Raw genomic sequence first — 210,450 nt, 5'->3', positions numbered from 1 at the left:
TTAAGCACGCCGCCAGCGTTCGTCCTGAGCCAGGATCAAACTCTCCGTCAAAAAAACAACGAAAACAAAATGAATCCAGGCCGAAAACACCACCACCCACCCCACGGAGGCGGGGCCAGGCGGCAGCCAATTCAACCAAACAAAAATTTGGTATCAACAAACATGGCACACTATTGAGTTCTCAAACAACAGACCAGCAACCGGCACCCACGCACCAGAAACCGTGTCAAAACTTTTCTTGCCCGGGCCGAACGTCTTCTCGTTCTTCCCCGCGGCGACCTCCTCAGCCTATCCTTTTTTCCTTCTTTTCCCGAATCGTCCTCCCACCGTTCACACGGTGGTCAGCTCGTCAGGAGAAGATGGATCGGATCTGCCGGAATCGGTGCTGCGGGTTCGAACGATCTCTCGCTCCTGCCCGAAACAGCTCATCCAGCGTACCCGAGCCGCTCCCGTTCCGCAAGCGGCTTCCCACCGCACAGCGGTGCTCGTCCACGAGGTTCGAGGGGGTTCGTTCGCCGGATTCGGCGCTGCCGTCCGGGGCGATCTCTCGCGGCCCTTTCGGCGACTGCGCTACTGTAGCCCACTCCGGCGGCGACCACAAAGCCGGGCTCCCGCGGCCCCGGCCGGCCGCCGACCGCGGCCGGCCACCCCCGGTCCGTCAGTAGCGGGGCTTGTCCGGCTCCACCTGCTCTACCCAGGCCAGCACCCCGCCCTCGAGGTGACGGAGGCGCTCCTCCCTTCCTGCGAAGTGCGGGCGCAGGGCCGCCAGGGCGGTGGCGGAGCGGGTGCCGGCCTTGCAGTGCAGGACGAGGTCCGACCCGCGGGCCCCGGCCGGCAGGGCCTCCGGGCCGCGGTCCAGCAGCTCCTGGAGCGGGACCGGGACTGCGCCCGGGATGCTCACCAGCTCCCGCTCCCAGTCCTCGCGGACATCCACGAGTGCGAACTCTGCCTCGCCGCGGGCCCGGCGGGCGAGGAGCTCGGCAAGGGCGGGAGCGGCGAGTGCCTCGCCCGGGGCTGGGAGCCCCTCGGCCGGACCGGCGCCGTCGGGGGGCAGCGCGCACGCGGCCTCCGGGTCCTCGACCCGCTCCACCGGGGCGGCATCGGGGTCGGCGGTGAGCCGGAGCTCCCGCCAGGTCATGGCGAGGGCGTCGTGCAGCAGGACCCGGCCGAGCAGCGGCTCGCCGATGCCGGTGATCAGCTTCACGGCCTCGGTGACCATGACGGAGCCGATCGTCGCGGGGAGCACTCCCACCACCCCGCCCTCGGCGCAGCTGGGCACCTCCCCCGCCGGCGGGGCCTCGGGATAGAGGTCCCGGTAGGTGGGCCCGTGCCCGGCCCAGAAGACGCTGACCTGCCCCTCGAACCGCAGGATCGACCCCCACACGCACGGGGTGCCGGTCAGGGTGGTGGCGTCGCCGACCAGGTACCGGGTGGCGAAGTTGTCCGCGCCGTCCAGCACCAGGTCGTACCGGTCCACCAGGTCCAGGGCGTTGTCCGCGGTCAGCCGGACGGGATGGGCGCGCACCTCCACGAGGGGGTTGAGTCGGGCCACCGCGTCGGCGGCGGAGTCGACCTTGGGACGCCCCACGTCCGCGACGGTGTGGATCACCTGGCGCTGCAGGTTGGAGGCGGCCACGACGTCGTCGTCGACGATCCCGAGCGTGCCCACCCCGGCGGCGGCGAGGTACTGCAGGGCGGGGGCGCCCAGTCCTCCGGCCCCGACGACGAGGACCCGGGCGTTCTTGAGCCGCCGCTGGCCGAGGGGCCCGACCTGGGGCAGGGACAGGTGGCGCGCGTAGCGCTCGATCTCCTCGGGCGTCAGCTCGGGGCCGGGCTCCACGAGCGGGGGCAGCGGGCTCACCGGCCCTCCCCCACGGGCGCCCAGTCCCCGCGCGGCACGTCCGCCGGGTGCACGGACGGCTCCTCGGCCGCGTCGATCCGCCCCGCCATGGGCGAGGAGGCGACGGCGTGTCGGCGGGCGGGGATGCGCCCGGCTCCCGCGGCCAGGCGGCCGGCGGCCACGGCGTGGCGCATCGCGGTGGCCATGGCCACCGGGTCCTGGGCGCGGGTGACCGCGCTGGCCAGCAGCACGGCGTCGCAGCCGAGCTCCATGGCCAGGGCGGCCTCGGAGGCGGTGCCGATGCCGGCGTCGAGGACCACGGGCACGGCGGCGCGGGAGGCGATGAGCTCGATGTTGTGCGGGTTGAGGATGCCCAGCCCGGTGCCGATGGGCGCGCCCAGGGGCATGACGGCGGCGGCGCCGAGGTCCTCCAGGCGGCGGGCGACGGCGGGGTCGTCGGAGGTGTAGGCGAAGACCTTGAACCCGCGGGCCACCAGCTGCTCGGTGGCGTCCAGGAGCTCGACGACGTCCGGCAGCAGCGTGTCCTCGTCGGCGATGACCTCGAGCTTGACCCAGTCGGTCTCCAGGGCCTCCCGGCCCAGCTCCGCGGTGAGCAGGGCGTCGCGGGCGGTGTAGCAGCCGGCGGTGTTGGGCAGGATGCGGATGCCGTTGCGCTCGAGCAGGGCGAACAGCGAGTCCCCCTGCCCGGGGGCGTAGCGGCGCAGGGCGACGGTGGTCAGCTCGGTGCCGGAGGCCAGCAGGGCCTGCTCGAGGGTGTGCAGGGAGCTCAGGCCGCCGGTGCCCATGATCAGGCGGGAGGACAGCTCCACGCCGTCGAGCACGAGCGGGTCCGGTGCGGGGACGGTGGTCATGTCAGCCTCCTTGGACGGCGGTGATGATCTCGATGCTCTGCCCCTCGGCCACCGGGGTGCGGCCCCAGCGGCTGCGCGGGACGACGGCCGCGTCCACGGCCACGGCCACGCCCAGGCGGCCCCCGTCCACGGGGTGGCCGTCGGGGCCCAGCGCGCGGCCGACGGTCTCGGCGACCAGGTCGACGACGGTGGTGTCCTCGGGCACGACGCGCGGGGCGCCGTTGAGGGTGATGGCGGACATCAGGTCCTCCTGTTCGGGAGCGGGGAAGGGGGCGGGACGGCAGAGGGGACGACGACGCGGGCGCCGGCGTCGCGCGGTCCCGCGGCGTGCAGGTCGAAGCGGTGGGGGTCGGCGGTGGCCAGGTGCTCGGCGTCGGCAGCCGGATCGGCCCCCGGCTCCCCCGTGACCAGCTGGGCGGCGAGGCGGGCGGCCAGCGGGGTGAGCAGCACGCCGTGGCGGAAGTACCCGGTGGAGACGACCAGACCGGGCACGTGCTCGCCGTCCGGGGCGCGGACGCGGCCGAGGTAGGGGATGTCGTCCGGGGTGCCGGGGCGGGCCCGGGCCATGACCTCCGTCAGCTCGAGGTCGGCGACGCCGGGGACCAGGGCCTGGGCGTCGCGCAGCAGCCGGAACACGCCCCCGGCGCTGGGGCCCTCCAGGTCGTCCTCGCGGGAGGTCGCCCCGATGACCAGGGTCCCGTCGGCGCGCGGCACCAGGTAGACCGGCACGCCGTGGACGAGCCCCCGCACGGTGCGCTCGAGCAGCTCGGGCGTCCCCGCGGGGAGGCGGGCGCGCAGGATGTCCCCGTGCACCGGGCGCAGCGGCAGCCGGCAGGTGCGGGGCAGGCCGTCCAGCGCCCCGATCCCGGTCCCCGGCGAGAGCACCGTCTCGGCGGCCACCACCTGCCGCCCGTCGGCCAGGACGACGCCGGCCACCGCACCGTCCACGCCGTACCGCAGCGCCGTCGCGCGCTCGCGCACGAGGTGGGCCGGTCCGCCGTCGTCGGCCACCTCGCGGGCGGGGTCGGACAGAGAGGAGCCGGACAGGGCGGCACCGGACGGGCCGGGGCCGGACAGGGACGGCGCGGCGAGCGCGGTCAGCAGGGCGGCGACGAGCCGGCGGGGGTCGACCTGGTGGTCGGCGGGGATCCGGAACGCGGCGGACAGGCGCGGGCTCAGCGCCGGCTCCAGGGCGCGGGCGGCGCGCAGGGGCAGCGGCTCGACCGCCATGCCGTGGCGCAGCTGCAGCTCGCGCAGGTCGGCCAGGGCCTGCCGGTCGGCGGCGTCGACGCCGCACACGAGGGTCTCGGTGGCGCGGTAGCCCACGGCCTGCCCGGCGGCCTGCTCGACGGCGGCGGCGAAGGCCGGGTACTCGGCGGCCGAGGCCGTCATGAGGGGGTAGAGGGGCTCCTGCTGGTACTGGACCTCGCTGACGGGGGCGAGCATGCCGGCGGCGGCGCGGCTGGCCCCGGAGCCGGGGTCCGGGTCGACCACCGCGACGGAGCGGCCGCGGCGGCGCAGCTCCCAAGCGGTGGCGAGGCCGACCACTCCGGCGCCGACGACGGCGGCGTCGACGACGAGGTCGGCGGGCCCGGGGCCCGGGCGGGAGGTGGTGGCGAGGGGCGCGGCGGTCACCGGCGTGTCCTTTCCTACGGCGGCATGACCCGCATCAGGTGTGGCGGTCGGCGCTCAGGCCCTCTCAGCCCCGATGGGGCTCCCGCAGAACTGGCTGACTAGCATCAGCGTGTGACTCAGCATACCCGCGCCTTCGCCCCGCCCGCCGATCCCGCCCTCCGCAGGGCCCGCACCGAGAAGCTCGCCGCCGCCCGGCTGTACGTCTGCACGGACGCTCGCACCCGCCAGGGCGACCTCGAGGAGTTCCTGCACGCCGCCTACGCCGGGGGCGCCGACATCGTCCAGCTGCGGGACAAGACCCTGGACGCCGACGCCGAGATCGCCGCGCTGCGGGTGCTCGCCGAGGTGGCCGCCGCGCACGGGAAGCTGTTCGCCGTCAACGACCGCGCCGACGTCGCGGCGCTCGTGGGCGCCGACGTCTTCCACGTGGGCCAGCACGACCTCTCCCCCGCCCAGGCCCGGGCCCTGCTGGGTCCGGACGTGGTCATCGGCCGCTCCACCCACGACCTCGACCAGGCGCGCACGGCGCTGGAGGACCCCGAGGTCGACTACTTCTGCACCGGGCCCGTGTGGGAGACCCCCACCAAGCCGGGCCGGGCCGCCACGGGCCTGGACTTCGTCCGGGCGGCCGCCGCCCTCGTGGCGGAGCGGCCGGTCGCGGCGTCCACGCCGTGGTTCGCCATCGGCGGCATCGACGCCGGCCGTGTGCCCGAGGTCCTGGGCGCCGGGGCCACGCGCGTCGTCGTCGTGCGTGCCATCACGGAGGCCGCCGATCCCCGGGCCGCCGCCGAGGAGCTGAGCGGCATGCTCCCGGCCTGAAGCCTCTGCCGGGCGGCGGGCGGCGCATACACTGCCCGGAGGGCGCGGTCCGCCGCCCGCACCGTTCTGTCGACCCGGGAGCTCCTCGTGATCCGCCACGTCGTCCTGTTCACGCTCACGCGCTCCTCGCCGCCCCGCACGGAGCGCAGCCGCTCCGTCGCCCTCGTGCTGTGAGGCGGGCGCCTGCATGACGGACCGCACCGCCAAGAGCGTCGCCACCCGCCAGCGCTTCGTCGACGAGGCCCTGCTCCTGTTCCGGGAGCGGGGCTACGAGCAGACGTCCATGGCCCAGATCGCCACCGCCGCGGGGTCCAGCCGGGCCAACCTGTACCTGTACTTCCACAGCAAGCCGCAGATCATCATGGCCCGGATGCGCGAGATCGAGGCCGACGTCGCCGCGTTCTTCCAGGGCCTGGACAGGATCCCCCGGCACACCCCCGAGGCCCTGCTGGAATGGCTGGCGCAGGGCCGGGAGCTGTGGCTGCGCTACGCCACGGAGTTCGAGGCGATCACCCGTGCCATGGCCGCGGACCCGGAGGTGCTCGACGAGTGGCTGGCCATGGTCCGGCGCGTCTCCTCGGACCAGACGGCGCTGTACCGCGGCTGCCGCACGGAGGACGAGCGGCTGGACCGCGAGGTGCACATGGTCACGCTGATGATGAGCCTGGAGCGCAACTTCTACTACATGTACCTCCGGGGGCACCGGGAGCGGGAGGACCGGGTCCTCGCCTCGCTGGCCCGGCAGTGGGCGCAGCTGTTCGGCGAGTGACCCGGTCCTTCCATCACCGTGGGATCAGTGCGCCTGGATCCGTGAGAGGCGCACCTGCTTCGACAGGGTGAGGCCGGAGCCGATCGCGAAGACGGAGGCGGCGGCCGCCACGAGGAAGCCCACGTCGAATGTCTCCGGGGTGGGGAGCATGGTGACCGGATCGGTGCCCCAGCCCATGAGCGCCGAGTAGATCGCCGCCCCGATCGAGGAGGCCGCCAGTGCCAGCGCCACGTACACCGAGGCCGTCCCCGCGGCGCGGTCCTCGTGCGCCTCGACCGCGATCACCGAGACCGCCGTCGTCAGCAGCGAGGTGTACGCCAGCCCGTAGACGAACACGGCCACGAGCACGGTGATCAGGCTGTCGTGCCAGAACCGCAGGAAGACGAAGTCCGCCCCCAGCAGCAGCGCGGAGCCCAGCACCACGTTCCGCGCCGGCACCCGCACGAGCAACCGGGACACGAGGCGCGCGGCGACGGCACCGGCGACGGTCATGGGGATGAAGAGGAAGCCCGCCAGCAGCGGGTTGAGCCCGAAGCCGTAGCCGATGGCCGCGGCCGGCAGCATGGCCCAGCCCATGACCAGGTTGAACATCAGCATCCCCGTGATGCCCATGGTGAGGAAGACGGCGTAGGCGGGCAGGAGCCGGGCGGAGAACATCTCGCTGATGTCGACCAGGGGACGGGACGAGCGGGCCTCCCAGGCGAGCGAGCCGACGAGCAGGGCGACGCCGAGCCCCACGGTGGCCACCGTGGCGAACGACGTCGGCCCCCACACCATGGACTGGCTGATTCCCACGCACAGTGCGGTGAGGCCGAGGCCCATGAGCACGACGCCGACGACGTCCAGGGAGCGGGCAGAGCCGGAGTGGCGCCGCCCCGCATCGGAGTCGTCGCCCCACCGGAGGAAGGCCACCAGGGAGATCAGCGTCAGCAGGGCGCCGACGACGAAGGTGATGCGCCAGGTGAGGCCCAGCACGACGAACAGCCCGCCGAGCCCGAAGCCGAGGAAGACCCCGGCGGCCTGGCCGGCGGCGATGACGGCCACCGCCTTCTTGCGGTCCACGGCGCTGAGCCGGTCGCGCATGATGCCCACGCACAGCGCCTGCCCCGCCATGACGCCGGTCAGGAAGCGGCCGATCAGGAGAACGGTGAAGCTGGGAGCCAGGGCCGAGACGACATATCCCACGGTGATGCCGAGGACGCACCAGATCATCAGCCGTCGGTGGCCGAAGATGTCGCCGGCCTTGGCCAGGACCGCGATGGTCGAGGCGCCGCACAGCGTCGTGGCCAGCAGCGCCCAGGACACCTGGTTCGGGGTGAGGCCCAGCTCGGCGCTCATGGAGCCGTACAGGGGGATGGCCATGAGCGTGCCGATCTCGTTGAGCATCTGCAGCAGCGAGAACGTCACGGCCATCATCAGGCCGCCGGTGCGCCAGTCCAGGGTCCTGCCGCTGGGCTCCCCGGTGTCGGCGGCCCTCGCCGGCGGGCGGAGGGACGATCGGGACGGAAGTGGCGGGAGCTGCTCATCGGCAGCGGGGGTCAAGGATGGGTGAGCGTTCATGCGATCTCCTCGGGACGGTACTGGATCCGCCGAACGGGCGAGATCGCCGCGGTCGGGCCTGCGCCCGGTGCTCCGACCGGACGTGATGCAAGTCACCATGGTGCAAGTAAGTTAGACAGGTGTCTAGACAATCGGTGCTTTCGGTGCCCATACTCTTCTTGTATGTCACGGCGCATCAACAAAGGTTCTATGTGTTGCTGGCCGATCGGGGCGTCACTACTGTCGGGACCACTGTCTGTGACTCCACTCACACACCCGGAGGTCCCCGTGTCCAATGCAGCACCGCCCGTCCAGGCCCCCCGCGGCACGGTCCGCAAGGTCGCGGCCGCCAGCCTGGCGGGCAACGCCATCGAGTACTACGACTTCTCCATCTACGGTCTGGCCGCCGCCCTGGTGTTCCCGGCGCTGTTCTTCCCGCAGTCGGACCCCTTCGTCGGCACCCTGGCCACGTTCGCCACCATGGCGGTCGGCTACCTGTCACGCCCTGTGGGCGCTGTGATCTTCGGGCACTTCGGAGACCGCATCGGCCGCAAGCCGATGCTGGTCATCACGCTCCTCATCATGGGCGGGGCCACGATGCTCATCGGCCTCCTGCCGACCTACGAGACGATCGGCGCCTGGGCCGCCGTCCTGCTCGTCACGCTGCGGCTGCTCCAGGGAATCGCGTTCGGAGGCGAGTGGGGTGGGGCCATCCTCATGGCCTTCGAGTACGCCCCCGAGCACCGGCGGGGCTTCTTCGCCGCGATCCCCCAGGTGGGCCCGGCGACCGGCTCCATCCTCGGCAACGCCGTCTTCCTGCTCGTCACGCTGCTCCCCGACGAGCAGATGCTCGCCTGGGGTTGGCGCATCCCGTTCCTGCTCAGCGCCGTTCTCGTGATCGTCGGCATGATCATCCGCCTCAAGATCGCCGAGTCCCCCGAGTTCCGCACGGTCAAGGCGGAGGGCCGGGCCGTGGACGTCCCGATCATCGCCGTGCTCAAGCACCACCTGCGCCCGGTGCTGCTGGTGACCGGCGGCTTCCTGGGCTTCGGCGCCTTCTCGATCATCGTCATGGCCTATCTGGTGAATTACAGCACGAACCAGGCCGGCATCGACCCGACCGTCATGCTGTCCTTCACCCTGCTCTCCTTCGTGCTGCAGATCCCCACGATCCTGTTCTTCGGGCACCTCTCCGACCGCGTGGACAGACGGCGTCTCATGGCGGTGGGCTCGGTGCTGGCCATGGTCTCGATCTTCGGGATGTTCTGGGCCGTGGAGTCCCACAACCCCTGGCTGATCATGCTCGGCTACGCGGTGGGCTTCGGATGCCTCTACCCGGTGGCCTACGGAGCACAGCCGGCGCTCTTCGCGGATGCCTTCACCCCTGAGGTGCGGTTCACCGGCATGTCGCTGGGGTACCAGGGCGCGAACGTCCTGGGCTCCGGGTTCACCCCGATGATCGCCGCGTCCCTCCTGCAGTACACGGGGTCCCCGTGGGCCATCCCCGTGTTCGTCACCCTCACCCTGGTGATCTCGATGTTCTGCCTCATGCGCCTGGCCACGCTTGCCGCCCAGCGCAAGGCCCTGACCTCGGCCACGTCCCGGGACCCCCAGGCCGACGGGGTCCCCAGCATCGTCTGACCCCGGCATCCGTCGGCGCTCTCCCGAAAGGTTCCTCAGATGGAATTCATGCACACCACCCTGGGCCAGCGGGTCCTGTTCGGCACCGGCCTCGCCGCCGAGCACGTGGCCGCCGAGCTGGACCGGCTCGGCGCCACCCGGCCGATGGTCATCGCCGCACCTCCGGAGCGGGCCCTGGCCGAGACCGCCACCGCCGGCACCGACGCGGTCCTGTGGTGGGACCAGGTCATCCAGCACGTCCCGGTCGAGACCGCCCAGGCCGCCCGAGTGGCGGCGGCCGACCACGACGTCGATGCCATCGTGTGCGTCGGCGGTGGGTCGACCACCGGTCTGGCCAAGGCGATCGCCCTGACCACCGGCATCCCGGTCATCGCTGTGCCGACCACCTACGCCGGCTCCGAGGCCACCGACGTCTGGGGACTCACCGAGGACCGCACCAAGATCACCGGGGCCGATGCCCGCGTGCTGCCGGTGGCGGTGGTCTACGACGCCGAGCTGTCGGCGTCCCTGCCGGCGGGCCTGTCCGTGGCCTCCGGGCTCAACGGCCTGGCCCACTGCGTGGACTCCCTGTGGGCCCCGAAGGCCGACCCGATCAACCAGGCGATGGCCCTGGAAGGGGCCCGCGCCCTGAACCTGGCCCTGCGCGGGATCGTCGCCGACCCCGACGACCTCCAGGCCCGGGAGCAGGCCCTCTACGGCTGCTACCTCGCCGCGGTCGCCTTCGCCTCCGCGGGCTCAGGGCTGCACCACAAGATCTGCCACGTGCTGGGTGGGACCTTCGACCTGCCCCACGCCCAGACCCACGCCACCGTGCTCCCGTACGTGCTGGCCCTCAACGCCCCGGCCGTCCCCGAGCTGGCCGTCCGGCTGGCCACCGCCCTGGGGAAGCCCCCGGTGGCCCCCGAGCACGACGCGGTGGCCTCCCTGCACGGGCTGCCCGCCGCCGGCGGACAGGACCCGGCCGAAGCCGCGGTCGAGGCCCTGCGCCGGCTCTACACGGCCGTCGAGGCGCCGTCACGGCTGGCCGACTACGGGTTCACCGCCAGCGGGATCCCCGAGGCCGTCGAGCGGGTCCTGGCGGCCGCCCCGGCCTCGAACCCGGTGCCGGTCGTCGAGGCCAACATCACCGGCCTGATCACCGACGCCCTGACCGGGGCCGCCCCGGCACCTGCCACGGCCACCCTGCTCGCCCGCTGATCGAGCACCCCGGCGCACCCACCCGCTACGAGGAGGATTCCCCATGACCGAGACCACCACCGCCCCGGCCGGCGCCGCCGTGCCCGCCGAGCAGCGCGCGGCCGAGGAGGCCCTGACCGCGAAGGTTCTCGCCTCCTTCGCCGGCACTCCCGACCCCCGCCTCAAGCAGCTCATGCAGGCCCTCACCCGCCATCTGCACGCCTTCGTCCGCGAGGTCCGCCTCACCGAGGCCGAGTGGGAGAAGGCGATCGAGTTCCTCACCGCGGTGGGGCACATCACCGACGACCGCCGCCAGGAGTTCATCCTGCTCTCCGACGTGCTCGGGGCCTCGATGCAGACCATCGCGGTCAACAACCCCGTGGACGGGGACGCCACCGAGGCCACCGTCTTCGGCCCCTTCTTCCTGGAGGACGCCCCGGAGATCCCGCTCGGCGGGGACATCGCCGGCGGTGCCACCGGGCAGCCGGCCTGGGTGGAGGGCACCGTCACCGACACGCAGGGCGACCCGATCCCCGGCGCCCGGATCGAGGTGTGGGAGGCCGACGAGGACGGCTTCTACGACGTCCAGTACGGCGACGACCGCATCACCGGCCGCGCCCACCTCTATGCCGATCAGAACGGCAACTACGCGTTCTGGGGGCTGACCCCGACCCCCTACCCGATCCCGCACGACGGCCCCGTCGGGGCGATGCTCGCGGCCACGAACCGGTCCCCGGTGCGGGCAGCACACCTGCACTTCATGGTCACCGCCGAGAACCACCGGACCCTGGTCACCCACATCTTCGTCGAGGACGACCCCCAGATCGAGATCGGGGACTCCGTGTTCGGGGTGAAGGACTCGCTCATCAAGACCTTTGCCACCCAGCCGCCCGGCACCCCCACCCCCGACGGCCGTGACCTCGGCGAGCAGGAGTGGGCACGGACCCGCTTCGACATCGTCCTGGCACCCAGCCCCTTCTGACCCGGCGCCGACGAGCACCGTCCGCGCCGTCAGCACGACCCAGCACAGCACCAGAAGCACAGCACACGAAAGGAACGACGACATGCCGTCGAACACCACCCACCAGCAGACCTACCAGGCCGGCCTCGAGATGCGCAGGACCGTCCTCGGGGCGGAGCACGTCGAGCGCTCACTGGCCAACGCCTCGGAGTTCGCCCAGCCGATGCAGGAGTTCGTCACCGAGTACTGCTGGGGAGCGGTCTGGAACCGTCCCGGTCTGGAGCGTCGCACCCGCAGCCTGCTCAACCTCGCCATGCTCACCGCACTCAACCGCAACCACGAGCTGGCCGTCCACGTGAAGGGCGCGGTCAACAACGGCGTCACCGAGGAGGAGATCCAGGAAGTGCTCCTCCAGGCCGCCGTCTACGTCGGCGTCCCCGCAGCACTGGAGTCCTTCCGCGTGGCGGAGAAGACCCTCAAGGAGATGAAGGAAGCCCATGTCTGAGCCGCACCTGACCATCGGCATGATCGGTCTGGGGAACATGGGGCTCCCCATGTCCGCCCGCCTGCTCCAGGCCGGCCACCGTGTCCTGGGCTTCGACCTGAGCCCGGAGAACCTCTCGGCGTTCTCCGCCCGGGGCGGCACCCCGGCTGAGAGCGTCGGCGGTGTCACCGAGGACATCGATCTCCTGATCCTCATGCTGCCCAGCTCCGACATCGTGGAGAACGTCCTCCTCGAGCAGGGTGTGGCCGCACGGATGCCGGAGGGAGCGGTCGTCGTGGACATGAGCTCCTCGGTCCCGGGCCGCACCAAGGACCTGGCCGAGCGGCTGCGCACCGGGTTCGGCGTCCGGCTCGTCGACGCACCGGTCTCCGGTGGGGTCAAGGGCGCAGTGGCCGGGACCCTGACCATCATGGTCGGCGGCGTCGACGAGGACGTCGCCGTCGTGCGCCCCGCGCTGGAGGCCATGGGCCGGCTCGTCCGGACGGGACCGGTCGCCTCGGGCCACGCCCTCAAGGCACTGAACAACCTGCTGTCCGCCACGCACCTGCTGGTGACCAGCGAGGCCCTGCACGTGGGGACCCGCTTCGGCATGGACCCCGAGGTGATGCTCGAGGCCATCAACGGGGCCAGTGGCCGCAGCGGGTCCACCGAGAACAAGTGGCCGAACTTCGTGGTGCCGCAGACCTACGACTCCGGCTTCTCCCTGGCGCTGATGGTGAAGGACATGAAGATCGCGCGGGAGCTCGCCCATGACGTCGGTCTGGGCACCCCGCTGGCCGACCGTGCGGTGGAGCTGTGGGAGCAGGCCGCGGGAGAGCTGCCGCAGGATGCCGACCACACGGAGATCGCCCGCTGGAGCGCGCTCCGGCAGTGATCCGCCCGCCACGACGAGAAGGGCCCCGTCCGGACGGACGGGGCCCTTCTCGTCGTGGCGGGGGATCGGTCAGTCCTGCCGGACCTCCAGGGGATCGAGCTCCTCCCCTGGACGGTAGTAGCCGCCGAACAGCGCGGCCCCGGGCTCGCTCAGCCGCGCGTCGTACAGGACGGCCCCGTCCGTGCGCGCGCGCTCGGCGAGGTGGGCCAGGACCAGCCGCTCCTCCGTCTCCCCCTCACCGGGGGCGAGGACGGTCAGGGCGAGCCCGCCGCCGTCGACGGTCTCGAGCGCGGGCCGCGCGACGCGGACGAACAGCATCCCGCCGTGCGCGCGCAGGCGCAGGTCGCCCCGGAAGCGGCGGCCCGAGGGGTCCTCGGGGTCACCGGGGAAGGCGAAGACGCCCGCCTCGGGGTCCGCCTCCGCCCCGTCCTCGACGGAGAGGGCGCCGTCGGGGAGGGCGGAGACGTAGCGGAGCAGACTGGACTTCACCGGCCAGAGCAGGAAGGTCACTGGGACACCTTTCGGGGAGAGGAGGGCGACGTCGAGGACTCAGAGCTCGACGTCGTTGGGACCCACGTGCTGGCCACCGCCGTCGATGTTGAGCACGGCGCCGGTGACGTAGCTCGAGGCGGGGGAGGCGACGTAGACGGCCAGGCCCTCCAGCTCGGGCAGCTGCGCCGAGCGCTTCAGGGCGGAGACCTTCACGAAGTCCGCCGTCATCGCCTCGGCCGCGGGGTTGGCCTTGCGGATGTTGGTCTCGAACAGGCCGGGGGCGACCGCGTTGACCGTGATCCCGCGGTGGGCGAGCTCCAGCGCGGCGTTGCGGACCAGGCCGACCACGCCGGCCTTCGTCGACGCGTAGGCGTAGCCGACCATCGGGTCCGCCCGGATCCCGCCGACGGACGAGGTCACGACGATCCGCCCGTAGCCGGTGTTCAGGTGGCGAGCCGCGGCGGACATCGTGTTGACCGCGCCGGTCAGGTTGACGTCGAGGACCTGCTGCCAGCGCTCCCGGTCGAGGTCGGTGATCCGGCCGGTCCTCAGCCGCGGACCGATACCGGCGCTGATCCCCGCGTTGGCGAACACGACGTGCAGGCCGTGCTCGCTGTGCTCGAGCCGGTCGAAGAGGGCGTCCAGCTGGTCGAAGTCGGTGATGTCCGCGACGGCTACGTCGACCTGCAGGCCCTGCTCCGCCAGGTCGGTCCGGGCCTCGTCGAGGCGGTCGCCGACGACGTCCAGCAGGGTCACGTGGGCGCCGGCCTCGGCGAGCGCCGTGCCCATGCGCAGGCCCAGCCCGCTGCCGCCGCCGGTGACGACGACGCCCAGGCCGCGGACGTCGAACAGCTCCCCCAGCTTCTGCAGGCGGCGCTCCTCGGGCACCCCGGAGGGTCCGGCGCCCGGCACGGGCGGGATCGTGGAGGTGGTGGTGCCGGTCGTGGTGGTCATGGCTGGTTCTCCTGTTCGGGGGTGCCGGCCCCGTGCGCACGCACGCGGGCCAGGGTGAGGGCGCCCTCGAGCACCCCGTGGGTGCCGAGGGTCGAAGCGATCTCCAGGACGGCCAGCAGCTCGTCCGGGGTGGCCCCGTGCCGCAGTGCGTTGCGGAAGTGCTGCTCGATGCCGGGACGGTGCAGGTGGGTCGCCGCGACGTCGAAGGCGATGTAGACGAACTCCTTGACCTTGGGCTCGAGCACCCCGTCCGTCCACGGGAGGCCGGAGTACTCGCAGTAGGCCTCGAAGAGGTCGAGGTCCAGCCGCAGCAGCTGCTCGAAGTCCTCGTGCCAGAACCCGCGGCGCGCCTCGAAGGTGTTCTTGAGCCGCTGCTGGTGGCCGGTCAGGGGCGCGGGCTCCTCGGGCAGGTGACCGGTCTCCCGCAGGACCTGCTCGAGGATCGCGCCGCCGACGTTGTGGGCGTGGATCCCCAGCGTTCCGGTGAGCTGCAGGACCTCGGCCACCTCCTGCTCCGTGGCGCCGGCCGCCAGGGCCCCGCGCACGTGCTGCTCGGTGCCGGGCCCGTAGAGGTGGGTCGCGGCGGCGGCGACGGCCAGGTGCACCAGGTGGCGGATCCTGGCGGGCAGGACGCCGCGGCGCTCCGCCACGCCGGTCAGCGCGGCGTGCACGGCGAACTGGCGCCGGTCCAGGTCCAGCAGCGCCTGCAGGCGCTCGTCCCAGTGCCCGTGCAGGTGCTCGAACTCCGTGCGGAGCCGTTCGGCGGCGCTCGCCGGGGCCTGTGTCGTGCTCGTCATGGTGGTGGATCCCTTCCTCGGGGGGGGCGTGCCTGGGTCAGTGGGTGTGCAGCACCTGGTCGAGCGGCACGGGGCCGTGCTCCTCGTAGCGCCGGGTCTGCCGGGTCCGCTCGGCCGCGAGCGTGTCGTCGTCGCCGCGGTACTGGGCGATCATCGACCGGCGCGCCCCCGGGGCGACGTGGCACAGTCCGGGGACGTCCGGGTTGTCGCGGCAGTCGGTGCTGCCGGCGGCGGGGGAGATCGCGGCCAGGGCCTCCCCCGACCGGCGCAGCCCCGCGGTCGTGTAGCGGCGGACGGCCTCCTCGGAGCACCGGCCGCACGCCAGCCCGCGCGGCGCGGGCACCTCCACGAGGCGCTCGCCGGCCCATCCGCAGGCCGTGCAGCGGTAGTCGAACAGTCGCCTCATGACCCGGCGCTCACTTGATCTCGACGCCCGGGCCGCCGAAGTCGGCCCAGTCGCGCTCGTCGTGGGCGATCCACAGGCGGGCGTTCTCCCGCTCGGTCAGCGCCACGAGCCTGCGCACGCTGTCCTTGGCCAGTTCGTGGTCCCAGTCGGACGGGTCCGGCTGGGTCCACTCGACGGCCTCGCGCAGGTGCACGGTGTCACCGGTGAGGACCACGTTCTGGGACGGCAGCCGCACCAGGGCGGACAGCTCGCCCGGCGTGTGGCCGGGGAAGTGGTGGATCTCGATGGCGCCGTCGCCGAAGAGGTCCAGGACCGGGGTGGTCACGGTGGTCCAGTTGAAGGACTGGACGGTCGGGGACATGTACTCCTCCGGGAAGAAGAGGTGCTGCACCTCCGCCGGCGGCCGCGCGGACCAGGCGAACTCCCCCGGGCCGACGTAGAACCTGGCCTGCGGGAACAGGTAGAGCCCGCCCGCGTGGTCGCTGTGGGTGTGGGAGAGGATCACGTGGGTGACGTCCGTGACGTCGAAGCCCAGTTTCCGGATCTGCCGGTCGATGCGCTGCTCCGGGCGCGACGTGATCATCGTGGTCTCCGGCCGGTCCCCGAACAGGAGGGCGGGGTCGTCGCAGACCACCGGGTTCATGCCGGTGTCGAAGAGCACCAGCCCCTGCTCGTGCTCGATCAGGTAGCCCGGCAGCGGGATGTTCACCGTGCCCTCGGCGCCGACCACGAGGTGCGCGGCGTCGATGGTCATGGTCGGGGAGTCCAGTCCCCAGAGGCGGTGGGCCATGGTGGTCATGGTCGGTGCTCCGTTCGGTCGAGGCTGCTCCGTCGCAGCCGGTCGAGGACGAGGTCTAGGACCTGTCCGTTGGTGGCCTCGAAGACGAGGCCGTGCCCGTTGCCAGGGAGTCCGTGCTCGGCCAGGAGGAGGTGTTCGGCCTCCAGGCCCAGCGCCCGCAGGTGCGCGACGGTCTGCTCGTCGTCCCGGGCACGCCCGGAGGCGCCGGCCGAGACGACGAGGACCGGGGGCGGCGGGCCGTCGGACTCCCAGCGGCCCAGGTCCACGGCGCTGAGGCCGTGCTCGAGCCGGCCGCGCTCCCCCAGGTCCCGGTACGGCGGGCCCAGCGGTTCCACGGCGACGACCGCGCGCACCAGGTCGGGGCGGCGCAGCAGCGCGCCCCACCCGGCGGGGGCGCCCGCGGAGTGGACGACGACGACGGCGGGGCCCGTCCGCTCGAGCAGCTGGACGGTGCGCGCGACGTCCTGCTCGTGCGCGCGGGCGGTGTCCAGGAGCATGCCCGCGGAGGAGGCCACCAGCTCGTCGAGGTGCGGCTCGCCCGGGGACCGCTCCCAGGGCCAGGCCTCGGAGCCGGCGCCGTCCTGGGCGGGGCCCAGGAAGAGCCGGTCGGCGAGCTCGTAGGTGGCCCCGGGGGTGCGGCCTCCCATGCGCTCCGGGAGGTACGGCGAGCGCCCGTGCCCGGGGCGGTCCAGGAGGTAGACGGCCCAGCCCTTGCGGACCAGCCGCCGGGCCCAGCCGTCGTGGTCCCCGTAGCCCAGCCAGTCGGTGGACTGGCCCCCGCCGCCGTGGACGAGGACCGCGACGGGGGCGTCGTCGTCGTCCGGCGCCTCCCACTGGACGAAGGCCGGCGCCTCCTGCCAGGTGCCCTCGGACCCGTCGCGCAGCTCGCCCCGCAGCCACAGCTCACCCCGGCGGAGGGTCTCCGCGGGCCGGTTCCGGTGCGGGGCGGGCACAGCGGGCGCGGTCACCGGCGTGCCGGGGTCAGGCGCACGGGCACCTTCTCGTGCCCGAACGCCTGGTAGTTGACGGCCTGCACGGGCTCGCCCACGAGCTCGATGCGCTCGACGCGCTCGACGAGGGCGCGCAGCAGCGTGCGCGCCTCCAGACGGGCCACGCCCTGGCCGGCGCAGGTGTGGATGCCGAAGCCGAAGGACAGGTGGCCGCCCTTCATCTCGCGGTCGACGTGGAACTCGTCCGGGTTCTCGTACTGGCGTCCGTCGCGCCCGGCGCCGAGCCACATGGTGAGGATCTTCGCGCCCTCCGGGATGCGCACCCCGCCCAGCACGGTCTCCTTCTTGGCCCAGCGCCCGCCGTAGCGGGAGGCCGGGTAGTAGCGGATGGCCTCCTCCCAGGCGTTGTCCACGAGCTCCGGGTTCTCCCGCAGCTTCTGCCACTCGCCGGGGTTGTCGGCGAAGGCGCGGATCATGCTGGCGATGGAGGCGGTGGTGGTGTCGAAGCCGGCGGCGAAGATGGACTTGAGGATCTGCTGGGCCTCGGTCTCGGTGATCTTCCCCTCCTCGGCCTGCTGGTAGAGCATCCAGCCGATGCTGCCCTCGGCCTGCAGCTCCTTGGCGGTGTTGGCCTCCACCCACTCCTGGCCCTCCGCGCCGCGGGCCAGCTTCTGTCGCTGCAGTTCGCTGTCGGGGCCGAAGACGTTGAACACGGCGTCCCCGAACTTCAGGAGCGCCTCGCGGCCCTCCTCGGGCAGGCCGAGCACGTCCGGGAAGACCTTGAGGACGAAGGCCACGGACAGCTCGCGGAACGCGTCGATCTCCACGGGCCCGTCGGCGAGCAGCCGGTCGACCAGCTGCTCGGCCCAGTCCTTGAAGTAGGCCTCCATCCTCTGCAGGTTCTCCTCGTTGAGGACCTTCAGCACGGCGCCCTTGGAGCGGTTGTGCTCGGGCGGGTCCTCGAGGATGAGGATCCGCGGACGGAACGGGGAGGGCGCGTAGAACGGCCGGCTGGTGGACGAGAACGTCCGGGGGTCTCGCAGGGCCTTCTTGATCTCGGCGTAGCGGGTGATCGCGTAGTAGTCGTACTTCTTGACGTAGACGACGGGGGCGAGCTCCCGGCAGCGCCCGTCCATCTCGTGCACGTTCTGGAGGGACTCCAGGGCGAACGGGTCGTAGTCCGTCTCGGGCGCCTCGATGACGGTGTCGGCCACGGTTTCTGTCATGACTTGTCCTTCGGTCGGTGGTGGTGTGTCGGTGGGCGGTGGGGCTCAGGTCCCGGCGGTGCGCGCGGCGGGCGCCGTCCCGGTCCGGACCCACTCCAGGCGCCGCTCGAGCCCGGCGACAGCGCTGTCGGGGTGGGTGAGGACGAAGAACGCGTTCTCCCGCACGGAGCCCAGGACCTGGTCGGCGACGTCGGCGGGGTCGAGGCCGACCTCCTCGGAGAGCCGGGCGAGGTTCTCGATCACGGCCAGCCGCTCCGGCTCCGCGGCCTTGGGGACGGCGCGGGGGCGGTTGCGCTCCGCCTCCGTCATCCGGGTCTTCACCGGCCCGGGGGCGAGGAGGGAGACCCCGACCGTGCTCCCCCGGCCGCGCAGCTCGATGTCCAGGCACTCGGACAGGCCCAGGACCGCGAACTTGGAGGCGCAGTAGGGCGTCATGGTGGGCGTGCCGGAGTTGAAGGCGGCCACCGAGGCGGTGTTCACGATGTGCCCCTCCTCCTGCTGCTCCAGCAGGGGCAGGAACACCTGGCAGCCGTGGAGCACACCGAAGAAGTTCACGTCCATGACCCAGCGCCAGGCGCTCTCCGGGATGTTGAGGAACGTGCCGCCGGTCTCGACGCCGGCGTTGTTGCACACCAGGTCCACCCGTCCGAAGCGCTCGATCGTCGCGTCGGCCAGGGCCTGGACGCTGTCGAGGTCGCTGACGTCCGTGCGCACGCCCAGCACCTCGACGCCGGGGCGGGCCAGGGAGGCGACCGCGGTGTCCAGGGCCTGCTGCTCGATGTCGGCGACCACGACGTTCATGCCCTCGTCGGCGAACCGGTCCGCCATGGCGTAGCCGATGCCGCTGGCCCCGCCGGTGACGACGGCGGTCCTGCCCGTGAAGGTCCTCATGCGGTGGCTCCTTCCGTGAGCTGCTGCGCCCCGGGCACCAGCGAGGGCGTCTCCAGGGACTTGACGAACATGAGCCGCTCCCGGGCCGCGTCGTCGTCGGCCGCGAGCCGGCGAAGTCCGCGCAGGGCCTCCTCCAGGCGCACCGGGTCGTCCGAGTGGTAGACCAGGGACTTGTTGCCGGCGGCGGCCGGGTTGACCTTCTCCACGAAGATCCGCCGGCGCTCCTCGGCGTAGCGGTCGAGGACCTCCTCTCCCGCCTCCCCGCGGACCACGGCCGCGAGCGCCTCCTCGAGGACGTAGGTGTCGAACAGCCCGCTGGTCAGGCCCAGGCCGCCGGTGGGGTTGGTGGCGTGCGCGGCGTCGCCGGCCAGCAGCACCCGCCCGGCGCGGAAGCTGCTCGCCGCCCGCTGGTGCATCCGGTAGGGGGAGAACGCCTCGACCTCCGGGTGCTCGTCGTCGGGCAGGATGGCGGCGAAGAAGTCCGGCATGCGATCGGTGACGGTCTCCTCGGGCAGGTCCGCGGACTCGCAGTAGGTGTAGCGCCACAGGCCGGTGGTCCCGGAGTTGTCGATCTTGGAGATGATGGCGCCGTAGACGTCGTCGATGAGGTTCGTGGTCTGGCTGAAGCCCTTCGCCTCGAACGGGTAGCGGATGTTGGTGGCCACGAACCGCTCGGGCCAGGTGAAGCCCTCGAACTCCAGGCCCACGCTGCGGCGGACCCTGCTGCCGGCCCCGTCGGCGCCGATCAGCCACCGGCCGGTGGCCTCGACGGGTCCGTCCGGGCCCTCGAGGACCGCCGTCACCGTGTCCTCGTCCTGGCGCACGTCCACGAGCGAGTGGCCCCAGTGGACGGTGGCGCTGTCGAGCTCCGCGAGGTGGCGCAGCGCGATCTCGGCCAGCCGGTGCTGTCCCAGGTGCAGGTTGTGCGGGTGCCGCACCCGCCCCTCGAGGACCTGGAGGCCGTAGTTGATCTCCTCGCCGGTCCTGTGGACCTTGTAGGTGTAGTCCTGCTTGAGGAACCCTGCGGCCACCGCGTCCTCGTACACGCCCAGCCGCTCGAGACCGTCGAGCACCGACCAGTGGTAGACCATCGCCCGCGGGGACTGGACGACCTCCTGCTGGCGCTCGTAGAGCTCGACCTGGATTCCGCGGCGGGCCAGCCCCAGGGCGTTGAGCACGCCCACCGGGCCGGCGCCCACGATCAGCACCGTGTCGTTCGTCATGTCGTTTTCCTTCCTCGTGCTCCGGGACGGAGCTCAGATCTCCAGTTCGAGCCGGTCGCCCTTGGCCCGGGAGACGCAGATCATCATCACGTCGTTCTCGGCCTTCTCCTCGTCGCTGAGGATGGAGTCGCGGTGGTCGACCTCCCCGCACAGCACGCGGGTCTCGCAGGTCCCGCAGGTGCCCTCCATGCAGGAGAAGATGACCGGGACGCCGGCCTCCTCGGCGACCTCGACGATGCTGCGGTCCTCGGGGACCTCGACCTCCACGTCGGACTCGGTGAACCGGACGGTGAACGCGCCGCGGTCCTTGGTGAGCAGCTCGGCGTCCTTGGGGGCGAACCGCTCCAGGTGCAGGGAGCCCGCCGGCCAGTGCGCCGTGGCGGACTCCATGGCGCGCAGCATCCCCTCGGGCCCGCACGCGTAGACGAGGGTGTCCTCCTGGACGGTCCCGAAGCGCTCGGCGAGGTCCAGGATGCCGACCTCGTCGTTGGGGCAGACCTCGACCTTGCCGGGGTGCCGCGCGACGATCTCGTCGAGGAAGGCCATGGTGGCGCGGGAGCGGCCCATGTAGGTCAGGGACCACTCGGCGCCCTCCCGTTCGGCGGCCTCGAGCATCGGCATCAGGGGGGTGATGCCGATGCCGCCGGCGACGAACCGGTACCTCGGGGAGGAGACGAGCTCGAAGTGGTTGTTCGGGCCGGTGACCTCGACGCTCTGACCGGGCGCCAGGCCCTCGTGCACGAGCTGCGACCCGCCGCGGCTCGCGGGCTCGCGCAGCACGCCCAGACGGTAGGTGCCGCGGTCGCCGGGGCTGCCGCACAGGGAGTACTGGCGGTCCAGGCCGTCGGCCAGGTGCAGGTCGAGGTGGGCGCCGGGCAGCCAGGCGGGCAGCTCGGCGCTGTCGGGGGAGCCCAGGACCACTTCGACGACGCCGTCGGCGGCGGGCCGCTTGGCGAGGATCTCGAGGGTCAGGTGCTGGGTCTCGTGGTGGACGCGCTCGGCGGACTGGACGGACATGACGTTCTCCTCCGGGATGGGCAGGGTGTGCGTGACGGGGTGCCGCGGTGGTTCAGCGGCGGACGAAGCGGACGGGGGCGTGGGACCAGCCGGTGCGCAGGGGGCGGCCGTTGGACTCCGGCTCGGCGGCGAGCTCGAAGCCCCCGGTCTTGGTGAGGATCTGCTCGAGCATGATCCGCAGCTCCGCGCGGGCGATCGGGGCGCCCATGCACTGGTGGGGCCCGTGCCCGAAGGTCAGGTGCGGGTTGGTCGAACGGTCGATGCGGAACTGCTCGGCGTCCTCGAACTTCTCGGGGTCCCGGTTGGCGGCGTAGACGTTGAGCCCCACCTTGGTGCCGGCCGGGATGGTGCGCCCGTAGGCCTCGACGTCCTTGGTGGCGTGGCGGCCGGTGTGGTGCAGCGGCGGGGCCAGGCGCAGCACCTCCTCGACCGCGGCGGGGATCAGGGCGGGGTCCGCGCGCAGCTGCGCCTGGACCTCGGGGCGCCGGCCCAGCCAGTGCACGATGGAGCCGATGGCCGCGGTCGTGGTGTCCGCACCGGCGGAGAAGATCTGGACGCCGATGGCCACGGCCTCCTCCTGGGTGATGGCCCGCCCCTCGGGCCGGAGCTCGAGGACGCCGGTCATGACGTCGACCTCCGGGTCCTGGGGGTTGCGCCGCCGGTCCTCGATCAGGGACTCCACGGTGGGGTTCCACAGCCGCTTGTTGACCTCGCGGTGCTTCTCGAGGTCGTGGCGGACGGAGTCGGCCTCGGCGAGGCTGGCGGCCATGGTCTCCCAGGCGTCCTCCTGCAGACGGAGGAACCTGGCCAGGACCTGCTGGGGGACGATCGTGCCGAACCCCGTGATCAGGTCCCCGCCGCCCCGGGCGACCAGCGGGTCCAGGCTCTTGGCGACGAGCTGCTCGATGTCCGGGACCAGCATCTGCACCCGCGCGGGGGTGAAGTACTGCTGGAGGAACTTCCGGAAGAACGTGTGCTCGGGCGGGTTCGTCTGGATGGGGATGGACTTCATGAACTCGGGGAACTCCACGAACGGCTGGCCGCTCTTGTAGGTCTTCCAGTCCCGGGCGCCCTTCTGGACGTCCTTGTAGCGCATGAAGCCGTAGAAGCCGTCGTAGTCGCTGGTGTAGGCCAGCGGCGCGTCCTCCCGCAGACGGGCGTACACGGCCGGGTAGTCCTCCACGGTGGTGGGGTTCCAGTCGTCCTGGGTGCGGGTCTGGGTTTCCTGCTGGGTCACGGGTGCTCCTCGAGATCAGTGTGTTGTGGCTCACAGGCCGGGGACTTGTCCACCACGATAGGAGCGGGACAAGCCCTTTGATATACCTTCTGCCAAGTTGACCGGGGCTAGGTATATGATCTGAATATGGACATCCGGCACATCCGATACTTCCTCGAGGTCGTCCGCGAGGGCTCCATCTCCAAGGCCGCCAAGAGCCTCGGCATGACCCAGCCGCCGCTGAGCGCGGCCATGAGCGCGCTCGAGAAGGAGCTGGGGGTGCGGCTCCTGGAGCGGACCCCGCGGGGCATCAGGCCGACGCCCGCGGGCCTCCACCTGGTGGAGCGCGGCACCCGGCTGGTCCGGGAGTCGCAGGACCTGACCCGCGAGCTCAAGGGGCACGGGCGCGGCGTGGTGGGCGCGCTGCACCTCGCGGTCTACATGCCGTTCTCCTGGTCCTACCTGCCCGTCTACCTCAGGCGGTTCGGCGTGGCCTCGCCCGGGGTGGAGGTCACCCTGCACGACCCCTCCCCGGACGAGACGCTCGACGGCGTCGCCAACGGCACCTTCGACCTCGCGGTCATGGCCACGAGCGACCTGGGGCTGATCCGCCACGCGTACTCCGACGTGCTGGTCACGGAGCCCGTGCGCCGGCTCGAGCTCGTGGCCCTGGTCAACGAGGACTTCCCTCACCCCGAGGACCCGCTGCCCCTCGAGCGGCTCGCGGAGGAGACCTGGCTGCTGCCCGAGCCCACTCCGCGCTTCCCGGGCGTGGCCGAGGTCCTGACCCAGCAGTGGGAACGGCTGGAGGTCGTGCCCCCGCGCCTGAAGCCGGTCAAGAACCTGCAGACCACGCTCCCGCTGATCAGCGCCGGCATGGGAGTCACCATCCTCCCGCCGGAGGTGCTGGGCATGCGCACCGAGGGCGTGGAGGCCCGCAGGCTCTCCCCCGCCCCGGCGCCGCTCGACGTGGTCCTCCTGTGGAGCTCCCGGCAGGAGCCCACGGAGGTCGCGCAGCGGTTCATCGACACCGTGCGCGACGTCCGGGCGGCCCAGGAGGACCACGCCGGCTGAGCCGGGGTCACCGGTCGAGCACGAGCCGCGGGCAGCCCGCGGCGGCGCGGGAGACGCAGATCATCAGGGTCTCGTCCGCCTCCTGCTCCGACGCGGTGAGGATGGAGTCCCGGTGGTCGGCGCGGCCGGAGAGGATCGGCGTCTCGCAGGTGCCGCACGTGCCGGTCTTGCACGAGGAGATCACCGGCAGCCCGGCCCGCTCGGCGGCCTCCAGGATCGTCTCCTCCGCGCCCACCGCGACCGTGGTCCCGGAGCCCGCGAACTCGACCTCGAAGGCCGTGTCCGGCACGGTGCGCTCCACGGCCTTGGGCGCGAAGCGCTCCAGGCGCAGGGCGTCCTTGGGCCAGTGCGAGGTGCACTCCTCGGCGGCCCGCAGCAGCGGCTCGGGCCCGCACGCGTAGACCAGGGTGTCCTCGCGCACCGCCCCGAGCAGCCCGGGCAGGTCGATCAGCCCGCGCTCGTCCTGCGGGACCACCGTGACCCGGTCGCCGTACGGCGCCAGCTCGGGCAGGAACGCCATCGACGCGCGGGTGCGCCCGCCGTAGACGAGCTCCCAGTCGGCGCCGGCGCGCCCGGCCTCGCGGACCATGGCGAGGATCGGGGTGATGCCGATCCCGCCCGCCACGAACACGTACCGCGGCGAGGGCGCGAGCCGGAAGTTGTTGCGCGGCCAGGAGACGGTGACCCGGGAGCCCGGCAGCAGGGTCTCGTGCACGGCCGCCGACCCGCCGCGCCCGGAGACCTCCTTGAGCACGCCGATCCGGTAGACGGCCGTCTCCTCGGGGTCGGAGGACAGGGAGTACTGCCGCACGAACGGCTCGAGCCCGCCGTTGGGCACGTGCACGTCCACGTGCGCCCCGGCCCGCCAGCGCGGCAGGTCCCCGCCGTCCGGGTGGCCGAGGGTCAGGGCGACGACGCCGTCCGACGCCTCGGTCCGCTCCAGCACCTCGAGGCTGAGCGTGCGCACCGCCCGCTCCTTGGAGCGCTCGACGTCCGCCACGTCCCAGTGCACGTGCAGCGAGCGCCGCACGGGCAGCAGGGCCATGCGCAAGAAGTCCAGCTCCTCGGTGTCGTCCGGGCGCAGGGAGGGCAGCCGCTCGAAGAGCACCCGGAGGCCGGTGGCGCCCTGGACGCGGGCCAGCGGGTTGCCGAGGCAGGTGTGCCGCCCGGCGGTGAAGGCGAGGTGGTCGGTGGGGTCCGGCCGGTGGATGTCGAACTCGAAGGGCCGCTCCACGTGGTCCGGGTCGGTGTTGGCCGCGGCCAGGGCGATCCAGATCATGTCCCCCGCGGCGATCGTCACGCCGGAGAGCTCGACGTCGCGCGTGGCCCGCCGGGAGGTGAACGTGGAGGAGGGGCGGCGGCGCACGGTCTCCTCGAAGACCCGCGGCCACAGCTCGGGCTCGGCGATCGCGTCCTGGAGCGCCTCGGGGTGCTGGGACAGGAAGATCACCGCGTTGGTCATGGCCTGGGCGGTGGTGTCCGTGCCGGCGGCCGCGAACTCCGAGACGTGCAGGGCGATCTGCGGGGTGGGCAGGGCCCAGGACCCGTCCTCCTTCCGGGCGGAGGCCATCACCGAGATGATGTCGTCGGCGTCGGAGTCCCGGCGGGAGTCGATGATCTCCCGCAGCACGAGGTTGGCCCCGACGAAGCGCTCCCACACCTCGGAGCGCTTCGGCTCGGGCAGCGGCTCGTGGGCGGAGGAGAGCACCGCGAAGAGGTCGTCGCGCAGCTGGCGCAGCATCGCCTCGTGCTCGTAGCCCAGGCCCAGCAGCGCCATGATCGTCTGGGTGGTGAGCTCCAGCGAGTACTCCTCGAGCAGGTTCCCCGAGCCCTGGGTCTCGAACCGGTCGATGATCCGGTGCGCGCGGGCCTCGATCTCCGGCTGGAGCCGGTCCATGCGCTCCTTGACGAAGCCGCGCTGGGCCACGGAGCGGGCCTCGGTGTGGCCGGGCGGGTCCTGGCCCACGATCATCTTCGCCACGAGCTCGGGCGGGTAGGTCTCCCGGTACTTCTCGGGGACGTCGGCCGCGGAGTTGGACGCCGAGGAGTAGGTCCGCCAGTCGGAGAGCACCGCGAGGCAGTCCTCGCGCTTCGTGACGATCCAGGCGTTGAGGTACGGGTACCAGAACACCGGGGTCGCGTCCCGGACCTCGGACAGGTGCCGGGCGGGGTCGCGGTAGTAGTCGTCCCCCATGGCGTCGAAGCCGTGGGCGACGGGGCAGCGGCCGGTGGGGCGGGCGTCGTCGTGCACTGCGGTCATGGCTGGGTCCTCACTCGCTGATGACGGCGGAGGCCGCGATCGTGGACAGTTTCTGGAAGCGCGCGACGTTGTCGCCCTCGTCCATCACTCCGGAGGAGAGGAAGCAGAAGGACACGTCGGAGACGGGGTCCACCCACAGCAGGGAGGAGCCGGCGCCGTAGGAGCCGAAGGTGCGCGGGGAGACGAAGGGGCCGAAGAAGCGGGCGTGCGTGCCGGAGCCCGCGAGCGCCATGCCCAGGCCCATGTTCCCGGGCGGGAGGTCCCACTTCCGGGCGGCGGCGACCATGCCGTAGAGGTCGTTGATCTGCTCGCCGGTCTGGTTGGTGGTGGCGAAGTCCAGGACGGACTCGCCGATGATCTGCTCCCCGGAGGCGGTGCGGCCCCGGTTGCGCAGCATCTCGGTGAACGCGAAGACGTCGTCGATCGTGGAGACCGCGCCCACCCAGGGCATCTCGGCGTCGGGGCGGTCGATGACGTCGTTGAGGCACTCGATGTCCTCGGGCTTGAGCCACGAGTCGTTGGCCACGATGACCTTCAGGGGCACGGCCCGGTCCTGCCACTGCGGCGGCGTGCCGAACCGGGTGTTCGCCATGCCCACGGGGCCGAAGACCTTCTCCTGCATGAGCTCCCGGAAGGACCCGGCGCCGTAGGCGCGGCGGGCCATCTCGCCCATGAGCGCGTGGTTGATGGCCGCGGAGTAGTTGAGGTTCGTGCCGGGCTCGTGCACGACGTCCACGCCGCACAGCGCCGAGATCACGTCGGCCAGGACGCCGAAGCCCTCGGGGCCCAGGCCCGGGTTGGGAGTGGCGGGCATGCCGGCGCGGTGGGTGAGGAGGTGGGCGAGGTTGATCCGGTCCTTGCGGGCGGCGCGGAACGGCTCGGTGCCGAAGAACTCGGGGATGAGGTCGACGACCCGCGTGGACAGCATCAGCCGCCCCTCGCTGAGCGCCCGGTAGACCAGAACGTTGGTGAATCCCTTGGACATGGACAGGATGCGGTAGACGTCGTCGGGGCGGGTGGGGCGCCCGGCGGCGAGGTCGGCGAGGCCGTAGCTGCCCCGCAGGGCGATCTCGCCGTGGCGGGCGACGACGACGTTGGCGCCGTGGTACTCGCCGCGCTCGATGTCCTGGCGGATCGTGTCGTCCAGGGCCTCGAGGAAGCGTCGCTCGAGGCCGGGGACGTCGCTGATGGTGGTGGTGGTGGTCTCCTGGACCGCGGTGTGCTGCACGGGTGCTCTCCGTTCGGGGTGCTGGGTGGGTCTCAGAGCATCAGGGCGCCGCCGGAGGGCGACATCGTCTGGCCGGTGTAGTGCCCGGCCGCGTCCGAGGCGAGGAACAGGACGGTCCGCCCGATCTCCTCCGGCTCGGCCACGCGCTTGAGCGGCTGCAGGGCGAGCAGCGCCTGGACGTGGTCCTCCCCGGAGGCGGTGAACATGGGGGTGTTGATGCCGGCCGGGGCCAGCGCGTTGACCCGGATGTCGAACGGGGCGAGCTCCGCGGCGACCGCCTTGGTGAGGCCCACGACGGCGGCCTTGGAGGCCGGGTAGTACGCGGGCATCGGCAGGCCGAGCAGCCCGGCGACGGAGGCGAAGTTGATGATCGAGCCGCGGCCGGCCTTCTTCAGCAGCGGCGCGGCGGCGCGGATCGCGTAGAAGGTGCCGTTGAGGTTGATGGCGACGACGCGGTCGAAGTCCTCGTCGGTGATGCCGCCCAGGAACTCCGGGTGGTAGGGCTCCCCGGTCTTGAAGGACTCGATCATCCTCGTGTTGATCTCGTCCACCCACGCCTGCTTCTCCTTGTCCGGGGTGGAGACCCCGGCGGCGTTCACGAGGATGTCGAGCTTGCCGTGGTCGGCCTCCACCTGGGCGAAGACCTGGTCCACGGCGAGCGAGTCGGAGACGTCCACGGCGAAGCCGCGGGCCCGGTCCAGGCCGGTGAACTCGCGGTCGAGGGCCTCCTGCCGGAGGTCGATGCCGTAGACGGTGGCGCCCGCCCCGATGAGCGCCTTGGCGGCGGCCAGGCCCATGCCCGAGGCCGCGCCCGTGACGACTGCGATCGTGCCGTGCAGTTCCATGCGGTACTCCCGTTGTTCTCGGGGCAGGACGCGGCGCCGGAGCGGCGTGTGTCCTGCCTCACAGTGATGATGTGCGGCCAGCCTGTCAGAAAACTAGACACCTGTCTAGATTCGGGCAGAACTATTTCTCCGCGCCCCTGCGCAACCGTGCTGAAATCGTGTCCTTCACCGCGCGTGCAAGGGTTTACTTTGGTAATCCCCCCACTTCAGGGAGCCCTGGAGGCTCGCCGCGAGCGACCTCGACACTCGACGCGCCCCCAGCGCGTGTCGGCACAGCCATGCGCCGCGCCGGCGGCAGGACCGCCCGGAACCCCGCAGCCCCGCGAGCGGGCTGCCCTCGTCCATGGACACACGGACACCGACTGACCGATGCGCGTTCCGCGCCTTGACGTTGATTGGACAGTGCGATGAAAGCCAAGAAATCCGTCCTCGCCCTCACCCTCGGCCTGGGCCTCACCCTCCTCGGGTCAGCGCCCCCCGCGCAGGCCGCCGTCGTGACGGACCAGGAGGACGCCACCCTGCTCTCGCGGGGAGTCGCCGTGACGGGCACGTACACCGTGACGTGCCCGGAGGGGGAGACCCTCGAGATCTACACCTCCCTGGCCCAGCGGGTCGGCGGGGGACGCGTGGCCTCGGGGAGCAGCGCGGACACACTGTGGTGCAGCGGCGAGCCGCAGACGGTCGCCTACAGAGCCCAGACCTTCTCCGGCGTGGCCTTCAAGTCGGGATCGGCGCTGCTGACGGTGACCGTCGTGGACTGCAGCGAGTTCGGCTGCTTCCTCCGCAGCGAGACCTCGGAGGAGATCCGCCTGGTCAAGAAGTGACGCGGTCGACGCCTCACCGGGAACGCCCTGCTCGCGCGCGAGCAGGGCGTCCCCGCGCGTCCGCATCGGCAGGCGGAGGACCGGGACCGCCGCTACGGTGGAGGCGGCGTGGTCCACGTCACCGATATATAGGTCTTGTGACGGGCGTAATTCGTAGACCATACTGTGACCCACGGCACAGTTCCGCCGGCATCTTCTTCCATTCATCTCCCTCCGTGCGGGGATGGTGCAGACCCAAGACAAGGACAGGTGACCATGGCTGCCTCGACTCAGTGGCCCGTCCCACAGAAAACCACCAACCGGGTGCTGTTCGCCTGCTGGCTCGCGATCCTCGCGGAGGGCTACGACGTCGGTGTGCTGGGCGCGATCATCCCCGCGCTCGCCGAGTACAGGGAGTGGGGCCTGTCCCCGCTCGAGCTGGGCGGCCTCGGGTCCTACGCCCTGGTCGGCATGCTCATCGGCGCCATGGTCATCGGGACGCTCTCCGACCGCATCGGGCGCAAGAAGATGCTCCTGCTGTCCGTGCTGATCTTCACGACGACGCAGCTCGGCGCGGCGCTGGCGCCCACGCCCGAGCTCTTCGGCCTGTTCCGCCTGATCGGCGGCCTGGGCATGGGCGGCATCATCCCGGTGGCCGCCGCCCTCACCATCGAGTACTCGGAGCCGCGGCGCCGGTCCTTCAACTACGGCGTGATGTACTCCGGCTACTCGCTGGGCATCCTCACGGCGGCCCTGGTCGCCATGGCCCTGCTGCCCACCCTCGGCTGGCGCTGGGTGATCGGTGTCGGCTTCATCCCCGTGCTGCTGCTCCCGCTGCTGGCCTGGATCCTGCCCGAGTCCCTCGAGTACCTCATGAGCAAGGGCCGCCGGGCCGAGGCCGAGCAGCTGGCCCGCAAGCTGGGGGAGGTCCCGTTCCTGGACCACGACTGGACGCCCGCGCCCTCCCCCGACGCCGCGGCCAGGCCCGTGGGCTGGAAGCAGTCCCTGGCGGCCCTGTTCTCCCGCGACTACCTCCGCCCGACGGTCTTCTTCTGGATCTCCCTGTTCTGCGGCATGGTCCTCGTCTACGGCCTCAACACCTGGCTGCCGTCCATCATGCGCTCGGCCGGCTACGACCTCGGCTCCTCCCTGACCTTCCTCGCCGTCTTCAGTCTGGCCTCGGCCATCGGCGGCATGGTCCTGGGCCGCGCCGCGGACGCCTACGGCAAGAAGCTCATCCTGGTGACCTTCTACCTGCTGGGCGGGGTGGGCATCCTGCTGCTGATGTTCCCCAACAACATCGTCATCAACTACGTCTTCGTGGCCCTGGCCGGCATCGGCTCGATCTCCACCTCCCTGGTGCTCACCGGCTGGGTCGCCGACTACTACCCCTCCTACGCCCGGGCGACCGCCACCGGCTGGGCCCTGTCCTTCGCCCGCCTCGGCGCGATCTCCGGCCCGCTCATCGGCGGCTGGATCGGCTCGATGGCCCTGCCGTTCCAGTGGAACTTCATCGTCTTCGCCGCCGTGGCCCTGGTGGCCGCGACCGCCGTGGCCCTGATCCCGCGCGCCCCCGGCCGGCCGGGGCGGGCGACGCCGCCCGCGCCGGAGGAGCGCGCCGCCGTCCCCGCCACCACCGCGAGCTGACCGGTCCCCTGCCCACTGCCGGCCGGGCCCACCATGGGCTCGGCCGGCGGCCTTCCATCCTGAGGAGCTGCACCATGACCATCACCACGAGCGCACTCGAGCACCACGGGTCCGGCGGGACGGAGCAGGCTGCCCCCCGCCCGGCCGGCACCGTCGCCGAACTGGTCGGCCACACCCTGGCACAGCTGGGCGCGGGACACGTCTTCGGCGTGGTCGGCAGCGGCAACTTCGCGCTGACCAACGCCCTGCGCCGTGCAGGGGTGCCGTTCACCGCCGCCCGTCACGAGGGCGGTGCGGCGACCATGGCCGACGCCTACGGGCGGATGTCCGGCAGGGTCGGCGTCGTCACGACGCACCAGGGCTGCGGGCTGACCAACGCCGTGACCGGGATCGGCGAGGCCGCCAAGAGCCGCACCCCGATGATCGTCCTGACCGCGGACACGGCCGCCGCGGCCGTGCGGTCCAACTTCAGGATCGACCAGGACGGCCTGGCCCGCAGCGTCGGAGCGGTCGCCGAGCGCGTGCACTCCCCGCAGAGCGCAGTGGCCGACACGGTGCGCGCCTGGCGGGCCGCCGTCAACGAGCGCCGCACCGTGGTGCTCTCGGTCCCCACCGACATCCAGGCCGTCCCCGTCGATCCGGCCGCGACGGGCGCCGTTGCACCGCTGGACCCGCCCCAGGCGGTCCGGCCCAGCGCAGCCGCCGTCGCGCGCCTGGCGGAGCTGCTGCGCGCCGCCGAGCGCCCGGTCTTCGTGGCAGGACGCGGCGGACGGGGCGCGGGCCCGGAGATCGCCGCTCTCGCCGAGAGCTGCGGGGCCCTGCTCGCGACGTCCGCCGTGGCCCACGGCCTGTTCGCCGGCGACCCCTTCGACCTCGGCATCTCCGGCGGCTTCTCGTCACCGTTCACCGCGGCCACGATCCAGGACGCCGACCTCGTCGTGGGGTGGGGATGCGCCCTGAACATGTGGACCATGCGGCACGGCTCCCTCATCGGCGCCGGGACCACTGTGGTCCAGGTCGACGTCGAGGACTCCGCCCTGGGCGCCAACCGGCCGGTCGACCTCGGTGTCCTGGGCGACTGCGCCGAGACGGCCGCGGCCGTGCGCGAGGCGCTCACCGCGTCCGGGCACCACAGCGTCGGCCGGCGCACCCCTGAGACGGCCGCGCGGATCGCCGCCCACGCCCGGTGGAGCACGGAGGAGACCGAGGACCTCTCCACGGCGGACGGCATCGACCCCCGTGTGCTGAGCAGGGAGCTCGACGCGATCCTGCCGGCGGAGCGGATCGTCTCGGTCGACTCCGGGAACTTCATGGGCTACCCCAGCGCGTACCTGCGGGTCCCCGACGAGTTCGGCTTCTGCTTCACCCAGGCGTTCCAGTCGATCGGCCTCGGCCTGGCCACGGCCATCGGCGCGGCGGCGGCCCGGCCGGACCGCCTGCCGGTGCTCGGCACCGGGGACGGCGGGTTCATGATGGCGATCTCGGAGCTGGACACCGCCGTCCGAAAGGCCCTTCCGCTGGTGGTCGTCGTCTACAACGACTCCGCGTACGGCGCCGAGGTGCACCACTTCGACGCCGACGACGAGGACCTGGAGATCGTCCGCTTCCCGGTGACGGACATCGCCTCGATCGCGCGCGGCCACGGCGCCGCGGGCGTGGTCGTCCGGACGCGCGAGGACCTCGCCGCGGTCTCCGCGTGGGTCGAGGGGCCGCGCGACCGCCCGCTCGTGGTCGACGCGCGCATCGTCTCCGACGGCGGCGCGTGGTGGCTGGCGGAGGCCTTCAAGGGCCACTGACCGCAGCAGTCCCGAGCAGAGGACGGCCCCCGGCGCCACGCCGGGGGCCGTCCTCTGCTCGGGGGCCTCAGGAGGCCGCGATCAGCAGGCCCTCCCGGATCTCCGCCGGCCAGGGCGCGGAGGTCTCGGTCCCGAAGGGCACGCACGCCGTGACGAACGACCCGTCCGCGGCCAGGCGCCGGGGGGTGTCCTCGAACTCCTCGCCCCAGACGCGGAAGGAGAAGGTCATGGACTTCTCCCCCAGGCGCTCGAGCACCACCTCCGTGGTGACCTCCTGGCCGAACCAGAGCTTGGCCCGGTAGTTGACCTCCTGGCGCACCCGCGGCGCCTGGCCGAAGTAGCTCGTGATGCCGAGGTCCCGGAACAGCTGCGCCTCGCACGCCTCGACGAAGCGCAGGACGGCGGAGTTGTGCTGGTGTCCGGCGGCGTCGGTGTCGACCCACTCGACGCGGCGGACGGCGGTGGCGGTGATGATCGGGGTGTCCACGGGGTACCTCCGGGGATCGTGGGGACTGGAGTCAAGGGTAGGACGCGAGGAGAGCGGGCCGGTGGTCCCGGCCCGCTCTCCTCGCTGTGGCACGCCGTGGCGCGCCGTGGGTCAGCCGACCGGCTGGCCCGTCCGCTGCGGCGTCCAGCGGACGTGGGTGGGCAGGTCCTCGGGGAGCGGGTCGCGCACCAGCGACAGCCGGGGCCGGACCGCGTCCGTGCGCGACGACGGCGGCTTGCGCCGGCCCGCCTTGAACTGGAGGGGCCACTCGGCTCCGGCGCCCCGGTAGTCCTGCTCCGCGGCGGCGTGCAGGGTCCACTGCGGGTCGTAGAGGTGGGTCCGCCCCAGCGCGCAGAGGTCCGCGCGGCCGGCGAGCAGGATCGAGTTGACGTCGTCGTAGGAGGAGATGGCGCCGACCGCGATGACCGCCGCGCCCGCCTCCTTGGCCACCCGGTGCCGGATGATGTCGGCGAAGGGGGTCTGGTAGCTGCGGCCGAACTCCGGCTTCTCGTCCTTGGCGATCTGGCCGCTGGAGACGTCGATGCCGTCGGCGCCGTGGGCCACGAAGGCCCGGGCGATCTCGGCGGCGTCCTCGACCGTGTTGCCGTCCGGCAGCCAGTCGACCGCGGACAGGCGCACGAGCAGCGGCTTCCCGGCCGGCCACACGGCGCGCACGGCGTCGAAGACCTCCAGGGGGTAGCGCAGCCGGTTCTCCAGGGACCCGCCGTACTCGTCGGTGCGGTGGTTGGCGACGGGCGAGAGGAACGAGGAGAGCAGGTAGCCGTGGGCGGCGTGGACCTCGAGGAGGTCGAAGCCGGCCTCGGCGGCGCGCCGGGCGGCGTCGACGAACTGCTGCTTCACCTCGTCCATGGCGGCCCGGTCCATCTCGCGCGGGACCGCGCTGCCCTCGCCGTAGGGCACGGCCGAGGGGCCCACGGTCTCCCAGTTGCCCTCGGCCAGGGGCTCGTCGATGCCCTCCCACATGAGCCGGGTGGAGCCCTTGCGGCCGGAGTGGCCGATCTGCGCGCCGATGGCGGCGGTGGAGCGCTCGTGGACGTAGTCCACGATCCGGCCCCAGCTGTCCCGCTGCTCGTCGGTCCACAGGCCGGTGCAGCCGGGGGTGATGCGCCCGGCATCGGACACGCACATCATCTCGGTCATCACGAGACCGGCCCCGCCCATGGCCTTGCCCCCGAGGTGGACCAGGTGGAAGTCGCCGGGCACCCCGTCCACCGCCGAGTACATGTCCATCGGGGAGACGATCACGCGGTTCTTCAGCACGAGGTCCCCGATCCGGTACGGCTGGAACATGGCGGGAGCCACCTGCTCGAGGCCCTGCTCGCGGGCGAAGGCCCGGTCCACCTCGGCGGCGAAGTCGGGGTCCCGCAGCTTGAGGTTCTCGTAGGTGATCCGGCGGGACCGGGTGAGCAGGTTGAAGCAGAACTGCACCCGCTCCTGGTCCTTGTACTGGCCGATGGTCTCGAACCACTCCAGCGACGCCTGGGCGGCGCGCTGGGTGGACGCGACGACGGGCCGCCGCTCGGCCTCGTAGGCCTCGAGGGCGTCGGCGACCTCGGTGTGCTCGTGCAGGCACGCCGCCAAGGCCAGGGCGTCCTCCATGGCGAGCTTGGTCCCGGAGCCGATCGAGAAGTGCGCGGTGTGGGCGGCGTCGCCGAGCAGGACGACGTTGCCGTGGCGCCAGTTCTCGTTGCGCACGGTGGTGAAGTTGATCCACTTGGAGTTGTTGGTGAGCACCTCGTGGCCCTGCAGCTCCTCGGCGAAGATCTCGCGCAGCCGGGCCACGGACTCCTCGTCGCTGACGCCCGGGGGGAACACCCGGTCCTCGGTCGCGTCGAAGCCGGCGCGGCGCCACACGTCCTCGTGCATCTCCACGATGAAGGTGGAGCCCTCGTCGGAGTACGGGTAGCCGTGGATCTGCATGACGCCCCACTCCGTCTCCTTGACGAAGAACTTGAACGCCTCGAAGACCAGGTCGGTGCCCAGCCACATGTACTTCGACTTCCGGGCGTCCAGGGTGGGCCCGAAGACCTCGGGGAAGCGGTTGCGGATCCCCGAGTTCAGCCCGTCGGCGGCCAGCACCAGGTCGTACTCGGCGCTGAGCAGCTCGACGTCGGGAGCCGCCGTGCGGAAGCGCAGGTCCACGTCGAGCTGCGCGCAGCGGCGCTGCAGGATCTCGAGCAGCTCCTTGCGGCTCATCGCCGCGAAGCCCTGCCCGCCCACGGTGGTCTGCTCCCCCTTGAAGTGGATGTCGATGTCGGTCCAGCGGGCGAACCGCTCGGCCATGGCACCGGCGACGACGGTGTCGGCGTTCTCGATGCCGCCGAGGGTCTCGTCGCTGAACACCACGCCGAAGCCGAAGGTGTCGTCCGGGGCGTTGCGCTCCCACACGGTCACCTGGTGGGCGGGGTCGAGCTGCTTCATGAGTGCGGCGAAGTACAGGCCGCCCGGGCCTCCACCTACGATGGCGATCTTCATGTCAGTGTTCCTCTCTCAGGACGGAAATGCTGTGGGGTCAGGACGCGGTGGTGCCGGTGAGCTGGACGAGTTCTTCCTCGACCTGCCGGCGCAACCGGAAGTGCTGGAGCTTGCCGCTGGGGTTGCGGGGCAGCTCGTCCACGAAGCGGACGTCCCGCGGGTACTTGTAGGGCGCGATGGTCTGCTTCACGAAGTCCTGGAGCTCACGCCGCTTGGCGTCGTCCCCGGTGACTCCCTGGCGCAGCACCACGAAGGCGCAGACCACGCTGCCGCGCTCGGGGTCCGGGCGGCCGACGACCGCGGACTCCACGACGTCGGGGTGGAGGTTGACGGCGTTCTCGACCTCGGGGCCGCCGATGTTGTAGCCGGCGGAGACGATCATCCCGTCGGTGCGGGCCTGGTAGTGGAAGTAGCCGTCCTCGTCCTTGAGGAAGGTGTCCCCGGTGACGTTCCAGCCGTCGACGACGTAGTTGAGCTGCCGCTCGTCGTTGAGGTAGCGGCACCCCGTCGGGCCGATCACCGCCAGCCGGCCGATCCGCCCGGGTCCCAGCTCGCGGCCCTCGTCGTCGAGGATCGTGGCCCGGAAGCCGGGGACCGGCCGGCCCGTGGTCTCGGGACGGATGTCCTCCCCGGCCGCGGAGATGAACACGTGCAGCAGCTCGGTGGCGCCGATGCCGTTGACCAGCTCGAGCCCCGTCCGCGCCTTGACCTCCCGCCAGGTCTCGGCGGGCAGGTGCTCCCCGGCGGAGACCGCCACGCGCAGCCCGCGCAGGAGGCCCTCCTGGTCCTCCTTGAGGATGGCCCGGTAGGCGGTGGGGGCGGTGAACAGGACGGTGACGCCGCGGTCGTGGACCAGCTGGGCCAGCTCGAGCGGGGTGTTGCGCTCGGTCAGCAGGGACGAGGCGCCGAAGCGCAGCGGGAAGACCACGAGCCCGCCCAGCCCGAACGTGAACGCGAGCGGCGGGGAGCCGGCGAACACGTCGTCGGCCCGGGGCCTGAGGATGTGCCGGGCGAAGGTGTCCGCGTTGGCGAGCACGTCCCGGTGGAAGTGCATCGTGATCTTGGGGACCCCCGTGGTCCCGGAGGTCGGGCCGAGCAGGGCCACGTCGTCGGCGGCGGTCGGCACGGCCTCGAACTCCCCCGACTTGGCGGCGCAGCGCTGGACGAGGTCGTCGGCGTCGTCGCCCCCCACCAGCACCAGCCGGACGTCTCTGCTCACGGTCTCCGCGAGGTCCGCGAGGAACCGGGCGTCGGAGAGCAGGACCGCGGGCCGGGTGCGCTCGACGAGCTGCGCGACCTCCTCGGAGCGCAGGATCGGCATGGTGGTGACCACCACGGCGCCGGCCTTGAGCACGCCCAGCCAGCAGGCGACCAGCCAGGGGTTGTTGGGCGCGCGCAGCATGACGCGGTTGCCGGGGACCACGCCGAGGTCCTCCGTCAGCACCTGCGCCACCTGGTTGGCACGGAGCTGCAGCTCGCCGTAGCTCCAGGTCTCGCCGTCGGGCGTGTGCAGGGCGGGTCGGTCCGGCCCGAAGGTTTCCACGGCTCCGTCGATCAGCACGGACGCGGCGTTGAGCCGGTCGGGGTACTGCAGCTCCGGCAGGGTGAACTCCAGGACCGGCCACTGCTCGGCCGGGGGCAGGTTGTCCCTCGTGAAGGTGTCCTGATGAGCGGAAGGAGATAGCTGCATGGTGTCCTCTTCGTCGTCTGGTGCAGCGGTGGATGTCTCGTGGCACGCGGGAGCGCGCCGGTGGGGCGGGCTCATGCGCCGGGGCGGATCATGCCCTCCTGGGCCACGCTGGCCAGCAGGCGCCCGCCGCGGTCGAAGAACTGGCCGCGGACGAGACCCCGGTTGTTCTGCAGGGAGCAGGCGTCCTGCACGTAGAGCACCCACTCGTCGGCGCGGCCCTCGCGGTGGAACCACATCGAGTGGTCGAGGCTGGCCGTGACCAGCCCCGGCGCCGCCCACGCCAGGCCCTGCGAGCGCAGCAGCGGCTCGAGGATCGTGTAGTCGCACACGTAGGCCAGCGCCGCCCGGTGCAGGTCGGGGTCGTCGGGCAGCCGGTCGAAGGCCTTCACCCACACCGCCTGATGCGCTGCGCGCGGCCCCTCCACCTGCAGGTAGACCGGTCCCTCGACGTGGCGGATGTCGAAGGAGCGCCCGTTCGCCCAGTACTCGGCGGCGGGGCCGTCCACGCCGACGAGGACCTCCGCCGAGGACGCCAGGTCCTCCGGCGCGGGCACCTGCGGCATGGCCGGGGCGTCGTCGGTCCCGTCCTCGGGGACGTGGAAGGAGCCGATGGCGTCGTAGACGGCCTTGCCGTTCTGGAAGGCCCGCACGTGCCGGGTCGAGTAGCCGCGGCCGTCACGAACCCGCTCGACCTCGTACCGGACGGCCGCGCCGATGTCGACGGGGCGCATGAAGTAACTGTGCATCGAGTGCAGCACGCGGTCCTCGCCGACGGAGCGCATCATGGCGGCGGCCGCCTGGGCCACCATGTCCCCGCCGAAGGCCTTGGGCCAGGGCACCCACTGGGTCTGGGCGGTCCAGGCCTCGTCGTACGACTGCGCCTCGGCCGGCTGGAGGTCCACGGTCGCCAGGAAGGCGGCGGAGGTGGGGCTCACGGTCGTGGTCATGGCTGCCTCAGGCCCGCCGGTAGTCCGCGAGGGACTCGTCGGGGACGTCCTCGAGGTTGACCACGAGGTTCTCGGGCGTGCGGGCGGTGAGCCACACGAGGTCCTCCGTGAGGGACATGTTCGCCTCGACGTGGGGCATGAACGGCGGGACGAAGACCCAGTCGCCGGCGGTCATGTCGATGTAGTCCTGGTAGTCCTCGCCGAAGTAGATCCGGCCGTGGCCGCTCAGGACGTAGCCGCCGGTCTCGGCCTCCCCGTGGTGGTGGGGCAGGGAGCGGTAGCCCGGGGTGTTGGAGACCTGGCCGAACCAGATCTTGGTGGCCGGGGTGTGCTGGATGCTCACGCCGGACACGCGCACGCAGTCGCCGGACTGGGCGGTGTTGGTGTCCTCGTGGCCCGCGCGGGTCACGACGGGGACCACGCGCCCGTCAGCCCCGGCGTAGATGCGGTTGTCGCCCTCGGTGCGGTACTCGCTGACCGTGCTCATCGATGTCTCCTTCACTCTCTATGTCGACTTCGTGACGACCGTCACGTAGAATCAATGTAACACGGCTCACACGGAGCAGACCAGAGGTCGTTTTCGTGACGAGCCACCGCCTCGACACCGCAGGAGAACCTCATGACCACGAACCTGTCCGCCAAGGAGAACCTGATCGTCAACCCGGACTCCATGGCGCCCCCCTCGGGCTACGCCCACGCCGTGCGGGCGGGCGACACCGTCTATCTCGGGGGCCAGACCGCCCTGGACAAGGACATGAACATCGTGGAGGGCGGCATCGTCGAGCAGTTCGTCCAGGCCCTCCGCAACGTGCTCACCTCGCTCGAGGAGGCAGGGGGCAAGCCCGAGGACCTCGTCAGCGTGACGATCTACCTCACCGACGTGGACGACTACATGGCCCACGGCAGGGAGATCGGCCGGCTCTGGCGCGAGATGGCGGGCCGGAAGTACCCGGCGATGGCCGGGATCGGCGTCACCCGGCTGTGGCAGAAGGAGGCGCTGATCGAGATCCAGGGCGTGGCCGTCATCCAGGACCGCGAGTCCTGATCCGGATCCGCGCTGCGCTCGGCGCCAGTGCTGACCCGCAGAACAGAGGACCCCGGGTGCCGGGGAGTGTGAGACCACACTCCCCGGCACCCGGGGTCCTCCTCTGTGCTGTTCGCGCCCCGGTCCCCGGCCTCAGGCGGAGGCCATGGCGGCAGAGCCGATCAGTGACCGCACGTGCTCGGCCGCAAGAGGGCCGACCAGACGGTGCACTTCCTCGAAGAGATGCCGCACGGTCGGCCCCTTCCACCCTTCGGGCAGGTACTCCATCGGCAGCCCGGGATCGATGTAGGGAAACCGGCGCCACAGGGTCAGCATGGGGACGTAGTAGCGGAACGCAGTTCGGCGGATCTCCGGGGTGGAGGTGGCCAGCGCGGCCTCAGGATCTGTGCCGACCAGTGCCGTCCACTCGGTGAGGGCGTTGCCGTAGAGCTCCAGGAAGCGGGAGAGCTGGGCGTCCAGGGCCTCGAGGTCCCACCACCGGGCGACCTTGGAGCGCATGTCCGTCTCGTCGCCGTAGCTGCCGGTGAAGAACTCCACGAACTCGGCCAGTCCGCGGACCTCGAGCCGCCGAGCGGTTTCGTCCCGCCCGTGGGCGGGGGCGATCCACACCCCCGCCGAGACCATGCCGAAGCCGAGGCCGGCCAGCTCGGATCGCAGCTGGTGGCGGAGGTGGCGCAGCGACTCGGGCACGGAGAAGATCGCCAGGACCCAGGGATCGCCCACCCGGGAGCGGGGCGGGGAGAAGATCCGCTCGTCGCCGGCGCTGAAGATCTCCATCGCCTGCGGGGAGATCTCGTACTTGGCGACCCCGTCGGCCTTGACGCTGTTGAGCACGCCCTTCGCCTTCAGCCTCGACACCGAGGAGCGCACCCCGGGAGCGTCGTGGCCGAGGTCTCCCAGCATGGAGATGAGCACGGACACGGGGAAGGCCCCGCCGACCTGGCGCCCGTAGAGGCCGTAGAGGGTCACGATGAGCTGCTGATGCCTGAGGTGGGTTTCGGGAACCGTGATCATCGGTCCTGCTTTCGGATCGGGGGGGTGCGCGAGAACAAGAAGGCATAGGGGGAGGTCCCGGCCATCATAGGCGGGCTCCGGAACGTCCGGACGCCGTGAGGGGCGGCGGTCTTCCGCCACCGCCCCTCACGGCGTCCGACCTGCGACCACCGGTGGTGCCGGTGGAGCACCCTGTCAGCCGTTGTACACGAACTTCTCCTGCAGCCGGGACGCAGTACGGTCCGGGTTGAGCATGAGGATGCTGATGGCCCCGACCACGAGCAGGTAGACGCCGATCATCCAGAAGCCGGTGTTCATCCCCTCGCTGAGGCGGGCGGCCATCTCCGCCGTCTCCGGGACCCCCTTGGGGGCGGGGACATAGCCGGCGCGGTCCATGAGCTTGCCCACCATCGCCGGAGCGACGACCCCGCCGAACGAGGCCAGTCCGGTCAGCGTGGCCATGACGGCCGCGCGCTGCTTGGAGCCCACGCAGAACGCGACGGCGGTCGGCGCCAAGGGGTAGATCATGGCCAGGCCGGCCCCCAGCGTGAGGAAGACGACGGCGAGGTACCCGTCCACCCGCGGCAGCATGAGGAAGCAGAGCCCCGAGCACAGCAGCGCGGCACCGAACAGTGCCGCAAGGGCCCAGCGCACGGTCACCCCGCGGCGCATGAGGAACCGGGAGGTGTAGCCCAGGACCAGCAGGGTCAGCGCCCCCAGGATCCAGGGAAAGGTGGAGAACAGACCCACCATCTCGGGGGAGAGCTGCATCACCGAGGCGAGGTACTTGGGCGACCAGGTCGTCAGGAAGCCCTGGGCCCAGAAGCACCCGGCGCCGGCGAGGGCAGCCGCGATGAACATCCGCGAGCCCAGGACCCGGCGGATGGGGACGAGCTGGAGCAGATCGGAACGATCCGCGATGCTGCCAGTGCTCCCGGCACCAGCGCGCTCAGCGGCCGGGGCGGACGGCGCCTCGCCGTCGGACGCGCTCGCGGCGGGAACCACCGGCACGGGGGCCGTGCGGGCGGCCGCCTGCTGCTCCGCATGGGCCCGCTCCGCCTGGGCCTCGGGGTCGTCGCGCCGGGTGTGGCTGAACGGCCCGTCCCGGCCGATGAGCAACCAGCCGAGCGACCAGAGCAGGCCGACGATGCCCAGGAAGCCGAAGGCCCAGCGCCAGCCGAGCGCCGGGTTGGCGATGATCCAGGCCAGGACAGGAGCTGCGATGATGGGGCCGACCGTCGACCCGATGGCCACCAGGCTGCTGGGGAGGCCGCGTTCCTTGGCGGGGAACCAGCCGTGGACGTGCTGCAGCGCGATGGGAGTCGCCGGTCCTTCGGCGGCGCCCAGCAGGATGCGGGTGACGAGCAGCACGGCCGCGCCGCCGCCGAAGAGCATCGGGAACTGCAGCACCGCCCAGGAGATGCCCATGGTCAACAGGATCCAGCGGGTCGGCACCTTCCCGGCCAGGAAGCCGACGGCCACGGCGGCAGCGGCGAAGAGGAAGAAGAACGCGCTGCCGATGAAGCCGAACTGACCGGCTGTCAGGCCGAGGTCACGCATCGCGGAGTCGGCGACCAGGCCGAGGACAGCCTTGTCGGCGAAGTTGATGATCTGGAAGATCACCAGCATCCCCGTGACCATCCAGGCCCGCCGGTTCATCCTCCCGTACTTGACCGCGGCCCGGAGGGTGTGCGGCGGGATCTGGGACTCGGTCTGAGCGGTCATGCTCCCACCTCCACGGTCTCGCGGGCCACCGTGGCCCGCACTTGGTCCGACACCAGGAACCGGTCGTTGTCCTCGGCGGCGTGGACCGGTCCGGCGAAGTCGCGGCGGGCCGCCGCGACCATCTTGGGCACGTCGGCCGTGCCCGGGGTGTTGGGCACGATGTGGTGCAGGACCAGCTGTCCCACGCCGGCGGCGGCGGCAACCTTGCCCACCTGGTCGAAGGGGGTGTGCGATTCGCGCAGGTGCTCCTCGATCCCGTCCCGGGTGGGCCCGTCGGGGAAGGTCGCCAGGATCGCCTCCAGGTCGATGACCTCGTGCAGCAGGAGATCGGCGCCCCGGGCCAGGCGGATGCAGTTCTCGGAGTAGGCGGTGTCCCCGGACACGACCACGGACCCGTACGCGGAGTCGACGCGGAAGCCGAAGGCCGGATAGCACAGCCGGTGATCCACGAGGATGGCGCTGACGGTCACCAGTTCGTCGCGGTAGATCTCGAAGGGCTCCATGTCCGGGTGGCGATCCGCCACCGGATCCGCCGGGACCTGGGACGGGAGAACGATGTCGTGCGCCCGGACCCATTCGTGCGGCTCGCTGCGCCCCTCGTCCGCCATGCGGATGCAGATGTCGGACGCGAAGACGTCGTCGAGGAGCGCATCGACGACGTCCACGGTGCCCCGCATGGAGCGGGCACCGACGCGGGCGTCCACGACGGCCGCGTGCTCGGCGTCCATGGCCGGGACCCGGGACGGCCGCCCAGGACCGTGCACCTGGATCGGACGGCTGAAGGACTCGCCCGGCACCTGCCAGCCCGTCACCAGGAACGAACCGAGGTCGTAGATGTGGTCGGAGTGGTGGTGGGTCAGGAAGACCGCGCGCAGGTCCGACCACGCGCAGCTGGAGCGGAAATTGCGGATGCTGCCCATGCCGCAGTCGATGACATAGGTGGCGCCGTCGACGCGTATTGCGGTACTGGTGCCGGCACGGCTGCTGGAGACGATCGGTCCGCCCCCTGTTCCCAGGGTGTGGACTGACATGCCTCGTTCGATGGTGTTGGTCATTGATGGGCCCCCGACTCGGTGTTGGCTGGGCGGATGCCGCTCTGCTGCAGGAGCACGGCGGCGAAGAGAACGTCGGAATCCGTCCGATGGAACGCGACGTGATCCAGATCATATGTAGTGATTTTGTCGGTCGCAATATTTCTTGCATATTTTCTCGGGACTTGCCATGCTGGATCCACCAACGGTTCGGACGAAAGGACTCACTGTGGAGACGCAGCAGCAGCAGGAGATCGTGGTGGGCGACCTGCCCAAGGGCATCACCCTGGCCGGCGAAGCCATGGGCAACAAGACGTGGAACGTCCTGGGCCACACCTACCTCGCGAAGGTGGAGAGCTCCACGAGCTTCGCCTGGCTCTCGCTCGACCCGATCGGCACCGGCGTGCCCCCGCACATCCATCCCACCCAGGACGAGCACATCTACGTCATGGAGGGCGAGTACACGCTCTACCTCGACGGCGAGTGGACCACGGCAGGGCCCGGCGACACCGTGCGCATGCCCATGGGCCTGCCGCACGCCTACTACATCAAGGGTGAGACGGCCGGCAAGGCGCTGTTCTGGGTGAGCCCGGCCGGCCGGCTCTCCCAGCTGTTCGACCAGCTGCACAACCTGCAGGATCCCGAGGAAGTGGTCCGCCGCTCCGCCCTGCACGGCGTGGACTTCCTCCCGCCCGGATCGGTCCCCGGGGCTTGACAGAAGCGGCCGACGGCCCAGCACCGGCGGCGGGCCCGGGCGTCCCACAGGGGCGCCCGGGCCCGCCGATCGAACGACAGAGGACGCACTCATGAGGACAACGACCGAGAACACCACGACGGTCATTCCCTACGGCCCCCATGACGCCCAGGTGGTGGAATGCCGGAGCTCCTCCCCGGAGGCCGGCCCCTGTCGCGGCATCGCGGTGCTCGTCCACGGCGGCTACTGGCGCGCACGCTTCGACGCCTCGCTCATGGCCGCGCTGGCCGAAGACCTCGTCGCCCGGGGCTGGGCCACCGCCAACGTGGAGTACCGGCGTGGCGGCAACGGCGGCAGCTGGCCCACCACCCTGGACGACGTCCATGCCGCCCTCCATGCCCTGGCGCGCCATGACTGGCGGCAGGGCACAGGGGGGCCGCTGATCGGAATCGGCCACTCGGTAGGTGGACAGCTGGCCCTTCTCGGCGCCGGCCGGCTGGACGCCGTCGTGGCCCTGGCTCCGGTCACCGACGTGGTGCGCACTCATCGTGAGGACCTCGGTGAAGGTGCCGCCGCGGAGTTCTTCGGCGCCGCCCCGGAGGAACGACCCGAGGCATACGCCGAGGCATCGCCGCTCCAGCAGCTGCCCGTCGGCGTGCCGACGCTGCTCGTGCACGGCGCCTCCGACACCCGCGTCCCTCTCACCCACTCCCTGGACTATGTCGCTCGCGCTCATCGCGCCGGAGACCCCATGGACCTCCTGGTGCGCCACGACCTCGATCACCTGGCAGCCATCGACCCCACCGCGGCCCACTGGGGCGCCGTCCTGGACTGGATGTCACGGACCGCACAGGACCACCAGGCCGCCGATGCTTCGACACCGCCGGCCGCTGGGGCAGGGGAGCTCGGGAGCAACGACGGACCGAACGGCAGCAGCCGTGACCGCCCGGCACAGCCGTTCGCAGCGGAAGCCGAGGCATCCCATGGATGAGGCCGTGCCCGTACAGGAGCGCAGCCGGTTCTCCACCCGCGTGCTGGGCGGGGGCACCGAACCCGACCCCCGGTTCACCCTGGCCAACGAGCGCACGTTCCTGGCCTGGATCCGCACCTCCCTGGCCTTCCTGGCCGGCGGCATCGCCGTGGAGGCCTTCACGGAGGACCTCTTCCCCGCACCGATGCGCACCGTCCTGGCCGTGGTCCTGCTCCTGCTCGGGGTGCTCATCAGCGCCGGCGCTGGGTGGGCGTGGAGCGGGCCCTGCGGCGCAAGGCACCGCTGCCGCTGCCGCTGATCACCCCTCTCCTGGGCATCGGCGGGGCCGTCGCCTCCGGGGCCCTGACCGTGTTCGTCCTCCAGAACTGACCGGGGCCGCTCGATGAGGCGCTCCTCCCGGCAGCGGTCGTCCTGGGCTCCCTGGGGACATACCTCGTCCTTGCCTGAGCCCGCCGATCAGGCGCGCCGGTCGTGGAGTGCCTGACGACCTGACCCGTGGCGACGCCATCGGTGCCCTGCGAGCAGGCCCCAGCGATCAGGGCGCGAACGCCCCCTGGACGTGCTCGAAGACCAGGCTGGTCTGCGTGGCGGCCACCGCCTGGTTCGAGGACAGGTGCTCCAGCACGAACTGGCGGATGTGGTCGGAGTCCCGCGCGACGACGTGGATGAGGAAGTCGTCCGAGCCCGCCAGGAAGAAGAACTGGGAGACCTCCGGCACCTTCTTCAGGCCCTCGCTGAAGGCGGCCATCAGGTGCCGGGCGCCCGGGCGCAGCCGCACACTGATCAGCGCCTCGATGGTGCGCCCCAGCGCCCGCGGCTCCACCTCGATCGTGAACCGGCGGATCACCCCCGAGCGCTGCAGCGCCTTCATCCGGGCCAGGCAGGTGGAGGGGGCCACCCCGAGCGCCTCGCTGAGGGCCTGGTTGGTCATCCGGGAGTTCTCCCGCAGCAGGGCGAGCAGGCGCCGGTCGAGGTCGTCCAGCTGGTGGGGTGGCCGCAGATCCTGCGGCGCGGACGGTGTGACGTGGCTCACCTTGTCCATCATTCCTCCACTTTCGAACCTCTTGCCGAAGGATCGTCGACGAACCCCACAGGAACAGCGATGAAACGTAGCTTTGACGCATACATTTTATGTTTCCTGCGGAAGGCTCACCATGATCATCTCCGTGCCCAGCGAAGTGAAGAACAACGAGTACCGGGTGGCCCTCACCGTCCCGGGCGTGCACGAGCTGCGGACCCGCGGCCACCGGGTGCTCGTCGAGGCCAGCGCCGGGACCGGCTCCGGGATCCCCGACGAGGCCTACGCCGCCGCCGGGGCGGAGATCGTCGCCGATGCCGACGAGCTGTGGGCCCGCGCCGACATGGTGCTGAAGGTCAAGGAGCCCGTGGCCGCCGAGTACCACCGGTTCCGCGAGGGCCTCGTCCTGTTCACCTACCTGCACCTGGCCGCGGAGCCCGAGCTGACGGCCGCCCTGCTGGAGGCCGGCGTCACCGCCATCGCCTACGAGACCGTGCAGACCGCCGACGGCAGGCTGCCCCTGCTGGCGCCGATGAGCGAGGTGGCGGGCCGGCTCTCCGTGCAGGCCGGAGCCGCCGCGCTGACCGCCACGGCCGGCGGCAAGGGCGTGCTGCTCGGCGGGGTGCCGGGCGTGCGCCCGGCCAAGGTCACCGTGCTCGGGGCCGGGGTGGCCGGCACCAACGCGGCCGCCATGGCCGTGGGGCTCGGCGCGGACGTGAGCATCCTGGACATCGACGTGGACCGGCTCCGCGCCCTCGACGACCGGTACGCCGGGCGCCTGACCACCATCGCCTCCAACGCCTACGAGGTCGAGCGCGCGGTGACCGAGGCGGACCTCGTCGTCGGCTCGGTGCTGATCCCCGGGGCCCGCGCCCCGAAGCTCGTCACCAACGGGATGGTCGCCGCGATGGCCCCGGGCAGCGTGCTGGTGGACATCGCCGTGGACCAGGGCGGATGCTTCGAGGACAGCCGCCCCACCACCCACGAGGACCCGATCTTCCCCGTGCACGAGACGCTGTTCTACTGCGTGGCCAACATGCCCGGCGCGGTGCCCAGCACCTCCACGTACGCCCTGACCAACGTCACCCTGCGCTACGTGACCGCCCTCGCCGACCGCGGGGTCGACGACGCCCTGCGCAGCGACCCCGCGCTGGCCGCCGGCCTCAACACCGCCGCGGGCAGGGTCACCCACCGCTCGGTCAGCGAGGCCCACGGGCTGGAGTTCTCCGACCACTCGGAGCTGGTTACCGCCTGATCAGGCCGCGGCAGAGGCGTGCACGAACGCGTCGATCGCCTGCCCCGCTGTCCGGAACCAGGGCCTCGCGTCGTCGTAGCCCGACCACCCGTCCGTCAGCACGGCCACCACGTACTCGCGCCCGCCGATCCGGACCAGTCCGGCGTCGTGCGAGACCTGGATCAGCAGGCCGGTCTTGTGCGCGAACTCCACGTCCGCGGACAGCCCCGTGGACAGGGCGTAGTCCAGCTGCTGGGCCGTGAGGAAGCCGAGCAGCAGGGTGCTCGACGGCGGGGAGAGCAGCTCGCCCTTCCGCAGGCGGTCGAGGAAGTCGGCGACGTCGTCCGGCGTGGTGGTCATGGCCACGGTCCCCGCCGCACCGGTGGCCGGGTCGTAGGTCGTGGACTCGAAGCCCTGCCCCTGCGCGAACGCCTGGACCTCCCGCCACCCGAGCCACTGTCCGAGGGCGGCACCGGAGATGTTGTCCGACCAGGTGATCATCCGGTCCACGGCCTCCTGGACGGTGAGGGTCGTGCCCGGCACGGTGTCCGTCAGGGCGATCAGGCCGCGATCGACCCGGTCGAGGACAGCGTGGGCCAGGAAGAGCTTGTACAGGCTGGCGCTGGTGAAGGGGCGGTCCGGGTTGCGGGCCGCCACCTGCCCGCCGGTCGGGTCGAGGAGCACGACGCCCAGCTCCCCCGGGACCTGGGCGGCCAGCGTGTCCAGGTCCGCCTGGAGGCGAGTGGCCGCCGGATCGACGACCTCCGCGGCGGTCGCCGGCGGTGCGGCGACGGAGCTGTAGCCGCCCATCGCGAGGAGCAGCGCCAGGAGGCCGGCCGCGAGACCGACCCGGCGGGCCGGCCGTTTCTCGCGGCGCATGGTCGATCGAGTGTTCGTGTGCATGGTGCGTCTCCGTTCCCCCACGGACGAGGCGCGACCGGGACGGTTCCCCGGCGGCATGGCCTCTGTCTTCCCAGGAGTGATTCCGCTCCCCCGAGCGGTTCCTGTGGACAGGCCGACTGTAGTCGCTGGACAGGTTCGATGCCCAAGCGAAGGCCGTTCCGTGCCGCGGACAACCGAGTCCGGTTTCGGGCCGCGACGGGAGCGGCGCCCGGAGGCGTCGTCGTGCCCGTCAGTGCTGTGCAGAGTGCGCCAGGTGGGCCTGGAGGCCCGTCCCGACGATGCCGGCGGCGTTGCGCAGCTGCGCGGGCACGACGCGGGCCCGCAGTTCCAGGTGCGGCAGGAACTGCTCCTGGCGCTCGCTGATCCCGCCGCCCAGGACGATGAGGTCCGGCGAGACCAGGCCCTCGAGGTGGGACAGGTACCGCTGGACGCGGTCCGTGTAGGTGGGCCAGTCCAGGTTCTCCGCGATCCGGGCGGAGGCCCCGGCCCAGCCGTCGACGTCACGGCCCTCGAACCAGACGTGCCCCAGCTCGGTGTTGGGGACCAGCACCCCGTTGAGGAGCAGCGCCGAGCCGATGCCGGTGCCCAGCGTGATCAGCAGGACGGTGCCGTCCACGCCGCAGGCGGCGCCGAAGCGCATCTCGGCCAGCCCGGCGGCGTCGGCGTCGTTGAGCACGGCGACCTCCCGGTCCAGGCCCTCGGCGAGCAGCCGCCGGGCGTCGACGCCGAGCCAGGAGTCGTCGAGGTGGGCGGCGGAGCGCACGACGCCGTGGTCGACGATGCCCGGCACGCCGACCCCCACGCCGGTCAGGGGCGACCGCGTCTCGTCCTCCAGCTCCTCGAGCACGCCCCGCAGCGCCGCCACCACGGCGGCCGGGGTGGCCGGCGAGGGGGTGGGGACACGCCGCACGGGCCCCACGGTGGTCCCGCGGACGGGGTCGACGAGGGCGTACTTGATCGCCGTGCCGCCGATGTCCAGGCCGGCGCACAGAGGCTCGCCCCTGCCGCCGTCGAGGACGGGAAGGGCGGTCGGGGTCGCCACGGAGGGCAGCGGAGCACAGGTCATGGCACGGTCCTGGATCAGATGTCGCGGGGACGCGCCCTCGGCTGGGCGGCGTCTGGACGACTTTACCGCTGGGCGGGGACACCGAGCGTCGGGGCGCTCCCTCCGGCTGGGGGCATCACATTTCCGCCGGGCGTCCCGTCATCCCATGAGGCCTGCTGTCAGTCGAGTTCGACGACGGTGATAGGCAGGGGCAGAGTGGCGGCGTCGAAGGTGGTCCGCTCGGAGAACGGGGCGCCGTTCTCGTCGCGGCCGAAGCAGAGAGCGAGGACGATCCCCGGTTCCTCGCCGAGCATCAGGGTCCAGTGCTGGCCGCTGGCGTCCACGGCGTGCGCCTGATGGTCCTCGTCCACGCCGCCGTCGGCGTCGGCGAAACGGGTGCGGTAGGCCTCCAGCTCCTCGGGGGTGTGCAGTACCCCGGCCGAGACCACCGTCTCGTCGCCCGGCCCGGGGACGGGAGCTACGGGGTAGGCAACGCGGAACGGAGGTTCGAGGACGTCGAGCAGTTCCTTGGCGGGAGTGGCGTCGTCGCCGCGCAGCCACAGCCGCCCGGCGCCGTCGAGGAAGCCCTCGTACTCCTCGTCGTTGGGGTAGTAGCAGAGAAACCCGGAGCCGGGAATCCGGTCGGACAGGCCGGTGAGGTCGGCGGCATGATCCACGGCGAAGAAGCGGATCAACGGCTCCAGCGGCTCAAGCTCCACAGGCGGTCTCCTTGGGTGCGGTGTCGCGGCAGGACGGGACGACGAGGAGGCGGTCGCCTCCGGACGGTCCAGGGTACGCCGCCGGGACTCAGTCGCCCGCCAGCGGCGCGGCACGGCACCTTCTCTCACCAAGCGACCAAAGAGTGACCGTGCTGGACGCCGTGCACAAGACCCTTGAGGTGAGGGCTTGGTTGGCCGAGAATCCTCGGTTTCACTCGCACTTCACGCCCACCTCGACGTCGTGGTCCTCCCTCGTGGAGATCCGGTTTGGCGTTACCAAACGCCAGACCTTGCACCGGACCGGCATTACCTCTGTCTCGGTGCTCCAAGCCCGGTTCCGTGCCTTCGTGACTGGCTGCAACGACCCCTGCCATCCCTTCGTGTGCACAAAGACCCACGCGCCAATTCCAGACAAAGCCAACTGCCTCACCACTTAGAAGATGGGCCATGTGCTGCCTGACCCACATCACCAGTCTGCTGCGAGGCAGTCCTGTCGTTGAAGACATGGTGGCACCCGGCTGGATTTTCCGCTGAGGCGCCGCAAGTCCTCCTCCGCCGACTCACCAACACGCGATCAAGGCAACATATGTGTTTGCTAATGACCATCGACCTAAGCTGCGAACATGGCGCACCCCCACATGGCCGACACCGATCGGCTCTCCCCCGGCTTGTACGAACTCCTGGAAGATTCAGTCCTCCATGAGGGGATCGCATCGCTACCGGCCGGAAAAGCACTGATCGCCAAGGTCGGCGCTGCGGATACCCCGCACATCCTCACGCGCTACCTGGCAGATCGCATCCAGTTCCACCTGGAGTCAGTAGCACCAGAGGAGCGCGTCGAGGAAGCCAATCGAATTCTGTCGTCTCTCGGTGCCGGGACGGAGGTGGTACGGCGGATTGCACCTGGTCCACGTCAACTGCTTGCTATTGCACCGGACCAGGGCCCCCCGCCTCGCACTCCCGCTACACCCTTGTCGGACGCCGCCTTGATCACCAACACGCCGCATGAACCTCAAATCGGGCGCGAAATTGCCAAGGAGTTGGAGAGCGCAGACCGCGTCGACCTTCTGATTGCTTTCGTCAAATGGTCCGGTCTCCACGTCATGGACAAGGAACTCACCGCTCTCAAAGATCGTGGGGTGCCGTTCCGGGTGTTGACAACCGTCTATATGGGAGCGAGTGACGCTAAAGCCATCAACGCTTTAGCCCGAAAGTACGGAGCGGAGGTTAAGGTCAGCTACGAGACCCGCAATACGCGCCTGCACGCGAAAGCGTGGATGTTCCATCGTTTAAGCGGATTTAGCACCGCATACGTGGGAAGCTCCAACCTCTCCCATGCGGCAATGTTGGACGGTCTGGAGTGGAACGTCCGAATGTCGTCGGTGTCCACCCCAGCTCTTCTGCATAAGTTCGAGGCCACATTCGACAGCTACTGGGAGTCTGAGGCTTTCGAATCATACGACCCTGACGTGGATGAATCGCGCCTACTACGAGCGCTTGCTGATGGAGGCGCCCGCGTGGCGGGAGACGTCTCCATTGCTCATCTCGATGTGCGCCCCTACCCCTATCAGGCCCTCATGCTGCAGGAGCTCGAGGCCGAACGAATCATCCATGGCCGCCATCGGAACCTCATTGTGGCCGCAACTGGCACAGGGAAGACCATCGTGGCAGCACTGGACTACAAGAGACTGCAAGAGTCCGCGAGGGATGAGCTGTCGCTGCTCTTCGTGGCGCACCGGCGCGAAATTCTGGAGCAGGCCCGGAAGACCTATGCCACAGTGCTACGCGCGGGCGCCTTCGGCGAGCTCATGGTGGACGGATATCAACCCACTTGGGGCAAGCACATTTTTGCCTCGATCCAGTCCCTCAATTCCGGTGGATTGGGCCGCTTTGAGCCCAATAAGTTTGATGTCATTGTCATTGACGAGTTTCATCACGCAGATGCGCCCACCTACCAGCGCGTCATCGAGCACTTCCACCCCCAGGAACTCCTCGGATTAACAGCCACTCCCGAACGGGGTGATGGAATTGATGTAGCGGAAAAGTTCTTTGGCGGACGCATTGCGAGCGAACTGCGACTGTGGGATGCCCTCGAACAGCAGCTACTGACACCCTTCCACTACTTTGGTGTCTCTGACGACGTGGACCTTTCCTCCTTACAGTTCCGACGAGGACGCTACGAGGCAACTGATCTTGAAGGGGTCTACACCGGAAATGACGTCCGCACAGCCAAGATCCTGCAGGCGCTTAACGACAAGGTGCTCGACCCTCACAGCATGAAGGCCATTGGGTTCTGCGTCTCAGTGGCGCATGCCCACTACATGGCACGAAAGTTCAGTGAAGCAGGGCTCCCCTCACAAGCCTTGTCTGCGGAAAGCTCCGGGGAAGAACGCAGGGAAGCGCTCAAGGCCCTCCAGCGAGGCAACCTTCGAGCGGTGTTCGCCGTTGACCTTTTCAATGAAGGCCTTGACATTCCTCAGGTCGACACGATCCTCATGCTTCGGCCCACACAGTCGGCGACCCTCTTCCTCCAACAGTTGGGTCGAGGTTTGCGCCTTGCAGAAAACAAGCCGGTCCTCACCGTGCTGGACTTCATCGGCTTCCAACACCGTGACTTCCGTTTTGACCTCAAGTACCGGGCTGTCACGGGATCAAGCCGGGCTCGTCTTGCGAAGGACCTCGAGGACGGTTTTCCCTTCCTTCCCTCTGGCACGCAAATTGTGTTTGATGATGTTGCGCAAAAGGTAGTTCTGGAGAACGTCAAGCGTCAGTTGCGCCTCACGACTCGCCAAATGGTCGAAGAGATCAGGGACTTGGCGCTACAGCAGGAAAAGCCCGAGGCCTACACCCTCCGCCAGTATCTTTCAGACTCGATGTCCGACATCACTGACATTTATCGACGCTCGAAATTTGAGAATCGACCCACCACTTGGAGCACCCTCCGGCGCGCTGGGAGCATTGTCAGCGATGTTGCGTGGCCACAGCCTGATCTCGAACTGGAATTCCTGGGACTCATACAACGTGCTCGCTCTTTCCTTTACGTCGACGATCCCGAGCGCCTGCAGGGCTATCAGGAACTTTTGAGCGCTGACGCACCGCTCTTGTCGACCTTGTCTCTTCGCCAGCAGCGATGTGCTCGGATGCTCTACTACTCGTTCTGGCCGCAGGGGGCGAAGAGTGGTGGACCCGAGCCTGAACAGGGCCTCCGCATGCTCTGCTCGCACCCACTGGTTCGAGACGAGCTGAACCAGATTATTGACATTACAGCGGACAAGGCGCGCAACTTGCCGCGACCACTGGGCCCAGGTTTTCAGGACATTCCTCTTCAAACCCATGCCCACTACACGCGGGAAGAACTCTTGGCCGGGCTCGGCATGGGGGAGGTTGGACAACGTACTCCCGGCAATGTCCGAGAAGGAGTTTCGTGGATTCCTTCTTCTGAATGCGATGCCCTTCTAGTCACGCTCAATAAGTCAGAAAAGGACTTTCCCCCAACACCATGTACAAGGACTATGCGCTCTCGGAAACACTTTTTCATTGGGAGTCCCAGAACCAAACCACTCCAGAGTCTCCCGTGGGTCAGCGCTACCAGCATCATGCTCGCCAAGGCAGTAGCATCATGCTTTTCGTCCGTGAGACGCAAACCAACGAGGCGGGGACGTCTCCTTACGTATTCCTCGGACCGGTGGACTATGTGTCTCACGAGGGTTCCAAGCCCATGTCGATTATTTGGCGATTGCGCCGGCCTATGCCGCCTACGGTCTTCACAGCAGCAAGTACGGTCGCCCCCTCAGCGGCCACCCTGGACGCATAAGAAAAGACGCTCAGCTCAGAACTCAATCACCTGCCGCACCGCCCGCCCCGCATCCAGCTCGTCCATCGCCTCGTTGATCTGGTCCAGCGTGATGTGGGACGTGATCAGCTTCTCTAGCGGCAGCCGGCCCTCGCGCCACATCTCCTCGTACAGGGGGATGTCCACCGCCGGCACGGCCGAACCGAGGTAGCTGCCGATGATCTGCCGCGCCTCGGCAGTGATCTTCAGCGGCTCGATCTGGGACATGGCGCCCGGTGCCGGCAGGCCCACCGTGACGGTCACCCCGCCCACGGCGGTGGCGTTGAACGCCGTCTCGAACGCCCGCGGGTGCCCTGCGGCCTCGATCACCACGCGCGGCTTCTCCTCGAGCTGCAGCACCTCGTCCGGGGTGTACACCTCGTCCGCGCCGAACGACTTCGCCAGCTCCAGCTTCTCCGCCAGCGCGTCCACCGCGATCACGCGGCGGCAGCCCACCGCCTTCGCCACCAGCAGCGCGGCCAGCCCCACGCCGCCGAGGCCGATCACCGCCACGGCGTCGTCGGCGGTGGCCGTCGCCGCGTTGATGACGGCCCCTCCCCCGGTGAGCACCGCGCAGCCCATGACGGCCGCGATGGGGGCGGGGACGTCGTCGCCCACGGGGACCACGGAGCGCCGGTCGACCACGGCGTGCGTGGCGAACCCGGAGACCCCCAGGTGGTGGTAGACGGGGCCGCGCTCGTCGGAGAGGTGCATCGACCCCTCCATGAGGGTGCCCGCGGCGTTGGCCTTCGAGCCGACCGTGCACGGCAGCAGCCCCTCGGTCTTGCACGCGGCACACTTGCCGCACCGCGGCAGGAACGCCATGACCACGTGCTGGCCCTCCACCAGATCCGTGACGTCCGAGCCCACGACCTCGACGACGCCGGCCGCCTCGTGCCCCAGCAGCATCGGCAGGGGCCGCGGCCGGTTGCCGTTCACCACGGAGAGGTCGGAGTGGCACACGCCGGCCGCCGTGATCCGCACGCGCAGCTCGGTGGGGCCGGGGTCGGTGAGCTCGAGCTCCTCGACACGCAGCGGCTTGGACTCGGCGTACGGGGGCTGGGCCTCCATGGTCTCCAGGACGGCTCCACGAATCTTCACGACGGACCTCCGCAATCAGCAGCAAGGGTGAACGGCACAGGAGTGTGACGCCGTTCACGCTACCGCCTGGTTCACCCGTAATCGACAGGACCCCCGCGAGGAAGCCCCTGTCCCGGTATCCGAACAGGCCCCGGCACAAGGGCTTTTTCCGAGCAGTCGGGAGATCCGGAGAGGTCCGCCCGGAGGAAGGCCCCGCTGTGACAGCCGTCAGAGGTGTCCCCACTTCGGTCACGCTCTCCAACATGCAAAAGAATGTAGATAGGCTCCCCATCAAGTAGTTGCACCTGTCCGGGGGACCCCATCATGACCACGACGACCTCACTGCCGACGCTTCTGCCAGGGCTTCTGGAGCTCGTCCGCGTCCTGGGCCTGTTCTTCGGCGTCCTGGGCGTGCTCGTCCTGACCCTGCGCCTCCTCTACGTCCTCTTCCGCACCGTGACCTCCTCCCTGAACAGGGGGCTCAACGGCATGGAGCACTCGCACGCGCAGCGCACCGACGGCAAGGTCCTCGCCCAGGCGTGGAAGGCCGGCGAGGAGGACATGCGCACGGCCTGGCTCCAGTGGCAGCTCCGCCTCGACCCCACCCCGACGCGGGCCAGGACGCTCAGCCCCTCGGCGCTCGGCTCCTCGGCGCTGGACGTGCTGCCCCGGCCCGACTGGACCGTCGACCGGCTGCGCCGGCACGGCCGGGAGGTCTGGGAGGCCCGGCACCTGGCCGTCACCCCGCGCCGGCGGCAGGAGGTCGACGCCCGCCTGGACTGGGTGGCCGCCATGGTCTACGAGCTCTCCGACGCCCCGTTCGACGCCACCCGCGGGCAGACCACCGAGCAGTACCTGTACCACCAGGACCGGGAGGTCCGCGAGGCTTACCTGAAGGGCGGATCCGCGGCCGCGGAGAAGATCATGGGCACGATCACCGCCGCCCGCGACCGGGCCCGCCAAGACGCCGCCACAGACCTCTCCGCGGAGTTCCTGGCCCAGCAGCGCAACACGGCGTTCCAGGCGATGCGGGAGACCTACCGGCCCACCAGGACGCGGGACGCCCACGCCGCCTGGGAGGCCGAGGCCGGAGGAGAAGCATGAGCTGCGCCCCTCCCTCACCCCCCGGTCCTCAGAAGACCGAGTTCACGTCCCGACGCGGGTTCCGGCGGGGCAAGTGGCTCGTGGCCGTGCCGGCGCACCTGACCATGGCGGTCAGCGTGCTCGTCGGCTGCGCCTCCGAGATCCTCCCCCTCGACCTGGTCGCGGCGGCGCTTCCACAGCCGCCGACGTCCGCGGCCACCCCTGCCCCCTCTCCGTCGCCCTCCAGGGCCGAGCCCACGGCGGTCTCGGCCTCGCCGACCCCGGAGGCCGACATCCCGTCGTCGGAAGCCCTGGAGGCCCTGGAGAGGCTGCCCGTGGCGGCTCGCGGCTCCATGGCCGGCTACGACCGCGAGGCGAAGTTCGGCGACTGGATCGATGCCGACGGGGACTGCGCGAACACCCGCGACGAGGTCCTCCACCGGGACCTGACCGGCACCTCCTCCGACGACGGCTGCACGGTGGTCTCCGGGTTCCTGGACGACCCCTACACCGGCAGGGCCATCCGCTTCACCCGCGGGGTCGCCACCTCGTCGGACGTGCAGATCGACCACGTCGTGTCCGTCGGCAACGCCTGGGTCTCGGGGGCGCCCGGCCTCCTCCCGTCGGAGCGGGAGGAGTTCTACAACGACCCGCTGAACCTGCTGGCCGTGGACGGGCCCACCAACGGGACGAAGTCCGACTCCCCGGCCGACGAGTGGCTGCCGCCGGAGGAGTCCTTCCACTGCGAGTACGTCGCCACCCAGATCGCGGTGAAGGCGAAGTACGACCTGTCGGTGACCGCCTCGGAGAAGGAGGCCATGATCGACGTCCTCTCGGAGTGCCCGGGCCAGGAGCTGCCCACCGGGATCCCGTTCGGCGCCCTGCCCGGAGGCGGTACCACGCAGGACCCCGCCCCGGGAGGCGAGACCGCGAGTCCCGCCCCGGGGCAGGGAACCACGAGCCCGGCCCTCAGTGGCAGCTACCGCGACTGCGACGAGGCATGGGGGGCGGGAGCGGCCCCGCTCCCCTCCGGCTCCCCGGGGTACGCGCCGGCGCTGGACGGCGACGGCGACGGTGTGGCGTGCGAAGGCTGATGCAGGGACCCGACGTGACCGACCATTCCCCTGTCTTCCCCACACCCGGCGCCGGGACACGGCGCCGGCGCCGATCCTGGCGGAACCCGACCGACGCCTGGCTGTTCTGGATCTTCTTCGGGTGGCTCGGTGCGCACCGCTACTACCTCGGTGACTGGAGGATGGGCATCGCCATGACCGTCACCCTCGGCGGGCTCGGCCTCTGGTCCCTGCTGGACGGGCTCTTCCTGGGCCGGCGACTACGGCGGATCAACGACGGGCGGGCGTAGCCCGGCACGGACGCCGGCGGAGTCGCCCGGCCGCCGTCCGGGGCACCGGTCGTGCGCGTCCACGGCCGATCACCGAGGAGCAGCGATCAGCTCCTCCCGCATGTCGTCCAGCGCCGCCCGGATGGCGCCCAGCACCGCCTGCACGGCGGGCCGGCGCAGCACGTCCGCGCGGGAGACCATCCAGTACTCCACGGGGAACCAGAGCTCCTCCGGGAACAGCCGCACGAGGTCCCCGGTCCGCTCCGCCAGGAAGCAGGGCAGGAGTCCGACGCCGGCCCCGGCCCGGGTGAGCTCCACGTGCACCAGGGAGGACGTCGCCCCGACCGCCTGCCGCATCCGGGGGAACCGGACCCGGGGGATGTCCAGGTCGGCGACGTCCTGCATGGACTCCACGAAGTAGACCAGGGGGTGGTCCTGCACCTGCTGGGGGGTGCTGATGGGCGGGTGCGCGGCGAGGTAGTCGCGGGAGGCGTAGAAGCCGAGGGAGTAGTCGGCCAGGTGGAACGCCTCCTTGCGGGAGGACTCCGGACGCCCGACGACCACCTCCAGGTCGATGCCCACGGGGTTCGTCTGCGCCCGCCGGGCGGCGTTGATCATCTCCAGCCGCACCCCGGGGTGCTCCTCGATGAGCCTCCGCACGGCCGCGCCCATGACCACCCCGCCGAAGCCATCGGGGGCGATCGCCCGCACCACGCCGCTCACCGAGTTGCCGCGCCCGCCCGAGCCCAGCGGGAGGGAGCCGACGGCCAGCTCGATCTCCTCGCCGGCGGCCACGAACTTCCGGCCCATCTCGCTGGGCTCCCAGCGGTCTCCCGAGCGCACCAGCAGCCGGGCGCCCACGGTCTTCTCGAGCCCGGCCATGCGGCGGGACACGGTGGTGTGGCTCAGGCCGAGGTCCGCGGCGGCGCCGGCGTAGGAGCCGTGCCGGACCACGGCGAGCAGCAGGAGGAGGTCGTCGGCGCCGTGGGACATGGGAGGACCTCCGTCACAAATCCGCGTGGAACGGCCACACGCTCCTAACCGAGCAGTATGTGCATTTTTGCACAGCAACCGTGGGCGCATGGTCATTGTGAACGGGCTCACAGATCACCACACTGGGAGCAGCACAGCGTGACCACCGTCACGCCCGCCCACCACACAGGAGGTCCCCGTGAGCACTGAGGACAGGGTCGCCGCGAGCGCCGACCCGAACGACTCCCCCGAGAACCGCGGGGGACTGAAGAAGGTCGTGGCGGCCTCGATGGCCGGCACGGTCGTCGAGTGGTACGAGTTCTTCCTCTTCGCCACCGCGTCCACCCTGGTCTTCGGCCAGCTGTTCTTCGTGGACACCGGCAACCCGCTGGACGGCATCCTCAAGGCGTTCCTGATCTACGCCGTCGGCTTCATCGCCCGCCCGCTGGGCGGCATCGTCTTCGGCCACTTCGGCGACAAGTACGGCCGCAAGCACCTGCTGCAGATCTCGATCGTCATGGTCGGCGCCGCCACGTTCCTGATGGGCTGCCTGCCCGGCTTCCAGCAGGTCGGCTACTGGGCCCCCGCCATGCTCGTGGTCCTGCGCTTCGTCCAGGGCTTCGCGGTGGGCGGCGAGTGGGGCGGCGCCGTCCTGCTCGTGGCCGAGCACTCCCCGAACAAGGAGCGCGGCTTCTGGTCCAGCTGGCCCCAGGCCGCCGTGCCGCTGGGCAACCTGCTGGCCACCATCGTGCTGCTGGTCCTGTCCTTCACCCTCTCGGAGGAGGCGTTCCTCTCCTGGGGCTGGCGTGTGGGCTTCTGGCTGTCGATCATCATCGTGGCCATCGGCTACTACATCCGCACCCACGTGACGGACGCCGCCATCTTCAAGGAGGCCCAGCAGGAGGTCCGCGAGGAGAAGAGCGCGGCCTACGGCGTGGGCGAGGTCTTCCGCCGGTACCCCCGCGGCGTCTTCGGCGCCATGGGCCTGCGCTTCGCGGAGAACATCCTCTACTACGTGGTGGTGACCTTCTCGATCACCTACCTGTCCACCCAGCGGGACGTCGACACCAGCCGGATCCTGCTCCTGCTCCTGATCGCCCACGTCATCCACGCGATCACGGTGCCGATCGTGGGCCGCTTCACCGACAAGGTGGGCCGCCGCCCGCTCTACGCCGCCGGGGCCGTCCTGGGCATCGTGTGGGGGTTCATCGCCTTCCCGATGTTCAACACGGACAACAGCTTCATCATCCTCGCGGCCGTGACCCTGGGCCTGATGATCCACGCGCTGATGTACGCGGGGCAGCCGGCCATCATGGCCGAGATGTTCCCGACCCGCATGCGCTACTCGGGCGTCTCCCTGGGCTACCAGGTCACCTCGATCGTCGCTGGCTCGCTGGCCCCGATCATCGCGACCGCCCTGCTCCGCCAGTTCAACTCCTGGGTGCCGATCGCCATCTACATCGCGATCGCGTGCCTGATCACCCTGTTCGCGGTGGCCACCCTGAAGGAGACCAAGGGCATCTCCCTGCAGGACGTCGACGCCGAGGACCGGCGCCGGCTCGCCGAGGAGCGCACCGCGCGCGGCGAGGGCGCATGATCCTCTCCTCCGCCTAGGACGCGCACAGGGACGGACCGAGCCATCGGTCCGTCCCTGTGCGCGTCGCCGTCCCGGGCCGGCACGCACCCACCGCCCCGCGGCGGGCACCGGACCCCGCCGGGCAGCAGCACACCGACCAGCACCAGACCGCACCGCAACAGACCGCACAGCACAGCCAGCGCAGTTCAGAAGGGAACCGACGATGACCACCATCACCTGGATCGGCCTCGGCCACATGGGCAGCCCCATGTCCGCCAACCTCGTCAAGGCGGGCTACGACGTCCGCGGCTTCGACCTCAGCGAGGCGGCCATGAGCGCTGCGCGCGCCAACGGCGTGAAGACCTGCGGCTCCATGGAGGAGGCCCTGCAGGGCGCGGACGTCGTCTTCACCATGCTCCCCAAGGGCGAGCACGCCCGGGCGGCCTACCTCGGGGAGGAGGGCATCCTGGAGCTCGCCCCGGAGGACGCGCTGCTCATCGACAGCTCGACCATCGACGTGGAGTCGGCGCTGGCCCTGCACAAGGCCGCGGACGAGGCCGGCTTCGTGTTCGTGGACGCCCCCGTCTCCGGCGGGATCAGCGGGGCGGCGGCGGGCACGCTGACCTTCATGATCGGCGGCCACCCCCACGCCGTGGAGGCCGCCGCCGAGCACATCCGGCCGATGGCGGGCAAGATCGTCCCGACCGGCGAGGCCGGCACCGGCCAGGCCGCGAAGATCGTCAACAACATGATGCTGTTCATCTGCCTCGAGGCCTGCGCCGAGGGCTCGGTCCTGGCCGACCGGCTGGGCCTGGACCCCCGGGTCTTCTGGGACATCGCCTCGGTGTCCTCCGGCAACTCGTGGGCGCTGCAGACCTGGTACCCCGTGCCCGGCATCGTGGACTCCGCCGCGGCGAACAACAACTTCGAGGCCACCTTCAGCGCGGTCCTGGCCGCCAAGGACGCCGGCCTGGCCCTCATGGCCGGCGAGCAGACGGGCGTGGACCTGCCCGCCGCGAAGCTCGTGGCGGAGCGGCTCCAGCGCCTCATCGACGACGGCTACGGGGACAAGGACTGCTCCCTCATCACCAAGTACGCCGCACCCGACGGCAAGATCCCCGGCTGGGACCCCGACAAGGCCTGAGCACCGCGCCCCCACCAGCCACCAGCCACCAGCCACCAGCCACCAGCCACCAGACCCCACCGCACAGGACAGGACACAGCCATGCAGGACTTCAAGCACAGCGCCGAGACCACCGCTGAGCGCATGCCCCAGGACGCCGCCGCGAACGCCGCGAAGCAGGCCACCGGAGACGTCGTCGAGCACTACATCGGCGGCGAGCGCTGCGGCGGCTCCCAGCGTTCGGCCCCCGTCTACGACCCCGCCACCGGGCAGGTGACCAAGCAGGTGCTCCTGGCCAACGCCGAGGAGGTCGCCACCGCGATCGAGACCGCCGAGGCCGCCCTGCCCGCCTGGCGGGCGACCGGCCTGGCCAAGCGCACCGCCATCATGTTCAAGGTCGAGAACATCATCCGCACGCGCACCCCGGAGCTCGCGGCGATCATCACCTCCGAGCACGGCAAGGTCCTCTCGGACGCCGCCGGGGAGGTCGCCCGCGGCCTGGAGAACGTGCAGTTCTGCTCCGGCCTGATGCACCACATGAAGGGCGACTACCTCGAGCAGGCCGCGTCCGGCGTGGACGTGCACCAGACCCGCCAGCCCGTGGGCGTGGTCGCGTGCATCACCCCGTTCAACTTCCCGGCCATGGTGCCGCTGTGGATGATCACCACCGCGATCGCCGCCGGCAACACGGTGATCCTCAAGCCCTCCGAGCGGGACCCCTCCGCGGCGGTGTGGATCGCCGAGGCGTTCGCCGAGGCGGGCCTGCCCCCGGGCGTGCTCAACGTGGTGCACGGGGACAAGGAGGCCGTGGACGAGATCCTCACCAACCCGCTCGTGAAGGCCGTGTCCTTCGTGGGCTCCACCCCAATCGCCAAGTACATCTACGAGACCTCCGCCCAGAACGGCAAGCGGGTGCAGGCCCTGGGCGGGGCGAAGAACCACATGGTCGTCATGCCGGACGCGGACCTCGACGGTGCCGCCGACGCCGTGGTCTCCGCGGCCTATGGCTCCGCCGGCGAGCGCTGCATGGCGGTCTCCGTCCTGGTCACCGTGGGCGACGTGGCCGACCCGCTGATCGAGAAGGTCGCCGACCGGATCGGCAAGCTCACCATCGGCCCGGGCTCCGACCCGAAGTCCGAGATGGGCCCGCTGATCACCCGCCAGGCGCTGGACCGGGTCAACGGCTACGTGCAGGGCGCCGCGGCCGAGGGCGCGACCGTGGTGGTCGACGGGACGCAGAAGGAGTTCGACGGCGACGGCTTCTTCACCGGCATCTCGCTGGTGGACCACGTCAGGCCGGGCATGAAGGTCTACGACGAGGAGATCTTCGGCCCGGTGCTCTCCGTGGTGCGGGTGGAGACCTACGAGGAGGCCGTGAAGCTGATCAACTCGAACCAGTTCGCCAACGGCGTGGCCGTGTTCACCCGCGACGGCAAGACCGCCCGGCAGTTCGAGTTCGAGATCGAGGTCGGCATGGTGGGCGTCAACGTCCCGATCCCCGTGCCGATCGGCGCCTTCTCCTTCGGCGGCTGGAAGAACTCCCTGTTCGGCGACACCCACATGTACGGGCCGGAGTCGTTCAACTTCTACACCCGCCGCAAGCTCGTCACCACCCGCTGGCCGCACCCCTCGGAGTCCCAGATCAACCTGGGCTTCCCGACGCACTGACCGCCCGGTCCACCACCGACGACGACGTCGGCCGGCACCTTCCGCACGGGGGGCGCCGGCCGGCGTCGTCGTCGTTCCCGGACCGCCGGTGCGGGATGCCGGTGGAGGCCCCGCTCGCTAGGCTGGACGGGTCCCGCGCACCCGTCCCGAGGAGACTCCCGACATGAAGGCGACCGTCGCCGCCCTGCTCGTCGCGGCCCTGGTGATGGGCTCGGCCGGAGCCCTGCTGACCGTGCTCGACGCCGGGGAGTGGATGCCGGCCGTGGTGCTCGCGGCCCTGGCCTACGTGGGGACGTTCTGGCTGTACCGGCGGCTGCGGGAGCGGTACGCGGACCGGCAGCAGGACTGAGCTGTCCCGGGCCGACGCTCAGCGACGGCGGGGCAGCACGGTCTCGAGCACCCACCGCTCGCCCTGCGGGCCGGCGCGGAAGGTGCCGCCCAGGATCCGGACCCGCTCGGCCGCGCTCGCCAGGCCGAAGCCGGAGGACGGCAGCGCCGGCCCCGCAGCGCCCGGCGTCGTCGTCCCGGGGTCGCGGCGCAGCGGGTCGTCCAGGGGATCGCGCAGGGGGCTGCTCAGCCGGAACCGGACCTCGCGCCCGCCCTCGGCGTCGACGTCGAGGGTGCAGACCGGCTGCGGGTCCCCGTCCGGGCCCTCCTGGCGGCCGGCGCCGTGCTTGACCGCGTTCGTCACCGCCTCCCGGATCACCGGGACGAGGCCCACCCGCAGGGAGCCGTCCACGGCGTCCGGGTCGCCCCGCAGGCTCGTGTCCACCACGTAGCCCATGGACGCCAGGGCCGAGATCCCGCGGTCGAGCTCCTCGCCCACGGTCCGGGCGGAGTGCACCTCCGGGTCCTCCGCCGGGGACTCCGCGCCCAGGGCGTCCATGATCACCCGCAGGTCCTCGAGGGACTCGCGGGAGGCGTCGAGGACCACGTCCAGGAACTCCCGGACCTCGTCCATGCTGCGGGCGGACCGTGCCAGGTGGGCGTGCATGGTCGCGATGGTCATGTTGTGCGCCACGACGTCGTGGAGGTCCTGGGCGATCGACAGCCGCTCCGCGGCGACCGCCTGCCCCCGCGCCGTGCGCTCCTCCTCCGCGAGCCGCAGCGCCCGCTGGCGCCCGCGCCGGGCGGCCGCCGTCTGCCAGCCCGCCGCCGTGACCAGGGCCAGGACGGGGTACAGCACCCACCCCCAGACCGGCTCCGCGCCGTCCATCGTGAGCAGGACGCCGACCACGACGGCGAGCACCGCGGCGTACGCGACCACGAAGCGCAGGGTGGCCGTGGTGGCGACGACCACGAGCACGAGGTACATCATGAGCGTGCTCAGCGCCCACAGCGCCGGGACGCCGAGGGTCAGGGGCAGGGAGGCCACGAGCATGGCCGCGCCCCACGGGCTGCGCCAGGCGGCCACCGGCAGGGAGAAGGTGGCCAGCAGCATGTGCAGCATGTAGCACCCGGAGCGCCAGAGCGGCTCCTCCGCCCAGGTGCTGGTGAACGCCGGCACGTCCGTCACGCAGGAGGCCAGCGCCCACACCGCGGCGGCGCAGATCAGCCACCGGGGCCAGGGGACGGCGTCGAGGAAGTGAGGGGCAGCGGGTGCCGCCGCCGGGGGACGCGTCCGGGCGGGGCGGTCCGTCACTGGAGTGCTCATGGTGGTCGAACCTATCAACGTGGGACCCCGCCCCGGACGCGTGCTAGCTTGCCCCTGTGCGCAGCCTCAGAGTCCTCGTCGCCGACGACCAGCCCCTGATGCGGCGAGCCCTGCGGCTGTTCCTCGACCACGAGGACGACCTCGAGTGCGTGGGCGAGGCCGCCGACGGCCGCGAGGCGGTGGAGCTGTGCGAGCGGCTGCGCCCGGACGCGGTGCTCATGGACCTGCAGATGCCCGTGATGGACGGCCCGGAGGCGATCCGCGTCCTCGCCGAGCGGCACCCCGAGATCGTGGTGATCGCGGTGACCACCTTCTCCTCGGAGCGCTACGTCCTGCCGGCGCTGCGGGCGGGGGCCCGCGGCTACCTGCTCAAGAGCGCGGAGCCGGAGGAGTTCATCAGCGCCGTGCGCGCCGCGTGCCGGGGCACCGCCGTGCTCAGCCCCTCCGTGGCGGCCGCCCTCGTGGAGGCCGAGCCGCCCGCGCCGGAGCCGGATCCCGCGCTGCAGGCGTCCCTGACCCCGCGCGAGCGGGAGGTGCTGGAGCTCATGGGCCGCGGCGCGAGCAACGCGGAGATCGCCGCCGCGCTGCAACTGGGCGAGCCGACCGTCAAGACGCACGTGGGCAACCTGTTCGCGAAGCTGGGCGCGCGGGACCGGACCCAGGCGGTCGTCCTGGCCGCCCGCGCCGGCCTGATCCGGGTGGGCCCCGCCGACTGAGCCGCCCGTCCCTCCGGGAGCCGGGGGTCATCCCCAGGTATCGGTCGGCGGTCCCGAATCTCAGACCATGGTCCCTGTCGCCGGGGGCGCGCAGCGGGAAGAGTGGGACCGTGACGCGATCGGGCCCCCGGCGGGCCAGCGCCGGGGCGCCCGATCGCCGTCGCGCCCGATCCGTCACTCCTGATCCGTCGCTTCCTACCGGAAGTCCGCCTTGCGGATCAGCCCGTGCACGCCCACCGTGCGGTCCACGACCTGGGAGATCGCGAAGTCCGCGGCCGCCGAGAGGTAGGCGTAGGCGATGGCCCGGTCCATGCCGCGGTCGTGCTCCAGGAAGTCCAGGGCGTTGACCACGGCGCGGCGCATCGCCACGTCCAGGTCGGAGTTCTGCTCCCCGCCGCCGGAGCCCTCCGGGTCGGACAGGCCGATCGGGATCCAGTGCTCGTCGGTCTCGGCGAACGGGTAGGTGTGGGCCACCGAGGGGGCGTCCCCCTCCCCCGCCCGGCAGACGGTGAGCCGGAACGTCCCGCGCAGCGAGCCCTCCATCGCGGTGAGCGCGACCTCGCCGTCGCCCATGGCCATGTGCGGGTCCCCCACGTAGAACAGGGCGCCGTCCGCGTGCACGGGCAGGTAGAAGGTGGAGCCGACGCCCAGGTGGCGGATGTCGATGTTGCCGCCGCCGAGGGTGGGCGGGATGGAGTTGAGCAGGCCGTCGGTGGACCCCGAGCCCTGGGCGTAGGCGACGCCCATCATGCCCATGAATGGCCGCAGCGGGAAGCGGACCTGCCCGCCGCCCATCACGCCCTCGCCGTGCTCCACCGGGGTGAACACCGAGACGTTGCCGTACTGCTCCGGGTCGCCCGTGGCGCGGCCGTCCGTCCCGGCAGGAGGCATGACCTCGTCGAGGCCGATCCCGGCGGCGGCGCCGTCGGCGGTCCTCGGCAGCGCGCCCTTGCCGTGCCGGCTGGACACCACGCCGTAGGGGACGCGCAGGTCGGCGCGCAGCGTCTCGATCTTCAGGACGTCGCCCGGGCGGGCCTCCTCGACGAACACCGGCCCGGTGACCACGTGGGGGCCGTCCCTGTCGAAGTCCCGCTCGGTGCGGTCGTAGTCGCGGGCGATCTCCACCGCGTCCTCGAGCACGTCGGCCCTCCGCACGCCCTGCTCCCCGAACCAGGCCAGCGGGTCCCGCCCCTGGTCCTCGAGGATGCCCTCGTGGGAGACGGCGTCGATGGTGACGGTCTGCCCGGAGCGCATCCGCATCGCGGGCTCGGCGTCCACGGACGGGACGTAGCCCCACAGCACGCTCTCCGGGGTGGAGCGCAGGTAGTGGTCGCCGGGGATCCGGCCCGTGCCGGGCTGCAGGATCCTGCCGTGGAAGCCGGGCACCCCGCTGCCGGACGAGGGGTGGGCGGCCATCGCGGCGGCCGTGGCCGAGGGCGCCGCGTGGGCCGCGCCCATGCCGGCCCCGGTCACGGCGCCGGCGGTGGCCATGCCCGCCACGGCCCGGAGGAAGGGCCTGCGCCCCAGGCCTCGCTGCAGCTCGGTGGCGGCTCGTCGTCCGACGTGATCAGGCATGGGGTGCTCCTCGGGTCAGCGGCGTTCGGTCCGTACGCCTCTGACGGTAAGGAGGTGGTGTTTCCCGGTGCGGTCCGGCCTGTTACCGGGGAATGACGGGAACGGCGCGGCGGGACCGCCGCGGTGGAGCCCCTCGCGGGGGAAGTTTGGACAGGTCACCGGGCGCACCGGCCGGAAAGGGGCCGGGTGCGGACAGGCCGACGCCGTTGTCGGAGCTGTGCAAGTGCGCCCGTGTGACCTGCGCCACTCACAGTAGCGTCATGTGCATCAAAAGGGGGTGTCTGTGCGGAAGATGACTCATATCGAGACGGGATCGTTTCCCGATCGTGAAGACCGAGTGCCCGTCCTGTCCCGGCTGGGGAATCTGCGTGTTCCGACCGATTCGTGTCACGCGGAGCGTCAGGACTCCCCCGGTGATGTGCTGAGAGTCATAGTCTTGCGGGATGGAAGTCCACAAGGCCCAGGCGTTCCTCGCCGTCGCCGAGGAGCTGCACTTCGGCCGCGCCGCCAAGCGCCTGCACATGGCCCAGCCGCCCCTGAGCCGCCTGATCCGCCAGCTGGAGTCGGAGCTGGGGGCCTCGCTCTTCGAGCGCAACACCCGCCACGTGACCCTCACTCCCCAGGGGGAGGCCCTTCTCGAGCCCGCCCGGGAGCTCGTCATGCTCTCCCAGCGGATCAAGGACGTGGTCCGGAAGTCGCAGGAGGGCGAGATCGGGCGGGTCCGGCTCGGCTTCGCGGGGGCGTCCGTGAACCAGGCGGTGGGCGAGCTGGCGCGCCAGATCCGCCGCCGGCGCCCCGGCATCTCCCTGGAGCTCTACAGCTCCCAGTTCTCCCACGTGGGCCTGGAGAGGATCCTCGACGACTCCCTCGACCTCCTGATCGGCCGGTGGGACTTCCTGCCCGCGGAGATCAGCTCCCGGCTCATCGCCCTGGAGGAGCTGCTGATCGCGCTGCCGGAGAACCATCCCCTCGCGGACCGGGACTCCGTGGACGTCGAGGACCTCGCCGACGAGGCGTGGATCGTCCTGCCCGGGGGCGCCGGGGCCACCCTGCCCAACCGGCTCAACACGCTGGCGATGAACGCGGGGTTCGTCCCGCGCATCGTCCAGGTGGCCCCCGACTCCTGGACCCTGGTGGTCCTAGTCGGCGCCGGGATGGGCATCTCCCTCATCCTCTCCAGCGTCCGGGACAACGTCCCCTCCCGGGGCGTGGTCTACAGGCCGCTGACGCAGGAGCAGAAGCCGGTGGAGGTCCGTCTCATCTGGCGCCACGGAGACGCCAACCCCGCCCTGCGGGCCGTCATCGAGATCTCGGAGACCGTGTTCCCCGCGCCCGGGACCGCGATGGACGCCTGAAGAACTCGATCAGCGCGGAGACGGCGCCCACGAGACCCAGCAGCCAGCCGACGCCATAGGGCGGCAGGATGATGAGCGACCCCTCGAGGGGATCGAGGGCTCCGAGCAGCATGCCGGCGAGGCCGATGACGACCAGCCAGCGCGACCATGGAGCACGTGCGGGCACGTGCACCCCCTCTCACGACCTGTCCCACGGTTCCCGTGCCTCGCGGGATCCGAGGACCGGGCGGGGAGGGGCGGTGGTTCGCAGTGTAGTCCGCCGGCCACCGGGGACGAGGGTCACTGCTGGGGGACGAGCCGCGGGCGCGGCCCGCGGGTGGCGCGCAGCGCCGCGAGCAGGCCCAGCGCCATCAGGGCGAGGACGGGGAAGACGTACAGCGATGCGCCCGCGGCGTACGCCAGGGAGACCCCGGAGTAGCCGGCGGCCATCGAGAGGAAGCGGATCATGTTGTGGATGCCGACCGCGGTCCCCGAGCGCCCGGCGGGCGAGAGGACGAGCTCCGTGGCCGCCGCGCTCTGGGCGAAGGCGATGCCGGTCCCGGCGACCACGAGCCCCAGGACCACGAGGAGCACCACCACCCAGAGGGCGACCCCGAGCCGGGACGCGACCATCGCCACCGTGACGACCGGCGCGGCCACCACGAGGAGCACGACGCCGCGGGCCAGCTGCACCCCGCCGCCGCGCCGTCGGCCCACTCGCGCGGCGAAGGGGCCGGCCGCCGTCATGGCGAGCGCCAGCGTGAGGACGACGACGCCGATCTGGGCCGGTCCCAGGTCCAGGTCCGAGGCCAGGAACAGGGGCATGGCGACGATGCAGACCGCCATGGAGCCCATGGCCAGGCCCGCGCCGGCCGCGGCGGTGAGGTAGCCGGAGTCCCGCAGCAGGACGGGGTCCACCAGCGGCCGGGGCGCCTCCCGGTCCCGGCGGGCGGCGCGGGCGCGGCGCCGGGAGAGGTGGACGAACATCCCCCAGCCGAGCACCGCGCCGACCGCGAGCAGCAGCGCCCCCGCCCAGGGCGCGCTCTGCCCGACGAACACCACGGCGGCGGCCGTCGAGGCGCCCCCGAAGACGAGCCAGAACATCGCGGACACGTGCATGGGCGGACGGCGCCGGCCGACGCGGGGCATGAACACGGCCAGCAGGCCCATCAGGAGCAGGACCAGTCCGGCGTGCACGAGGAAGACCCAGCGCCACCCGAGGGCCTCGGTGATGACCCCGCCGAAGGGCGGCCCGACGGCCTGCCCCAGCCCGATGGCCGAGGCCCACGCGCCCATGGTCTGCGCCGTCCGCTCCGGCCAGGCGGTGACGAGGGCGGTCTGCACGCACGGCGGGATCGCGCTGCACGCGGCGCCCTGCACCGTGCGGGCGAGGACGAGCGTCTCCAGGCCCCCGGCGGCGGCGGCCGTGAGCTCGGCCAGGACCATGACGCCGAGGGCGGCGATCAGGAAGGTCTTCACCCCCAGCCGATCACCCAGCCACCCGGCCAGCGGAACGGACGTCGCCATGGCGACCGTGAACGCGCTGACCGCCAGGACCGACTCCTGGGCCGTCATGCCCAGGTCCGTCCGGATCACCCACAGAGGCGCGTTGATGACGTTGGAGGACATGGTCCCCATCGCGGTCGTGCCCAGCAGCGCCGGGTAGGCGATCCGCCCGGCGCGCCTGCCGGAGCGTCCCCGCCGCGTCCTGCTCATGCACGTCCGGCCTCGGCGGCGGCCGGCTCCGGGTCGGTGCGGTGGACGGCGTTCATGACGCCTTCCGGACCGCGGGCTTTCCGCTCTCCAGCCAGGCCAGGACCCGGTCGCGGTCGCCGTCGAGCCGGGGCGGGGCCTGCGTGTAGTCCACGGGGGTCCGGCTGAAGGACACCGGGTGGCGCACCGTGGGGATCTCCCGGTCCCCGGAGCCGGCGAGGGCCACGGGGTCGAGGCCGAGCCCCTGGGCGAACCGGACGCCCTCGTCGACCGCCAGGATCGGCGCGCAGGGGACCTGGACGGCCATGAGCCGCTGGAACCAGTCCTCGGCGTCCCGGACGGCGAGCCGCTCCACCATGAGCTCGCGCAGCGCCGCCCGGTTGGCGTTGCGGGCCGCCACCGTGGCGAAGCGCTGCTCCTGGGCGAGCGCGGGGACGCCCAGGCACGCGCACAGCCGGGCGAACTGCCCGTTGTTGCCCACAGCGATGACGATCTCCTTGTCCCGGGCCGGGAACGGCTCGTACGGGTAGAGGCTCGGGTGTTCGTTGCCCATGCGTGCCGGCACGGTGCCGCCGGCCACGTAGGCGGTGGACTGGTTGACGAGCCCGGACAGGGCGGAGGACAGCAGGTTCAGCTCCACGTGCTGGCCCCTGCCCGAGGCCTGCCGCTCGTGGAAGGCGCCGAGGATCCCGGTGGACGCGTGCAGACCGGTGATGACGTCGAAGAGCGCCACCCCGGCGCGGTACGGCTCGCCGTGCTGGCTGCCGGTGAGGCTCATCATGCCGGAGAGGGCCTGGGCGAGCAGGTCGTAGCCGGGCAGCTCGGCTCCCCCGGCGGTCCCGAAGCCGGTGATGGAGGCGTAGACGAGGTCCGGCCGCCACGCGCTGACGGTCTCGTAGTCGAGGCCGTACCGGGCGAGCCCGCCCGGCTTGAAGTTCTCCACGAGGATGTCCGCGCGGGCGACGATCTGCTCCACGAGGGCCAGCTGCTCCGGGTCGGTGAAGTCCAGGGCGATCGAGTACTTGTTGCGGTTCACCGACAGGAAGAAGGTGCTCTCGCCGTCCCGGTGCGGGGGCACCCAGGCGCGGGCGTCGTCGCCGGCCGCGCTCTCCACCTTGATGACGGTCGCGCCCATGTCCGCGAGGAGCATCGTGCAGTAGGGCCCGGCGAGCACCCGGCTGAGGTCCGCGACCACGACCCCCGCCAGCGGGCCCGTCCCGGGACGGCCGAAGATCTCCTGCAGGGTGTGCGCTCGCGCGGTGTGGCTCATGTCCGTTCCTCTCATCGTGGTCCTTCGTCCGTCGTGCTGTCCGTCGTGGTGCCCGTCGTGGTGCCCGTCGTCGCGCCCCCTGCCCGGCCGGTGCTCAGCCGGCGTACTCGTACCAGCCGCGGCCGCTCTTGCGGCCGTAGTGGCCCTGCTCGTAGAGCTTCTGCACGGAGGGGTGGGGCAGGTCCGCGGGGTCCCCGCTCTGCTCGTGCTCCGCCATGCGGATCAGGTAGGAGACGTCGATGCCGACCAGGTCCATGAGCTCGAACGGGCCCATGGGGTGGCCCAGGGCGGTCCGCGCCGCCGTGTCGATGTCCTCGAAGCTCGCCACCCCGGCCGCCTCGAGGCGCAGGGCCTCGTCCCGCAGGGCCCCGAGGAGGCGGTTGGCGACGAAGCCGGGGACCTCCTGGTTGAGCCGGACCGGCTGCTTGCCGAGCCGGCGGGCCAGCTCCACCGTGGTCTCGACGGTCGCGTCCGAGGTCTGCGGGTTCCGCACCACCTCGACGCACGCCATGACGAGCGCGGGGTTGAAGAAGTGCATGTTGCACACCCTGTCCGGGCGCCCCGTGGCGTCCATGAGCAGCGAGGACGGGATGGTCGAGGAGTTCGTGGCCAGGACCGCGTGCTCGGGGGCGACCTCGTCGAGGTCCGCGAACAGCTGCCGCTTGATGTCGAGGCGCTCGACGGCGGCCTCGACCACGAAGTCGGTGGAGCGGGCGGCCTGGAGGGAGTCGGTCGTGTAGGCCATCCGCCCCAGGGCCGCGTCCACCTCCTCCCGGGTGCGGGCGCCCTTCTCGGCGAGCCGCCCGAGGCGGCGGCGCACCTCGTCGCGGGACCGCGCGAGGGCGTCCGGGGCGAGGTCGCTCGTCGTGACGTCGTATCCGGCGAGGGCGAAGACCGCGCCGATCTGGGTGCCCATGGCACCGGATCCCACGACGAGGACGCTGCGGACGGCGTCGGCGGTCGGCTGGGGGGTCATGGCTGCTCCTTCGGGGCCGGGCGGCCCGGGTCGGTGGGCGGTCGGTCGTCGTGCTGGGGGAAGCGGGCGGGGCGCTTCTCGAGGAAGGCGCCCGCGCCCTCGGACTTCTCGTCGGAGGCGTAGAGCAGGGACTGGGCCAGGCGCTCCAGCAGCAGGCCCGTGCGCTGGTCGGTCTCGGCGCCGCTGCGCACCACGAGCTTGGCGAGCCGCACGGCCAGCGGGCCCTTCGCCAGGATCGTCCCGGCGGTGGCGAGGGCGGCGTCCAGCAGGCCGTCCCGCGGCACGACGCTGGTCACCAGGCCGATCCGCAGGGCCTCCTCGGCGTCGATGATCCGGCCGGTGAGGATCATCTCCTGGGCCCGGCCGAGGCCGACGAGCCGCGACAGCCGCTGGGTGCCGCCGGCCCCGGGGAGGATGCCGAGGTTGGTCTCGGGCAGCCCGAACCGGGCGTTCTCGGCGGCGATGCGAATGTCGCAGGACATCGCGAGCTCGTTGCCGCCGCCCAGGGCGAAGCCGTTGACCGCCGCGACCGTGGGCAGCTCGAGGTCCTGGATCCGGTCGTAGAGGCGCTGCATGCGGGCGCGCAGGCCGTCCCGCATCGTGTAGCCGACCAGCTGCGAGATGTCCGCGCCGGCCACGAACGCCTTCTCCCCGGCGCCCGTGAAGACCACGGCGCCGACGTCCCGCCGCCGCTCGCACTCGTCGAGGGCGGCCTCGATCCCGTCCAGCACCCCGGCGTTGAGGGCGTTGCGCACCTCCGGGCGGTTCACGGTGAGCACGGCGACCCGGTCCCGGACCTCCACGGTGACCGACGGGGCCGTGGGCACGTCCGCGGGGGTGGCGGCGGCCCTGTCAGTGGCCGACTCAGTGGTGGTGTTCGTCATGACGGGTCCTTCCGGTCAGAGGGTCGCGGGGGCCGCGGCGGTGGCCGGGGCGGGAACGGCGTCGTCGTCGGCCGCGGGCTCGGGCGCGTCCCCCCGCTCGGCCTCGGGGGCCGGCCGCACGGTGAGGAAGGTGAGCAGCACGCTCCCGGCCACCAGGGCGAGGCCGACGACGGCGGCGAGCGCCGTGGGCAGGAACAGCAGGAACCCGCCGACCGCGGCCGTGACCCGGAACAGCACCGGCATCCGCCGGTCGAAGCCGACCGTCCAGCCCTCGATCGCCGAGGCCAGGGCGTAGACCCCCACGATGCTCAGCGCGAAGGCCAGCACGATCCGGCCGGGCGAGTCCTGCGCCACGAGCGCGGGGTTGAGGGCGAAGCCGAAGGGGACGATGTACTTCACCGCGCCGAGCTTCATGGCCGCGACGCTCGTGGCCATCGCCGGCGCCTTGGCCAGACCGGCCGCCGCGAAGGCGGCCAGGCCCACGGGCGGGGTGATGTAGGAGACGGAGGCCCAGTAGATGACGAACAGGTGGGCCGCGAGCGGGTTGACGCCCAGGTCGATGACCGCGGGGACCATGACGATGGCCAGGAAGACGTAGGCCGCCGAGATCGTCATGCCCATGCCCATGATGAAGCAGGTCACCGCACCGGCGATGAGGATCAGGACCACGTTGTCCCCCACCAGCGCGACGAGCTCGCGGGCCAGGGACAGGCTCACGCCGGTTGCCGTGAGACCGCCGACGATGAGGCCCACGCCGGCGATGATGCCGATGATGCTGCTCAGCGTCCTGCCGGAGTCCACGAGGAACTCCGTGAACTCGCGCGGGCCGAACGTCCTGCCGGGCCGCAGGACGGCCACGGCGAGCAGCACCGCGATGACGTAGTAGGGCACCTGGGTCTCGGAGTTCGTGACGAACAGCAGGCCGGTCAGCAGCATGAGGGCGAGGACGTAGGGCCAGCCGGCCACGAGGGTCGCCACGGTCCGCGGCAGCCGGTCCACGGGCACGCCGCGCAGGCCCCGGCGGGCCGCGTAGCCGTCCACCTGCAGGTAGATGCCAAGGAAGTAGAGGACGGCGGGGATGGTCGCCGCGACCAGGATCTCGGTGTAGGGCACGCCCACGAAGGAGACCATGAGGAAGGCCGCGGTGCCCATGATGGGCGGGGTGATGGATCCCCCGGAGGACGCCGTGGCCTCGATGCCGCCGGCGTAGGTGGGGCTGAACCCGGAGCGCTTCATGGCCGGGATCGTCATGGGGCCCGTGGTCAGGACGTTGGAGACCGCGCTGCCGCTCATCATGCCCATGGCCGCGCTGCTGGCCACGGAGACCTTCGCCGCCCCGCCGCGGTACCGGCCGAAGATCGACATCGCGAGGTTGTGGAAGAAGTCGGCGCCCCCGGTGTGCTGGAGCGCCACGCCGAAGACGAGGAAGCCCACCAGGATGGTCGCGGCGGTCTGGATGGGCAGGCCCAGGATGCTCTCCGCGCCCATGGCGTGCACCTGCGCCAGCGTCGGCAGGTCGTAGGTGACGCCCTGCAGGACGCCGATCGGCAGCCGTTCGGCGACGAGCGGGTAGAGGGAGAAGACCAGGGCGATGACGGTCACCGCGAGCCCGCCGGTCCGGCGGAGGACCTCCAGGACCACGGCCCACAGCACGAAGGCCGCGACCGTGGCGACGGCGGGCGCCATGAACTCCCACCCGAAGTTCTTGATCCGCGTCCCGTTGAACGCGAAGTACACGCACGCCGCGGCCGAGACGAGCATGAGGGCGACGTCGTACCACCGGACCGGGGACTCGAGCGCGGCGGCCGCCTGCCCGGAGCCCTGCGTGGCCTCGACCTTCTCGGCCAGCGGCACCTTGCGCAGGGGGTTGACGATGAACACGACCGGCAGGAAGCAGGCCATCACCAGGTACAGGTAGGAGTTGGTCAGCAGGGCCAGGCCGAACAGGTTCCAGAAGAACACCTGGTTCATGGCCAGCAGCACGCCCAGGACGGTCAGCACGATCACGACCGCCCTCCAGAAGGGCGTCATCCGGGTCTCAGTCCTCATCGTCGGTCCCTTCGTCGATCTCGGTGGTCGGTTCGCCGTCCAGCTCGGTCTTCTTCCAGGCCGCCCAGTTCGCGGCGAGATCCTCCTCCGAGGACGCCTCCACGACCCCGGGCCACGCCTCGCGCATCCTCTCGCCGCGCTCGATCAGCGCGTCGTTCTTCCGTTCGAGCTCCTCGGTCCACACGCCCTGCTCCTCGAAGTAGCGGACGGTGCCCTCGTGGAAGGGGACGACCAGGGGCTCCTTGAGCACGGCCTCGAAGCTGAACTGCTTGGCGTCCGGGGTGGTGCCCTCGTAGTGCTCGAAGTTCTCGGCGATGGCCCGCACCACGCCGTGGACCTCGTCCGCGTCGCGGGAGCCCAGGGTGGTGAGGGGGATCGTGTACTCGAGGACGCGGGCGCTCTCGCCCTCCTCCATGCCGGCGCCGCCCGTGACCTCGCCGACCGTGACCATGGGGGCGAGCTCCTTCCAGGTGCGGTAGCGGGCCGGGTCGGGGTCGTCGAAGGTGAGCCACTTGACGTCGGTCTTGCTCGCGAGCTCCTCGATGTTGGAGCCCACGACGTTCTGGTACATCGCGTCGATCTGGCCGCCCTCGAGGCCGGCGATCTGCTCGCCGTACGCGATGGGGACCTGTTCCACGTCCTCCCAGCCGAGGCCGCCGTAGTTGAGGAAGCCCTCCATCTTGTTGTTGATCGAGGTGTTGGCGGTCAGCTTGGGGAACCGCTTGCCCTCGAGGTCCTCGAAGGAGTCGATGCCGCTGTCCTCGCGCACCAGCAGCCCGTAGTTGCCCGGCGGCGCCCACACCATGCGGATGTCCTGCGGGCCCCACTCGGCGCTGGCGTACTCGTAGTCGCCCTCGAAGGCGTAGTAGTACTCGTCGCCGGCCCGGGAGTAGTCCACGGTGCCGTTCACGAGCGGGGCGAGCCGGCCGATGCCGGTGTCCGCCGTCATGAGGCGCACCTGCACCCCCTCCTCGGTCGTGAGCGTGTTGGCGATGGCGGCGAGGTCGTTGTAGGTGCCCGTGCCCACGTTGTAGGTGGACCACACCAGCTGCTGGGGCAGGCCGTTGGGGCCCAGGGGTTCCTCGGCCTCGGCCGCGGCGCACCCGGACAGGCCCAGCAGCGAGACCGCGGCCAGGGCTGCGAGTTGAGTCTTCGTTGTCCTCATGACGACCTTTCGACGTGTGACGGGGCGTGCTCAGTGCCCGGAGAAGACGGGGGCGCGCTTCGTGAAGAAGGACTGCTTGCCCTCCAGGAAGTCGGCCGTCCCGAAGAGCTGGGGCTGGTGGGCCCGTTCGAGGGCCAGGGCGTCCTCGAGGGACTCCGAGGCCTCCCGGAGACCCCGTTTCACCGCGGCGACGGCCAGCGGGGCGCGGGTGGCGAGCTCCGCGGCCCGGGCGACCGCGGCGTCCAGCACGTCCGCGTCGGCCACCACCCGGTCCGCGAGGCCCATGCCCAGGGCGGTCCGCGCGTCCACGGGGGCGGCCTCGAGCAGGAGCGTCCGGGCCCGGGCCGGGCCCACCCGCTGGGCCAGGGAGTGCACCAGCCCGCCGTCCGGCATCAGCCCCAGCCGGGTGAACGGCAGGAGGAACCGGGCGCCCTCGCCCGCGACGACGACGTCGCAGCAGCACACCAGCCCGACCGCCACGCCGGCCGCGGGTCCGGCCACCGCCGCGACGACCGGCTTGCTCATCGACGCGAGCTCCTGGACCAGGGCTGCCACGTCCGCCATCCGGGCGGCGGCCTCCTCCGGACCGGAAGGGGGCATCGCGGCGAGGTCGCCGCCGCCGCTGAAGCAGGCCCCTGCCCCCGTGATCACCACGGCCCCCGCCGTCCGGTCCGCCGCCAGCTCGGCGAGGGCAGTCCGCAGGCGCCGGCGCAGCTCCGCGCCGAGCACGTTGCGGCGGGACGGGTCCTCGATCGTCACGACGGCGACGGCGCCCACGCGGTCGATGCGGACCCGGGGCGGGGCAGGCGGTGGGGAGCACGGAAGCAGGTCGGGCACGGCGGTTTCCTCCAGGACGGGCCGGGGATGTATCGCAGCTCACATTTCCACGACCGACTATGAAACGTCGAATACCTGTTTTCCACCTCAGTGATACCTATTGGTCAATAATCTGCGCAATGCTGTTGCGCGGCTCACAAATGCGGAATTCTCGAGGGAGGCGCCCGCCTGTCCCGACTCCCAGGAGGATCCCCATGAACACCGCCCCTGCCGTCCCCGCGACCGCCGTCACCGATCTGCTGGACCTCGAGTCCGACCTCAGCCCGGAGGAGCTCGAGACCCGGGATGCCGTGCGGGAGTTCGTGGACCGGCGGATCCGCCCGAACATCGCCGGGTGGTACGCCGACGCCGTCTTCCCGCGGGAGATCGTGCCCGAGATGGCGGCGCTCGGCCTGCTGGGCATGCACATCCAGGGCTACGGCTGCGCCGGGAAGTCCGCCGTGCAGTACGGCATCGCCATGCAGGAGCTGGAGGCCGGGGACTCGGGGCTGCGCACGTTCGTCTCGGTCCAGGGCTCGCTCGCCATGTCCGCGATCGCCAAGCACGGCTCCGAGGAGCAGAAGCAGCGCTGGCTGCCCGGCATGGCCGCCGGCGAGATCGTCGGGTGCTTCGGCCTCACCGAGCCGACGGCGGGCTCGGATCCCTCCACCATGGCGACCACGGCGGTGCGCGACGGCGACGAGTGGGTGCTCGACGGCGCGAAGCGCTGGATCGGCCTCGCCTCCATCGCCGACGTCGCCGTCATCTGGGCGAAGGCCGTCGACGAGAGCGGCCGGGCGCGGGTCCGGGGCTTCCTGGTGCCCACCTCGACGCCGGGCTTCACGGCCACCCCGATCGAGCCGAAGCTGTCGATGCGCGCCTCGATCCAGTGCGACATCGCCCTCGAGGGCGTCCGGCTGCCGGCCGACGCGATCCTGCCCGAGAACCCCGGCCTCCGCGGGCCCTTCTCGTGCCTCAACGAGGCCCGCTACGGCATCGTCTGGGGCGCCCTTGGCGCCGCCCGGGACAGCTTCGACGCGGCCCTGGCGTACTCGCAGCAGCGCATCCAGTTCGACAAGCCGCTCGCGGCGTACCAGCTCTCCCAGGAGAAGCTCGTCAACATGGCCCTCGAGATCCAGAAGGGCCAGCTGCTGGCGCTGCGCATCGGCCGGCTCAAGGACGCCGGGCGGCTGGAGAACCACATGATCTCGGTGGGCAAGCTCAACAACTGCCGGATCGCGATCGAGGTCTGCCGGGAGGCCCGGACCATGCTGGGCGGCAACGGCATCACCCTGGAGCACTCGCCGCTGCGCCACGCCAACAACCTGGAGTCGGTGCGCACGTACGAGGGCACCGACGAGGTGCACACCCTGGTGCTCGGCCAGCACCTGACGGGGATCTCCGCTTTCCGCTGAGCGGGCGGACGGGGCGCACCGGAGAGGGCGCGGCGGGCACGACGGGGCGCGCGCATGTCCTGACAATTCGACCAAGATCACACTCCCGGGGCATTGGGTGCCCCGGTGATCGCCCGTAGCATCGACAAGAGGATCTGCACGGGCTCGACGTCGCGCCTTCCCCCCTCCCCGCCTCCCCGCCCCGTACGGAAGGACCTCCCGTGTCCGCGACCAACACCGCCCTGCTCAAGGTGGTCAACGCCCCCGGCCCCACCGGCACCCGCCTCGCCATCCTCGCCCTGGCCCTGGGCGGCTTCGGCGTCGGCACCACCGAGTTCGCCTCGATGGGCCTGCTGCCCTTCGTGGCCGAGGACTTCGGCGCCCCGATCCCCTCGGTCGGCCACGCCATCTCGCTCTACGCCCTCGGCGTGGTCGTCGGCGCGCCGCTGATCACCACGCTGGCCGCCCGCGTGGAGCGCAAGACGCTCCTGCTGCTGCTGATGGCCGTCTTCACCGTAGGCAACGGCCTGTCCGCGGCGGCGCCCTCCCTGGAGTGGCTCTACGTGGCGCGCTTCCTCTCCGGCCTGCCCCACGGGGCCTACTTCGGGGTCGCCGCCGTGGTGGCGGCCTCCCTGGTGCCGCGCGAACGCCGGGGCACCGCCGTGGCCCGGGTGATGCTCGGTCTGACCATCGCCAACATCGTCGGCGTCCCCTTCGCCGCGGCCCTCGGCGGGGCCTTCGGCTGGCGGACGGCCTACGCCCTGGTCGTGGCGATGGGGCTGCTCACCGTCGCGGCGCTGGCGGCCTGGGTGCCGCGCACCCACAACGACGGCGGCGTCTCCGCGGGCCACGAGCTGCGAGCCCTGGCCCGTCCCCAGGTGGTCCTGACCCTCGTGGCCGGCGCGGTCGGCTTCGGCGGCATGTTCGCGGTCTACACCTACATCTCCCCCACGCTCACCGACCTGACCGGCCTGGAGATCTCCACCGTGCCGTGGGTGCTGGCCGTGTTCGGCGTGGGCATGACCCTGGGCTCGCTGCTGGCCGGACCGCTCATCGACCGTTCGATCGAGCGCACCGCCCTGGGCGCGGGCGCCCTCTCTGGGGTGGCCCTGGCCTTCTTCGGGCTGCTCGCCCACTCCCCGGTCGCCGCCGTGCTCGGCGTGCTGTGGATCGGGATCATGGGCTCCATCTTCACGACCTCCCTGCAGGTCCGCCTGCTGCGCGAGGCCAAGGACGCCCCCTCCCTGACCGCGGCCATGAACCACGCGGCGTTCAACCTGGCCAACGCGATGGGCGCCTTCCTCGGCGGCCTCGTGATCTCGGCCGGCTGGGGCTACCGCTCCCCGGCCTGGGTGGGCGTCGGGCTGGCCCTGGCGGGCCTGCTGATCCTGGGGTGTGCGGTCCGGGCACGCCGGCGCGCCCAGGCCACGCAGGGCTAGCCCACCCGAGGCCGGCAGCCGCCGCCTCCCGCGGGACGTCCGCGCACCGCCCTACCGCGCGGTCCAGCCGCCGTCCATCGTGTAGGACGCGCCCGTGACCATCCGGGCGTCCTCGCCCACGAGCCAGGTCGCGAGGCTGGCGACCTCGTCCGCCTCGAGCAGCTGCTTGATGGGGATCTCCTTGAGGAAGACCTTCTCCAGGACCTCCTGCTCGGAGACGCCGTGGACCTTCGCCTGGTCCGCCACCTGGTTCTGGACGATCGCCGACCACACGTAGGACGGGTTGATGCAGTTGCTGGTGACCCCGTGCGGCGCGCCCTCCAGGGCGGTCGTCTTCGACAGGCCCTCGAGGCCGTGCTTGGCGGCCACGTAGGCGCTCTTGAACGGCGAGGCGCGCAGCCCGTGCACGGAGGAGAGGTTGACGATCCTGCCCCACTGCTTGTCGTACATGTGCGGGAGGGCGGCACGGATCAGCAGGAACGGGCTCTCGAGCATGATCGCCAGCATGCGCCGCAGCATGGCGGGGTCGAAGCTCTCGATCGGCTCGACCTTCTGGATGCCGGCGTTGTTGACCAGGATGTCGCAGTCGAGGCTCAGCTCCGCGAGGGAGTCCGGGTCCGAGAGATCCAGGACCCACGGCTCCCCGCCCACCTCGTCGGCGGCCCGGCGCACGCCCTCCTCGTCGACGTCGGCCAGCACGACGGCGGCCCCCCGCTCCGCGAACGACCGCGCGACGGCCAGGCCGATGCCCCCGGCCCCGCCCGTCACCAGTGCCTTCTTGCCCGTGAGATCAACCGGCCTCATGAACGTTCCTTCCACGCGTCGACAGCAGGCATCGATGTGATGCACCTCACTTACCCTATGCGGGACTGGCGCGGGGGGAACATGGATGCGGCACCACAGCTGAGCCCTTCCATATGGACGGATCCACATGGCCCCGGGCTCCCCTCACCCCGTAGTGTGATGTGCGACACCTGTGGAGGAATGCTGAGGAACGAGGACCCGTCCATGGATCGCACACCGCCCCGCCCGCGCCGGCGGCCCACCGTCGCCGAGCGGCCCCGCACCGGCGCGGGCCGGATCCGCCGGCCCGGCGCACCGCGGCGATGACCTCCCTCCAGGACCCGGCCGGGGCGCTGCTGCGCCTCGTGGCCGGCGGCGCGGCGGAGCAGGAGCTGCGGGCGGTGCCGGGCACCGCCCCGGACGCCGCGGAGATCGCCGTGGGGCTGAGGTCCCGCCTCGTGGAGCTCGAGGAGCGGGTCCGCTCGACCGACCAGCTGATCCAGTCCCTGAACGAGCTCTCGGGCTCCGGGGGCCTGGACGCCCTCCTGAGGACCGTGGTGGCCCGCGCCCGGCGCCTGCTGCTGTCGGAGGTCGCCTACTTCCTGGCCTTCGACGCCGTCACCGGCCGCGCCCGGGTGCGGGTCTCGGACGGCATCATGTCCGACGCCTTCACCCGGCTCGAGGTGGACGGCGCGACCGGCATCGCCGGGTTCATCGCGCACACCCGCACGCCGAGCTGGACGAGCGACTACCTCTCCGACCCGCGCTACCGCCACACGGAGACCATCGACACGACCACCACCGAGGAGGGGCTGCGCGCCCTCGTCGGGGTGCCCGTCATGAAGAACGGCTCCGTCCTCGGGGTGCTGCTGGCCAGCGACCGGCGGGTCCACGACTTCCGCCACCAGGACGTGGACCTCCTCCAGTCGCTGGCCGACCACGCCGCGATCATCATCGACAACGAGCGGGCGCACGCGGCGCACCGGGACGACCGGCGCGAGCTCGAGACCGCGGTGGCGGAGCTGCGGTCGCGGGAGTCCGAGACCCAGCAGCTCGTCGACTTCCAGGACCGGCTCTTCGGGGTCCTGCTCAACGGGGGCTCGCTCCAGTCGCTGATCCGCCTGATCCGGCAGCAGCTCGGCGGCCGGGTCCGGGTGGAGGACGAGAGCGGCGCCGTCGTGGTCTCCGCCGAGGAGGACGACGGAGGTCCGGACGACGGGGCCGAGGACGACGACGGGGCGGGAACCGCCGCCGGCGGCCGCTGCGCCACCCGCGTGCCCCTGACGCGGGAGGGGCGGCACCTCGGGGACCTCGTCCACGTGAGCGCCCTCCCCCTCCGCCTGGGGGAGGCCGGCGACCGCATCCTCACCCGGGCCGCCGCCACCACGGCGCTCGTCCTGGACGGCCTCCGGGGATCGGTCTCCACGGGGCTGCTCACCGCGAGCCACCTGGTGCAGGACCTGCTGCGCGACCCCTCGGGGGACCACGCGATCCGGATCCGCGCCGCCCTGGGCATCGACCCTGCGGAGCTGGACGTGGTCGCCGTCGTCGAGTGCCCGGCCACGCCGCGGCACGAGCTGCTCGTGCCGGCGCACCGGATCGCCGAGGAGCGGGGAGGCCTGGCCGCCGAGATCGACGGCCAGGTGCTCCTGTGGCTGCGCGGCGAGGAGCCCCAGGCCGTGGCCGCCGGCCTGCACCGGGCGTTCTCCCGGGCCCTCGGGGCGCCCGTCCTCGTGGGCGCGGACGACCGTCCGGTGACGCCGGAGACCCTGGGCGCCGGCCTCGCCCGGGCCGCGGACACCGTGCGCTCGCTGCAGGCCCTCGGCTGGGCCGACGCGTGGGCGCTGCCCGACGACGTCGCACCCCTGCCGGCGCTGCTCGGGCGGCTCAGCGCGGACGAGCTGGCCGCGTTCGTCGAGCGGGAGCTGGGCCCGGTGATGGCCTACGACCGGGCCAACGGGACGGCCCTCCTCACCACCCTCCTGGTCCAGCAGGCGACGGGCAGCACCGCGCAGACCGCGCGGACGCTGTTCGTCCACCCCAACACCGTCCACCAGCGCCTGGCCCGGGTCGAGCAGCTGCTGGCGGACGTCCGAACCACTCCCCTCCAGCAGCAGCTGGCCCTGACCGTCCGGCAGCTGCGCCCCGACACGCCCCACTCCCCGCCGGCACGCCGCCCGCGGAACCCGGAAGGAACCCCATGAGCACCCGCACCCTCGACAGGACCGTCTCCGTCATCGGCACCGGCCACACGCCGTTCGGACGGCTGGCCGACCGGAGCCTGGAGGACCTCGTCACCGACGTGGTGAGCCAGGCGCTGGACGACGCCCAGGCGGGCCCCGACGAGGTCGACGCGGCCTTCCTGGGGCAGTTCAACTCCGGCCTCACGCCCCTGGCGTTCCCGTCCTCCCTGGTGCTCCAGGCCGACGACCGGCTGCACGGCACCCCGGTCACCCGGGTCGAGAACGCCTGCGCCTCCGGCTCGGCGGCCGTCCACCAGGGCATCCAGGCCATCCTGGCCGGCACCGCCCGCACGGTGCTCGTCGTGGGCGTGGAGAAGATGACCCACGCGTCCGCCGACCTCGTGGGCTCCGCGCTGCTCGGCGCCGACTACGAGCTGGCGGGCCGGGAGTCCACGACGGGCTTCGCCGGCCTGTTCGCCCGCGTCGCCCAGGCCTACGCCGAGCGCTACGGGGACGTCTCCGACGCCATGGCCATGGTGGCCGCCAAGAACCACGCCAACGGCGTGCAGAACCCGTGGGCCCAGCTGCGCAAGGACCTCGGCTACGAGTTCTGCCGCACGGTCTCGGACCGGAACCCCATGGTGGCCGACCCGCTGCGGCGCACCGACTGCTCGCCCGTCTCGGACGGCGCGGCCGCGCTCGTCCTCCGCGCCGGGGCCGACGGCGGAGCCCTGGCCACCGTCGCGGGCTTCGGGCAGGCCAACGACTACCTGCCGATGGACCGGCGGGACCCCGTGGCGTTCGAGGCCACCGCCCTGTCCATCGCCCGCGCCATGGACATGGCCGGGACGACGCTCGAGGACCTCGACCTCGCGGAGGTCCACGACTGCTTCACCATCGCCGAGCTCGTGGTCTACGAGGCCATGGGGCTCACGCCGCGGGGCGAGGCCGGCCGGGCGATCAGCGAGGGCTGGACGCAGCCGGACGGGCGGCTGCCCGTCAACCTCTCCGGCGGCCTCAAGGCCAAGGGGCACCCCGTGGGGGCCACCGGCGTGTCCCAGCACGTCCTGACGACGATGCAGCTGTCCGGGCGGGCCGGCGGGATGCAGCTGCCCCGCGCGGACGTGGGCCTGGTGCAGAACATGGGCGGGCTCGGGGTGGCCAACTACGCCACGGTGCTCAGGTCCGTGTGACGACGGCCCGGGCGCCCGGTCAGCGCCGGCGCACCGACTTCTCGACCCCGCTCAGCGCGAGCACCGCGCACGTGGACCAGATGGCGCCGGCCGGGCCGAGCGGGGCCGCGACGAGACCGGCCAGCAGCGGCATGGCCACCTGCCCCACGCGGTTGCCCACCAGCCGCACGGCGAGCGCCGCCCCGCGCCAGGAGTCCGGCACCGACGTGGACACCAGCGTCATGGTGATGGGCTGGCCCAGCCCCAGGCAGAAGCCCCCGACGAACAGGAACACCGCCGCGAGCCACGGCACCGTGATCACCAGCGGCGGCACGGCCAGGGCCAGCGCGGCGCCGTAGAGGCTCACCAGCAGCAGGGTCCGCCGGGCCGTCCGGCGCGCGAGCCACGGCAGCAGGACGCGGGAGAGGATCGACGCGCCGCCGCGCACGGCCAGCAGGACGCCGACCCACGCCGGGGAGACCCCGGCCCGCTCCCCCACGAGCGGCAGGAACGCGGTGAGGATGTCGAGCATCGCCAGCAGCGCCAGGGACGCGAGCATGTGCGACGGGATGCCGGGCACCCGGAGGATCTGGAGCATCGACCCCCGCGGCTCCTTCGCCGGGACCACGTCGAGCTCACCCGTGGCGGCCGAGGCGGCAGCGGCGGCGGACCGGCGCTCGTCCCCGTCGTCGTCCTGCCCGTCGCCCTTCTCACCTGCCGCGGGACGCGCCGGACGGGCGCGCACGAGCATCACGGGCACCGCCAGGAAGGACAGGGCGGCCCCGAGCCAGAAGGCCAGGCCGATGTCCGCGATCCGCTCCGGGGAGGCGACGTCGCTGCCCGCCCCCAGCAGCGCGCCGGCCAGCAGCGGCCCGGCGAGCTGGCCGACGGAGAACGCCGCCGTGAACCAGCCGAAGCCCTGGTCCAGCTGGTCGTCCGGGGCGTAGCGGGCGATGGCCGACTGGCCGGCGATGGTGAAGACCAGGTGCCCCATGCCCAGCAGCGCGCTCGCCACCGCCACGAGGGCCACGTTGGGGGCGAGGTGCAGCGCGACGCTGCCCAGCGCCAGCACCAGGGCCCCGACGAGCACCATGGTCCGCAGCTCGCGCACCCGGTCGGTCATCCGCCCCAGCCACATCGCGGTGACCAGCGGGATCACGGCGTAGGCCGCGGTGACGAGGCCGACCGTCACGGAGTCGGCGTCCAGCGCCAGCAGCTTGTAGGTGGTGACGGGCCGGACGAGGTTCAGGGCGGTCTGCGTCAGGGCGGCGCTGACCACCAGGAACCACAGCCAGGCCCCGGGGCGGGCGGCAGGTGGGGCCGGGGGCATTCCTCAGGAACGCCGCGGCTTGACCGCGATGACCGGGGCGCTGGCCTCGAGCAGCACCTGCTGGGCCGCGCTGCCGAGCAGCAGCTTGCCCACCGGGCTGCGGTGCTTCACGCCGATCACGATGGCCGAGGCGCCGACCTCCTCCGCGGTGTCGAGCAGCTCGCCCACGGCGTCGCGGTTGCGGGCGTCGGGGGTGCGGAAGGCGACGGGGACGCCGCCGAGCTCGCCGGTCTCGGGGTCCAGCTGGGTGCCCTCGAGGTTGAAGACCAGGAGGTCCTCGCTGCGGCGGGACGCCTCCTCGACGGCGGCCGCGAGCGCGGCCTCGCCCTCGGGGGTGCTGGTTCGGGCGACGACGACGGTCATGGGGGCCTCCGCGGTGGGGACGGGACGAACGGGACGCGGTGCGCGGTGGGGCGCACCGCCGTCCACCCTATGACCCGCGGTGTGACGCGTCTTACTTCCGGCGTGAGCAGAATGCGCAGAACCAGCACAACAAGCACTACGCACCAAAGCGAGATCAACCACCAGGGCGTGACGGGGATCACGTTATGGTCGGGCGAGCGGCTTTGCCAGAGCCTCCCACCGACCATCCCGACGAAGGAAGCGAATCCCGTGAGCTCACCCCCAGATCAGGCCCAGCCCGGCACCCGGCGCCGGCACCCGGTCGCCATGACGGTCTACGGCGTCGTCGCCGCCGCAGTGATCGGCACGGCCTCGTTCCTGTCGATCCAGTCGGCGAGCGGAGGCTCGGACCTGCGCGCCAACATGACCCTCATCGCCCCGGCCGGCGCCGGCGGCGGGTGGGACACGTTCGTGCGGGAGCAGCAGCAGGCCATGCGCACCAACAACATCGTCAACAACGCCCAGGTGGTCAACATCCCGGGCGCGGGCGGGACCATCGGCCTGGGCCAGCTCACCACCATGGAGGGCCAGGCGAACACCATCATGTCCACCGGGACGGTGATGCTGGGCGGCGTCGCGCTCAACGACTCGCCCGTGAGCCTCGCCGACGTGCGGCCCATCGCGCGCATGGCGGAGGAGTACGACGCGCTCGTCGTGCCCGCCGACTCCCCGTACAACACGCTCGACGAGCTGATCGCCGACTGGAAGAAGGACCCCAAGGCCTTCCCGTTCACGGGCGGCTCCGCCGGGTCGATCGACCACCTCATCATCGCGGACCTGGCCCTCCAGGCGGGGATCGACCCCGCGGACATCACCTACATCCCCAAGACCTCCGGCGGCGAGGCGATCCAGACGATCTCCTCCGGCACCGCCAAGGCTGCGACCTCGGGCTTCACCGAGTTCGCGGACCAGGTGGAGGCCGGGCGCCTGAAGATCCTGGGCGTCGCCTCCCCCGAGCCGCTGGAGGGCATCGACGCGCCCACCTTCAGGGAGCAGGGCTACGACGTGGAGCTGACCAACTGGCGCGGCATGGTGGCGCCCCCGGGCATCACCGACGAGGAGTTCGCCGAGCTCGAGGCGATCATCGCGGAGACCGTGGAGACCCCGGAGTGGCGCGAGGCCCTGGAGCGCAACCAGTGGCAGGACGTCTACCTGACCGGGCCCGAGTTCGAGCAGTTCATCGAGGAAGACCGGGCCGAGATCGAGGCCCTCATCGAGGAGTTGGACCTGTGAGCACATCGTTCCCCACTTCCCCCTCCGCCCCCGCCGAGGTGCCGGACACCGGCCGCGGAGAGGGCTCCGGCCACCGGGAGACGCCTCCCCGCGAGCGGGCCCCCTTCGGGCACGGGCGCAGCGGGCTGGTCGTGCCGCTGATCGTGGCCGCGTTCAGCACCTACCTGCTGATCGGCATCCTGACCATGGAGGTGCCCGAGGGCACCGACTTCCCGGGCCCGCAGTTCTTCCCGGGCATCCTCATGGTCGCCGGCTACGTCCTGGCCGCGCTCCTCGCCCTGCACTACCTGCGCCACCCGGAGCACCCCGAGGAGCTCTCGGAGACCACGTACCGGACCCACACGGACTGGTCCGCGGTGATCTGGTCCGTGGCCGGGTTCCTGGTCTTCGCCCTCACCATCGAGGTCCTGGGCTGGATCCTGTCCGCCGCGCTGCTCTTCTGGACCGTGGCCCGCGGGATCGGCAGCCGCCGGCCCCTCTTCGACATCTCGCTCGCGCTGGTGCTCTCCAGCGCGATCTACCTGGCATTCTCCGTCGGCCTGGGCCTGAACCTCCCGTCCGGCATCCTGGGAGGCGGTTTCTGACATGGAAGCACTCGAACTGCTCGCCGGCGGCTTCGCCGGCGCGCTGACCCCGATCAACCTGCTGTGGGTCCTCATCGGCTGCCTCCTGGGCACCGCCGTGGGCGTGCTGCCCGGCCTGGGCTCCTCGATGGCGGTGGCGCTGCTGCTGCCCATGACCTTCGCCCTGGACCCCACCGCGGCGTTCATCATGTTCGCCGGGGTGTACTTCGGCGGCATGTTCGGCGACTCGACCATGGCCATCCTCATGAACACCCCGGGGCAGGCCTCCGCGATCGCCTCCACCTTCGAGGGCCACAAGATGGCCAAGGACGGCCGGGCCCCGCAGGCCCTGGCCACCGCGGCGATCGGCGCGTTCGTGGGCGGCATGGTCGCGGCCTCCGTCGTCGTCTTCCTCGCCCCGGCGCTGGCGGACTTCTCCGCGAACTTCGGCCCGGCCGAGTTCTTCGCCCTGGCGATCTTCGCCTTCATCGCCACCTCCTCGGTGGTCTCGGACTCCGCGCTCAAGGGCCTGGCCGCCCTGGTCCTGGGCCTGGGCTTCGCCACCGTGGGCATCGACTCCATCTCCGGCACCGAGCGCTTCAGCTTCGGGGTCCCGCAGATGTTCGACGGGATCTCCCTGGTCACGGTCACCGTCGCGATCCTGGCCCTGGGCGAGGTCTTCTTCGTCGCGTCCCGGATCCGCCGGGACCCGACCGGCATGCAGATCTCCGCCGCCGGCCGCCCGTGGCTGTCCCGCGCCGAGCTGAAGGAGGCCGCCCCCGCCTGGGCCCGCGGCACCGCGATCGGCCTGCCCTTCGGCGTCATCCCCGCCGGCGGCGCCGAGATCCCCACCTTCATCTCCTACGACGTGGAGCGGCGCATCGACCGCCGCCGCCCGAACCCCATGTTCGGCAAGGGCGCGATCCGCGGCCTGGCCGCCCCCGAGGCCGCCGGCAACGCGACCACGGGCACCGCGATGGGCGCGCTGCTGGCCCTGGGCCTGCCGGTCTCCGCGACGGCGGCCATCATGCTCGCCGCGTTCCAGCAGTACGGCCTGCAGCCGGGCCCGCTGCTGTTCGACCGGGCCCCGGAGCTGGTGTGGGCGCTGCTGGCCAGCTTCTTCCTGGCGATGATCGTGCTCCTGATCATCAACCTGCCCTTCGCCCAGTACTGGGCCAAGCTGCTGCTGATCCCCAAGCCCTACCTCTACGCCGGGATCACGGTCTTCTGCGGGCTCGGCGTCTACGCGACCTCCGGCGCGGTGTTCGACCTGCTCCTGCTGCTGGGCATCGCCCTGATCGGCTTCGCCATGCGCCGCCACGGCGTGCCCCTGGCCCCGCTGATGATCGGCATGGTGCTGGGCCCGCTGGCCGAGACCAGCATGCGCGACGCCCTGCTGTCCTCCAACGGCGACTACTCGGTCTTCGTCACCGGCCCCATCCCGCTGGTGCTCTACGGCCTGCTGCTCGTCGTGCTCGCCCTCACCGTGCGCTCCAAGATCGTCAACCGCGCCCGTCAGGACGTGTAGCCCGCCCCACCACGCCGAGTCCCCACTCCGGCGGACGCCCCTCGACGCCGAGTCCCCATCCCGGCGCACCGCACGGCGTCGAGCCCCCTCTGCTGCGGCAATCCCCCAGGAATCCACCTGGGGGATTGCCGTCCTAGAGGGGGCTCGGCGGCACGAGCCGGGCTGGCGGGGACGGTCAGAGCCTCGGCGCGACGTCCGCGTGGCGGGTGGCGGCGTCGTAGGCCCGCGCGACGCGCAGCAGCTCGACGTCGCACCCGTCGGCGGCCACGAGCTGCAGCCCCACCGGCAGCCCGCCCGGGCTGAAGCCGCCCGGCACCGAGACGGCGGGACAGCCGGTGGCCGAGATCAGGCTCGCCGAGCGCATCCACTCGACGTAGGTCTCCATCGGCACGCCGGCGACGGAGCGGGGCCAGCGCTCGTCGGCCGGGAAGGGGAGCACCTGGGTGGTGGGGAGCAGCAGGACGTCGTACGCCTGGAAGAACCCGCGCACGGCCTCGTGCAGGCGGGTGCGGGCCAGGGCCGCGTCCATGAGCTGCCCGGCGGTGAGGGCCAGGCCCCTCTCGACGTTCCAGATGACCTCGGGCTTCACCTGCTGCCGGTGCTCGGCGACCACGGTGCGCAGGTCGGTGGCCATGTCGAAGGCGCGGGTCGTGTCGAACACCTCGTCGGCGTCCCGCAGGTCCGGGACGGCCTCCTCGACGACGGCCCCGAGCTCCTCCAGCACCCGGGCCTGGGCCGCGAGGACGTCGAGGATCTCCTGCTCGACGGGCACGCCCAGCCCGAAGTCGGTGCTCACCCCGATCCGGACGCCGGCGAGGGGACGGGAGCCGAGCTCGGCCGGGTCCTCGGCGGCGAGCGCCCGGAACTGCTCCCGGCCCACCGGGCAGGCCAGCGGGACCCTGGGGTCGGGGCCGGCGAGCACGGACATCGCGAGCACGACGTCGTCGACGCTGCGGGCGATCGGCCCGGTGCGGCCCAGCCACGCCCAGGCGTTGCGGGTGGGGGCCAGGGGCACGACCCCGGCGGAGGGGCGGAAGCCGACGACGTTGCAGAACGCCGCCGGGTTGCGCAGGGACCCGCCCATGTCGGAGCCGTCGCCCAGCGGCTGGATCCGGGCAGCGATCGCCGCGGCCGCCCCGCCACTGGAGCCGCCGGCGCTGCGGGTGCGGTCGTAGGGGTTGTGGGTGGTGCCGAACAGCTCGTTGAAGCTGTGCGAGCCGGCGGCGAACTCCGGGACGTTGTTCTTCCCGGTGCTGACGACCCCGGCGGCCTTGAAGCGGGCCACGACCAGGTCGTCGTGGTCGGGCACCAGGTTCGCGTGCACCGGCGAGCCGGAGGTGGTGCGGATGCCCTTCGTGGCGTGGGTGTCCTTGTGGGTCATGGGCACCCCGTGGAGGGGCGGCAGCTCGTCGGCGGGGGTGACGGCCGTCAGCTCGTCGGCGCGCGCCGCCGTCTCGTAGGCCATCGTCCGGGCCTGGGTGACGACGGCGTTGACGGCCGGGTTGACGTCGTCGATCCGGGCGAAGTGGGCGTCGAGCACCTCCCGCGCGGAGACGGTCCGGGCGCGGACCGCCGCGGCGAGGTCGCGGGCGGAGAGCTCGAGCAGGGGCGTGTCCGCGGAGGCCGTCATCGCTGGACGCCCACGCGGGACATGATCGCGGCGACGGCGCAGGTCACCCCGGTGGTCAGCGTGGGTTCGAGGACGGGGGCGAAGAAGGGCGAGTGGTTGGTCGGCACCGGCGCCTCGCCGTCGACCACCTCGTCGGGCATCCCGCCGAAGAACCAGTACACGCCCGGCACCCCGATGGCGTCGGGGAGGTGGCCGAAGTCCTCGCTGCCCATCTGGGCGGGCCGGTCCAGCACGTTCTCCATGCCCAGCGCGCCGGCGAGGACCTCCTTGAGGGCGGCCGTCTCGGCGGGGTCGTTGACGAGCAGGGGGAAGGTGTAGATCTCCTCGATCTCCGGCTCGGGCGCCCCGGAGACCTCCGCCTCGCCGCGGATCACCCGCCGCAGCGCGGCCAGCACCTTCTCCCGGACCTCGGTGTCGAGGTTGCGGACGTTGAGGGTGAACCGGGCCGTGGCGGGGATGATGTTCTCCTTGAGCCCGGCGTGGAAGCTCGCGATGGTGACCACGGCAGCGCTCTGGGCGGGGATCTCCCGGGAGACGATGCTCTGGATCCGCACCACCATGTGGGCGGCCAGCACCACGGGGTCGATGGTGTCCTCGGGCCGGGACCCGTGCCCGCCGCGGCCGTGGACCGTGACGATCCAGCCGTCGGACATGGCCATGGCCGGGCCGCTGGTGATCTCGATCTGCCCGGCGCGGCCGGGCCACACGTGCTGGCCGTAGACGACCTCGGGGCGGGGCGCCCGCTCCCACAGGCCGTCCTGGAGCATGGCCATGGCGCCCTCGGCGGTCTCCTCGCCGGGCTGGAACAGGAACACGACCGTGCCCGCCCACGCGTCGCGGTCGCCGGCGAGCAGGGTCGCGGCGCCGATCGCGCTGGTGATGTGGGTGTCGTGCCCGCACGCGTGCATGACGGGCACCTCGGTGCCGTCCGGCAGCACGCCCCGGGCGGTGGAGGCGTAGTCGAGGCCGGTGTCCTCGGCCAGGGGCAGCGCGTCGGTGTCGGCGCGGAACCCCACGACGGGCCCCTCGCCGTTGCGCAGCACGGCGACGACGCCGGTGCCGCCGCACAGGAAGGTCTCGCAGCCGAGTGCCTCCATGCGCTGCCGGATCAGCTCGGCCGTGGCGTGCTCCTGCATGGACAGCTCGGGGGCGCCGTGCAGGTGCTTGTAGAGCGTGTGCAGCTCCTCGCGCAGCTCGGCGGGGAGGTCGGGGCGGCCGGGCAGGATGACGGTCATGATGTCCTCTCGTGGGCGGGGTGCGGGGTGGGAGCGCGGTGGCGCGGGGGCCGTGCCGTCACAGCACGCCGTCCTCGCCGGCGACGGGCGGGTGCTCGGTCTTCCGGTTGCGCAGCACCCAGGCCAGGACCATCGTCAGCAGCACGACGACGGCGGTGGCGAAGTTGCGGAACACCGGTCCCAGGACGGGCACGAGCAGCAGCTGCACGAGCGCTCCCATGGCGAGGGCGATGATCGTGATCCGCGGCTGCTTGACGTAGGCGGCCAGCTGGACGATCACCGCGCCGATGATGGCCGGGAAGATGTAGAGCCGGGCGATGTCCGTGATGGCCGTCGGCACCACGCTGACCAGCCAGGTGCCGAGCAGGCCGACGAACAGCAGCAGCGAGAAGATGTGGACCACGGCCGCCCCGCAGATCGCCATCACGGCGGCGAACTCCGCGCGGCGGGTCCCCGGCTTGGCGTCGATGGCGGCCTGCGCGACGATCGCCGAGGGCAGCAGCTTGTTGGCGATGTTGCCGATCATGAACGCCTGGTACATGGCCGCGGGGCCGAGCACCGGGTAGTAGGTGATGGGCTCGATCACCCAGATGACCGCGAAGACGGCGGCCACCGCGAGGAACCCGGTGACGAGGTCGCCGAGCGGGATCTCGAAGTCGGTGAAGAACACCAGGTACAGGGGGCCGACGTAGGAGGCCAGCAGGCCCATGAGCATGGTGCCCCGGCCCCACCGGGACGTGGTCCGGTCGTAGTCGGCGTAGGAGGCTGCGGAGGCGTCGGTGGGTGCGGACATGGGAACTCCTCGGGTCTCGGGGCGGTCAGGCCGTGGGGCCCAGGCCGGCGCCGTGGGCGAAGTAGGCGACCACCAGGCCGACGATGATCGAGAAGCCGAGTCCCCACTCCCGCAGCCACGGCGCGTGCAGCGTCTTGGCGAGGATCAGGCACACGGCCATCACCAGCGCCGAGACGACGACCGTGATGATGTGCACGCTGCTCTTGGGCAGCTCGGCGATCCCGAGCGAGGAGAACGCCGCGAGCAGCGCGGCCGAGGGGACGATCGCCATGAGCGCGGGGTTCACCGCGCGCAGCTTGGTGTCCCCCCGTTTCAGCATCGGGGTCAGGATGAGCGTCGCGATCATCCACATGCCGCCCGAGAGGGACATGGCCATGAACGCCACGGCGAAGACCTCGGGCGTCCACGAGGACCCGCCGAGCGCGGCGTCCATGGTGCCGGCCGCCAGGTTCGCCGAGGACGTCTCGGTCGCGGCGGAGCCGACCAGGCCGATCCGCACGAGCACCGCGGGGGCGCCGAACAGGGGCAGGAGGGCGATGGCCACGATGACGACGGCGAGGGAGGGCCCGATCGCGGCGACCCCGCCGGCGCGGAAGGACTCGCGCAGGTCCTGCGGGGTGAACCCGACCGAGGGGCCCGCCCGGCGGGCCGCCCGCATGTAGATCACGGTCTGCAGGATGATGACGGCGAAGACGGCGAGCGCCGACAGCCACAGCACCGGGCGGTTCGCGTAGTCCGACAGGGATTCCATCTGGGACGCTCCAATCATCGGGGTGCGTGGTGGGCACGCTACTCCGGCCGGGCGCGCAACAACACCGTGGCGCGCAGATTGCACATGTGCTAACGGCCCCCGGACGGAGCCCTCCCCGGGCACGACGCGTAGCATGGGAGGATGCTCTCGCGCCGCGGAAATCCGTCCCTGACCGGTCCCCGAGGCTGGAGCGGGGGTGGTCGCTGATGTGCGGTCTGGCCGGTGAGGTGCGCTTCGACGGCGCGGCCGCCGACCCCGGCACGATCCACCGCATGACGTGCGCCCAGTCCTACCGCGGCCCGGACGGGTCGGGCGCCTGGGCGCAGGGGCCGGTGGCGATGGGCCACTGCCGCCTGAAGATCATCGACCTGAGCCCGGCGGGCGGCCAGCCCATGGTCGACGCCGAGCTGGGCCTGTCGATCGTCTTCAACGGGTGCGTCTACAATTACCAGGAGCTGCGCGAGGAGCTGCACGGCGCGGGCTACCGGTTCTTCTCGACCTCGGACACCGAGGTGGTGCTGAAGGCCTACCACCGCTGGGGCACCGCGTGCGTGGAGCACTTCCACGGCATGTTCGCCTTCGCCGTCACCGAGCACGGGAGCGGGCGCACGGTCCTGGCCCGCGACCGGCTGGGGATCAAGCCCCTCTACGTCGACCACACCGCGGAGCGGCTGCGGTTCGCCTCGACCGTCCAGGCGCTGCTGGCCGCCGGGGACGTGGACACCTCGATCGACCGCACCGCCCTGTCCTACTACCTGACCTTCCACTCGGTCGTCCCCGCCCCGCGCACCGTCCTGCAGGGCGTCCGCAAGCTCCCCCCGGCCACCGTGCGCGTGGTGGAGGCCGACGGCAGCGCCGCCGACCACGAGTACTGGAACCCCCAGTTCACCCGGGACGAGGACCGCTCCGCCTGGACCGAGCAGGACTGGCAGGACGGGCTCGTCGAGAAGCTGCGCACCGCGGTGCAGCGGCGCATGGTCGCCGACGTCCCCGTGGGCGTCCTGCTGTCCGGCGGGATCGACTCCAGCCTCGTCGTGGCGCTGCTGGCCGAGAGCGGTCAGGAGCACCTGAAGACCTTCAGCATCGGCTTCGAGTCCCGGGGCGGGGAGGCCGGGGACGAGTTCGAGTTCTCCTCCCTGGTGGCCCGCCGGTTCGGGACCGACCACCACCAGATCCCGATCGACGACGCCCGGCTGGTCCCGGCGATCGACCGGACCGTCGCCGCCATGAGCGAGCCGATGATCAGCCACGACTGCGTGGCGTTCTACCTGCTCAGCGAGGAGGTCTCCCGGTCGGTCAAGGTGGTCCAGTCCGGCCAGGGCGCCGACGAGGTGCTGGGCGGCTACCACTGGTACCCGCCGCTGGCCGAGGTGGCGCGGGACGACGCCCAGCAGACGTACTCGGAGGCGTTCTTCGACCGCCCGTGGTCGCGGCTGGCGAAGGTCCTCTCCCCCGAGTGGATGGCCTCCCACGACGCCCCGTCGGCGTTCATCGAGCGCCACTTCGGGCGCCCCGGCGCGGAGACCGCGGTCGACGCCGCCCTGCGGACCGACTCCACCGTGATGCTGGTGGACGACCCCGTGAAGCGCGTGGACAACATGACCATGGCCTGGGGGCTCGAGGCCCGCGTGCCGTTCCTGGACCACGAGCTCGTGGAGTTCGCCGGCCGCGTCCCGCCGGAGCTCAAGCTCGCGGACGGCGGCAAGGGGGTGCTCAAGCGCGCGGCGCGCGGCATCGTGCCCAACGAGGTCATCGACCGGAAGAAGGGCTACTTCCCCGTCCCCGCCATCCGCACCCTCGAGGGCGGGACCCTCGCCCGGGTCGAGGCCGCCCTGACGGACCCCGCGGCGGTGCGCCGCGGCCTCTACAAGTCCGACGTCGTGGAGACGCTGCTGGCCGACCCGAACGCGCACCACACGCCCCTGCGCTCCAACGTGCTGTGGCAGCTGGGCCTGCTGGAGATGTGGCTGCAGCAGAACGGGATCTCCTGACCCCTGCGGGGGCTCACTGCTCGTCGAGGCCCGCCAGCCGCCGGGACCGCTCGTCCCACACGGGCTCGACCGAGGCGTGGCCGGGCCCGTGCCCCTGCCTGTAGACCAGCAGGGTGCGCTCGAAGGTGATGACGATCTGCCCGCGCTGGTTGAAGCCGACGGTGCGCACCGCCACGACGCCCACGTCCGGGCGGGAGGCGGACTCCCGGACGGAGAGCACCTCGGACTCCGAGTAGATCGTGTCCCCCTCGAACACCGGGTGCGGCAGGCGGACCCGGTCCCAGCCGAGGTTGGCCATGACGTTCATGGAGACGTCCGTGACGGACTGGCCCGTGACGAGGGCCAGCGTGAAGGTGGAGTCCACGAGGGGCTTCCCGAACTCCGTCCGCGACGAGTAGTGGGCGTCGAAGTGGATGGGGGCGGTGTTCTGGGTGAGCAGGCTCAGCCAGCTGTTGTCCACGGGCATGACGGTCCGGCCCAGCGGGTGGCGGTATCTGTCCCCCACCAGGAAGTCCTCGAAGAACCGGCCCCGCCACCCGGGCCGGTGGACGCCCTGCGGCTCCTCCCCCCGCCCGCCGTCCGGCGCGGCCCCGGACGCCTCGGTCACTCGGCCACCGCCCCGAAGTCGGCGGGCCGCTTGTCGAGGAACGCGCTCGTGCCCTCGGTCTTCTCCGGCGACGCGTAGAGCAGGGACTGGGCGAGCCGCTCCAGCAGCAGCCCGGTGCGCTGGTCGGTCTCGAAGCCGTTCTTGATCACGAGCTTGCCCAGCCGCACGGCCAGCGGGCCCTTGGCGAGGATCTGGGCGGCGGTGGCGCGGGCGGCGCCGAGCAGCTCCCCGGGCGGGACCACGGAGGTGACGAGCCCGATCCGCAGCGACTCCTCGGCGTCGATCATCCGGCCGGTGAGGATCAGCTCCACGGCGCGGCCCTTGCCCACGAGCCGGGCCAGGCGCTGGGTCCCGCCGGCCCCGGGGAGCACCCCGAGGTTCGTCTCCGGCAGGCCGAAGCGGGCGCGCTCGGAGGCGATCCGGATGTCGCAGGCCATGGCGAGCTCGTTGCCCCCGCCGAGCGCGTAGCCGTTGACCGCCGCGATCGTCGGCTTCTCGTAGTCCTCGATCTCGTCGTAGAGGCGCTGCATCCGGGCGGCGAGCCCGTCGCGCGCCGAGTAGCCCACGAGCTGGCCGATGTCCGCGCCGGCGACGAACGCCTTGTCGCCGGCACCGGTGAAGACCACGGCGCCGACGTCGTCGCGGTCGCGGAACGCGTCGAGGACCGCGCGGATCTCCTGGAGCACCTGGGTGTTCAGGGCGTTGCGGACCTCGGGCCGGTCCACGGTGACGACGGCGACGCGGTCGGCCACCTCCGCGGTGATCAGCTCGGTGGGGACCAGTTCGGCGGGGGTGGTCGGTCTCTGGGGCATGGTGTCTCCGTTCTCCCCGGGGCTCCCCGGACGGGTCGGGCGGGCCGCGCGGGCGGTCACGATGGCCTGGCGGGCGTCGTCGAGCTCATCGGGCGGTCACGCGGACCTCTCCTGCGCCGGGGCGGCTCCGGGGCCCCGCAACGCCAGGGCGCGCGCCCGCGCCTGGGACGGGGAGATGCCGTAGGCGGCCTTGAACACCCGGGAGAAGTGGGCGCCGTCGGTGAAGCCCCAGCGGGCGGCGATCCGCGCCACCGGCACGCCCGCGCTCATCGGGTCCTCCAGCGCCCGGCGGCAGCGCTCCAGGCGGCGCGTGCGGATCCAGGCGGAGACCGTGGTGCCCTCCTCCTGGAACACCTGGTGCAGGCGGCGCACCGAGATGTAGTGCGCCCGGGCGATCGTCGGCGGGTCGAGGTCGGGCTGCGACAGGTGCGCCTCGACCCAGTCGTGCACCGCGGCCCGCAGCCGGTCCTTCTCGTAGGCCGACGCCGCCACCTGCTCGTCGAGCTCGAGGTTGAAGGAGGTGGTCAGCAGGTCGAGCGCGGAGTTGCCGAGCCGCTGGCCGTTCATCCCGGTCAGCCCCGCCATGTGGTCGGCCATGGAGGCCAGGAAGGACGCCACCATCGCGTGGACGGGCCCCTCGGGCCCGATCCGGCACGCCCGCAGCTGCCCGACCGCGGCCGGGGGGAGGTCGAGCACGCCGTGGTCGAACATCAGCACGAGCAGGCGGGAGTCCTCGGCGAAGTCCAGCCGGTAGGGCGAGGAGGTGTCGTAGAGCGTGACGTCCCCGGGGCCCAGCACGCTGCGCCGGCCCGCCTGCTCGACGACGCACCGCCCCTCGAGCTGCAGGTTCACCTTGAACCGGCCGCCGCCCGCGTCCTCCGGAGCCCCCGGCACACGCTCGACGACGTGCGGGCCGAAGCGCAGGTGCGTGACGTGCAGGCTCCCCGCCTCCCGGCTCTCCAGACCGGCGCGGAAGGTGCGGGCGGCGGCCGTCGTGCACTGCAGCGGCACGAAGGACCGTGAGGCGAGACGGGACCAGTCCTGGATCGACTCCACGAGCACCGGGCCCGCGGAGTGGTCCTCCCGGCCGGTCGGCGTTGGCGCCATCGCGTGCTCCCCCTGTCGGGCAGGGTCGGCACGCCGGGCCCGGTGTGCCGACCATGACCAGTGTCACATCGGTGGGGACATCCTAGACCGGCCGGCGGGCCGGTCGCCGATCGTGTCGGCGCAACCAGGCGACCGCCAGGGCCGCGACGGCCAGCTCGACCACCACGACCAGGAGCATGCCCCCGTGGCCCGCGCCGGACGCGGCGGCCTCCGCCGCACCCGCGCCCCCGTGGTGGGCGTGGGCGCTGTGGCCGCCCGCGCCGCCCGTGCCGCCCAGGAGCGGGATCATCAGGGTGTGGGCCAGCGCCATCGCCAGGGCCATGCCCATCGTCATCCGCACCGTGCGGACGAGGTCGCCCACCCGCGCCAGCGCGACCAGGCAGGACAGGCACAGCGCCGCCATGACCCCCATGACCACCGACCAGCCCGCGCCGTGGGTCCCGGCGAGGGCCATCTGCCCGTGCAGGGCGACGGAGACGCCGACGCCGGCGCCCAGCAGGACCCGCAGGGGGTCGCCCAGCAGGCGCGGGGCCGGCCTCTGCCGCACCGGCGCCGCACCTGCTGCCAGGTCCGGGGCGCTCACCGCTGCTCCCCTGCGAGCTCGGGCTCCCCGGCGCCCCCGGAGGACGGCCCGGGGCGGGGATCCGGTACGGGCCCGCCGCTCTCGACGGCGCGGCCCGAGCCCACTCCGGCGAACACCTCGGGACGGTGGCGCCGGAGGTGCTCGCCCCACGCGAGGCCGGCCACGCCCGCGGCCAGGACGATCCCCGGGATCACCACGGCCAGCGGGCTGGGGCCCTCGGCGCCGATGAGGACGTCGAAGTTCACCAGCACGAGCACGAACACCACGCCCAGGCCGGCCGCGGACAGGGCGGGAGCGGCCCAGCGCACCCAGGCGGAGTGCCCGCCCGGGTCCCGCCGGAAGTGGCCGATGACGGCCAGCGAGGTGACGGCCAGCAGGAAGATCAGCCCGAAGGCTCCGGCGTTGACCAGCCAGGTGAACAGGGTCAGCACCGGGAACAGCGGGCCGAGCTCGGAGTCCTGCCCGGCGACCGCGAAGACCGTCACGAGCACCACGGCGAGCGCGCTCTGCGCGAGGGACCCGGCCACGGGGGCGTGGTTCCTGCGCCCGACCGCACCGAGCCAGGAGGGCAGCACGCTCTCACGGCCCAGCGAGAAGAAATACCGGGCCACCGCGTTGTGGAAGGCGATGAGCGCGGCGAGCAGGCTGGTGACGAACAGGACCTGGGCGATGTCGGTGAGCAGCGCGCCACCGTGCTCGCCCAGGAACACGAACACGAGGTCCGGCCCGTGCTCCCGGGAGGCGGCGACGACCTGCCCGGGCCCGACCCCCACGGCCAGCGCCCAGGCGGAGACGGCGTAGAACACCGAGATGATGGCCACGGCGGTGAACGTGGCCCGCGGGACGGCGCGCGCGGGGTCCTTGGCCTCCTCGCTGTAGATCGCCGCGGACTCGAAGCCCATGAAGGCGGCGATGCCGAAGGACAGCACCGCGCCGATGCCGTAGGTGAAGAACTCGGAGGGCATCAGGGGCTGGGCGCTGAGGCCCTCCGGGGCCACGGCCAGGGAGACCGCGTCGACGACGACGACCACGAGGAACTCGAGGGTGACCAGGACCGCGATGACCTTGGCGGAGAGGTCCACCCGGCTGACGCCGAGCAGCCCCACCAGCACCAGGCCCGCGAGGGCCGCGGCCCACCAGGGGACGGCCAGGCCCAGCCGCGCCTCCAGGAAGGAGGACACGACGAACCCGAAGATGCCGTAGAGGCCGATCTGCATGGCGTTGTAGCTGATCAGGGCCAGCCACGAGGCGCCGATGCCCTGGCGGTGGCCCAGGCCGTCCGCCACGTAGGCGTAGAAGGCGCCCGCGTTGGTGATCCGGGCGGACATCGCCCCGTACCCCACCGCGAACAGCGCGAGGATCGCCCCGAGGAGGAGGAAGCCGAGGGGCACCCCCAGCAGTCCGGTCACCGCGTAGGTGGACGGGACGCCGCCGGCCAGCACGGTCAGGGGCGCGGAGGCGGCGATGATGAGGAAGACCAGCGAGGGCACGGTCAGGGTGCGGCGGTCCAGGCCCCCGCCCGCGGCGAGGTGGCCGTGGCCCGCAGGGTCAGCGGGTGCGGGCAGGCTGCCGGCGGAACTGGTGCTCGTGCTCATGGCTCATCCCTCGCAGCGGCAGTCGTGGGCGGGTCGGTCGCCGGTGCCGGTGACGGCGTGCGCGCTCTCGACGGCCGGGGCGGGGTCGGCGTGGCCGACCTCGGTGCCGCAGCACCGCCCGCCCGCGGTGGACCAGTCGGGCAGGTCCAGGGCGGGGTTGCGGTCCAGGAAGCCGTGGGGCTTGAGCCAGAACCCGTAGTAGTCCACGGGCATCACGGGCCAGTCCTCGGTGCGCGGGATGTGGGTGGGGCCGAAGGTGTGCCACAGCACCACGTCCGTGTTCACGAGGTCGCGGTCCTGCGCCACCCACTCGCCGATGCCCCCGCCCGCGTGCTGGTTCGGGAACTCCCCGGCGGGGAAGCGCTCGTTCTCGTCGAAGCGGGTCACCCACAGGTGGTGGGTGGCGAACTGCGCGCGCCGCCGCACGGAGGAGCCCTCGGCGGCGAGCAGGCGGGGCCCCGGCATGGGGATCAGGTGGTAGGCGGTGGGCTCCCCCACGTGGTTGAGCCGGTTCGGGTTGGTGACGAACCACTTGCGCCCGGTCTCGGTGTTCGCGTCGCGCACCCCCTCGGACTCGCGGGTCACGTCGGTGCGCGACCAGGTGAAGGCGTTGCCGTAGGGGTTCTCGTCGCCCATGGGGATCCGCACGAGGTTCTCCTCCTGCACGGTGTTCTCCGTCCCGTCGACGGCGACGTCGAGGCGGGCGCAGAAGATGTGCTGGTGGACGGGGGCCTGGATGCCGGGGGCGATCTCGTTGGAGTGCCGGTTGGGCCGGCCGGGCTCGCACCCGCCGGCGAAGACGATGCCGGTGGCCTTGGCCTCCACCTGGATGGAGCCGTCCAGGTAGAAGTACCAGAAGAACCCGTACTCGTAGTTGCCGATGGTCGCGAAGTAGGAGATGACCAGCCGGCGGGAGCGGCGCACCTGCGGGGCCTCCCCGAACTCCGTGTGCTTCCAGAGGATGCCGTAGTCCTCCTCGTGCATGCACACCGCGTGGGGGATCTCCATGGGGTGGCCCTCGTCGTCGGCGACGAACGCGTCGAAGTACCGGATGACCCCGAGGCAGTCGCAGCCCAGCTTCAGGGAGTTCGCGTTCTTGCCCAGCAGGTACTCGCCGGCGTCGAAGTAGCTGATCCAGAACCGGGTGTTGGTGGTGTCCCCGTAGGGCACGACCATCTCGGGCACGGACGCCCGGTAGAGCACCGAGCGGTCCTCGGGCTCGTCCCCCGAGTCGTCCCGGAAGGTGACCTGGTTGAGCACCAGGCCCTCCTGGGCGGTGAAGCCGATCCGCAGCTTCCAGTTCTCCCAGGTCACGTAGGTGCCGTCCACCTGGAAGGACGGGCCCTCGGGCTGGACGATGTCGAGCGGCTTGAGGGTGGTCCGCGCCGGGCCCACGTGCTCCGGGGTGTAGTTGGCGTCCGCCATGGGGATCGGCACGTCGCCGTCGTCCTCGACCCTGATGACCTCCCCGGCCGTGAGGTCGACGTGCGCGATGAGCCCCTCCACCGGGTGGCCCCACGGGTTGTCCCCCTCGAAGCGGCGGTGGAAGGTCAGCGAGCGGATGACCCGCTTGCCCGTCTCGTCCTCCCGGGGGAAGAAGCCGGGCGCGAGGGGGGCCACGAAGGCGTGCGTGGTGTCCTCGACCCCGCGGCGGGCCATGGCCTCCTGCCAGCGCCGGTCCGCCTTCACGATCTCCGCGGCGCGGTCGTACTCCTCGAACAGGTACTGGGCCTGGCCGTAGGGGTGCTCCCCCGTGTTCAGCGTCTCGATCGAGCGGATCTCCCCCGCCGTCACGGAGACGACGGCCCGGCGCGTCTCGCCCGTGTCGGTGTCCAGCAGGGTGATGTCGAGGGAGCGGTCGAAGCCGTCGTCGCCGTCCGTGTGCCCCAGCACCACGGCCTTCGGGGGCTCCACCGGCATCACGCGCGGGAACCGGGTGCACGGGCGCAGGTGGCCGGCGTCCGCGAGGACCGTGCGGGCGGCGCTGATCTCGGCGGCGGTGAGCATGTCGAGCGGGTGGGTGACGCCGAACGCGGACGGCGGCGTGGTGAGCGTGGTCTGGTGCATCGTGGATCTCCTGGGCAGAAGCGGTGACGGGCGGAGGATCGGCCGCCGTGGGCGGTGCGGCCGGTCCGGCCGCAGCTCCGACACGTTCACTGTGATCCCGGGCACGGCCGCGGGCGAGAGCCTGGGCGCTTCTGTACACGCGCCGTCAAGCGGCGTGCGCTGTCGGTCAAGGCGCGGCTCCGGCCACCGCTCGCCTAGCGTGGGGGTGGACGGCGGACGAGCGAGGACAGGCGGGCACCGTGGCACGAGCGAAGAAGGATCCGGCACGGCAGGCCGAGCAGCTCGGCGCGGCCGAGGCCCTGAGCCGTCGGCTCGACCGGCCGATGGGCCTGCTGGGGGTGCTGTTCCTCTTCGTGGTGCTGGGCCAGCTGCTGGCGCAGGAGCCCGGCCTGGTGGTGTTCCTGAACGTGCTGGGCTGGGTGTTCTGGGCGGTGTTCGTGGCCGAGTTCCTGCTCCGCGCGCATGTCGCCGGCTTCTCCGGGGCCTTCTGGCGGCGCAACTGGTGGCAGGTGGTGTTCCTGCTCGTGCCGTTCCTGCGCTTCTTCCGGGCGCTGCAGGCCGCGCGGCTGCTGCGGCTCGCGCGGCTGTCCCGGATCGGCGGCGTGCTCTCGGCGGGCGTCCGCGGCTCACGCTCCGCGGGGAAGCTGCTCTCCAGCCGGATCGGCTGGCTGGCGGCGGTCACCGGCGTCGTCGTCCTCGTCTCCAGCCAGCTGCTCTACGTCCTCGACGTCTATGCCGACTACGGGACGGCCCTGTCCCACGCCGCGATGTCCACGATCACGGGCCGGGAGCTGGGTGCGGCGGGGGGCTTCCCCCGGGTGCTGGAGGTCCTGCTGGCGGTCTACTCCGTGGGGGTGTTCGCGACCCTCGCCGGCTCGGTCGGGGCGTACTTCCTGCGCGGCGGGGCGGAGGCCGCCCGGGGGCAGGACTGTTCCGGGGACGGGACGTCCGCGTAGGATCGGACCCACCAACAGATCAGCAGGCTGTCGTTCTCGATCGGACACGGCCCTGACAAGGAGGACCGATGAAGGCACTGACATGGCAGGGAAAGCGCTCGGTCAGCGTGGAGGAGGTCCCGGATCCGCGGATCCAGGAGCCCACGGACGCGATCGTGCGGATCACCTCGACCGGCATCTGCGGCTCGGACCTGCACCTGTACGAGGTGCTGGGCCCGTTCATGGACAAGGGCGACATCGTCGGCCACGAGCCCATGGGCATCGTCGAGGAGGTCGGCTCGGCCGTCACCCGGATCAAGCCCGGGGACCGCGTGGTGATCCCGTTCAACATCTCGTGCGGGCACTGCTTCATGTGCAGCCAGGGCTTGCAGTCGCAGTGCGAGACCACCCAGGTCCGCGAGTACAACAGCGGCTGCGCCATCTACGGGTACTCCCGCATGTACGGCTCCGTCCCCGGCGGGCAGGCCGAGTACCTGCGCGTCCCGCACGCGGACTACGGGCCCATCAAGGTCCCGGACACCGGGGAGGACGAGCGCTACCTCTACCTGTCCGACGTGGTGCCCACGGCCTGGCAGGCCGTGCAGTACGCGGCCCCGCCGGAGGGCGGCTCGCTCGCCGTGATGGGGCTGGGCCCGATCGGGCAGATGTCCGCGCGGATCGGCCGCCACCTCGGCTACCGCGTGATCGCCGTGGACCCCGTCGCGGAGCGCCGCGCCATGGCGGAGCGCCACGGCATCGAGACGCTGGACCTGCACGACGACGTGGCCGACGAGCTGCGGGAGCGCACGGACGGCCGCGGCCCGGACTCGGTGGTGGACGCGGTCGGCATGGAGGCGCACGGCTCGCCGCTGGCGGGCGTGGCCCACCAGGCGGTCGGGCTGCTGCCGTCCCCGCTGGCCCGCAAGGCCATGGAGACCGTCGGCACGGACCGGCTCAACGCCGTCTACACCTCGATCGACGCCGTCCGGCGCGGCGGCACGATCTCGCTCAGCGGCGTGTACGGCGGCACGAAGAGCCCGCTGCCGCTGCTCACGATGTTCGACAAGCAGATCCAGCTGCGCATGGGCCAGTGCAACGTGAAGCGGTGGATCGACGACCTGCTGCCGCTGGTCGACGACCCCTCGGACCCGCTGGGCGTCCTCGACCTCAAGACGCACACCGCGTCCCTGGACGAGGCGCCGGCGATGTACGAGAAGTTCCAGAAGAAGGAGGACGGCTGCATCAAGGTGGTGCTCAAGCCGTAGCCCCGCGCGCGACGGACCCCGGCTCCCCCTTGGGGGCCGGGGTCCGTCGCGTCTCAGCCGACCGTGATCCGCACCCGCGCCGGCAGCAGCGCGGCGACGTCGCCGTCGAGGGCGAGCGCCGGCGTCGTCGAGCCCAGGGCCGCGTCCGGGACCCCGTGCACGGCCATGCGCAGGGCGAGCTCGGTGATCAGCCACGCGGTGGTGCCGTAGCCGGGGTTGCCCTCGGCCTCGAGCACGGCGCGGAACGCCGAGTCCTCGTGGGTGGTGAACGTCCCCTGCGTCGTCCACGACCAGCCGGTGAGGACGTCGCCCTCCGGCCCGGTGCCGGCCTGCGGCAGGACGCGGGCCAGGACCCCGGCGAGCCGCGAGCGCACCGGGCGCGGCAGGCGGACCGCGAGACCGGTGAGCGCCTGGAACCCGCCGATCCCCTCCGCCGCGGCCAGGCGGAGGACCCCGGGGAGGCCGCCCCACCGGCCCACGGACATGGCCTCCCGGAAGGCCAGCGGGTGCGCGGCCGCGCCCGGCACGGGGCTGAGGGCCTGGGTGCGGTGGACCACCGGCGGGTTGATCGCCGCGAGGGGGCTCATGGCCGCCAGCACCCTGCCCTCGGCCACGCGGGCCCGCAGCCGCAGCGGGCTGGTGCGGCGCACCGCGTCGGGGTCGGCCGCCGTCCCGGTGCCCGGGGCGGGGTCGGGGAGGCGGGCGGCGACGTCGTCCGCGCGCAGGGGCTCCGGGTCCCGGAGCACCTCGACGAGGCTCTGCAGGGTCCCGCCGGAGACCGAGTCGGAGAAGCCGGTCCCGGGCGGGGTCCGCACGGACGTCACGAGGTCGGCGCTGCGCAGGGTCTCCCCGCGGGCGGCGGCGTGCCGGCGGGCGGCGTCGACGAGGACGTCCGCGGGCAGCGCCTCGAATCCCGCGGTGTGCACGAGGGCGACCCCGGCGGCCCGCGCGGCGGCGTGCAGGTCCCGGTCGGTGCGCCGGGCGAGCGGGATCTCCCCGGTGAGGTCGAGATAGTGCGTGCCCTCGGCCACGCACGCGGCGAGCACGGGCGGGGCCAGCCGCGTGTAGGGGCCGGCGAGGTTCACGAGGACGTCGGCCCGCCGGGCGAGCTCCCGCAGGGAGGCGGGGTCGGTGACGTCCGTGCGCACGACCTCGGGGACCGGGATCGCCCGCTCGGCGCACAGGGCCCGGACGCGCTCCGGGTCCCGGGCGCCGACGACGACGTCCACCCCCGCCTGGCCCGCCCGCGCCACGAGGTGGGCCAGCGCCGTCCGCCCGGTGATGCCGGTGGCGCCGAGCAGGCCCACGACGGGCCGGGTGTCCTGGGGTGCGTCCTGAGGAGTGTCCATCCGGCCACTCTAGGGACGGGCGGCGGGAGGAGCGAGGGGAGGCCGCCCTGGTGGTCCCGGGCGCCCCGGCCTACCGTGGCAGTGGAGGATCCGGATCCGGGATCCCCGCCGCCGGACGAGAGGCCCCGCCGTGAGCACGCACCCCGCCCCGACCCGCCCCGACGCCGCCCGCGCGACGCCCTCGGACCGTGCCCGCCAGGTGGTCGTCACCCTCAGCGAGGTCGCGTGCGTGCTCGGCACCCTGGTGGGGATCGGGATCTTCGGCACCCGAGTGGAGGAGTCCTCGGGCGGCAGCCTGGCCGCGGACGCCACGCTGCTGGCCCCGGCGGGACCGGCGTTCTCCATCTGGTCGGTGATCTACCTGGGCCTGGCCGCCTACACGGTCTGGCAGTGGCTGCCCTCCCGGGCGGCGGACCCGCGGGCGCGGTCCACCGGCTGGCTCGCGGCGGCGTCCATGCTCCTCAACGCGGGCTGGCTGCTGGTCACGCAGCAGGGCTGGATCTGGGCGAGCGTGGTCGTCATCGTCGCGCTGGTGCTGGTCCTCGGGGTGCTGGTCCAGCGCCTGGCGGACCTGTCGGACCGCGGCGGCCCGGCGGAGTGGCTGGTCGTGGACGGCACCTTCGGGCTGTACCTGGGATGGGTGTCGGTGGCGACGGCGGCCAACGTCGCGGCGGCCCTGGTGTCCTCGGGCGTGCCGCAGGAGGGGCGGGGCGCGGAGTGGATCGGCGTCGCCGTCGTGCTGGTGCTCGCCGCCGTGGTGGCCGCCGTCCAGGGGCGGGTCGGCGGCCGCTGGGCAGTGGCCGCCGCCGCGGCGTGGGGCCTGTCGTGGATCGCGGTCGGGCGGGCCACGGACGAGCCGCGGTCGGTGCTCCTGGCCGTCGCCGCCGCCGCTGCCGCGGTCCTGGTCGTCCTGGCGACCGCGGCGCTGCGCCGGCGCGGTCGCCCGGCGAGCGCCCACCGGCGCTAGGAGGCCCTCGCCCGGGCCCGGACCACGGCGTCCACGGCCCGGATGAAGCCCAGGTGGCTGAACGCCTGGGGGAAGTTCCCGGCGAGCCGCCCGCGCCCGGGGTCGTACTCCTCGGCGTAGAGGCCGAGGTCGTTGGCGTAGCCCGCCAGCTGCTCCAGGAGCGCCCCGGCGTCCTCGACCCGCCCGCTGCGCGCGTACTGCTCCACGAGCCAGAACGTGCAGATCAGGAACGGGTACTCGTCGCCCTCGATCCCGTCGAGCCCGGTCTCGGTGCGGTAGCGGTAGACCAGCCCGTGCTCCCCGCGCAGCTCCTGCTCGATCCGCGCCACGGTGCCCAGCATCTTCGGGTCGTCGTAGGCGATGAACCCGGTGTGCGGCAGCTGCAGCAGGGAGGCGTCCACCTCCTTGTTGCCGTAGGCCTGCGTGAAGGAGTTCAGCTGCGCGTCGAAGCCGTGCTCCATGATCTCCGCGCACAGCCGGTCCCGCAGCTCCCGCCACCGCTGCACCGGCCCGGAGAACCCGTGCTGCTCGACGGCGCGCACACCCTGGTCGAAGGCCGCCCACATCATGGCGCGCCCGTGCACGTGGTAGACCGCGGGCCCGCGCATCTCCCAGACGCCGTGGCCCTTGCGGTCGTAGTTGTGCTCGCAGAAGCGCAGCAGGTTCTTCTGCAGCCCCCACGACCACCTGTCCTCCTCCACGCCGGCGTCCCGCAGCGCGGCCAGCGCCAGCATGACCTCCCCCACGACGTCGGACTGGTACTGGTCCACGGCGCCGTTGCCGATCCGCACCGGGGTCGAGCCCTCGTACCCGGCCAGGTGGTCCAGCTCGGTCTCGGGCAGCCGGCGCTCCCCGGCCACCCCGTACATGATCTGGATCTGGTCGGGGTCCCCGGCCACGGCGCGCAGCAGCCAGTTGCGCCAGTGCAGGGCGCCGTCGGTGAAGTGGTGGGCGACCAGCACCTCGATGGTCAGCGCGGCGTCGCGCAACCAGGTGTAGCGGTAGTCCCAGTTCCGCACGCCCCCGAACTCCTCGGGCAGGGAGGTGGTGGCCGCGGCCACGATCCCGCCGGTGCCGCGGTGGGTCAGGGCCCGCAGGACGAGCAGCGAGCGCAGCACCGCCTGCTCGTGCCGCTTGTGCGTGCCGACGTGGGCGGACCAGTCCGTCCAGAACTCCACCGCCAGGTCGAGCGCCTTGCCGGGGTCCACCGGCATGGGGAGGGCCTGGTGGGACTCGAACCACGTGAGCACCCACTCGAGGCGCTCCCCCGCGACGAGGGCGAACCGTCCGGTCAGCCGGTCCGCCACGCCGCCCTCGTAGTCGTCCGGGTGCCCCGGCTCCTCCTCCGCGCCCAGGAGCGCCCCCACGTGCGGGGCCTCGCCGGCGCGGAGCATTGGGCCCGTGAGCATCAGGGCGTCGGGCCCGGCCATGGACAGCAGCCCGGGGGACCCGTCGACGTCGATCCGCCGCGTCCAGGGCTTCACGCGGGCGTAGTCGAACCGGATCCGCAGGTCGTGCTCGACCTCCACCTGCCCCGCCACGCACTCCACGCGCCGGACGAGATCGGCGTGGTCGGGGTGGTCCGCTGCCTCGCCGGGCGGCAGGAAGTCGGTCACCACGGCGGTGCCCGTCGGGCTTCGCCAGGTGGTCTCGAGCACGAACGTGCGCGGGAGGTAGCGGCGGGACACCACCTCGCCGCCGACGACGGACAGCCTCCAGTGCCCGTCCTCGGGACCGCCCAGCAGGGCCGCGAAGACGGACGGGGAGTCGAAGCGCGGGAAGCACAGCCAGTCGATGCTGCCGTCCCGGGACACGAGCGGGCCCGTGTGCAGGTCGGACAGCAGGGCGTAGTCCTCCAGCGGTGTGGACGCGGAGCGCGTCGGCTCGTCGCTCATGCGCACATTCAACCAGCAAGGGACCCGCTCCGCTCCGGGCCGGTCTGAGCCGCTCCAGGGCGGCGCCGCGCATTCCCAGCGAATTTATAGTCAGCTTACTTCCCTGTTGTGCTGACTCGTGTGAGACTGATCGGGCATGGCTCGACGAGCCCACCGTCGTCCGGTGGCACCGAACTTGAAAGAGGTCTCCCATGATCAGCACGCTCCAGAACTTCGGCATCCGCAGCGAGCACGCCTACGCGGCGGGCTTCGCCTCCATCGGCCTGTCCTTCCTCTCCTGGGCCGTGGACCTCAGCAAGACCAAGGACAAGGCCCAGGCCGACCGCTGGGGCCTGTTCGTGGGCGAGTGGGCCCCCACGTTCTTCGCCCTCGGCGTCGCCCTGAAGCTCGAGGAGACCACCGGCAAGAAGTAGGTCCCTCCGCGACCACGTGCGCGAGCACGCGACGGCCCCCGCCCCTCCGGGCGGGGGCCGTCGCCGTGCCCGGGCCGTCGCCGGGCCGCGGGCTACGCCCCGCGCCGGGAGAGGTCGTGCACCGCGGGACCCTCGAGCCGGGTGCCGTCGGCCGCGAAGCGGGAGCCGTGCAGGGGGCAGTCCCACGAGCGCTCGGCGTCGTTCCAGCGCAGCACCCCGCCCAGGTGGGTGCAGATGCCCGAGACCCTGCAGGTGACGCCGTCGACCGTGGACACGCCCACGGGACGGCCGTGCTCCCGGCCCACGAAGCCCTCGCCCTCGCCGGGCACCTCGTCCGGGAGCTCGCTCAGCTCGGCCTTGAGCCAGTCCTTGGGCGCGTTGAAGCCCACCTCCGCGTTGACCTTCAGCGCCGTGAGGATGTCCGACGGCGTCGTCACGCGCCGGCCGAGGGTCTCCGCCCACTGCATGTGGCCGCCGAAGATCTCGGCGCTGAGCGCGAGCGAGGCCGCGACGGCGTTGCTCATGCCCCACTTGTTGTAGCCGGTGGCGAGGTAGATGTTCCCGCCGCCGCGTGGCAGGGTGCCGATGAAGGGGATGGCGTTGATCGACCGGTAGTCCTGGGCGGCCCAGACGTGGGTGCGCTCGGCCCCGGGGAAGTGGCGGCGGGTCCACTCCTCGAGGTCGTCGACGGCGGCCTGCGGGGAGGGCGAGCGCCCGACGACGTGGTCGTTGCCGCCGACCAGGAGCAGCTCCTCGTCCGCGAGCGGCACGGTGCGGACGGTGCGGGTGGGGCTGTCCGCGGTGATGTACATGCCCCGGGGGATGGAGCCCGGCGCCCCGGGGACGCGGTAGGTCATGGCGTAGGAGCGGCTCGGGGAGAGCTTGGCGAAGTACCCGCCGCGGTCCAGGACGGGGGTGCCGGTGGCCAGGACGAGGCGGTCGGCCTGCAGCGGGCCCTTCGAGGTCTGGATGGTGAGCGGCGAGCGGACGCCGGCGCCGGTGAGCCGCACGCCCTCGAACACGGCCCCGCCGTGCGCGCGCAGCTCGACCACGAGGGCGCCGAGCACCTCCATGGGGTGGAACTGCGCCTGGTCGGGCAGCGTGATCGCCCCGGCCACCGGGAAGGGCAGCTCGGTCTCGTCGGACCAGCTCGGGTGCAGGTCCGCGAGGCGGGCGGCCTCGAGCTCCTTCCGGAGGTCGGAGGCGCCCTTGGCGGACGTGGCGTAGGTCCACGAGTCACGGCGCTGGAACGGCACGCCGCGGTCCTCGAGGAGGCGCAGCAGCCAGGCCATGCCCTCCCGGTTGGCGTCCACGTAGGCGCGCAGCACCTCCTCCGACTGGTGCCGGCGGATCTGCGACAGCGTGGTGCCCTGCAGGAGCGTGAGCTTGGCGGTCGTGTTGCCGGTGGTGACGGCGCCGACGGTGCGGGCCTCGAGCACGGCGACCCGGTGCCCGGCGCGGGCCAGGAGGACGGCGGTGGTCAGACCGGTCAGGCCGGCGCCGGCGACCACGGTGTCGTATCCGGCGCCGGGGACGAACTCCTCGGCCGGCGCTGCCGGCACCTCGTACGTGTCGAGCCAGACGGACTTCATGGGGCTGCTCCCTCGCGGACGGTACGGGCGGGTCGTGATGCCATCCTCGCCGCCCCCGGGTGCGAAGTCCACTGTCCATTCCCGGCCCCCGGGGCCCGCGGAGGTGTCGGACGGGGCTCCTAGACTCGGCGCATGCCCCCCGATCCCTCCATGGTCGACATCACCCGCATCTACTACGAGCCGGCGGCCGCGCAGCTGCCGCGGGGCCGGGAGGTCCTCGAGCGCTGGCCGGACGCGACGCTGGTGGAGGTGCCGAGCCACTGGCAGATCCCCGAGCTGCACGGCAACGAGGCCAACGCGAGGCGCTGGGTGCGGATCAAGCGCGAGGCGCTGGTGCTGGGGGTCAAGAAGTCGCTCGCGGCCCGGCCCAACGGGCGGTCGGCGGACTTCATCGCCCCCTCCACGGCCAACGGGTGCGCCATGGCGTGCGCGTACTGCTACGTGCCGCGCCGGAAGGGCTACAGCAACCCCGTGACGGTCTTCGCGAACATCGAGCAGATCACCGGCTACCTGGACCGGCACATCCGCCGGCAGGGCGCCAAGCCGGAGGCCAACCAGTGCGACCCCGAGGCGTGGGTCTACGACCTCGGCGAGAACAGCGACTGCTCGGTGGACGCGCTGCTCAGCGAGAACGTGCACGACCTCGTGGACCTGTTCCGCCGCCACCCCACGGCCAAGGGGTCCTTCGCCACCAAGTACGTCAACCGGGAGCTGCTGGACTGGGACCCGCAGGGGCGCACCCGCGTCCGGTTCTCCCTCATGCCGGCGCGCCTGGCCAAGCTCACCGACATCCGCACGAGCCCGGTCGCGGAGCGGATCGCGGCGATCGACGACTTCGTGGCCGCCGGCTACGAGGTGCACGTGAACTTCTCGCCGGTCATCGTCACGGACACGTGGCTGGAGGACTGGGCGGAGCTCTTCGACCAGCTCGACGCCGGGATCGGCCCGGCCGCCAAGGAGCGGCTGGCCGCGGAGGTCATCTTCCTGACCCACAACGCGCAGCTGCACGAGGTCAACACCCAGTGGCACCCCAGGGCGGAGGAGGTGCTGTGGCGGCCCGACCTCCAGGAGCCCAAGCGCTCCCAGAACGGGGCGGTCAACGTGCGCTACCGGTTCCGCGAGAAGCAGCGCTGCCTCGAGCAGTTCCTCGAGCTGCTGCACCGCCGGCTGCCCTACTGCGAGGTCAGATATGCCTTCTGAGGCATGCGTCGCGCGGAGCCTCCGCTCCGCGCTCCGGTGGCCCCGGGCGGGCTGTCAGGCCACCCGGGCGTCCCGTTCGCGGGGCGGGCCGGAGACCGTGGTCAGGAGGTACACCGAGTCCTCCAGGGCCTCGATCGTGTGGCGGGAGTGCGTGAGGGACACCAGCTCCCCCGGGGTGAGCTCCTCGGCGAGCTGACCGCGCTTGAGCACCCGGATCCGGCCCGAGACCACCTGCAGGGTGGCGGCGGCCGGGGCCTCGTGCTCCGCGAGCTCCGTGTCGGCGCGCAGGCCCATCACCGTCTGGCGCAGCACGCCGTCGTGGACGATCAGCTCCGCGCTGTGCCCGCTCCCCGACGCGCGGGCACGGTGCAGCATGGTGTCGGCGAGGTCGTCGAGACGGGGCATCGTTCCTCCTGCGGGACGGTCGGGCGGCGGGGCGGTGCCGGGGGCTCAGAGCAGGGTGCCCTCGAGCCGCAGCAGGTACTCCTTGCGCTGCATCCCGCCCGCGTAGCCGGTGAGCCGGCCGTCGGCGCCGATGATCCGGTGGCACGGGACGAGCAGGCTCACCGGGTTGCGGCCGTTGGCGGCGCCCACAGCCTGGGCCGCCCGGGGCGTGCCGATCGCGCGGGCGATCTGGCCGTAGGTGCCGGTCGTGCCGTACGGGATGCCGGCGAGCGCGTTCCACACCCGCAGCTGGAAGGGGGTGCCGTGCAGGACGACGTCGGCGTCGAACTCGCGGAGCCGGCCGGCGAAGTACTCGGCGAGCTGCTCCCGGACGTGCGGGAGGGCGTCGTCGTCGCGGGTCCCGAAGGAGCCGGGGACGGGGCCCTGGCGGGCTCCCTCGACGGAGAGCGCCGCGAGCCGGCCGTCCTCCTCGACGAGCGCGAGGGGACCGATGGGCGAGTCCACCAGGGCGTGGCGGCGGTCGGCGGAGGTGGTCGTGGAGGCCGGGCTCAGCGTCAGTCCCATGTCCCGAGTCTACGCCCGGGGCAGCCGCTCCCGAGGGGTGCGGGCCAGCGTGTAGGAAGGCTCGCGCAGCCGGCGGGTCCACCCGTAGTTCTCCGCGCCGGCCGGGACGTTGAGCAGGGGGTCGAAGCGCTCGTCGGTGCCGAACGGGTCGCCCGGCCGGAGCTCGACCGTCCCGAAGCGCCGCCAGGGGCCGAGGGGCGTGGCCCAGTAGAGGCCCAGGACCCACGGCTCGGCCGCGACGGACTCCCGGAAGCGGTCGGGGCGGGCGGGCAGAGGCGCCGCCCGCGGCTCCGGGTGCGCGCCGACCAGCACGGGGCCGTGCGCGCCGCGGTAGGGCATGAAGGAGGCGAGGGCGCCGTCGGGGACGTGCCGGTGGAAGGTCGGCACGAAGCGGGAGAGCCGGCCGCTGCCGGCGGTGGCGAGCAGGACGTCCGCGGCACCCGCCGCCGGACCGCCCCCGGCGGGGGCCGGGACGCGCAGGGCCAGGCCGAGGATGTCCGGCCAGCCCTGGGGGAAGCCGAAGGAGCGGGAGAAGCGGGCCCGCACGGGCTCCTGGCCGGCGTCGTCGATCCACCGGACGCCGCTGCCCCCGCCGCCCGTCCGGGTCAGCACTCCGTCCAGGCCCACGCCCTCGGAGTGGATGGGCCGCCGCGGCCGGAACTGCTTGAGCACCGCGAACGGGGCGGCGGCCACCCGTCCGAGCAGGGCGCTGACGAGTTCGGTCCTCATGGGCCTCACGCTACCCGTGGTGACGGCGCATTGCGCCGCTGGAGAGGCCCGCGCCCGCGCGGGTGCTAGCCTCGGGCGTCGGTGCGGCGAGGGCGAGGTGGTCATGGGAGATCTGGATCCGCGGGTGCTGTTCGACGTCGTCGACCTGATGGGCGTGCTGGCCAACGGTGTCCTGGGCGGCGCGGTGGCACGGCACCTGAAGTTCGACCTGGTGGGCTTCACGGTCCTGGCCGTCGTCTCGGGGCTGGGCGGCGGGATGCTGCGCGACGTCCTGCTGCAGGTCGGGTTCCCCGTGGCGCTGACGAACTCGGCGTACCTGAGCACGGCGATCGCCGGAGCCGTGATCGCGTTCTTCCTCCACCTGCGGGGGAAGTGGACCAACCGGGTGCTGATCGTGGCCGACGCGCTGTCCCTGGGCTGCTGGGCGGCCACCGGCACCTCCAAGGCTCTCGCCGCAGGTCTGAACTGGCTGCCCGCCATCATGATCGGGGTGATCACCGCGGTCGGCGGCGGCATGATCCGCGACATCGCGGTGGGGCAGGTCCCGCGGGTCTTCGGCGGGAACACCCTCTACGCGACCGGCGCCCTGATCGGCAGCCTCGAAATGGCCGTCCTGTACAGCCTGGATCTGCCCAACTGGGGGATGGCCGCGGCGATCCTCACGTCCGCCACGGTCACCGTCGTGGCCCGCCGCCGCGGATGGCGGCTGCCCGGCGCGGGCGAGTGGGACGTGCGCTTCCCCCGGCCGGACTGGCCCCCCGCCCGCTTCCGGCGCGGCCGGCGGAAGCCGTAGGAGGACCCCGGGCCGGCCGGCCCGCGCGATGAGCTCCGCCCCGTTCCGGGGGTCTGCAGCGCCGTGAAGTGGTGTCCGGTCGTGGGCCGGGACCGGTCATATGTATTGACGGATGTCGATGTGAGTGGCATCGTGGACACATCGACGGTCATCTATATCCCACGGTGGGCCGTCACATGATGAGAGGAAGCAGTCATGTCCAGAGTCCAGCTCGCCCTGCGCGTCGCCGACCTCGAGAGCTCCATCGAGTTCTACTCCAGGCTGTTCAACACGACCCCGGCCAAGCGCCGCCCGGGCTACGCCAACTTCGCCATCGCCGAGCCCCCGCTGAAGCTCGTCCTGCTGGAGGGCGAGCCGGGCGATGAGACGCGCATGGACCACCTCGGCGTGGAGGTCGAGAGCACCGAGCTCGTCGACGCGGCCGCCCACCGCCTGGCCGACGCCGGGATGGCCACCCGCCCGGAGGCGCAGACCACCTGCTGCTACGCGGTGCAGGACAAGGTCTGGGTCACCGGCCCCGGCGACGAGCCGTGGGAGATCTACACCGTCACGGCCGACGCCCGCCCGGACCTGGAGGGCCGGACCGGTCTCGAGATGAACCAGGTGGGCGGCGACAGCGCCTGCTGCGCCACCGGCGGGCGCTGACCGGCGCACTGGGTCGGCGCGCTCGGCCGGCGCCCTCCGGCGGCGATCAGACGCGTGCGAACGGGTAGTCCGTGTAGCCCTCCGCGCCCTGGGTGTAGAACGTGGCCGGGTCCGCCGGGGTGAGCGGCAGGCCCTCCTGCCAGCGCCGCACGAGGTCGGGGTTGGCGATGACCGCCCGGCCCACGACCACGGCGTCCGCCAGGCCCCCGTCGACCAGGCGCCGGGCCTCGGCGAGGTCCATCTCGCCCCACCTGCGGCCCCGGTTCGCGAGGAACGGCCCGCCGAACCGGGACCGCAGCCCCTGGACGAACGCGCCCTCCAGGTCGTCGTGGAGCACCGAGAGGTAGGCCGGTCCCAGGTCGGCGAGGCCGTCCAGGAGCACGCCGTAGGTCGCCACGACGTCGTCGTGGTCCTCCTCGACCGCCCCCTGGATGTTGTGCTCCGGCGAGATCCGCAGGCCGACCCGCTCCGCCCCGATCGCGCCGGCCACGGCCCGCACGACCTCGACCACGAACCGGGCCCGGTTCTCCGGGGAGCCGCCGTACTCGTCGGTGCGCCGGTTCGCCGAGGGCGCCAGGAACTGGTGCAGCAGGTAGCCGTTGGCGCCGTGGAGCTCCACGCCGTCCAGGCCGGCCTCGACCGCGTTGCGGGACGCCCGCACGAACTCGTCGACGATCCCGGGCAGCTCCTCGGCGGTCAGCGCGCGCGGGACCGGCAGGGGCTCCTTGCCCTCGTACGTGCGGGTCTGCTGGTCGGCCGCGACCGCGCTCGGCGCGACCGGCCGGACGCCGCCGTTGAAGGCGGGGTGCGAGATCCGCCCGCCGTGCATGACCTGCATGAAGATCCGCCCGCCGCCGGCGTGCACGGCCTCCGCCACGCGGCGCCAGCCCGCGACCTGCTCGGGCGTCTCGATGCCCGGCTGGTACGCGAAGGCCTGGCCCGTCACCGAGGGATAGGTGCCCTCGGTGACGATCAGGCCCACCGACGCGCGCTGCGCGTAGTACTCGACGTTGAGGTCGCCGGGCACCCCCGCACGGCCCGAGCGCACGCGCGTCAGCGGCGCCATGACCACACGGTTGGGCAGCTCGAGGCCGCCGACGGTCAACGGGGTGAACAGCGTGCTCATCGGTCTCCTCAGTGCTGGGCGGCGGCCTCCGCGCCGGGTCCGGCGGGGGCCTCGTAGGCAGGGTAGTCCGTGTAGCCCTCGGCGTCCTGCGTGTAGAAGGTCCGGGGGTCGGGCTGGTTCTCCGGGAGGCCTTCCGCCCAGCGGCGGACCAGGTCCGGGTTCGCGAGCGCCGGACGGCCGACGACGACGCCGTCCGTCACGTTCTCCTCGAGCAGCCGCACGCTCTCCTCGCGGCTGGTGGGGGTCCCGAAGCCGCTGTTGACGAGGAACGCGCCGCCGAAGGCGAGGCGCAGGCCCTGCACGAGCTCGCCCTCCGGCTCGCGGTGCAGGACGGAGAGGTAGGCCAGGTCCAGGTCGGCGAGACCGTCGACCAGGGCCGTGTAGGTGGCCATGACGTCCTCGTGGTCGAGCTCCCACGCGTCCTGGACGTTGTGCTCGGGCGAGACGCGGAGGCCCACCTTCTCCACCCCGATCGCCTCGGCCACGGCCCGGACGACCTCCACCACGAAACGGGCCCGGTTCTCCGGGGAGCCGCCGTACTCGTCGGTGCGCTGGTTGGCGCCCGGGGCGAGGAACTCGTGCAGCAGGTAGCCGTTGGCGCCGTGGATCTCCACGCCGTCCAGGCCGGCCTCGACCGCGTTGCGGGACGCCCGCACGAAGGACTCGACCACGCCGGGCAGCTCATCGGCGGTCAGCGCGTGCGGGACCGGCAGGGGGTGCTTGCCGCTGTAGGTGTGCACCTCGGCCTCGATCGCGACCGCGCTCGGCGCGACCGGCTGGGAGCCGCCGTTGACCTCGGCGTGGGAGACGCGGCCCGCGTGCATGACCTGCATGAAGATCCGCCCGCCGCCGGCGTGCACGGCGTCCGCCACCCGCCGCCAGCCCTCGACCTGCTCGGGCGTGACGATGCCGGGCTGGTAGGCGTAGCCCTGCCCCACCGCGTCGGGGTACGTGCCCTCGGTGACGATCAGGCCCATCGAGGCGCGCTGGGCGTAGTGCTCGACGTTGAGGTCGCCGGGGACGCCGTCACGGCCCGAGCGCATCCGGGTGAGCGGCGCCATCACGAGACGGTTCGGCAGCTCCAGGGAGCCGACGGTGAGCGGGGTGGTCAGGGGGGAGGTCGGCACGGGCCGTCCTTTCGTCAGGGAACTGGGTTCTGCTCTCCTCAACGGCGGACGGGCGCCGGTTATTTGCCGCAGGGGTGTCTGCTCGCTCACACGGGCCCCGCCGTCGGCCGTCGATCGCTCCCGGGCCGCCTCCGGGACCCTGGCGGAAAAATACCCCCTGGGGTATTCTGAAGCCCAGAGACCCCGGGACCGCCGGGGCCCACGAAAGGACATCCCCATGAAGAGCATCAGCGTGGACGAGCTCGCCGCCCTGGGCGAGAACGCCGTGGTCCTCGACGTCCGCGAGGAGGACGAGTTCGCCGAGGCCCGTGTCGAGGGCGCCCGGAACGTGCCGCTCTCCCGCCTCACCACCTCCCTCGGCGACGTCCCCGCCGCGCACCCCGTGCACGTCATGTGCGCCGCGGGCGGGCGCAGCGCCCAGGCCGCCTCGTTCCTCGAGGGCCAGGGCTTCGACGTCGTCAACGTCCTCGGCGGGATCAACGAGTGGTACCGCGCGGGCCACCCGATCACCACTCCCGCCGGCACCGCGAAGCGCTGAGCCGATGGGTCTCCTCAGCCGCCTGTTCGGCGGATCCGGCAGCTCCTTCGAGACCGTGGACGTGGAGCGCGCCCAGGAGCTCCTGAAGGACGGCGCCGTGCTCGTCGACGTCCGCACCAGCCAGGAGTACCGGGCCGGCCACGCCCCCGCCGCCCGGCACATCCCGCTGGACACCCTCGGCACCCGGCAGCGCGAGCTCAGCAAGGACCGTCAGATCGTCACGGTCTGCCGGTCCGGGGCCCGCTCCGCGCGGGCCGCGAACCAGCTGGCGGACGCCGGCTTCCGGGTCGCCAGCCTCCGCGGCGGCATGACCGCCTGGCAGCGCGCCGGCGAGCGCGTGGTCGGCCGGAACGGCAAGCCCGGGACGGTCGCCTGATCACCGCTGCGACCTCCACCGCGACGTCCACCGTGCCGCCGGGGTCCCCGCCGGCGTGCGGCGGGGACCCCGTTCGCCGTCAGCCGCGCTGCGCCCGGCCGTAACCGCGCGGGGTCGCGCCCAGCACCGAGCGGAACTCCCGCGTGAGGTGGGCCTGGTCCGCGAAGCCCAGGTCCGCGGCGAGCGCCCCGAGATCCGCCGCGGGGTCCGCGCGCACCCGCTCGGCCGCCTCCTGGAGGCGCCGGCGGCGCAGCAGCAGCTGCGGCGGCATCCCGACGAACCGGGCCGCGAGCCGCTGGAGCGTCCGCTCGGACACGTGCAGCTCCCGGGCCAGGTCCCCCGGCGCGCGGAGGCCGGCGCCCGACTCGACAAGGTCCACCATGCGGTTGGCCACCGCGCCGTCCCGGGCCGCCTCCGGGGGCACCGCCGCCGCCAGTCCCCGGACGTGGTCGAGCAGCAGGCGGGCGGCCCGCTCGTGCCGGAGCTCGGGGGCGGTGGACTCCATGGTCCGTGTGACCTCCCGGAGCAGGCCGGGGACGTCGAGCGGGGCCGAGCGGTCGAGCAGTTCCGCGGGGCGGTCCGTGAACAGCAGGACCCCCGCCGGCCGCAGCAGCGCGCCCACCGCCCAGCCCCGCCCGGTCAGCACCCGGGTGGACGCGCGGGTCGTGGGCCCATGCAGCGCCACGCCCGCCGGCTCGACCACCACGTTGCTCGCCGGGTAGCCGAGCACCAGCTGCTCGACCCGCTCCCCCGCCGGCAGATCCCACTCGGGGATCCACAGCTGCCGGACGAGGTGGGCGACGTCGTCGGGCGCGGGGAGGCGCACGACCGTGGCCCGCGGTCCCGGGGTGAGGTGGCCCCGCGTGGTGGGCGGCGGTCCGGGGGCGGGACCGCGGGGTCCGCCCCGCGACCCGTCCGGCCCCGTCACCGGCCCCGTCCCCCGGGCCGGGTCGCCACGACGGCGATCACCGGCTGCCCCGGGGCGATCCGCAGGACCGTGCCCGGCGTCAGCCCGACAGCCCGGAGGCGGGCGGTGAGGTCCGGGACCGCGGGCAGTGCCATCCGGCCCTGCTGGGCGCGCAGGAGCAGGTCGAAGTGCCTGCTGAACATCGAGTCGGTGAGCACGGTGCTGATCACCAGCACGGCGCCACCGGGCCGGAGCCTCGCGGCCACCGCCCGCAGCAGCGCGACCTGCTCCTCGGGGGGAAGGTAGTAGAGCATGTTGGCGACCAGGACCCAGTCGGCCTCTCCCTCGAGACTCCCCAGCACCCGGAAGGCGTCGCCCTCGACGACCCGGGCGCGGTCGGCCACGGCGTGGTCGGCCAGCGTGGCACGGGCCAGCGCCGCGGCGGCAGGGTCCTGCTCGATCCCCACACCCCGGGCCTCCGGCGCCACCTGCAGCATGTGCGCCAGGAGTCCCCCCGTCCCGCAGCCCACGTCGATGATCCGCCGCGGCCGGTGCTCGCGCAGGTGCGCGGTGAGGATCTCGGTCACGAACGGGTCCATCGCCTGCGACAGGCGGGCGATCAGTTCTCCGTGGTCGACGACGTCGCGGCGCGGCGCCCCGCCGGTCAGCTGCCGTTCCAGGTCCCGGTAGAGGCCGCTGTGGTAGCCGGAGAACGCCTGGTAGGAGGAGCGCACCACGTCGTCGGCCAGCACCGCCCGCCCCTGCCGGGTCAGGTGCCACCGCCCCTGCGCGGCGTGGACCAGTCCCAGCGCGGACAGCATCCTCAGGAACGCCTCGAGCAGAGGCTCCTCGGCCCAGCCTCCCCGGCGGGCAAGACCCGCGGTGGTGTCGGGCAGCGCGTCGAGCAGGACCAGCACCCCTGTGCGGAGCCCGGCGGCCACCGCGGCGACCCGCACGGCCGCCTGCCCGTCACGGACCGCCCGCCACCGCACGCGCGCGCTGCCGGCCCGGATCAGTCGCGCCACCACCCTGGCCTTCATACCCGCCACGGTAGGCCGTCGGGGACCGCGCTGCCCATGGCGGAAATCTTCAAGACCGGGCCCGCACGGTTCCCTAGGCTCGGGGCATGAGCACACAGCGCAGCGCCCGTGGCGTCACCGGAGCCCACACCACCGAGGGGACGCCGCACGGGTTCACGTCCCTCACCCCGTTCATCGCCGTCGTGGACGCCGCCGGCGCCCTCGACTTCTACGGCCGCGTCCTCGGCGCCACCCTGGTGGACCGGACCGACATGCCGGGGCCCGACGGGACGCCCGTCGTCGTCCACGCGACCCTCGACCTCGGCCGGGGTCGGCTCCAGGTCGGCGAGGCCAATCCCGCCTTCCACCTGGTGCCCCCGCCCGCGGGCGAGGACGACTGCTACTCCCTGGGCCTCTACGTCCCGGACGTCGACGACGTGGTGGCCCGCGCCGTCGACGCGGGGGCCACGGTGCGGGAGCCGGCCACCGACTTCGTCTCCGGCGACCGGTACGCGAGCATCCGCGACCCCTTCGGGGTGCGGTGGTCGATCATGACGCGCGTCGAGGACCTCTCCGACGAGGAGAGCGCCGCCCGCGTCGCGCAGTGGGCGGCGTCGATGGGCCAGGACTGACGGCAGGCACGCAGGCAAGGGCCCTCGGGCACGCCGCCGCCCGGCAGGGCCGCCGCTCGTCCGCCGGAAAAGGATCCGGGCCCTGCGCGAGGTCTCACCGCTCGCGCAGGGCCCGGTCTTCGGGCGACGTTCCGGACGACGCGGGGGGACGGTGCGTCGTCAGTGGTCTCATCCCTCTCACAGGATCCCGAAGTGCTCCCTCACAGGATCCAGGAGACCACAGGAGCACTGAAGCCGGGCTGAAGAACGCTGGGAGGAGCCTGGGGATCACGGGGCACCACAGTGGTGCCGGAGACTTGTCAGCGGCTCACTCCTCGCGGAACCAGAAGTCGTCGAACGTGTACTTCAGCACGCGATAGGCGAAGTCGCCGCTCCCGTAGCCCTGCCCCGCGTAGTCGTAGCGCGCGATCAGGTTGTGCTCGGCGTCGTACTCGGCGAACGTGTGCGCCTGGCCGCTGTTGATCACCAGCGGGCCGCCGAGGTCCTGCACGTTGCTGACGATCGCGGAGTACGGGACGGGGAACGACTCGACGAGCTCGTAGGTGCCGGCGCCCTCGTCGACGAGGTACGTGCGGTACTGCGAGCGCAGGGACGGGTCCCCGGTGGCCACCCGGGAGGTCCCCTCCGGGATGCGGCCCGCGTACTGGGGCCGGCTCTTGAACTGCCAGTGGGCGTTGTCGAACATGGTGAGGCGGTACTGCCCGTCCGGCAGGGACTCGTCGTCGTGGCGCACCACCGAGTGCTGTCCCCCGCTGTCGGGGAAGTCCCCGAGCTTCTGGAGCAGGAACGGCTCGACGGACGTGCCGGCCCAGACGTCGGCCTCCCCGATGACGTACTCGAGCACCGGGGTGCCGTGGACGTCGCCCACCTTGAGGATGCCGGAGGTCTCGCGCGCGCTCACGATCACGGAGTCCTCGGCGGCGGAGTAGTCCACCGAGTTCAGGTGCAGCCAGTCGTTCGTCACGACACCGGAGTACGTGGCGTAGGGCGTGGCGAGGGCCTTGTAGTCGGCCAGCAGGTCGGAGAAGTCGACGACCTTCTCGTACGCCCCGGTCTCCAGGTCGAGGGACAGCAGCACGTCCTCGATGCTGTCCGTCCCGGTCTCCGTCGCCAGGATGAGCACCTTCCCGTTCGCGCCGAGGACGAAGTCGTGGTGCATCCCGTAGCCCTCGAGGGGGTAGGTCTCGACCACCCGGCCCAGGCCGTCGATCCGCGCCATCCGGTCCGGGGCGACGGATGTCAGCATCGTGTCCTCGTAGAACTCGATCCGGTCCATGCGGTAGCCGTCGAGCTCGAACTCGGCGCGCAGCGTCCCGGCGTTGTCGAAGAGGGGTCCGTGGTTGGGGTAGCGGGTGAGGCCCACGACCGCGAACAGCCCCTCGGTGAGCTGCTCCGCGTCTCCTTCGACGGTCCGGCCCAGGCTCGTGCGGTAGGCGGAGTTGCTCGGCGGAGCGGTGATGGTGAATGAGAACTCCTGGGCCTCGCCGTCGGCGGGCTGCCACGTCCCGGTCACCGTGTTCTCGGCCCCCGGGACGACGCCGATCAGCTGCCCCTCGAACGACGACGGGTCCTCGTCCTGGTCCTTGGCGGTGCGCGTGAAGTCCTCGGCGCCGGCCGCGCTGACGGTGTAGGAGAGGGTGCCCTCCCCCTGGGTGGCGAACCTGGCGTAGACGCCGGTGGTGTTGGTGCCGAACGGATTGAGCACGAGGAGGGGGTCCTCCGGAGACGTCCCCAGGTACCTCAGGGCCTCCAGCGAGGTCACCACGAACTGTTGCACCTCGGGGTCGAAGCCGTCGACGTCGACCGGAGTCCCGTTGCGGGTGACCGACAGGGTGTACACGTTGGCGCCCGTGCCCGGGTACTTGTTCGCCTCGGACTCGAGCTCGTAGGCGGCGGGCACCACGGCAGGAGCGACCGCGGGGGTCGTGGCGGGAGCCTGGACGACGGAGTCCGACGGGGGTGGGCCCCCGGTGGCCGGGACCTCCTCCGCGGCGAAGGCCGGGGCGCCGGTGAGGGCCACCGAGCCCGTGAGGATCGTGATGACAAGACAGGCCGACGATCTCTGCAGCATCTCGGGCTCCTGGCAGTGGGCACGACGGGGATGTCCGGCAGAGCCTAGACCTCGAACCCGCCTCTGAGAAGGGACGATGCGTTTACGAACGCCAATATGACGGCCGCTCGGACGACTCCGCCTGGGCTCAGCAGCCCGCGCCCCGGGGGTTCTCCAGGCAGTCGTCCGCGTAGTTGCGCACCGTGGAGCGCCACACGCTGATCGGGACGGGCGCGCTCGCGACGTCGTTGAGTCCCGCCACGGGCAGCCACGGCCCGCCGGCGATCGAGTACTCGCCGTAGAACCAGGTGGTCAGCGTGACGGCGTAGTCGCCGGTCTCGGCGTAGACGTGGCTGGTGTCGGTCTGCTCGTCCCACGCGTTCTCCGGGAGCGGGGCGCCGCTGAGCTCGGTGGGACCGAGGGTGGTGCCGTCGCCGTAGTTCCAGGAGTACTGCACCGGCACGGCGCGCACCTGCACCGGGAAGCCGCCGAGCTCGGTGGCGAACTGCTGGGGCTGCGCCTCCGCGTAGACGTTGGTGTGCATGCCCCTGAGCGTGTCCGGGGCGGGCTGGACCGCGCTCGCCGCCGGGGCGACGGCGAGGGTCTTGAAGTCCTGCAGGGTGAAGGTGGGGAGCTCGATGACCTCCTCCCCGCTCTCGGCCTCCGCCACGGGGACGCACATCGGCTCGCCCCACTCCGTGCGTTCGGACCCGTCCCCGACGACGACGTCCATGTAGACGCCCTCCCCGCCCCCGGAAGGAGTGCACTCCTGCTCGGCGAGGCAGTCGTCGAGCGCCCCGTCCTCCTCGGCCGCACAGGGGTTCCGGAGCCCGAAGGTCTCGGCCCTCATCTGTGCCATGGAGTCGGGGCTGAAGAACTCCGGCATGTCCTGGCTCGACAGGTGGTTGCGGAGAGCCTTCTGAAAGGCGGGGTCCTTGTCGGGGTCGTAGGCGACGGGGGCTGCGCCCACAGGAAGGACATTCTCACCGCGCCCCTTCTCACCGGATTTGAAGAGGCCGTTCTTGAGCCGAACTTCCAACTTTGTTGTCGCGCCATCGGCGACCGCTCTTGTCGCTTCAGAGATATTTGCCTCTCGTTGTCCCGGCATAAAATAACCACTTCCGAGCTGAGCCGCTCTTTCCGCCCGAGATGGCTCCTCCGAGTCTGCCCCCGCAACACCTACTGGAAGGCAGACCAGAAGAGCTGACAACGCAGTCGCGACCACCCTCCTATCCACCGACCTCACCCGTACCCGACATATTCGCAGCGGTTATGTATAGCCACGCCCCATCGATATAGTCAAGATAAACCAGAAAAGGATCCCCTTCACCGGAACGCGGAAGGGCTTCATAGGTGACAGCTCCATTTTCAACGAGCTTAATTCCTTCAGCACTGGATAATGCTATAGGTTTGTATATACCGTCAGGTGAGCGCTCAATATTTGGATCTTGAATTTCCGCATTTTCTCGCCCTCCAATAAACCATGCGCCGTCTTTATACGTATTTTCAATAAAGTCTATTTGCTCCATGCATATTTCGCAGTTCTCACTGGCGATCGCTCGGGCGTAGGAAGTGTCACCTGTCTGGTTCGCGTACCACATGGCGTCCGACCAGTAGTCCAAGAATGCCTGCGCCCCCGCCCGCGACTCCTCCTTCGCCAGTTCCGGCATGACCGGCTTCGGCACGTTCTGTGCGGGCCTCTCCAGCGATGCCGGCACGTACTCCGCAGGAGTCCCCTCCGAGCTGGGTGCCGGGGAGGCGGGGCCCTCGGCCGTGGCACCGGCCGAGGCCGTACTGGAGGCGGCGCTGGAAGGCGACGCCTCGGCGCCGTCGTCCTCCCCGCTGCACCCGGTGAGGAGCAGCGCCACCAGAAGGGCACCCCCGATCGAGCCGCTCACCGTGCATGACCGGTCCATGGCTTCCCCCGATTCGCTCGCCGTCGCCGGACGCACCGACGGAATGACCCCGATAGTAGGCCCGCCCTCGGGCGCTTGGGCAACCCCTGTGGACGGCCGGAAGGACGCGAAATCATGCGGCCTGGTCAGGGGCGACACGGTCACGGCTCCCTTAATGTCCAACTGACCAGAACGGTGTTATAGTCATCTCCACCTGAAGGAACGACGGACCCAGGAGGTGAGGATGACCACTCCGAACGTGGCGCTGGCCGTGTCGACCGTCATCTTCGCCGCCCGCAACACCGGGCCCGACGGCCGCAAGGAGCTCTGGCTGCCCCTGGTCCGCCGCATCCGCGACCCGTTCCGCGGACTGTGGGCGCTCCCCGGCGGCCCGCTGAAGCCGGACGAGGACCTCGAGGACTCCGCCGCCCGCTCCCTGCACCTCACCACCGGCCTGCAGCCGGGCTATCTGGAGCAGCTGTACGCCTTCGGCGGCCTCACCCGGTCCGCCAACGCCGACGAGCGCGTGGTCTCGATCGTCTACTGGGCCTCGCTCTGCGCCGACCAGGCCTCCGAGCTCCACCCGGACCTCAACGTCGCGTGGCTGCGCGTCGACGAGCTGCCGCCCCTGGCCTTCGACCACAGCGGCATCGTCGACTACGCCCTCTACCGGCTGCGCAACAAGATCACCTACAGCCGGGTGGCTCACTCCTTCCTCGGCGAGACCTTCACCCTCGCCGAGCTCCGGGACGTCCACGAGGCGATCCTCGGCACCCCCCTGGACCCGGCCAACTTCCGGCGCCAGGTGCTCGCGTCCGGCGCCGTCCTCGACACCGGCACCCGCCTGGAGGGCACGCGACACCGCCCGCCCCGGCTCTACCGCTACAACACGGACCTCGACCTCGCCGACCGGGACCCGGCCGGCCGCACCACCCAGGAGCAGACATGACCTCCGTCGCCACCCGCATCGACCTGCTGAGCGGCAAGCCCGCGAACCTCCCCGGCACCCCGCCGGCGAGCAGCACGTGCAGCACCGACCTCGCGACGAACCCGTGGGACTTCGCGCCCACCGTCTCCGCGGGCTACGGGCCCGGCGCCTCGCAGGGCGACGTCGTCCCCGCGGGCTCGCCCGCCCAGCCCGTCATCCCGGAGGAGTACCAGCACGCCTCCGCCGAGGAGCTCGACCGCCGGATCGCGGCCGCCAAGCAGGCGCTGGGCGACCGCGTGGTGGTGCTCGGGCACTTCTACCAGCGCGACGAGATCGTCAAGCACGCCGACTTCCTGGGCGACTCCTTCCAGCTCGCCCGCGCCGCCCGCAGCAAGCCGGAGGCCGAGGCGATCGTCTTCTGCGGCGTGCACTTCATGGCCGAGACCGCGGACATCCTCTCCGGCGACCACCAGTCCGTGATCCTGCCCAACCTGGCCGCCGGCTGCTCCATGGCCGACATGGCCGACGAGGACTCCGTCGAGGAGGCCTGGGAGCAGCTCATGGGCCTCCTGGGGGAGACGACGGCGGACGGCCGCCAGACGGTCGTCCCGGTCACCTACATGAACTCGTCCGCCGCGCTCAAGGCGTTCTGCGGCCGCCACGGCGGGATCGTCTGCACCTCCTCCAACGCCGCCACCGTCCTGGAGTGGGCGTTCGAGCGCGGCCAGCGCGTGCTGTTCTTCCCCGACCAGCACCTGGGCCGCAACACCGCCAAGGCCATGGGGATCCCGCTCGAGCAGATGCCCATGTGGAACCCGCGCAAGGATCTGGGCGGCAGCACCGCCCAGGAGCTGCAGGACGCCAGGGTCATCCTCTGGCACGGCTTCTGCTCCGTACACCGGCGCTTCACCGTGGCGCAGATCGACCAGGCCCGCGCCGAGCACCCCGGCGTGCGCGTGATCGTGCACCCCGAGTGCCCCATGCCCGTGGTCGACGCCGCCGACGAGAACGGCTCCACCGACTACATCCGCAAGGCGATCGCGGCCGCCGAGCCGGGGAGCACCTTCGCCGTCGGCACCGAGATCAACATGGTCAACCGGCTCGCCGAGGAGCACCCCGAGCACACGATCTTCTGCCTGGACCCGGTGATCTGCCCGTGCTCCACGATGTACCGGATCCACCCGGGCTACCTCGCGTGGGTGCTCGAGGAGCTCGTCGCCGGCCGCGTGATCAACCAGATCACGGTGGACCCCGAGACCGCCCGCGACGCCCAGGTGGCGCTCGAGCGCATGCTGGCGGCGCTTCCGCGGTGAACGGGAACCGGGACTTCCGCGTCGTCGTGGTGGGGAGCGGCATCGCCGGCCTCACCGCGGCGCTCGAGGCCTCCGACCGCGGCCTCGACGTGATGCTGCTGAGCAAGGACGAGCTCGCGGAGGCGAACACCTCCTACGCCCAGGGCGGGATCGCGGCCATGACCGCGTCCCTGCCCGCCGGGCAGTCCGCGGACACCGTCCTCCTGCACGTCCAGGACACCCTGGCGGCCGGGGCCGGGACGTGCGACGACGACGCCGTGCGCGTCCTCGTCCGGGCGTCGGCGGCGGCCGTCTCCGGCCTCGTGGACCGAGGGGTCGAGTTCGACCGCGCCGCCGGCCCCGGCTCCCCGTGGGTGGAGGGGCTGGAGGGGGCCCACTCCGTGCCCCGGATCCTGCACGCCGGCGGCGACGCGACCGGCCGGGAGATCGAGCGCGCCCTCGTCGCCGGAGCCCTGGAGGCCGAGCGCGCCGGACGGATGGAGATCCTCCGGCACACGATGCTCGTCGACCTCGTGGTGACACCCGGCCGCCGTGTCGCCGGGGCCCTCGTCCTGGGGGCCGGCGGCGACCGGCTGCGGGAGCTGCGCGCCGACGCCGTGGTCCTCGCCACCGGCGGCGCGGGCCACCTCTACCCCCACACCACCAACCCGGCCGTGGCCACCGGCGACGGCATCGCCGCGGCCCTGCGCGCCGGGGCCGCCGTGGCGGACCTCGAGTTCGTCCAGTTCCACCCGACCGCGCTCGCCGCCCCGGGGTGCTTCCTGGTCTCCGAGGCCGTCCGGGGGGAGGGCGCCGTGCTGCGCGACGCCACCGGCCGGCGCTACCTCGAGGGCGTGCACCCCCGCGCGGAGCTCGCCCCGCGGGACGTGGTGGCCCGGGAGAACTTCCGCCGCAGCCTGGACCAGGGCGGCCGCCCCGTCCTGCTCGACTGCACCGGGATGGCGCCGCCGGCCGACGGCCCGCACGGGGGCGGCACGACCGCCGAGTTCCTCGCCCGCCGCTTCCCCACCATCGACGCCGCCGTCCGCGCGCACGGCGTCGACTGGTCCCGGGAGCCGGTGCCCGTGACCCCGGCCGCGCACTACCTCATGGGCGGGATCGCCACCGACGACGCCGGCCGCACCACCCTCCCCGGGCTCTACGCCGTGGGCGAGTGCGCGGCCACCGGCGTGCACGGCGCCAACCGGCTGGCCTCCAACTCCCTGCTGGAGGGCGCGGTCTTCGGGATCCGGGTGGTCGACGCCCTGGCGGCGGACCGGCGGCGCGCCCACGACGCCCCGCTCCGCCTCGGGACGGACGGACCCGGTCTCCGCCCCCTGCCGGCCACGCCCGGGGAAGCGGACGGCGGCGTGCCGTTCGAGCGGCACGCGTTCCAGGCCGCGATGTGGGCGGGGGCCGGGGTGCTCCGGACCGGAGCGGGGCTCGAGGAGCTCAGCCGCCGCCTGGCCGGGTTCCGCCTCCCCGAAGGGCAGGCCACGGGGCCGGCACCCACCCGCTCCGCCCTGGAGGACCGCAACCTCCTGACCGTGGGCCGGGCCGTCGCGGCCGCCGCCCTGCACCGCACGGAGTCCCGCGGCGCCCACTTCCGCGAGGACATGCCCGTCCCGGATCCGGCGCAGGCTCAGCGCACCTTCTGGCACCAGCAGCACCCGAGCATTGCGGCACCTGAACCTGCTCTGACCAGTACACATGCCGGTATCGGCATCTTCGAGAGGACTCCCGCATGCTGACCCGAGCCGCCATCACCGAGGTCGTGGAGCGAGGGCTCGCCGAGGACGCCCCCTGGGGGGACATCACCTCCGAGCACCTCATTCCCGCCGCCGCCACGGCCCGGGCCGTGCTCGCGGCCCGGGAAGCCGGCGTCTTCTCCGGGGGCGCGGTCTTCGCCGCGACGTTCGCCGCCCTCGAGCCGGCCGTGGCCGTCGAGCTGCACGTGGCCGACGGCGAGCCGTTCGAGGCGGGGGCCGTGCTCGCGACCGTCACCGGGCCCGCCCGGGCCGTGCTGACCGGCGAGCGCGTGGCGCTGAACCTGACCCAGCGGATGTGCGGGATCGCGACGCTGACCGCCCGCTACGTCGCCGCGGTCGAGGAGGCCGTGGCCCGAGTGGAGGAGGCCGCCGGGCTCCCCTCCGGGACGATCACCCGCACCCGGGTGGCCGACACCCGCAAGACCACCCCGGGGCTCCGCGCGCTCGAGAAGCACGCCGTGGTCAGCGGCGGCGGGCACAACCACCGGCACTCGCTCTCGGACGCGGTGATGGCCAAGGACAACCACCTCGCCGTGCTCACCGCCGACGGGACGGACCTGACCACCGCGCTGCGGCAGCTGCGCCGTCGGCTGCCCCACACCGTGCACCTGGAGGTGGAGGTGGACCGGCTCGACCAGATCGAGGCCGTCCTGGCGGGCGGCGCGGACACGGTCATGCTGGACAACTTCTCGGTCGAGGACCTCGTGAGCGGGGTCGCCGTCGTCGACGGCCGCGCGACCGTCGAGGCCTCCGGCGGCGTGGGCCTGGAGACCATCGGCGAGATCGCCGCCACCGGCGTGGACGTGATCTCGGTCGGCGCCCTGACCCACTCCGCCCGGAACCTCGACCTGGGCCTGGACATCGTCCTCGAGACCCCGCAGGGCTGAGCCATGCTCTACCTCGACAACGCCGCGACCACCCCCGTGCGCCGGGAGGTCCTGGAGGCCATGTGGCCGTACCTGACGCAGGAGTTCGGCAACGCCGCCAGCCACCACGAGGTCGGCCGCCGGGCCCTCGCCGGGCTGGACGCCGCGCGGGAGTCCGTGGCCGAGGTGCTCAACTGCCGGCCCGCCGAGGTGGTCTTCACCTCCGGGGGGACCGAGGCCGACAACCTGGCCGTCAAGGGCATCGCCCTGGGCCGCCGGGACCGGGACCCGGCGCTGGGCCACGTGGTGACGAGCGCCGTCGAGCACCACGCCGTGCTCGACTCCGCCCGCGACCTGGCCCGCTGGGACGGCTTCGCCCTCACCGAGCTGGGCGTCTCCCACGAGGGACTGGTGGACCCCGCCGAGCTGGCCCGGGCTGTCCGTCCGGGCACGGCGGTGGTATCCGTGATGCATGCGAACAACGAGACGGGTGCGGTCCAGGCGGTCGCCGAACTGGCTGCGGTGGCTCGGGCGCGGGACGTCCCGTTCCATACGGATGCGGTCCAGGCGGCCGGGTCGCTGGAGCTGGACGTACAAGCGCTCGACGTGGCGGCGCTGAGCCTCGCCGGGCACAAGATCGGGGCGCCCAAGGGCATCGGCGCCCTCTACCTGCGCCGCGGCACGCCGCTGCGGCCGCTGCTGAGCGGCGGCGGGCACGAGCGCGGCCGGCGCTCCGGCACGTCCAACGTGGCGGGGGCGGTCGGCCTGGCCGCGGCCCTGCGGCTCGCGGCCCAGGAGCGCCCGGCTAAGGCCGCGCACCTGGCGGGGCTGCGCGACCGGCTGATCACAGGGATCCTGTCCGCCGTGCCCACCGCGGTCCTGACCGGGCCCGACCCCCGGGAGCACCCGGAGCAGCGGCTGCCCGGGCACGCGTCCTTCTGCTTCCCCGGCGTCAACGGCGAGACCGTGCTCGTGGACCTCGAGGCGCGCGGGCTGCTGGTCTCCTCCGGATCGGCCTGCTCCGCCGGCGACACCGAGCCCTCGCACGTGCTGACCGCCATGGGGTTCCCCCCGGAGGTGGCCACCACGGCCGTGCGGTTCACCCTGGCCGCCGACGTCACGCCGGAGCAGGTGGACGCGGTCGTGGCGGCGCTCCGGGACGTCGTCGAACGGCTCTCCCCGACCCGGAGCTGACGCCGGGGTCCCGGGGCCGGTGCTCAGCCGGTCGGCAGCGCGTGCTGCTTCCCGGCGTGGACGACCATCAGCTGGGACTCGGGCGTGCCCTCGACGAGCCGGGGGCTCTCCGGGACCAGCGACCACGGTCCCGCCGGGCAGGAGTTCGGCGCGGGACCCTCGGGGGCGGCGGACGAGCCGCCCGGGCCGTCGAAGCCCGTGAGGCGGAAGCCGGTGACCCTGCCCTTCCAGTCGGTCCGCGTCTCGTGGGCGACGGACCGCGACAGGCTGACGGTCAGCGTCATCCGCTGCTCGCGGACCTCGCCGGTCTCCTCGTTGACGCACGCCCACGTCCGGCGGGTCACGGACTCGGAGGCCACGACGAACGAGATCGTCCCGGCGTTCGCCTGCAGCTCCCGGTTCCGCCAGTCCAGCGCGGCCTTGACGGCACCCCGGCCCACGAAGCCCGTGCCGTCCTCGTGCGCCCTACCGGCCGCCTGCGCCGGGGCACCGATCGCCAGCGCGGCGACCGCCGCCATGGTGGCCGGCAGCGCCGTCGTTCTCTTCCTCACGCGGTCCTCCCCCGTTCCTCCTCCTGTCCCCCGACAGGAGCGCGGCCGCACCGGCCGTGCTCCCGCACGCTATGGCAGGCGGGCGGGTACGTCCAGGAGGCGGGGCCGGTCCCGGCGAACGTGTCGCCCGGCTCAGCGGGCGGCCCGCTCCCGCAGGACGTTCTTGCGGATCTTGCCCGAGGCGGTGCGGGGCATCTCCTCCACGAGGGACAGCGTCCTGGGGATCTTGTACCGCGCCAGCCGCCCGTCCAGGTGCTCCTGGATCGTCGCGGCCGTGACCTCGGCGCCCTCCCTCGGGACGACCACCGCGTGCGGCACCTCGCCCCACTTCTCGTCCGGGACGCCGATCACCGCGACGGAGGCCACCCCCGGGAGCTCCAGGATCGCCGCCTCGACCTCGGCCGGGTAGACGTTCTCCCCGCCCGAGATGATCATGTCCTTGATCCGGTCGGAGACGAACAGGTAGCCGTCCTCGTCGAGGTAGCCCATGTCCCCGGAGTGGAACCACTCGCCCTCGAAGGAGGACGCGGCGTCCGGGCGGTTCCAGTACTGCTTGATGACGTTCGGCCCGGAGAGGAGGATCTCGCCCTGCTCGCCCGGCCCCACCTCCTGTCCGGCCGGGTCGACGATCTTCACGTCGCTGAAGAAGTGCGGCAGCCCGGAGGAGCCCGCCTTCTCCCGGGACTTCGCCGCCGGGAGGTTGGTGGCGCCGGGGGAGGTCTCGGTCATGCCGTAGCTGGCCGTGAAGGCCAGGCCGCGGTTCTCGTAGGCGTCGAGGACCCGCATCGGCACGGCCGAGCCGCCGCACGTGAGCTTGCGCAGGGAGCTGAGGTCCGTGGACTCCCAGTCCGGGTGCTCGCACAGCAGCTGATAGGTGGTGGGCACCCCGGACAGCCACGTGACCCGGTGCTGCTCGATGAGCCGCAGCACCCGGCCCGGCTCGAACTTGGACTCGAGCACGAGCGTGGCGCCCTTGAGCAGGGTGGGCAGCACGCCCATGCCCAGCGACGCGACGTGGAACATCGGGGAGATCATCAGGGCCACCTCGTCGGCGGCCACGTCGTAGTCCACCAGGACGTTGAAGCAGTTCCACGTGAAGTTGCCGTGGGTCAGGCACGCCCCCTTGGGGCGGCCCGTGGTCCCGGAGGTGTAGAGGATGACGGCCAGGTCCTCGAGGGCCACGGGCACGTCCTCGGCCCAGGGCTCGGCCCCCGCGATCACAGACTCCAGCGTGGGCGTCCCGTCGGGGGCCTCCTCGGCGACGACCCACCGGACGACGCCGGCCATGCCCCGTGCGGAGGCCTCGGCCAGCCCGGACAGCGCCCCGTCGTGGACGAGCGCCGAGACGCCGGCGTCCTCCAGCTGGTACCGGATCTCCGGCACGGCCAGGCGGGTGTTGAGCGGCACCAGCACCGCCCCGAGAGCCCCCGCGGCGAACATCGTCTCGACGAACGCCGGGCTGTTCTCGCCCAGGAACCCCACCCGGTCGCCGGGGCCGACGCCCGCACGCGACAGCGCGGTGGCCAGGCGGGCGGAGCGGTCGTGCAGCTGCCCGTAGGTGAGGGTGCGCTCCCCGTGGACCACGGCCACCTTGCCCCCGGACTTCTCCAGCCTCCGGGTGAGCCACGATCCCAGTCCTTCATTGCGCATGCGGGTGCCTCCTCAGGCGATCGTCAAATGCAATAGTTGAAAAAATCCACTATTCCTGCACCAAGGGTAGTGAGAGGGGGATCACGTTGTCCAGAGGTGCGGGCGATCTCCTGCGGGACACCGGCGGCCGGCGGGCACAGCAGGGCCTGCGCCCGCGGCGGCGGGCAGCGCGAGGGGCTCCGCCGTCGTCGGACGCGGAGGAGGCGCGGAGGAGGCGCGGAGGAGAGGAGGGGAAGAAGGGGAACGGGGCCGGCCGGAGCGCCGGCCCCGGATGCTAGAGGGCGGCCTTGCGCAGGAGGCGGAACAGCTCGTCCCGCTCGGCGGCGGACAGCTCGGTGAGCGAGTCCTCGGTGGAGCGGGCCACGAGGGCCTTCGCCTCGGCGTACAGGCTGTGCCCGGCGGCAGTGGGGGCGAGGATCTTCGACCGGCGGTCGCGGGGGTCCGTGCGGCGCTCGACGGCGCCCCGCTGCTCCAGCTCGTCGATGATCGACACGATCTGGCTCGGATCCAGGACGAGGAACTGGCTGAGCTCCCGCTGGGTCGGCTCCTCGCCGCTGCACGCGAGGGCCAGGACGGAGTAGTGGCGCACCTTCAGGCCGAGCTCCGCGAGCATCCGGTTCGCCCCGGCGGAACCGGTGGAGGCCAGCCGCGCCGCCAGGAAGAACGGCTCAGTGGCGAGATCGGTGTGCGCCAGGCGCTCGATGCCGTCGACCGCAGGGGTCTCCTCGTCGACCGAGGGGGTCGTGCGTGGCGTCATGGCGTGGGTCCTCCGGCAGGTGTGGTGGGCTTCCAGTCTAGAAGAAGAGTGAATCCATCATAGGTGGAAATCCTTAACTGTTGACTTTTTCAATGATCCGCAGTGGAATGGACGTGAACCTGGAGCAGTGACCGGCGTCACCCACGACGGCCCTGCCGGAACCGAGCACAAGGAGTCCTTCCCATGACCGACACCAGCACCGCACCGCTGACCGGCAAGGTCGCCGTCGTCACCGGCTCCGGCCAGGGCCTCGGCCTCGCCTACGCGCAGGAGCTCGCCCGCCAGGGCGCGGCCGTCGTGATCAACGACGTCAACCAGGAGACCGCCGACCGCGCCGTCGCCTCCATCGCCGAGGCCGGCGGGCAGGCCGTCGCCGTCGTGGCGCCGGTGGGCACCACGGAGGCCGCGACCGCCCTCGTCGAGGGCGCCGTGACGGCCTTCGGGCGCCTGGACATCCTCGTCACCAACGCCGGGGTGCTGCGGGACAAGTCCCTGCTGAAGATGACCGACGAGGACTTCGACGTCGTCGTCCAGGTCCACCTGCGCGGGACCTTCACCTGCGTGCGCGAGGCGTACCGCCACTTCAAGGACAACAAGGTGGCCGGGCGCATCATCACCATCGGCTCCCCCACCGGCCAGTACGGCACCTTCGGGCAGACCAACTACGCCGCGGCGAAGGCCGGGATCGTGGGCATGGTCCGCACCTGGGCCCTGGAGATGGAGCGGGCGGGCGTCACCGCCAACGCCGTCATCCCCGTGGCCGCCACCGCCATGACCGAGACGATCCCCTTCTTCCGCTCCGCCGTCGAGGCCGACCGCCGCGGCGAGCCCATGCCGGACTTCTTCCGCAAGGAGCTCGGCTTCGGCAACGCCGACGACGTGGCGGGCCTGATCGCCTACCTCGCCTCCGACGACGCCGCCGGGATCAACGGCCAGGTCCTGGGCGCCGGCGGCGACCGCCTCCAGGTGTTCAGCCACCCCCGGCCCGTGGTCACCGAGTACCGCGACGGCGGCTGGACCTTCGAGGCGCTGCGCGCGGAGTTCCCCCGCATCATCGAGGGCCACCTCCAGCCGGTCGGCGAGACGCTGCCGCCGCTGCCGGAGGAGCTCCAGCCCGAATCCGCCACCGAGAAGGCCTAGGAGACAGGACCATGCGCTACGAGTACGGTCTCGACCTCGCGTCCCTGGACGCCATCGACATGCACGTGCACATCGAGTGCTCCGACCACGGGCACCCGTCCCTGCCCTCGGCGCTGACCGAGGCCTCCGCGAAGTACTTCAAGTCGGAGGACCGCTCCCCGTCCCTGGACACCATCGCCGAGCGCTACCGCGAGTGGAGGATGGCCGCCGTCGTCTTCACCGTGGACGCCACCACCGCCCTGGGTCACGAGCCCAACTCCATCGAGGAGATCGCCGAGGGGGCGGCGCGCAACAACGACGTCCTCATCCCCTTCGGCTCCGTGGACCCGCTCCAGGGGCAGAAGTCCGTGGAGCGGGCGAAGAAGCTGGTGGAGGAGCACGGCGTCAAGGGCTTCAAGTTCCACCCGTCGCTGCAGAGCTTCGACCCCTCCGACGAGCGGTTCTACCCGCTCTACGAGGCGATCCAGGCCCTCGGCGTCCCGGCGCTGTTCCACACCGGGCAGAACGGCATGGGCGCCGGCCTGCCCGGCGGCTACGGGATCAAGCTCGCCTACTCCAACCCGCTGCTGCTGGACGCCGTCGCCGCGGACTTCCCCGAGCTGCAGGTCATCATGGCCCACCCCTCGGTCCCGTGGCAGGAGGAGGCCAACTCGATCGCGACCCACAAGGCCAACGTGTGGATCGACCTCTCGGGCTGGTCGCCGAAGTACTTCCCCGAGTCCCTGGTGAAGGCCTCCAACCGGATGCTCCAGGACAAGGTGCTCTTCGGCACCGACTACCCGCTGATCACCCCGCAGAAGTGGCTCGGGGACTTCGAGCAGCAGAGCTTCACGGACCAGGTCCGCCCCAAGATCCTCAAGGAGAACGCGGTGCGCCTGCTCGGACTGGACGGGACCCGGGCATGAGCACCCCCCCGGACACCGGCCGCCTCTACCCCGACTGCGACCCGTACGGGGTCGAGGGGAGGCTGACCGAGGCGGAGAAGGCGCCGCTGCGGCGGCTGCGGCGGGTGCTCGAGGACGAGGTGCGGCCCCTGCTGGCCGAGTACTGGGAGGCCGGCGAGTTCCCGTACCAGATCGCCCCGTCCCTGCACGCGCTGCGGCTCATGGACCCGCCGGAGCTCACCGCCGGCGGCGGGCAGCCCCGGTCCCTGTACCACGGCTTCCGGATCTTCGAGCTGGCCCGCACCGACGCCTCCGTCGCCACGTTCTACACCGCCCAGGCCGGGCTCTTCCGCACGGCCTGCCGCGTGGGCGGCACGCCCGAGCAGTTCGCGCAGTGGGACCCGAGGATCACGTCCTTCGAGATGACCGGCGTCTTCAGCCTCACGGAGCCCGACCACGGCTCCGACATCGCCGGCGGGCTGGCCACCACGGCCCGGCGCGAGGGCGAGGAGTGGGTGCTCAACGGCGCCAAACGCTGGATCGGCGGCGCCTTCACGGCCGACTACCTCGCCGTCTTCGCCCGCGACGAGGCCGACGGGCAGGTCAAGGGCTTCCTCGTGGACCGCGAGGCACCGGGGGTGCGGCTGGAGAAGATCCAGGGCAAGACCTCCCTGCGCATGATGCAGAACGCGGACATCCACCTCCAGGACGCCCGCGTCCCCGAGTCCCAGCGGCTCGGGAACGTGAACTCGTTCAAGGACGTCGCCGCGATGCTGCGCGCGATGCGCTCCGACGTCGCGTGGATCGCCACCGGCGTCCAGGCCGGCGCCTACGAGGCCGCGCTGCGCTACGTCCGGGAGCGCGAGCAGTTCGGCCGCCCGATCGGCAGCTTCCAGCTCGTCCAGGAGAAGCTGGCCCGCATGCTCGGCAACGTCACGGCGTCCCTGAGCATGGTCGCCGGGCTCGCCGAGCGGCAGGAGGAGGGCGTCTACCGGGACGAGGACTCCGCCCTGGCCAAGATGTGGATCAGCCTCCGGATGCGCGAGACCGTCGCGCTGGCCCGCGAGCTCGTGGGCGGCAACGGCATCACCCTGGCCCACGACGTCGCCCGGTTCCACGCCGACGCGGAGGCCGTCTACTCCTACGAGGGCACCCACGAGATCAACGCGCTCGTGGTCGGCCGCTCGCTCACGGGCCGGAGCGCGTTCGCCTGAGCCGCTCCCCCGGAACACCGCCCCAGCACCCCACCACTCCACTTCCGACCGAGGACACGCCATGACCCAGTCCCAGCCCACCGCACAGCCCCAGTCCCTGACCGTCGTCCCCTTCGACCAGGTCAAGGACCTGGCCGGCAGGAACCTCGGGCACTCCGCCTGGCGGACGATCACCCAGGAGCAGGTCAACACGTTCGCCGACGCGACCGACGACCACCAGTGGATCCACGTGGACCCCGAACGGGCCAAGGAGGGACCGTTCGGCGCCCCGATCGCCCACGGCTTCCTGACCCTGGCCCTGCTCATCCCCATGTGGACCGAGCTCCTCGAGGTCACCGGGGTGAAGACCAAGGTGAACTACGGTCTCGACAAGGTCCGCTTCACCTCCCCCGTGAAGGTCGGCTCGCGCGTCCGCATGACCGTCACCGTCACCGACGTCCAGGAGATCAAGGGCAACGGCGTGCACCTGGTGGTCGACGCCGTCATCGAGATCGAGGGCGAGGAGCGGCCCGCCGTCGTCGCGACGTTCCTCAACCGCTTCTACGCCTGAGCCCGCCGCGCCAGGACGGGGACGGCCCCGGTTCCCTGTGGGAACCGGGGCCGTCCCCGTGCGGACGAGGCGCTCAGCGCTGCGCGTCGGCGCGCACGCAGGCCGCCACGGCCTCGGCCACGGCCGGGGCGACCCGGTCGTCCAGGGCGCTGGGCACGATGTGCTCGGCGCTCAGGCCGTCGGCGACGGCGATGGCCGCGATGGCACGGGCCGCCTCGAGCTTCATCTGCGAGGTGATCCGCCGCGCCCCGGCATCCAGCGCGCCGCGGAAGATGCCGGGGAAGGCCAGGACGTTGTTGATCTGGTTCGGGAAGTCGGAGCGGCCGGTGGCCACCACCGTCGCGTACTTGGCCGCGACGTCCGGCATGATCTCCGGGTCCGGGTTGGCCAGGGCGAACACGATGGCGTCCTCGGCCAGCTCGGTCAGGTACTCCTCGGGGATCTTCCCGCCCGAGACGCCCACGAACACGTCCGCGCCCTCCAGGGCGTCCTTGGGACCGCCGATGAGGCCGCGCGGGTTGGTGCGCCCCGCGTAGTCGGCCTTGATCGCGTTGAGGTCGTCCCGCTCCCGGGAGACGATCCCGCGGGAGTCCATCAGCACCACGTCCTCGATGCCCTGGGCCAGCAGGATCTCGGTGATCGCGATCCCGGCCGCGCCCGCGCCCGCGATGACGACCTTCAGGCCCTCCAGGTCCTTGCCCACGAGCTGGGCGGCGTTGAGCAGGGCGGCCAGGACGACGACGGCGGTGCCGTGCTGGTCGTCGTGCATGACGGGGATGTCGAGCTCCTCGATGAGCCGCTGCTCGATCTCGAAGCAGCGCGGGGCTGAGATGTCCTCGAGGTTCACCGCGCCGAAGCTCGGGCGCAGGAGCTTGACCGTGCGCACGATCTCGTCGACGTCCTGGGTGTCGAGCACGATCGGGATCGAGTCCAGCCCGCCGAACTCCTTGAACAGTGCGGCCTTGCCCTCCATGACGGGCAGGGAGGCCGCGGGGCCGATGTCGCCCAGGCCCAGCACCGCGGAGCCGTCGGAGATCACGGCCACCAGGCGGCCGGCCCAGGTGTGGGTGTTCGCCATGGCGGGGTCCTGGTGGACGGCGCGGGACACCTCCGCCACACCGGGGGTGTACGCGATGGACAGGTCGCGGCGGGTCTTCAGCGGGGACTTCGACACCACCGAGAGCTTGCCGCCCTCGTGGTAGCCGAAGATCTCCTCGTGCGTGATCGGTCCCTGCTGCTGGTTCATGTCGGTCATGTGCTCTCCTCGTCGAGGGCGTCATAGGTCCCGGCCATTGTGCCCTACGGAGCTGACCGCCACGTTACGGGTGTGACCTCCGGCGGCCGCTCACGACCCCTCGAGCGCCCACGCGTCCCGGGAGGCACAGGACCCCCGGACCGTGCGGTCCGGGGGTCCTGTGTCCCGGCGCCGGGGCGCCGGGCGTGCGGGGCGGTGATCAGATGATCGACTTGCCGCCGGCGCGCGCGTTGTCGAAGCGCTGCTGGACGTCGGCCCAGTTCACGATGTTCCAGAAGGCCTTGACGTAGTCGGCCTTGACGTTCTGGTAGTCCAGGTAGAAGGCGTGCTCCCACATGTCCAGCTGCAGCAGCGGGATGGTGGCGACCGGCACGCCGTTCTGCTGGTCGTACATCTGCTCGATGACCAGGTTCCCGCCGATGGGCTCGTAGGCCAGGATCGCCCAGCCGGAGCCCTGGATCGTGGTGGCCGCGGCGGTGAAGTGGTCGCGGAAGGCGTCGAAGGAGCCGAAGAACTCGTCGATCGCCGCGGCGAGCTCGCCGGTCGGCTTGTCGCCGCCCTCGGGGGAGAGGTTCTGCCAGAACACCGAGTGGTTCACGTGACCGCCCAGGTTGAACTGGAGGTCCTTGGAGAGCTTGGCCGCGGCCGCGGCGTCACCCTTGGCGCGTGCCTCGGCCATCTTCTCCAGGGCGGTGTTGGCGCCGGCCACGTAGGCGGCGTGGTGCTTGTCGTGGTGCAGCTCCATGATCTTCGCGGAGATGTGGGGCTCGAGCGCCGCGTAGTCGTAGGGAAGATCGGGAAGGGTGTACTTCTCGGCCATAGGAGAATCCTTTCGATAGCTGTCGTGTGGTTCCACCCTCGTCCCGCGCGCGAGCGGGGGTCAAGGAGGTTCCGCCACCAGCGTACGGTGCCGGCCCCCGCCGGGCGGGCGGGCGCGGCAGGAGCCGGCCGGGCGACCTCAGAACACGTCGGGGGGAGGGTCCTGCGTGCAGCGCGGCGGATGGTCGCTGAGCGGCGACGGCACCGTGAAGCGGAACCGCCCGGTCTCCAGCAGGTGCTGGAGCTTCCTGAGGTTGAGGCGGATGTTGCGCCCCTGGTACTTCTCCACGATCGGGGCCAGCCACGCCTTCGCCGCGGTGCACCGCCCGTCGACGACCGTCTCCACCCGCGTCCCGCCGGCGACGGGCTCCCAGCGGACGTCCACGACCAGGTCGACGATCCCCTGCGTGGTGCGCAGGGTGAGGTTCCGGCCCGCGACGTACTCGGAGACGATGGCGACGTAGGGGAAGCGCAGCGGCCCCGCCCGCCCGGTGAACTCCAGGGCCGTGCCCGTCTGCAGCACCGGGGTGGTCGCCCGGACCTCCCCCGCCACCCCGCGGCGCCACGCGGCGAAGCAGCCGGGGTCCACGAGGAAGCGCTCCACCAGGCGCGGATCGGCGCCCACCACCGCGCTCTCGACCAGTCGGAAGGTTGCCGAACCCTGTGCCATGTGTCCCCCGCGCTCCGTGTCGCCCCCCGGCGGCCCGGACGGCCCGGACCGTGCGCACGGAACGGAGCAGAGACCCATGCGCAGACATTTACTTTAGCGATTTGCTACTCGCCGGTCACCACCGCTCTCGTGCACAGCCCGTGGAGAAAGTTCTCCACAGGTGTGGACGGCGCCGTGCAGAAGTCGAACAAGTGTACGCCTCGTCCCGCGCCGGCGGTCCCGCCCCCGGTGGGACGGGGAACGAGCGTCGCGGCGGGGGCGTAATTCCACCGGTGGAAGTTATCCACCCTGTGGACGGCGGCTGTGGACAACGCGGGGAAAACCGGTGGACGGCTCCGGGAGCGCGGCGTCACGAGAGGACGCACGGGTCTGCCGGTCCGGGACGGACGGGACCACGCCCCGTCGCCGTCCGGGACGCCGCGGTCACCGGCGGCCGCGGCCCCGCGCGAGAGCCGCCAGCACGGCGCAGCCGAGATAGCAGGCCAGGACCACGCCCCAGCCCACCGCGAAGGACGCCGTGAGCTGGAGCAGGCCGCCCATCACCAGGGGTCCGGTGCAGAACCCCGCGTAGAGGCCCATGGTCACCACGCCGGACGACGCGCCCACCCGCTCCGCCGGCACCGCGCGCATCGCCCCGGACATCACCACCACGCTGACCGCGAGCGCCGCGGCGCCGTGCAGCACGGCCGCGGGCCACACGAGCCAGCCGAGGCCCGGGGTCAGGGGCGCCACGAGCAGGAGGACGGCGCTGGCGGACGCCCCCAGGGCCATGAGGAGGAGCAGCACGAAGCCGTCGGCCCCGGGGCGGCCCATGACGCGCGCCCACGCCACGCGGGAGACGATGCCCACGAGCGCGGAGACGGACACGGTGGCGCCCGCTGCCACCACGTCGAACCCCAGGGCCCGGTGGGCGTACAGCGGGAGGTAGACGTTGGCCGCCTGCATCCCCAGCCCCGTCAGGGCCGCGGCTGCGGCGTACGCGTGGACGACGCGGGGCATGGGCGCGCGCGGCGCCCGGGGCCGCCCGCGTGCCCCGGTGCCCGCCGGGGGCGCGGTGGCCCGCGGCGGGACGGGCCGGCCGGCCCCGGGGTTGTCGGGGACCGTGAGCCAGCCGTGCACGAGCAGGGCGAGGGTGACGACGGCGGCGAGGAGGACGGCGGTGCGCCAGCCGAGGAGCAGCCCGAGCGCGGGGAAGGTCAGGCCCGCCACGAGCTGCGCGGCCTGCACGCCCGCCTGCTTGACGCCCAGCCAGCTCGCCCGCCGCGGTGCGGGCACGTGGAGGCGGATGAGCCGGTTGGTGGCGGGATTGGCCATGACCTGGCCGAGGCCCGAGAGGACCATGGCCGCGAGCAGCACCCCGTAGTTCGGGGCCAGCGCCGTGAGCACCATGGACAGCACCGCCCCGCAGAACATGATCACCAGCAGCGTGCGGGCGCCCAGCCGGTCCGCCCACCGCCCGGACCGGACGGCGGTGACCGAGGCGACGAAGAACGTCACGGCGGCGAGCAGCCCGAACCGGCTCTCCGTGATCCCCAGGTCGGCGATCACCAGGGGGCTCATGGCGGAGAGGCTGTGGGTGAGCAGCGGGCCCACCGCCATGGTGGAGACCAGCACGAGCATGAGGTTCGCCCCGGGGCCCCGGGCCGCGGCGGGGCGGGCGGCCGTCTCCGACGGCGGGGTCACCGGCCCGCTCCGGGCCCGGCGGTCCGCCCCGGCGCCGCGAGGCCGTCCGCCGGGCCCGCCGGCGGGGCGGAGGCCCCCTCCTCCGGCAGCGGGCGCTCGGCGAGCCGCAGGCCCGCGACGCACGCCACGATCCCGGCCAGGAACACGGCCTGCGGCACGGACAGCCCCTGCTCCCCGGTGGCCGCAGCCCAGCCGACGGTCAGCACCGCCCCGACCCCCGTCCACACGGCGTAGGCGGTGCCCATGGGGATCGTGCGGGCGGCGCGTGCCAGGGTGAGCATGCTGAGGGCGAGGGCCGCCCCGAAGAGGACGGTGGGCCCCGGGCGGCCGAAGCCCTCCGAGGCGCCCAGGGCGGTCGCCCACACCGCCTCGAGGACGCCGCTCACCAGCAGCAGCGCCCAGGCGCGGGAGCGCGGGGGGCGGTCAGCCGACAAGCCGGAGGCCGATCACGCAGCCGATGATGCCGAGCACCATGAGCACCTTGAACGGGGCGGCGGACTCGCGGCCGGTCAGCATGGACCAGGCCGCGGTCAGCGCCCCGCCGATGCCCACCCACACCGCGTACGCCGTTCCCACGGGCAGGACGGTCATGGCGTGGGCCAGCCCGGCCATGCTGACGGCCGCCGAGAGCGCGAACACCAGGACGGGCAGGGGCCGGCGGAAGCCGTCCGAGGCGGCGAGGGCGGACGCCCACACCGCCTCCAGAACGCCGGAGAGCACCAGCACCGTCCACGCGCCCATGGTCAGCGGACCGGGAGGGCGCGGATCCAGAGGAATCCGTGGGCGTCCAGCAGGACGCCGTGGCGCAGGTCGATCTCGGTGTGGCCGTGCAGCTCGGTGGCCTGGGGCAGGAAGCCGGAGAGGGTCTCCCCGGTGACGAACTGGGACCAGTCGGAGAAGTTGGCCAGGCACAGCACCACCGTGTTGGCGCCCGGGCGCTGGTAGCCCAGCACGTGGGGGTTGCGGGCGTCGAACGGGATCAGGGCGTTGCCGTCGAACTCCGGGGCGTTCCGGCGCACCTCGACCATCCGGCGGATGCCGCCGAAGATCCGGCCCTGGACCGAGAAGAGGTCGTGGCGGCGCTCGTAGTCCTGCTCCGGGCGGGGCGGGCGGTGCACCCACCGGGCGTCCCCGGCGTGGTCGGGGTCCTGGTCCCACGCGGGGTCGTTGAGCTGGCCGACCTCGTCGCCCAGGTAGAGCAGCGGCATCCCGCCGGTGCTCATGGCGACGGAGTGGGCCAGCAGGATCCGGTCCACCGCGGGCCCCGGCTCCGCGGCCAGGCCGAGCAGGGAGGCGGTGGTCCCGCAGACGCGGCAGTCGCCCGTGCGCGGGTTCTCCTGGAACGGGACGCCGTCCGCGAAGCTGCCCGGGACGCGGCCGGTGTAGAAGGCGTTGAGGAAGCGCCGGTGGTCGTGGCCGTTCACCCCGAGGCGGGCGGCGTCCTCGTCGGAGAACGTCCACCCGATGTCGTCGTGGCCGCGCACGTAGTCCACCCACGCGGTGCCGGGCGGGAGCGCGTGCCGCTCCGCGAGCGCCTGCGCCAGCAGCTTCGGCTCGCGGGTGGCCATCGCCTCCCAGGTGAGGGCCATCTGCAGCGGGTTGTAGGACAGCTGGCACTGGCCGGGCTCGATGTAGCGGGCCACCTCGTCCGGGTGCACGATCGCCTCGGACTTGAACAGCACCGACGGGGCCGCGATCCGGCACACCGCGTTGAACGCCCGCAGCAGGACGTGGGCCTCGGGGAGGGACTCGCACGCGGTCCCCAGCTGCTTCCAGATGAACGCGACCGCGTCCATCCGCAGCACCTCGACGCCCTGGGCCGCGAGGAACAGCATCTCGGCGGCCATGGCCCGGAAGACCGCGGGATTGGTGTAGTTCAGGTCCCACTGGAAGGAGTAGAAGGTGCTCCACACCCACCGCGGGTCGTCCTCGGCCGCGCGCACCCGGGTGAAGGAGCCCGGGTGGTCGTCGGGGAAGATCTCCCGGGTGGTGCGCTCGAACTGCTCCGGGACGGTGCGGTCCGGGAAGATCCAGTAGTAGTCCTCGTACTCCTTCTCCCCCGCGGCGGCCCGGCGGGCCCAGTCGTGCTCGTTCGAGGTGTGGTTGAAGACGAAGTCGAGGACCAGGCTGATCCCGTGCCGGCGCAGCTCCCGGCTCAGGTCCGAGAGCTCCTCCATGGTCCCCAGCCGCGGGTCGACCCGGCGGTAGGAGGAGACCGCGTAGCCGCCGTCCGAGTTGCCCTCCGGGGCCTCGAAGAGGGGCATGAGGTGGAGGTAGGTCAGGCCCAGCTCCTGGAAGTAGGGGATCTGCTCCCGGATCCCCCGCAGGTTCCCGGCGTAGCGGTCCACGTAGCAGACCCCGCCGAGCATCTGGCGGCCGGTGAACCACGCGGGGTCCTGCTCGCGGCGGGCGTCGTGCTGCTTGAGGTCGGCGGGGCGCTCGGCCCAGGACCGGAGCAGCTGGAGGGCGAGCTCGGTGAGCTCCTCCATGAAGTCCTCGCGGTGGCCGTAGATCTGGGCGAAGAGCAGGGTCAGCCGGGGGAAGTGGGCGTCGAACCGGGCGGCGAACGCCTGCCGGTCGGCCTCGGGCAGCTCCTCCGGCACGTGCGGGGCGAGCTGCTGGCGCACGCACGCCGTGATCACGCGGGCCTGGTTCTCGGGCGAGAGTCCTGGGATCCCGGACTGGCTGGTGTGCTGCACGCTGCTCCCTCGGTCGTCCACCCCTGCGGGGCGGTGTCCGAGCTCGAGATCCTCCTTGACGACGAGCCCTCATCGATGACGGGCGCGCACACGTCCGCGGACGTGGGGGCGGCCCGCATCTCAGCATACTGATGCGCCGGGAGCATTTCAGCGGATGACCCCGGCGGTTCCTCCACACGGCTGTGCACAGAGTTTTCCACAGGTGTGGACGGAGGGTGGGGACAGTGCGGGACAGCCCTCCCCGGACCGGCATCACCCCAGGCCGGAAGCGGGTCGCCCCCGGGCGGGACCCGGGGGCGACGTGTGGACAAGCCTGTGCAGCGGGCCCGCTCAGTACCCGTTGGCCGAGAGCCACTCCTGCGCGGCGTCGGCCGGGCTCATCGGGTCGTCCCCGCCGACCTTGCGGTTGAGGTCGACGAGGTCCTCGGTGGTGAGCTTCCCGGAGAGCTCGTCCAGGGCCTCCACGGCCTCCTGCGGCAGCCGGTCCTCGGCCGCCAGCGGGAGCACCTGCTGGGCGATGAAGTTGTTCTCCGGGTCCTCCAGCACCACGAGGTCGTTGTCCGCGATGGCCGGCGTCGTCGTGAAGATGTCCGCCACCTGGACGTCCCCGTCGAGGAGGGCCTGGACGGTCAGGGGGCCGCCGCCGTCGTTGATCGGCTCGAAGGACTGCGGCACGCAGCCGTACTTCTCCTCGAGGCCGGGCAGGCCGTACGCGCGCTCGGCGAACTCCGGGGGCCCGGCGATCACCAGCTGGTCGCAGACTTCGGCGAGGTCGGCGATGCTGGTGAGCCCGTAGCGGTCGGCGGTCTCCCGGGTGACGACCATGGCGTCCTTGTTCTGCGCCTCGGCGGGCGCGAGCACCGTGAGGCCCTCGGGCAGCGCCTCCGGCAGGGCCGCCATGATCTCCTCGGCGGAGCTCGCGGTGGCCTCGGGGTCCGCGAAGAGCAGCAGGTTCCCGGAGTAGTCCGGGACCACGTCCACGGACCCGTCCTGCACCGCTCCCACGTACGCCTCGCGGGCCCCGATGCCGGGGCTCGTCTCCGTCCCGATCCCGGCGGCCTCGAGCGCGCCGGCGTAGAGCTCGGCCACGACCTGGCTCTCCGGGAAGTCCGCGGAGCCCACGGTCACGGTCCCCGCGGCGTCCGTCGCGGACCCGCCGTCCCCGGCGAGCGGGTCCTCCCCGGAGCCGCAGGCCGTGAGCCCGAGGAGGAGGGCGGCGCCGGCGGCGGGCACGGCGAACCTGCGGCGGCGGCCGGGGGCGGGAGCGGGGGCGGGGGCGGGAGCGGTGGTCATGGTCGTTCTCCTGTCGGTCGGGACTCGATCGGGCGCTGCCGTGGGCAGCGGGGGTCGGGCGGTCAGGGGGCGAGGCGCAGGCCCGGGGACGTGGCCAGCCGCTGGACGAGGGCCAGGACGGCGTCCACGGCGAGGGCGAGCAGCGCCACCAGCACCACGGAGCCGAGCATCCGGGAGTAGTCGCGCACGGCCAGCCCGTCGATGAGGTAGCGGCCGAGGCCGCCCAGGTTGATGTAGGCGACCACGGTCACGGTCGCCACGACCTGCAGGGCGGCGCTGCGGATCCCGCCGAGGATCACGGGCAGGGCGGTGGGCAGCTCCACCCGGGCGAGCACCTGCCCGCCGGTCATCCCCAGGGCGGTGCCCGCGTCCTTCAGCGCCGGGGACACGTTGGCGATCCCCGCGTACGCCCCCGACAGGATCGGGGGCACCGCCAGCAGGACGAGGGCGACGACCGGGGGCATGAGGCCCAGCCCCAGCAGCAGGGTGAAGAGGGTGAGCAGGCCGAGGGTCGGCAGGGCGCGCAGGGCCCCGGCCAGGGCGACGACGACGCCGCTGCCGCGCCCGGTGTGGCCGACCCAGAGGCCCAGCGGGACCGCGACGGCCAGGGCGAGCAGCAGGGTCAGGCCGCTGTAGGCCAGGTGCTCGAGCAGCCGGGTGGGGATGCCGCCGGACCCGGACCAGCTGTCCGGGTCGGCCAGCCAGGCGAGGGCGGAGGCCAGGAGGCTCATGCCGCGGCCCCCCGGCCCAGGGCGAGGAGGCGGGTCGTCACCGACCGGGAGCCGGCCCGCTGCCACGGAGTCAGCACGTGGCCCAGCCCCTGCAGCAGGAGGTCCAGGAGCAGGGCCAGGACCACGGTGAGGGCGATGCCGACGACGATCTCCTCGACGATGGAGCGGCGCAGGCCGTCGGTGAAGAGGGTGCCGAGGGACTGGACGCCGATCACGGCGCCCACGCTCACCATCGAGATGTTGCTGACCGACGCCACGCGCAGGCCCGCCACGAGCACGGGGACGGCGAGCGAGAGCTCGACCGTCAGGAAGCGCCGCAGCGGCCGGTAGCCCATCGCCGTGGAGGCCTGCAGGACACCCCGGTCGACGGCCTCGAACGCGTCCACGGAGGAGCGCAGGAGGATCGCCACCACGTAGAGGGTCAGGGCCACGACCACGTTGGCCACCGATGTGATCTGCGTGCCGAGCAGCAGGGGCAGGACCACGAAGAGGGTCAGGGACGGGATCGTGTAGAGCAGCGAGGAGCCCGTGACGAGCACCGGCCGCAGCACCCGGCTGCGCACCGCGAGGCGGGCCAGCGGGATCGCGACCAGCGCCCCGAGCAGCACCGGGAGGACGGACTGGACCAGGTGCGCGCCGGTGAGCTCCAGGACGTGGGGCCAGTTGGCGGCCGTCCAGGTCACGGTGCCGCCGTTCCCGAGGGCTGCGCCTGGCGCTCCCGCTCGACCGCCGCGACGATCTCCGTCGCGCGCAGCACGCCGACGGCGCGGCCGGCGTCGTCGACGGCGACGGCCAGGCCCGAGGGCGAGGAGAGCGCCGCGTCCAGGGCGCTGCGCAGGGACCCGCCGGGCCGGTGCAGGGTGCCGCCCACCAGGGGCGCGCCGCCGGCGCCGGGCCGCAGCCAGCCGCGCGGGGCGCCGTCGTCGTCGACCTGCAGGACCCAGCCCCCGGCCGGGACGCTCCCGGGGCCCACGACCCCCTCGGCGCCGTCCGGGCGCACGACGGCGACCGGGTGCAGCGGGAGGTCGTGGGCGGGGACGAAGGTCAGGGAGCGGAAGCCGCGGTCGCGGCCCACGAAGTCGGCCACGAAGTCGTCGGCGGGCGCGCGGAGCAGCTCCTCGGGGGTCGCGTACTGGGCGAGCCGGCCGCCCTCGGCGAAGACGGCGACGCGGTTGCCGAGCAGGACCGCCTCGTCGATGTCGTGGGTGACGAAGACGATCGTGCGGTGCAGGCGCTGCTGGAGGTCCAGCAGCTCCCGCTGGAGGTCCTGGCGCACCACGGGGTCCACGGCGGAGAAGGGCTCGTCCATGAGCAGCACCGGCGGATCGGCCGCGAGCGCCCGGGCCACGCCCACGCGCTGCTGCTGGCCGCCGGAGAGCTGCGCGGGGTAGCGCCCGGCCAGCGACGCGTCCAGGCCCACCGTGGCCAGCAGCTCCCGCGCCCGCTCGCGCGCCTGCCGCCGCGGGACGCCGTTGAGCCGGGGGACGGTGGCGATGTTGTCGACGACGGTGCGGTGCGGGAGCAGCCCGGACTGCTGCATGACGTAGCCCATGGAGCGGCGCAGCTCGTGGGCCGGGACGGAGGTGACGTCGCGGCCCTCGACGGTGACGGTGCCGGAGGTCGGCTCGACCATCCGGTTGATCATGCGCAGGGAGGTGGTCTTGCCGCACCCGGAGGGCCCCACGAACACCGTGAGGGACCCGCGCGGGATCTCCAGGTCGAGGGCCTCGACGGCGGTCGTCCCGTCGGGGTACGTCTTGCCGGCGCCCTCGAATCGGATGGCGATGTCGGTCATGGAGGTCCTCCCGTAGCCGTGCGGCCAGTATAGGCAGGGGGTCGGCGGGGACCGTCAGCCTCCTGTCCGTACAATCCCAGCAGGAGCCCGCAGGGATCTCGGGGAGGAGGTGGGCCGTGCACAGCCTCGAGCTGCTGCTCGACGACGACGCGGACGCCAGCGTGCGCGCCGACTGGGACCGGCTGGTCGAGGCCGGGCTGCCGAGCTCGGGCCGGCACCGCTCCCCCTCCAACGCGCCCCACATCACCCTGGTGGCCGCCCCCGCCCTGGACCCCGCGACCGTGCCGGGGATCGACGACCGCGTGGCCGGGGCCGCCGGGTTCGTCGACCTGCCCCTGGTCAGCGCCGGGGTGCTGCTGTTCGGCCCGCGCCGCGGCACCTACGTGCTGGTCCGCCAGGTGATCCTGACGCCCGAGCTGCTGGAGCTGCACCGCCGGGTCTGCGCCGCGGCGGGACCCGCGCCGGGCCAGATCCGCACCTCCCTGCCCGGCTCCTGGACCCCGCACATCACGCTCGCCCGCCGGCTGAGCGCCCTGCAGGTCGCCGCGGCCCTGCAGGTGATCCAGCCCCCGCCGGAGCCGCTGCGCGCCGTGGGCCTGCGCCGCTGGGACTCCGACACCCGCACGGTGGTGCGGCTGGCCTGACCGTCCTGCGGGCATCCGGCGGGCCCTCCTGCCGGACCTCTCCTGCGGGAGGGCCCTGCGTGGAATTCCTCCGCGCCGGATCGCGTTGTGGAGCGCACCCGAGGGGCGGAGGAGGACTGCCATGACGACGGCCCGGGCAGCAGCGGCCGGAGCGGCCTTCCGCCTCGTCCAGGCGGGCCTGGTCCCGGCCGCGGCCCTCGCCTACCCCGTCTTCGTCGTCCGGTTCCTCCGGTCCTCGCGCCGCCGCGGGACCTCGGCCACCGCCTCGGCGTCCCTGTACACCCGTTACATGCAGCACCGGCTGGGCACGCGGCGGGACGACCTCGCCGCGCAGCTGCTCCTGCGGATGCCCGGCGTCTCCCGGGCGGCCCTGGCCGTCCTGACGGCCCCCACCCTGGTGGCGCACCGGCTCACCGGGCACGTGCCGGCGGTCTACCGGTACCCCTACGAGGGGGTGCCCCCGCTGAGGCACCAGAGCGCGGCGCGGACCACCTTCTACGACGCCGCCCTCGCCCGACACCTCGACGGCACGGAGCAGCTGGTGGTCCTCGGCGCGGGGTTCGACACCCGCGCCGACCGGCTCCCGCCGGGGGCCGCCGTGCGGTGCTTCGAGCTGGACGGGCCGAGGACCCAGGACCTCAAGCTCGCCCTGCTCCGCGCGTCCGGGGCGGCCCCCGACGCCGTCGTCCACGTTCCCGTCGACTTCCTCGCCGAGGACTGGTGGGAGCGGCTGCTCGCGGCGGGCTTCGACCCCGGCCGGCGCAGCTTCTTCCTCTGGGAGGCCGTGACCATGTACCTGGACCGGGAGGCGGTCGAGGCCACGCTGCGCCGGATCGCCGGCACCGCGGAGGGCAGCGCCGTGGCCTTCGACTTCTTCTCGGCCGAGGTCGTCGGGTCCTCGTCCCTGTTCATGCGCTACGCCCGCGCGGCCACCGCCTTCACCGGCGAGCCCCTGCGCTTCGGCCTCGACACCTCGCCCCCGGCCCGGCAGAGGGTCGCCGGGTTCCTCGAGGGACTCGGGCTGGGGCTGGAGGAGTACCGCGCCTTCGGCCCGGGCACGGCCGGGCGGCCGGACGCGGCGGGCTTCGCCGTCGCCGTCGTGGCACGGCCCGGCGGCTGAGGGGCTCAGGCCTCCTGGTCCGCGAACTGCGTCTCGTAGAGCTCCGCGTAGCGCCCGCCGGCGGCGAGCAGCTCCGGGTGCGCGCCGCGCTCCACGATCCGGCCGTCCTCGACCACCAGGATCTGGTCCGCGGACCGGATCGTGGAGAGCCGGTGGGCGATCACCAGGGCGGTGCGCCCCGCCATGGCCTCGCCCAGCGCGGCCTGGACGTGGGCCTCGTTGGTCGAGTCCAGCGCCGAGGTGGCCTCGTCGAGGATCACGACCTGCGGGGCCGCCAGCAGCAGCCGGGCGATGGTCAGGCGCTGGCGCTCGCCGCCCGAGAGCCGGTAGCCGCGCTCCCCCACCACGGTGTCCAGCCCGTCGGACAGCGCCTGGATCACGTGCCGCATCCGGGCCCGGGTCAGGGCGTCCCACAGCTGCTCGTCCGTGGCGTCCGGCTTCACCAGCGTCAGGTTGTCCCGGATGGACTCGTGGAAGAGGTGCCCGTCCTGGGTGACCATCCCGATGGTCTCGCGCAGGGAGGCGAAGGTCGTGTCCCGGACGTCCGTCCCGCCGATCCGGACCGCGCCGGAGGTGACGTCGTAGAGCCGGGCCACCAGCTGGGCGATGGTCGACTTGCCCGCGCCCGAGGACCCCACCAGGGCCACGGTCCGGCCGGGCAGCACCGTGAAGCTGATGCCGTGCAGCACCTCCTCGCCGCCGCGGGAGTCGAGCACCGCGACGTCCTCGAGCGAGGCCAGCGAGACCTGCTCCGCGGAGGGGTAGGCGAAGCGCACGTCGTCGAACTCCACGGCGGCGGGCCCGGAGGGGATCGGCCGGGCGTCGGGCTTCTCCTGGATCAGCGGGACGAGATCGAGGATCTCGAAGACCCGCTCGAAGCTCACCACGGCGCTCATGATGTCCATCCGGGCGTTCGCCAGCATGGTCAGCGGGGAGTAGAGGCGGGTGAGGAGCAGGGCGAGGGTCACGACGTCGCCGGCGTCCAGGTTGCCCAGGATCGCCTGTGCGCCGCCCAGCCCGTAGACCAGCGCCAGGGCGAGCGCGGAGACGAGGGTCAGCGCCGTGACGAAGGTGGTCTGCAGCATGGCCACGCGCACCCCGATGTCCCGGACCCGGCCGGCGCGGCGGGCGAACTCGGCGGCCTCCGCCTCGGGGCGGCCGAAGAGCTTGACCAGCGTGGCCCCGCCGGCGGAGAACCGCTCGGTCATCTGGGTGGACATGGACGCGTTGTGCTGGGCCGCCTCGCGCTGCAGGGCGGCGAGCCGCCCGCCCATCGCACGGGCCGGCACCAGGAAGATCGGCAGCAGCAGCACGGACAGCGCGGTGACCTGCCACGAGATGGACACCATGACGACCACGGTCAGGAGCAGGGAGACCACGTTGCTGACCACGCCGGAGAGCGTGTTGGAGAAGGCCCGCTGGGCGCCGATGACGTCGTTGTTGAGCCGGGAGACGAGCGCCCCCGTGCGGGTGCGGGTGAAGAAGGCGATCGGCATCCGCTGCACGTGGTCGTAGACGGCGGTGCGCAGGTCGAGGATGAGCCCCTCCCCGATCTGCGAGGACAGCCACCGGTTGAGGACGTTCAGCCCCGCGTCCACGACCGCCACCGCGGCGATGGCCACGGCGAGCCAGACCACCACGGAGACCTCGTCCCCGGCGGTGATGGCGTTGACCACGTCCCCGGCCAGGACGGGGGTGACCACGCCCAGGAGGGCCGTCAGCACCGAGATCACGAGGAACACGGTCAGCTTCGACCGGTGCGGGGTGGCGAAGGAGACGATGCGCCGGATCGTGTCCCGGGAGAGCCGGCGGTCCTTGACCTCCTGGCCCTGGACCGTGCGCCACATGACCATGTGCGGCGAGTTCTGCATGCTCATCCGGCTGCCCCGATCTGCGGGGATCACCCGCGTTCGACCCGGCACGGCACCGTCGTCGCGGGCGCCGCGCCCGGTCGATCTTACGCCCCCGCACGGACACCCGCCCGCAGGGCCGTGCGCGCCCCCGGGGACCTCACGACGACGACGAACCCCCGTCTCCGGATCGGTCTCCGGAAGCGGGGGTTCGTCGGTGCCACAGATCCCGCGGGACCCGTGCGGACGGAGGGGTCAGGCGCGGGCGGCGCGCTTGCGGGCGACGACGCTGTCCAGCGACCACCGGCCGGGGCCGGCCAGGACGAAGTAGGCGGCGGCGGCGGCGAGCAGCAGCACGAGCTCGACCCCGCCGTCGGCGACGAAGAAGCCGGCGGACACGTGCACGAGCACGAGGGCGCCGAGCATGACGAGGGCGGCGAGGGCCGCGGCCACGCGGGTGCCCAGGCCGAGGATCAGCAGGAGGCCGCCCACGAGCTCGATGACGGCGGCAGCCGGGGCGGCGACCTCCGCCAGCGGCACGCCCATCTGGGCGAAGGCGGCCTGGGTGCCGGCGACGGTCCACTCGGTGAACTTCTGCCAGCCGTGGAGCAGGAAGGTGACGCCCAGGACGACGCGCAGGAGCGTCGTGCCGAGGGTGGCGGCGGGGAACTCGGAGTCGGAGTTGCGAGGGGCGGTGGAGGTGCGCTCGGGCGCCGTCGTTGTGGACATGTCACTACCCTACCCCACCAGTACTTTCCACCGCAACATTTACGTTGGAATGCACCCTGCCGCCCCGCCCGACCTCACATACCCGAGGCCGCGACGCCCATGACGCCGGGGCCGGCGGTGTCGTCCACGACCCGGCCGATCAGGGCGAGCTGGCGCACCTGCTCCGGGGTGAGCCGGTCGAAGACGGTGCGCCGCACGTGCTCCACGTGGCCCGGGGCCACCTCCCGGACCTTCTCCAGGCCGCGGTCGGTGATCTCCGCGAGCACCACGCGCTTGTCCTTGTCGTCGCCGGTGCGCACCACCAGCCCGTCCCGCTCGAGGCGGGCCACGATCCGGGAGAGCCGGGACTGCGAGGTGTTGGTGACGGTCGCGAGCTCGGACATGCGGCGGCGCCGGTCGGTCGCCTCCGAGAGCATGGCGAGCACCAGGTACTCGGCCAGGCTCAGGTCCGCCTCGGTCTGCAGCTGCGACTCGATGCTGCCGGGCAGGGTGAACATGATGGAGACGAGGGCCAGCCAGGCCTCACGCTCCTCGGGGGACAGCCATCGGGTCTCGGTCATGGGGACGAGTCTACGAGCCGCTTCTTGACGCATCAACTAAATGCTCCTAATCTATTTTCCAGAGAAAGTTTATACCCCGGACTCCAGGAACGAGGACCGTCATGCGCGCTCCGCAGGCGATGTACGCCGACGACAAGCACAACCTCACCGCCGTCCCCCACAGCTCCGCCCAGCGCCGCTGGCGGGCGGGCGACCCGCCCATGCCCTCGATCTACATGGGCCACGGCTTCCCCGGTCTGCTCGACGACGAGCTGTGGATGAGCGAGCTGTTCGAGTGGGCGGTCTCGATGCCCAAGCCGGCCGGCATCGTGGTGGTCTCGGCGCACTGGGAGCAGGCGCCCACGATGATCACCGCCCCCGCCGCGAGCACCCCGCTGGTCTACGACTTCGGCGGCTTCCACCGGCGCTTCTACGAGATGACGTACGCGAGCCCGGACGCCACCGCGCTGGGGCTGCGGATCGCCGCGATGATGCCCGACGACGAGCCGCTCCACCAGCACCCCGCCCGCGGCCTGGACCACGGCGCCTGGGTCCCGCTCAAGGCGATGTACCCGCTGGCCGACGTCCCGGTCCTGCAGGTCTCCATGCCGACCCACGACCCGGCCCGCCTGATGGACCTCGGCCGGCGGCTGCGGGAGCTGCGCCACGAGGGCGTCCTGGTGGTCGGCTCCGGCTTCATGACCCACGGCCGGCCCGCCCGCCAGCTCATGATGGCCGACGACGGCACCGCCGAGGCCTGGTCCTCCGACTTCGACACGTGGGCCAAGGAGATGCTGGCCGCGGGCGACGTCGAGGCCCTCGCGAACTTCCGCGGCACCGCTCCCGGCATGCCCCACGCCCACCCGACCGTGGAGCACTTCACCCCGCTGTTCGTCACCCTCGGCGCGGCAGCCGACCCCGAGGGCGGGGTCCGCACGCGCATCGAGGGCTACAAGATCGGGCTGTCGAAGCGCTCCTTCGAGATGGCCTGAGCCCTCCGCCCGGGCCCGCCCCTCCCTGCCTCGCGCTCAGGGGCGCGGGCGGGCCGGCACCAGCACGCCGCGGCCCGCGAAGAGGACCGCGACGCCCTGGAGCAGGAGCACCGCGAGCGTCGCGAGCAGGGGGACGGTCCAGCCGCCCGTGGCGTCCCGCAGGGCGCCGACGAGCAGCGGGCCGGCCGCCGCGAACAGGTAGCCGATGCTCTGCGCCATCGAGGACAGCCCCGCGGCCTCGTGGTGGTTCGCGGTGCGCAGCCCGAACAGGGCCATCGCGATCACGATCGCGCCCCCCGAGCAGAAGCCGGCCATCAGCGCCCACAGCAGCGACAGCTGCGGCGCCAGCAGCAGCCCGAGCACCGCGACCACGCCCACCGCGGTGATCCCGGCCCCGAGCCGCCGCTGGTCCCGCGTCCGCGGCAGCAGCGAGGCGGCGGTGAGGGTGCCGACCAGGGCGAGGGCCAGGAACCCGAAGTGGTACCACCCCGCCCGGACCTCACCGGCGCCGTTGCCCACCTGGATGGCCGGGAGCCAGGCGACCATCACGTAGAAGAAGGTCGACTGCAGCCCCATGTAGGCGGTGACCTGCCAGGCCGTGGCCGACCACAGCGGCAGGCGCGCGCGCTCGGCGGCGGGCACGGGTCCCGCAGCGGCCGCGCGGGCCCGCCGGGTGGGCAGCAGGTACGGCAGGAACAGGGCGACCCCGATCAGCGCGACCCCGGCGCCCAGCCCCAGCGCCAGACGCCACCCGGACGGGACGACGTCGGCGACCGGCACCACCAGCCCCGAGGCCAGCGCCGCGGTGATCGAGGAGACCGCCTGGTAGAGCCCGGTCATGGGACCGATCCGGCGGGGGTGGTCGCGCTTGACGACGGAGGGGATGAGCACGTTCATCAGGGCGATGGCCGCGCCCACGCCCAGCGTGCCGAGCCACAGCATCGCGGCGCCGGGGACCGAGCGGACCACGATCCCCAGGGCCAGCAGCAGCAGGGCCCAGCCGAGGGTGCGCTCCAGCCCGAAGCGCTCGGCCAGCCGCGGGGCGAACGGGGAGACCACGGCGAACGCGAGCAGGGGAAGGCACACCAGCAGCGACGCCTCGGCGCCGGACAGGCCGGCCTCCGCCTGGATCCGGCCCAGCACGGGGCCCACGGCGGTGATCGCGGAGCGGAGGTTCGCGCCCAGCAGCAGGACGCCGACGAGCAGCAGGCTCCACCGGTTGCGGCGGCGGGCGCTCTCGGCAGCGGTGCCGGCCGGGGCCGCGGTCGGTTCGTCTCGTCGGTGCACCCGTCCACCATAGGGCGCGGCCATAATGGGAGCCATGGATTCCCTCGGCACCTGGCCCCGGCCCCTCCCCTCGGACGACCGCGGCTTCGACGTCCAGGTCATGAAGCGGCTGCGCACGGGCGGCGACCCGGCCGACCGCCCCTCCCGGGGCGAGCGGCTCGGCACCTCGCTGCTCGTCGTGGTCCCCCTCGTCTCGGCGCTCGCCGTGGTGCTCCTGTGGCAGCAGTGGGCGGGCTCCGGCTCGGCGCTGTTCCTGGTCCTGATCGTCGTGGTGCTCGTGGTCGCCGCCCTGTGGTGGGTCCGCCGGCTCCGGCGCGCGTTCGCGGGCGCCCAGGGACGGCTGGGCGCCCGGCTGGCGAACGTGGTGGACCACGGGGTCGGCGTGGTCAAGGACGTCGCCCTGGAGCCCCTCTCGGGGGACGCCTCCGGGGAGGGCGAGGACGACCGCGTGCGCGCCCGGCTGGAGCTGTCCGTGAACCCGGTCCGCGGCACCCGCTTCGGCGCCGTCGTGGAGGCCGTGTACGCCGCCGGCGACGCCGCGCGGCTCGAGGTCGGCTCGCACGGGCCGGTCCGCTTCCTGCGCGACGACCCGGCGGGCACCACCGTGATCGACACGCGGCTGTCCGAGACGGAGGTCCAGCAGGTCTACCGGGCGGTCGCCCTGAACTGAGCCGCGCCGGCCGGGCTCAGCGGCCGGCGGAGCGCGCCAGCTCCTTCTCGGCCAGCTGCCGCAGCTGGTCCCGCAGGTCCTCGCCCGCGGCGAGCAGCTCGGGCAGGCGCTCCCGCTCGGTGGTCTGCGCGCGGAAGGCGTCGACCACCCGCACTCCGTGCGGGGCCCGGTGCACCAGTTCGACAGGGTCCCCGGCCCGTACGGTGCCCGGCTCCAGGACCTTGAGGTAGGCGCCGGTCCGGCCGCGCTCGGTGAACCGGCGCAACCACCCGCGCACCTCCATGGCCGCTCGGAACGTGCCGCAGGGGATGCGCGCGTCCGTCACCTGCAGCAGCACGTCGCCGACCCGCCAGCGGTCGCCGAGCCGGGCGTCGTCGACCTCGAAGCCCGAGAGGGTGAGATTCTCCCCGAAGGCCCCGTCCGGGATCTCCCGGCCGATCTCCCGCTCCCAGAAGTCGAGCTCCTCACGCGCGAAGGCGTAGACCGCCTGGTCGGTGCCCCCGTGGTACTTGCTGTTGCCGATGAAGTCGCCGGCCACCCCCGACCCCAGGCCGCCGCGGCGCGGCCCCGGGTCGCGCAGCTCCACGGGTCCCTCCACGGGCTGCTTCCGGATGCCCGTGGGCAGGGCGGGCCTGGCCGGGTTCGGCTCGGCGCGGCCGGTGTTGACGCTCTCCACGCGGGCGGTCATGGTGCGGTGTCCCCCTCGGGGTCGGGAACCCGCTCGACGGGGTCCTCCAGCTCGTTGTGGTGCGTCGGAGAATACACGGCCGAGCCGATGGGGCAGCCGGACCGGGCGGTCGCCGCGGTGCCCACGGCGGACGTCACGAGCTGGAGCGCCACCGCCGCCGCAGGGCCCGAGGACGTCCCCGGGGGCGGATCAGCGCCGGGCGCCCAGGGCGCTCGAGCCGGCGGCGGGCACGACCGAGGTGGCGGCCGTCTCGGCCTCCGGCTCGACGGCCCGGGACCGGGCCGGACGCCCGCCCGCGGCCGGCTGCGCGGGACGCTCCTCGTCGAGGTCCTGGCCGGCCTCCTCGGGTCCGTCCTCATGGCCGTCCTCGGCGGACTGCCCCGCACGCGGCCGGCGCACGGGAAGGGACGGGCGGCGGCGCGCGGTCGTCCGGGGCGCGCGCGGGGAGTCGTGGATCTCGGTCACGGAGACGGCCGTCGCGTTGAGGCCCAGGCCCAGGAGGACGAACAGCCACGCCGCGACGGGGTACCACGCCAGGGCGAAGACCACTCCGAGCACGACGAGGGCGACGGAGGTCAGGTAGGCGGGCGTCAGGACGCGCTGGACGTTGAACTTCATGATCTCTATTTGACCACGCGGGCGCGCCGATCGACCAACGCGCTCCGGGCCTTCCCGGCGGGTTCCCAGGGGACTCCGTGCCCTCCCGTGCCGGGGCCGAGGGACGTTCCGGCGGCGGACCGTCACGTATACCGTGAACGGCATGGAAGACCTGCCTCGCGACCTGCTCGAGCTGGCCCGGACCGCCCGCACGGTGACTGTGCTCTCCGGCGCGGGGATCTCCGCGGAGAGCGGCGTGCCCACCTTCCGGGACGCCGGCACCGGGCGCTGGCGCGGTGGTCCGGCTCCGCCCGGGTGCACGTGGTGACCCAGAACGTGGACGACCTGCACGAGCGGGCCGGCTCCGAGGTCCTCGCCCACCTGCACGGGAGCCTCTTCGCGTTCCGCTGCTCGGCGTGCGGGACGCCCTGCCCGGAGCAGCTGGTGGCCGGGCTCCACCTGGACCGGCCCGTCTCCCTCGACGACGAGCCCGCGCCGGAGCCGCCGCCCGCCTGTCCGGCCTGCGGCGGTCCCGTGCGCCCGGGCGTCGTCCGGTTCGGGGAGGAGCTGCCGGCGGGAGCCCTCGACCGGGCCGCGGACGCCGTGGCGGCGGCCGACCTCGTGCTCGTGGTGGGCACCTCCGGCCTCGTCCAGCCGGCGGCGTCCCTGCCGCTGCTCGCCGCCGGCCGCGGCGTCCCCGTCGTCGAGGTCAATCCCGAGGACACCGCGCTCACCCCGCACGCCACCTGGGCCGTGCGCGCGACCTCGGCGCAGGCGCTGCCCCGTATCGTGCCGGACGGGCGCGGGACCCCGTCCCGCTGAGAGCGGAATGCGCGGGATCCTCCTTGTCCCGCTCCGGCCGCAGACCCAGACTGGGCGACGGACTCCGGCCCCGGGACGATGCCCAGGGCCCCGTTGACACCTCACGAAAGGCACGGTCCATGACGCAGTCCCCCACCCTCACCCTCCACGACGGCAGCACCATCCCCCAGCTCGGCTACGGGGTGTGGCAGGTCGACTCCGACATCGCCGAGGACCTCGTGGGCAGGGCACTCCAGGTCGGCTACCGCCACATCGACACCGCCAGGATCTACGGCAACGAGGAGGGCGTGGGCCGCGCGATCGCGAACAGCGGCCTCGCCCGTGAGGACGTCTTCGTCACCACCAAGCTGTGGAACGACGACCACGGCCACGACTCCGCGCTGAAGGCCGTCGACGCGTCCCTCCAGCGGCTGGGCCTCGACCACGTGGACCTCTACCTCATCCACTGGCCCACGCCGCGGCGCGGCAAGTACCTGGAGACCTGGAAGGCCTTCCAGGAGATCCGCGACAGCGGCAGGGCCCGCTCGATCGGCGTCTCCAACTTCCCGCAGGAGCACCTGCAGGAGATCATCGACGCGACCGGTGTGGTCCCCGTGGTGAACCAGGTGGAGCTGCACCCCTACTTCAACCAGTCGGCGCTGCGGGAGTTCAACGCCTCCCACGGCATCCTCACGGAGGCGTGGTCCCCGCTGGGCCAGGGCGGGGAGCTGCTGCAGGACCCCACGATCTGCGAGATCGCGGCCAAGCACGGCGCCACCCCGGGGCAGGTCGTCATCGCCTGGCACCTGGCGCTGGGCAACGTGGTCTTCCCGAAGACCGTCACGCCCGAGCGGATCCAGGAGAACTGGGACGCCCTGGACGTGCGGCTGGACGCCGAGGACGTCGAGGCGATCAGCGGCCTCGACAAGGGCGGGCGGATCGGCCCGGACCCGGTCGACTTCAACTGAGCCGGGGAGCCACCTCCTGGAACCCGTGCGGCCACGGCGGGATCCCGCCGTGGCCGCACGGATCCTCCACGGGCGCCGATTGGTGCGATACCGGCCGGTAGGTGAACCATGGAGGCCATGACCTCCGACAGCACCCGCGCGCCGGGCGGCGCCACCAGCGCCCTCGATCCGCGCGACCCCTCCGACAGCACCGCCGGGACGGACCCGCGCAACCCCTCCGGCAGGACCTTCCTCGGCCAGCCCCGCATGCTGGCGAACCTGTTCAGCGTGGAGACGTGGGAGCGCTTCTCCTTCTACGGCATGCAGGGCATCGTCCTGCTCTACATGTACTTCGCCACGACCGACGGCGGGCTGGGGATCGACCGGTCCACCGCCGCCGGCATCGTGGGCGCCTACGGCGGCGCCGTCTACCTCTTCGCCATCGTGGGCGGCTGGGTGGCCGACCGCCTCCTGGGCTCCGAGCGCACGATGTTCCTCAGCGGCGTGCTCATCATGGTCGGCCACGTCTGCCTGGCCCTCCTGCCGGGCGTCGCCGGCCTGGCCGCGGGCCTCGTGCTCATCGCGATCGGCTCCGGCGGGCTCAAGGCCACGATCACCAACCTGGTGGGCTCCCTCTACGAGCGCCGGGACCCCCGCCGGGACGCCGGCTTCTCGATCTTCTACATGGGCGTCAACATCGGCGGGCTCCTCGGCCCGCTGCTCACCGGCTGGGCCCAGCAGGCGTGGGGCTTCCACCTCGGCTTCGGGCTCGCCGCGATCGGCATGGCCCTCGGCCTGGCCCAGTACGCGCTCAGCCGCAGGAACCTCCCGGCCGAGGTCCACCACGTGCCCGATCCCCTGCCGCGCGAGCAGTACGGCCGGTGGATCGGCGTCGCCGTGGCGGCAGTGGCCGTCGTCTTCGTGGCCGTCCTCACCGGCCTGCTGACCGCGGGCAACCTCGCGAACGTCATCGTCGTCGTCACCGTGGTGGCCGCCGTGGCCCTGTTCGCGGTCCTGCTCACCAGCCGGAAGGTCGACGACGACGAGCGCTCCCGCGTGCGGTCGTTCATCCCGATGTTCATCGGCTCGGCGGCGTTCTTCGCGCTGTTCCAGCAGCAGTTCACCGTGGTCACCATCTACTCGGACACCCGGCTGGACCGCGCCCTCGGCGGCTGGACGATGCCGATCTCGTGGGTGCAGTCCTTCAACCCGCTCTTCATCATCCTGCTGGCCCCCGTGTTCGCCGCCCTGTGGACCCGCCTGGGCGCCCGGCAGCCGGCGACCCCCGTGAAGTTCGGCCTCGGCATCATGCTCATGGGCTCGGCGTTCCTGGTCTTCCTGCCCATGGTCGGCGTGGCCTCCGTGCCCGTCCTGTGGATCGCCACGATCCTGCTGGTGGCCACCCTCGGCGAGCTGATGGTCTCCCCGGTCGGCCTCTCCCTCTCGACCAAGCTCGCCCCGCGGGCCTACCCGGTGCTGATGGTCGCGCTCAACTACCTCTCGGTGGCGCTCGGCACGGCCCTGTCCGGCTCGCTCGCGGTGTTCTACACCGAGCAGGACGAGGGCTCCTACTTCGGCGTGCTCGGCGCGGTGACCATCGCCGTCGGCGTGGTCCTCCTGCTGCTCTCGCGGCCGATCACCAGGCTGATGCGCGGCATCCGCTGACACCCCGCCCGGTCCCCCTCCCCGGAGGGGGGCCGCGTCAGTTCAGGACGATCCGCCGCACGACCTCGGCCGCCGGCACCGCCGGCGCCGCAGCGAAGGAGGGGCTCGCCCACAGGGCCAGCCCCTCCGCGTCCCCGGCCCGCGCGGCAGCGGCACGGATCGGCCGCGTCAGCTGGTTGACCTGCGGATATGCCGCAGGAGCCAGATTCGTGTAGCGGTCGATGAAACCGTTGCGCACGCCCCGGGCGAGCCGCCCGGAGAAGGCCCGCGTCACCGCCGTCCCGGTGTAGCGCCCCGAGACGAGCGCCTCGCGGTACGCCTCCGGGGTCCCGGCCTCGGGGGTGCGCAGCAGCAGGGTGCCGACCTGGACGGCGTCGGCGCCCGCGGCCCGGACTGCGGCAGCGTCGGCGGCGGAGGCGATCCCGCCGGCGGCCACGAGGGGAACGCCCACGGCGGCCCGGACGGCGCCGACCAGCTCGGCCAGGGGCTCCTCCCCCGGCACTCCCTCGGTCCGATGCGTCCCCCGGTGCCCGCCCGCGGCCGGTCCCTGGACCGTCAGCAGGTCCGCGCCGGCCTGCACGGACGCCTCCGCCTCCGCGACCGACGTCACGGTGACGCAGGTCGTGATGCCGGCCTCCGCGAGCCGGCGGAACGTCGTGGTCGCCGGCAGCCCGAATGTGAAGGACACCACCGGCACCCGCAGCTCCTCGACGGCGTCGAGCTTGGCCGCCCAGCCGTCGTCGTCGGCCGGGTCCGTGGCCGGCAGCTCCACGCCGTAGCGGCGCGCCGTCTCCTGCAGGGCGTCCCGGTACGCGGCCACGGACAGGTGCACGGCCGGGTCCGGAGCGGTCGCAGGGGCGGCGGTGTTCGCGGCCTGCGGCACGAAGAGGTTCACCCCGAACGGGCCGCCGGTCAACGCCCGGACCGCTGCGACATCCTCCCGGAGCCCGTCCACGGGGCGGTAGCCGGCGGCCAGGAAGCCGAGACCGCCCGCCCCGGTCACTGCCGCGGCCAGCGCGGGCGAGGACGGTCCCCCGGCCATCGGGGCGCCCACGAAGGGCACGGCCAGATCGGTCAGGTCGAAGCGGGGCGGCGGAGTCGTCATGCGCCCCACAGTAGGGGAGGCGCGTCCGCCCGTCGCCCTGCGCGGCGCCGGAACCTTGGCATAGGCTGGGAGCCACGTCACCGTCCACCCGCGGCGGGTCCGCCCGACATGACCGATGCGAGGTTTTCCATGGCCCAGTCTGCCGACCCCACGACGAAGTCCCGGAAGCAGCCCGAGCTCAAGCGGGTCATGGGCCCCGGCCTGCTGCTGCTGTTCATCGTCGGCGACATCCTGGGCACCGGGGTGTACGCCCTCACCGGCAACATCGCGGGGGAGATCGGCGGCGCCGCGTGGGCGCCGATCCTCGTGGCCTTCGTCGTCGCGACCATCACCGCGTTCTCCTACCTGGAGCTGGTGACCAAGTACCCCGGCGCCTCGGGCGCCGCGCTGTACACGCACAAGGCCTTCGGCATCCACTTCATCACGTTCCTGGTCACGTTCGCGGTGCTCAGCTCGGGCTTGACCTCGGCCTCGACGGCCGCCTCGGCCGTGGCGGCCAACTTCGCCCGCGGCTTCGGCCTGGAGGTCGGCACCACCGGGATCACGGTCATCGCCGTGTCCTTCATCGCCGTGCTGGCCGCGATCAACGTGCGGGGCGTGACCGAGGGCCTCGTGTTCAACGTGATCCTCACCTGCATCGAGCTGACCGGCCTGCTCATCGTGATCCTCGTGGGCTTCTGGGCGGCCTTCCAGGGCCAGGCGGACTTCAGCCGGACGATGATCTTCGAGACCTCCGAGGACAAGGGCCTGTTCCTGGCGCTGACGGCGGTCACCTCGCTGGCCTTCTTCTCCTTCGTGGGCTTCGAGGACTCGGTCAACATGGTCGAGGAGACCAAGGACCCGAGCCGGGACTTCCCGCGCGTGATGCTCTTCGGCCTCGGCGTCACGGGCGTCGTCTACATCCTGGTGTCGATCTTCACCGTGGCGGTCGTGCCCATCGGCGTGCTCGGGGAGTCGACGACGCCGCTGCTGGACATGGTCAAGACGGGCGCCCCGAACATCCCGATCGACACGATCTACCCCTTCCTGACGATCTTCGCGGTGGCCAACACGGCCCTGATCAACATGCTCATGTCCTCCCGCCTGCTCTACGGCATGGCCCGGCAGGGCGTGCTGCCCGACTTCCTGGGCCACGTGCTGCACAGCCGCCGCACCCCGTGGACCGCCATCCTCTTCAGCACGGTCCTGGCCATGGGCCTCATCATCGTGATCAACAACATGCTCGGCAGCGGCACCGCCAGCGCCCTCGGCGGCACCACCGCCCTCCTGCTCCTGGGCGTGTTCACCATCGTCAACATCGCGGCGATCATCCTGCGCCGCGACCACGGCCCCACCCACGACTACTTCCACGCACCCCGCTTCCTGCCCTACCTGGGCGCGCTCACCTGCGCCTACCTCGTGGGACCGTGGGCCCAGGACCCCATCGAGTACCAGATCGCGGTGGTCCTGCTGGGCATCGGGGTGGGCCTGTGGATCCTCAACTTCCTCTACGACCGCCTGTTCCTGGGCCGCAAGGTGCGCTTCGAGCACCCCGAGGACCTCGCCCGGCTGGAGGACGAGCCCGACGGGCACGACCCGCACCTGGGCTCCCCCCGCTGACCCGCCCGCCACCGCCGCACCCGAGGAGATCCAGTGACCGTCGTCGTCGGATACATGCCCACCGCCCCCGGACACGCGGCGCTGGACGCCGCGATCCTGGAGGCCGAGCGGCGGGGGACGGACCTCGTCGTGGTCCAGCCCCGGCCGAAGCGCCGCCAGCCGCCCGAGGTCGCCGAGGACATCGACGTGGAGCGCGACAAGCTGGCGCGCTCGGGCGTCCCCTACGAGCTGCGCGAGCCCGACCACGACAGCGACCCGGCGGACGTCATCCTCGACACGGCGCGGGAGCGCCGCGCGGAGCTCATCGTCCTCGGCATCCGGCGCCGCTCCCCCGTGGGGAAGATCATCATGGCGAGCACGGCCCAGCGGGTGCTGCTCGAGAGCCCCTGCCCGGTGCTGAGCGTCAAGGCCGTCTACGACTGAGCCACCGCATTTTATTTCTGTTTTCGAAATATTAGGATCGGGACCAGGTCCCCCTCCGGGGTCCGCCGGCCGTTGCGGCTCCGCGCCGCACCACCGCCCCGAAAGGCCCCGCCATGCCCTCCTCAGCCCCCGCCGGCACCCGCCCGGCTCCCTGGTCTGACGCACCCGCCCCGTCACCCCGCCCGAGGCGCCGCCGCTGGTTGCGCGCGCTGCTCCCGGCGCTGATGATCGTGGCCTGGCTGGCGGTCGCCGGCGTCGGCGGGCCGTACTTCGGGAAGATCTCGGAGGTCTCCAGCAACGACCAGTCCAGCTTCCTGCCGGAGTCCACCGAGTCCACGCGGGTGACGAACCTGCAGGGCGAGTTCCGGGACTCCGACGCGATCCCGGCGATCGTGCTCCTGGTGCGCGACGGCGGGCTGGAGGCCGGGGACCGCGCCTGGGCCGAGGAGCTCACGGCCTCCGTCCAGGACGCGGGCCTGAGCGAGGGCGAGACGTCCCCGCCCATCCCCTCCGAGGACGGCCAGGCGATCGAGATCGTCGTGCCACTCGGGGACGGCGAGGTCGTCGACGACGTCGAGGCCCTCACCGCCCTGCTCGAGGAGGGCGCGCCCGACGGCCTGCAGAGCTACGTCACCGGTCCCGCGGGGTTCACGGCCGATCTCGTGGCGGGCTTCGCCGGGATCGACGGCCTCCTGCTGGGCGTGGCCCTCGCCGTCGTCTTCGTGATCCTCCTGGTCGTCTACCGCTCCCCCGTCCTGCCCGTCCTGGTGCTGCTCACCTCCGTCTTCGCACTGAGCGCCGCGATCCTGCTCGTGTACTGGCTGGCGGCCAACGACGTGGTGCGGATCAGCGGCCAGGTCCAGGGCATCCTGTTCATCCTGGTGGTCGGCGCGGCCACGGACTACTCGCTGCTCTACACCGCGCGCTACCGCGACGCCCTGCTGCACCACCGGCGCCGCGGCGACGCCACCCGCGCGGCGCTCAAGGGGTCCGCGGAGCCCATCATCGCCTCGGGCGCCACGGTGATCGCCGGGCTGCTGTGCCTGCTGCTCTCGGACCTGGCCTCCAACAAGGCGCTCGGCCCGGTGGCCTCCGTGGGCATCGTCATGTCGATCCTGGCGGCCCTCACGTTCCTCCCTGCGGTGCTCTGGGCGACCGGGCGCGGCGCCTTCTGGCCGTTCCGGCCCCGCTACGACCCGGCGGGGGCCGACCGCGTGCGGGTCGTCGACCACGGGGCCGACGGGCGGCCCTCGGTCGAGGGCCGGGGCGTGTGGGCCTCCGTGGCCCGCTTCGTGGCCCGCGCCCCCCGTGCCATCTGGATCGTCACCACCGTGGTGCTGCTGGCCCTGGCCGGCTTCAGCACCCAGTTCCAGGCCTCGGGCGTGGAGCAGAGCGAGCTGGTCCTCGGCGAGTCCCAGGCCCGGGACGGCCAGGACGCCCTGGCCGAGCACTTCCCCGGCGGCTCGGGCAGCCCCGCGATCGTGATGGTCCCCGCCGGGCAGGTCGGCCCCGCCGTCGACGCCGTCGAGGCGACCGGCGGCGTGGCGGGCGTCGCCGCCGTGGCCCTCGACTCCCCCTCCGGCACGCTGCCGCTGGGCGAGAACGCCGTCCCGCCGGTGGGCCCCTTCGCCGGCGTCGAGCCGACCGAGGCCCAGGGCCTCGTGCAGCTGCAGGTCACCCTCGACGACGCCGCGGACTCCCCCGCGGCGGAGCAGACCGTGCGCGAGCTGCGCGGGAGCCTGTCCGCCGTGGACCAGGGGATCCTCGTCGGCGGCGCGACCGCCACGACCCTGGACACCAACGAGACCTCGATCGCGGACCGCACGCTGATCATCCCCGTGATCCTCGCGGTCATCACGCTGATCCTCATGCTGCTGCTGCGCTCCGTGCTGGCCCCGGTGCTGCTCGTCCTCACCACGGTCATCTCGTTCTTCACGGCCCTCGGCGTCTCGGCGCTGGTGTTCGAGCACGTGCTGGACCTGCCGGGCGCCGACCCCTCGGTGCCGCTGTTCGGCTTCGTGTTCCTCGTGGCGCTGGGGATCGACTACAACATCTTCCTGATGTCCCGGGTGCGCGAGGAGTCCCTGGTGCACGGCACCCGCGCCGGCATCCTGCGGGGCCTCACGCTCACCGGCGGGGTCATCACGTCGGCGGGGATCGTGCTCGCGGCGACGTTCGCGGCGCTGGCCGTCATCCCGATCATGTTCCTCGTGCAGCTGGCGTTCATCGTGGCCTTCGGCGTGCTGCTCGACGCCCTGATCGTGCGCTCGCTGCTCGTGCCCGCCCTCACCTACGACGTGGGGCGCGCCATCTGGTGGCCGTTCCACCGCCGCATCGAGCCGTAGCCCGCGGCCGCGGGGCGGCCCACGGAACGGATCCACGGGACGACGACGGAGCGCCCGGACCAGCTGGTCCGGGCGCTCCGTCGTCGGGCGGGGTCAGGGGGCGCGGTCAGGCGGCGCGGTGGTCCACCTGGCGCGCGACGACCGGGACGCGGGCCGTGACGGGGTGCGGCTCCTCGGCCGGCGCGGCCGGGACGTCGGCCAGGGGCTCCTCCGCCTCGGACCACGCGACGTCCTCCTGCTCCCAGCCGAAGCCGTACGCGAAGGCGGGCACCAGGATGTTGGCGAGCCCGCAGCCGACCGCCAGGCCGGCCCAGGCCGCGGGGAAGGAGGCGAGGACGTCGACGGGGTAGTGCACGCCGAGGTAGAGCCGGGAGAGCCCCACCAGCACCGCGACCCCGGCACCCAGCGCCAGCACGAGCGGCGCGCGGCGGCTCCGGCGGTGGACCAGGAAGAGGGCCGCGGCGATGGCGACGGCTGCTCCGGTGTGGCCGGAGGGGAAGGACGTGATCCCGTCCACGTGGACGAGGGGCTCGGCCGCCGTCGCGGGGGCCCCCGGGCGCGGGCGTCCTACGGCGACCTTGAGCAGGGCCACCGCGGCCCATCCGCTCAGGGCGGTGACGGCGAACCCGGCGGCGTCCCAGGACCGGTGGCGCACGAGGGCCAGCCACGCGGTGAGGGCCGCGATGAGGACGAGGGCCCCGGGCGTGGAGAGGGCATGGTGAAGCACGAGCGAGAGGACGTCCAGGACGCCGGTCCGTGTGCCGTCGAGCCACCGCAGGACCTCGCTCTCCCTGGCCCCGAACCCCGGCGAGTACACCAGCAGCCGTCCCACGGTCGCCGTCACGAGCGCGACGATGAAGGGGACGACCAGCCACTGGTGCAACTGGGGGAGGAACCAGGTGGAACGGGCCGGCCGGGGGGAAGTGTGCTGCGCCGGTAGTGCCATGTGCTCCACCATGACACACGCCACGTTTGCCACCCTGCCGAAAGGCCCCTTGGCAAGGAGCTCGGGCAAGAATTCCCCGAATCGATACAGAGAATGACAAATCATGAAGCAAATGTGGGTCCCCTGGGGGACAGTCGAGTCGGGAATGACGATGTGTTGCGGAGACATCCCTCGTGTCCTCGCGTAGGATTTCATCACCCTTCGTGGATTGATTCAGCAACGATAACCGGTGTTCCACGTGAAACCGCATCCCCTACGACAATGGATCAACCTTTTGGGAGCGATATCTCACCTTCGGAGGACGCCGCACCGGACCCTGTTCTCCCGGACAGGTTTCCGCTCCCTGTCCCCTGACCAGGGGACATCGCCCGCTCCGCGTCCCAGCGGTAGACTCTGCGCCCAGGAGTCCGCCGTCCCACCGCCGTCCCGCCACCGCCCGCCGAGGAGCCCCCGTGTTCAAGAAGGACCCGCCCCGCCGGCCCCGCCCGGCCACTCCCCACGCGGAGGCGGTGGAGCACGTCGAGCAGGGCGGCGTGGCGATCTACTGGCGCCCCGGCTGCCCCTTCTGCTCGATGCTGGACCGGGGCCTGGGTCCGGACGCCGAGAAGGCGACGTGGACCAACATCTGGGAGGACCGCGAGGCGATGGCGTTCGTCGAGTCCCTCAACGACGGCAACGCCACCGTGCCGACGGTGGTCACCCGCACCGAGCACTTCGTGGCCGCCTCCCCGCAGGAGATCGCCACCACGAAGGGGCTCATCGCGGACGCCGGCAAGGTGCTCTGACCCCTCCCGCCCCCCTTCCTCCTCCTGTTCCGGGGAGCGGATCCGCCGGCCCTCCGTGAGAACCGTCACAGCGGGAAGCGATCACCTGCGGACTTGGTTATTGAGACGTCAACCTTTTCCGACCGGAGGGAATCCCACCGTGACCACCGTTCTCGCGTTCCTCGGCTCGCCCCGCCGTGACTCCACCAACAAGATGCTCCTCGAAGCGGTGCAGGCCGTCGCCCCGGAGGGGATCGACGTCGTCGCCTACGACGGCCTCGACAAGCTGCCCTTCTACAACGAGGACGTCGACGTCGACGGCCACCGTCCCGCCGGGTTCGACGCCCTGCGCAGCGCCGCCGCCGCGGCGGACGCCGTCCTGGTCGTGACCCCCGAGTACAACGGCACCATGCCGGCCACGATCAAGAACATGATCGACATCCTCTCGCGCCCGTTCGGCGACAGCGCCGTCAAGGGAAAGCCCGCAGCCGTGATCGGCAGCGCCTTCGGCCAGTACGGCGGCGTCTGGGCGCAGGAGGAGGCCCGGAAGGCTCTCGGGATCGCCGGGGCGCAGGTGCTCGAGGAGCCGCAGCTGGCCGTGGCCGGCGCCGCCCCCCGCTTCGAGGCGACCCCGCCCGCCGAGGACCCGGAGATCGTCGCCGGCATCCACGCCGTGCTCGACGCCCTGGTCGCCGCCGCGCAGGAGCTCGAGCCCGCCGCCTCCTGATCCCTCGGGCCCTGCCGCGGCCCGGCCCTCCGGCGCCCCCGTCGCTCGTGCAACGACGGGGGCGTCCCCGTCTCCGGGCGGCTCCTCGGGGCGGCTTTTCCTCGGTCCTGCACCCCCCTCTTGTCTTCGACCTCTGAACGAGGTCTAGAATCAAGCCCTCGACCATGTTCACCGGGGAAAGGGGACGACGATGTCCGTGTTCTCCGGGGAGCCGCTCAAGCCCGGCTCCCAGGCCTCCCTGCGCAACGCCAACCAGCGCCGCGTGCTCGACACCGTGCGCCGCCACGGGCGGCTCACCCAGGCCCAGATCTCCCGGCGCACCGCCCTGGCCCCCTCCACGGTCTCCAACATCGTGCACGAGCTGATCGGCGCGGGGCTGCTCGTCATGGAGTCGGACCACGCCGGGCGCCGCGGCCAGCTCATCAGCTTCAACGGCTCCGCGGGCCACGTGGTGGGGATCGACGTGGGCCACCGCCACGTCACGGTCGCCGTGGCGGACCTCAACCAGCGGATCCTCGCCCAGCGGCGCCACGACCTCCCCGCCGGGCACCGGTTTCCCGAGGACCTCGCCCTCGTGGACCACGCCCTGGACGGGCTGCTGGGACAGATCGGCACCGCACGCTCCGGCCTGCTCGCCGCCGGGCTGACCCTGCCCGCCCCCGTGGACCTCGAGGGCCGGGTGATCAGCGCGAGCGCGATCCTGCCCGGCTGGGGCGGGATCGACGTGCGCGAGGAGGCCGGCCGGCGGCTCGAGCTGCCCGTCGTCGTGGAGAACGACGCCAACGCGGGCGCCCTCGGCGAGCTCACGTGGGGCGCCGGCCGCGGCGTGCGGAACCTGGCCTACATCAAGGTCGGCCACGGCGTGGGCTCGGGGCTGATCCTCAACGGCGCGCTCTTCCGCGGCGCCACGGGATCCGCCGGGGAGATCGGGCACTCCACCGTGGACGAGCGCGGCAAGCTCTGCCGCTGCGGCAACCGCGGCTGCCTCGAGACCTTCGTGTCCTCGGGGGAGGTCTCCCGTCTGCTGGCCGACACCCACGGCCCGGACCTCACCATCCCCGACCTCGTGGACGCCGCCGCGGCGGGGGACGTGGGCTGCGCCCGGATCATCGGCGACACCGGCCGCACGCTGGGGATCACCGTGGCCAACCTCTGCAACATCATCAACCCGGAGCTCGTGGTGATCGGCGGGGAGATCGCCCGCGCGGGGGACCTCCTGCTGGACCCGGTGCGGGAGATCGTCTCCCGTTACGGCGTGCGGGGCAGCGTCCGGGACCTGCGGATCGAGGCCGCGCAGCTCGGCATCCAGGCGCACGTGGCGGGAGCGGTCATCGTGGCCCTCCAGCACGCGGAGCTCCCGGTCTGAGCTGACGGGCCTTTTACGGCTGGAAAAGTAGCAGTGTTCGACTAATGGACATATCGCGACGCGAGTTCTACTGTTGGGCGCATCACAAGAAGCCCTCGGCGCCGACCGGCCGGCCGGCCCGCGGAACCCGACCTCGCGCGGCAGTCCTCGCTCCGCGCCCACCCTCTCCACCAGCAAGGGAGCTGTGCGATGAGCCACGAGACCTCCGGACCGCAGGTCGCGGAACATCCGAACACCTCAGCCGTCCTGAGGATCAGCATCGTCGCCGCCTTCGGCGGCTTCCTCTTCGGCTACGACTCCGCTGTGATCAACGGCGCGGTCTCCGCGATCCAGTCCGAGTTCGGCGTCAGCCCGGGCCCGCTGGGCTTCGCCGTCGCCTCGGCCCTGCTCGGCGCCGCCGCGGGCGCGTTCTTCGGCGGCCGGATCGCCGACCGCCTGGGCCGCGTGCCCGTCATGAAGATCGCGGCCGTCCTCTTCCTGGTGAGCGCCATCGGCTGTGGCGTCGTGGACAGCTTCGGCTGGCTGATCTTCTGGCGCGTCGTGGGCGGCGTCGGCGTCGGCGTGGCCTCCATCATCGCCCCTGCCTACATCGCGGAGATCGCACCGGCGGCGGTGCGCGGGCGCCTCGGCTCGCTCCAGCAGATGGGCATCGTGCTCGGCATCTTCATCTCCCTGGCCGTGGACGCCTGGCTGGCCGCCATGGCCGGCGGCTCCACCCAGGAGCTGTGGTGGGGCCTCGAGGCCTGGCGCTGGATGTTCATGGCCGAGGCCCTGCCGGCCCTCGCCTACCTGATCGGGGCCTTCACGATCCCGGAGTCCCCCCGCTACCTCGTGGCCTCGAACCGGTCCGACGACGCCGTGGCGGTGCTCGCGAACCTGCAGGGCGCCGAGTCTGCGCGTGAGCGCGTCGCGCTGATCCAGCAGACCCTCCACACCGAGCGCAAGCCGCGGATGTCCGACCTCAAGGGAAGGGCGGCGGGCCTGAAGCCCATCGTGTGGGTCGGCATCGGCCTGGCCGCGCTGCAGCAGTTCGTCGGCATCAACGTGATCTTCTACTACTCGAACGTGCTCTGGCAGTCCGTGGGCTTCACCGAGGCCGACTCCTTCATCATCACCGTGATCACGTCCATCACCAACGTCGCGGTCACCATCGTCGCGATCGCCCTGGTGGAGCGGGTCGGCCGCCGCCGGCTGCTGCTCATCGGCTCCGCCGGCATGACCCTGATGCTGGGCACCCTCGCCGTCCTGTTCGCGACCGCGGACGTCGTCGACGGGGCCCCCGCGCTGGGCCCGACCGCCGGGCCGATCGCCCTCGTGGCCGCCAACCTCTTCGTGGTCTTCTTCGGCGTCTCCTGGGGCCCCATGATGTGGGTCCTGCTGGGCGAGATGTTCCCGAACCAGATCCGCGGCGCCGCGCTGGCCGTGGCCGGTTTCGTCCAGTGGATCGCCAACTGGGTGGTCACCGTGACCTTCCCGGCCCTGGCCGCCTTCTCCCTGGGCCTCGCGTACGGGCTCTACGCGTTCTTCGCGCTCATCTCCCTGGTCTTCACCGTCAAGATGGTCCGCGAGACCACCGGCATCGAGCTCGAGGACATGCTGGACTGATCCGTCCCGCCCGGTTCCGCCGACGGCGGGTCCCCGTCCCTTCCGGTCCTTCCGGAGGACGGTGACCCGCCGTCGTCGTCGTGCACGTCGGTTTCCGTCGTTCCCGCGGCTGTGGTCTCACTGCGGGACGGGGTCGCGGTGAGACGATGATTACCCGTTCGTGACCCCCGAGACACAGAATGAGGGCTGCGTCGGGTAGTTTCGTGTGCACCGCGTGACAACCGGACCCACCTCCCGGCCCTGCGCGCCTCTCCTTCCCCTGCTCCATTTTCAACGGCGAAAAGGACTCACGTTGACCCAGACCACCGCGGTTCCCGCAACCCCCGCCCCAGCCGTCGACCGCAAGTCCGCGGGTCACGTCATCGTGGACACGCTCGTGGCCCACGGCGTGCAGCGCACCTACGTGGTGCCCGGCGAGAGCTACCTCGACGTCCTCGACGGGCTCCACAACTCCTCCATCGAGACGGTCGTGTGCCGCCACGAGGGCGGCGCCGCCTACATGGCCGAGGCCGACGGCAAGATGAGCCCCGTCCCCGGCGTGGCCATGGTCACCCGCGGCCCCGGCGCGGCGAACGCCCACGTGGGCCTGCACACCGCCTGGCAGGACTCCACCCCGATGGTGCTGTTCGTCGGCCTGATCCCCTTCGAGCACCGTGACCGCGAGGCGTTCCAGGAGTTCGACCCGCACGCGTGGTTCGACTCCGGCGCCAAGCGCGTGATGGTCCTGGACCACCCCGAGCGCGCCTCCGAGATCGTGGCCGAGGCCATGTTCGCCGCCAACTCCGGCCGTCCCGGCCCCGTGGTCGTCGGCCTGCCCGAGGACATCATCAAGGTCGAGATCGACGCGACCCTGCACCCGCCGATCCCCGTGGCCCACGGCGGGATGACGGTCAACGACTGGAAGGCCCTGCGCGAGGCCCTCTCGGCAGCCGACAAGCCGCTGTTCGTCACCGGCGGCAACGACTGGACCCACGAGGGCGCAGAGGGCCTGACCACGTGGCTGGAGGAGCACCACCTCCCGGCCGCGGCCGAGTGGCGCACCGAGGGCACCGTCCCGTTCGCCTCCCCCTCCTACGTGGGCCCGATCGGCTACGGCCGCCCCGCCCCGACCTTCGAGATGCTCGAGGAGACGGACCTGCTGGTCTTCGTGGGCACGGTCCCCGGGGACGTGATCACCAACGGGTTCCTGGTCCGCCAGGACTGGAAGAAGAAGAACTTCCTGGTCACCATCGACCCGTCCCTGCGCGGGCGCTCCGGGCCGGTGTCCTACCAGATCGTGGCCAAGCCGGACGTGTTCGTGCGCGACCTCGTGCGCATCGACCTCGCCGTCAAGGACGAGTGGAAGGAGTGGACGGCCCGGCTGCGGGCCAAGCAGGTCGAGTTCTCCACCCCCGTTGCCACCACCGCGGCCGAGGGGCCGGCGCGGATGGACACCATGATGGCCCACCTCGTGGCAGGCCTGCCCACCGACGCCATGGTGACCTTCGGCGCCGGGGAGCACACCAACTTCGCGCACCGGTACTTCCCCACCCAGGGCTACGCCTCGATGATCTCCGCCCGCAACGGCTCGATGGGCTACTCCATCCCCTCGGCCGTCGCCGCGTCGCTGCGCTACCCCGGCCGGCGCGTGGTGACCATCGCCGGTGACGGCGAGTTCCTCATGAACGGCCAGGAGCTGGCGACCGCCGCCCAGTACGGCGCGACCCCGCTGGTCATCGTGATGGACAACCAGGAGTACGGCACCATCCGCACCCACCAGGAGCGCGACTACCCGCACCGGATCTCCGGCACGCAGCTGGTCAACCCGGACTTCGCCCTCATGGCCCAGGCCTTCGGCGGGTACGGCGTGCGCGTGGAGAGCAACGACGAGATCCCCGCCGCGCTCGAGGCCGCCCTGAAGGCGATCGACGAGGAGGGCCGCTTCGCGCTGATCCACCTGATCGTGGAGCAGCGCGTCAAGGCCTACTGACGCGCAGCCCCGGGTCCCACGGGCCAGGGGTGCACCTCCGGACGCCGCCCCGTCGGGGGCGGCGTCCGGAGGTGCACCCCTGCGCGCCCTCAGCCGGACAGCGGGTGGGCCAGCTCGTCCTGGCGCATCCGCCCGACCAGCAGCGCCCCGAGGCCCAGCAGCGGGGTCAGCACCGCGACCGTCCAGAAGATCACCGGCAGCGGCACCACCTGCGCCACGGGACCGGCGAGCGCCATCGAGACCGGCATCAGCGCGATCGAGACGAACAGGTCGAGGCTGGAGACCCTGCCCAGCATGTGCCGCGGCACCCGGCGCTGCAGGAGCGTGCCCCACAGCACCATGCCGGCGCCGTCCCCGGCGCCCACGCAGGCGAGGCACGCCGCCATGACCCAGAACGAGTCGGTGGTGGCCACGACCCCGAAGGGCAGCGTCCCGACGCCCCACAGCCCGATCATCCAGCTGAGGTAGCGCCGCGGCATGGGCCTCGAGGCCGTCACCAGGGACGCGGCCGCCCCCGCGGCCCCGTAGACCGCCAGGAGGAAGCCGAAGGTCGAGGCGTCCCCGCCGAGCCGCTCCTGGACGATGAAGGGCACCAGCACCTCCAGCGGCCCCATGAGCAGGAACACGGCGAGCACCGCCCACAGCAGGGTCCACAGCAGCCACGGCGTGCCCACGGTGTAGCGGACGCCCTCCATGAGCTCGCGCCGCGCTGCCCCGAGTCCCCGCCCGCCGGCCCGCCGCGCGCCCGACGGCGCGGCGTCCCGGGGGCCCGCCCCGGTCTCCTCGTCCGCCGGCTCGCGGTCCTCCCCCGGCACGTGCAGCCGCAGCAGCACCACGAGCGCCGCCCCGTGGGACAGCGCGATGAGTGCCACCGCGCTGCCCGGCACGGTCAGGCCGATGAGCACACCCGCGACCGCCGGGCCCGCCGCCTGCTGCAGGAGCGGCCGGGCGGTCCCCTCCATCCCGTTGGCGGCCAGCAGCTGGTGGGCGGGCAGGATCCGCGGCAGGGTCGCGGAGTAGGCGGGGTAGAAGACGCCGTGGCCCGCCGCGAACACGAACGCGGCCGCCGCCAGGTGCCACATCCGCATCGTGCCGGTCAGGGACAGCACGGCGATGGTCCCGGCGGTGGCGGTGTTGGCGGCCTCGACGAGCCGCAGGAGGGACGCGAGCGGGTACCGGTCCGCGGCGACGCCCCCCAGCAGCACGAACAGGACCATGCCCAGGGCGCCCACGGCCGTCACGGCCGACAGGTCCACCGCGGTCCCGCCCAGCCGGATGACCTGCTGGACGAGGGCCACGGCCCACATGCCCGTGCCGAAGACGCTCACGAACATGGCGAACGCGAGCACGCGGTACCGGCCGAGCCGGAACGGTTCCAGCGCGCGGGGCAGGGACATGGGAGCCAGTGTACGGAGCGCCGCACCGCCCGGTCGGTGGTGGCCGCGGGCCGGTCCGTAGGACACTGGGGCGGTGCAGACCTTCCTCCCGTACCCTGACTTCGCCCGATCGGCGCGCGTCCTGGACCGCAAGCGGCTGGGCAAGCAGCGGGTGGAGACGCTGCAGGTGCTGCGCGCGGCGACCGTCCCGGGGTACGGATGGTGGCGCCACCCCGTCACGGCCATGTGGTCGGGGCACCTGCCCGCGCTCGTCGCCTATGGCCGGGCCGTGGTGGACGAGTGGACCGCCCGCGGCGGCGCGGACAGCACGGGGTGGCAGATCCGCGAGTTCGCCCCCGAGGCATGGGACCGCCGCGCCGACGACGACGTGGCCGAGCCGCCGCCGTGGCTGGGGGACGAGGCGTTCCACCGCTCCCACCGCTCCAACCTGCTGCGCAAGGACGAGGAGCACTACCGCGCGCTGTTCCCGGAGGACGCGGCCGGTCTCGACTACGTCTGGCCCCCGCCGGCGGAGGTGCGCACGCCCCCCGAGGAGCCGCCGCGCGGCGAACGCGCCTGGGTCCTGGCGCCGGGCGCCCACGCGGTGGCCGGCGGCGCCGTCGTCGTCCCCTTCGCCGTCCCCGGGGGGATCCGGGAGACCCACTGGGCGCAGGCCCTCGGGCGGATCGAGCACGAGCTGCAGGAGGGCGAGACCGTGCTCCTGCTGCACGGACCCCCCGGCGCCGAGCAGGTCGTGGAGCGGACCGTGCTGGCGGAGAGCGTCCACCACGCCGTGGCGGGGTTCTCCCTCGAGCTCGAGCGCGTCGACAGCGTGCCGCGCCGGGAGCTCGGCCTCCCCGCCCGGCTGCAGTCCCCCCGCCCCGTCTTCGCGGTGCCCACGGCCGCCGGGGACCCGCCAGGCAGCGACGGAACACGTTGTTACTGATCGGTTAATTGTCCGTCACGGGGGGTTCCGACCCCCTGCGAGTGGGTAGCATGTCGCCCACCGAGCGCGCCCGCGCCGGCCACGAGGAGGTGCGCATGCGAGGGTCCCACGTCCCCGCCACCGGGACCATCACGGTCGTCGACTGGCCCGACCCGGAGGCCCGCGAGCCGGGACAGCTGGTGGTGCGCATGCTCCACGCCTCCATCTGCGGCTCCGACCTGCACGCCGTCTTCCACGGCCTGCTCCACGCCGAGGGCCCCCAGCGCCCCGGCTACCCCGGCCACGAGGGCGTGGGCACGGTCGTGAGCTCCCGGTCGGAGCGCTTCCCCGTGGGGACGCTCGTGCTCACCGTCCCCAAGGGGGAGATGGGCGGCTGCTTCGCCGAGCTGCAGCTGCTCGACGAGCTGCACGTCGTCGAGCTGCCCGCCGGCACCGACCCCGCGGACTCCGTGCAGCTGCGCCGGCTGATGATGGCCCAGCAGTACGGCACCTGCCTCTACGCCATGCGCCAGTTCTGGCCGGTCGAGACGCCCGCCCGGCGCGCGAACACGTGCGCGATCATGGGCGCCGGCTCCGCCGGCCTGTTCTTCGTCCAGGAGGCCCGGCGGCTCGGCTTCCAGCACGTCGTCGTCTCCGACCTCGAGCCCCGCCGGCTCGACGTGGCGCGGGCCCTCGGCGCGGTGCCCGTCCGCGTCCCCGAGGCGGACCTCGCCGAGGTCGTGGCGCAGGTGAGCGGGGGCCGGGGCGCGGACCTCGTGATCGAGGCCGTGGGCCTCGACGTGCTCCGGGACCAGGCGGTCGACCTGGCCGCGGACCGCGGCATCGTCGGCTTCTTCGGCCTGCCCGAGCGCCACGGGCACACCGAGGTCCCGCTGTGGACGGCGTTCCGCAAGAACCTGCGTCTGCAGGCCTCCGTGGCCGCGCAGTCGGAACCGGGGCTCACGTCCTTCCGGGAGGCCCTGCGCCGGATCTCCGAGGGCGAGATCGACGTGGAGTACTGCCTCGGCCCCGAGTTCCCCCTCGAGCGGATCGCCGAGGCCATGCAGACGGCCGAGGAGCAGGGCCAGGGGCACGTCAAGCTGACCATCACCCCCTGACCGCCGCCCCCACCGGACCCAGTGCAGCAGGAGCCCCCGTGACCGCCGTCCCGCCCACCGCCGAACGCCCGGGCCCCTCCCCCGCCGGGCCGGCTGTGCCCCCGCTGCCCGCCGTGACCGCCTCGGCCGACAACTCGCTGGCCGTCCAGGTGATGGCGGCGGTGCGCCGGGCCGTCATGGCCGGCGAGATGGAGCCCGGCCGGCTCTACTCGGTGCAGCAGCTGGCCTCCGTCATGAACGTCTCCCGCAGCCCCGTCCGGGAGGGCCTGCTGCGGCTGGGCGAGGCCGGGCTGATCCGCTTCCACCGCAACCGCGGCTTCGAGATCGTCGAGGTGAGCCCCTCCGACGTCGCGGAGATCTTCGCGGTGCGCATCGCCCTGGAGGTCCCCGCCTGCCGGCGCACCGCCCGGCTGGCGTCCGAGGAGGAGCTCGGGCAGGTGCGCGCCCGGTGGGAGGAGCTCCACGCGGCCGCGGCCACGGGCGACCTCGCGGCGACCACCGAGGCCGACGAGGAGCTGCACCGGCTGCTGCTGCGCCTGGCGGGCAACGGCCAGTCCGTCCAGCTCGTGGAGCGGCTGCGGATCACCACCTCGTTCCTCAGCGTCGTGGCGGCCGCCGCCCTGCTCCCCGGGGCCGACACGGCCGCGGAGCACGACGTCCTGGTCCGTGCCGTCCTGGACCGCGACGAGGAGGGCGCCGGCGCCGCGATGCACGCGCACCTGGCCTGCACGGCGGAGCGGCTGATCGCCCAGGCCCTGCGCGCCCGCCGCACCCCGGAGGAGCAGGTGGGCCCGCTGACCGGGCAGGTCTGGGACGCCGCCGTCAGCGGCTACTGAGCCGGCTGCTGAGCCGGTCAGCCGGCCTCCCGGGACAGCGGCAGCCGCACCTCGAACCGGCAGCGGCCCCGCGGGTCCTCGGTCGCGACGATCGTGCCCCCGTGGGCGGCGACGATCTCCCGGCTGATCGCCAGCCCGAGCCCCGACCCGCCCGTGTCCCGGGTTCGCGAGTCGTCCAGCCGCACGAACCGCTCGAAGACGCGCTCCCGGTCCGCGGGGCGGATCGTGTCCCCGTCGTTGTCCACGGTGACCACGGCGCTGTCCCCCTCGGCGTGCAGGGAGACCGCGATCTCCGAGGCTGCGTGCCGGTCGGCGTTGGAGAGCAGGTTGCGCAGCACCTGCTGCAGGCGGCTGGCGTCCCCGCGGATCCGCACCGGTTCCACGTGCACGCGCAGCCGGTGCCGGGTGGCCGGGCCCATCCGCGCGATCTCCTCCGCGACGACCTCGTCCAGGTCCACGTCGGTGGTCCGCAGCGCCAGCCCCGCGTCGTCGACCTTCGCGAGCGTCAGCAGGTCCTCGACGAGCCGGCCCATCCGGCGGGACTGGGACCGGAGGACCGGGGCGACCTCGGGCCACATGCTCCCCGAGGCGTCCGCCGCGGCGACGTCGACGGTCGTGCTCAGGGTGGCCAGCGGGCTGCGCAGCTCGTGGGAGGCGTCCGCCACGAAGCGGCGCTGGGCGCGGTCGGAGGCCTGCAGCCGGTCCAGCATGCCGTTCATCGTGGCCGCGAGCGCGGCGATCTCATCGCGCGTGGGCGGGACCTCCACCCGTTCGCCGAGGTTGACGGTGCCGATGCCCCGGACCTGCTCCGTGATCCGCCGGACGGAGGCCAGGGAGCGGCCCACCAGGATCCACATCAGCGCCGCGCCGAGCAGCGCCAGGAGGGGCCCTCCCACGAGCAGGAACAGCCCCACCGCCCGCAGGGTGTCCTGCTGGAGCGCCATCGGCACGGCCACGGTGAGGGTGTAGTCCGCGTCGTTCAGATAGATTCCTCGGGCGACATATACGAAGTCGCCCGTTCCGACCAGGAGCGCCCGGACCTCGTCCGCCGAGTCGTAGGACTCCCCGGGCTCCAGCACCGGGACGTCGAGCTCGTACTCCGTCGCCGGGTGGGGGGCCGCCGCGATCACGTGGCCGTCAGGGTCCTGCAGCTGCACGATCACCCCCGGACGGCCCAGCCGGAACGTCAGCTCCTCGGGGTCCAGCCGCGTGTAGACGGCGGTCTCCCCCGTGTCCTGCTCGGCCTGGGCGGGGAGCTCCAGCTCCCGCAGGATCTCGCCCTGGCGCAGCATCGCCTGGTCGTGGGCGGCGGAGACCACCGCCCGTCCCAGGACCTCCAGCAGGACGACGCCGGCGACCGCCATCACGAGGAGGATGAGCAGGGCCGCGACGGCCGTGCTGCGCCGCCGGACGCCCCAGCGCTCGATGGGGCCCGGACGCCGCGCGGAGGGACCGCTCACGGCGCGGGCGCCGCGGGGTCGTCGGCGACCAGACGGTAGCCCATGCCGCGGACGGTCTGCAGCGTCGTCAGGCCGAAGGGCGCGTCGATCTTCCTGCGCAGGTAGCCCACGTAGACCTCCACGATGTTCTCGGAGCCCTCGAAGTTGGCGTCCCAGGCGTTGTCCATGATCTCCAGCTTGGACACGACCTTCTCCTTGTTCTGCATGAGGAACTGGAGGATCACGTACTCCTTGGCCGTGAGCTCGACCGCCCGGCCCCGCCGGGTCACCGTGCGCCGCACCGGGTCCAGCACCAGGGAGCCCACGGTCAGCACCACGGGACGCTCGGGGGCGCCCCGGCGGATGAGCGCCCGCAGCCGCGCCACGAGGACCAGGAAGCTGAAGGGCTTGGTGAGGTAGTCGTCGGCGCCGAGGTCGAACGCGTCGGTCTGGTCGTACTCCCCGTCCTTGGCCGTGAGCATGAGCACCGGCGTCCAGTTCTCGGCCGCCCGCATCTCCTCGAGGATGGCGTAGCCGTTCTTGCCGGGGAGCATGAGGTCCAGGACCACGACGTCGTAGGGGTTCTCCCGCGCCAGCCAGGCGCCGGTGATCCCGTCGTTCGCGACGTCCGCCACGAACCCCTCGTTGGTCAGCCCCCGGCGCAGCGACTCAGCCAGGTCCACCTCGTCCTCGACCAGCAGCACCCGCACGCGTCTCCTCCGTCCCGCCGGGTCCGGCCCCGGCCCGTTGCCCACAGTCGTCACCGTCGGCCGTCACGATCGGTCGCCGGCGTTCTCCCCGGCGTTCTCCCCGGCGCGCGGGACGCACCGGGCCCCTCCAGTCTCCCGCACGGCGCCTGAGGAAGTCTTGAGGACGCCCGGCCGGGAAAAGTTGTGATTACGGTCCCCACCCGGTGCATTAAGTTATCCACAGGTGTGGGAAACGGTGTGCACAACAGACGCTCCGACGGTTGTCAACAGCGTTGTTAACAGCTGTGGACCGCGCCAGCGCGCTTTCCACACCGCTGTTCACAGCTGTGGAAACACACCGGTGTAAGTTGTCGACACCTGGGGACAACCGCTGTGGACAACCGGTGGAACCACAAGATCTGCGGAGCCGGTCAGCGCCCCGGCCTGCGCCGGCTCCGCAGGAGGAGGGTGTAGACGAAGGCCGTCAGCGCCCCCGTCACGAGGCCGCCCAGGTGCGCCTCCCAGGCGATGCCCGGGAAGAGGAAGCCGAACACCAGGTTGATGCCGATCAGCACCAGGATGGGGGTGATCGACTGACCCAGGTGCCGCTGGAGCACGAACAGCGCCCCGAAGAGCCCGAAGACCCCGCCCGAGGCGCCGAGCACCGGTGTCAGCGGGTTCCCGAGCAGCAGCACCCCCACCGAGCCGCCCAGGATCGAGAGCAGGAACAGGAGCAGGAACCGCCCCCGGCCCAGCGCCGGCTCCAGCATCCGGCCGAACAGGTAGAGGGAGTACATGTTCAGCAGCAGGTGCGCGACGTTGCCGGTGGAGTGCAGGAACCCGCTGGTCAGCATCCGCCACGGCTCCGAGGCCGTGAGCACCGGGGCGTAGAAGAACGTCCGGGTGAGGTCCAGGCCCACCACCTGCCCGAGCCACTGCAGCGCGTAGACCGTCGTGTTGAGCCCGATCAGCGTCCACGTCACCAGCATCGCCGAGCCGCGCGGCGCGCGCCCGCCCAGGCTCGTGCGGTACGCGGGTCGCGAGCGCGCGGCCCCCTCGACGCAGTCCACGCAGTGCACGCCCACGGCGGCCGTGCGCTGGCACTCGGGGCAGGTGGGGCGCTCGCACCGCTGGCAGGTGACGTAGGTGGGGCGGTCGGGGTGGCGGGGGCACACGGGGACCGCTCCCCCTGTGGACGTGCCGTACTGCGGTCGCTCGCCGCTCACTGTGGCTCCTCACGGGCCGGCCCGGGGGCCGGACGGACGGACGTCGCGGGGACGTCGCTCGGACGGGGGGGAAGAAGGTGGAAGGGGGCGGGACGGGAACGGCGCAGGCCCGCCCGGAGCGTTCCGGACGGGCCTGCGCCGTGGGTCCCCTGCTCGGCGGCGAGCCGGGGACGGTGATCCTGCTCGGACCTGCTCGGGGCTAGAGCTGCTCGACGTCGATCGAGGTGATCACGCAGTCCTCGACCGGCCGGTCCATGGCGCCGGTGCGGACGCCGTTGAGCTCGTCGACGACCTTCCGGGAGGCGTCGTCGGCGACCTCGCCGAAGATCGTGTGCTTGCCCTGCAGCCAGGTGGTGGGGGCGGTGGTGATGAAGAACTGGGAGCCGTTGGTCCCGCGGCCGTTGCGCTTGCCGGCGTTGGCCATCGCCAGGATGTAGGGCTCGTTGAAGTTGAGCTCGGGGTGGATCTCGTCGTCGAACTCGTAGCCCGGCCCGCCGATGCCCTGGCCCAGGGGGTCACCGCCCTGGATCATGAAGTCGCGGATGATGCGGTGGAAGACCACGTCCTTGTACAGGGGACCGGTCTGCTTCTCACCGGTGCGCGGGTCGCTCCACTCCTGGGTGCCGTCGGAGAGGCCGATGAAGTTCTTGACGGTCTTCGGGGCGTGGTTGCCGAACAGGTTCACGACGATGTCACCGTGGTTGGTGTGGATCGTCGCCTTGGCGGTGGGGATGGCAGAAGTCATGGGCTCATTCTTGCACGGTGCGCCGAGGCGTCCCCAGGCGCTCCGGAGGCGTTCAGCGCACAGTGAAAAGCCCCGGAGTCGCGCGGCGGGGCCTCCTGCCGGCGGGGCTCTGCCCGTATGCTGACAGTGGATTGACACGACCCGAGGAGGGATGGATTCATGAGCTTCATCAAGTCCAAGAGCGAGAAGAAGGCCGCTGCGGCCCAGATCGCCGCGGAGAGCAAGGTCCTGGACGCCGGCAAGTGGGCGTCCAAGGAGGTCGGCCAGCTCGCGCCGAAGCTCCAGCACAGCATCGAGGCCGGCGCGGCCGCGCTCGCCGGCGGCGTGGCCGCCGCGGGCCCCAGGGTCCAGGACAGCCTGGGCCGCGCCCACGACCTCTCCGACTCCGCGAAGCTGAAGGCCACCGCCGTGGCCGCGCCCGCCGCCGCGAGGGCCGCCGAGCGCGCCGCCGAGAGCCGTGCGGCGATGCAGGCGAAGTACGCCGGTGCCGCCGCTCTCCTGGCCGGCAAGTTCGCCGAGGCCGACACCCCGGAGCAGCTCGAGGCGATCGTCGCGAAGCTGACCGGGGACAAGAAGGCCGTGGCCCACGCGAAGAAGGCCGCCGCGCGCGTCGCCAAGGACTACGCCAAGCAGCAGAAGAAGGCCGAGAGCTCGCACAAGGGCCTGCTGGTCCTGGGCCTGCTCCTGGCCGGCGGCGCGGCCGGTGTGGCCGCGTGGAAGGCCTCCCGGCCGGTCGAGGACCCCTGGAAGACCCCGGCCGCCACGTCCCCGCGCGTGACCGCCTCCCCGGTCGCCCCGCAGTCCACCGTGGCCGCGGGCACCGGTGTGCAGGTCGACGACGTCAAGGACGCCACCACCCCGGCCGGCCAGGCCGGTGGCGCCTCCGGTGCGGCCGCTGAGGCCAAGGAGAGCGCCAAGGCGATCGGCGAGGACGCCAAGACCACGATCAACGAGGTCAAGGAGCAGATCCAGGGCAAGAAGCCCGAGGACAACGCCTGATCCGTCCTGTCGCACGAGCCGGCCCCCGCCCCCTTCACGGGAGCGGGGGCCGGCTCGTCCCCGGGCCGGACCGGCCGGGGAGGACGGCGGGACGGGAGGACGGGGATACACGAAAGATCCCGACCGAGCTGCTGCTCGATCGGGATCTTCTGTGGTGGAGGCGAGGGGACTCGAACCCCTAACCCTCTGCTTGCAAAGCAGATGCGCTACCAATTGCGCCACGCCCCCGCAGTGCCCGGCTACTCCACCTCGTCGGTGGCGTCCCGCCAGGCGGTGCGGTCGGCGTCGGCCTCGCGCCACTTCGTGAACACCGCGACGGACGCGCCGATGAGCACCAGCGTTGTGGCCAACTTCCTGTTCACGACCGCCTCCTGACCTGGCAGTGTTGGGAACCGTGGGCGTACCAGGAATTGAACCTGGGACCTCTTCGTTATCAGCGAAGCGCTCTAACCGTCTGAGCTATACGCCCTTCCAGCCCTTGCGGACCGAGAAGAAACGATACCCGAGGTGCCCGACCCCTGCCAAATCGCCTCGCGGCGGCACGGGCCGGGCCCGGGCATCAGTCGTCCGTGAGGGTGACCCCGACGCCGCCCACCAGGGCGGCGGCGATGTTGTACAGCAGCGCGGCGAGCACCGAGAGTGCCGTCAGCAGGATCACGTCGACCACCGAGACGATGGTCGCGAAGATCGCCACCTGGCCCAGGGACAGGAACTCCTTGATGTCCAGGGCGCCGCCGGAGCCGCCCAGCATGCCGAGCAGCTCGTTGATGCCGTCGAACATGCCGGTGAGGTCCAGGACGATCCACAGCACCACCGAGGCGACCACGGTGATGATGCCGAGCGCCACCGAGAGCAGGAACGCGAGCTTGAGCACCGACCAGGTGTCGACCTTGGAGACGACGAGCCGCGCGCGGCGCACCCGGGGCCGGGGCGCCGGGCGGACCAGGCCCTTGGTCGAGGATCCCGGCCGGGTGCTCTTCGGCTGGGTTCCGGCGGACTTGGCGGGGCGGGCCGCGGACGTCGCCGTCCCCGACTTCGCTCCGGGGCCCGGGGCCGGGCGGCCCTTGGCGGGGCTCGTCCGGGGCGCGGACGCGAGGGGTGCCCTGCCGGACTTGCCGGCGGCGTTGGAGCCGGAACTCGAGCTCATGCGTTACCTCCGTTGTGATTCGCGTCCAACGCTACTTCATCGGCGGAGGGGTCCCCGTCAGCGGGGACGGGCGTGAGGGACTCGCCCTCCTCGAGACCGGCCTCCTCCGCGCCGACGACCTCGGCCACGTCCATCGTCTCGTCGAGCTGCTGGTCGATCTCGGCGACCGCCTCGGCGTCGACCTCCTCGGCGATCTCCCGGTCCGCGTTGCGGGCCACGCCCGTGATCGCGTCCCCCTGGGCGGGCTTGGCGAAGATCACGCCCATCGTATCGCGGCCCTTGGCCGGGACCTCGGAGGCGCCGCTGCGCACGACCTTGCCGGACTCCATCACCACCAGGACCTCGTCCTCCTCGCCCACGATGATCCCGCCGACCAGCCGGCCGCGGTCCTCCGCGAGCTTGGCGACCTTGATGCCGATCCCGCCGCGGTTCTGCACCCGGTACTCGCCGACCCGGGTGCGCTTGGCGTAGCCGCCCTCGGTGACCACGAAGACGAAGGACTCGTCCGTGACCACGTTGGCGGAGAGCAGCTCGTCGCCGTCGCGGAACTTCATGCCGGTCACCCCGGAGGTGGCCCGCCCCATGGGGCGCAGCACCTCGTCGGTGGCGGTGAAGCGCAGGGACATGCCGTTGCGGGAGATCAGCATCAGGTCGTCCTCGGAGGACGCGAGCTGCGCGGAGACGAGCTCGTCGCCGTCGCGCAGGTTGATCGCGATGACCCCGGCGGAGCGGTTGGTGTCGTAGTCCAGCAGGCGGGTCTTCTTCACGAGGCCGTTGCGCGTGGCGAGCACGAGGTAGGGGGCGTCGGCGTAGGAGCGCAGCTCCATGACCTGCGCGATCCGCTCCCCCGGCTGGAACGCCATGAGGTTGGCCACGTGCTGGCCCTTCGCGTCGCGGCCGGCCTCGAGCAGCTCGTAGGCCTTGGTCCGGTAGACCCGGCCGAAGTTCGTGAAGAACAGGATCCAGTTGTGCGTGGTGGTGACGAAGAAGTGCTCGACGACGTCGTCGCCGCGCAGCTGCGCCCCCTTCACGCCCTTGCCGCCGCGGCGCTGGGACCGGTACTGGTCGGAGCGCGTGCGCTTGACGTATCCGCCGCGGGTGATGGTCACGACCATCTCCTCCTCGGGGATCAGGTCCTCCATCGACATGTCGCCGTCGTAGCCGAGCATGATCTCCGAGCGCCGGTCGTCGCCGAACCGGGCGACGATCTCGTCGAGCTCCTGGGCGATGATCCCGCGCTGGCGCTCCTCGGAGGCGATGATCGCGGTGTACTCCGCGATGAGCCGCTCGAGCTCCGCGTGGCGGTCCTGGATCTTCTGCCGCTCGAGGGCCGCGAGCCGGCGCAGCTGCATGTTGAGGATGGCCTGCGCCTGGTCCTCGTCGATCTGCAGCAGCTCCATGAGCCCGGTCCGGGCGTCGTCGGCCGTCGGGGAGCGGCGGATGAGGGCGATGACCTCGTCGAGGGCGTCGAGCGCCTTGAGCAGGCCACGCAGGATGTGCGCCTCCGCCTCGGCCTGGCGCAGGCGGTACTGCGTCCGGCGGACGATGACGTCCATCTGGTGGGTGACCCAGTGCCGGATGAACGCGTCCAGGCTCAGGGTGCGCGGCACCCCGTCCACGAGGGCGAGCATGTTCGCGGAGAAGTTGTCCTGCAGCTGCGTGTGCTTGTAGAGGTTGTTGAGCACCACCTTCGCCACGGCGTCGCGCTTGAGCACGATGACGAGGCGCTGGCCGGTGCGGCCCGAGGTCTCGTCGCGGATGTCCGCGATCCCCGTGATCCGCCCGTCCTTGACCAGGTCGGCGATCTTCATGGCGAGGTTGTCCGGGTTCGCCTGGTACGGCAGCTCCGTCACCACGAGGCAGGTGCGTCCGTGGATCTCCTCGACGCTGACCACCGCGCGCATCGCGATGGATCCGCGGCCCGTGCGGTAGGCGTCCTCGATGCCCTTGCGTCCCAGGATCTGCGCCCCGGTCGGGAAGTCGGGGCCCTTGATCCGCTTCAGGAGCTCCTCGAGCAGCTCCTCGCCGGAGACCTGGGGGTTCTTCAGGTACCACTGGACGCCGTCCGCGACCTCGCGCAGGTTGTGCGGCGGGATGTTGGTGGCCATGCCCACGGCGATGCCGGAGGAGCCGTTGACGAGCAGGTTCGGGAACCGGGACGGCAGCACGGCCGGCTCCTGGTTCTTGCCGTCGTAGTTGTCCTGGAAGTCGACGGTCTCCTCGTGGATGTCCCGGACCATCTCCATGGCGATGGGCGCCATCTTGGTCTCGGTGTACCGCGGGGCCGCCGCGCCGTCGTTGCCCGGGGAGCCGAAGTTGCCCTGGCCGAGCGCCAGCGGGTAGCGCATCACCCAGTCCTGGATCAGGCGCACCAGGGCGTCGTAGATCGCGGAGTCGCCGTGCGGGTGGTACTGGCCCATGACCTCACCGACCACGCGCGCGCACTTGTTGAACGAGCGCTCCGGGCGGTAGCCGCCGTCGTACATCGCGTAGAGCACGCGGCGGTGGACGGGCTTGAGCCCGTCCCGCACGTCGGGCAGGGCGCGGCCCACGATGACGGCCATCGCGTAGTCCAGGTAGGACCGCTGCATCTCGGTCTGCAGGTCCACCTGCTCCACGCGGTCGGTCAGCACGGGGGAGTTCTCGAGGTCGCCGGCGCCGGCGTCCTCCGGGGTCTGTCCGCCCTGGGTCTCGTCACTCATGAAGTACTTCCGTTCTGTCTGCTGGTCCTCGGGGCGCCGCGTCGTTCCGGGCCGGGCACTGCATATGCCGGCTCAGGAATACGACTGCGGGTCAGATGTCGAGGAACCGGATGTCCTTGGCGTTCTGCTGGATGAACTCGCGGCGGGACTCGACGTCCTCGCCCATGAGCACCGAGAACGTCTGGTCGGCGGCGGCCGCGTCCTCCATGGTCACCTGGAGCAGGGTCCGGTGGTCGGGGTCCATCGTGGTGTCCCACAGCTCGGTGTAGTCCATCTCGCCGAGGCCCTTGTAGCGCTGGATGCCGTTGTCCTTGGGCAGGCGCTGGTTGTTGGCCAGCCCGCGCGCCACCGCCGCGTCCCGCTCGGCGTCGGAGTAGACGTAGTCGTGCGCGGCGTTGGACCACTTGATCCGGTACAGCGGCGGCTGGGCCAGGTAGACGTAGCCGTGCTCGATGAGCGGGCGCATGAACCGGAACAGCAGCGTCAGCAGCAGCGTGGTGATGTGCTGGCCGTCCACGTCCGCGTCCGCCATCAGAACGATCTTGTGGTAGCGCGCCTTGGCGATGTCGAAGTCGTCGCCGATGCCCGCGCCGAACGCGGTGATCATCGACTGGACCTCGGTGTTGGACAGGGCGCGGTCCAGGCGGGCCCGCTCCACGTTGAGGATCTTGCCGCGCAGCGGGAGGATCGCCTGGTGGGCGGGATCGCGGCCCTGGACGGCGGACCCGCCGGCGGAGTCGCCCTCCACGATGTAGATCTCGGACAGCGAGGGGTCCTTCGAGGAGCAGTCCTTGAGCTTGCCCGGCATCCCGCCGGACTCCAGGAGGCCCTTGCGGCGGGTGGTCTCCCGGGCCTTGCGGGCGGCGAGCCGCGCCTGGGAGGCGTTGATCGCCTTGCGGATGATCTCCTTGGCGGCGGCCGGGTTGCGCTCCAGCCAGTCCCCGAACCGGTCGTTGACCTCGCGCTGGACGAAGGTCTTGGCCTCGGAGTTGCCGAGCTTGGTCTTGGTCTGGCCCTCGAACTGCGGCTCGGCGAGCTTGATCGAGATGACCGCGGTGAGGCCCTCGCGGACGTCGTCGCCGGTGAGGTTCTCGTCCTTGTCCCGGAGCAGCTTGTTCTCCCGGGCGTACCGGTTGACCAGGGTGGTCAGGGCCGCGCGGAAGCCCTCCTCGTGGGTGCCGCCCTCGTGGGTGTTGATCGTGTTGGCGTAGGTGTGCACCGACTCCGTGTAGGCCGTGGTCCACTGCATCGCGAGCTCGAGGGACATCTTCCGCTCGGAGTCCTCGGACTCGATGTCGATGACGTCGCCGTGGACGAGGTCGGCCTTCTTGGAGGTGTTCAGGAAGGTGACGTAGTCGAGCAGGCCGTTGTCGTACTTGTAGACCACGCGGCGGTGGCCGGCGGGGTCCTTGCCCAGGTGGTTGAGCTGGGGGACGTCGGTGCCGCCGTCCTGGCCCTCGACCGTCTCCCCGGCCGCGGGGTTGGCCGCGGAGCCGGCGATCTCCTCGCCGGACTCCTCCATGCGCCGCTCGTCGGTCAGGGTGATCTTCAGGCCCTTGTTGAGGAACGCCATCTGCTGGAAGCGCGCCCGCAGGGTCTCGAAGTCGAAGTCCACGGTCTCGAAGATCTCCGGGTCCGGGTAAAAGACCTGGGTGGTGCCGGTCTCGTCGGTCGCCTCGCCCTGCACGAGCTCGCCCTGCGGCTTGCCGCCGTCGGCGAAGGACATCCGCCACACGTGGCCCTGGCGCCGGACCTCCGTCTCGACGAGGCGGGACAGGGCGTTGACCACGGAGATGCCCACGCCGTGCAGGCCGCCGGAGACGGCGTACCCGCCGCCGCCGAACTTGCCGCCCGCGTGCAGGATCGTCATGACGACCTCGACCGTGGGCCGGCCCTCCGTGGGGTGGATGTCCACCGGGATGCCGCGGCCGTTGTCCACGACCTTGACGCCGCCGTCCGCCTGCAGGGTGACCTCGATGTGGTCGCAGTACCCGGCCAGGGCCTCGTCGACCGAGTTGTCCACCACCTCGTAGACCAGGTGGTGGAGCCCTCGCGGGCCGGTCGAGCCGATGTACATGCCGGGTCGCTTCCGGACGGCCTCCAGGCCCTCCAGGACGGTGATGTCACCGGCACCGTACTCGCGCTTCTTCGGATCCTCTGTTGTCACGGGTTCCTGGCTCCTCCTGTCGGGCGTCGCACGTTCCGGACGGCACAGGAGAACGCCGATGAGACGTGCGGCGGCTCATCGGCTCGTGCAGGGGCGGAACGGTTCGACGGTCCCGGGCGCCCGCGCCGCGGTCGGGGGTCCCGCGCTCGGCCGTGGGACCCGGTCCGTCGATTGCTGTCTGGTCACGATTCTACCGGAAAAGCGGGCGCCCGGCGTGCCGGGAGTGCCCGTCAGCGGCCGCAAAAGGCCTCCAGGACGAATTCGGGGGCCTTCCACCACCACCCGATCGCTCCCCGGGGTGCCCGGCGCGCCACGGGGCCGCTCAGCCGTTCGGCCCGGGAGCCTTCCGGGAGGCTCTGCGGGACCTCACCCGTAGGTGTCCCGGGGGCCTCGGCCGCGCACCGAGCGGCGGCCGCGCTTCCAGCTCGGCGCCGCCGGGCCGAGGATCTCGATCCGGGTGACGATGCCCTCGCCCAGGTGCTCGTCGAACATGCGCAGCAGCTGCGGGACCATGAGCCGCAGGTTCGCCGCGTAGGCGGTCGAGTCGCAGCGCACCCGGACCACGGTCTCGTCGAAGCTCTCCGGCCGGCAGTGCCCCGCGATCCCGGGGCCCACGAGCTCGTCCCAGCGCGAGAGCACGGACCCGACGGCGACCGGCGCCTTCCAGCCCCGGCCCGCCACCAGCGAGTCCAGCACCGAGCCGACGCCCCGGGGGTCCCGCGCCGACCGGCCCGCCCCCGAGTAGCCGCCGAGGGCGCGCGGGTCCACGTCGTTGCCCCGGCGCCGCCGGCGCTCGGCCGGGGACGCCGTCGCCGACTCCATGGCCGCGCCGAAGCCCTTGAGGTTGCGCCGCGCGGCCGCCCCGTAGAGCCTGCCGTCGCCGCGGGCCTCCGCGGCCCGGCGCATCCGTGCCAGCAGGGCGGCCGGAGCGTCGATCTCGTCGTCGATCCGGACGACGTTCTCGGGGTCCTCCCCGGGACTGCCGTGGCTCCCGGCGCCGCCCGCGGCGCTCCGGTCGTCCCCGCTCACGACGACGGCGCCGGCTCGTCGGTCCGGACCGCGGTGCCCGGACCCACGCGGACCACGTCGTGCGGACCGGCCACCAGCTCCGCGGGCAGGTCCTCCTCGACGGCCGCGGTCACGAGCACCTGCTCGGCCGTGCGCACGATCGAGGCCAGCCGGCTCCGGCGCCGGGCGTCCAGCTCCGCGAAGACGTCGTCCAGGATCAGGATGGGGGCGGCGCCCTCCGAGGGGTCGTCCGAGAGGTGCACGTACCAGGAGCCCAGGCGCAGGGCCAGGGCGAAGGACCACGTCTCCCCGTGGGACGCGTAGCCGCGGGCCGGGGCCTCCCCCAGCAGCAGCTCGAGCTCGTCCCGGTGCGGGCCCAGCAGCGTGATCCCCCGCTCGATCTCCCGCCGCTCCGAGGCCTCGCAGGCATCGAGGAACAGCTGGTACAGGTCCGCGGGGGTGAAGCCGCGCAGCTGGGCCACGTCCCCTCCGGCGCTCTCGGGCAGCACCGAGGACACGTAGCGCAATGTCGTGGCCTTGGTCCCGTCGGTGAGCTGGCCGTACGCGGTGGCGACCTCGGGGGCGAGGACGTCGAGCAGCTGCAGCCGGGCGTGCAGGATGGTGGCCCCGGCCCGGGCGAACTGCTCGTTCCACGCGGCGAGCGTCGAGCGGTGGGACTCCGAGAACCGGCCGGAGGTCCGCGCCGACCGCAGCAGCGCGTTGCGCTGCTTGAGCACCTTCTCGTAGTCGGCGAGGGTGCCGGCCAGGACCGGGCGCATCGACTTCGCGAGGTCGTCCAGGAAGCGCCGGCGGTGGGACGGGTCCCCCTTCACGAGGGCGAGGTCCTCCGGCGAGAACAGCACCGTGCGCACGACCCCCAGGGCGTCCCGGGCCCGCACCGGCGCCGCCCGGTTGATCCGGACCCGGTTGGCGCGGCCCTCGTTGAGCTCGAACTCGAGCACCGTCTGCTGCCCGCCCCGCCGCACGCGCACGCGCACGATCGCGCGCTCGGCGCCGAAGCGGATCAGGGGCGTGTCGGAGGAGACCCGGTGGGAGGACAGGTCCGCCGTCCAGTCCAGGGCCTCCACGATGTTGGTCTTGCCCACGCCGTTGGGCCCGAGGAACACGGTGATCCCGGGCGCCAGACGTATGTCCAGCTGGGCATACGTCCGGAAGTCGAGCAGTGACAGGTGGTCGACGAACACTCCGGGATCAGCAGCTTCCGCGCAGGGGCCGGCCGGTCACTGGCTGGGCAGCCGGACCGGCATCAGCAGGTACTTGTAGTCGTCCTTGTCCTCGCCCTCGGGCTCGGCCTGCGCGGAGAGCACGGCCGGCTTCGGGGGCGCGGTGAAGGAGAAGCGCACGTACTCCGAGGCGAAGGCGTGCAGGCCCTCGGACAGGTACGTGGGGTTGAAGGCCACGGTGATGTCCTCGCCCGTGAGGTGCGCGTCGAGGATCTCGGAGGCCTGGGCGTCCTCCCCCGTGCCGGCGTCCAGGGCGACCTGGCCCTGGGTGAAGGCGAGCCGCACCGGGGTGTTCCGCTCGGCCACCAGGGACACGCGGCGCACGGCCTCGACCAGGTCGGAGGTCCGCACGGCCGCGGTGATCGGGGTGTGCTCGGGGAACAGCGAGCGGATCTTGGGGTACTCCCCGTCGATGAGCAGGCTCGTGGTCCGGCGGCCGCCGGACTCGAAGCCGACCAGCTCGGCCGAGTCGGAGAGCGCGATGTTGATGTCCCCGGCCGGTCCGAGGGTCTTCGCGATGTCGTTGAGGGTGCGGGCCTTGATCAGCGCGGCGGTGGAGATGTCGCTCGAGGCCGGACGCCACGTGAGCTCGCGCATCGCGAGGCGGTAGCGGTCGGTGGCGAGCAGCGTCATCTTCTCGCCCTCGATCTCGACGCGCACGCCGGTGAGGATCGGCAGGGTGTCGTCCTTGCTGGCCGCGATGTTCACCTGGGCCACGGCGTGGGCGAACTCGTCGCCGGCGACCACGCCGGAGACCTCCGGCAGCGCCGGGAGCTCGGGGTAGTCGGCGACCGGCATCGCCGCGAGGTTGAAGCGGGAGGACCGGCAGGTCAGCGTGACCTTGCCCTCGTCGGCCTGGACCTCCACGGGCGCCGACGGCAGGGAGCGGCAGATGTCCGCGAGCAGCCGGCCCGAGACGAGGGTGGTGCCCTCCTCCTGGACGTCGGCGCTGATGGACAGGCGGGCCGAGATCTCGTAGTCGAAGCTCGCGATCGACAGCGAGCCTGCCTCGGCGCGGATCAGCAGACCGGACAGCACGGGGACCGGAGGACGCGGGGACAGGGACCGGGCGGTCCAGGTCACGGCCTCGGCCAGAACATCGCGTTCGACGGAGAACTTCACGAGAGGTTGCTGCCTTTCAGTCTGGACAGGGGCGGCGAGGCGGTGTTCCCGGGGACGCAGCGGTGCTGACAGGGCGTTCGCCCTCTGCATCGTATCCGTCCCGTTCACGGGACGGCCATTCCGCCACGAGCGCCCCGGTTCTTGGGATTCGCCGGTCGGAGCGACCGGGATCGGGGCCGGGACCACAGGATTCTTGTTGTTTGGCCGGAGATCTCTTTAAGGATGGGAGTGTTAATAACCCCTGTGGAATCTGTGGATAACTGCCTTTCGGCCATGTTCCATATGGTGCCGGCCTGTTGAGTTCCTGTGCTTCCCGGTCCACCGGAACGGGCTGTCCCGGTGGACGAGATCCGCGCCGTTCCGCGGCGTCCACACCGTCGCCAACAGGTTCGCAGGGCTTCTCCACCGTGGAGCGCCCGATGTCCACAATCTTATCCACAGGTGTTGATCCGCGCCTGTGCACAGCGCGTCCACAGCGGCGGAAATCCTGTGCACGGGAGGGTCGTCGGCCGCGGCCCGCCGCGGATCCTGCCTGTGGACGAATGACAAGAAAGGGCCCCCCGGGTGGTCCGGGAGGCCCTTCCGGGGCGGTGTCGATCGGACGGTCAGCCCTCGCGCTGCTGCTGCTTGATCCGGTTGGTCAGCTCGGTGACCTGGTTGAAGATCTGCCGGCGCTCGGCCATGAGGGTGCGGATCTTGCGGTCCGCGTGCATCACGGTGGTGTGGTCCCGGCCGCCGAGCTCCTGGCCGATCTTCGGCAGGGACATGTCGGTGAGCTCGCGCAGCAGGTACATCGCGATCTGGCGGGCGGTCACCAGGGTGCGGGTGCGGGACTTGCTCTTGAGCTCCTCGAGGCTGATGTCGAAGTAGACCGCGGTCTGGGCCAGGATCGAGGCGGCCGTGATCTCCTGGGCGCCGTCGTCGGTGATGAGGTCCTTGAGCACCAGCTCCGCCAGGGGCAGGTCCACCGACTGCTTGTTGAGCGAGGCGAACGCGGTGACGCGGATCAGGGCGCCCTCGAGCTCGCGGATGTTGGTGGAGATGTGGGAGGCGATGTACTCCAGGACGTCGTCGGGGGCGTCCATGCCCTCGCTGACCGCCTTCTTGCGCAGGATCGCGATGCGGGTCTCGAGCTCCGGGGGCTGCACGTCCGTGATCAGGCCCCACTCGAAGCGGGAGCGCATGCGCTCGGCGAAGCCCGTGAGCTGCTTGGGCGGCATGTCCGAGGTGATCACGATCTGCTTCTCGTGGTTGTGCAGCGCGTTGAAGGTGTGGAAGAACTCCTCCTGCGTGTGCTCCTTGCCCGCCAGGAACTGGATGTCGTCGATCAGGAGCATGTCGACGTTGCGGTAGATCTCCTTGAAGGAGGAGCCCTCGTCGTCGCGGATCGAGTTGATGAAGTCGTTGGTGAACTCCTCGGAGTTCACGTAGCGCACCCGCACCTGGGGGTAGAGGCGCTTGGCGTAGTGGCCGATGGCGTGGAGCAGGTGGGTCTTGCCCAGCCCCGACTCCCCGTAGATGAACAGCGGGTTGTAGGCCTTCGCGGGGGTCTCGGCCACGGCGAACGCCGCCGCGTGGGCGAAGCGGTTGGACTGGCCGATCACGAACGAATCGAACACGTACTTGGGGTTCAGCCGCGCGGAGCTGTCCCACTCCCCCACCACGGCCGGCGCCGTGCCGGTGTCCTGGGCGGGCCGGCGGGGCGGGGCGGCCTGCGGGTCGCGCGGCGGCGGCAGGGTGCGGGAACCGGCGGCCGCGACGGAGCGGGGCGCCTCCTCGGACCTCGGCGGGACGGGGAAGCGCAGCGACGGCTGGTCGGTGAAGTGCGAATCGGTGGGACGCGAGTCGGTGGCGAACGGGTCGGCGGCGCGGCTGCGGTCGGCCCCGGCCGGCACGTCGGTGTGGCCCCGCTCGGCCTCCAGCTCGGCGATCGAGGGGAACCCGGACTCGGGCGCCGGCTCCGGGGCGGGGGCCGCCTCGAGGTCGGCGTCGACGACGAACGCCACGAGCGTCTCCGGACTGAAGGCGCGGCCCACGGCGGAGCGCAGCACGGACGCCATCTGGTTCTGGAAGAACTCGCGGGTGAGCTCGTTGGGGACGGCGACCAGCAGGGTGGTGCCGATCAGGCCCTGCGGCTGGGCCAGGGAGATGAAACCCCGGTAGCGCCCGGTGGTCATGGGGTCCTCGTACATGTACTGCACGCATTCGGCCCACTGCGCGCTGAGCGCCTGATTGTCCTGCGTGCCCACGCGTACTCCTGCTGTCATGTCGTCTGTCATCTGGTCGAGATGCCGTCGAGTTCCGAGGCGGTGGACCGGTCGTCCGGGCCCGGAACGTGGGGCTTGTCCACAGCGTTGTTCACAACGGTGGAAAAGCTGTCGGGGGCCAGCCGCGAGTGCCAGCCTAAGACATGCTCCGGGCCTCCTCCTAGCCGGATTCCGGGCGCTCCGGGAACTACATCCCTGTAGTTCGACCCCGGATCCGCGCCGTTCCGCGGAACCCGGGCCGAAGGTTTTCCACAGGATGTGATCAAGATCCGTGCACACCTGTGGGTAGGATGTGGACTGCACACCCGCCCTGGTGTCCTCCGGTGCTCCTGCCCCCGGGACGACGCCGGGCCGGCTCCCGCCTCGACCCCCGTTCCCGACCTTCTGCGCGACCCCTTCGGCCCGTCCCGTGCCCGCCCCGGTGACGGCCGGACCGGACCCTGTGATTTGACCGTCCACCCCTCCTTGTCTAGGGTGGGCTAGTCTCTTGTGTCCACGGCCCTGCAGTCGAGCATGCCCGGACGCAACCACCAGCACTGCTGTGCCCGCCCGCCCCCTCGCCCCGCTCACCGCGCCGAGGACGACGGCGGTCGCGCACCACGACGTCTTTGGAGTAACCAGTGAGCAAGCGGACTTTTCAGCCGAATAACCGCCGTCGCGCCAAGAAGCACGGCTTCCGTGCCCGGATGCGCACTCGTGCGGGCCGCGCCATCCTCGCCGCCCGCCGCAGCAAGGGCCGCACCGAGCTCTCCGCCTGATCCCGACCGTGTCGACCCCGGCGCCCCGGTGCGCCACCCGGTCCCGGGTGGCCGTCCGCCGGCCAGCGCCGCCCTCGGCCGTGCAGGGGCAGATCCGTGCTGCCTGAGCAGCACCGCATCCGGACCTCGACCCAGTTCAAGGCCACCACGCGTTCCGGCGCCCGCAACGGGCGCCGGAACGTCGTTGTCTATGCCCGTCCCACCGGGGAGGGCGCCCCGACCCGCTTCGGGTTCGTGGTCTCGAAGGCGGTGGGCAACGCCGTGCGGCGCAACAAGGTGAAGCGCCGCCTGCGGGAGCTCGCCCAGACGACGGTCAGGCAGTCGCCGTACGGTTGGGACGTCGTGGTGCGCGCGCTGCCCCCGGCGGCCGGCGCGCAGTGGGAAGAGCTGGCCGGGGACTACGCCCGGGCGTGGCGCTCGGCGTCGTCCAGGGCCGCGGACCGCGCTCCGGCACCCGACAAGAGATCCACCGGACGGGAGGAGCCCCAGTCATGAGCGAGCACGCTCACGCGCCCGAGGACCTCCTCGCGGCGGCTCCGCACGAGTTCGTCCGCCCCGCCTCGGCCTGGCAGGCGGTCCGCCTCCTCCCCCAGAACGCGTTCATCGCCTTCCTCAAGTTCTACCGCCGGATCGTCTCTCCCCTCTACGGGGACGTGTGCCGGTACTTCCCCTCCTGCTCCGCCTACGCCCTGGAGGCCGTGACGGTGCACGGCGCCGTGCGCGGCCTCGGCCTCAGCGTCCGGCGGCTCCTGAGCTGCCATCCCTGGGCGGCCGGGGGGATCGACAGGGTCCCGGACGGCGGACGGACCTTCCCGGACTTCGCGTCCCTGCCGAAGATCGTCCTGCTGAACCACCCCGCCCTGGCCGAGCGCCACCAGCACGACCACGCCCGGGACACCGGTCCCGCGGCCCAAGGAGAGCCTTCCCCATGAACCTGTTCGAAATGATCCTCTTCCCCTTCAGGTGGGTCGTCTCCGCCGTGCTGTGGCTGTTCCACCAGCTGCTCACCACGATCGGCATGGACCCCGCGGCGGGCATCACCTGGGTGCTCTCCATTGTGGGCCTGACCCTGGTCATGCGCACGCTGACCATCCCGCTGTTCCTCAAGCAGATCAAGTCCATGCGCGGCATGCAGGAGCTGCAGCCCGAGATGGCGAAGCTGCAGGCCAAGTACAAGGGCAAGAAGGACCAGCTCTCCCGCCAGGCCATGGCGCAGGAGCAGATGGAGCTGTACAAGCGGCACGGGTCCAACCCGTTCTCCGCCTGCCTGCCGATCATCGTGCAGATGCCGATCTTCTTCGGCCTGTTCCAGGTGCTCAACGGCGTGCCCAAGTCGGCGGCCGCCGGAGAGGGCGTCCACGTGCTGGACGCCGCCACCGTGGAGTCCTTCAACGAGGCGACCTTCTTCGGCGCGCCCCTGTTCTCCACCCTGCTGAACCCGGGCAGCGGCAACCACGTGGCCACGATCGTCCTGGCGGTCGTGATGATCGTCGCGATGTCCGCCTCGCAGTTCTTCACCCAGAAGCAGCTGACGGCCAAGAACATGAGCGAGACCGCCAAGGCCTCCCCCATGTACCGCCAGCAGCAGATGATGCTCTACCTGTTCCCGCTGGTCTTCGCCATCGGCGGCATCAACTTCCCCATCGGCGTCCTCATCTACTGGACCGTCTCCAACGTGTGGTCCATGGGCCAGCAGTGGTGGGTCATCCGCAACAACCCCACCCCCGGTTCCGAGGCCGAGCGCGAGCTCAACGAGCGCCGCGCCGCCAAGGGCCTGCCCCCGGTCGGCAAGTCCAAGGAGGAGCACGAGGCCGAGGTCGAGGAGCAGCGCGCCCGTGCGGCCGCCGGGCAGCGGCAGCAGCCCGTGGGCAAGAAGCGCCAGAAGCAGCAGGCCAGGAAGAAACAGGCCGGGTGACCACCCCCGGACTCCCCTGCCCGACCACCTCCCGAGCACGGGCCCGGCGACGGCCGGACCCGTGCTCCCACGGCCCCCAGGAGACGAGATGACCGAGATCCGGCAGACCATGCAGGACACCGACCAGCCGCAGCCTGCCGAGCCCCAGGGCGCGGCGGAGCAGGACACGACCGACGACGCCGGTGCGCAGGCGCCCGCAGCCGGCGGCGACGCCGCTCCGGCAGCGGCGGACGGCCCCTCCCTCGACCCCCTGGAGGAGGAGGGCGAGGTCGCGGCGGACTACCTCGAGGAGCTGCTGGACACGGCGGACCTCGACGGCGACATCGACATCGAGGTCCGCGACGGCCGCACCTACCTGTCCGTGGTCGCGGAGGGCGAGGACGGCGAGAGCCTCGCCGCCCTCGTCGGCGAGGACGGGGAGGTGCTCGAGGCCCTGCAGGAGCTCGTGCGCCTCTCCGTGCTGGCCGCGACCGACCGCCGTTCCCGCCTGGTGCTCGACATCGGCGGCTACCGCGCACGACGGGCGGCCGCCCTGCAGGAGATGGCCCTCGCAGCCGTGCGGGAGGCCCAGGAGAACGGGGCGCGGGTGCACCTCGAGCCGCTGTCGGCCTACGAGCGCAAGATCGTGCACGACGTCGTCGCCGAGCACGGGCTGTTCAGCGAGTCCGAGGGCGAGGGGGCGGAGCGGCACATCGTCGTGTCCGTCTCGGAGGGCTGATGGCCGCCGAAGAGCGCGCCGCCCCCGCTCCCCAGGAGCCGCCGGTGCCCGAGGCGCGGGAGCGCGCCGCGGCCGAGCAGCTGTTCGGCGAGCGGATGGACCTCGCCGAGCGCTACGTGGCGCACCTGGCGTCGTCGGGCATCGTGCGCGGCCTCATCGGTCCGCGCGAGGTGCCCCGCCTGTGGAGCCGGCACGTGCTCAACTGCGCGGTCGTCGAGGAGCTCATCGCCGAGGGCGCGCGCGTGGCCGATGTCGGCTCCGGCGCCGGGCTGCCCGGCCTGTGCCTGGCCCTGGCCCGCCCGGATCTGCAGATCACCCTCATCGAGCCCCTCGAGCGCCGCGTGCAGTGGCTGGAGGAGGTCGTGGCCGACCTCGGGCTGACCAACGTCCGGGTGCTGCGGTCCCGGGCGGAGCAGGCGAAGGACGACGTCGGGGACGTGGACGTCGTCACCGCCCGGGCGGTCTCCGCGCTCGTGGGTCTCGTCGACATCACCCTCCCTCTCCTGCGCGGCACCGGTGAGCTGCTCGCGCTCAAGGGCCGCTCGGCGGCGGAGGAGATCGAGATGGCCCGCCGGAAGCTCGACCGCTACGGGGTCCGGTCGACCGACATCGTCTCGGCGGGCGCCGGTCTGCTCGAGGAGCCCACCACCGTGGTGCGCGTCCAGCTCTGAGCGGCTCCCCTCCCCCGCCCCGGCGGCTGCCCGTCGCGGCGGTAGGCTGGGAGGAGTGTGCCGCGGACCCCGTGCCCCGACCGGTCGGTCGACCGGCCGGCGGAGCCGCGGCACGAGCCCTGGCACCCCTCCCCGGGGAGGCGTGCCCCGACGGAACGAGTTCGAGACGAACCGGGAAGGTGCGCAGTCGGATGCCGAACGACCACGGCGCGGATGACCGCAGGGACCTGGGCGCGGAGTTTCCCCCGGATCCCATTGAGCAAACGATAAGGGTTGTTCCTGATCGGGGAACTCGTGTTTCACGTGAAACGGACGGAGTCTTGTCCAAGATGACGACAACGACGGCGGAGGACACGCCGCTGGGGAGGAAGCTCGTGGAAGAGACCAGACGCCGTGCCCGGCTGAAGAAGGTCCAGCTGGAGAGGCCCGCCGCGACGCGGGTCTTCACGATCAGCAATCAGAAGGGCGGCGTGGGCAAGACCAGCACGTCGGTGAACCTCGCCGTGGCTTTGGCGCGCCAGGGGCAGAACGTCCTGGTCATCGACAACGACCCCCAGGGCAACGCCTCCACCGCTCTGGGCATCGAGCACAGCTCGGAGGTGGACAGTACCTACGACGTGCTGATCGATGAGATGCCCATCGCGGACGTCGTGAAGAAGTCGGCCGAGGCGGACAACCTCTGGGTCGTCCCGGCCACCATCGACCTCGCCGGCGCGGAGATCGAGCTGGTCTCCATGGTGGCCCGCGAGCACCGGCTGCGCCGGGCGCTCGAGGCCTATGCGAAGCAGCGCGAGGCCGAGGGACTGGAACGGCTCGACTACGTCTTCATCGACTGCCCGCCCAGCCTTGGCCTGCTGACCCTCAACGCCTTCGTGGCGGCCACCGAGGTGCTGATCCCCATCCAGTGCGAGTACTACGCCCTCGAGGGACTCAGCCAGCTGCTGAAGAACATCGAGATGATCCAGAAGCACCTGAACCCCGAGTTGAAGGTCTCGACCATCCTGCTCACCATGTACGACGGCCGCACCAATCTCGCCTCCCAGGTGGCGGAGGAGGTCCGCACCCACTTCCCCGCCGAGGTGCTCGAGACGATGATCCCCCGGTCCGTGCGGATCTCCGAGGCGCCGAGCTACCAGCAGAGCGTCATCAGCTACGACCCGAGCTCCACCGGGGCGCTCTCGTACCTCGAGGCCGCGGCCGAGATCGCCCTGCGCGGCAACCGCTGACGCACCCTTCCCCACGACCGTCGCCCGCCCCCTCGGAGGCGGGCGTCGGTCGTTGTGCCCGCATTCGCGCACACGGGTCAGCGCTGTCCTGGGCACTGCATGTTCCACGTGAAACGTCCGCCGGCCCCGGTGTGCTCCGTTAGAATTGTCCGCGTTGCCTCCGGACGAAAGGAACATCGTGAGCGAACGACGACGAGGTCTCGGCCGCGGACTGGGGGCGCTCATTCCCAGCGCACCCCCCGCCACTCCGGAGCCCGACGCGGCGGAGGCTCCCCCGGCGGACCCCGCCGTCTCCCCCACCGCTTCTCCCGTCCCGAAGAGGACCGAGGGTCCCACAGTCGAGAAGGAGAAGACCTCGCCCTCTGGCGTGGGGAAGACCGAGGCCGGTCGCACAGGCCCGGAGCGCCGGACCGCCGAGCGTCCCGCGCCGAACAAGGGGTCCGCGTCCGTTTCACGTGAAACATTGTCGGAGGCCACACCCACCGCCGCTCAGGCCGGTGACGGCGAGGGCGGCAAGGACTCCAAGGCCGGCCGTCGCACCTCCCCGGCGGCGTCGCGCCCGATCAGCCCTGCGGCCCGGCAGAAGGTCATGAAGGCGCGGATGGACATGGGCGAGGCGCTGCGGAACACCACGCTGGTGAGCCGGCCCTCGGACATGTTCTTCCTCCCGTCGGCGGCGCCCGCCGATGCCGACCCCGCCGCTGCGCACGGTCCGGGCGGGGATGCGCCGCTCGGACCCACGACCGACGCGGCTTCCGAGACACCGGGAGCGACCGACGTTTCACGTGAAACGTCCTCGGAGGGCACCGCGGCCGCCGCTGCTAAGGCGAACTCGGCATCCGTGACAGGCGCGGAGGACGAAGGTCTGCCGGTGGAGCCGTCTGGCACCGCATCGGTAGCGCCCCCGGGCGCCAACGCCAAGCATGCGACGGCCGGCTCACCGTCCGACGTTTCACGTGAAACGGGCACCCCGTCCGACGTTTCACGTGAAACCCCGACCCGCTCGGATGATTCACGTGAAACGGGCGGCGAGCCCGAGCTCGCCTCGGTGCCCGGCGCCACGTTCGCCGAAATCCCCACGGCCTCGATCCACCCGAACCGGAGGCAGCCCCGCCAGGTGTTCGACGAGGAGGAGCTGGCGGAGCTGGCGTACTCCGTGCGAGAGCTCGGGGTGCTGCAGCCGATCGTGGTCCGGCCGAGCCGGGAGAACGGCGAGGAGTCCTACGAGCTGGTCATGGGTGAGCGGCGCTGGCGGGCCACCCAGCGCGCCGGCCTGGAGACCATTCCCGCCATCGTCCGCGAGACGTCCGACGACGACCTGCTGCGCGACGCCCTGCTCGAGAACCTGCACCGCAGCCAGCTGAACCCCCTCGAGGAGGCCGCCGCCTACCAGCAGCTGCTGGAGGAGTTCGGCGCCACGCAGGAGGAGCTCTCGCGGCGGATCGGCCGCTCGCGACCGCAGATCAGCAACACCATCCGCCTCCTGAAGCTCCCGCCGCTCGTCCAGCGGCGCGTGGCGGCGGGGGTGCTTTCGTCGGGGCACGCCCGTGCGCTGCTCTCGCTGGCCGACCCCGCGGCCATGGAACGGCTTGCCCAGCGCATCGTCGCGGAAGGGCTGTCCGTCCGAGCGACGGAAGAAGCGGTCGCCATGGCCGACGGATCGGGGCCGTCCCGCAAGCGCACACCGGCCCCGGCAGGGCGCCACCAGGAGCGGCTCGACTACATCGCCGAGGCCTTCTCCGACCGGCTGGACACCGCCGTGAAGATTGCCCTCGGCTCCCGCAAGGGCCGCATGACCATCGAGTTCGCGTCGGTGGAGGACCTCAACCGGATCATCGAGGTGCTGGACCCGAACGTCGATCGCAGCTGAGGCTCATTGCCAGGACGACGAACGGCCCCGGTGTTTCACGTGAAACACCGGGGCCGTTCGTCGTCCCGGGAGCGGAGGGGGGAACGGGCAGGGTCAGAGGCCGTTGAACCCGGCGACGTCGTCCAGCCGCATGGTGCCCGTGGGCACGTCGTCGGAGAGGAGGAACATCCGCTGGAGGCCGAAGACGACCGCCTCGGCGAGGTGGTTGCGGTGCTCCGGGTCGGCCAGGGCGGAGGCGTCGGCCGGGCTGGAGAGGTAGCCGAGGTCCAGCCACACCGTGGGGGCGTCCATGGACCGCAGGAGCTCCCACTGCCGGGGGTGGCAGCCGAGGTCGAGGGCCCCCGTGCGGGCGGCCATCTCGCGGAGCACGAGGGCGGCGGCCCGCTCGCCGATGGGGGAGTAGATCTCCGAGCCGTCCTGCTCGCCCCAGTAGTAGGCGGCCACGCCCGAGGCGGCGGGGGAGCGGTTCCAGTCGCAGTGCAGGGACACCACCACGGAGTCGGGCTCCGTGGCCGTCACCTCGTGCACCCGGTCCACGGTGCGCACCTCCTGGCCCCTGCGGTCGACGAGGGTCCCCCCGGTGCAGACCACGGTGGGCCGGGCGCCGATCTCGTGGAGCAGCTCGTAGGCGCGCACGGCGACGTCGCGGGTGATCTCGTCGGAGCGGTCGACGAAGTCCTCGGGGGCGTGTGCCGACGGGGTCTGGCCGGCGAAGCGGGAGGGCAGGAGGACCACGGACCGCCCGCGCAGGGCGGAGGTGGCCCGCTCGAGACGGTGGTAGTCCCGCAGCGAGAAGGCCTTCGAGGAGGTGATGTTCTTGTTGATCCGGGCCAGCGCCGCGATCGTCTCCCGGTCCACGACCCCTGTGGCCGGCAGGCCCAGGCTCTGCTGCAGTTCCAGCACGGCGTGGTGGGTGTTCCGCGTGTACACGCCGTTGAGGTGGCCGTAGTAGAAGCCCAACCGGGACAGGTTGTGCTGCAGCATGGTGACGTCGTCGCCCCGGAGGGGGTGCTCGTCGTCGCAGTAGAGGGGGCGGTCGCCGAGCGCGTACTGCGCCTCGTTGAGGGCCCGGTCCGTCTCGGGGCCCACGAGCCCGTCGACGATGAGCCCGCGCTCCTGCTGGAAGGCGCGGACGGCGGCGTCGACGTGGTCGTCGAAGTAGGAGGGGTCGTTGACGTCCTGCGGAGCGAGGTACGCCACGGAGCTGCCGGCGCGGAGCAGGCGCTCCCGCAGGCTCACCACCCGCCGGCTCGTCATGGTCCGGCGGAGCATCGGGTCGGTGTCGTCGAGGTTCACAGGTGTCCCACGGGTCGTCGGGTCGTCTGGCGGTGCCGGAGCGGGTCGGGCTGACAACGGCTCATCCGTCCCCACCCCGCTGGGGGAGGGGACGGATGAGTGCGCGAGCGGGTCCGATGCCGGTGGGCCCGGTCAGTTCCCGGCGGTCAGGTAGTCGGCGAACTCCTTCTCGAGGGCGCTCTTCGGCTTGGCCCCCACGGACTTCTTGACGAGCTCGCCCTTGGCGAAGAGGTAGATCGCCGGGATCGAGGTGATGCCGTACTGGGAGGCCACGGCGGGGTTCTCGTCCACGTTGAGCTTGACGACCTCGACGGCGCCCGCGTGCTCGGCGGCGATGGCGTCCAGGACGGGCCCGACCATCCGGCAGGGGCCGCACCACTCGGCCCAGAAGTCCACGATGACGGGCTTGTCGGCCTCGAGGACCTCGGTCTTGAAGTTCGCGTCGGTGACGTTCTTGGCGGCACTCATGATGACTCCTTGTCCGGCCGTCCCGCACGCGCTGCGCGTGCCGGGCGGCCCTCGGTTGGAACGGTGCGAAGGGCGGATCCGGTTCGATTATGTCCCATGCCGGGAGGAGGGGCCCTCGCCCTCGTCCCGGGCGGGCTCAGCTGTGCAGGACCGAGCGGCTCTCGAGCGCGGCCAGGTAGTGCTCGACGTCGACGGCCGCCACGCAGCCGGAGCCCGCGGCGGTGATGGCCTGGCGGTAGGTGGAGTCCACGACGTCGCCCGCGGCGAAGACTCCCGCGAGGCTCGTCGTGGAGCTGCGGCCGTCCACCGCGATGGTCCCGTCCACGGTGAGCTCGAGCTGGTCCTTGACCAGGCCGGTGCGCGGGTCGGAGCCGATCGCCACGAACAGGCCCGTGATCGCCAGCTCGGACGTCGCCTGCGTCTGGGTGTCGCGCACGGTCACGGACTCGACCTTGTCGGCGCCGTTGATGCCCACGACCTCGGCGTTCCAGAGCACCTCGATCTTCGGGTCGTCGAAGGCGCGCTGCTGCATGATCTCCGAGGCGCGGAAGCTGTCGCGACGGTGGATGATCGTGACCTTGTCGGCGAACTTGGTGAGGAAGGTGGCCTCCTCGAGCGCGGAGTCCCCGCCGCCGACGACGGCGATGTGCTGCTTCTTGAAGAAGAAGCCGTCGCAGGTGGCGCACCAGCTCACGCCGTGGCCGGAGAGGCGCTTCTCGTCGGGCAGGCCCAGCTCGCGGTAGGCGGAGCCGGTGGCGATGATCACCGCGTGGGCGCGGTGCACGGAGCCGTCCTCGAGGGTCACGGTCTTGACCTCGCCCTCGAGCTCGAGCGCGACGACGTCCTCGTAGCGGATGTCGGCGCCGAAGCGCTCCGCCTGCTGCTGCATGCTGGACATGAGCTCCGGGCCCATGATCCCGTCGATGAAGCCGGGGTAGTTCTCGACCTCGGTCGTGTTCATCAGCTCGCCGCCGGCGGTGACGGAGCCGGCGAAGACGATCGGCGAGAGGTTCGCGCGCGCGGTGTAGATCGCGGCGGTGTACCCGGCCGGGCCGGAGCCGACGATGATGACATCGTGGACGGTGTCGTCCTGCTCGGTGACCGTCGGCTCGTCGTTCTTCGGGGCGAGGTTCAGGGCGTTGATGACGGGACCGAAGTCGGGGCTCACTGTTCTGCTGACCTTCCGTACAGGGGGCGGCCGGGCGCGCCCGGCCGCGGGGACCACTGGCACAACGGGTGCCGCGCGGCGGATATTCCGGTGCCGGGCGCCGTCAGCGCCCGGCACCGGGGGAGGAGCGGGCTCAGCCGAGCTCGATCTCGCCGATCCGCAGGCCGTAGTCGTACCCGGCGATGGGGTTGGTCAGCTGCGGCAGCTGGGTCCAGTTGACGATCACGTACTGGTGGTCGGACTCCTGGGCTGCCCCCGTCAGCGGGACGGTGATGTCCGGGCCGGTGAAGGAGCCCGAGCCCACCTGCTGCGCGCCCTCGAGGCTGGGGGAGTCGTTGACGTACACGTCGAAGAGGCCGCCCGAACCGGAGGACTGGCTGAGCCGCACCGCCCGCACCGGGGCGGGCTCCTCGAGCTCCACCGCGAGGCCGACGCTGGGCACCACGCCGCCGAAGCTCTGGTCGGAGAACCCGTAGCTGATCCAGTACGTGGCGGGGTTGTCGTCGACGGCCTGGCCCAGCTGGGGGTCCTGGTCGGCCATGTAGCCGGGGTTGCCGGGCACGACGCGGGAGACGGTCGCGGGGTCCGGGTTGGCCCCGGAGACCGTCGGGCTCGCCTCCGGGCTGGGCTGGGCGGTCGGCTCCGCCGCGGGCGTGGCGTCCTGCGGGGCGCTCGCCTCCGGCCGCGGGGCGTCCTGCCCGCCGAAGAGCCCGCCCAGCCGGTCGAAGCTGAACACCACGGCCCCCACGAGGAGGAGCACCAGCACGGCCAGGAGCACCAGCAGGCCCCGCCCGCCGTGCCGGGAGCGGCCGGGGTCGTCACCGCGCGGCGGCACGGGGGCGGCCGGTGCGGCGGGCTCGTCCGCGGGGTCGGCGTAGGGCTTCTCCGGGTGGGACTCGGACCAGCTCTCGTAGCGGTTGTCGCCGTCGTAGCCGGGGTCGATGTCGGTGCTCGCGGTGCGCCCGGCCACGGCGGCGGTCCCGCTCGCGGCGGCTCGGTCGAAGAGCGTCGAGCGGGTCGAGGCGGCGCTGACCCGCACGGGGCGGCCGAGGCGGGTGCGCACGGACGGGGCGGGGGCGGCGTCGTCGTAGGAGTCGTCGTCCTCCCAGCGGGTGACCTTGGGCTCCGGAGCGGCCTCGCGGCCGTCGCCGGCGGGCTCCGCTGCGGGCTCGGGGGCGACCACGGGCGTGGGGCTCGTGGGCTCCGGCTCGTCGTACAGGTAGGCGCCGCCGCCGCCGGCGCGCGGGGCGCCGAAGATGTCGTCGCCGAGGGACTCGTCCTCGACCTCGTCCGGCTCCACGAGCAGGGAGTCCAGCATGTCCGCCGCGGGGGCGTGGGAGGTCACCAGGTAGGTGTGGGCGTCGGCCTGCCCCAGGTCCAGGATCTGGAAGGGCGCGCTCATGGTGCCGTTGGCCATGGAGCGGGCGTTCTCCACGAGCAGCGGCGCGTGGCGCTCGGCGGGCAGGAGGATGGACACGTGGCGGCCGAGGACCTGGTCCTGTCCCTCGAGCACGTGATCGCCCTCGGCGGTGGCCAGCACGTCGGAGACGACCTTGTAGCGGCCGCCGAGGACGGAGCCGAGCTTGATCGGTGCGGGCACGTTCGCTCCCTGGGGGTCTGGAATTCGCGGGGGCCGGAATTCGGGGTGGGGACGGGCCGGACGGGACGCGGGCGGTCGCCCTGCCCCAGGTCACGGGCCAGACAGCACTTTACCGGTCCGGCCCCCCGCTCCGGGAGAGCCGGGCCGTGCGGTCAGCGCCCGAGTCGGGCGAGCACGGGGCGCAGCAGCCCGTCGAGCTCCTGCACCCGGAACAGCTTCAGCCCGACCAGGTAGGCCACGCCCATCACGGCGCCGCCCACGGCGAGGGTCACGACCGCGGTGAGCTGGTTCGCCCAGGGGAAGCCGGCCGGGTCGTAGCCGCCGAGCAGGTGCAGGGCCAGGACCCCGGCGGCCCCGGCGAGCAGGGACGCGGCGAGGATCCGCACGTGCGACTCCAGGATCCGGGCGACGCCGTAGTCCCCGACCCGCCGGGTGAGCACCACGTGGTAGAGCAGGGTGCTCAGGACGTTCTGGGCGGCGTAGCAGCCCGCGACGGCGAAGATCATGTGCTCGGGGGGCACGAGCCGCCAGATCGCCGCGGCGGAGGCCACGGTGAACAGCGCGACGCCGACCTGGACGAAGAACGGCGTGCGGGCGTCCTCCTGGGCGTAGAACGCCCGGCCCAGCATGAAGGAGGTGGACATGAACGGCGCGCCGATCGCGATCACCGCGACCACCTGGCCCACCACGGCCCCGGCGGAGGGGACGCCGCCGCTGAACAGCATGCCGAGCGGCCCGGCGTAGACGATGAGGGCCACGGTGGCGAAGACCGTGGCCACCCCGGTGATCCGCAGGCTCGAGGACAGGGACGCGGCCATGCCCTCCCGGTCCCCGTCCGTCGACGCGGCGGCCATCCGGTTGAACAGGACCGTGGCGATGGACAGCCCGATCACCCCGTGCGGCAGGGAGTAGAGCATCGAGGCCTGGTTGAGGGCGGTCACGCCGGCGATCTGCTGCGGCGGGTCCATCGCGAGGTACTCCGGGCGGTAGGCCGTGGGGATCGCGGCGACCTTGGTGAGGACCAGGAAGGCGAGGTTGGCGAGGACGCCGGTGGCGAGGGTCCAGCCGCCGAGCCGGGCGGCCGCGGACAGCCCGATCCCGCGCCAGCCGAACCTCGGCCGCAGCCCCAGGCCCAGCCGCCGCAGCGGGAGGAAGAGGATCAGGGCCTGCAGCGCCACCCCGAGGGTTGCGGTGCCCGCGAGCCACAGCGTCTTGGCCGTCGTCCAGTTCCCGAGGGTGTGCGGGTCCTGCTGGTAGGCGCCGAACTGCTGGATGAACACGAGCAGCGCCGCGATGGCCACCACGTTGTTGAGCACGGGCGCCCACATGTAGGCGCCGAACGCCCCCTTGGCGTTGAGCACCTGCCCCACCACCGTGTAGAGGCCGTAGAAGAAGATCTGGGGGAACGTGAACAGCGCGAACGTGGTGCCCAGAGCCAGCATGCCGTCGTCCCAGTCCGTGCCCATGACCCGGATGATGGGGCCCGCGAGGACGACGACGACGGCGGCCACGCCCAGCAGCGCGAGCACCGCCAGGGTGATCAGCCGGGAGATGTAGTCGGCGCCCTCGTCCTCGTTGTTCCGCGACGCCTTGATGATCTGGGGGACGAGCACCGCGTTGAAGATGCCGCCGGCCACGAGGACGTAGATGAGGTTGGGCAGGGTGTTGGCCAGCTCGAAGATGTCCGCGATGGTCGTGACGGAGCCGATGGCCACGGTGATGAGCACGGCCTTGACGAAGCCGAGGGCGCGGGAGACGAGCGTGCCCGAGGCCATGATGGCGCTGGAGGCCGCGCCGGAGCGCCGGGCCGGGGCGGGGGCCCGCGCCTCGCCGGGCCGGGCGCCCGCCGGCTCAGAGCTGGTGGATGATGTATTCACGAGCGATGTCCGCGATGCGCCGTTCGTTGGGGAAGGACAGCTTCCGGCCCAGGTCGTCGATGTCCACCCAGGCGACGTCCACGGCCTCGTGGTCGGGGTCGTTGTCCGTGGTGAGGTGCCCGCCCGTGGCGCGCAGCAGGAAGTGGTGGACCGTCTTGTGCACCCGGTGCCCGGAGACCGTGAACCAGTAGTCGATGCTGCCCAGCGGGCTGAGCACCTCCCCGGCGATCCCGGTCTCCTCCTCGATCTCGCGGATCGCGGCTTCCTCGTTGGTCTCCTCGTTCTCCGGGTGGCCCTTCGGCAGGCACCACTCGAGGCGTCCGCCCCGGTTGATGCGGGCGATGATGGCCACCGGGTGCGAGGGCGTGGCGAGGTCGACGACGATCCCGCCGGCGGAGACTTCCTCGACCGTGGGCAGCGCGGCGGCCGGTGTGGACGGCCGCTTCTTCGGAGCGCTGGGTACGGGGAAAGCCATGCCTCCTACCTTAGCCACAATCCGCCGAGCTCCCGCCGGAGCCGCTGGGTGCTCCCCGGGCGTCGGGCGGCCCCCGCTCCCACCGGCCCGCTCCCGCCGCGCCGGGCCCTCCCGGGCCCGCCCGGCCCCGGGTCCCGGGTCTGGAACAATGGGCGGCACCATGACGCAGCTGTTCGATCCCTCCTCGATCCACCCTGCCGCCCTCGACCTCGGGCGGCAGTTCTCCGCCGCCGGCCACGACCTCTCGCTCGTGGGCGGGCCGGTGCGCGACCTCTTCCTGGGCCGTACCGCCCTGGACCTCGACTTCACCACCGACGCGAGCCCGGACGAGACGCTCGAGGTCGTCCAGGGCTGGGCCGACGCCGTGTGGGAGATCGGCCGGGACTTCGGCACGATCGGGATGCGCAAGGGGGACGTCCAGCTCGAGGTCACCACCTACCGGGCCGAGGCCTACGACGAGACCTCCCGCAAACCGGTGGTCGCGTTCGGCACCTCCCTCGAGGACGACCTGTACCGCCGCGACTTCACGATCAACGCGATGGCCCTGCGGCTGCCCGGCCTGGAGCTCGTGGACCCCCACGGGGGGATCAAGGACCTGCACGCCGGCGTGCTGCGCACCCCGGGCACCCCCGAGGACTCCTTCTCCGACGACCCGCTGCGGATGATGCGGGCCGCGCGCTTCGCCGCCCAGCTGGACGTGGAGGTGGCCCCCGAGGTGCAGCGGGCCATGACGGACATGGCGGGGCGGATCGGGATCGTCTCCGCGGAGCGGGTCCGGGAGGAGCTGGTGAAGCTGGTCTGCGGGCGCCGCCCCCGGAAGGGCGTCGACCTCCTCGTGACCACCGGGCTGGCGGAGATCGTGCTGCCGGAGGTGCCCGCGCTCCAGCTCGAGATCGACGAGCACCACCGGCACAAGGACGTCTACCAGCACTCCCTGACCGTGATGGAGCAGGCCGCGGCCCTGGAGTCCGGCCCGGACGGGCCCGTGCCCGGCCCCGACTTCGTCCTGCGCTTCGCGGCCCTGATGCACGACATCGGCAAGCCCGCCACCCGCCGCTTCGAGGACTCCGGCGCGGTGAGCTTCCGCCACCACGAGGTGGTGGGCGCCAAGCTGACCGCCAAGCGGATGCGGGCCCTGCGCTTCGACAACGACACCATCAAGAAGGTCAGCCGGCTCGTGGAGCTGCACATGCGCTTCTACGGCTACGGGGAGGCCGGGTGGACCGACTCCGCCGTGCGCCGCTACGTGCGGGACGCCGGCGACGTCCTGGAGCGCCTCCACCGGCTGACCCGGGCGGACGTGACGTCCCGCAACAGGCGCAAGGTGGCCCGGCTGTCCGGGGCCTACGACGACCTCGAGCAGCGGATCGCGGAGCTGTCCGCCCAGGAGGAGCTCGAGGCCGTGCGCCCGGAGCTCGACGGGCAGCGGATCATGGCGGTGCTCGGCGTCCCGCCGGGCCCCGTGGTGGGCAGGGCGTACAAGTTCCTCCTGGACCTGCGCCTGGACGAGGGGGAGCTGGGCGCCGACGAGGCCGAACGGAGGCTGCGGGCCTGGGCGGCGGACGCGCTGTGAGCCCCCGGCCCGGCCCGCCCCCGGCCGGACCGGACGCGGGGGAGCGCGCTCCGGCCCGCCCGGCCGCCGCAACGGCCGGGCCGCGCCTCAGCCCGTGGGTGTTCGCCGGGGCCGCCCTGTACGCCGTCCTGCTCGCGTACCTGGTGCGGCTCCCGTGCCGGCTCACCTCCTGGGAAGCCCCGGGCACCTACCTGCAGCTGTGCTACTCCGACCTCCCCACCCTGTATGCCTCGACGGGCATGGCCGAGGGGCGCTTCCCCTACCTGGACCCGTCCGCGCTGCTCGAGTACCCGGTGCTGCAGACCGTCGTGGCGGCGCTGACCGGCATCGCCGCCCACGTGCTCTCGCCGACGAGCAGTATTCATGCTGCTCAAGGAATATATTTCGACGTCAACGCCCTGCTCCTGGCGGGCCTGTGGGCGGCGGTCGTCCTGGTCCTCCGGCGGATGGGCGCGGGCACGCTCCCCGTCCTCCTCGCGGCCCTGGCCCCGGGCGTGGTGGTCACCGCGCTTATCAACTGGGACCTGTGGCCGGTGCTGTGCACGGTCCTGGCCCTGCTCGCGTTCCGGCGCTCGCGGTGGGAGCTGGGCGGGGTGCTCCTGGGCCTCGGCACCGCGTTCAAGCTCTTCCCGTTCCTGGTCCTCGGCGCGCTGGTCGTGCTGGCGGTCCGGCGCCGCGAGCCGGGCCCCGCCCTGCGGGCGACGGCCGGCGCCGCCGGGGCGTGGGCGGCCACCAACCTGCCCCTCCTCCTGCTGGACCCCCGGCAGTGGGGGTACTTCTGGAGCTTCAGCGAGGACCGCGGCGCCGGCTTCTCCTCGGTCTGGCACTGGTGGAACGGCGTGGCGGTGCCCCGCCTGGGGAGCGAGCCGCTGACGGCCGAGCGGATCAACGTCCTCGCGTTCACCGCGTTCGGCCTCGCGTGCGTGCTGGTGCTGGTGCTCGGGCTCGCGGCCCGGGAGGAGCCGTCCCTGGAGCAGCTGGCGTTC

Annotated in this window: 191 protein-coding genes, 2 tRNA genes, 3 pseudogenes and 1 riboswitch (1 of these 197 running past the window's edge); of the genes and pseudogenes, 83 read left to right on the top strand and 113 right to left on the bottom strand. The window is 72.2% G+C overall.

The features are described from left to right. Positions 1–658: 658 nt before the first annotated feature. The 4 genes from moeB to IEW07_RS03645 all read right to left on the bottom strand — a co-directional run bounded on the left by moeB (position 659) and on the right by IEW07_RS03645 (position 4,347). Positions 659–1,861, bottom strand: a complete 1,203-nt coding sequence (gene moeB, locus IEW07_RS03660) for a molybdopterin-synthase adenylyltransferase MoeB (protein WP_188534467.1) — start codon at positions 1,859–1,861, stop codon at positions 659–661. Beyond that, complete coding sequence (locus tag IEW07_RS03655) at positions 1,858–2,712, bottom strand: thiazole synthase (protein WP_188534466.1); 855 nt, start codon at positions 2,710–2,712, stop codon at positions 1,858–1,860. The genes moeB and IEW07_RS03655 overlap by 4 nt, the downstream gene beginning before the upstream one ends. 1 nt (position 2,713) lies before the next feature. Then, positions 2,714–2,953, bottom strand: coding sequence for a sulfur carrier protein ThiS (gene thiS, locus IEW07_RS03650; RefSeq protein ID WP_188534465.1), 240 nt, complete (start codon positions 2,951–2,953; stop codon positions 2,714–2,716). Continuing rightward, positions 2,953–4,347: an FAD-dependent oxidoreductase gene (locus IEW07_RS03645; protein ID WP_188534464.1), complete on the bottom strand. Its 1,395-nt coding sequence runs from the start codon at positions 4,345–4,347 to the stop codon at positions 2,953–2,955. Before IEW07_RS03645 ends, thiS begins: the two co-directional genes overlap by 1 nt. Further along, positions 4,342–4,443: riboswitch (TPP riboswitch) on the bottom strand. (Overlaps the previous gene by 6 nt.) Before the next feature lie 15 nt (positions 4,444–4,458). On the opposite strand from IEW07_RS03645, the gene thiE reads away from it, so the two are divergent. Further along, a complete protein-coding gene (thiE, locus tag IEW07_RS03640) occupies positions 4,459–5,166 on the top strand; it encodes a thiamine phosphate synthase (RefSeq protein ID WP_188534463.1) in 708 nt (235 codons plus the stop codon). Between the two features lie 187 nt (positions 5,167–5,353). Next, entirely contained in the window at positions 5,354–5,935 is a 582-nt protein-coding gene (locus IEW07_RS03635; RefSeq protein ID WP_188534462.1) for a TetR/AcrR family transcriptional regulator, read from the top strand. A 24-nt stretch (positions 5,936–5,959) separates the two neighbouring features. Here IEW07_RS03635 and IEW07_RS03630 read toward each other — a convergent pair whose 3' ends face one another. Continuing rightward, positions 5,960–7,495, bottom strand: coding sequence for an MFS transporter (locus IEW07_RS03630; protein WP_229741540.1), 1,536 nt, complete (start codon positions 7,493–7,495; stop codon positions 5,960–5,962). Between the two features lie 267 nt (positions 7,496–7,762). On the opposite strand from IEW07_RS03630, the gene IEW07_RS03625 reads away from it, so the two are divergent. The 5 genes from IEW07_RS03625 (at position 7,763) to IEW07_RS03605 (ending at position 12,631) form a co-directional block, all read left to right on the top strand. Next, complete coding sequence (locus IEW07_RS03625; protein WP_188534461.1) at positions 7,763–9,115, top strand: MFS transporter; 1,353 nt, start codon at positions 7,763–7,765, stop codon at positions 9,113–9,115. A gap of 39 nt (positions 9,116–9,154) precedes the next feature. Further along, entirely contained in the window at positions 9,155–10,312 is a 1,158-nt protein-coding gene (locus IEW07_RS03620) for a maleylacetate reductase (protein ID WP_188534460.1), read from the top strand. Between the two features lie 43 nt (positions 10,313–10,355). Then, a complete protein-coding gene (locus IEW07_RS03615) occupies positions 10,356–11,273 on the top strand; it encodes a hydroxyquinol 1,2-dioxygenase (protein WP_188534459.1) in 918 nt (305 codons plus the stop codon). Between the two features lie 82 nt (positions 11,274–11,355). Further along, a complete protein-coding gene (pcaC, locus tag IEW07_RS03610; RefSeq protein WP_188534458.1) occupies positions 11,356–11,757 on the top strand; it encodes a 4-carboxymuconolactone decarboxylase in 402 nt (133 codons plus the stop codon). Next, on the top strand, positions 11,750–12,631 hold the full coding sequence (locus IEW07_RS03605) for an NAD(P)-dependent oxidoreductase (RefSeq protein ID WP_188534457.1): 882 nt from the start codon (positions 11,750–11,752) through the stop codon (positions 12,629–12,631). The genes pcaC and IEW07_RS03605 overlap by 8 nt, the downstream gene beginning before the upstream one ends. A gap of 69 nt (positions 12,632–12,700) precedes the next feature. Here IEW07_RS03605 and IEW07_RS03600 read toward each other — a convergent pair whose 3' ends face one another. Genes IEW07_RS03600 through IEW07_RS03550 form a run of 11 tightly spaced genes read right to left on the bottom strand, consistent with a single transcriptional unit; the run spans position 12,701 to position 22,623 of the window. After that, a complete protein-coding gene (locus IEW07_RS03600; protein WP_188534456.1) occupies positions 12,701–13,141 on the bottom strand; it encodes an HtaA domain-containing protein in 441 nt (146 codons plus the stop codon). Between the two features lie 39 nt (positions 13,142–13,180). Then, positions 13,181–14,077 carry an SDR family NAD(P)-dependent oxidoreductase gene (locus IEW07_RS03595; RefSeq protein WP_188534455.1) on the bottom strand — a complete coding sequence of 299 codons (897 nt, stop codon included), beginning with the start codon at positions 14,075–14,077 and terminating at the stop codon, positions 13,181–13,183. Then, positions 14,074–14,874 carry a carboxymuconolactone decarboxylase family protein gene (locus IEW07_RS03590; RefSeq protein WP_188534454.1) on the bottom strand — a complete coding sequence of 267 codons (801 nt, stop codon included), beginning with the start codon at positions 14,872–14,874 and terminating at the stop codon, positions 14,074–14,076. The genes IEW07_RS03595 and IEW07_RS03590 overlap by 4 nt, the downstream gene beginning before the upstream one ends. A gap of 37 nt (positions 14,875–14,911) precedes the next feature. Then, positions 14,912–15,280 (bottom strand): FmdB family zinc ribbon protein, encoded by a 369-nt coding sequence (locus IEW07_RS03585; protein WP_188534453.1) that lies wholly within the window; start codon positions 15,278–15,280, stop codon positions 14,912–14,914. A 10-nt stretch (positions 15,281–15,290) separates the two neighbouring features. After that, positions 15,291–16,079: an N-acyl homoserine lactonase family protein gene (locus IEW07_RS03580; protein WP_188534452.1), complete on the bottom strand. Its 789-nt coding sequence runs from the start codon at positions 16,077–16,079 to the stop codon at positions 15,291–15,293. Beyond that, positions 16,076–17,047, bottom strand: a complete 972-nt coding sequence (locus IEW07_RS03575; protein WP_188534451.1) for an alpha/beta fold hydrolase — start codon at positions 17,045–17,047, stop codon at positions 16,076–16,078. The genes IEW07_RS03580 and IEW07_RS03575 overlap by 4 nt, the downstream gene beginning before the upstream one ends. Further along, positions 17,044–18,255, bottom strand: coding sequence for a cytochrome P450 (locus IEW07_RS03570; RefSeq protein ID WP_188534450.1), 1,212 nt, complete (start codon positions 18,253–18,255; stop codon positions 17,044–17,046). The genes IEW07_RS03575 and IEW07_RS03570 overlap by 4 nt, the downstream gene beginning before the upstream one ends. A 45-nt stretch (positions 18,256–18,300) precedes the next feature. Then, positions 18,301–19,146, bottom strand: coding sequence for an SDR family NAD(P)-dependent oxidoreductase (locus tag IEW07_RS03565; RefSeq protein WP_188534449.1), 846 nt, complete (start codon positions 19,144–19,146; stop codon positions 18,301–18,303). Then, positions 19,143–20,369: an FAD-dependent oxidoreductase gene (locus tag IEW07_RS03560; RefSeq protein WP_188534448.1), complete on the bottom strand. Its 1,227-nt coding sequence runs from the start codon at positions 20,367–20,369 to the stop codon at positions 19,143–19,145. The genes IEW07_RS03565 and IEW07_RS03560 overlap by 4 nt, the downstream gene beginning before the upstream one ends. 33 nt (positions 20,370–20,402) lie before the next feature. Then, on the bottom strand, positions 20,403–21,386 hold the full coding sequence (locus IEW07_RS03555) for a PDR/VanB family oxidoreductase (RefSeq protein ID WP_188534447.1): 984 nt from the start codon (positions 21,384–21,386) through the stop codon (positions 20,403–20,405). Between the two features lie 52 nt (positions 21,387–21,438). Continuing rightward, positions 21,439–22,623 (bottom strand): cytochrome P450, encoded by a 1,185-nt coding sequence (locus tag IEW07_RS03550; RefSeq protein ID WP_188534446.1) that lies wholly within the window; start codon positions 22,621–22,623, stop codon positions 21,439–21,441. A 126-nt stretch (positions 22,624–22,749) separates the two neighbouring features. Between IEW07_RS03550 and IEW07_RS03545 the strand changes: the two genes are divergently transcribed. After that, a complete protein-coding gene (locus IEW07_RS03545) occupies positions 22,750–23,676 on the top strand; it encodes a LysR family transcriptional regulator (RefSeq protein ID WP_188534445.1) in 927 nt (308 codons plus the stop codon). A 7-nt stretch (positions 23,677–23,683) separates the two neighbouring features. Here IEW07_RS03545 and IEW07_RS03540 read toward each other — a convergent pair whose 3' ends face one another. Genes IEW07_RS03540 through IEW07_RS03530 form a run of 3 tightly spaced genes read right to left on the bottom strand, consistent with a single transcriptional unit; the run spans position 23,684 to position 28,009 of the window. Continuing rightward, complete coding sequence (locus IEW07_RS03540; protein ID WP_188534444.1) at positions 23,684–25,936, bottom strand: cytochrome P450; 2,253 nt, start codon at positions 25,934–25,936, stop codon at positions 23,684–23,686. Positions 25,937–25,946: 10 nt separating this feature from the next. Further along, on the bottom strand, positions 25,947–27,164 hold the full coding sequence (locus IEW07_RS03535; protein WP_229741539.1) for a serine hydrolase domain-containing protein: 1,218 nt from the start codon (positions 27,162–27,164) through the stop codon (positions 25,947–25,949). A gap of 32 nt (positions 27,165–27,196) precedes the next feature. Then, the gene (locus IEW07_RS03530; RefSeq protein ID WP_188534443.1) at positions 27,197–28,009 is read right to left on the bottom strand and encodes an SDR family NAD(P)-dependent oxidoreductase; all 813 of its coding nucleotides are present in this window, start codon (positions 28,007–28,009) and stop codon (positions 27,197–27,199) included. 407 nt (positions 28,010–28,416) lie between these two features. Here IEW07_RS03530 and IEW07_RS03525 point away from each other — a divergent pair, with 407 nt between their 5' ends. The 3 genes from IEW07_RS03525 (at position 28,417) to IEW07_RS03515 (ending at position 32,255) form a co-directional block, all read left to right on the top strand. After that, positions 28,417–28,833 carry a hypothetical protein gene (locus IEW07_RS03525; protein ID WP_188534442.1) on the top strand — a complete coding sequence of 139 codons (417 nt, stop codon included), beginning with the start codon at positions 28,417–28,419 and terminating at the stop codon, positions 28,831–28,833. A 255-nt stretch (positions 28,834–29,088) separates the two neighbouring features. Continuing rightward, positions 29,089–30,459, top strand: coding sequence for an MFS transporter (locus IEW07_RS03520; RefSeq protein WP_188534441.1), 1,371 nt, complete (start codon positions 29,089–29,091; stop codon positions 30,457–30,459). Positions 30,460–30,533: 74 nt separating this feature from the next. Next, positions 30,534–32,255: a thiamine pyrophosphate-binding protein gene (locus tag IEW07_RS03515; RefSeq protein WP_188534440.1), complete on the top strand. Its 1,722-nt coding sequence runs from the start codon at positions 30,534–30,536 to the stop codon at positions 32,253–32,255. 67 nt (positions 32,256–32,322) lie between these two features. Here the strand turns inward: IEW07_RS03515 and IEW07_RS03510 are convergent, their stop codons facing one another. The 5 genes from IEW07_RS03510 to IEW07_RS03490 form a co-directional block, all read right to left on the bottom strand. Further along, positions 32,323–32,742: an acyl-CoA thioesterase gene (locus IEW07_RS03510; protein ID WP_229741538.1), complete on the bottom strand. Its 420-nt coding sequence runs from the start codon at positions 32,740–32,742 to the stop codon at positions 32,323–32,325. 111 nt (positions 32,743–32,853) lie between these two features. Continuing rightward, positions 32,854–35,238: a bifunctional salicylyl-CoA 5-hydroxylase/oxidoreductase gene (locus tag IEW07_RS03505; RefSeq protein WP_188534439.1), complete on the bottom strand. Its 2,385-nt coding sequence runs from the start codon at positions 35,236–35,238 to the stop codon at positions 32,854–32,856. 37 nt (positions 35,239–35,275) lie between these two features. Further along, positions 35,276–36,928: an AMP-binding protein gene (locus tag IEW07_RS03500; RefSeq protein ID WP_188534438.1), complete on the bottom strand. Its 1,653-nt coding sequence runs from the start codon at positions 36,926–36,928 to the stop codon at positions 35,276–35,278. Between the two features lie 71 nt (positions 36,929–36,999). Continuing rightward, positions 37,000–37,875 (bottom strand): acyl-CoA thioesterase, encoded by an 876-nt coding sequence (locus IEW07_RS03495; protein ID WP_188534437.1) that lies wholly within the window; start codon positions 37,873–37,875, stop codon positions 37,000–37,002. 7 nt (positions 37,876–37,882) lie between these two features. After that, a complete protein-coding gene (locus IEW07_RS03490; protein WP_188534436.1) occupies positions 37,883–38,362 on the bottom strand; it encodes a cupin domain-containing protein in 480 nt (159 codons plus the stop codon). Positions 38,363–38,494: 132 nt separating this feature from the next. On the opposite strand from IEW07_RS03490, the gene IEW07_RS03485 reads away from it, so the two are divergent. Next, positions 38,495–38,920, top strand: coding sequence for a RidA family protein (locus IEW07_RS03485; RefSeq protein WP_188534435.1), 426 nt, complete (start codon positions 38,495–38,497; stop codon positions 38,918–38,920). 132 nt (positions 38,921–39,052) lie between these two features. On the opposite strand, the gene IEW07_RS03480 is transcribed toward IEW07_RS03485, so the two are convergent. From IEW07_RS03480 to IEW07_RS03470, 3 genes are all read right to left on the bottom strand, one after another. Then, positions 39,053–39,934: a PaaX family transcriptional regulator gene (locus IEW07_RS03480; RefSeq protein ID WP_188534434.1), complete on the bottom strand. Its 882-nt coding sequence runs from the start codon at positions 39,932–39,934 to the stop codon at positions 39,053–39,055. A gap of 174 nt (positions 39,935–40,108) precedes the next feature. Further along, positions 40,109–41,638, bottom strand: coding sequence for an MFS transporter (locus IEW07_RS03475; RefSeq protein ID WP_188534433.1), 1,530 nt, complete (start codon positions 41,636–41,638; stop codon positions 40,109–40,111). After that, positions 41,635–42,669, bottom strand: coding sequence for an MBL fold metallo-hydrolase (locus IEW07_RS03470; RefSeq protein ID WP_229741537.1), 1,035 nt, complete (start codon positions 42,667–42,669; stop codon positions 41,635–41,637). Before IEW07_RS03470 ends, IEW07_RS03475 begins: the two co-directional genes overlap by 4 nt. A gap of 229 nt (positions 42,670–42,898) precedes the next feature. Between IEW07_RS03470 and IEW07_RS03465 the strand changes: the two genes are divergently transcribed. The 3 genes and pseudogenes from IEW07_RS03465 (at position 42,899) to IEW07_RS03455 (ending at position 44,723) form a co-directional block, all read left to right on the top strand. After that, positions 42,899–43,384 carry a cupin domain-containing protein gene (locus IEW07_RS03465; RefSeq protein WP_229741536.1) on the top strand — a complete coding sequence of 162 codons (486 nt, stop codon included), beginning with the start codon at positions 42,899–42,901 and terminating at the stop codon, positions 43,382–43,384. 91 nt (positions 43,385–43,475) lie between these two features. After that, positions 43,476–44,354: an alpha/beta hydrolase family protein gene (locus IEW07_RS03460; RefSeq protein ID WP_188534430.1), complete on the top strand. Its 879-nt coding sequence runs from the start codon at positions 43,476–43,478 to the stop codon at positions 44,352–44,354. After that, positions 44,347–44,723 (top strand): annotated as a pseudogene (locus tag IEW07_RS03455) (YidH family protein). The gene IEW07_RS03460 and the pseudogene IEW07_RS03455 overlap by 8 nt, the downstream one beginning before the upstream one ends. A 166-nt stretch (positions 44,724–44,889) precedes the next feature. Here the strand turns inward: IEW07_RS03455 and IEW07_RS03450 are convergent. Next, complete coding sequence (locus IEW07_RS03450) at positions 44,890–45,396, bottom strand: Lrp/AsnC family transcriptional regulator (protein WP_188534496.1); 507 nt, start codon at positions 45,394–45,396, stop codon at positions 44,890–44,892. 112 nt (positions 45,397–45,508) lie between these two features. Here IEW07_RS03450 and ald point away from each other — a divergent pair, with 112 nt between their 5' ends. Continuing rightward, the gene (gene ald / locus IEW07_RS03445) at positions 45,509–46,627 is read left to right on the top strand and encodes an alanine dehydrogenase (protein ID WP_188534429.1); all 1,119 of its coding nucleotides are present in this window, start codon (positions 45,509–45,511) and stop codon (positions 46,625–46,627) included. Here the strand turns inward: ald and IEW07_RS03440 are convergent, their stop codons facing one another. From IEW07_RS03440 to IEW07_RS03430, 3 genes are all read right to left on the bottom strand, one after another. Beyond that, on the bottom strand, positions 46,628–47,509 hold the full coding sequence (locus tag IEW07_RS03440; RefSeq protein ID WP_188534428.1) for a serine hydrolase: 882 nt from the start codon (positions 47,507–47,509) through the stop codon (positions 46,628–46,630). A 229-nt stretch (positions 47,510–47,738) separates the two neighbouring features. Continuing rightward, complete coding sequence (gene ppgK / locus IEW07_RS03435; RefSeq protein ID WP_188534427.1) at positions 47,739–48,575, bottom strand: polyphosphate--glucose phosphotransferase; 837 nt, start codon at positions 48,573–48,575, stop codon at positions 47,739–47,741. Between the two features lie 158 nt (positions 48,576–48,733). After that, positions 48,734–49,273, bottom strand: a complete 540-nt coding sequence (locus tag IEW07_RS03430) for a hypothetical protein (protein ID WP_188534426.1) — start codon at positions 49,271–49,273, stop codon at positions 48,734–48,736. Between the two features lie 623 nt (positions 49,274–49,896). Here IEW07_RS03430 and IEW07_RS21840 point away from each other — a divergent pair. Continuing rightward, positions 49,897–51,771, top strand: a pseudogene (locus IEW07_RS21840) (DEAD/DEAH box helicase); the annotation flags it as partial. A gap of 1,331 nt (positions 51,772–53,102) precedes the next feature. Here IEW07_RS21840 and IEW07_RS03420 read toward each other — a convergent pair. After that, positions 53,103–54,206 carry a zinc-binding dehydrogenase gene (locus IEW07_RS03420; protein WP_188534425.1) on the bottom strand — a complete coding sequence of 368 codons (1,104 nt, stop codon included), beginning with the start codon at positions 54,204–54,206 and terminating at the stop codon, positions 53,103–53,105. Between the two features lie 303 nt (positions 54,207–54,509). Between IEW07_RS03420 and IEW07_RS03415 the strand changes: the two genes are divergently transcribed. The 3 genes from IEW07_RS03415 to IEW07_RS03405 are packed head-to-tail and all read left to right on the top strand — an operon-like array spanning position 54,510 to position 56,631. Further along, the gene (locus IEW07_RS03415; protein ID WP_188534424.1) at positions 54,510–55,289 is read left to right on the top strand and encodes a hypothetical protein; all 780 of its coding nucleotides are present in this window, start codon (positions 54,510–54,512) and stop codon (positions 55,287–55,289) included. Then, the gene (locus tag IEW07_RS03410) at positions 55,286–56,362 is read left to right on the top strand and encodes a GmrSD restriction endonuclease domain-containing protein (protein ID WP_188534423.1); all 1,077 of its coding nucleotides are present in this window, start codon (positions 55,286–55,288) and stop codon (positions 56,360–56,362) included. The genes IEW07_RS03415 and IEW07_RS03410 overlap by 4 nt, the downstream gene beginning before the upstream one ends. Before the next feature lie 14 nt (positions 56,363–56,376). Further along, positions 56,377–56,631 (top strand): TM2 domain-containing protein, encoded by a 255-nt coding sequence (locus IEW07_RS03405; RefSeq protein ID WP_229741534.1) that lies wholly within the window; start codon positions 56,377–56,379, stop codon positions 56,629–56,631. A gap of 69 nt (positions 56,632–56,700) precedes the next feature. Here IEW07_RS03405 and IEW07_RS03400 read toward each other — a convergent pair whose 3' ends face one another. Further along, a complete protein-coding gene (locus tag IEW07_RS03400) occupies positions 56,701–57,603 on the bottom strand; it encodes a LysR family transcriptional regulator (RefSeq protein WP_188534421.1) in 903 nt (300 codons plus the stop codon). Positions 57,604–57,781: 178 nt separating this feature from the next. Here IEW07_RS03400 and IEW07_RS03395 point away from each other — a divergent pair, with 178 nt between their 5' ends. The 4 genes and pseudogenes from IEW07_RS03395 to IEW07_RS03380 all read left to right on the top strand — a co-directional run bounded on the left by IEW07_RS03395 (position 57,782) and on the right by IEW07_RS03380 (position 62,298). Further along, positions 57,782–59,179, top strand: a complete 1,398-nt coding sequence (locus tag IEW07_RS03395; protein ID WP_188534420.1) for an MFS transporter — start codon at positions 57,782–57,784, stop codon at positions 59,177–59,179. A 181-nt stretch (positions 59,180–59,360) separates the two neighbouring features. Beyond that, positions 59,361–60,302 (top strand): annotated as a pseudogene (mmsB, locus tag IEW07_RS03390) (3-hydroxyisobutyrate dehydrogenase); the annotation flags it as partial. Between the two features lie 123 nt (positions 60,303–60,425). Beyond that, complete coding sequence (locus IEW07_RS03385; RefSeq protein ID WP_188534495.1) at positions 60,426–61,949, top strand: CoA-acylating methylmalonate-semialdehyde dehydrogenase; 1,524 nt, start codon at positions 60,426–60,428, stop codon at positions 61,947–61,949. A gap of 163 nt (positions 61,950–62,112) precedes the next feature. Continuing rightward, positions 62,113–62,298, top strand: coding sequence for a hypothetical protein (locus tag IEW07_RS03380; protein ID WP_188534418.1), 186 nt, complete (start codon positions 62,113–62,115; stop codon positions 62,296–62,298). A gap of 18 nt (positions 62,299–62,316) precedes the next feature. On the opposite strand, the gene IEW07_RS03375 is transcribed toward IEW07_RS03380, so the two are convergent. Further along, on the bottom strand, positions 62,317–63,603 hold the full coding sequence (locus tag IEW07_RS03375) for a sensor histidine kinase (protein ID WP_188534417.1): 1,287 nt from the start codon (positions 63,601–63,603) through the stop codon (positions 62,317–62,319). A 56-nt stretch (positions 63,604–63,659) separates the two neighbouring features. On the opposite strand from IEW07_RS03375, the gene IEW07_RS03370 reads away from it, so the two are divergent. Beyond that, positions 63,660–64,319: a response regulator gene (locus IEW07_RS03370; RefSeq protein ID WP_268235518.1), complete on the top strand. Its 660-nt coding sequence runs from the start codon at positions 63,660–63,662 to the stop codon at positions 64,317–64,319. 195 nt (positions 64,320–64,514) lie between these two features. Here the strand turns inward: IEW07_RS03370 and IEW07_RS03365 are convergent, their stop codons facing one another. Next, complete coding sequence (locus tag IEW07_RS03365) at positions 64,515–65,894, bottom strand: acetamidase/formamidase family protein (protein WP_188534416.1); 1,380 nt, start codon at positions 65,892–65,894, stop codon at positions 64,515–64,517. A gap of 443 nt (positions 65,895–66,337) precedes the next feature. Between IEW07_RS03365 and IEW07_RS03360 the strand changes: the two genes are divergently transcribed. Then, positions 66,338–67,249 carry a LysR family transcriptional regulator gene (locus tag IEW07_RS03360; RefSeq protein WP_188534415.1) on the top strand — a complete coding sequence of 304 codons (912 nt, stop codon included), beginning with the start codon at positions 66,338–66,340 and terminating at the stop codon, positions 67,247–67,249. A gap of 279 nt (positions 67,250–67,528) precedes the next feature. Here the strand turns inward: IEW07_RS03360 and IEW07_RS03355 are convergent, their stop codons facing one another. From IEW07_RS03355 to IEW07_RS03325, 7 genes are all read right to left on the bottom strand, one after another. After that, a complete protein-coding gene (locus IEW07_RS03355; protein ID WP_188534414.1) occupies positions 67,529–68,944 on the bottom strand; it encodes an MFS transporter in 1,416 nt (471 codons plus the stop codon). A gap of 52 nt (positions 68,945–68,996) precedes the next feature. After that, the gene (locus IEW07_RS03350) at positions 68,997–70,211 is read right to left on the bottom strand and encodes a CaiB/BaiF CoA transferase family protein (RefSeq protein ID WP_188534413.1); all 1,215 of its coding nucleotides are present in this window, start codon (positions 70,209–70,211) and stop codon (positions 68,997–68,999) included. A 94-nt stretch (positions 70,212–70,305) separates the two neighbouring features. After that, on the bottom strand, positions 70,306–71,187 hold the full coding sequence (locus tag IEW07_RS03345; protein ID WP_188534412.1) for a 3-hydroxyacyl-CoA dehydrogenase family protein: 882 nt from the start codon (positions 71,185–71,187) through the stop codon (positions 70,306–70,308). Then, a complete protein-coding gene (locus IEW07_RS03340) occupies positions 71,184–72,071 on the bottom strand; it encodes an enoyl-CoA hydratase/isomerase family protein (protein ID WP_188534411.1) in 888 nt (295 codons plus the stop codon). The genes IEW07_RS03345 and IEW07_RS03340 overlap by 4 nt, the downstream gene beginning before the upstream one ends. 15 nt (positions 72,072–72,086) lie before the next feature. Further along, on the bottom strand, positions 72,087–74,120 hold the full coding sequence (locus tag IEW07_RS03335) for a TRAP transporter permease (RefSeq protein ID WP_229741533.1): 2,034 nt from the start codon (positions 74,118–74,120) through the stop codon (positions 72,087–72,089). Continuing rightward, positions 74,110–75,285: a TAXI family TRAP transporter solute-binding subunit gene (locus IEW07_RS03330; protein ID WP_188534410.1), complete on the bottom strand. Its 1,176-nt coding sequence runs from the start codon at positions 75,283–75,285 to the stop codon at positions 74,110–74,112. The genes IEW07_RS03335 and IEW07_RS03330 overlap by 11 nt, the downstream gene beginning before the upstream one ends. A 30-nt stretch (positions 75,286–75,315) precedes the next feature. Then, positions 75,316–76,122 (bottom strand): enoyl-CoA hydratase/isomerase family protein, encoded by an 807-nt coding sequence (locus tag IEW07_RS03325; RefSeq protein ID WP_188534409.1) that lies wholly within the window; start codon positions 76,120–76,122, stop codon positions 75,316–75,318. A gap of 194 nt (positions 76,123–76,316) precedes the next feature. Between IEW07_RS03325 and IEW07_RS03320 the strand changes: the two genes are divergently transcribed. Next, the gene (locus IEW07_RS03320; RefSeq protein ID WP_188534408.1) at positions 76,317–77,516 is read left to right on the top strand and encodes an acyl-CoA dehydrogenase family protein; all 1,200 of its coding nucleotides are present in this window, start codon (positions 76,317–76,319) and stop codon (positions 77,514–77,516) included. A gap of 200 nt (positions 77,517–77,716) precedes the next feature. Further along, positions 77,717–78,934 (top strand): MFS transporter, encoded by a 1,218-nt coding sequence (locus tag IEW07_RS03315; RefSeq protein ID WP_188534407.1) that lies wholly within the window; start codon positions 77,717–77,719, stop codon positions 78,932–78,934. 51 nt (positions 78,935–78,985) lie between these two features. Here the strand turns inward: IEW07_RS03315 and IEW07_RS03310 are convergent, their stop codons facing one another. Next, a complete protein-coding gene (locus IEW07_RS03310) occupies positions 78,986–79,738 on the bottom strand; it encodes a 3-hydroxybutyrate dehydrogenase (RefSeq protein WP_188534406.1) in 753 nt (250 codons plus the stop codon). 302 nt (positions 79,739–80,040) lie between these two features. On the opposite strand from IEW07_RS03310, the gene IEW07_RS03305 reads away from it, so the two are divergent. Next, on the top strand, positions 80,041–81,921 hold the full coding sequence (locus tag IEW07_RS03305) for a helix-turn-helix domain-containing protein (protein WP_188534405.1): 1,881 nt from the start codon (positions 80,041–80,043) through the stop codon (positions 81,919–81,921). Next, the gene (locus IEW07_RS03300; protein WP_188534404.1) at positions 81,918–83,093 is read left to right on the top strand and encodes an acetyl-CoA acetyltransferase; all 1,176 of its coding nucleotides are present in this window, start codon (positions 81,918–81,920) and stop codon (positions 83,091–83,093) included. The genes IEW07_RS03305 and IEW07_RS03300 overlap by 4 nt, the downstream gene beginning before the upstream one ends. A gap of 19 nt (positions 83,094–83,112) precedes the next feature. Here IEW07_RS03300 and IEW07_RS03295 read toward each other — a convergent pair whose 3' ends face one another. Further along, positions 83,113–84,402, bottom strand: a complete 1,290-nt coding sequence (locus tag IEW07_RS03295; RefSeq protein ID WP_188534403.1) for an MFS transporter — start codon at positions 84,400–84,402, stop codon at positions 83,113–83,115. A gap of 3 nt (positions 84,403–84,405) precedes the next feature. Then, on the bottom strand, positions 84,406–84,765 hold the full coding sequence (locus IEW07_RS03290) for a universal stress protein (protein ID WP_188534402.1): 360 nt from the start codon (positions 84,763–84,765) through the stop codon (positions 84,406–84,408). Positions 84,766–85,014: 249 nt separating this feature from the next. On the opposite strand from IEW07_RS03290, the gene IEW07_RS03285 reads away from it, so the two are divergent. From IEW07_RS03285 to IEW07_RS03275, 3 genes are read left to right on the top strand one after another with little or no spacing between them, the layout of a single operon-like run. Next, entirely contained in the window at positions 85,015–86,037 is a 1,023-nt protein-coding gene (locus tag IEW07_RS03285) for a tripartite tricarboxylate transporter substrate binding protein (protein WP_229741532.1), read from the top strand. Next, positions 86,034–86,621 carry a tripartite tricarboxylate transporter TctB family protein gene (locus IEW07_RS03280; protein WP_229741531.1) on the top strand — a complete coding sequence of 196 codons (588 nt, stop codon included), beginning with the start codon at positions 86,034–86,036 and terminating at the stop codon, positions 86,619–86,621. The genes IEW07_RS03285 and IEW07_RS03280 overlap by 4 nt, the downstream gene beginning before the upstream one ends. Before the next feature lies 1 nt (position 86,622). After that, positions 86,623–88,128, top strand: a complete 1,506-nt coding sequence (locus IEW07_RS03275) for a tripartite tricarboxylate transporter permease (RefSeq protein ID WP_188534401.1) — start codon at positions 86,623–86,625, stop codon at positions 88,126–88,128. Positions 88,129–88,303: 175 nt separating this feature from the next. On the opposite strand, the gene IEW07_RS03270 is transcribed toward IEW07_RS03275, so the two are convergent. Genes IEW07_RS03270 through IEW07_RS03255 form a run of 4 tightly spaced genes read right to left on the bottom strand, consistent with a single transcriptional unit; the run spans position 88,304 to position 92,537 of the window. Continuing rightward, the gene (locus tag IEW07_RS03270; RefSeq protein ID WP_188534400.1) at positions 88,304–89,758 is read right to left on the bottom strand and encodes an amidase; all 1,455 of its coding nucleotides are present in this window, start codon (positions 89,756–89,758) and stop codon (positions 88,304–88,306) included. Continuing rightward, positions 89,755–90,993, bottom strand: a complete 1,239-nt coding sequence (locus IEW07_RS03265) for an amidohydrolase (protein WP_188534399.1) — start codon at positions 90,991–90,993, stop codon at positions 89,755–89,757. Before IEW07_RS03265 ends, IEW07_RS03270 begins: the two co-directional genes overlap by 4 nt. Before the next feature lie 58 nt (positions 90,994–91,051). Next, a complete protein-coding gene (locus tag IEW07_RS03260; RefSeq protein ID WP_188534398.1) occupies positions 91,052–91,786 on the bottom strand; it encodes a hypothetical protein in 735 nt (244 codons plus the stop codon). A 25-nt stretch (positions 91,787–91,811) separates the two neighbouring features. Then, positions 91,812–92,537, bottom strand: coding sequence for a DUF5058 family protein (locus tag IEW07_RS03255; RefSeq protein ID WP_229741530.1), 726 nt, complete (start codon positions 92,535–92,537; stop codon positions 91,812–91,814). A gap of 206 nt (positions 92,538–92,743) precedes the next feature. On the opposite strand from IEW07_RS03255, the gene IEW07_RS03250 reads away from it, so the two are divergent. Continuing rightward, positions 92,744–94,528, top strand: a complete 1,785-nt coding sequence (locus IEW07_RS03250; protein ID WP_188534396.1) for an N-acetylglutaminylglutamine amidotransferase — start codon at positions 92,744–92,746, stop codon at positions 94,526–94,528. Between the two features lie 13 nt (positions 94,529–94,541). Here the strand turns inward: IEW07_RS03250 and IEW07_RS03245 are convergent, their stop codons facing one another. The 6 genes from IEW07_RS03245 to IEW07_RS03220 form a co-directional block, all read right to left on the bottom strand. Then, positions 94,542–95,135 carry a MaoC family dehydratase gene (locus IEW07_RS03245; RefSeq protein ID WP_188534395.1) on the bottom strand — a complete coding sequence of 198 codons (594 nt, stop codon included), beginning with the start codon at positions 95,133–95,135 and terminating at the stop codon, positions 94,542–94,544. Next, on the bottom strand, positions 95,132–95,947 hold the full coding sequence (locus tag IEW07_RS03240) for an enoyl-CoA hydratase/isomerase family protein (protein ID WP_188534394.1): 816 nt from the start codon (positions 95,945–95,947) through the stop codon (positions 95,132–95,134). Before IEW07_RS03240 ends, IEW07_RS03245 begins: the two co-directional genes overlap by 4 nt. 96 nt (positions 95,948–96,043) lie before the next feature. Then, positions 96,044–97,054 (bottom strand): AraC-like ligand-binding domain-containing protein, encoded by a 1,011-nt coding sequence (locus IEW07_RS03235; RefSeq protein ID WP_188534393.1) that lies wholly within the window; start codon positions 97,052–97,054, stop codon positions 96,044–96,046. A gap of 82 nt (positions 97,055–97,136) precedes the next feature. Then, positions 97,137–97,637 carry a hypothetical protein gene (locus IEW07_RS03230; RefSeq protein WP_188534392.1) on the bottom strand — a complete coding sequence of 167 codons (501 nt, stop codon included), beginning with the start codon at positions 97,635–97,637 and terminating at the stop codon, positions 97,137–97,139. Next, entirely contained in the window at positions 97,634–99,232 is a 1,599-nt protein-coding gene (locus IEW07_RS03225; protein WP_188534391.1) for an APC family permease, read from the bottom strand. Before IEW07_RS03225 ends, IEW07_RS03230 begins: the two co-directional genes overlap by 4 nt. 3 nt (positions 99,233–99,235) lie before the next feature. After that, positions 99,236–101,299: a primary-amine oxidase gene (locus tag IEW07_RS03220; protein ID WP_188534390.1), complete on the bottom strand. Its 2,064-nt coding sequence runs from the start codon at positions 101,297–101,299 to the stop codon at positions 99,236–99,238. Between the two features lie 239 nt (positions 101,300–101,538). On the opposite strand from IEW07_RS03220, the gene IEW07_RS03215 reads away from it, so the two are divergent. Together IEW07_RS03215 and IEW07_RS03210 are read left to right on the top strand one after the other, a co-directional pair. Then, positions 101,539–102,255 carry a hypothetical protein gene (locus tag IEW07_RS03215; protein ID WP_229741529.1) on the top strand — a complete coding sequence of 239 codons (717 nt, stop codon included), beginning with the start codon at positions 101,539–101,541 and terminating at the stop codon, positions 102,253–102,255. A gap of 68 nt (positions 102,256–102,323) precedes the next feature. Beyond that, complete coding sequence (locus IEW07_RS03210; RefSeq protein WP_188534389.1) at positions 102,324–103,499, top strand: zinc-dependent alcohol dehydrogenase; 1,176 nt, start codon at positions 102,324–102,326, stop codon at positions 103,497–103,499. A 53-nt stretch (positions 103,500–103,552) separates the two neighbouring features. Here IEW07_RS03210 and IEW07_RS03205 read toward each other — a convergent pair whose 3' ends face one another. Further along, on the bottom strand, positions 103,553–104,848 hold the full coding sequence (locus tag IEW07_RS03205) for a saccharopine dehydrogenase NADP-binding domain-containing protein (protein WP_188534388.1): 1,296 nt from the start codon (positions 104,846–104,848) through the stop codon (positions 103,553–103,555). A gap of 130 nt (positions 104,849–104,978) precedes the next feature. On the opposite strand from IEW07_RS03205, the gene IEW07_RS03200 reads away from it, so the two are divergent. Next, positions 104,979–105,815 carry a TspO-related membrane protein gene (locus tag IEW07_RS03200; RefSeq protein WP_188534387.1) on the top strand — a complete coding sequence of 279 codons (837 nt, stop codon included), beginning with the start codon at positions 104,979–104,981 and terminating at the stop codon, positions 105,813–105,815. Here IEW07_RS03200 and IEW07_RS03195 read toward each other — a convergent pair. Continuing rightward, on the bottom strand, positions 105,812–107,710 hold the full coding sequence (locus IEW07_RS03195; RefSeq protein WP_188534386.1) for a glycoside hydrolase family 15 protein: 1,899 nt from the start codon (positions 107,708–107,710) through the stop codon (positions 105,812–105,814). The genes IEW07_RS03200 and IEW07_RS03195 overlap by 4 nt on opposite strands. A gap of 191 nt (positions 107,711–107,901) precedes the next feature. Between IEW07_RS03195 and IEW07_RS03190 the strand changes: the two genes are divergently transcribed. Beyond that, positions 107,902–108,123 carry a hypothetical protein gene (locus IEW07_RS03190; protein ID WP_188534385.1) on the top strand — a complete coding sequence of 74 codons (222 nt, stop codon included), beginning with the start codon at positions 107,902–107,904 and terminating at the stop codon, positions 108,121–108,123. Between the two features lie 92 nt (positions 108,124–108,215). Here the strand turns inward: IEW07_RS03190 and IEW07_RS03185 are convergent, their stop codons facing one another. Beyond that, positions 108,216–109,715, bottom strand: coding sequence for an FAD-dependent oxidoreductase (locus tag IEW07_RS03185; RefSeq protein WP_188534384.1), 1,500 nt, complete (start codon positions 109,713–109,715; stop codon positions 108,216–108,218). A 132-nt stretch (positions 109,716–109,847) separates the two neighbouring features. Here IEW07_RS03185 and IEW07_RS03180 point away from each other — a divergent pair, with 132 nt between their 5' ends. Next, positions 109,848–110,915: a spore photoproduct lyase family protein gene (locus tag IEW07_RS03180; RefSeq protein WP_229741528.1), complete on the top strand. Its 1,068-nt coding sequence runs from the start codon at positions 109,848–109,850 to the stop codon at positions 110,913–110,915. 54 nt (positions 110,916–110,969) lie between these two features. Here IEW07_RS03180 and IEW07_RS03175 read toward each other — a convergent pair whose 3' ends face one another. Genes IEW07_RS03175 through IEW07_RS03165 form a run of 3 tightly spaced genes read right to left on the bottom strand, consistent with a single transcriptional unit; the run spans position 110,970 to position 112,613 of the window. Beyond that, entirely contained in the window at positions 110,970–111,320 is a 351-nt protein-coding gene (locus IEW07_RS03175) for a cupin domain-containing protein (protein ID WP_188534383.1), read from the bottom strand. 45 nt (positions 111,321–111,365) lie between these two features. Further along, complete coding sequence (locus IEW07_RS03170; protein ID WP_229741527.1) at positions 111,366–111,884, bottom strand: methylated-DNA--[protein]-cysteine S-methyltransferase; 519 nt, start codon at positions 111,882–111,884, stop codon at positions 111,366–111,368. 9 nt (positions 111,885–111,893) lie between these two features. After that, positions 111,894–112,613, bottom strand: coding sequence for a hypothetical protein (locus tag IEW07_RS03165; RefSeq protein ID WP_188534382.1), 720 nt, complete (start codon positions 112,611–112,613; stop codon positions 111,894–111,896). Between the two features lie 103 nt (positions 112,614–112,716). Between IEW07_RS03165 and IEW07_RS03160 the strand changes: the two genes are divergently transcribed. Both IEW07_RS03160 and IEW07_RS03155 read left to right on the top strand, forming a co-directional pair. Then, entirely contained in the window at positions 112,717–113,406 is a 690-nt protein-coding gene (locus IEW07_RS03160) for a trimeric intracellular cation channel family protein (RefSeq protein ID WP_188534381.1), read from the top strand. 195 nt (positions 113,407–113,601) lie between these two features. Then, positions 113,602–114,051: an ArsI/CadI family heavy metal resistance metalloenzyme gene (locus IEW07_RS03155; RefSeq protein ID WP_188534380.1), complete on the top strand. Its 450-nt coding sequence runs from the start codon at positions 113,602–113,604 to the stop codon at positions 114,049–114,051. Positions 114,052–114,097: 46 nt separating this feature from the next. On the opposite strand, the gene IEW07_RS03150 is transcribed toward IEW07_RS03155, so the two are convergent. Further along, positions 114,098–115,177 (bottom strand): alkene reductase, encoded by a 1,080-nt coding sequence (locus tag IEW07_RS03150; RefSeq protein WP_188534379.1) that lies wholly within the window; start codon positions 115,175–115,177, stop codon positions 114,098–114,100. An 8-nt stretch (positions 115,178–115,185) separates the two neighbouring features. Then, positions 115,186–116,304, bottom strand: a complete 1,119-nt coding sequence (locus tag IEW07_RS03145; protein WP_268235517.1) for an alkene reductase — start codon at positions 116,302–116,304, stop codon at positions 115,186–115,188. Positions 116,305–116,521: 217 nt separating this feature from the next. Here IEW07_RS03145 and IEW07_RS03140 point away from each other — a divergent pair, with 217 nt between their 5' ends. Together IEW07_RS03140 and IEW07_RS03135 are read left to right on the top strand one after the other, a co-directional pair. Continuing rightward, on the top strand, positions 116,522–116,842 hold the full coding sequence (locus IEW07_RS03140; RefSeq protein ID WP_188534378.1) for a rhodanese-like domain-containing protein: 321 nt from the start codon (positions 116,522–116,524) through the stop codon (positions 116,840–116,842). A gap of 4 nt (positions 116,843–116,846) precedes the next feature. After that, entirely contained in the window at positions 116,847–117,218 is a 372-nt protein-coding gene (locus IEW07_RS03135; protein WP_188534377.1) for a rhodanese-like domain-containing protein, read from the top strand. A 79-nt stretch (positions 117,219–117,297) separates the two neighbouring features. Here the strand turns inward: IEW07_RS03135 and IEW07_RS03130 are convergent, their stop codons facing one another. Then, positions 117,298–118,044 (bottom strand): helix-turn-helix domain-containing protein, encoded by a 747-nt coding sequence (locus IEW07_RS03130; RefSeq protein ID WP_188534376.1) that lies wholly within the window; start codon positions 118,042–118,044, stop codon positions 117,298–117,300. A gap of 98 nt (positions 118,045–118,142) precedes the next feature. Then, the gene (locus tag IEW07_RS03125) at positions 118,143–119,165 is read right to left on the bottom strand and encodes a class I SAM-dependent methyltransferase (protein WP_229741526.1); all 1,023 of its coding nucleotides are present in this window, start codon (positions 119,163–119,165) and stop codon (positions 118,143–118,145) included. A gap of 86 nt (positions 119,166–119,251) precedes the next feature. Here IEW07_RS03125 and IEW07_RS03120 point away from each other — a divergent pair, with 86 nt between their 5' ends. Beyond that, positions 119,252–119,776: a VOC family protein gene (locus IEW07_RS03120; RefSeq protein ID WP_188534374.1), complete on the top strand. Its 525-nt coding sequence runs from the start codon at positions 119,252–119,254 to the stop codon at positions 119,774–119,776. Positions 119,777–120,083: 307 nt separating this feature from the next. On the opposite strand, the gene IEW07_RS03115 is transcribed toward IEW07_RS03120, so the two are convergent. The 3 genes from IEW07_RS03115 to IEW07_RS03105 form a co-directional block, all read right to left on the bottom strand. Next, positions 120,084–121,847, bottom strand: a complete 1,764-nt coding sequence (locus IEW07_RS03115; RefSeq protein ID WP_188534373.1) for an aryl-sulfate sulfotransferase — start codon at positions 121,845–121,847, stop codon at positions 120,084–120,086. A 127-nt stretch (positions 121,848–121,974) separates the two neighbouring features. After that, positions 121,975–122,796 (bottom strand): PKD domain-containing protein, encoded by an 822-nt coding sequence (locus IEW07_RS03110; RefSeq protein ID WP_229741525.1) that lies wholly within the window; start codon positions 122,794–122,796, stop codon positions 121,975–121,977. Between the two features lie 259 nt (positions 122,797–123,055). Further along, positions 123,056–123,544, bottom strand: coding sequence for a DUF6318 family protein (locus IEW07_RS03105; RefSeq protein ID WP_188534372.1), 489 nt, complete (start codon positions 123,542–123,544; stop codon positions 123,056–123,058). Between the two features lie 421 nt (positions 123,545–123,965). On the opposite strand from IEW07_RS03105, the gene IEW07_RS03100 reads away from it, so the two are divergent. Genes IEW07_RS03100 through IEW07_RS03080 form a run of 5 tightly spaced genes read left to right on the top strand, consistent with a single transcriptional unit; the run spans position 123,966 to position 129,770 of the window. After that, positions 123,966–124,670, top strand: coding sequence for an NUDIX hydrolase (locus IEW07_RS03100; RefSeq protein ID WP_188534371.1), 705 nt, complete (start codon positions 123,966–123,968; stop codon positions 124,668–124,670). After that, entirely contained in the window at positions 124,667–125,962 is a 1,296-nt protein-coding gene (nadA, locus tag IEW07_RS03095) for a quinolinate synthase NadA (RefSeq protein ID WP_188534370.1), read from the top strand. Before IEW07_RS03100 ends, nadA begins: the two co-directional genes overlap by 4 nt. After that, complete coding sequence (nadB, locus tag IEW07_RS03090) at positions 125,959–127,692, top strand: L-aspartate oxidase (RefSeq protein WP_188534369.1); 1,734 nt, start codon at positions 125,959–125,961, stop codon at positions 127,690–127,692. Before nadA ends, nadB begins: the two co-directional genes overlap by 4 nt. Further along, positions 127,686–128,597: a carboxylating nicotinate-nucleotide diphosphorylase gene (gene nadC, locus IEW07_RS03085; protein WP_188534368.1), complete on the top strand. Its 912-nt coding sequence runs from the start codon at positions 127,686–127,688 to the stop codon at positions 128,595–128,597. The genes nadB and nadC overlap by 7 nt, the downstream gene beginning before the upstream one ends. Positions 128,598–128,600: 3 nt before the next feature. Further along, positions 128,601–129,770: a cysteine desulfurase family protein gene (locus IEW07_RS03080; RefSeq protein WP_188534367.1), complete on the top strand. Its 1,170-nt coding sequence runs from the start codon at positions 128,601–128,603 to the stop codon at positions 129,768–129,770. Positions 129,771–129,793: 23 nt separating this feature from the next. On the opposite strand, the gene IEW07_RS03075 is transcribed toward IEW07_RS03080, so the two are convergent. The 3 genes from IEW07_RS03075 to IEW07_RS03065 form a co-directional block, all read right to left on the bottom strand. Next, entirely contained in the window at positions 129,794–130,321 is a 528-nt protein-coding gene (locus IEW07_RS03075) for a hypothetical protein (protein ID WP_188534366.1), read from the bottom strand. A gap of 132 nt (positions 130,322–130,453) precedes the next feature. Next, positions 130,454–131,971, bottom strand: a complete 1,518-nt coding sequence (locus IEW07_RS03070) for an acyl-CoA synthetase (protein ID WP_188534365.1) — start codon at positions 131,969–131,971, stop codon at positions 130,454–130,456. 274 nt (positions 131,972–132,245) lie between these two features. Next, positions 132,246–132,728, bottom strand: a complete 483-nt coding sequence (locus IEW07_RS03065; protein ID WP_188534364.1) for a MarR family winged helix-turn-helix transcriptional regulator — start codon at positions 132,726–132,728, stop codon at positions 132,246–132,248. 183 nt (positions 132,729–132,911) lie between these two features. Between IEW07_RS03065 and IEW07_RS03060 the strand changes: the two genes are divergently transcribed. The 4 genes from IEW07_RS03060 (at position 132,912) to IEW07_RS03045 (ending at position 136,516) form a co-directional block, all read left to right on the top strand. Continuing rightward, positions 132,912–133,868, top strand: a complete 957-nt coding sequence (locus IEW07_RS03060) for an SDR family NAD(P)-dependent oxidoreductase (protein ID WP_188534363.1) — start codon at positions 132,912–132,914, stop codon at positions 133,866–133,868. Positions 133,869–133,879: 11 nt separating this feature from the next. Further along, on the top strand, positions 133,880–134,773 hold the full coding sequence (locus IEW07_RS03055; RefSeq protein WP_188534362.1) for an amidohydrolase family protein: 894 nt from the start codon (positions 133,880–133,882) through the stop codon (positions 134,771–134,773). Next, positions 134,770–135,966 (top strand): acyl-CoA dehydrogenase family protein, encoded by a 1,197-nt coding sequence (locus tag IEW07_RS03050; RefSeq protein ID WP_188534361.1) that lies wholly within the window; start codon positions 134,770–134,772, stop codon positions 135,964–135,966. Before IEW07_RS03055 ends, IEW07_RS03050 begins: the two co-directional genes overlap by 4 nt. A gap of 61 nt (positions 135,967–136,027) precedes the next feature. After that, entirely contained in the window at positions 136,028–136,516 is a 489-nt protein-coding gene (locus IEW07_RS03045) for a MaoC family dehydratase (protein ID WP_188534360.1), read from the top strand. Positions 136,517–136,589: 73 nt separating this feature from the next. On the opposite strand, the gene IEW07_RS03040 is transcribed toward IEW07_RS03045, so the two are convergent. The 11 genes from IEW07_RS03040 to IEW07_RS02990 all read right to left on the bottom strand — a co-directional run bounded on the left by IEW07_RS03040 (position 136,590) and on the right by IEW07_RS02990 (position 147,461). Continuing rightward, the gene (locus IEW07_RS03040; protein WP_188534359.1) at positions 136,590–137,771 is read right to left on the bottom strand and encodes an NAD(P)-dependent malic enzyme; all 1,182 of its coding nucleotides are present in this window, start codon (positions 137,769–137,771) and stop codon (positions 136,590–136,592) included. Between the two features lie 199 nt (positions 137,772–137,970). After that, complete coding sequence (locus IEW07_RS03035; RefSeq protein WP_188534358.1) at positions 137,971–138,591, bottom strand: superoxide dismutase; 621 nt, start codon at positions 138,589–138,591, stop codon at positions 137,971–137,973. Positions 138,592–138,729: 138 nt separating this feature from the next. After that, complete coding sequence (locus tag IEW07_RS03030) at positions 138,730–139,260, bottom strand: SRPBCC family protein (RefSeq protein ID WP_188534357.1); 531 nt, start codon at positions 139,258–139,260, stop codon at positions 138,730–138,732. A gap of 423 nt (positions 139,261–139,683) precedes the next feature. Beyond that, entirely contained in the window at positions 139,684–140,943 is a 1,260-nt protein-coding gene (locus IEW07_RS03025) for an MFS transporter (protein ID WP_188534356.1), read from the bottom strand. Then, entirely contained in the window at positions 140,940–141,377 is a 438-nt protein-coding gene (locus IEW07_RS03020; RefSeq protein ID WP_188534355.1) for a DMT family transporter, read from the bottom strand. The genes IEW07_RS03025 and IEW07_RS03020 overlap by 4 nt, the downstream gene beginning before the upstream one ends. Continuing rightward, positions 141,367–141,684, bottom strand: coding sequence for a DMT family transporter (locus IEW07_RS03015; protein ID WP_188534354.1), 318 nt, complete (start codon positions 141,682–141,684; stop codon positions 141,367–141,369). Before IEW07_RS03015 ends, IEW07_RS03020 begins: the two co-directional genes overlap by 11 nt. A 2-nt stretch (positions 141,685–141,686) precedes the next feature. Next, complete coding sequence (locus tag IEW07_RS03010; protein WP_371870202.1) at positions 141,687–143,570, bottom strand: amylosucrase; 1,884 nt, start codon at positions 143,568–143,570, stop codon at positions 141,687–141,689. Between the two features lie 402 nt (positions 143,571–143,972). Next, entirely contained in the window at positions 143,973–144,935 is a 963-nt protein-coding gene (locus IEW07_RS03005) for an ABC transporter substrate-binding protein (protein ID WP_188534353.1), read from the bottom strand. 62 nt (positions 144,936–144,997) lie between these two features. Then, positions 144,998–145,666: an ABC transporter permease gene (locus IEW07_RS03000; protein ID WP_188534352.1), complete on the bottom strand. Its 669-nt coding sequence runs from the start codon at positions 145,664–145,666 to the stop codon at positions 144,998–145,000. Next, positions 145,663–146,349 carry an ABC transporter permease gene (locus IEW07_RS02995; RefSeq protein WP_188534351.1) on the bottom strand — a complete coding sequence of 229 codons (687 nt, stop codon included), beginning with the start codon at positions 146,347–146,349 and terminating at the stop codon, positions 145,663–145,665. The genes IEW07_RS03000 and IEW07_RS02995 overlap by 4 nt, the downstream gene beginning before the upstream one ends. After that, positions 146,346–147,461: an ABC transporter ATP-binding protein gene (locus tag IEW07_RS02990; protein ID WP_188534350.1), complete on the bottom strand. Its 1,116-nt coding sequence runs from the start codon at positions 147,459–147,461 to the stop codon at positions 146,346–146,348. The genes IEW07_RS02995 and IEW07_RS02990 overlap by 4 nt, the downstream gene beginning before the upstream one ends. A gap of 116 nt (positions 147,462–147,577) precedes the next feature. Here IEW07_RS02990 and IEW07_RS02985 point away from each other — a divergent pair, with 116 nt between their 5' ends. Both IEW07_RS02985 and IEW07_RS02980 read left to right on the top strand, forming a co-directional pair. Then, complete coding sequence (locus IEW07_RS02985) at positions 147,578–148,105, top strand: 2'-5' RNA ligase family protein (RefSeq protein WP_188534349.1); 528 nt, start codon at positions 147,578–147,580, stop codon at positions 148,103–148,105. A gap of 121 nt (positions 148,106–148,226) precedes the next feature. Further along, the gene (locus IEW07_RS02980) at positions 148,227–149,225 is read left to right on the top strand and encodes a class I SAM-dependent methyltransferase (protein ID WP_188534348.1); all 999 of its coding nucleotides are present in this window, start codon (positions 148,227–148,229) and stop codon (positions 149,223–149,225) included. A gap of 5 nt (positions 149,226–149,230) precedes the next feature. Here IEW07_RS02980 and IEW07_RS02975 read toward each other — a convergent pair whose 3' ends face one another. From IEW07_RS02975 to IEW07_RS02965, 3 genes are all read right to left on the bottom strand, one after another. After that, positions 149,231–151,102, bottom strand: coding sequence for an ABC transporter ATP-binding protein (locus tag IEW07_RS02975; protein ID WP_188534347.1), 1,872 nt, complete (start codon positions 151,100–151,102; stop codon positions 149,231–149,233). 228 nt (positions 151,103–151,330) lie between these two features. Then, a complete protein-coding gene (locus IEW07_RS02970; RefSeq protein WP_188534346.1) occupies positions 151,331–151,804 on the bottom strand; it encodes a DoxX family protein in 474 nt (157 codons plus the stop codon). A 74-nt stretch (positions 151,805–151,878) separates the two neighbouring features. Beyond that, entirely contained in the window at positions 151,879–152,364 is a 486-nt protein-coding gene (locus IEW07_RS02965) for a MarR family winged helix-turn-helix transcriptional regulator (protein WP_188534345.1), read from the bottom strand. Between the two features lie 101 nt (positions 152,365–152,465). Between IEW07_RS02965 and IEW07_RS02960 the strand changes: the two genes are divergently transcribed. Beyond that, positions 152,466–153,335 (top strand): dioxygenase family protein, encoded by an 870-nt coding sequence (locus IEW07_RS02960; RefSeq protein ID WP_188534344.1) that lies wholly within the window; start codon positions 152,466–152,468, stop codon positions 153,333–153,335. A gap of 36 nt (positions 153,336–153,371) precedes the next feature. Here IEW07_RS02960 and IEW07_RS02955 read toward each other — a convergent pair whose 3' ends face one another. Then, a complete protein-coding gene (locus IEW07_RS02955) occupies positions 153,372–154,622 on the bottom strand; it encodes a CynX/NimT family MFS transporter (protein WP_229741524.1) in 1,251 nt (416 codons plus the stop codon). Between the two features lie 34 nt (positions 154,623–154,656). Here IEW07_RS02955 and IEW07_RS02950 point away from each other — a divergent pair, with 34 nt between their 5' ends. Beyond that, positions 154,657–155,292 carry a hypothetical protein gene (locus IEW07_RS02950; protein WP_229741523.1) on the top strand — a complete coding sequence of 212 codons (636 nt, stop codon included), beginning with the start codon at positions 154,657–154,659 and terminating at the stop codon, positions 155,290–155,292. A gap of 16 nt (positions 155,293–155,308) precedes the next feature. On the opposite strand, the gene IEW07_RS02945 is transcribed toward IEW07_RS02950, so the two are convergent. From IEW07_RS02945 to IEW07_RS02935, 3 genes are read right to left on the bottom strand one after another with little or no spacing between them, the layout of a single operon-like run. Beyond that, positions 155,309–155,980 (bottom strand): MOSC domain-containing protein, encoded by a 672-nt coding sequence (locus IEW07_RS02945; RefSeq protein ID WP_188534342.1) that lies wholly within the window; start codon positions 155,978–155,980, stop codon positions 155,309–155,311. Beyond that, complete coding sequence (locus IEW07_RS02940) at positions 155,977–156,117, bottom strand: hypothetical protein (RefSeq protein ID WP_188534341.1); 141 nt, start codon at positions 156,115–156,117, stop codon at positions 155,977–155,979. The genes IEW07_RS02945 and IEW07_RS02940 overlap by 4 nt, the downstream gene beginning before the upstream one ends. Positions 156,118–156,169: 52 nt before the next feature. Next, a complete protein-coding gene (locus tag IEW07_RS02935; protein ID WP_188534340.1) occupies positions 156,170–156,598 on the bottom strand; it encodes a hypothetical protein in 429 nt (142 codons plus the stop codon). A 142-nt stretch (positions 156,599–156,740) separates the two neighbouring features. On the opposite strand from IEW07_RS02935, the gene IEW07_RS21590 reads away from it, so the two are divergent. The 4 genes from IEW07_RS21590 (at position 156,741) to IEW07_RS02920 (ending at position 159,990) form a co-directional block, all read left to right on the top strand. Further along, positions 156,741–156,905 (top strand): hypothetical protein, encoded by a 165-nt coding sequence (locus IEW07_RS21590; RefSeq protein ID WP_308738211.1) that lies wholly within the window; start codon positions 156,741–156,743, stop codon positions 156,903–156,905. Next, positions 156,902–157,399, top strand: coding sequence for a Sir2 family NAD-dependent protein deacetylase (locus tag IEW07_RS02930; protein ID WP_308738210.1), 498 nt, complete (start codon positions 156,902–156,904; stop codon positions 157,397–157,399). Before IEW07_RS21590 ends, IEW07_RS02930 begins: the two co-directional genes overlap by 4 nt. Before the next feature lie 119 nt (positions 157,400–157,518). Continuing rightward, positions 157,519–158,346: an aldo/keto reductase gene (locus tag IEW07_RS02925; protein ID WP_188534339.1), complete on the top strand. Its 828-nt coding sequence runs from the start codon at positions 157,519–157,521 to the stop codon at positions 158,344–158,346. 117 nt (positions 158,347–158,463) lie between these two features. Further along, complete coding sequence (locus tag IEW07_RS02920; protein WP_188534338.1) at positions 158,464–159,990, top strand: peptide MFS transporter; 1,527 nt, start codon at positions 158,464–158,466, stop codon at positions 159,988–159,990. 37 nt (positions 159,991–160,027) lie between these two features. Here IEW07_RS02920 and IEW07_RS02915 read toward each other — a convergent pair whose 3' ends face one another. Beyond that, the gene (locus IEW07_RS02915; protein WP_188534337.1) at positions 160,028–161,095 is read right to left on the bottom strand and encodes a nitronate monooxygenase; all 1,068 of its coding nucleotides are present in this window, start codon (positions 161,093–161,095) and stop codon (positions 160,028–160,030) included. Positions 161,096–161,224: 129 nt separating this feature from the next. Between IEW07_RS02915 and IEW07_RS02910 the strand changes: the two genes are divergently transcribed. The 3 genes from IEW07_RS02910 to IEW07_RS02900 all read left to right on the top strand — a co-directional run bounded on the left by IEW07_RS02910 (position 161,225) and on the right by IEW07_RS02900 (position 165,462). Then, on the top strand, positions 161,225–162,694 hold the full coding sequence (locus tag IEW07_RS02910; protein WP_229741522.1) for an APC family permease: 1,470 nt from the start codon (positions 161,225–161,227) through the stop codon (positions 162,692–162,694). A 33-nt stretch (positions 162,695–162,727) separates the two neighbouring features. Next, positions 162,728–163,117, top strand: a complete 390-nt coding sequence (locus IEW07_RS02905) for a universal stress protein (protein ID WP_188534336.1) — start codon at positions 162,728–162,730, stop codon at positions 163,115–163,117. A 113-nt stretch (positions 163,118–163,230) separates the two neighbouring features. Beyond that, on the top strand, positions 163,231–165,462 hold the full coding sequence (locus IEW07_RS02900; RefSeq protein ID WP_188534335.1) for an MMPL family transporter: 2,232 nt from the start codon (positions 163,231–163,233) through the stop codon (positions 165,460–165,462). Positions 165,463–165,568: 106 nt separating this feature from the next. Here IEW07_RS02900 and IEW07_RS02895 read toward each other — a convergent pair whose 3' ends face one another. Then, positions 165,569–166,408, bottom strand: coding sequence for a phosphatase PAP2 family protein (locus IEW07_RS02895; RefSeq protein ID WP_229741521.1), 840 nt, complete (start codon positions 166,406–166,408; stop codon positions 165,569–165,571). A 452-nt stretch (positions 166,409–166,860) separates the two neighbouring features. On the opposite strand from IEW07_RS02895, the gene IEW07_RS02890 reads away from it, so the two are divergent. The 5 genes from IEW07_RS02890 to IEW07_RS02870 all read left to right on the top strand — a co-directional run bounded on the left by IEW07_RS02890 (position 166,861) and on the right by IEW07_RS02870 (position 172,839). Next, the gene (locus IEW07_RS02890; RefSeq protein ID WP_188534333.1) at positions 166,861–167,193 is read left to right on the top strand and encodes a glutaredoxin domain-containing protein; all 333 of its coding nucleotides are present in this window, start codon (positions 166,861–166,863) and stop codon (positions 167,191–167,193) included. A gap of 139 nt (positions 167,194–167,332) precedes the next feature. Beyond that, entirely contained in the window at positions 167,333–167,899 is a 567-nt protein-coding gene (locus tag IEW07_RS02885; RefSeq protein ID WP_188534332.1) for an NAD(P)H-dependent oxidoreductase, read from the top strand. Between the two features lie 190 nt (positions 167,900–168,089). Continuing rightward, on the top strand, positions 168,090–169,265 hold the full coding sequence (locus IEW07_RS02880; protein ID WP_188534331.1) for an ROK family transcriptional regulator: 1,176 nt from the start codon (positions 168,090–168,092) through the stop codon (positions 169,263–169,265). Positions 169,266–169,454: 189 nt separating this feature from the next. Then, on the top strand, positions 169,455–170,870 hold the full coding sequence (locus IEW07_RS02875) for a sugar porter family MFS transporter (RefSeq protein WP_188534330.1): 1,416 nt from the start codon (positions 169,455–169,457) through the stop codon (positions 170,868–170,870). 292 nt (positions 170,871–171,162) lie between these two features. Then, positions 171,163–172,839: a thiamine pyrophosphate-dependent enzyme gene (locus tag IEW07_RS02870; protein WP_188534329.1), complete on the top strand. Its 1,677-nt coding sequence runs from the start codon at positions 171,163–171,165 to the stop codon at positions 172,837–172,839. Positions 172,840–172,928: 89 nt separating this feature from the next. Here IEW07_RS02870 and IEW07_RS02865 read toward each other — a convergent pair whose 3' ends face one another. Next, complete coding sequence (locus IEW07_RS02865; RefSeq protein WP_188534328.1) at positions 172,929–174,236, bottom strand: MFS transporter; 1,308 nt, start codon at positions 174,234–174,236, stop codon at positions 172,929–172,931. Positions 174,237–174,309: 73 nt separating this feature from the next. Between IEW07_RS02865 and IEW07_RS02860 the strand changes: the two genes are divergently transcribed. Genes IEW07_RS02860 through IEW07_RS02850 form a run of 3 tightly spaced genes read left to right on the top strand, consistent with a single transcriptional unit; the run spans position 174,310 to position 177,094 of the window. After that, a complete protein-coding gene (locus IEW07_RS02860) occupies positions 174,310–175,161 on the top strand; it encodes an MSMEG_6728 family protein (RefSeq protein ID WP_188534327.1) in 852 nt (283 codons plus the stop codon). A gap of 50 nt (positions 175,162–175,211) precedes the next feature. After that, the gene (locus IEW07_RS02855; protein ID WP_229741520.1) at positions 175,212–176,258 is read left to right on the top strand and encodes a zinc-binding dehydrogenase; all 1,047 of its coding nucleotides are present in this window, start codon (positions 175,212–175,214) and stop codon (positions 176,256–176,258) included. Between the two features lie 38 nt (positions 176,259–176,296). Further along, the gene (locus IEW07_RS02850) at positions 176,297–177,094 is read left to right on the top strand and encodes a GntR family transcriptional regulator (protein ID WP_229741519.1); all 798 of its coding nucleotides are present in this window, start codon (positions 176,297–176,299) and stop codon (positions 177,092–177,094) included. 17 nt (positions 177,095–177,111) lie between these two features. On the opposite strand, the gene IEW07_RS02845 is transcribed toward IEW07_RS02850, so the two are convergent. From IEW07_RS02845 to IEW07_RS02830, 4 genes are all read right to left on the bottom strand, one after another. Next, the gene (locus tag IEW07_RS02845) at positions 177,112–178,554 is read right to left on the bottom strand and encodes a sensor histidine kinase (RefSeq protein ID WP_188534326.1); all 1,443 of its coding nucleotides are present in this window, start codon (positions 178,552–178,554) and stop codon (positions 177,112–177,114) included. After that, on the bottom strand, positions 178,551–179,243 hold the full coding sequence (locus tag IEW07_RS02840; RefSeq protein ID WP_188534325.1) for a response regulator transcription factor: 693 nt from the start codon (positions 179,241–179,243) through the stop codon (positions 178,551–178,553). The genes IEW07_RS02845 and IEW07_RS02840 overlap by 4 nt, the downstream gene beginning before the upstream one ends. A 410-nt stretch (positions 179,244–179,653) precedes the next feature. After that, positions 179,654–180,448 carry a rhomboid family intramembrane serine protease gene (locus tag IEW07_RS02835; RefSeq protein ID WP_188534324.1) on the bottom strand — a complete coding sequence of 265 codons (795 nt, stop codon included), beginning with the start codon at positions 180,446–180,448 and terminating at the stop codon, positions 179,654–179,656. Between the two features lie 199 nt (positions 180,449–180,647). Continuing rightward, positions 180,648–181,193: a peptidylprolyl isomerase gene (locus IEW07_RS02830; protein WP_188534323.1), complete on the bottom strand. Its 546-nt coding sequence runs from the start codon at positions 181,191–181,193 to the stop codon at positions 180,648–180,650. Positions 181,194–181,352: 159 nt separating this feature from the next. On the opposite strand from IEW07_RS02830, the gene IEW07_RS02825 reads away from it, so the two are divergent. Further along, positions 181,353–182,192: a hypothetical protein gene (locus tag IEW07_RS02825; protein WP_188534322.1), complete on the top strand. Its 840-nt coding sequence runs from the start codon at positions 181,353–181,355 to the stop codon at positions 182,190–182,192. A 152-nt stretch (positions 182,193–182,344) separates the two neighbouring features. On the opposite strand, the gene IEW07_RS02820 is transcribed toward IEW07_RS02825, so the two are convergent. The 10 genes from IEW07_RS02820 to dnaA all read right to left on the bottom strand — a co-directional run bounded on the left by IEW07_RS02820 (position 182,345) and on the right by dnaA (position 193,774). Next, positions 182,345–182,420 (bottom strand) — tRNA-Ala (locus IEW07_RS02820). 11 nt (positions 182,421–182,431) lie between these two features. Beyond that, a complete protein-coding gene (locus IEW07_RS21390) occupies positions 182,432–182,554 on the bottom strand; it encodes a hypothetical protein (RefSeq protein ID WP_268235515.1) in 123 nt (40 codons plus the stop codon). Positions 182,555–182,587: 33 nt separating this feature from the next. Continuing rightward, a tRNA-Ile gene (locus IEW07_RS02815) sits at positions 182,588–182,661 on the bottom strand. 90 nt (positions 182,662–182,751) lie between these two features. Continuing rightward, positions 182,752–183,339: a DUF3566 domain-containing protein gene (locus IEW07_RS20825; protein ID WP_229741518.1), complete on the bottom strand. Its 588-nt coding sequence runs from the start codon at positions 183,337–183,339 to the stop codon at positions 182,752–182,754. After that, a complete protein-coding gene (gyrA, locus tag IEW07_RS02805) occupies positions 183,336–186,041 on the bottom strand; it encodes a DNA gyrase subunit A (protein ID WP_188534321.1) in 2,706 nt (901 codons plus the stop codon). Before gyrA ends, IEW07_RS20825 begins: the two co-directional genes overlap by 4 nt. Before the next feature lie 91 nt (positions 186,042–186,132). Continuing rightward, a complete protein-coding gene (gene gyrB / locus IEW07_RS02800; protein WP_188534320.1) occupies positions 186,133–188,208 on the bottom strand; it encodes a DNA topoisomerase (ATP-hydrolyzing) subunit B in 2,076 nt (691 codons plus the stop codon). A 366-nt stretch (positions 188,209–188,574) separates the two neighbouring features. Beyond that, on the bottom strand, positions 188,575–189,237 hold the full coding sequence (locus IEW07_RS02795) for a DciA family protein (protein ID WP_443093581.1): 663 nt from the start codon (positions 189,235–189,237) through the stop codon (positions 188,575–188,577). Next, positions 189,234–190,421, bottom strand: a complete 1,188-nt coding sequence (recF, locus tag IEW07_RS02790) for a DNA replication/repair protein RecF (protein WP_188534319.1) — start codon at positions 190,419–190,421, stop codon at positions 189,234–189,236. The genes IEW07_RS02795 and recF overlap by 4 nt, the downstream gene beginning before the upstream one ends. A 36-nt stretch (positions 190,422–190,457) precedes the next feature. Beyond that, positions 190,458–191,582 carry a DNA polymerase III subunit beta gene (dnaN, locus tag IEW07_RS02785; RefSeq protein ID WP_188534318.1) on the bottom strand — a complete coding sequence of 375 codons (1,125 nt, stop codon included), beginning with the start codon at positions 191,580–191,582 and terminating at the stop codon, positions 190,458–190,460. 605 nt (positions 191,583–192,187) lie between these two features. After that, on the bottom strand, positions 192,188–193,774 hold the full coding sequence (gene dnaA / locus IEW07_RS02780; RefSeq protein WP_229741543.1) for a chromosomal replication initiator protein DnaA: 1,587 nt from the start codon (positions 193,772–193,774) through the stop codon (positions 192,188–192,190). A 695-nt stretch (positions 193,775–194,469) separates the two neighbouring features. On the opposite strand from dnaA, the gene rpmH reads away from it, so the two are divergent. The 7 genes from rpmH (at position 194,470) to IEW07_RS02745 (ending at position 199,137) form a co-directional block, all read left to right on the top strand. Then, on the top strand, positions 194,470–194,607 hold the full coding sequence (rpmH, locus tag IEW07_RS02775) for a 50S ribosomal protein L34 (protein WP_019181680.1): 138 nt from the start codon (positions 194,470–194,472) through the stop codon (positions 194,605–194,607). A gap of 96 nt (positions 194,608–194,703) precedes the next feature. Then, positions 194,704–195,102 carry a ribonuclease P protein component gene (rnpA, locus tag IEW07_RS02770; RefSeq protein ID WP_188534316.1) on the top strand — a complete coding sequence of 133 codons (399 nt, stop codon included), beginning with the start codon at positions 194,704–194,706 and terminating at the stop codon, positions 195,100–195,102. Beyond that, positions 195,099–195,539 (top strand): membrane protein insertion efficiency factor YidD, encoded by a 441-nt coding sequence (yidD, locus tag IEW07_RS02765; RefSeq protein WP_188534315.1) that lies wholly within the window; start codon positions 195,099–195,101, stop codon positions 195,537–195,539. Before rnpA ends, yidD begins: the two co-directional genes overlap by 4 nt. Then, positions 195,536–196,522, top strand: a complete 987-nt coding sequence (yidC, locus tag IEW07_RS02760; protein WP_188534314.1) for a membrane protein insertase YidC — start codon at positions 195,536–195,538, stop codon at positions 196,520–196,522. The genes yidD and yidC overlap by 4 nt, the downstream gene beginning before the upstream one ends. Positions 196,523–196,610: 88 nt before the next feature. After that, positions 196,611–197,240: a Jag family protein gene (locus IEW07_RS02755; protein WP_188534313.1), complete on the top strand. Its 630-nt coding sequence runs from the start codon at positions 196,611–196,613 to the stop codon at positions 197,238–197,240. Further along, positions 197,240–197,911 (top strand): 16S rRNA (guanine(527)-N(7))-methyltransferase RsmG, encoded by a 672-nt coding sequence (gene rsmG / locus IEW07_RS02750; RefSeq protein ID WP_188534312.1) that lies wholly within the window; start codon positions 197,240–197,242, stop codon positions 197,909–197,911. Before IEW07_RS02755 ends, rsmG begins: the two co-directional genes overlap by 1 nt. Before the next feature lie 329 nt (positions 197,912–198,240). Then, positions 198,241–199,137: a ParA family protein gene (locus IEW07_RS02745; protein ID WP_229741517.1), complete on the top strand. Its 897-nt coding sequence runs from the start codon at positions 198,241–198,243 to the stop codon at positions 199,135–199,137. A gap of 489 nt (positions 199,138–199,626) precedes the next feature. Here IEW07_RS02745 and IEW07_RS02740 read toward each other — a convergent pair whose 3' ends face one another. Beyond that, positions 199,627–199,794 carry a hypothetical protein gene (locus tag IEW07_RS02740; RefSeq protein WP_188534311.1) on the bottom strand — a complete coding sequence of 56 codons (168 nt, stop codon included), beginning with the start codon at positions 199,792–199,794 and terminating at the stop codon, positions 199,627–199,629. Between IEW07_RS02740 and IEW07_RS02735 the strand changes: the two genes are divergently transcribed. Beyond that, on the top strand, positions 199,745–201,007 hold the full coding sequence (locus IEW07_RS02735; protein ID WP_229741542.1) for a ParB/RepB/Spo0J family partition protein: 1,263 nt from the start codon (positions 199,745–199,747) through the stop codon (positions 201,005–201,007). The two genes, IEW07_RS02740 and IEW07_RS02735, sit on opposite strands and share 50 nt — an antisense overlap. A gap of 93 nt (positions 201,008–201,100) precedes the next feature. On the opposite strand, the gene IEW07_RS02730 is transcribed toward IEW07_RS02735, so the two are convergent. From IEW07_RS02730 to IEW07_RS02705, 6 genes are all read right to left on the bottom strand, one after another. Continuing rightward, the gene (locus tag IEW07_RS02730; RefSeq protein WP_188534309.1) at positions 201,101–202,303 is read right to left on the bottom strand and encodes a peptidoglycan-binding protein; all 1,203 of its coding nucleotides are present in this window, start codon (positions 202,301–202,303) and stop codon (positions 201,101–201,103) included. A 132-nt stretch (positions 202,304–202,435) separates the two neighbouring features. After that, positions 202,436–202,771 (bottom strand): thioredoxin, encoded by a 336-nt coding sequence (trxA, locus tag IEW07_RS02725; protein WP_188534308.1) that lies wholly within the window; start codon positions 202,769–202,771, stop codon positions 202,436–202,438. Between the two features lie 136 nt (positions 202,772–202,907). Continuing rightward, positions 202,908–203,906 carry a thioredoxin-disulfide reductase gene (trxB, locus tag IEW07_RS02720; protein ID WP_188534477.1) on the bottom strand — a complete coding sequence of 333 codons (999 nt, stop codon included), beginning with the start codon at positions 203,904–203,906 and terminating at the stop codon, positions 202,908–202,910. Positions 203,907–204,072: 166 nt separating this feature from the next. Then, the gene (locus IEW07_RS02715) at positions 204,073–205,539 is read right to left on the bottom strand and encodes a hypothetical protein (protein ID WP_188534307.1); all 1,467 of its coding nucleotides are present in this window, start codon (positions 205,537–205,539) and stop codon (positions 204,073–204,075) included. 152 nt (positions 205,540–205,691) lie between these two features. Then, on the bottom strand, positions 205,692–207,314 hold the full coding sequence (gene murJ, locus IEW07_RS02710; protein ID WP_188534476.1) for a murein biosynthesis integral membrane protein MurJ: 1,623 nt from the start codon (positions 207,312–207,314) through the stop codon (positions 205,692–205,694). A 76-nt stretch (positions 207,315–207,390) separates the two neighbouring features. Then, positions 207,391–207,891, bottom strand: coding sequence for an NUDIX domain-containing protein (locus IEW07_RS02705; RefSeq protein WP_188534306.1), 501 nt, complete (start codon positions 207,889–207,891; stop codon positions 207,391–207,393). Between the two features lie 160 nt (positions 207,892–208,051). Between IEW07_RS02705 and IEW07_RS02700 the strand changes: the two genes are divergently transcribed. Together IEW07_RS02700 and IEW07_RS02695 are read left to right on the top strand one after the other, a co-directional pair. Beyond that, positions 208,052–209,464 carry a CCA tRNA nucleotidyltransferase gene (locus IEW07_RS02700; RefSeq protein ID WP_188534305.1) on the top strand — a complete coding sequence of 471 codons (1,413 nt, stop codon included), beginning with the start codon at positions 208,052–208,054 and terminating at the stop codon, positions 209,462–209,464. Continuing rightward, a protein-coding gene (locus IEW07_RS02695) for a glycosyltransferase 87 family protein (RefSeq protein WP_188534304.1) crosses the window boundary here: on the top strand, positions 209,461–210,450 show its 5' portion. Its footprint extends 303 nt past the window's final position; 990 of the gene's 1,293 nt are visible here — the first part of the coding sequence; its start codon is at positions 209,461–209,463; the stop codon falls past the right edge of the window. The genes IEW07_RS02700 and IEW07_RS02695 overlap by 4 nt, the downstream gene beginning before the upstream one ends.

This window comes from Kocuria dechangensis (assembly GCF_014636775.1).
GTDB lineage: Bacteria > Actinomycetota > Actinomycetes > Actinomycetales > Micrococcaceae > Kocuria > Kocuria dechangensis.
Note: the sequence above shows the minus strand (reverse complement) of the source record. Positions and strands in the feature narration are given on the sequence as shown.

Bases quoted from the DNA above. Each gene is read 5' to 3' on its own strand.
- IEW07_RS02935 (WP_188534340.1), bottom strand. From the start codon at position 156,598: ATGAAGTTCAACGTCCAGCGCGTCCTGACGCCCGCCTACCTGACCTCC.
- nadA (WP_188534370.1), top strand. From the start codon at position 124,667: ATGACCTCCGTCGCCACCCGCATCGACCTGCTGAGCGGCAAGCCCGCG.
- gyrA (WP_188534321.1), bottom strand. From the start codon at position 186,041: ATGAGTGACGAGACCCAGGGCGGACAGACCCCGGAGGACGCCGGCGCC.
- IEW07_RS03555 (WP_188534447.1), bottom strand. From the start codon at position 21,386: ATGTCCGTCCAGTCCGCCGAGCGCGTCCACCACGAGACCCAGCACCTG.
- IEW07_RS02950 (WP_229741523.1), top strand. From the start codon at position 154,657: ATGGATTCCCTCGGCACCTGGCCCCGGCCCCTCCCCTCGGACGACCGC.
- IEW07_RS03165 (WP_188534382.1), bottom strand. From the start codon at position 112,613: ATGAGGACCGAACTCGTCAGCGCCCTGCTCGGACGGGTGGCCGCCGCC.
- trxA (WP_188534308.1), bottom strand. From the start codon at position 202,771: ATGAGTGCCGCCAAGAACGTCACCGACGCGAACTTCAAGACCGAGGTC.
- IEW07_RS03580 (WP_188534452.1), bottom strand. From the start codon at position 16,079: ATGACCACCATGGCCCACCGCCTCTGGGGACTGGACTCCCCGACCATG.
- IEW07_RS03440 (WP_188534428.1), bottom strand. From the start codon at position 47,509: ATGCACACGAACACTCGATCGACCATGCGCCGCGAGAAACGGCCGGCC.
- IEW07_RS03460 (WP_188534430.1), top strand. From the start codon at position 43,476: ATGAGGACAACGACCGAGAACACCACGACGGTCATTCCCTACGGCCCC.
- IEW07_RS03125 (WP_229741526.1), bottom strand. From the start codon at position 119,165: ATGAAGGCCAGGGTGGTGGCGCGACTGATCCGGGCCGGCAGCGCGCGC.
- IEW07_RS20825 (WP_229741518.1), bottom strand. From the start codon at position 183,339: ATGAGCTCGAGTTCCGGCTCCAACGCCGCCGGCAAGTCCGGCAGGGCA.
- yidC (WP_188534314.1), top strand. From the start codon at position 195,536: ATGAACCTGTTCGAAATGATCCTCTTCCCCTTCAGGTGGGTCGTCTCC.
- IEW07_RS03330 (WP_188534410.1), bottom strand. From the start codon at position 75,285: ATGAGGACAACGAAGACTCAACTCGCAGCCCTGGCCGCGGTCTCGCTG.
- dnaA (WP_229741543.1), bottom strand. From the start codon at position 193,774: ATGTACGAGGACCCCATGACCACCGGGCGCTACCGGGGTTTCATCTCC.
- IEW07_RS03585 (WP_188534453.1), bottom strand. From the start codon at position 15,280: ATGAGGCGACTGTTCGACTACCGCTGCACGGCCTGCGGATGGGCCGGC.
- IEW07_RS03190 (WP_188534385.1), top strand. From the start codon at position 107,902: ATGATCAGCACGCTCCAGAACTTCGGCATCCGCAGCGAGCACGCCTAC.
- IEW07_RS03060 (WP_188534363.1), top strand. From the start codon at position 132,912: ATGACCGACACCAGCACCGCACCGCTGACCGGCAAGGTCGCCGTCGTC.
- IEW07_RS03135 (WP_188534377.1), top strand. From the start codon at position 116,847: ATGGGTCTCCTCAGCCGCCTGTTCGGCGGATCCGGCAGCTCCTTCGAG.
- IEW07_RS02880 (WP_188534331.1), top strand. From the start codon at position 168,090: ATGTCCGTGTTCTCCGGGGAGCCGCTCAAGCCCGGCTCCCAGGCCTCC.
- IEW07_RS02925 (WP_188534339.1), top strand. From the start codon at position 157,519: ATGACGCAGTCCCCCACCCTCACCCTCCACGACGGCAGCACCATCCCC.
- IEW07_RS03530 (WP_188534443.1), bottom strand. From the start codon at position 28,009: ATGGAACTGCACGGCACGATCGCAGTCGTCACGGGCGCGGCCTCGGGC.
- IEW07_RS21590 (WP_308738211.1), top strand. From the start codon at position 156,741: ATGGAAGACCTGCCTCGCGACCTGCTCGAGCTGGCCCGGACCGCCCGC.
- IEW07_RS03300 (WP_188534404.1), top strand. From the start codon at position 81,918: ATGAGCACCCGCACCCTCGACAGGACCGTCTCCGTCATCGGCACCGGC.
- IEW07_RS03595 (WP_188534455.1), bottom strand. From the start codon at position 14,077: ATGACCACCACGACCGGCACCACCACCTCCACGATCCCGCCCGTGCCG.
- IEW07_RS03560 (WP_188534448.1), bottom strand. From the start codon at position 20,369: ATGACGAACGACACGGTGCTGATCGTGGGCGCCGGCCCGGTGGGCGTG.
- IEW07_RS02735 (WP_229741542.1), top strand. From the start codon at position 199,745: ATGGGCGAGGCGCTGCGGAACACCACGCTGGTGAGCCGGCCCTCGGAC.
- IEW07_RS03255 (WP_229741530.1), bottom strand. From the start codon at position 92,537: ATGGAATCCCTGTCGGACTACGCGAACCGCCCGGTGCTGTGGCTGTCG.
- IEW07_RS03450 (WP_188534496.1), bottom strand. From the start codon at position 45,396: ATGGACAAGGTGAGCCACGTCACACCGTCCGCGCCGCAGGATCTGCGG.
- IEW07_RS02705 (WP_188534306.1), bottom strand. From the start codon at position 207,891: ATGGCTTTCCCCGTACCCAGCGCTCCGAAGAAGCGGCCGTCCACACCG.
- IEW07_RS03155 (WP_188534380.1), top strand. From the start codon at position 113,602: ATGTCCAGAGTCCAGCTCGCCCTGCGCGTCGCCGACCTCGAGAGCTCC.
- IEW07_RS03525 (WP_188534442.1), top strand. From the start codon at position 28,417: ATGAAAGCCAAGAAATCCGTCCTCGCCCTCACCCTCGGCCTGGGCCTC.
- IEW07_RS03630 (WP_229741540.1), bottom strand. From the start codon at position 7,495: ATGAACGCTCACCCATCCTTGACCCCCGCTGCCGATGAGCAGCTCCCG.
- IEW07_RS03470 (WP_229741537.1), bottom strand. From the start codon at position 42,669: ATGTCAGTCCACACCCTGGGAACAGGGGGCGGACCGATCGTCTCCAGC.
- IEW07_RS03320 (WP_188534408.1), top strand. From the start codon at position 76,317: ATGAACACCGCCCCTGCCGTCCCCGCGACCGCCGTCACCGATCTGCTG.
- IEW07_RS03360 (WP_188534415.1), top strand. From the start codon at position 66,338: ATGGAAGTCCACAAGGCCCAGGCGTTCCTCGCCGTCGCCGAGGAGCTG.
- IEW07_RS03035 (WP_188534358.1), bottom strand. From the start codon at position 138,591: ATGGCCGAGAAGTACACCCTTCCCGATCTTCCCTACGACTACGCGGCG.
- IEW07_RS03485 (WP_188534435.1), top strand. From the start codon at position 38,495: ATGACCACGAACCTGTCCGCCAAGGAGAACCTGATCGTCAACCCGGAC.
- IEW07_RS03275 (WP_188534401.1), top strand. From the start codon at position 86,623: ATGGAAGCACTCGAACTGCTCGCCGGCGGCTTCGCCGGCGCGCTGACC.
- IEW07_RS03160 (WP_188534381.1), top strand. From the start codon at position 112,717: ATGGGAGATCTGGATCCGCGGGTGCTGTTCGACGTCGTCGACCTGATG.
- IEW07_RS03115 (WP_188534373.1), bottom strand. From the start codon at position 121,847: ATGCTGCAGAGATCGTCGGCCTGTCTTGTCATCACGATCCTCACGGGC.
- IEW07_RS03565 (WP_188534449.1), bottom strand. From the start codon at position 19,146: ATGAGGACCTTCACGGGCAGGACCGCCGTCGTCACCGGCGGGGCCAGC.
- IEW07_RS02855 (WP_229741520.1), top strand. From the start codon at position 175,212: ATGTCGCCCACCGAGCGCGCCCGCGCCGGCCACGAGGAGGTGCGCATG.
- IEW07_RS03080 (WP_188534367.1), top strand. From the start codon at position 128,601: ATGCTCTACCTCGACAACGCCGCGACCACCCCCGTGCGCCGGGAGGTC.
- IEW07_RS02745 (WP_229741517.1), top strand. From the start codon at position 198,241: ATGACGACAACGACGGCGGAGGACACGCCGCTGGGGAGGAAGCTCGTG.
- ald (WP_188534429.1), top strand. From the start codon at position 45,509: ATGATCATCTCCGTGCCCAGCGAAGTGAAGAACAACGAGTACCGGGTG.
- IEW07_RS03220 (WP_188534390.1), bottom strand. From the start codon at position 101,299: ATGCACCAGACCACGCTCACCACGCCGCCGTCCGCGTTCGGCGTCACC.
- IEW07_RS03505 (WP_188534439.1), bottom strand. From the start codon at position 35,238: ATGAAGATCGCCATCGTAGGTGGAGGCCCGGGCGGCCTGTACTTCGCC.
- IEW07_RS03240 (WP_188534394.1), bottom strand. From the start codon at position 95,947: ATGCCCCAGAGACCGACCACCCCCGCCGAACTGGTCCCCACCGAGCTG.
- IEW07_RS03205 (WP_188534388.1), bottom strand. From the start codon at position 104,848: ATGGACACTCCTCAGGACGCACCCCAGGACACCCGGCCCGTCGTGGGC.
- IEW07_RS03040 (WP_188534359.1), bottom strand. From the start codon at position 137,771: ATGACCGACATGAACCAGCAGCAGGGACCGATCACGCACGAGGAGATC.
- IEW07_RS03030 (WP_188534357.1), bottom strand. From the start codon at position 139,260: ATGGCACAGGGTTCGGCAACCTTCCGACTGGTCGAGAGCGCGGTGGTG.
- IEW07_RS02920 (WP_188534338.1), top strand. From the start codon at position 158,464: ATGACCTCCGACAGCACCCGCGCGCCGGGCGGCGCCACCAGCGCCCTC.
- IEW07_RS03225 (WP_188534391.1), bottom strand. From the start codon at position 99,232: ATGAGCACGAGCACCAGTTCCGCCGGCAGCCTGCCCGCACCCGCTGAC.
- IEW07_RS03340 (WP_188534411.1), bottom strand. From the start codon at position 72,071: ATGACGAACACCACCACTGAGTCGGCCACTGACAGGGCCGCCGCCACC.
- IEW07_RS03290 (WP_188534402.1), bottom strand. From the start codon at position 84,765: ATGACCGTCGTCGTCGCCCGAACCAGCACCCCCGAGGGCGAGGCCGCG.
- IEW07_RS03375 (WP_188534417.1), bottom strand. From the start codon at position 63,603: ATGAGCACTCCAGTGACGGACCGCCCCGCCCGGACGCGTCCCCCGGCG.
- IEW07_RS03295 (WP_188534403.1), bottom strand. From the start codon at position 84,402: ATGCCCCCGGCCCCACCTGCCGCCCGCCCCGGGGCCTGGCTGTGGTTC.
- IEW07_RS03345 (WP_188534412.1), bottom strand. From the start codon at position 71,187: ATGACCCCCCAGCCGACCGCCGACGCCGTCCGCAGCGTCCTCGTCGTG.
- IEW07_RS03615 (WP_188534459.1), top strand. From the start codon at position 10,356: ATGACCGAGACCACCACCGCCCCGGCCGGCGCCGCCGTGCCCGCCGAG.
- IEW07_RS03150 (WP_188534379.1), bottom strand. From the start codon at position 115,177: ATGAGCACGCTGTTCACCCCGTTGACCGTCGGCGGCCTCGAGCTGCCC.
- IEW07_RS02990 (WP_188534350.1), bottom strand. From the start codon at position 147,461: ATGACCGACATCGCCATCCGATTCGAGGGCGCCGGCAAGACGTACCCC.
- IEW07_RS03415 (WP_188534424.1), top strand. From the start codon at position 54,510: ATGACCACGACGACCTCACTGCCGACGCTTCTGCCAGGGCTTCTGGAG.
- IEW07_RS03120 (WP_188534374.1), top strand. From the start codon at position 119,252: ATGAGCACACAGCGCAGCGCCCGTGGCGTCACCGGAGCCCACACCACC.
- IEW07_RS02755 (WP_188534313.1), top strand. From the start codon at position 196,611: ATGACCGAGATCCGGCAGACCATGCAGGACACCGACCAGCCGCAGCCT.
- IEW07_RS03350 (WP_188534413.1), bottom strand. From the start codon at position 70,211: ATGAGCCACACCGCGCGAGCGCACACCCTGCAGGAGATCTTCGGCCGT.
- IEW07_RS03260 (WP_188534398.1), bottom strand. From the start codon at position 91,786: ATGTCCGCACCCACCGACGCCTCCGCAGCCTCCTACGCCGACTACGAC.
- IEW07_RS03005 (WP_188534353.1), bottom strand. From the start codon at position 144,935: ATGACCACCGCTCCCGCCCCCGCCCCCGCTCCCGCCCCCGGCCGCCGC.
- IEW07_RS03635 (WP_188534462.1), top strand. From the start codon at position 5,354: ATGACGGACCGCACCGCCAAGAGCGTCGCCACCCGCCAGCGCTTCGTC.
- IEW07_RS03195 (WP_188534386.1), bottom strand. From the start codon at position 107,710: ATGAGCGACGAGCCGACGCGCTCCGCGTCCACACCGCTGGAGGACTAC.
- IEW07_RS02970 (WP_188534346.1), bottom strand. From the start codon at position 151,804: ATGTCCACAACGACGGCGCCCGAGCGCACCTCCACCGCCCCTCGCAAC.
- IEW07_RS03235 (WP_188534393.1), bottom strand. From the start codon at position 97,054: ATGGCGCCAACGCCGACCGGCCGGGAGGACCACTCCGCGGGCCCGGTG.
- IEW07_RS03015 (WP_188534354.1), bottom strand. From the start codon at position 141,684: ATGGGCGCGTGGACGGTGCTGGTGCTCTCCGGCGTTCTGGAGGCGGTG.
- thiS (WP_188534465.1), bottom strand. From the start codon at position 2,953: ATGTCCGCCATCACCCTCAACGGCGCCCCGCGCGTCGTGCCCGAGGAC.
- IEW07_RS02740 (WP_188534311.1), bottom strand. From the start codon at position 199,794: ATGTCCGAGGGCCGGCTCACCAGCGTGGTGTTCCGCAGCGCCTCGCCC.
- IEW07_RS03175 (WP_188534383.1), bottom strand. From the start codon at position 111,320: ATGCCCCGTCTCGACGACCTCGCCGACACCATGCTGCACCGTGCCCGC.
- IEW07_RS03490 (WP_188534436.1), bottom strand. From the start codon at position 38,362: ATGAGCACGGTCAGCGAGTACCGCACCGAGGGCGACAACCGCATCTAC.
- IEW07_RS03180 (WP_229741528.1), top strand. From the start codon at position 109,848: ATGCCCCCCGATCCCTCCATGGTCGACATCACCCGCATCTACTACGAG.
- IEW07_RS03495 (WP_188534437.1), bottom strand. From the start codon at position 37,875: ATGACCACGACCGTGAGCCCCACCTCCGCCGCCTTCCTGGCGACCGTG.
- IEW07_RS03265 (WP_188534399.1), bottom strand. From the start codon at position 90,993: ATGACCGTCATCCTGCCCGGCCGCCCCGACCTCCCCGCCGAGCTGCGC.
- IEW07_RS02875 (WP_188534330.1), top strand. From the start codon at position 169,455: ATGAGCCACGAGACCTCCGGACCGCAGGTCGCGGAACATCCGAACACC.
- ppgK (WP_188534427.1), bottom strand. From the start codon at position 48,575: ATGACCTGTGCTCCGCTGCCCTCCGTGGCGACCCCGACCGCCCTTCCC.
- IEW07_RS03050 (WP_188534361.1), top strand. From the start codon at position 134,770: ATGAGCACCCCCCCGGACACCGGCCGCCTCTACCCCGACTGCGACCCG.
- murJ (WP_188534476.1), bottom strand. From the start codon at position 207,314: ATGGCCTCGGGCACGCTCGTCTCCCGCGCCCTCGGCTTCGTCAAGGCC.
- IEW07_RS02915 (WP_188534337.1), bottom strand. From the start codon at position 161,095: ATGACGACTCCGCCGCCCCGCTTCGACCTGACCGATCTGGCCGTGCCC.
- IEW07_RS03070 (WP_188534365.1), bottom strand. From the start codon at position 131,971: ATGCGCAATGAAGGACTGGGATCGTGGCTCACCCGGAGGCTGGAGAAG.
- IEW07_RS03385 (WP_188534495.1), top strand. From the start codon at position 60,426: ATGCCCCAGGACGCCGCCGCGAACGCCGCGAAGCAGGCCACCGGAGAC.
- nadC (WP_188534368.1), top strand. From the start codon at position 127,686: ATGCTGACCCGAGCCGCCATCACCGAGGTCGTGGAGCGAGGGCTCGCC.
- IEW07_RS02825 (WP_188534322.1), top strand. From the start codon at position 181,353: ATGAGCTTCATCAAGTCCAAGAGCGAGAAGAAGGCCGCTGCGGCCCAG.
- IEW07_RS03620 (WP_188534460.1), top strand. From the start codon at position 9,155: ATGGAATTCATGCACACCACCCTGGGCCAGCGGGTCCTGTTCGGCACC.
- IEW07_RS03655 (WP_188534466.1), bottom strand. From the start codon at position 2,712: ATGACCACCGTCCCCGCACCGGACCCGCTCGTGCTCGACGGCGTGGAG.
- IEW07_RS03305 (WP_188534405.1), top strand. From the start codon at position 80,041: ATGACCTCCCTCCAGGACCCGGCCGGGGCGCTGCTGCGCCTCGTGGCC.
- IEW07_RS03170 (WP_229741527.1), bottom strand. From the start codon at position 111,884: ATGGGACTGACGCTGAGCCCGGCCTCCACGACCACCTCCGCCGACCGC.
- yidD (WP_188534315.1), top strand. From the start codon at position 195,099: ATGAGCGAGCACGCTCACGCGCCCGAGGACCTCCTCGCGGCGGCTCCG.
- IEW07_RS03570 (WP_188534450.1), bottom strand. From the start codon at position 18,255: ATGACAGAAACCGTGGCCGACACCGTCATCGAGGCGCCCGAGACGGAC.
- IEW07_RS02895 (WP_229741521.1), bottom strand. From the start codon at position 166,408: ATGGCACTACCGGCGCAGCACACTTCCCCCCGGCCGGCCCGTTCCACC.
- IEW07_RS02700 (WP_188534305.1), top strand. From the start codon at position 208,052: ATGACGCAGCTGTTCGATCCCTCCTCGATCCACCCTGCCGCCCTCGAC.
- IEW07_RS03250 (WP_188534396.1), top strand. From the start codon at position 92,744: ATGTGCGGTCTGGCCGGTGAGGTGCGCTTCGACGGCGCGGCCGCCGAC.
- IEW07_RS03000 (WP_188534352.1), bottom strand. From the start codon at position 145,666: ATGAGCCTCCTGGCCTCCGCCCTCGCCTGGCTGGCCGACCCGGACAGC.
- IEW07_RS03335 (WP_229741533.1), bottom strand. From the start codon at position 74,120: ATGAGGACTGAGACCCGGATGACGCCCTTCTGGAGGGCGGTCGTGATC.
- IEW07_RS03270 (WP_188534400.1), bottom strand. From the start codon at position 89,758: ATGACGGCCTCCGCGGACACGCCCCTGCTCGAGCTCTCCGCCCGCGAC.
- IEW07_RS03380 (WP_188534418.1), top strand. From the start codon at position 62,113: ATGAAGGCGACCGTCGCCGCCCTGCTCGTCGCGGCCCTGGTGATGGGC.
- IEW07_RS03140 (WP_188534378.1), top strand. From the start codon at position 116,522: ATGAAGAGCATCAGCGTGGACGAGCTCGCCGCCCTGGGCGAGAACGCC.
- IEW07_RS02910 (WP_229741522.1), top strand. From the start codon at position 161,225: ATGGCCCAGTCTGCCGACCCCACGACGAAGTCCCGGAAGCAGCCCGAG.
- IEW07_RS02865 (WP_188534328.1), bottom strand. From the start codon at position 174,236: ATGTCCCTGCCCCGCGCGCTGGAACCGTTCCGGCTCGGCCGGTACCGC.
- IEW07_RS03590 (WP_188534454.1), bottom strand. From the start codon at position 14,874: ATGACGAGCACGACACAGGCCCCGGCGAGCGCCGCCGAACGGCTCCGC.
- IEW07_RS03355 (WP_188534414.1), bottom strand. From the start codon at position 68,944: ATGAGCAGGACGCGGCGGGGACGCTCCGGCAGGCGCGCCGGGCGGATC.
- IEW07_RS03410 (WP_188534423.1), top strand. From the start codon at position 55,286: ATGAGCTGCGCCCCTCCCTCACCCCCCGGTCCTCAGAAGACCGAGTTC.
- IEW07_RS03210 (WP_188534389.1), top strand. From the start codon at position 102,324: ATGAAGGCACTGACATGGCAGGGAAAGCGCTCGGTCAGCGTGGAGGAG.
- IEW07_RS02965 (WP_188534345.1), bottom strand. From the start codon at position 152,364: ATGACCGAGACCCGATGGCTGTCCCCCGAGGAGCGTGAGGCCTGGCTG.
- IEW07_RS02945 (WP_188534342.1), bottom strand. From the start codon at position 155,980: ATGACCGCCCGCGTGGAGAGCGTCAACACCGGCCGCGCCGAGCCGAAC.
- IEW07_RS03065 (WP_188534364.1), bottom strand. From the start codon at position 132,728: ATGACGCCACGCACGACCCCCTCGGTCGACGAGGAGACCCCTGCGGTC.
- IEW07_RS03365 (WP_188534416.1), bottom strand. From the start codon at position 65,894: ATGCCTGATCACGTCGGACGACGAGCCGCCACCGAGCTGCAGCGAGGC.
- IEW07_RS03310 (WP_188534406.1), bottom strand. From the start codon at position 79,738: ATGAGGCCGGTTGATCTCACGGGCAAGAAGGCACTGGTGACGGGCGGG.
- IEW07_RS03475 (WP_188534433.1), bottom strand. From the start codon at position 41,638: ATGACCGCTCAGACCGAGTCCCAGATCCCGCCGCACACCCTCCGGGCC.
- IEW07_RS02975 (WP_188534347.1), bottom strand. From the start codon at position 151,102: ATGAGCATGCAGAACTCGCCGCACATGGTCATGTGGCGCACGGTCCAG.
- IEW07_RS03100 (WP_188534371.1), top strand. From the start codon at position 123,966: ATGACCACTCCGAACGTGGCGCTGGCCGTGTCGACCGTCATCTTCGCC.
- IEW07_RS03055 (WP_188534362.1), top strand. From the start codon at position 133,880: ATGCGCTACGAGTACGGTCTCGACCTCGCGTCCCTGGACGCCATCGAC.
- IEW07_RS03540 (WP_188534444.1), bottom strand. From the start codon at position 25,936: ATGACCGCAGTGCACGACGACGCCCGCCCCACCGGCCGCTGCCCCGTC.
- IEW07_RS03520 (WP_188534441.1), top strand. From the start codon at position 29,089: ATGGCTGCCTCGACTCAGTGGCCCGTCCCACAGAAAACCACCAACCGG.
- IEW07_RS03500 (WP_188534438.1), bottom strand. From the start codon at position 36,928: ATGCAGCTATCTCCTTCCGCTCATCAGGACACCTTCACGAGGGACAAC.
- IEW07_RS02980 (WP_188534348.1), top strand. From the start codon at position 148,227: ATGACGACGGCCCGGGCAGCAGCGGCCGGAGCGGCCTTCCGCCTCGTC.
- IEW07_RS03480 (WP_188534434.1), bottom strand. From the start codon at position 39,934: ATGATCACGGTTCCCGAAACCCACCTCAGGCATCAGCAGCTCATCGTG.
- IEW07_RS03400 (WP_188534421.1), bottom strand. From the start codon at position 57,603: ATGTCCCACGGCGCCGACGACCTCCTCCTGCTGCTCGCCGTGGTCCGG.
- IEW07_RS02900 (WP_188534335.1), top strand. From the start codon at position 163,231: ATGCCCTCCTCAGCCCCCGCCGGCACCCGCCCGGCTCCCTGGTCTGAC.
- IEW07_RS03045 (WP_188534360.1), top strand. From the start codon at position 136,028: ATGACCCAGTCCCAGCCCACCGCACAGCCCCAGTCCCTGACCGTCGTC.
- IEW07_RS02960 (WP_188534344.1), top strand. From the start codon at position 152,466: ATGCGCGCTCCGCAGGCGATGTACGCCGACGACAAGCACAACCTCACC.
- IEW07_RS03605 (WP_188534457.1), top strand. From the start codon at position 11,750: ATGTCTGAGCCGCACCTGACCATCGGCATGATCGGTCTGGGGAACATG.
- IEW07_RS02830 (WP_188534323.1), bottom strand. From the start codon at position 181,193: ATGACTTCTGCCATCCCCACCGCCAAGGCGACGATCCACACCAACCAC.
- pcaC (WP_188534458.1), top strand. From the start codon at position 11,356: ATGCCGTCGAACACCACCCACCAGCAGACCTACCAGGCCGGCCTCGAG.
- IEW07_RS03515 (WP_188534440.1), top strand. From the start codon at position 30,534: ATGACCATCACCACGAGCGCACTCGAGCACCACGGGTCCGGCGGGACG.
- IEW07_RS03185 (WP_188534384.1), bottom strand. From the start codon at position 109,715: ATGAAGTCCGTCTGGCTCGACACGTACGAGGTGCCGGCAGCGCCGGCC.
- rsmG (WP_188534312.1), top strand. From the start codon at position 197,240: ATGGCCGCCGAAGAGCGCGCCGCCCCCGCTCCCCAGGAGCCGCCGGTG.
- IEW07_RS03545 (WP_188534445.1), top strand. From the start codon at position 22,750: ATGGACATCCGGCACATCCGATACTTCCTCGAGGTCGTCCGCGAGGGC.